Annotated in this window: 149 protein-coding genes, 5 tRNA genes, 7 pseudogenes and 1 riboswitch; of the genes and pseudogenes, 72 read left to right on the forward strand and 89 right to left on the reverse strand. The window is 64.7% G+C overall.

The window, feature by feature from the left end; all coding sequences use genetic code 11:
• Nucleotides 1-298 precede the first annotated feature (298 nt).
• Both AVHM3334_RS03525 and AVHM3334_RS03530 read right to left on the reverse strand, forming a co-directional pair.
• Nucleotides 299-1,267: a sce7725 family protein gene (locus AVHM3334_RS03525; protein WP_284409697.1), complete on the reverse strand. Its 969-nt coding sequence runs from the start codon at nucleotides 1,265-1,267 to the stop codon at nucleotides 299-301.
• A gap of 84 nt (nucleotides 1,268-1,351) precedes the next feature.
• Nucleotides 1,352-2,065, reverse strand: a complete 714-nt coding sequence (locus AVHM3334_RS03530; RefSeq protein WP_284409699.1) for a sce7726 family protein — start codon at nucleotides 2,063-2,065, stop codon at nucleotides 1,352-1,354.
• Between the two features lie 679 nt (nucleotides 2,066-2,744).
• On the opposite strand from AVHM3334_RS03530, the gene AVHM3334_RS03535 reads away from it, so the two are divergent.
• Nucleotides 2,745-3,398, forward strand: a complete 654-nt coding sequence (locus AVHM3334_RS03535) for a hypothetical protein (protein WP_284409701.1) — start codon at nucleotides 2,745-2,747, stop codon at nucleotides 3,396-3,398.
• A 16-nt stretch (nucleotides 3,399-3,414) separates the two neighbouring features.
• Here AVHM3334_RS03535 and AVHM3334_RS03540 read toward each other — a convergent pair whose 3' ends face one another.
• From AVHM3334_RS03540 to AVHM3334_RS03555, 4 genes are all read right to left on the reverse strand, one after another.
• On the reverse strand, nucleotides 3,415-4,407 hold the full coding sequence (locus AVHM3334_RS03540) for a tetratricopeptide repeat protein (RefSeq protein WP_284409703.1): 993 nt from the start codon (nucleotides 4,405-4,407) through the stop codon (nucleotides 3,415-3,417).
• Between the two features lie 137 nt (nucleotides 4,408-4,544).
• Nucleotides 4,545-5,216 (reverse strand): pseudouridine synthase, encoded by a 672-nt coding sequence (locus AVHM3334_RS03545; RefSeq protein WP_502869843.1) that lies wholly within the window; start codon nucleotides 5,214-5,216, stop codon nucleotides 4,545-4,547.
• 25 nt (nucleotides 5,217-5,241) lie between these two features.
• Nucleotides 5,242-5,427: a hypothetical protein gene (locus AVHM3334_RS03550; protein ID WP_284409707.1), complete on the reverse strand. Its 186-nt coding sequence runs from the start codon at nucleotides 5,425-5,427 to the stop codon at nucleotides 5,242-5,244.
• A gap of 186 nt (nucleotides 5,428-5,613) precedes the next feature.
• On the reverse strand, nucleotides 5,614-6,567 hold the full coding sequence (locus tag AVHM3334_RS03555; protein ID WP_284409709.1) for a M23 family metallopeptidase: 954 nt from the start codon (nucleotides 6,565-6,567) through the stop codon (nucleotides 5,614-5,616).
• Nucleotides 6,568-6,786: 219 nt separating this feature from the next.
• Between AVHM3334_RS03555 and AVHM3334_RS03560 the strand changes: the two genes are divergently transcribed.
• The 3 genes from AVHM3334_RS03560 to AVHM3334_RS03570 all read left to right on the forward strand — a co-directional run bounded on the left by AVHM3334_RS03560 (nucleotide 6,787) and on the right by AVHM3334_RS03570 (nucleotide 9,975).
• The gene (locus AVHM3334_RS03560) at nucleotides 6,787-8,013 is read left to right on the forward strand and encodes a GGDEF domain-containing protein (protein ID WP_284409711.1); all 1,227 of its coding nucleotides are present in this window, start codon (nucleotides 6,787-6,789) and stop codon (nucleotides 8,011-8,013) included.
• 83 nt (nucleotides 8,014-8,096) lie between these two features.
• The gene (locus AVHM3334_RS03565; RefSeq protein ID WP_284409713.1) at nucleotides 8,097-9,380 is read left to right on the forward strand and encodes a phospholipase D-like domain-containing protein; all 1,284 of its coding nucleotides are present in this window, start codon (nucleotides 8,097-8,099) and stop codon (nucleotides 9,378-9,380) included.
• Nucleotides 9,381-9,510: 130 nt separating this feature from the next.
• Nucleotides 9,511-9,975: a hypothetical protein gene (locus AVHM3334_RS03570; RefSeq protein WP_284409714.1), complete on the forward strand. Its 465-nt coding sequence runs from the start codon at nucleotides 9,511-9,513 to the stop codon at nucleotides 9,973-9,975.
• A gap of 54 nt (nucleotides 9,976-10,029) precedes the next feature.
• On the opposite strand, the gene AVHM3334_RS03575 is transcribed toward AVHM3334_RS03570, so the two are convergent.
• The 5 genes and pseudogenes from AVHM3334_RS03575 to AVHM3334_RS03595 all read right to left on the reverse strand — a co-directional run bounded on the left by AVHM3334_RS03575 (nucleotide 10,030) and on the right by AVHM3334_RS03595 (nucleotide 15,320).
• A complete protein-coding gene (locus AVHM3334_RS03575) occupies nucleotides 10,030-10,926 on the reverse strand; it encodes an alpha/beta hydrolase (RefSeq protein ID WP_284409716.1) in 897 nt (298 codons plus the stop codon).
• A 184-nt stretch (nucleotides 10,927-11,110) separates the two neighbouring features.
• Nucleotides 11,111-11,420: pseudogene (locus AVHM3334_RS03580) on the reverse strand (DUF2322 family protein).
• Between the two features lie 27 nt (nucleotides 11,421-11,447).
• Nucleotides 11,448-12,989, reverse strand: a complete 1,542-nt coding sequence (locus tag AVHM3334_RS03585; RefSeq protein ID WP_284409719.1) for an ATP-binding protein — start codon at nucleotides 12,987-12,989, stop codon at nucleotides 11,448-11,450.
• Complete coding sequence (locus AVHM3334_RS03590) at nucleotides 12,986-13,489, reverse strand: hypothetical protein (RefSeq protein WP_284409721.1); 504 nt, start codon at nucleotides 13,487-13,489, stop codon at nucleotides 12,986-12,988. The genes AVHM3334_RS03585 and AVHM3334_RS03590 overlap by 4 nt, the downstream gene beginning before the upstream one ends.
• 19 nt (nucleotides 13,490-13,508) lie before the next feature.
• A complete protein-coding gene (locus tag AVHM3334_RS03595) occupies nucleotides 13,509-15,320 on the reverse strand; it encodes a glutamine--tRNA ligase/YqeY domain fusion protein (RefSeq protein WP_284409723.1) in 1,812 nt (603 codons plus the stop codon).
• 168 nt (nucleotides 15,321-15,488) lie between these two features.
• On the opposite strand from AVHM3334_RS03595, the gene AVHM3334_RS03600 reads away from it, so the two are divergent.
• From AVHM3334_RS03600 to AVHM3334_RS03625, 6 genes are all read left to right on the forward strand, one after another.
• Complete coding sequence (locus AVHM3334_RS03600) at nucleotides 15,489-15,869, forward strand: hypothetical protein (RefSeq protein ID WP_284409725.1); 381 nt, start codon at nucleotides 15,489-15,491, stop codon at nucleotides 15,867-15,869.
• Nucleotides 15,870-16,000: 131 nt separating this feature from the next.
• Nucleotides 16,001-16,444: a type II 3-dehydroquinate dehydratase gene (gene aroQ, locus AVHM3334_RS03605; protein WP_284409727.1), complete on the forward strand. Its 444-nt coding sequence runs from the start codon at nucleotides 16,001-16,003 to the stop codon at nucleotides 16,442-16,444.
• A gap of 47 nt (nucleotides 16,445-16,491) precedes the next feature.
• Nucleotides 16,492-17,403: an alpha/beta fold hydrolase gene (locus AVHM3334_RS03610; RefSeq protein WP_502869849.1), complete on the forward strand. Its 912-nt coding sequence runs from the start codon at nucleotides 16,492-16,494 to the stop codon at nucleotides 17,401-17,403.
• Nucleotides 17,400-17,819, forward strand: coding sequence for an alternative ribosome rescue aminoacyl-tRNA hydrolase ArfB (gene arfB, locus AVHM3334_RS03615; protein WP_284409729.1), 420 nt, complete (start codon nucleotides 17,400-17,402; stop codon nucleotides 17,817-17,819). Before AVHM3334_RS03610 ends, arfB begins: the two co-directional genes overlap by 4 nt.
• A gap of 93 nt (nucleotides 17,820-17,912) precedes the next feature.
• The gene (locus AVHM3334_RS03620; RefSeq protein WP_284409731.1) at nucleotides 17,913-18,596 is read left to right on the forward strand and encodes an alpha/beta hydrolase; all 684 of its coding nucleotides are present in this window, start codon (nucleotides 17,913-17,915) and stop codon (nucleotides 18,594-18,596) included.
• A gap of 177 nt (nucleotides 18,597-18,773) precedes the next feature.
• Nucleotides 18,774-19,661 (forward strand): DUF3014 domain-containing protein, encoded by an 888-nt coding sequence (locus AVHM3334_RS03625; protein WP_284409732.1) that lies wholly within the window; start codon nucleotides 18,774-18,776, stop codon nucleotides 19,659-19,661.
• A 144-nt stretch (nucleotides 19,662-19,805) separates the two neighbouring features.
• Here AVHM3334_RS03625 and AVHM3334_RS03630 read toward each other — a convergent pair whose 3' ends face one another.
• The 6 genes from AVHM3334_RS03630 to AVHM3334_RS03655 form a co-directional block, all read right to left on the reverse strand.
• The gene (locus tag AVHM3334_RS03630; RefSeq protein ID WP_284409734.1) at nucleotides 19,806-20,654 is read right to left on the reverse strand and encodes a M90 family metallopeptidase; all 849 of its coding nucleotides are present in this window, start codon (nucleotides 20,652-20,654) and stop codon (nucleotides 19,806-19,808) included.
• A gap of 53 nt (nucleotides 20,655-20,707) precedes the next feature.
• Nucleotides 20,708-21,496, reverse strand: a complete 789-nt coding sequence (locus tag AVHM3334_RS03635) for a UDP-2,3-diacylglucosamine diphosphatase (RefSeq protein WP_284409736.1) — start codon at nucleotides 21,494-21,496, stop codon at nucleotides 20,708-20,710.
• A 42-nt stretch (nucleotides 21,497-21,538) separates the two neighbouring features.
• Nucleotides 21,539-22,045, reverse strand: coding sequence for a peptidylprolyl isomerase (locus tag AVHM3334_RS03640; RefSeq protein WP_284409738.1), 507 nt, complete (start codon nucleotides 22,043-22,045; stop codon nucleotides 21,539-21,541).
• A gap of 41 nt (nucleotides 22,046-22,086) precedes the next feature.
• Nucleotides 22,087-22,671 carry a peptidylprolyl isomerase gene (locus tag AVHM3334_RS03645; RefSeq protein ID WP_284409740.1) on the reverse strand — a complete coding sequence of 195 codons (585 nt, stop codon included), beginning with the start codon at nucleotides 22,669-22,671 and terminating at the stop codon, nucleotides 22,087-22,089.
• Nucleotides 22,668-23,954, reverse strand: coding sequence for a L,D-transpeptidase family protein (locus AVHM3334_RS03650; protein ID WP_284409741.1), 1,287 nt, complete (start codon nucleotides 23,952-23,954; stop codon nucleotides 22,668-22,670). The genes AVHM3334_RS03645 and AVHM3334_RS03650 overlap by 4 nt, the downstream gene beginning before the upstream one ends.
• Nucleotides 23,955-24,051: 97 nt before the next feature.
• Entirely contained in the window at nucleotides 24,052-25,149 is a 1,098-nt protein-coding gene (locus AVHM3334_RS03655) for a nuclear transport factor 2 family protein (protein ID WP_284409743.1), read from the reverse strand.
• 212 nt (nucleotides 25,150-25,361) lie between these two features.
• On the opposite strand from AVHM3334_RS03655, the gene cysS reads away from it, so the two are divergent.
• The 7 genes from cysS (at nucleotide 25,362) to AVHM3334_RS03690 (ending at nucleotide 31,776) form a co-directional block, all read left to right on the forward strand.
• Nucleotides 25,362-26,741 carry a cysteine--tRNA ligase gene (cysS, locus tag AVHM3334_RS03660; protein ID WP_284409745.1) on the forward strand — a complete coding sequence of 460 codons (1,380 nt, stop codon included), beginning with the start codon at nucleotides 25,362-25,364 and terminating at the stop codon, nucleotides 26,739-26,741.
• 44 nt (nucleotides 26,742-26,785) lie between these two features.
• A complete protein-coding gene (locus AVHM3334_RS03665; protein WP_284409746.1) occupies nucleotides 26,786-27,445 on the forward strand; it encodes a DNA-3-methyladenine glycosylase family protein in 660 nt (219 codons plus the stop codon).
• A gap of 88 nt (nucleotides 27,446-27,533) precedes the next feature.
• Nucleotides 27,534-28,511, forward strand: coding sequence for an acetyl-CoA carboxylase carboxyltransferase subunit alpha (locus tag AVHM3334_RS03670; RefSeq protein ID WP_284409748.1), 978 nt, complete (start codon nucleotides 27,534-27,536; stop codon nucleotides 28,509-28,511).
• Nucleotides 28,512-28,621: 110 nt separating this feature from the next.
• Nucleotides 28,622-29,572, forward strand: coding sequence for a tRNA lysidine(34) synthetase TilS (gene tilS, locus AVHM3334_RS03675; protein ID WP_284409750.1), 951 nt, complete (start codon nucleotides 28,622-28,624; stop codon nucleotides 29,570-29,572).
• 95 nt (nucleotides 29,573-29,667) lie between these two features.
• Complete coding sequence (locus AVHM3334_RS03680) at nucleotides 29,668-30,936, forward strand: aspartate kinase (RefSeq protein ID WP_284409752.1); 1,269 nt, start codon at nucleotides 29,668-29,670, stop codon at nucleotides 30,934-30,936.
• A gap of 42 nt (nucleotides 30,937-30,978) precedes the next feature.
• Nucleotides 30,979-31,071, forward strand: a tRNA-Ser gene (locus tag AVHM3334_RS03685).
• A gap of 330 nt (nucleotides 31,072-31,401) precedes the next feature.
• Complete coding sequence (locus AVHM3334_RS03690; RefSeq protein WP_284409754.1) at nucleotides 31,402-31,776, forward strand: hypothetical protein; 375 nt, start codon at nucleotides 31,402-31,404, stop codon at nucleotides 31,774-31,776.
• A gap of 528 nt (nucleotides 31,777-32,304) precedes the next feature.
• Here AVHM3334_RS03690 and AVHM3334_RS03695 read toward each other — a convergent pair.
• The 4 genes from AVHM3334_RS03695 to AVHM3334_RS03710 all read right to left on the reverse strand — a co-directional run bounded on the left by AVHM3334_RS03695 (nucleotide 32,305) and on the right by AVHM3334_RS03710 (nucleotide 36,134).
• The gene (locus tag AVHM3334_RS03695; RefSeq protein WP_284409756.1) at nucleotides 32,305-32,751 is read right to left on the reverse strand and encodes a hypothetical protein; all 447 of its coding nucleotides are present in this window, start codon (nucleotides 32,749-32,751) and stop codon (nucleotides 32,305-32,307) included.
• An 826-nt stretch (nucleotides 32,752-33,577) separates the two neighbouring features.
• Entirely contained in the window at nucleotides 33,578-33,997 is a 420-nt protein-coding gene (locus AVHM3334_RS03700; RefSeq protein WP_284409758.1) for an RNA-binding S4 domain-containing protein, read from the reverse strand.
• Nucleotides 33,994-35,454 (reverse strand): sensor histidine kinase, encoded by a 1,461-nt coding sequence (locus AVHM3334_RS03705; protein ID WP_284409761.1) that lies wholly within the window; start codon nucleotides 35,452-35,454, stop codon nucleotides 33,994-33,996. The genes AVHM3334_RS03700 and AVHM3334_RS03705 overlap by 4 nt, the downstream gene beginning before the upstream one ends.
• Nucleotides 35,451-36,134, reverse strand: a complete 684-nt coding sequence (locus AVHM3334_RS03710; RefSeq protein ID WP_284409763.1) for a response regulator transcription factor — start codon at nucleotides 36,132-36,134, stop codon at nucleotides 35,451-35,453. Before AVHM3334_RS03710 ends, AVHM3334_RS03705 begins: the two co-directional genes overlap by 4 nt.
• A 126-nt stretch (nucleotides 36,135-36,260) precedes the next feature.
• Between AVHM3334_RS03710 and AVHM3334_RS03715 the strand changes: the two genes are divergently transcribed.
• From AVHM3334_RS03715 to AVHM3334_RS03725, 3 genes are all read left to right on the forward strand, one after another.
• On the forward strand, nucleotides 36,261-37,220 hold the full coding sequence (locus AVHM3334_RS03715) for a Bug family tripartite tricarboxylate transporter substrate binding protein (RefSeq protein ID WP_284409765.1): 960 nt from the start codon (nucleotides 36,261-36,263) through the stop codon (nucleotides 37,218-37,220).
• A gap of 134 nt (nucleotides 37,221-37,354) precedes the next feature.
• Complete coding sequence (locus AVHM3334_RS03720; protein ID WP_284409767.1) at nucleotides 37,355-37,924, forward strand: tripartite tricarboxylate transporter TctB family protein; 570 nt, start codon at nucleotides 37,355-37,357, stop codon at nucleotides 37,922-37,924.
• Nucleotides 37,924-39,435, forward strand: a complete 1,512-nt coding sequence (locus tag AVHM3334_RS03725) for a tripartite tricarboxylate transporter permease (protein ID WP_284409769.1) — start codon at nucleotides 37,924-37,926, stop codon at nucleotides 39,433-39,435. The genes AVHM3334_RS03720 and AVHM3334_RS03725 overlap by 1 nt, the downstream gene beginning before the upstream one ends.
• On the opposite strand, the gene AVHM3334_RS03730 is transcribed toward AVHM3334_RS03725, so the two are convergent.
• The 3 genes from AVHM3334_RS03730 to AVHM3334_RS03740 form a co-directional block, all read right to left on the reverse strand.
• Nucleotides 39,425-40,621 carry a PepSY-associated TM helix domain-containing protein gene (locus AVHM3334_RS03730; protein ID WP_502869844.1) on the reverse strand — a complete coding sequence of 399 codons (1,197 nt, stop codon included), beginning with the start codon at nucleotides 40,619-40,621 and terminating at the stop codon, nucleotides 39,425-39,427. The two genes, AVHM3334_RS03725 and AVHM3334_RS03730, sit on opposite strands and share 11 nt — an antisense overlap.
• Before the next feature lie 34 nt (nucleotides 40,622-40,655).
• Entirely contained in the window at nucleotides 40,656-42,872 is a 2,217-nt protein-coding gene (locus AVHM3334_RS03735; protein WP_284409771.1) for a TonB-dependent receptor, read from the reverse strand.
• 76 nt (nucleotides 42,873-42,948) lie between these two features.
• The gene (locus tag AVHM3334_RS03740) at nucleotides 42,949-43,170 is read right to left on the reverse strand and encodes a hypothetical protein (RefSeq protein ID WP_284409773.1); all 222 of its coding nucleotides are present in this window, start codon (nucleotides 43,168-43,170) and stop codon (nucleotides 42,949-42,951) included.
• 305 nt (nucleotides 43,171-43,475) lie between these two features.
• Between AVHM3334_RS03740 and AVHM3334_RS03745 the strand changes: the two genes are divergently transcribed.
• Complete coding sequence (locus AVHM3334_RS03745; protein WP_284409776.1) at nucleotides 43,476-45,611, forward strand: D-(-)-3-hydroxybutyrate oligomer hydrolase; 2,136 nt, start codon at nucleotides 43,476-43,478, stop codon at nucleotides 45,609-45,611.
• A gap of 80 nt (nucleotides 45,612-45,691) precedes the next feature.
• Here the strand turns inward: AVHM3334_RS03745 and cysC are convergent, their stop codons facing one another.
• Both cysC and hemH read right to left on the reverse strand, forming a co-directional pair.
• A complete protein-coding gene (cysC, locus tag AVHM3334_RS03750; RefSeq protein WP_284409777.1) occupies nucleotides 45,692-46,318 on the reverse strand; it encodes an adenylyl-sulfate kinase in 627 nt (208 codons plus the stop codon).
• Between the two features lie 226 nt (nucleotides 46,319-46,544).
• On the reverse strand, nucleotides 46,545-47,639 hold the full coding sequence (gene hemH / locus AVHM3334_RS03755; protein WP_284409779.1) for a ferrochelatase: 1,095 nt from the start codon (nucleotides 47,637-47,639) through the stop codon (nucleotides 46,545-46,547).
• A 73-nt stretch (nucleotides 47,640-47,712) separates the two neighbouring features.
• Between hemH and AVHM3334_RS03760 the strand changes: the two genes are divergently transcribed.
• The gene (locus AVHM3334_RS03760; protein ID WP_284409781.1) at nucleotides 47,713-48,405 is read left to right on the forward strand and encodes an HAD family hydrolase; all 693 of its coding nucleotides are present in this window, start codon (nucleotides 47,713-47,715) and stop codon (nucleotides 48,403-48,405) included.
• Between the two features lie 476 nt (nucleotides 48,406-48,881).
• Here AVHM3334_RS03760 and AVHM3334_RS03765 read toward each other — a convergent pair whose 3' ends face one another.
• Together AVHM3334_RS03765 and AVHM3334_RS03770 are read right to left on the reverse strand one after the other, a co-directional pair.
• Nucleotides 48,882-49,691 carry an alpha/beta fold hydrolase gene (locus tag AVHM3334_RS03765; RefSeq protein WP_284409782.1) on the reverse strand — a complete coding sequence of 270 codons (810 nt, stop codon included), beginning with the start codon at nucleotides 49,689-49,691 and terminating at the stop codon, nucleotides 48,882-48,884.
• Nucleotides 49,691-51,001: an O-acetylhomoserine aminocarboxypropyltransferase gene (locus AVHM3334_RS03770; protein ID WP_284409785.1), complete on the reverse strand. Its 1,311-nt coding sequence runs from the start codon at nucleotides 50,999-51,001 to the stop codon at nucleotides 49,691-49,693. Before AVHM3334_RS03770 ends, AVHM3334_RS03765 begins: the two co-directional genes overlap by 1 nt.
• A gap of 96 nt (nucleotides 51,002-51,097) precedes the next feature.
• Between AVHM3334_RS03770 and AVHM3334_RS03775 the strand changes: the two genes are divergently transcribed.
• Together AVHM3334_RS03775 and aroC are read left to right on the forward strand one after the other, a co-directional pair.
• Nucleotides 51,098-51,553 carry a CBS domain-containing protein gene (locus tag AVHM3334_RS03775; protein ID WP_284409786.1) on the forward strand — a complete coding sequence of 152 codons (456 nt, stop codon included), beginning with the start codon at nucleotides 51,098-51,100 and terminating at the stop codon, nucleotides 51,551-51,553.
• A gap of 130 nt (nucleotides 51,554-51,683) precedes the next feature.
• Nucleotides 51,684-52,781: a chorismate synthase gene (gene aroC / locus AVHM3334_RS03780; protein WP_284409788.1), complete on the forward strand. Its 1,098-nt coding sequence runs from the start codon at nucleotides 51,684-51,686 to the stop codon at nucleotides 52,779-52,781.
• Between the two features lie 53 nt (nucleotides 52,782-52,834).
• Here the strand turns inward: aroC and AVHM3334_RS03785 are convergent, their stop codons facing one another.
• From AVHM3334_RS03785 to AVHM3334_RS03805, 5 genes are all read right to left on the reverse strand, one after another.
• Nucleotides 52,835-54,241 carry a hypothetical protein gene (locus AVHM3334_RS03785; RefSeq protein WP_284409790.1) on the reverse strand — a complete coding sequence of 469 codons (1,407 nt, stop codon included), beginning with the start codon at nucleotides 54,239-54,241 and terminating at the stop codon, nucleotides 52,835-52,837.
• Between the two features lie 274 nt (nucleotides 54,242-54,515).
• Nucleotides 54,516-56,858, reverse strand: coding sequence for a hypothetical protein (locus AVHM3334_RS03790; RefSeq protein ID WP_284409791.1), 2,343 nt, complete (start codon nucleotides 56,856-56,858; stop codon nucleotides 54,516-54,518).
• 214 nt (nucleotides 56,859-57,072) lie between these two features.
• Nucleotides 57,073-57,522 carry a transcriptional regulator NrdR gene (gene nrdR, locus AVHM3334_RS03795; RefSeq protein WP_284409792.1) on the reverse strand — a complete coding sequence of 150 codons (450 nt, stop codon included), beginning with the start codon at nucleotides 57,520-57,522 and terminating at the stop codon, nucleotides 57,073-57,075.
• Nucleotides 57,523-57,627: 105 nt separating this feature from the next.
• The gene (glyA, locus tag AVHM3334_RS03800) at nucleotides 57,628-58,872 is read right to left on the reverse strand and encodes a serine hydroxymethyltransferase (RefSeq protein ID WP_284409794.1); all 1,245 of its coding nucleotides are present in this window, start codon (nucleotides 58,870-58,872) and stop codon (nucleotides 57,628-57,630) included.
• A gap of 35 nt (nucleotides 58,873-58,907) precedes the next feature.
• A riboswitch (ZMP/ZTP riboswitch) is annotated at nucleotides 58,908-59,061 on the reverse strand.
• Nucleotides 59,062-59,129: 68 nt separating this feature from the next.
• Entirely contained in the window at nucleotides 59,130-59,999 is an 870-nt protein-coding gene (locus AVHM3334_RS03805; RefSeq protein ID WP_284409796.1) for a lytic transglycosylase domain-containing protein, read from the reverse strand.
• Nucleotides 60,000-60,567: 568 nt separating this feature from the next.
• Between AVHM3334_RS03805 and AVHM3334_RS03810 the strand changes: the two genes are divergently transcribed.
• Nucleotides 60,568-64,449, forward strand: a complete 3,882-nt coding sequence (locus tag AVHM3334_RS03810) for a DUF748 domain-containing protein (protein ID WP_284409798.1) — start codon at nucleotides 60,568-60,570, stop codon at nucleotides 64,447-64,449.
• Nucleotides 64,450-64,718: 269 nt separating this feature from the next.
• Nucleotides 64,719-67,463 carry a DUF349 domain-containing protein gene (locus AVHM3334_RS03815; RefSeq protein WP_284409799.1) on the forward strand — a complete coding sequence of 915 codons (2,745 nt, stop codon included), beginning with the start codon at nucleotides 64,719-64,721 and terminating at the stop codon, nucleotides 67,461-67,463.
• Nucleotides 67,464-67,719: 256 nt separating this feature from the next.
• Here AVHM3334_RS03815 and AVHM3334_RS03820 read toward each other — a convergent pair.
• Together AVHM3334_RS03820 and AVHM3334_RS03825 are read right to left on the reverse strand one after the other, a co-directional pair.
• Nucleotides 67,720-67,804 (reverse strand) — tRNA-Leu (locus tag AVHM3334_RS03820).
• 164 nt (nucleotides 67,805-67,968) lie between these two features.
• Nucleotides 67,969-68,053, reverse strand: a tRNA-Leu gene (locus tag AVHM3334_RS03825).
• Between the two features lie 19 nt (nucleotides 68,054-68,072).
• Here AVHM3334_RS03825 and rnr point away from each other — a divergent pair.
• The gene (gene rnr, locus AVHM3334_RS03830; protein WP_284409800.1) at nucleotides 68,073-70,364 is read left to right on the forward strand and encodes a ribonuclease R; all 2,292 of its coding nucleotides are present in this window, start codon (nucleotides 68,073-68,075) and stop codon (nucleotides 70,362-70,364) included.
• Nucleotides 70,365-70,403: 39 nt separating this feature from the next.
• The gene (locus AVHM3334_RS03835) at nucleotides 70,404-71,159 is read left to right on the forward strand and encodes an SDR family oxidoreductase (protein ID WP_284409801.1); all 756 of its coding nucleotides are present in this window, start codon (nucleotides 70,404-70,406) and stop codon (nucleotides 71,157-71,159) included.
• 43 nt (nucleotides 71,160-71,202) lie between these two features.
• Here AVHM3334_RS03835 and AVHM3334_RS03840 read toward each other — a convergent pair whose 3' ends face one another.
• From AVHM3334_RS03840 to AVHM3334_RS03920, 17 genes are all read right to left on the reverse strand, one after another.
• Entirely contained in the window at nucleotides 71,203-71,424 is a 222-nt protein-coding gene (locus AVHM3334_RS03840; RefSeq protein ID WP_284409802.1) for a hypothetical protein, read from the reverse strand.
• A gap of 138 nt (nucleotides 71,425-71,562) precedes the next feature.
• Complete coding sequence (glgA, locus tag AVHM3334_RS03845; protein ID WP_349816606.1) at nucleotides 71,563-73,020, reverse strand: glycogen synthase GlgA; 1,458 nt, start codon at nucleotides 73,018-73,020, stop codon at nucleotides 71,563-71,565.
• On the reverse strand, nucleotides 73,017-77,996 hold the full coding sequence (locus AVHM3334_RS03850; RefSeq protein WP_284409804.1) for a malto-oligosyltrehalose synthase: 4,980 nt from the start codon (nucleotides 77,994-77,996) through the stop codon (nucleotides 73,017-73,019). Before AVHM3334_RS03850 ends, glgA begins: the two co-directional genes overlap by 4 nt.
• Nucleotides 77,993-79,810 (reverse strand): malto-oligosyltrehalose trehalohydrolase, encoded by a 1,818-nt coding sequence (gene treZ / locus AVHM3334_RS03855; protein ID WP_284409806.1) that lies wholly within the window; start codon nucleotides 79,808-79,810, stop codon nucleotides 77,993-77,995. Before treZ ends, AVHM3334_RS03850 begins: the two co-directional genes overlap by 4 nt.
• Nucleotides 79,807-81,972 carry a glycogen debranching protein GlgX gene (glgX, locus tag AVHM3334_RS03860; RefSeq protein WP_284409808.1) on the reverse strand — a complete coding sequence of 722 codons (2,166 nt, stop codon included), beginning with the start codon at nucleotides 81,970-81,972 and terminating at the stop codon, nucleotides 79,807-79,809. Before glgX ends, treZ begins: the two co-directional genes overlap by 4 nt.
• Nucleotides 81,969-83,273, reverse strand: coding sequence for a glucose-1-phosphate adenylyltransferase (gene glgC, locus AVHM3334_RS03865; protein WP_284409811.1), 1,305 nt, complete (start codon nucleotides 83,271-83,273; stop codon nucleotides 81,969-81,971). Before glgC ends, glgX begins: the two co-directional genes overlap by 4 nt.
• A gap of 551 nt (nucleotides 83,274-83,824) precedes the next feature.
• Nucleotides 83,825-84,337: a MarR family winged helix-turn-helix transcriptional regulator gene (locus AVHM3334_RS03870; protein WP_284409813.1), complete on the reverse strand. Its 513-nt coding sequence runs from the start codon at nucleotides 84,335-84,337 to the stop codon at nucleotides 83,825-83,827.
• Between the two features lie 300 nt (nucleotides 84,338-84,637).
• Nucleotides 84,638-85,057, reverse strand: coding sequence for a response regulator (locus AVHM3334_RS03875; protein WP_284409815.1), 420 nt, complete (start codon nucleotides 85,055-85,057; stop codon nucleotides 84,638-84,640).
• A gap of 33 nt (nucleotides 85,058-85,090) precedes the next feature.
• Complete coding sequence (locus AVHM3334_RS03880; RefSeq protein ID WP_284409816.1) at nucleotides 85,091-87,343, reverse strand: ATP-binding protein; 2,253 nt, start codon at nucleotides 87,341-87,343, stop codon at nucleotides 85,091-85,093.
• A complete protein-coding gene (locus AVHM3334_RS03885) occupies nucleotides 87,340-87,981 on the reverse strand; it encodes a biliverdin-producing heme oxygenase (protein WP_284409817.1) in 642 nt (213 codons plus the stop codon). Before AVHM3334_RS03885 ends, AVHM3334_RS03880 begins: the two co-directional genes overlap by 4 nt.
• Before the next feature lie 210 nt (nucleotides 87,982-88,191).
• Nucleotides 88,192-90,876, reverse strand: a complete 2,685-nt coding sequence (locus AVHM3334_RS03890) for an ATP-binding protein (RefSeq protein WP_284409819.1) — start codon at nucleotides 90,874-90,876, stop codon at nucleotides 88,192-88,194.
• Nucleotides 90,877-90,886: 10 nt separating this feature from the next.
• Nucleotides 90,887-92,866: a hybrid sensor histidine kinase/response regulator gene (locus AVHM3334_RS03895; RefSeq protein ID WP_284409821.1), complete on the reverse strand. Its 1,980-nt coding sequence runs from the start codon at nucleotides 92,864-92,866 to the stop codon at nucleotides 90,887-90,889.
• A 3-nt stretch (nucleotides 92,867-92,869) separates the two neighbouring features.
• Nucleotides 92,870-93,793 (reverse strand): sensor histidine kinase, encoded by a 924-nt coding sequence (locus AVHM3334_RS03900; RefSeq protein WP_284409822.1) that lies wholly within the window; start codon nucleotides 93,791-93,793, stop codon nucleotides 92,870-92,872.
• A gap of 20 nt (nucleotides 93,794-93,813) precedes the next feature.
• On the reverse strand, nucleotides 93,814-94,872 hold the full coding sequence (locus AVHM3334_RS03905) for an anti-sigma regulatory factor (protein ID WP_284409823.1): 1,059 nt from the start codon (nucleotides 94,870-94,872) through the stop codon (nucleotides 93,814-93,816).
• The gene (locus AVHM3334_RS03910) at nucleotides 94,863-95,267 is read right to left on the reverse strand and encodes an anti-sigma regulatory factor (protein ID WP_284409824.1); all 405 of its coding nucleotides are present in this window, start codon (nucleotides 95,265-95,267) and stop codon (nucleotides 94,863-94,865) included. Before AVHM3334_RS03910 ends, AVHM3334_RS03905 begins: the two co-directional genes overlap by 10 nt.
• A complete protein-coding gene (locus AVHM3334_RS03915) occupies nucleotides 95,257-95,631 on the reverse strand; it encodes an STAS domain-containing protein (protein ID WP_284409825.1) in 375 nt (124 codons plus the stop codon). The genes AVHM3334_RS03910 and AVHM3334_RS03915 overlap by 11 nt, the downstream gene beginning before the upstream one ends.
• Before the next feature lie 14 nt (nucleotides 95,632-95,645).
• A complete protein-coding gene (locus tag AVHM3334_RS03920; RefSeq protein WP_284409826.1) occupies nucleotides 95,646-96,488 on the reverse strand; it encodes an STAS domain-containing protein in 843 nt (280 codons plus the stop codon).
• Between the two features lie 579 nt (nucleotides 96,489-97,067).
• On the opposite strand from AVHM3334_RS03920, the gene AVHM3334_RS03925 reads away from it, so the two are divergent.
• From AVHM3334_RS03925 to hutG, 11 genes and pseudogenes are all read left to right on the forward strand, one after another.
• Complete coding sequence (locus tag AVHM3334_RS03925; RefSeq protein WP_284409827.1) at nucleotides 97,068-98,036, forward strand: ABC transporter substrate-binding protein; 969 nt, start codon at nucleotides 97,068-97,070, stop codon at nucleotides 98,034-98,036.
• 20 nt (nucleotides 98,037-98,056) lie between these two features.
• Entirely contained in the window at nucleotides 98,057-98,938 is an 882-nt protein-coding gene (locus AVHM3334_RS03930) for an ABC transporter permease (RefSeq protein WP_502869845.1), read from the forward strand.
• Nucleotides 98,935-99,720, forward strand: a complete 786-nt coding sequence (locus AVHM3334_RS03935) for an ABC transporter ATP-binding protein (RefSeq protein WP_284409828.1) — start codon at nucleotides 98,935-98,937, stop codon at nucleotides 99,718-99,720. Before AVHM3334_RS03930 ends, AVHM3334_RS03935 begins: the two co-directional genes overlap by 4 nt.
• Before the next feature lie 23 nt (nucleotides 99,721-99,743).
• Nucleotides 99,744-100,535 carry a histidine utilization transcriptional repressor HutC gene (gene hutC / locus AVHM3334_RS03940; RefSeq protein WP_284409829.1) on the forward strand — a complete coding sequence of 264 codons (792 nt, stop codon included), beginning with the start codon at nucleotides 99,744-99,746 and terminating at the stop codon, nucleotides 100,533-100,535.
• A gap of 54 nt (nucleotides 100,536-100,589) precedes the next feature.
• Entirely contained in the window at nucleotides 100,590-102,173 is a 1,584-nt protein-coding gene (gene hutH, locus AVHM3334_RS03945) for a histidine ammonia-lyase (RefSeq protein ID WP_284409832.1), read from the forward strand.
• Nucleotides 102,174-102,186: 13 nt separating this feature from the next.
• Complete coding sequence (gene hutU / locus AVHM3334_RS03950; protein ID WP_284409834.1) at nucleotides 102,187-103,977, forward strand: urocanate hydratase; 1,791 nt, start codon at nucleotides 102,187-102,189, stop codon at nucleotides 103,975-103,977.
• A gap of 122 nt (nucleotides 103,978-104,099) precedes the next feature.
• A pseudogene (locus tag AVHM3334_RS03955) lies at nucleotides 104,100-104,816 on the forward strand (IclR family transcriptional regulator); the annotation flags it as partial.
• 6 nt (nucleotides 104,817-104,822) lie between these two features.
• Nucleotides 104,823-105,137 (forward strand): annotated as a pseudogene (locus tag AVHM3334_RS03960) (HutD family protein); the annotation flags it as partial.
• Between the two features lie 171 nt (nucleotides 105,138-105,308).
• Nucleotides 105,309-106,589: an imidazolonepropionase gene (hutI, locus tag AVHM3334_RS03965; RefSeq protein WP_284409836.1), complete on the forward strand. Its 1,281-nt coding sequence runs from the start codon at nucleotides 105,309-105,311 to the stop codon at nucleotides 106,587-106,589.
• 3 nt (nucleotides 106,590-106,592) lie between these two features.
• Nucleotides 106,593-108,113 (forward strand): formimidoylglutamate deiminase, encoded by a 1,521-nt coding sequence (locus tag AVHM3334_RS03970; RefSeq protein WP_284409838.1) that lies wholly within the window; start codon nucleotides 106,593-106,595, stop codon nucleotides 108,111-108,113.
• A gap of 51 nt (nucleotides 108,114-108,164) precedes the next feature.
• A complete protein-coding gene (gene hutG, locus AVHM3334_RS03975; RefSeq protein WP_502869846.1) occupies nucleotides 108,165-109,010 on the forward strand; it encodes an N-formylglutamate deformylase in 846 nt (281 codons plus the stop codon).
• A 45-nt stretch (nucleotides 109,011-109,055) separates the two neighbouring features.
• On the opposite strand, the gene AVHM3334_RS03980 is transcribed toward hutG, so the two are convergent.
• Nucleotides 109,056-111,002, reverse strand: coding sequence for a phosphatase PAP2 family protein (locus AVHM3334_RS03980; protein ID WP_284409840.1), 1,947 nt, complete (start codon nucleotides 111,000-111,002; stop codon nucleotides 109,056-109,058).
• A 149-nt stretch (nucleotides 111,003-111,151) separates the two neighbouring features.
• Here AVHM3334_RS03980 and AVHM3334_RS03985 point away from each other — a divergent pair, with 149 nt between their 5' ends.
• Complete coding sequence (locus AVHM3334_RS03985; RefSeq protein ID WP_284409842.1) at nucleotides 111,152-111,406, forward strand: hypothetical protein; 255 nt, start codon at nucleotides 111,152-111,154, stop codon at nucleotides 111,404-111,406.
• Nucleotides 111,407-111,454: 48 nt separating this feature from the next.
• Here the strand turns inward: AVHM3334_RS03985 and asd are convergent, their stop codons facing one another.
• On the reverse strand, nucleotides 111,455-112,309 hold the full coding sequence (gene asd / locus AVHM3334_RS03990; RefSeq protein WP_284409843.1) for an archaetidylserine decarboxylase: 855 nt from the start codon (nucleotides 112,307-112,309) through the stop codon (nucleotides 111,455-111,457).
• 409 nt (nucleotides 112,310-112,718) lie between these two features.
• Between asd and infA the strand changes: the two genes are divergently transcribed.
• Both infA and AVHM3334_RS04000 read left to right on the forward strand, forming a co-directional pair.
• Nucleotides 112,719-112,967 carry a translation initiation factor IF-1 gene (infA, locus tag AVHM3334_RS03995; RefSeq protein ID WP_092739728.1) on the forward strand — a complete coding sequence of 83 codons (249 nt, stop codon included), beginning with the start codon at nucleotides 112,719-112,721 and terminating at the stop codon, nucleotides 112,965-112,967.
• Between the two features lie 72 nt (nucleotides 112,968-113,039).
• A tRNA-Pro gene (locus AVHM3334_RS04000) sits at nucleotides 113,040-113,116 on the forward strand.
• A gap of 168 nt (nucleotides 113,117-113,284) precedes the next feature.
• Here AVHM3334_RS04000 and AVHM3334_RS04005 read toward each other — a convergent pair.
• From AVHM3334_RS04005 to AVHM3334_RS04015, 3 genes are read right to left on the reverse strand one after another with little or no spacing between them, the layout of a single operon-like run.
• Nucleotides 113,285-113,566 (reverse strand): hypothetical protein, encoded by a 282-nt coding sequence (locus AVHM3334_RS04005; protein ID WP_284409845.1) that lies wholly within the window; start codon nucleotides 113,564-113,566, stop codon nucleotides 113,285-113,287.
• Between the two features lie 30 nt (nucleotides 113,567-113,596).
• On the reverse strand, nucleotides 113,597-114,214 hold the full coding sequence (locus AVHM3334_RS04010) for an IS630 family transposase (protein ID WP_284409847.1): 618 nt from the start codon (nucleotides 114,212-114,214) through the stop codon (nucleotides 113,597-113,599).
• Nucleotides 114,214-114,657: a helix-turn-helix domain-containing protein gene (locus AVHM3334_RS04015; RefSeq protein ID WP_284409849.1), complete on the reverse strand. Its 444-nt coding sequence runs from the start codon at nucleotides 114,655-114,657 to the stop codon at nucleotides 114,214-114,216. Before AVHM3334_RS04015 ends, AVHM3334_RS04010 begins: the two co-directional genes overlap by 1 nt.
• 375 nt (nucleotides 114,658-115,032) lie before the next feature.
• On the opposite strand from AVHM3334_RS04015, the gene hrpA reads away from it, so the two are divergent.
• Nucleotides 115,033-119,208, forward strand: a complete 4,176-nt coding sequence (gene hrpA, locus AVHM3334_RS04020) for an ATP-dependent RNA helicase HrpA (RefSeq protein WP_284409851.1) — start codon at nucleotides 115,033-115,035, stop codon at nucleotides 119,206-119,208.
• 201 nt (nucleotides 119,209-119,409) lie between these two features.
• Here hrpA and AVHM3334_RS04025 read toward each other — a convergent pair whose 3' ends face one another.
• Together AVHM3334_RS04025 and lexA are read right to left on the reverse strand one after the other, a co-directional pair.
• Nucleotides 119,410-119,892 carry a hypothetical protein gene (locus AVHM3334_RS04025; RefSeq protein ID WP_284409853.1) on the reverse strand — a complete coding sequence of 161 codons (483 nt, stop codon included), beginning with the start codon at nucleotides 119,890-119,892 and terminating at the stop codon, nucleotides 119,410-119,412.
• 269 nt (nucleotides 119,893-120,161) lie between these two features.
• A complete protein-coding gene (gene lexA, locus AVHM3334_RS04030) occupies nucleotides 120,162-120,836 on the reverse strand; it encodes a transcriptional repressor LexA (RefSeq protein WP_284409855.1) in 675 nt (224 codons plus the stop codon).
• Nucleotides 120,837-120,919: 83 nt separating this feature from the next.
• Here lexA and AVHM3334_RS04035 point away from each other — a divergent pair, with 83 nt between their 5' ends.
• On the forward strand, nucleotides 120,920-121,897 hold the full coding sequence (locus tag AVHM3334_RS04035) for an asparaginase (RefSeq protein ID WP_284409856.1): 978 nt from the start codon (nucleotides 120,920-120,922) through the stop codon (nucleotides 121,895-121,897).
• 85 nt (nucleotides 121,898-121,982) lie between these two features.
• On the opposite strand, the gene adk is transcribed toward AVHM3334_RS04035, so the two are convergent.
• From adk to AVHM3334_RS04065, 6 genes are all read right to left on the reverse strand, one after another.
• The gene (adk, locus tag AVHM3334_RS04040) at nucleotides 121,983-122,639 is read right to left on the reverse strand and encodes an adenylate kinase (RefSeq protein ID WP_284409857.1); all 657 of its coding nucleotides are present in this window, start codon (nucleotides 122,637-122,639) and stop codon (nucleotides 121,983-121,985) included.
• A 140-nt stretch (nucleotides 122,640-122,779) separates the two neighbouring features.
• Nucleotides 122,780-123,577 (reverse strand): 3-deoxy-manno-octulosonate cytidylyltransferase, encoded by a 798-nt coding sequence (gene kdsB, locus AVHM3334_RS04045; protein ID WP_284409859.1) that lies wholly within the window; start codon nucleotides 123,575-123,577, stop codon nucleotides 122,780-122,782.
• On the reverse strand, nucleotides 123,574-123,756 hold the full coding sequence (locus AVHM3334_RS04050; RefSeq protein ID WP_284409860.1) for a Trm112 family protein: 183 nt from the start codon (nucleotides 123,754-123,756) through the stop codon (nucleotides 123,574-123,576). The genes kdsB and AVHM3334_RS04050 overlap by 4 nt, the downstream gene beginning before the upstream one ends.
• Nucleotides 123,757-123,775: 19 nt before the next feature.
• Nucleotides 123,776-124,801: a tetraacyldisaccharide 4'-kinase gene (lpxK, locus tag AVHM3334_RS04055; protein ID WP_284409862.1), complete on the reverse strand. Its 1,026-nt coding sequence runs from the start codon at nucleotides 124,799-124,801 to the stop codon at nucleotides 123,776-123,778.
• A gap of 53 nt (nucleotides 124,802-124,854) precedes the next feature.
• Nucleotides 124,855-125,280 carry an ExbD/TolR family protein gene (locus tag AVHM3334_RS04060; protein WP_284409864.1) on the reverse strand — a complete coding sequence of 142 codons (426 nt, stop codon included), beginning with the start codon at nucleotides 125,278-125,280 and terminating at the stop codon, nucleotides 124,855-124,857.
• Nucleotides 125,281-125,350: 70 nt separating this feature from the next.
• On the reverse strand, nucleotides 125,351-125,980 hold the full coding sequence (locus AVHM3334_RS04065; protein WP_284409865.1) for a MotA/TolQ/ExbB proton channel family protein: 630 nt from the start codon (nucleotides 125,978-125,980) through the stop codon (nucleotides 125,351-125,353).
• A gap of 373 nt (nucleotides 125,981-126,353) precedes the next feature.
• Between AVHM3334_RS04065 and xseA the strand changes: the two genes are divergently transcribed.
• The 3 genes and pseudogenes from xseA to AVHM3334_RS04080 all read left to right on the forward strand — a co-directional run.
• Nucleotides 126,354-127,676, forward strand: a complete 1,323-nt coding sequence (gene xseA, locus AVHM3334_RS04070) for an exodeoxyribonuclease VII large subunit (RefSeq protein WP_284409867.1) — start codon at nucleotides 126,354-126,356, stop codon at nucleotides 127,674-127,676.
• Between the two features lie 141 nt (nucleotides 127,677-127,817).
• Complete coding sequence (locus AVHM3334_RS04075; protein ID WP_284409869.1) at nucleotides 127,818-128,399, forward strand: Fe-Mn family superoxide dismutase; 582 nt, start codon at nucleotides 127,818-127,820, stop codon at nucleotides 128,397-128,399.
• Between the two features lie 257 nt (nucleotides 128,400-128,656).
• Nucleotides 128,657-129,166: pseudogene (locus AVHM3334_RS04080) on the forward strand (IS630 family transposase); the annotation flags it as partial.
• A gap of 98 nt (nucleotides 129,167-129,264) precedes the next feature.
• Here AVHM3334_RS04080 and AVHM3334_RS04085 read toward each other — a convergent pair.
• Together AVHM3334_RS04085 and AVHM3334_RS23860 are read right to left on the reverse strand one after the other, a co-directional pair.
• Nucleotides 129,265-129,753, reverse strand: coding sequence for a DUF192 domain-containing protein (locus AVHM3334_RS04085; protein WP_502869850.1), 489 nt, complete (start codon nucleotides 129,751-129,753; stop codon nucleotides 129,265-129,267).
• Between the two features lie 123 nt (nucleotides 129,754-129,876).
• Nucleotides 129,877-130,266, reverse strand: a complete 390-nt coding sequence (locus AVHM3334_RS23860) for a hypothetical protein (RefSeq protein WP_349816607.1) — start codon at nucleotides 130,264-130,266, stop codon at nucleotides 129,877-129,879.
• Between the two features lie 28 nt (nucleotides 130,267-130,294).
• Between AVHM3334_RS23860 and icd the strand changes: the two genes are divergently transcribed.
• Nucleotides 130,295-131,554 (forward strand): NADP-dependent isocitrate dehydrogenase, encoded by a 1,260-nt coding sequence (gene icd / locus AVHM3334_RS04095; protein WP_284409873.1) that lies wholly within the window; start codon nucleotides 130,295-130,297, stop codon nucleotides 131,552-131,554.
• 106 nt (nucleotides 131,555-131,660) lie between these two features.
• Here icd and AVHM3334_RS04100 read toward each other — a convergent pair whose 3' ends face one another.
• From AVHM3334_RS04100 to AVHM3334_RS04145, 10 genes are all read right to left on the reverse strand, one after another.
• Nucleotides 131,661-132,986 carry a S8 family serine peptidase gene (locus AVHM3334_RS04100; protein WP_284409875.1) on the reverse strand — a complete coding sequence of 442 codons (1,326 nt, stop codon included), beginning with the start codon at nucleotides 132,984-132,986 and terminating at the stop codon, nucleotides 131,661-131,663.
• Complete coding sequence (locus tag AVHM3334_RS04105; protein ID WP_284409877.1) at nucleotides 132,983-133,663, reverse strand: zf-HC2 domain-containing protein; 681 nt, start codon at nucleotides 133,661-133,663, stop codon at nucleotides 132,983-132,985. Before AVHM3334_RS04105 ends, AVHM3334_RS04100 begins: the two co-directional genes overlap by 4 nt.
• Nucleotides 133,664-133,671: 8 nt before the next feature.
• Entirely contained in the window at nucleotides 133,672-134,250 is a 579-nt protein-coding gene (locus AVHM3334_RS04110) for an RNA polymerase sigma factor (protein WP_284409880.1), read from the reverse strand.
• A gap of 86 nt (nucleotides 134,251-134,336) precedes the next feature.
• Nucleotides 134,337-135,047 (reverse strand): hypothetical protein, encoded by a 711-nt coding sequence (locus AVHM3334_RS04115; protein WP_284409882.1) that lies wholly within the window; start codon nucleotides 135,045-135,047, stop codon nucleotides 134,337-134,339.
• Nucleotides 135,048-135,074: 27 nt separating this feature from the next.
• A complete protein-coding gene (locus tag AVHM3334_RS04120; protein WP_284409884.1) occupies nucleotides 135,075-136,421 on the reverse strand; it encodes an enolase C-terminal domain-like protein in 1,347 nt (448 codons plus the stop codon).
• A gap of 35 nt (nucleotides 136,422-136,456) precedes the next feature.
• Nucleotides 136,457-137,416, reverse strand: a complete 960-nt coding sequence (locus AVHM3334_RS04125; RefSeq protein ID WP_284409885.1) for a 2-hydroxyacid dehydrogenase — start codon at nucleotides 137,414-137,416, stop codon at nucleotides 136,457-136,459.
• Nucleotides 137,417-137,502: 86 nt separating this feature from the next.
• The gene (locus AVHM3334_RS04130; protein WP_284409889.1) at nucleotides 137,503-137,961 is read right to left on the reverse strand and encodes a nuclear transport factor 2 family protein; all 459 of its coding nucleotides are present in this window, start codon (nucleotides 137,959-137,961) and stop codon (nucleotides 137,503-137,505) included.
• Between the two features lie 113 nt (nucleotides 137,962-138,074).
• Entirely contained in the window at nucleotides 138,075-138,986 is a 912-nt protein-coding gene (gene kdgD, locus AVHM3334_RS04135; RefSeq protein WP_284409891.1) for a 5-dehydro-4-deoxyglucarate dehydratase, read from the reverse strand.
• A gap of 38 nt (nucleotides 138,987-139,024) precedes the next feature.
• On the reverse strand, nucleotides 139,025-139,996 hold the full coding sequence (locus tag AVHM3334_RS04140) for a Bug family tripartite tricarboxylate transporter substrate binding protein (protein ID WP_284409893.1): 972 nt from the start codon (nucleotides 139,994-139,996) through the stop codon (nucleotides 139,025-139,027).
• A gap of 145 nt (nucleotides 139,997-140,141) precedes the next feature.
• A complete protein-coding gene (locus AVHM3334_RS04145; RefSeq protein WP_502869847.1) occupies nucleotides 140,142-140,987 on the reverse strand; it encodes a FadR/GntR family transcriptional regulator in 846 nt (281 codons plus the stop codon).
• A 65-nt stretch (nucleotides 140,988-141,052) separates the two neighbouring features.
• Between AVHM3334_RS04145 and AVHM3334_RS04150 the strand changes: the two genes are divergently transcribed.
• The 9 genes from AVHM3334_RS04150 (at nucleotide 141,053) to AVHM3334_RS04190 (ending at nucleotide 150,701) form a co-directional block, all read left to right on the forward strand.
• The gene (locus tag AVHM3334_RS04150) at nucleotides 141,053-141,865 is read left to right on the forward strand and encodes an NAD-dependent epimerase/dehydratase family protein (protein ID WP_284409896.1); all 813 of its coding nucleotides are present in this window, start codon (nucleotides 141,053-141,055) and stop codon (nucleotides 141,863-141,865) included.
• A 5-nt stretch (nucleotides 141,866-141,870) separates the two neighbouring features.
• Nucleotides 141,871-142,800, forward strand: coding sequence for an SMP-30/gluconolactonase/LRE family protein (locus AVHM3334_RS04155; protein ID WP_502869848.1), 930 nt, complete (start codon nucleotides 141,871-141,873; stop codon nucleotides 142,798-142,800).
• 70 nt (nucleotides 142,801-142,870) lie between these two features.
• A complete protein-coding gene (locus AVHM3334_RS04160; RefSeq protein ID WP_284409899.1) occupies nucleotides 142,871-143,842 on the forward strand; it encodes a TRAP transporter substrate-binding protein in 972 nt (323 codons plus the stop codon).
• Between the two features lie 105 nt (nucleotides 143,843-143,947).
• The gene (locus tag AVHM3334_RS04165; protein WP_284409903.1) at nucleotides 143,948-144,436 is read left to right on the forward strand and encodes a TRAP transporter small permease; all 489 of its coding nucleotides are present in this window, start codon (nucleotides 143,948-143,950) and stop codon (nucleotides 144,434-144,436) included.
• A gap of 13 nt (nucleotides 144,437-144,449) precedes the next feature.
• Nucleotides 144,450-145,745, forward strand: a complete 1,296-nt coding sequence (locus AVHM3334_RS04170; RefSeq protein WP_284409905.1) for a TRAP transporter large permease — start codon at nucleotides 144,450-144,452, stop codon at nucleotides 145,743-145,745.
• Nucleotides 145,746-145,765: 20 nt separating this feature from the next.
• Nucleotides 145,766-146,866 (forward strand): lactonase family protein, encoded by a 1,101-nt coding sequence (locus AVHM3334_RS04175; RefSeq protein WP_284409906.1) that lies wholly within the window; start codon nucleotides 145,766-145,768, stop codon nucleotides 146,864-146,866.
• A 145-nt stretch (nucleotides 146,867-147,011) separates the two neighbouring features.
• Entirely contained in the window at nucleotides 147,012-148,067 is a 1,056-nt protein-coding gene (locus AVHM3334_RS04180) for an SMP-30/gluconolactonase/LRE family protein (protein WP_502869851.1), read from the forward strand.
• 28 nt (nucleotides 148,068-148,095) lie between these two features.
• A complete protein-coding gene (locus AVHM3334_RS04185) occupies nucleotides 148,096-149,088 on the forward strand; it encodes a Bug family tripartite tricarboxylate transporter substrate binding protein (RefSeq protein WP_284409908.1) in 993 nt (330 codons plus the stop codon).
• Between the two features lie 215 nt (nucleotides 149,089-149,303).
• Nucleotides 149,304-150,701: a PQQ-dependent sugar dehydrogenase gene (locus AVHM3334_RS04190; RefSeq protein ID WP_284409910.1), complete on the forward strand. Its 1,398-nt coding sequence runs from the start codon at nucleotides 149,304-149,306 to the stop codon at nucleotides 150,699-150,701.
• Between the two features lie 143 nt (nucleotides 150,702-150,844).
• Here the strand turns inward: AVHM3334_RS04190 and AVHM3334_RS04195 are convergent, their stop codons facing one another.
• The 6 genes from AVHM3334_RS04195 to AVHM3334_RS04220 form a co-directional block, all read right to left on the reverse strand.
• The gene (locus AVHM3334_RS04195) at nucleotides 150,845-151,888 is read right to left on the reverse strand and encodes a phytanoyl-CoA dioxygenase family protein (RefSeq protein ID WP_284409912.1); all 1,044 of its coding nucleotides are present in this window, start codon (nucleotides 151,886-151,888) and stop codon (nucleotides 150,845-150,847) included.
• Nucleotides 151,889-152,026: 138 nt separating this feature from the next.
• Nucleotides 152,027-153,340 (reverse strand): type II toxin-antitoxin system HipA family toxin, encoded by a 1,314-nt coding sequence (locus AVHM3334_RS04200; protein WP_284409914.1) that lies wholly within the window; start codon nucleotides 153,338-153,340, stop codon nucleotides 152,027-152,029.
• A 22-nt stretch (nucleotides 153,341-153,362) separates the two neighbouring features.
• A complete protein-coding gene (locus AVHM3334_RS04205; RefSeq protein WP_284409916.1) occupies nucleotides 153,363-153,671 on the reverse strand; it encodes a helix-turn-helix transcriptional regulator in 309 nt (102 codons plus the stop codon).
• A gap of 139 nt (nucleotides 153,672-153,810) precedes the next feature.
• Entirely contained in the window at nucleotides 153,811-154,026 is a 216-nt protein-coding gene (locus AVHM3334_RS04210; protein WP_284409918.1) for a YjfB family protein, read from the reverse strand.
• A gap of 97 nt (nucleotides 154,027-154,123) precedes the next feature.
• Nucleotides 154,124-155,536 carry a dihydrolipoyl dehydrogenase gene (locus AVHM3334_RS04215; protein WP_284409920.1) on the reverse strand — a complete coding sequence of 471 codons (1,413 nt, stop codon included), beginning with the start codon at nucleotides 155,534-155,536 and terminating at the stop codon, nucleotides 154,124-154,126.
• 90 nt (nucleotides 155,537-155,626) lie between these two features.
• Nucleotides 155,627-156,214 (reverse strand): IMPACT family protein, encoded by a 588-nt coding sequence (locus tag AVHM3334_RS04220; protein ID WP_284409922.1) that lies wholly within the window; start codon nucleotides 156,212-156,214, stop codon nucleotides 155,627-155,629.
• A gap of 83 nt (nucleotides 156,215-156,297) precedes the next feature.
• Between AVHM3334_RS04220 and AVHM3334_RS04225 the strand changes: the two genes are divergently transcribed.
• Nucleotides 156,298-156,459, forward strand: a complete 162-nt coding sequence (locus AVHM3334_RS04225) for a hypothetical protein (RefSeq protein ID WP_284409924.1) — start codon at nucleotides 156,298-156,300, stop codon at nucleotides 156,457-156,459.
• A 124-nt stretch (nucleotides 156,460-156,583) separates the two neighbouring features.
• Nucleotides 156,584-159,025 carry a YgiQ family radical SAM protein gene (locus tag AVHM3334_RS04230; RefSeq protein WP_284409926.1) on the forward strand — a complete coding sequence of 814 codons (2,442 nt, stop codon included), beginning with the start codon at nucleotides 156,584-156,586 and terminating at the stop codon, nucleotides 159,023-159,025.
• Here the strand turns inward: AVHM3334_RS04230 and AVHM3334_RS04235 are convergent.
• The 6 genes from AVHM3334_RS04235 to AVHM3334_RS04260 form a co-directional block, all read right to left on the reverse strand.
• Nucleotides 158,963-161,533: an EAL domain-containing protein gene (locus AVHM3334_RS04235; RefSeq protein WP_284409928.1), complete on the reverse strand. Its 2,571-nt coding sequence runs from the start codon at nucleotides 161,531-161,533 to the stop codon at nucleotides 158,963-158,965. The genes AVHM3334_RS04230 and AVHM3334_RS04235 overlap by 63 nt on opposite strands.
• 212 nt (nucleotides 161,534-161,745) lie before the next feature.
• Nucleotides 161,746-162,162, reverse strand: a complete 417-nt coding sequence (locus AVHM3334_RS04240) for a hypothetical protein (RefSeq protein ID WP_284409930.1) — start codon at nucleotides 162,160-162,162, stop codon at nucleotides 161,746-161,748.
• A 171-nt stretch (nucleotides 162,163-162,333) separates the two neighbouring features.
• Nucleotides 162,334-163,113, reverse strand: a complete 780-nt coding sequence (locus AVHM3334_RS04245; RefSeq protein WP_284409932.1) for a DUF1294 domain-containing protein — start codon at nucleotides 163,111-163,113, stop codon at nucleotides 162,334-162,336.
• Nucleotides 163,114-163,116: 3 nt separating this feature from the next.
• Nucleotides 163,117-163,998 (reverse strand): CoA transferase, encoded by an 882-nt coding sequence (locus AVHM3334_RS04250; RefSeq protein WP_284409934.1) that lies wholly within the window; start codon nucleotides 163,996-163,998, stop codon nucleotides 163,117-163,119.
• Between the two features lie 346 nt (nucleotides 163,999-164,344).
• Nucleotides 164,345-164,956, reverse strand: a complete 612-nt coding sequence (locus AVHM3334_RS04255; RefSeq protein WP_284409936.1) for a nucleotidyltransferase family protein — start codon at nucleotides 164,954-164,956, stop codon at nucleotides 164,345-164,347.
• 101 nt (nucleotides 164,957-165,057) lie between these two features.
• Complete coding sequence (locus tag AVHM3334_RS04260; protein WP_284409938.1) at nucleotides 165,058-166,254, reverse strand: amino acid aminotransferase; 1,197 nt, start codon at nucleotides 166,252-166,254, stop codon at nucleotides 165,058-165,060.
• Between the two features lie 105 nt (nucleotides 166,255-166,359).
• Here AVHM3334_RS04260 and uvrB point away from each other — a divergent pair, with 105 nt between their 5' ends.
• The 13 genes and pseudogenes from uvrB to AVHM3334_RS04325 form a co-directional block, all read left to right on the forward strand.
• Nucleotides 166,360-168,441 carry an excinuclease ABC subunit UvrB gene (uvrB, locus tag AVHM3334_RS04265; protein WP_284409939.1) on the forward strand — a complete coding sequence of 694 codons (2,082 nt, stop codon included), beginning with the start codon at nucleotides 166,360-166,362 and terminating at the stop codon, nucleotides 168,439-168,441.
• Between the two features lie 246 nt (nucleotides 168,442-168,687).
• A complete protein-coding gene (iscR, locus tag AVHM3334_RS04270) occupies nucleotides 168,688-169,224 on the forward strand; it encodes a Fe-S cluster assembly transcriptional regulator IscR (protein ID WP_092739258.1) in 537 nt (178 codons plus the stop codon).
• Nucleotides 169,225-169,313: 89 nt separating this feature from the next.
• Complete coding sequence (locus tag AVHM3334_RS04275; protein WP_284409941.1) at nucleotides 169,314-170,534, forward strand: IscS subfamily cysteine desulfurase; 1,221 nt, start codon at nucleotides 169,314-169,316, stop codon at nucleotides 170,532-170,534.
• Between the two features lie 34 nt (nucleotides 170,535-170,568).
• Nucleotides 170,569-170,967, forward strand: a complete 399-nt coding sequence (gene iscU / locus AVHM3334_RS04280; protein ID WP_284409943.1) for a Fe-S cluster assembly scaffold IscU — start codon at nucleotides 170,569-170,571, stop codon at nucleotides 170,965-170,967.
• A 12-nt stretch (nucleotides 170,968-170,979) separates the two neighbouring features.
• Nucleotides 170,980-171,303, forward strand: a complete 324-nt coding sequence (gene iscA, locus AVHM3334_RS04285) for an iron-sulfur cluster assembly protein IscA (RefSeq protein ID WP_092739252.1) — start codon at nucleotides 170,980-170,982, stop codon at nucleotides 171,301-171,303.
• A gap of 63 nt (nucleotides 171,304-171,366) precedes the next feature.
• Entirely contained in the window at nucleotides 171,367-171,885 is a 519-nt protein-coding gene (gene hscB, locus AVHM3334_RS04290; RefSeq protein WP_284409945.1) for a Fe-S protein assembly co-chaperone HscB, read from the forward strand.
• Between the two features lie 70 nt (nucleotides 171,886-171,955).
• Nucleotides 171,956-173,824: a Fe-S protein assembly chaperone HscA gene (hscA, locus tag AVHM3334_RS04295; protein ID WP_284409947.1), complete on the forward strand. Its 1,869-nt coding sequence runs from the start codon at nucleotides 171,956-171,958 to the stop codon at nucleotides 173,822-173,824.
• An 18-nt stretch (nucleotides 173,825-173,842) separates the two neighbouring features.
• On the forward strand, nucleotides 173,843-174,181 hold the full coding sequence (gene fdx, locus AVHM3334_RS04300) for an ISC system 2Fe-2S type ferredoxin (protein WP_284409949.1): 339 nt from the start codon (nucleotides 173,843-173,845) through the stop codon (nucleotides 174,179-174,181).
• Nucleotides 174,181-174,909, forward strand: a complete 729-nt coding sequence (gene dnaQ / locus AVHM3334_RS04305) for a DNA polymerase III subunit epsilon (protein ID WP_284409950.1) — start codon at nucleotides 174,181-174,183, stop codon at nucleotides 174,907-174,909. The genes fdx and dnaQ overlap by 1 nt, the downstream gene beginning before the upstream one ends.
• A 25-nt stretch (nucleotides 174,910-174,934) precedes the next feature.
• Nucleotides 174,935-175,009: transfer RNA gene (locus AVHM3334_RS04310), tRNA-Val, on the forward strand.
• Nucleotides 175,010-175,125: 116 nt separating this feature from the next.
• Nucleotides 175,126-175,233: pseudogene (locus AVHM3334_RS04315) on the forward strand (histone deacetylase family protein); the annotation flags it as partial.
• A gap of 255 nt (nucleotides 175,234-175,488) precedes the next feature.
• Nucleotides 175,489-175,776, forward strand: a pseudogene (locus AVHM3334_RS04320) (IS5/IS1182 family transposase); the annotation flags it as partial.
• Between the two features lie 22 nt (nucleotides 175,777-175,798).
• Nucleotides 175,799-176,200 (forward strand): annotated as a pseudogene (locus AVHM3334_RS04325) (ATP-grasp domain-containing protein); the annotation flags it as partial.
• Nucleotides 176,201-176,579: the final 379 nt, after the last annotated feature.

A 176,579-nucleotide genomic window follows, 5' to 3' on the forward strand; every position in this document is an offset into this window, starting at 1 on the left:
TCGGACATCTGCAAAACTCCCAGAAAACAAAATCTGATTTGTTGATTCTCAGGGGATCAAGCAACTAGCGGAACTGGCGAAAACCCAGTGTTCATGCGGGTTGCCAGGGTTTTGCAGGGGCGACTACAAACAGAGAAGCGGAGGAAATCAGGGTGAGAGGGCTTAGTGCCGCTCGACTCCAATTGCGCAACGCAGCACTAAAAATAGTATCACTGATGGAACTAGACTTTGGACGTTTAAACGCGACCAATCTATCGTGAAGTCAATATATCGCAATTGCCGAAGATGTCAGTCTCATTCAAAATCGACCAACAAGAACACCGCTCACGAGTTCCAAGTGATGCATCACCTCTAGTTGTTTATTTGTACCCAAGCTCGGAGAGTTGCCATTTTGTGCTCGAGAAAGATAATCTTTCGCTGCTTCCGTCAATCCGAAACTGCTACCTTGCCTTTTGACGGCGCGTTCATACTTTCGAAGGGCTTCAAGAAATTTTCCATTATTATTTTTCACTTTCTGGTCGGTTTCGTCTGAGACGAAGTGCTCGACCCACAGTTCCTTGGAAGGCTTTTCTAAGTTGATGTAGCTCATGTGAAATGCGACCGCGCCGGGTGGCCCCCCTCCGTCGCTGGGCGTAGGCGGCAAAATTGTGTAGTCCGAGAACCCAGCTAGCCCCATAGACTTGTAGGTCAGATGGCGGTCAGTGAAAAAATGCCGACCGACATAGTCGGCGTTTCGACTTTGGTGGGGAAATCTGTCTTCTACCCATACGCACTTGTTCAAGCCAACTAAGTTCATATTCGCGGTCGAGGGACCTGGTCCTTTGAAAAACACGCGCTGAACGTTTACTTTGCTTAGCTGTTTAATGACAGCATCAAGATTTGCTAGAGAAGGCTGCACTACAAGCCCCACGGATTCGCCGCGGTATTCGTCATTGAAGGCTCCAATGATTTCTTGTGAGGTGCTTGTTGACAGCATAAGCGTGGCTCTTGTGGACGACCGCGTCTTGAGCTTTCCCAGCGCTCTCTGTCCCCATTCCCAACTTTGTTGGGACGTCAAACTTCGGAACTCTAAAAGTTCGGGGTTTACCACTATCCAATTTATAAGCCCCTCGCCTTCGCACACGTCAAGGGTAATCCGCAAGGTTGAACTGTCTTGCTTGACCGGTTCAAACACTGCTTGAACTGCATCATCGCCAACAAGGGTGCCGGACAACTGACGAACTGCTAGCAATTCTTTTTGCTTGGCATAAAAGTAAGGGAAGTACATTGGTTCACGATGATTTTGTTAATAACAAGCTCATCATCACCGAAGATGATCCGTCGCGCCATAGCTAATTTTTTCTTCACCAAATCAGAGGCTGATTTGAATTGTATGGAGCAATCGATTTTTTGCGACGCCTGACAAGTTTTCGCTCAAACCCAGTGTTCTTAGGCAAAACGGTAATCTACATAAAAAGGAGACAAGCTCTTCAGTTGCTGTGCGCTTGCGCAATTCTGAGACCGCCAGTTCATGCGCTAACAACGGTGGAAGCTCTTGGAATCTTTCAAGAGCTTCGGCATAGAGTTGGCCTGCAGGCACTTCTCCTCGCCATTGGTGCGTTTTGGAAAGTACGTTCAAATATTCTTGTCTACGCAAAGTGCGAAAAATCGCCGCTGGATTTGTTGACGCAGCGTTAGAGGATGCGTCACGGACGACACTAAGTCTGCCTCTTTTTCCAAGGACCATCACACCTACCGAACTCGGTGCAATATTCATTACCTGTTGCGCAGCATCAGGGTGAGTCACCACGTTGACAAGATCGAAGACTTGCAAATAGTCCTTGAGTTGCTCGGGTAGCCTCGCCAAAGAGTCGTACTCAGTCTTGATTTCGTACGCGGTGGACGTGCCATTGAAAACAGCTACATCCAAAATGCTGCTGCCTGTACGCAGCTCACTCACCATAGATGCAGTACGAGGAGAGTGCTTGGCAAACACTATCTTGCTGGCAATTTCATTCTTATAGATGTACTCAAACCGATAGTCTTTATGCAGTCGCTCGTAAGCTAATTGCAGTACATGGCTCACAGAGGACGCTTGGCCAACCATCTGAGCTGCTTGCGACACAGCAGTTGGGACGCACCCACGACTTAGTTCACCAAAAACTGGTCGGGTAAAAGCTCGTGCTAGTGCACGAAATTCTGCGATTGATAGGTGCGGAGCAAGCATTGAAGGAGCCGTATGTGAGGCACAGGGGCTTCGGTCTGATGACTCAGATTGTGACGTCATTGATTGTTGTTATACAAAATTCGGCACAGTTCGCGGGTTCGGCGATGTCGGACTGGCCCCGCGTCAACGAGGGAGAGCCGTGCCTAAAAAAATGAAGATCAATACTCTCAAATTTTTTGCGTTCGATATGCTTAGATGCTTTCAATCCTGCCCAAAATCCAGGCATCGCGCTGCAACCCAATGCTGGCGCGGTTCCTGCGGGTTGTCCCTAGGGTTGTCCACAGAACGGCCCACAGACCGCGGGCATAACTCGAGGTGGCAGCGCCAGGCAGATTCCGCAAGGCAGCACGGTTCAGCCGCAAAAGACTGTTAAAGCAGCCCCCGCATCAGAGACAGTGCGCGACAAAAAAAGCGTTCAAACCCTTTGGCGCCGAAACACCTGGATACACTGCCGTCCTTTCCCAACCAACCCATCACAACACCAAGGACCGAGGGCATGGCAGCAACGCGGCACGCATTCGCATTTCCCATTAACGCATTGGCGCGCAACCGCTTCATGGCCGTGATCGCGGGGCTGGCATTGCTCGTGCTGGCCGCGGCCGCTACCGCCCCGCTGCCGGCTGCAGCCAAGGATTCGAACCAGAAGTACGGCAAGCGCCTGGTCGAGGTCTATGAGCTGCCCTCCGAGGCGTTGGCGAAGTTCGCGCAGTTCCAGGAAAAGAAAGGCGCCTCGAACGCCGGCAGGCCGCGCGGCGAGGCGCCGGACACGCAGCCGTGGACGGGCAGCGAGGTCCTCTCGCTGGGCACCAGCGGCAATCCCTACACGCTGGTGGTGCGCGTCTCGGGCGTGGCGCTGGCCGATGGCGATGCGGGCACGATGTGGATGGCCGGCTGGTCCATCGATGGCGCTTCGCGCACGGGCCTGGTGCCCCAGGTATCGGCCACCGGCGTGCGGGCGGGGCAGCCGGTGGAGATGGTGGGTGCCGGTGCGCCGCTGAGCTTCAAGGAAGACCGCAAGGTGCAGCCGGTGCTGGAGTTCGCCAGCTCGCGCAATGTGCGCATCGACCGCGTGCGGCTCGAGGTGTGGTCGGGCATCCGCCCGTCCACGTTCCTGGAGCTTTTCATGTCGTGGATTCCGATGTTCACGGGCGTCGTTTTTCTGGCGCTGGTGTGGTGGTGGCGCCGCCGCTAGGCGGGCCCTGCCTGCATCACAGCTCTAGCGGCTGGCCGGGCTTCCAGGCATCGGCACGGCGCCGCGCTTCGGCGATGTCGGCGGGGGGCATGGTGGTGGCCAGCTTGTTCAGCGTGCCGCTGGCCCAGAAGGCCCCGTGGCGCGGCGGGGTGAGCATGTCTTCGGACGGTTGGCCGGCGCTGGCGCGGTTGGCCAGCTCCAGAAGCATGTAGGCGGGTATGGGGCGCTGGCTGACCATGTCGCCGCCGCGCGCGTAGAGCGCGCCCAGGCTGTACAGCCCTGCGGGATAGCCCTGGCGCGCCGCCCGCAGAAACCAGTTCTCGGCCAGCGACATCTGGCGCGGTTCGTCCAGGCCCAGTTCGTAGATGGCGCCCAGCCGTACGGCGGCCAGGCCTGAGCCGAGGTTGGCGGCCTTGGTGAGCCATTGCATGGACTCGGCGTGGTCTTTGGGGATGTCGTAGCCATCGTTCAGCATGGCCGACAGCAGCACCATGGCGCGCACGTCGCCTTGGGTGGCCATGGCCCTCACGGTGGGCAGCGCGGCCAGGCCCTGGTTGCGGCGCCATTGCGATTCGGCGGCGGCCAGGCGCGCTTTCTGGTCCAGGTCTTCGCGCTCCACGGCGACTTGCTGGGCGCGCGCCTCGCTCTCGGCACGGGCGGCACGCTCGGCGGCTTTGTCTTTGTCGTGGCTCCACTTCCAGCCCATGAGCGCGGTCACCAGGGCGGCGGTGCCGGCCATGGCGATCAGTCCCCACGGCCGTTCGCGGGGCGGCGCTGGTCGGTACGCGGGGGCGTCGTCAGATTTTGGCCGGCCGCCAGCGGTGCGCGGTGCGGTGGGCTGGGCCTGCACCTTGTCGTAGGCGACTTCGCAGCGCGGGCATTGCCAGGCGGGTGCGGTGTCGGTGGCCTGACGAACGCAGTGGCAGCGCGGGCAGGTGCGCGCTGCAGTCGTGCTGCGCGCGGCTTCGGGCGTCTCGATCGGTGCGAGCGAAAAATCGGGTGCGTTCACGGCTCCATTCCTCCTGGGGGGCGATTGTCGTGTGCCGGCAGGGCTTCAAAACGCAACGGCACGGCATTTTGATGAAAAAGGCCTCCAGCGCAATAAAGACTAGGGCATTATGCTATCAAAATAATAGTAACGGCGATTCAGGCCGCAGGGTTGCCGTCCGCCGCAGCGGTCTGCCAGGTGCCGGGCGCCAAGCCGTCGAGCGAATACGGTCCGATGGCCGCGCGGATCAGCCGCAGCGTCGGCAGGCCGACGGCGGCGGTCATGCGCCGCACCTGCCGGTTGCGGCCTTCCTTGATCGCCAGCTCGATCCAGGCGGTGGGAATGCTCTGGCGCACGCGGATGGGCGGGTCGCGCTCCCATACGGCGGGCGGGGGCTCCATGCGGCGCGCGCGGGCGGGGCGGGTGGGGCCGTCGTTCAGCGTGACGCCGCTGCGCAGGGCGGCGAGCGCGGCCTCGTCCGGTGTGCCTTCGACCTGCACCCAGTAGGTTTTCTCCATCTTGAAGCGAGGGTCGGCGATGCGGGCCTGCAGCGCGCCGTCGCTGGTGAGCAGCAGCAGGCCTTCGCTGTCGGCATCGAGCCGGCCGGCCACGTACACGCCGGGCACGTCGATGAAGCCCTGCAGCCCTTGCCAGCGGCCTTCGGGCGTGAACTGGCTCAGCACGCCATAGGGTTTGTTGAAGCGGATGAGTTGGGGCGCCGCCGCTGCGGGCGCAGCCGTTGTCGCGGGCCAGGCGGGCGGGCGTGGCGTCAAGGGCCGTGGCGGGCGCGAGGGTTTCGGTGCGCGGGCAGCGCGGGGCGGTATCGGCATGGGGCGGGCCAGAAGCGTGTGGCGATCAGTCGCTGCCGCTGCCCACCACGGCGCGCACGCCGGCTGCGCCCACATCCACCGTCGTGCCCACCACGGCGGCGCCGACCTTGACGGTGGTGGCTACCACCGTCACTGCCGCATCGGCCACGGCCACCACGGCGCAGCCGCTGCAGAGCATTGCCGCCAGCGCGGCACCCAGAAAAGATCGCATGGAAAACACCCGCAAAGGCCCGTGGCCTGAAGGCCGCGATTGTCGCCGCCGGCTGCGCGCGGGGGAATGGGCGCCGCGAAGTCTTTTAGAAAGTCGAGTGCGCTGCGTCGGCTCTGCGCAACGCGGCGGCAGAGGCGGGTGAGGGTGAGGGACGGTGAGGGTTCGTGTGCGGGCGGCGCAGCTTTTTCAGGCGGGCAGGAACAGCGCTGGGTCCACCAGGGCGCGGTTGAGCATCACGCCCCAATGCAGATGCGGCCCGGTCACGCGGCCGGTGGCGCCGACCGCGCCCAGGCGGTCGCCGGTCTGCAACTGGTCGCCCACCTTGGCGTCGATGGCGCTCAGGTGGGCATACACCGTGAGCAGGCCGCCGCCATGGTCCAGCCAAACGGCGCTGCCGCTGAAGAAGTAATCGCCGGTGTCGATCACCCGGCCCGGCATCGGGGCGACCACGGCGGTGCCGGTGGCGGCGGCGATGTCCATGCCGCTGTGCGGATTGCGCGATTGCCCGTTGAACACGCGCCGCAGTCCGAACGAGCTGGACCGGGAACCCGGCACCGGCACGTGCATGCGAAGGTCTCCTGGCTTGGGCAAGGGCGTGGAGAACGCCGCCGTCACCTGCTGCTGGTGTTCGCGCTCGCGCTCGAAGCGGGCGTTGTCCTCGGCCGAGAGGTCCACGGTGCGCGGGGCGACCGTCAGGCGCTGTTCGCGGTATTTCTTGGGCGCGATGGTGTAGGGCACCTTGCGCGCCGCATCGCCTTCGGTGGCCGAGCCCCGAACGATGATTCCGGCCGGCCCGGGCTTGGCCGCGAGCGGAATGCCGACGATGGCGGTCCACTCGATCGCATCGCCCAGCACGAGCACCGGCACATTGCCGTCGCCTTCGTCCACATGCGCCACTGGGCGCGTGGCCGCGGGCCCCAAAGACAGGCGCGCCACGCCGCCCGGCACCTGCGATGCGCGGGGCCAGACGGCAGCAGAGGCCGCCGAAGACGACGGCGATGAAGATGGAGAGCGGGGCTGCGACGCAGTGCCGGCAGCCCAGGCCGGTGCGCGCCAGGCCAGCAAGCCCAGTGCGGCCAGCACGGCGGTGCGGCGGCTGAGGGCCTCGGAAAGAGAGGGGAGAGAAGGGTCGTTTGCCATGGCGCGGGCGTGGAATGGGACTGGAGGGAGCGAGAGTGAGAAGCCGGCAGTTTATAGACCGGCGCCCGCCCCCGGAGTTACCCTGCCTCCGCGCCGGGAGCATCGCCGGGCCGCACGGCCACAGGTACCATGGCCCGCATGCGCCGCGCCCTTGGGCCGGGCTGCGTGACCGGGTCTGCCGGCCGATCTCCCTCTTTCTTTCTTATCCACCATCCGACCATGACTGGCGGCCACACCCATCTCTCGCCCACGCTGGAATCCCCCGCGCGGCGCGCCACCGATGGCAGCGTGCAGGGGGCTTCGGGCCTCTCGGGTGCGCTCGGCCGTGCAGTGCTCGGCCCGAGCCAGCAGATGCGCGTGCACATGTCGCAGTGCCTGATCGCGCTGGGCCTGCTGTGCCTGCTGGCCATCGTGCAGCACGCGGAAGTCATGCTGGGCCTGATCGACGCGCGGCAGTCGCACCTGCTGACGGCCTACACCCTGGGCACCAGCCTCGTGTGCTGCGTGCTGGTGCGCAGCGGGCAGGCACGCCGGTTCGCCCCGCGCGATCCCGCGCTCACCATGGTGCAGGCGCTGCTGGCCGTCACGGCGCTGGGCTGGTCGTATGCGATCACCGGGCCCGCGCGCGGCGCGCTGCTGGCTTTGCTGGCGCCGCTGTTCTTGCTGGGCGGAATGTTCCAGTTGCGGGCGGGGCAAACCCGCGCGCTGATGGGGTACTGGCTGGTGCTCGTCACCGCCGTCATGCTGTGGCGCACCTCGGGCGATGCGCCCCGGTATGACCCGCGCGTGGAGGTCATCCATTGGGCGTTTTCGCTCATCGTGGTGACGGCCGTGGCGGCCCTGGCCATCCGGATCAGCACGCTGCTCACCCGGCTGGCGGCGCAGAAAGCCTCGCTCACCGAAGCGCTGGAAACCAGCCGCAAGCTCGCCGAGCACGACGCGCTGACGGGGCTTCTCAACCGGCGCGGCATGGCCGGCCTGCTGACGCTGCACTGGACGGTGGGCGCCACGGCGCAGGTGCCCGGCGGGGCGAAAGGCCAGGCCAGCGGCGCACCCATGGCGATCGCCATGATGGACATCGACCTTTTCAAGCACGTCAACGACACCCACGGGCATGCCGTGGGCGACGCGGTGCTGCAGCGCTTTGCCGCGATCGCCCAGGCCGGCGTGCGAGGGCGCGACGTGCTGTCGCGCTGGGGCGGTGAGGAGTTTCTGCTGCTGATGCCCGGCACCGGCCGCGACGGCGCCATGCGCGTGCTGGAGCGGCTGCGCGGCCAGATCGCCCGGGGCGAGTTCGGCGCGCTGGCACCCGGGCTGGAGTTGACCTTTTCCGCAGGCGTGGCGGAGCGCCAGGCAGGCGAGCCTTATGACGCGGCCGTGGAGCGGGCCGACAAGGCGCTTTACCGCGCCAAGCACAACGGGCGCAACTGTTTCGAAGCCGGCTGAGGAGGGGGGGCACGGCATCGCCCGGTCGAGTTGGAGGCGTGGGCTTACAAAAGGTGTGCAAGGCGGCACCCACAATCGCGCACATGCAAAAAACAGGTCGTACCCTGCTCACCGTGGCCCTCACTTTCGTGGCCACGGCCGCCATCGTGCTGTTCGCGCTGAACTTCACCGCTGGCGAGAAAAAAGTGCAGCATCAGGTCCTGCGCCTGTACAGCACGGCCCACCCGCAATTCGAGCGTGCGATGGGCAGCCTGCTGGGGCCGGGCATCGCCGGCGGCAACGAGGTGGTCGAGCTGCTCAACGGCGACCAGATCTTTCCGCCCATGCTCGCGGCGATCCGGGCGGCGCAGAAAAGCGTCACCTTCGAAACCTACATCTACTGGTCCGGCGACATCGGCAAGCAGTTCGCCGACGCGCTGAGCGAGCGCGCCCGCGCGGGCGTCAAGGTGCACGTGCTGCTGGACTGGGTGGGCAGCTCCAAGATGGAAGAAAGCTACTTCACCGAGATGAAGGCAGCGGGCGTGGAGGTCGAGAAATTCCACAAGCCCCACTGGTACAACCTGGCCCGCATGAACAACCGCACCCACCGCAAGCTGCTCATCACCGACGGGCAGGTGGGCTTCACCGGCGGCGTGGGCATCGCGCCCGAATGGACGGGCAACGCCCAGGACCCGGACCATTGGCGCGACTCGCACTACCAGGTCAAGGGCCCCGCGGTCGCGCAGATGCAGGCCACGTTTCTGGACAACTGGCTCAAGGTGACCGGCAAGGTCATGCACGGCGAAGCGTACTTTCCCGCCATCGCGCACAGCGGCACGCAGAAGGCGCAGATGTTCTCCAGCTCGCCCTCCAGCGGCAGCGAGAGCATGCAGCTCATGTACCACCTGGCCATCACGTCGTCCGAGCGGAGCCTGGACCTGTCGGTGGCGTACTTCGTGCCCGACGACCTCACCCGGCAACTGATGATGGACGCCCTCAAACGCGGCGTGCGCATCCGGCTCATCACGCCCGGCGAACACACCGATACCGAGACCGTCAAGGCCGCCTCCCGTGCCACCTGGGGCGAGTTGCTGCAGGCCGGCGCCGAGATCTACGAATACGAGCCCACCATGTACCACTGCAAGGTCATGATCGTGGACCAGCTCATGGTGTCGGTCGGCTCCACCAACTTCGACAACCGCTCGTTCCGGCTGAACGACGAGGCCAACCTGAACGTGTACGACGCGCCCTTCGCGCAGCGGCAGACGCTGGTGTTCGAAGACGACATCAAGCACTCGCGGCGCGTGACCTATGAGGACTGGCTGGACCGGCCCCTGAAGGAGAAGCTGGCGGAGAAGGCGGCGAGCCTTTTGCAGACGCAGTTGTAGGCCGCGTTACGGCGGCCACCACCGCCGCCACCGTTTTCAGGCGTCGCACCTGGGTGCATTGAGTCAACTTTGAAGAAGAAGGTCGGCGTGAGACAGGCGATATGACCGAAAAATCGAGAGGGGCTTTCTGATGGCGCTTCAACCGTCCCAGGCCTTTCAGGTCGAGCACCGCCGGCCGGCTGGAAAAGAAGCGCCGAGCCTCGTGTTGAGGCATGTGCAGAGCGCCCGCACGGTCGAGCTGCCCGGCGGCGTTCTCGAAGCGCAATTCGAGGGGGAGCGCGGATACCTTATCTTCACCACGGAAGGCCATCCGCAGGAAGAGGCGCTCTTCATCCATTGGCTGGATCGGGCCCTGCATGTCGAGGATGGGCTGGAAATCTCCGCCGACTACACGCCGGGTATCTTCAAAGACCTGACGGGCGCTTCGGCAGACGAGGGCATCGTCTTTTCGTTCTTCGGCGATGGAAAGCGCTGGTCGGTGACGGTTCTGAAGTCTCCGCGATGGCTGATGCACCCCTACCCGGTCAAGCGAAAAACACCGTTCTGGCAGCGCTCCTGGCTGCTGGTGTGCAGCGAGGCCGCGACTGATCCTTGAGTGGCTTTTGTCCGGGGGAACAGAAACAGAGCGGCGTCAACCGACGAGCCGGTGTCACTGAACCGGTGGTGTGGACTGAATGAACGCCGTCACATCGTCCAGCACCGGCGCAATCCAACGCAACGGCCACGCGAAAGCACCGATCAGCGTAGTGTGGCTGGCTTTGGGATATGACTTCAGCGTGACCGGCACGCCAGCGGCTTGCAGTTTGTGCGCGAGCTGCTGCGTGCTGCGCTCGGGGCTGACCAGCTTGTCGTTGACCGGTGCGGCGAGGAAGGTGCGTGGCGCAGCGGCGTGCGCGAACTCGATGGGCTGGGCCTTGGGCGGGTAGTTGGGATGGAAGAACACCGGTTGCGCGTCCGGGTTCTCGGTGGGAAAGAAGTCGTATGGCCCCGCCAGCCCGATCCACCCGGCCAGTTCGCTCGGTGCATGGCCTGTCGCCTGCAGCCAGCGCGGGTCCAGGGCAATCATGGCGGCGTTGTAGCCGCCCGCACTGTGGCCCATCGCGAACACGCGTTTCGGGTTGCCGCCCCATTGCGCCGCATGGTCGAGTGCATAGGCCACGGCAAGGGCGCTGTCGTTCAGGAAGTCGGGGTAGCGCACTTCGGGGTAGAGCCGGTAGTCGGCCACCAGGGTGAGCACGCCCTTCGCCGCGAGGGCTTCGCCGACGAACAGGTAATCGGCGCGCTCGCCGCTGTTCCATGAGCCTCCGTAGAAAAACACCGCTACGGGCCAGCCTGCTGCCGGCGCTTCGGCCTTGGGCTGGTAGATGTCCATCTGCTGGCGCGGCAAGGTGCCGTAGGCCACGCCGTTCTGTACGGTGTGACTGCCCTTGGCGGCGAGCGTATTGAGCGTGCCGACGGCCGAGCAGCCACTCAGCCAGGCCGCCAGTGCCAGGATGCCGGTGGCTTTCCATGCCACACGGGCCCAGGAATGGTAGGGGTGTCTCAATCGCGCCTCCAGTGGGGGGCCGGCCGATCGATCAATCGATCCGCCGGCGCAGACGCGAAAGGCGTTTGCCGGCGGATTATGGGCTGGGGTCTTGTATGGCGGTCGTCGGAGACCACGCCGCCGTGGGGCGGAGATCACACTTTTTAAGCGACGGGGTGCGTCGCAGGGCGGCTCTTGGCCTGTATCAGTTGCTCGCGTCGGAGCCCAGGACTGGCTTTGCGCGATAGCCGGGCGTGCTGCCAGCCCAGGCCATGAGGCGGTCAATGTTGGGGTGCTTTCCGGGATGCGCGTGCGCGTCCGCGGTGTGCTCTGCGGCCCAGGCTGGCCGCTGCGGGCGTGATGCTGCCACCGTAGAGGGTGGCCAACGCGCTGTGGACGGCAAGCGATCCGGCCTGATCGGGCTTGTTTTCCAGCGTGGCAATGGTTTGCCCGTCAGCGCTCTGCAGGTGCAGCGCGGCAAGGTGGGCGACGGATGGAAGTTGCTGGAGACGGATTTGAAATTACATCCTATGTCCGCAGTCCTAAATGCTTGACTCAAATACAGGCAGTCGTCGAAGGTCTTTTGCTAGTAATTGGCTTAGATCAGATGGAAATATTTTCACGCTGCGTGCGGCTCTTATTCCAACGTAAAAGCCAAAATCAAGCATTAATGCTTGATACCCTTCCCCTGCCCGGGATCTCGTTATTCCTTCATGCAAAGTGTGGATCAGACGGAGTGCAACTAATTTCTGCATTGTCTCAAAATTTCGATCAGAAGGATTGATTTTTAAAAGAAATGAATTTGTTCTTTTTTCTATTATGCAGAAGTTTTTTACTTTTTCTAATAACGAGTGTATGGTGTTGTCATCGGTAGGTAAGTCGTTTTGGATTTCCTGCATTTTTGTCTGAGATGCTTCGGCAGCTGCGGCATTAATTGCCGTGACGGTTATATTTTTTTGTCCTTTAATTAGTGCCTTTGAGATGCCTTGAGAGAATAGACTAAGAGCATCTCGAGGGACTGCGGCCGCTACTAAAATTAGCCGTGACAATGCGGCATCTTCGATTAAATAACGGATATTTGGCAGGCCGCAAAATTTCGCATGAGCATCTAGAATTCCCTCTATGTGTTCTAGAGATTTGTGCGGCATCGTTAAGTTGTAATCTAGTTTTAACGTTTGTGCATCGTGGGGCGCTTGAAAGCCCAAATTTTTAGCGCTATCCCAAGGATTGCTTAATTGCTCTATGCCGGAAGCTTTTATGTATGTGGAGTTTCCCCTTGCAATTGCATATATGCCGCTAAGAAATTCCGGTTGCAGGTCAAATGCCAATAAGTGAAGGTCGTCAATAAATATGGTGAATGTTTTTTGGGGGGATGCAATACTTGATACGAGTCTTCTTATTCTTGGGGTTAATCGGGATATTTTCTCCCTGACTTGGGTTTTTGATAAATCTCCTTCCCCAATAGTATCAAGACTACTTCTTAATGATTCAGCCTCAGTAGCGTTGCCTCCTACTAAGCCTATAGCATTTACTATCTCAGAAAGAACTGATGCAAGAACTTGCGGATCTTTTCTGCCGTTGAAGGTTTGCATTGCAACCCAGCAATGTCGATTCCCTGACCTCTTTACCTGATGCATTGCATAGCCCAATAGACTACTTTTGCCTGCCCCTCTTCGACCGTAAACGATGCAATTCGCATTGCTGACAACTAGCTCTTCCAAGTTTGATACCGATGGCGTATATCGTTCGAGGAAATCATCGCCAAAAGTATTTTGGTCTACTGTTAAACTTTCCGAAACTTCTCTGCGGAAAAGTTTTACTTCCGGAAGAGCAAGTCTGCTCGTAGGTTTCGACTTTCTTTTGCTGACAACTAAGCGGTCTTTGTAATGGTTATCATCGTCTAAAGCTTTATTGATGTCCGCGACAGCGTTGAATATGAAGGGGCTAGGTGCAGTGGCTTCAAATATTATATAATCACCATCTGGTCGCTCCTTCCTATGATGATCTAAACCAATTCCTCCCAATTTCATTTGAACTTGATTGGCGATCTCCAGAAAAGCGCTTGTTTCTGATATTTTTTTCATATAATTACTCCCGCCCCCATAAGATACTTTTTGCAATCGCTCATGAAGTTGTCTACTAGGGTTTCTATATCATCTCTGTCGATTAATAGATGGGTTACTTCGCCGCGATGACTGTAGTCTGCTAAATTTCTATCATCCCTTAGCTGTTTTAAAATGGCAGCATGTATGGATTTGTTTTCTAAATTTTCCGGTAAGGTGTCTATTTCTTTATGATCGCTTACGTCTGTAGCAAATTTTCCAGTTGAGCAAAGTGATATTGAGCGTTTTGCATTATAAGCGGAATAATAAAAACGCGAGCAACGCTGGCGCCACTCATCTTTGGGTATTTTGCTTGCAAAATCGTAATGACTTATGGCTAGGTTGAAAATGAGTTTTGATTCGTCTAGAATGGCGGAATGTATTTTGTCTATTTCTGTCTGGTTTATAATTCCATGCAGATTTCTTATGGTGACAAATGGATTTCCGATTAGTAAAAAATGAGGTTCTCTAAGTCCCTTCATATCCCTCCCTTTTGGTTAATTATTTTCCCCAGGAGTCCTTCAAGCCCACGGCCAGATTGAACACGGGCTTGCCCGCTGCATGGTCCTTGCTGTCTGCCACGAAGTACCCGTGCCGTTCGAACTGGAATTGATCGCCCGGCTTCGCGTTCGCCAGCGAAGGCTCCACGATGGCCGTCACGACCTTGAGGCTGTCGGGATTCAGCAGCGTGAGGAAGTCTTTGCCGCCCGCATCCGGCTGCGCATCGGTGAACAGGCGGTCGTACATGCGCACTTCGGCCTGCACGCCATCGGCCACGCCCACCCAGGTGATGGCCGCTTTCACCTTCACGGTGTCCGCGCCCGGGGTGCCGCTCTTGGTGTCGGGCACCACGGTGGCCAGCACTTCGGTGATGGCGCCGCTGGCGTCCTTGTGGCAGCCGGTGCATTCGATCACGTAGCCGCCCTTCAGGCGCACCTTGTTGCCGGGGAACAGGCGCTTGTAGCCCTTGGGCGCGACTTCTTCGAAATCTTCGCGCTCGATCCACACTTCCTTGCCGATCGTGAAGTGCCGAATCGGCGATTCGACACCCTCTGGCGGGTGGGGCAGGGCGGGCAACGCGCAGGGTTCCAGGTGGCCGGCGCCCATCATTTCATCCCAGTTGGTCAGCACCAGCTTGACGGGGTTGAGCACCGCCATGCCGCGGTGGGCCTTGGTTTCCAGGTCCTCGCGCAGGCAGCCTTCCAGCGTGCTGTAGTCGATCCAGCTGTAGTCTTTGGTCACGCCGATGCGCTCGCAGAACAGGCGGATCGACTCGGGCGTATAGCCGCGGCGGCGCAGGCCGACGATGGTCGGCATGCGGGGGTCGTCCCAGCCTTGCACGATGCCGTTGTCCACCAGGTGCTTGAGCTTGCGCTTGCTGGTGACTACGTAGGTGAGGTTCAGGCGCGCGAACTCGTATTGGCGCGGTTGCGGCGCGGCGATCAAACCGCCCTCCACCAGCCGGTCCATCAGCCAGTCGTAGAAGGGGCGCTGGTCTTCGAATTCCAGCGTGCAGATGCTGTGGGTGATGTGCTCCAGCGCGTCCTCGATCGGGTGCGCGAAGGTGTACATGGGGTAGATGCACCACTGGTTGCCGGTGTTGTGGTGCTCGGCATGCTTGATGCGGTAGATGGCCGGGTCGCGCAGGTTGATGTTGGGCGATGCCATGTCGATCTTCGCGCGCAGCACGGCGGCGCCGTCCGGCAGCTTGCCCTCGCGCATTTCGCGAAAGCGCGCGAGGTTTTCGGCCACGGTACGGCTGCGGAAGGGGCTGTCCACGCCGGGCTTGCCGAAGTCGCCGCGGTTGGCGCGCATCTCGTCGGCGGTCTGTTCGTCCACATAGGCCTTGCCGGTCTCGATCAGGTACTCGGCCGCGCGGTACATGAAGTCGAAGTAATTGCTGGCGTAGTAGAGGTGGTCGGTGCCATCGCCGCTCGCCTTCCAGTCGAAGCCGAGCCAATGAACGGCGTCGATGATCGCGTCCACATATTCCTGGTCTTCTTTTTCCGGATTGGTGTCGTCGAAGCGCAGGTGGCACACGCCGCCGTAGTCGGCCGCCAGTCCGAAATTCAGGCAGATGCTCTTGGCATGGCCGACGTGCAGGTAGCCGTTGGGCTCGGGGGGGAAGCGCGTGCGGATCCTGGCCGGGTCGGGCTGGCCGCCAGCGTGGTGGGCCGCATCGCCGGGCGTGCCGCCCCAGCGGGCCTGGGCGTGGGTGCCCTTGGCGAGATCGCTCTCGATGATCTGGCGAAGAAAGTTGCTGGGCTTGGCCGCGGCGTTGGAGGAGGTGTCGGTGGGGGCTGGGGAACTCATGGCGGCATTCTAGGCGGCGGTGCCCCGTGCGTTACGGCATGAAACACAGCGAGCTACGTCCGGAAACAACATCAGGGGTCATTTGTGCCATCCTTTCGGACAGGTGATGCGTTGAGCATCCACGGGGGCCCTGCCGATGGCACCGGTCCCCATTCAAAGGAGATTTCCATGACACACAGCCGTTCACTCTCTGCCATGGCCGCTACGGCCGGCGTGGCGCTCGCCCTGCTGGCGGGCACAGGTGCCGCCCAGGCACGCGACATTTCCTGGTCTGTGGGCATCGGGGCCCCCGGGGTCGCGGTCGGTGTGGGCGGAGGCGGCTACCCAGTCGTGGTGGCCCCGCCAGAGTACTACCCGCCCCCACGTCCCGTGTACTACGGCCCGCCGCCCGTGGTCTATTCCCCGCCCCCTGTCTATTACGCTCCCCCTCGCCCCGTGTATTACGCACCGCCGCCTCCGGTGGTCGTGGCCCCCTACGGTTACTACGGTGGCGGACACCACTGGCACGGCCGCGGTTATGGGCGCGACCGCGGGTATTACGAGCGCTGACTCTCCCGCTGCGCTGGAGAGCGCACCCGAACGACGGCCCCTTCGGGGCCGTTTTCTTTGGGGGCGCCCGCATAATTCGGTGGTCTGCGTTCGCCATCCACGGCGACGCCTCGCCTGGAGTGTCGGCCCCCGTGAAAACCGTTTTTGTCCTCAATGGCCCCAATTTGAATCTGCTCGGCACGCGCGAGCCTTCGGTGTACGGCGTCCAGACGCTGGCCGATGTCGAGCGGATGTGCGCCCAGGCGTGCGAGCGCCATGGCTTCGCGCTGCAGTTTCGCCAGAGCAACCATGAAGGCGAACTGGTGGACTGGATCCACGAAGCGGGCCGCCTGCACGCGGCTGGCGAACTCGCTGGCCTGGTGCTGAACGCCGCGGCCTACACCCATACCAGCGTGGCCTTGCTGGATGCCGTGAAGGGCACCGGCGTGCCGCTGGTGGAGCTTCATATCACCAACGTGCATGCGCGCGAGCCGTTCCGCCACCATTCCTACCTGTCCAGTGCCGCGCGTGCGGTGATGTGCGGCTTTGGCGTGCAGGGATACGTGCTGGCGATCGATGGATTGGCCGGGTGGTGACGGAGCCCATGCCTCCCGTTGCACTGGACGGGATGGAGGGCGCAGGCATGCCGCCCGCAGTCACCGCCTCTGCCGAGGTGCTGCGGTTGCAGGCCCTCGCAACGCGCCACGCCACGCCCTGTGGAGACGGGGAGCTGGTCTGGCACACGTGGGGCCATCCCTCGCCAGAGCAGCCACCCCTGGTGCTGCTGCACGGCGGCAGCGGCAGTTGGACGCATTGGGTGCGCAATCTCGAAGACCTGGTGGCCGCCGGTCGCCAGGTGTGGGTTCCTGATCTGCCGGGTTTTGGCGATTCGGCCCTGCCACCCGTCGGTGCCGATGCCGACGCGCTGGTCGAGCCCCTTTACGAGGGCATGCGCACGCTGTGGGGGCCACGGCCGTGTGACCTGGTGGGGTTCTCCTTAGGCGGCATGGTGGCGGGGCTTTTGCTGGCCGATCACCCGGAACTTGCGCGCCAGCTGGTCGTGGTGGGGGCTCCGGCCATGGGCGTGGTGCCGCAGCGCCAGTTCGAACTGAAAGGCTGGCGCCACCTGCCTGCGGACCAGCAAACGGACGTTCACCGCCACAACCTCGCCGTGCTGATGCTGCAGGATCCCTCGCTCATCGAAGGCCTGGCACTCCACCTGCACGTGGCCAACGTCATGCGCGACCGCATGCCCCGCCGCCGGCTGGCGCACACGGACATCCTCGCGCGTTCGCTGCCGAAGGTGGCGTGCCCGGTGCATGCCATCTACGGCCGAAACGATGCGCTCTACAAGCGCTGGATCGTGGAACTGGAAGCCGCGTTCAAGGCCGTGACGCCGGACTTCCGCGGCTTGGCCTTCATCCCCGATGCGGGCCATTGGGTGCAGTTCGAGCAGCCCCGGCCGTTCATGGCGGCGCTGCTGGCAGCGCTCGAAGACGGGGTACGACCCCGCTCGGACAAGCCGGACAAGCCGGGCAAGGCAGGTGGGGCATGACTTCACAGGCGGGGGCGGCGACTCCGCAAGTGGATGAACGCGAGGTCGAAATCACCGCCATGCGCGCGCAAGGCGCGGGCGGCCAGAACGTCAACAAAGTGTCGAGCGCGGTACACCTGCGGTTCGACATCGCGGCGTCGTCTTTGCCCGATGGCGTGAAGGAGCGCCTGCTCGCCCTGCGCGACAGCCGCATCACGCAAGAGGGCGTGCTGGTGATCAAGGCCCAGCAGTACCGCAGCCAGGAAGCCAACCGGCTCGACGGCCTGGAGCGCCTGCAGGCCCTGGTGGCGAGCGTGGCGCAGCCCCCGCGCGTGCGCCGCGCCACCCGGCCGACCTATGGCTCGAAACAGCGCCGGCTGGAATCCAAGAGCGTGCGGTCCGGCATCAAGGCGTTGCGCGGGCCGGTGCGGGACTGATTCTGCCAAGGCGCACCACGGGGTGAACTCCCGCACCGTGCGACACTCCAAACCGCTTCGCAACTCTGCAGAAATGCCTTCTGACGCCTATCGATGCTCGATCTGCCGCTCCCCTTTTTGAACCGTCCCGCCGCGTCCCAGACCGCCTCTCCCTGGCTGCTCGTGCTCATGCACGGTGTGGGCAGCAACGAGGGCGATCTCTTTGGCGTGGCGCCGCATGTTCCCCCGCAATTTCACGTCGTCAGCCTGCGCGCGCCGCACACCATGGGCCCGAACGCGAATGCGTGGTTCGAATTTTCCGTACTGCCCGACGGAAGCCGTTCCATCCACGAAACGCAGGAAGCCGCCAGCCGCTCGCTGGTCGCGCTCACGGTGGAGGCCGCGGCTGCGCAACTGGGCGTTCCGCCGGAGCGCGTGGTTTTGGGCGGTTTCAGCCAGGGCGGCATCATGGCGCTGTCGATGCTGCTCACACGGCCTGAATTGTTGCGTGCCGCCATGGTGTGGCACAGCCGCCTGCTGCCGCAGGCCCTGCCGTTTTCTGCCCCGGCCGAGGCCATGCGCGGCAAGCCGCTGTGGGTGAGCCACGGGGTGCAGGACAACGTGATTCCCCTTGCCAGTGCCCATGCGATTCGCGAGCACGCCCAGGGGCTTTCGCTGGACCTGACCTACCGCGAATACCCGGGGGCGCACGAGATCCGTCCTGGCGAACTGGCCGACGCGATGGCGTGGCTGGGCGCGCTCAAACCCACGCCTGAGCCTGCACCTTTGCACGGTTGAGGCGCTCGATCACGCGGTGCCTGTACACGATGGGCAGGCACCGGTCGCCGGACAGCGCGGTTATCCCATGCCGTCACACGGCGTTACGGCAGTGCGGAGCCCATCGTTTCCAATCGACGGGCAACTGCGGCCGATGCTGCGGACGTGTTCTCGAAACCAACGACCAAGGATGATTTGATGCCCGAACGTGAGACGGTGGAGTTGCGGCCCGCGCAGGAGCCTTCGCGTGCGTGGATTCCCGTGGTGCTGATCGCGGGTGCACTGGGCGCGGGCGCCGCCTGGTGGTTCTGGGGGCGTGCGGATTCTGCGCCGTCCGCATCGCCGGCCGTGGCCAGCCAGGCCGCGTCCGAACCCGCTTCGGCGCCGGCGTCTGCGGCGTCGGGCCCGCTGCATCCGATGGAAGCCGTCCAGCCTGCGGAGGCGGCGTTGCCCTCGATGGCCGAATCGGACCGTACTGTGGCGGATGCGGTCACGGGATGGGTGGGCGCGCAGTCCGTCGCGTCCCTGCTGCGCATCGACGGTTTCGTGCAGCGTGCGGTGGCGACCGTGGACAACCTCCCGCGCCAGAGCGCTCCCTCGCGGATGTGGCCGGTGCAACCCGCACCGCAGCGTTTTCTGGTGGACGGCGAGGGCAGCGACAACGAGACGATCGCCGCCGCCAATCCGGCCCGCTACCGCGCCTTCGTCATGCTGGCCGAAGCGATTCCGCAAGACCAGGCCGTCGCGCTGTATGCCCGGCTCTACCCGCTGTTCCAGCAGGCGTATGAGGAACTGGGCTTTCCACGCCGTTACTTCAATGACCGCCTGGTCGCTGCGCTGGACAACCTGCTGCAGGCGCCCGAGCCTGCCGGGCCGATCCGCGTGCAGCTCACCAAGGTGACCGGAGAAGTGCGTTCCACGCGCCCCTGGGTGCGCTACGAATTCGCGGAGCCCAAGCTGCAGGCGTTGTCGAGCGGCCAGAAAATCCTGGTGCGGATGGGCGTGGAGAACGAGCGCCGCATGAAGACCGTGTTGTCCGAGTTGCGCCAGCGGATCGCCACGGGCGAGATGGCGCGCAAGCCCTGAGCGGTGATGGTGCTGCCGGGTTCGAATCGGCCCACGCGGCGACCTCTACCCGGCCATTGGGCGACCGGTGCTGACGCGTCGATTCACTTCTATTCACTTGGCGGTGATTGATTTTGCTATTGAAAATATAGCAAAAGAGGCATATTAAACGCCGGCGTTCGGCCGATTCGGCGCCAACTCGCGATGAAAGAAGGCGTCCAGCGCGGGCATCAGCGACGGGAACTCGGCGGCGAACCTTTCCCGGTCCACGAAGTACGCCTCGCACGCGACCGCGAAGAACTCCGCAGGGGCGGTCGCTCCATAGGCGTCCAGCCACGGCCACTCGCCACCGAAACGCTCCGCAACGATCACCCGCTCGCGAAATGCGTCGTAGGCCGGCTGCCAGGCCGAGCGCCATGCCTGGCGTGCAGCGTGTGCGCTGGGCGCACCCAGAAACCCGGAGGGCAGCGGCGGAAAGCCATCGGCGGCGCCGTTATGCATGTCCAGCTTGTGCACGAACTCGTGGATGACGACGCTCATGCCCCGATCGCTGCCCCGGCCGGCGCTGTCCACTGCGGGCCAGCTCAGCATGACCGGGCCCCGGTGCATGGCCTCGCCCAGCAGCACTTCGGTGTAGTCATGCACCACGCCCGCTGCGTCGGTGGACTGGCGGCGGGCCACCGCTTCGCCGGGGTGCACCACGATGCCCACGAAATCGCCGTACCAGTCGAGGGCCTGCGCCGGAGGCCCCCAGTGCAGCAGCGGCAGGCAGGCCTGGGCCGCGATGGCGACGGCCATGGCATCGGTCACCACCAGGCCGTGGGCGCCGGTGAATTCCTTGCGTTGCAGAAAGAGGGCGCTCAGGGCGCGCAGCTTGGCCTGGTCGTGCAGGGGCAGGGCGTAGAGAAAGGGGTAGCGCTGCAGCGTTTGCAGCCAGAGCGTGGCGGAGATTTCCGGCACGGGTGCGACGGCTGCGCGCACGCGGCGCCAGAGTTTGTTCAAGAGAGCAGGCATGCAACGAGCGGAAGGCCTGCTTGCGCACTCCCGGCCAAAAAATGAGATGCCGTTTACATGGGGACGGCGCTCAGCCGTTCCAAGCCCTGTCCGGGCGACAGGCGCAGCACCTCGGCGCGGGGCGGGTGTGCGGCGGCATCCCAATCGCTCAGCACCACGCGCTGCAGGCCCGTGCCGAGCGCATGCACCGCCGGACGGTGGGTGTGGCCGTGGATCAGCGTGCGCGCGCCGGCTGCCCGCAGCCAGTCCTGCGTGGCAGGGCCGTCGAGGTCTGCGTAGGTGGCATCGCCGGCCTGTTTGCGCGCCTCGCTTTGCTCGCGTATGCCGCGCGCCTGCTGGCGCCGTACGGCCAGGGGCTGGGACAGGAAACGCTGCTGCCATTCGGCGCTGCGGGCCTGCAACCGAAAGCGCTGGTAGTCCACGTCGTCCAGGCACAGCAGGTCGCCATGGCTGAGCACCGTGCGCTCGCCCGCAAAGTGCAGCACGGTGGGGTCGTGCAGGCCCGTCAATCCGCACGCGGCCAGAAACCGGGCCCCGACGAGGAAGTCGCGGTTGCCATGCATGAAGAAGATAGGGCGGTTGCGCGCCGCTTCGCGCAGAACGGCGCAGCATTCGGCCTCGAACGCGCCGTCGGCATCGCTCGTGCAGTCGTCGCCCACCCACACCTCGAACAGGTCGCCGAGGATGAACACCGCGCTGGCCTCAGTCTTTTGCAGGTAGCGGCGCCATGCCTGGAAGGTGGCCGGTTCGCTGGCCTGCAGATGCAGGTCGGAAATGAATTCGACCGTGCGCCAGTCCGAAGGAGCGGCAAGCTCCTCGAACCGGGGCACGGTCGTGGTCACGGGCGGGCGGTGGTGGATGCGGATGCGCCGCTGTCGCCGCAATTACAGCGCGACGGCCTTCTCGATGATGACGTCGTCTTTCGGCACGTCGTCATGGAAGCCCTTGCGGCCGGTTTTCACGGCCTTGATGGCATCGACCACTTCGGTGCCCTTGACCACTTTGCCGAACACGGCGTAGCCCCAGCCCTGTGCGGAAGGTGCGGTGTGGTTCAGGAAGCCGTTGTCCGCGACGTTGATGAAGAACTGGGCCGTTGCCGAGTGCGGATCGCTCGTGCGGGCCATGGCCACGGTGTAGTTGGCGTTCTTCAGGCCGTTGTTGGCTTCGTTTTCGATCGGGGCCTCGGCGCCCTTTTGGTTCATGCCGGGCTCGAAGCCGCCGCCCTGGACCATGAAGCCGGGGATCACGCGGTGGAAGATTGTGTTGTCGTAGTGGCCCTTCTTCACGTACGCGAGGAAGTTCTCGGTCGACTTGGGTGCCTTTTCGGCATCGAGTTCGAGGGTGATCACGCCGTGGCCGGCGATGTGCAGTTCGACTTGTGGGTGGCTCATGGGAGGGGTTCCTTGGGGTCTGTCGGGAGGTGCGCCGCGGCTTACTTGACCACGGTGGCGGAATTGATGAGGACGGGCGTGGTGGGCACGTTCTGGTGCATGCCCTTGTTGCCCGTGGACACGGCCTTGATCTTGTCGACCACGTCGTTGCCCGAGACCACCTTGCCGAACACGGCGTAGCCGTTGCCTTCACCGTTGGCGTTGAGCATGGCGTTGTCCTTCACGTTGATGAAGAACTGCGAGGTGGCCGAGTCCGGATTGCCGGTGCGGGCCATGGCGATGGTGTAGTTGTCGTTCTTGAGGCCGTTGTTGGCCTCCAGCGCGATCGGTGGCTTGGTGGGCTTTTGCTGCATGTCGGGCGTGAAACCGCCGCCCTGGATCATGAAGCCGTTGATCACACGGTGAAAGATGGTGCCGTCGTAGTGCTTGTCCTTCACATAGGACAAGAAGTTGTCCACCGTCTTCGGTGCCTTGGCGGGGTCGAGCTGGACCACGATGTCGCCCATCGATGTGGACAGCTTCACCTTGGGTGCGGCCGCATCTTGCGCCTGCACGGGTGCTGCTGAAACGATAGCTGCCAGCGCAATGCTGGCAAGCGCCAGGGTCGAATTTCTTCTGGAAATCATCCAATCACTCCTTCGAAAAATATCTGCCATTGGTTGCCCTTGCGCGTCCAGTACTGGCGCTTCACGGGGCCGGTGCGAGCACCTTCGATGACTTCGCCGAACGTTACCACCATGGTGTCGGAGGCATCCGTCCAGCGCAGCAGGGTCTTGTCCTTGAGCTGGATCGGCCGGCCGCGGAGCGCGCGCGTTTCGGCGCTGAGCTGTTTGGAAAACTCCTGCAGCGGCATCTTGCCGTAGCTCTGGAACGTCGGCGCATAAAACCCCATCAGGCGCTGCAGGTCACCCTGCGACTTGGCCGTCCGCCATGCGTCCAGCACGGCATCGAATGCCTTGCGGTCGGCCTGCACGGCCTGGGGCTGCACCCACTGCAACTGCCGGGCGATCACCACGGGCGTGGAGCGCGGCTCCACGGTGCGCAGGATGCGTTCCAGATCGGGGTTGGCCAGTGCCAGGCAGCCGTCGGTGGCCAGGGGCGCCCGCGAGAACTGGTCGGGCGGCGTGCCGTGCAGCCAGATGCCGCTGCCGGTCTTGCCGCGGCTCTGGTCCAGCGGGTTCGGGTAATTGATGGGCAGAGCGCCCGCGCCGTAGAAATCTTTGAGCGTGGCCGGGTCCAGGCGGCTCGTGATGAAGTACACGCCCAAGGGGGTGCGCTGGTCGCCCTCGATCAGCTTTTCGATTCCGAGCTTGCCCACCGAGGCGTAATAGTCGGCCACCAGTTCCAGCCCGTTCGGCGTGTTCTCGAACAGATAAAGCCGCGATCGCGAGGCATCCACCGCGATGGCGTGGCGTGAGCGGAGCGACAACTCGATGAACTGCGCTGGAATGCTGCGCACCTGGGGCCGCACGCGCAGCGCATCCGTGCGCTGCCGAGACTCGGCGCGCAGCTCGGCCAGAATATCGGCGGCCTCCTGCGGTGGCGGGGCATCACCCTGGCCGGCGGGCACGTCGCCCATCTGCCGCAGCGGCCGGGTGCGGGCCGAAAGTAAATCGCCCAGCGCCAGTTGCGCGAGCTGGAAGTTGGGATGGTCGCGCACCAGGCTTTCGGCCTTGGCCAGCGCTTCACGGCCCTTGCCTTCGCCCGTCAGGCGGTACACCTCCATGAGGCGCTTTTCCGCCTGGCCATCGACGAGCGGGGCGGGCCGGACCGGCGCCGTGCGTGCGTTCTTGCCCACGGCGCGCAGCTTGTCGCCCTGCGCATGGGCCGGCAGTGCGCTGGCCGCCAGCAGCGACAGCGCCATGCTCGCCGCAATGCCGCGGCTCCAGGAGGAACGTCCCGCAGGCATCCGGGGCGTCAAGCGAGTGCGGGTGCGGCGCGTTGCGCCTGCAAAGGGCAAGGGAGCATCCCGACAGCGATAGGCCGCATCACCGAACAGCCTGCCATCAACCGCCCGTGGCTTCGCGCACGATGGTCCATTGGCCGCCGGTGTTCACCAGATCCAGCGTCTTTCGGCTGTTCACGCTGTAGCTGCCGGAGCTGTAGCCCTGGCGAAAGCGTGCCTGGGCCTTGTTGCCGTTCACGGAAACGCGCAGGTCGCTCACGCTGACATTGATCTTGGCACGGCCGACGATGCGGTCGCGGCGCTCTTTTTCCCAGGCCGCGTGGCTTTGCTTGCCGTTGGGGGTGTAGTTCTTGTCGTAGGCCGCCAGGTAGGCGTTCATGTCCTGGCTTTCCCAGGCCTTGGCCCACGCATGCACGGCAGCGGACACGTCTTTTTCAGCGGTGGCGCTGGCGGTGCCTGAGCCCGTCGATGCGGCGGCAGCAGGCGCGGGTGCCGGAGCCGGGGAGGGCGCAGGTGCGGCCGCAACGGGCGGCGCGGCCGGGGTGGGTGCAGGAGCTGGCGCGGCCGGCGCGGCGGTGACTGGGGCTGGAGCGGGTGCCGGTGCGGTGCGCGGTGCTGCCGCGGCCACCGGGGTGGTGGCGGCAGCAGGTGCCTTTGCGCTGGAAGCCTTGGGGTCGGTGGAGAACAGGTCGCGGATCAATGCCAGCTTGGGCTTGACCGAATTGGCATGCGTGGCGTCCAGCTGCAGCGCCTTGTTGTAGGCCTGGCTGGCCAGCTTGGCGTAGATGTCGCCCAGGTTTTCATGCGCGGTGGCATAGCTGGGGTTGGTGCGGATCGCCATCTCGAGCGCGGTGCGCGCCTTGTCGAGCTGGTTCTGGTTGGCGTACAGCACCGCCAGGTTGTTGTAGGGCTCGGGCAGTTCGGGATAGTCTTCGGTGAGCTTGGTGAAGGTGGCGACCGCTTCGGTCTGCTTGCCCGAGTCCGCCTGGGCCACGCCGCGCAGGAAGCGCAGTTGCGGATCGCGCGGGTTGGCGGTGAGCCGCTGGTCGGCCTTGGCCAGGGCGTCGGCGGGCTTGCCGGCCTTCAGCAACTGGGTGATGTCGGCGTAATCGTCCGCATGGGCCAGCGGGGCACCCAGCAAGGCCGACAGGGCGATCAGGCGCAGGAGATGGGCAACGGTACGTTGTGGGTGCTTCATGGGCGGACGGAGTGGTTGGAGGTGTCAAGCCGTAACGGAGGCTTATACTGCGGCGGATTGTAGCTGAGGGGTTTGTCATGCCGGTGCACTGTTGCCGCTCCTGATTTTGCTGGTGCGCACCGCCGCGCACAGCCCTTCCGAGAGGCTCCAGCCTCTTCGCGCAGCCCCTGCCCGGGCGCCGGCTGCACCATCCACCCCTTGACTGAATTTCCATGAGCTTGCGTATCTACAACACGCTGTCGCGTGCGCTGGAGCCTTTTTCCCCGCTGGAGCCCGGACATGTGCGCATGTATGTCTGCGGCATGACGATCTACGACCTGTGTCACATCGGCCATGCCCGCATGATGATGGCGTTCGACGTCGTGCAGCGCTGGCTCAAGAGCAGCGGCCTGCGCGTGACCTACGTGCGCAACATCACCGACATCGATGACAAGATCATCCGGCGTGCGGTCGAGCGTGGCATCACCATCCGCCAGCTGACCGACGAGATGATCGCCGCCATGCACCAGGACATCGGCGCGCTGGGCATCGAATCGCCCTCCATCGAACCGCGCGCCACCGAATACGTGCCGCAGATGCTCGCGTTGATCGGCACGCTCGAGAACAAGGGCCTGGCCTACCGCGCCAGCGGCGGCGATGTGAACTACGCCGTGCGCAAGTTCGCGGGCTACGGCAAGCTGTCCGGCAAATCGCTGGACGAATTGCGCGCAGGCGAGCGAGTGGCGGTGGCCGACGGCAAGGACGATCCGCTCGACTTCGTGCTGTGGAAATCCGCCAAGCCCGAGGAGCCGCCCGAGGCCAAGTGGGACAGCCCCTTCGGCGCCGGCCGGCCCGGCTGGCACATCGAGTGCTCGGCCATGAGCTGCGCCACCCTGGGCGAGAGCTTCGACATCCACGGCGGCGGTGCCGACCTGCAGTTTCCGCACCACGAAAACGAGATCGCGCAAAGCGAAGGCGCCACCGGCAAACCCCTGGCGCGCTTCTGGGTGCACAACGGGTTCGTGCGTGTGGACAACGAGAAGATGAGCAAGTCGCTCGGCAACTTCTTCACCATCCGCGACGTGCTGGCCAAGTACGACGCCGAGACCGTGCGGTTCTTCATCGTGCGCGCCCATTACCGCAGCGCGCTCAATTACAGCGACGCCCATCTGGACGATGCCCGCGCTGCGCTCAAGCGCCTTTACACGGCCCTGAGCCTCGTCGCGCCGCAGCCGATGCAGGCGATCGACTGGAACGATTCCTACGCAGCCCGCTTCAAGGCCGCGATGGATGAGGATTTCGGCACGCCCGAAGCCATTGCCGTGCTGTTCGATCTGGCGGGCGAGGTCAACCGCACGCAGTCGCCGCAGATGGCCGGGCTGCTCAAGGCGCTGGCCGGCTGTCTTGGCCTGCTGCAGGGCGATCCACAGGCTTTTCTGAAAGCCGGCGCTACGCTCGACGAACCCGCCATCCAGGCGCAGATCGCGGCACGCGCCGCGGCCAAGGCCGCCAAGGACTTCGCCGAAGCCGACCGCATCCGCAAGGCTCTGCTGGAGCAAGGCATCGTCCTCAAGGATTCGGCGGCCGGAACCACCTGGGAGGCGGCGCAGTGAGCGGTTTTGGGTTGAATTGGCCTCTGGCGCAGATGGGATAAGCGGTGGCAGCTACGAAAAAGATAGCGGGTGACGAACCTCAGCTGATCGCGCCCGCGTACTGGGCCGAGGCACGCAAGCACCTCGTCAAAAAAGACCGCGTCATGAAGCGGCTCATTCCCGAGTTGGGCGATGTGGCCTTGCGCCAGCGGGGCGATGCGTTCACCACCCTGGCGCGCAGCATCGTCGGCCAGCAGGTGTCGGTGGCGTCGGCGCAAAAGGTGTGGAACCGCTTCGCGGCGCTGCCCCGCACCATGACGCCGGCCAGCGTGCTCAAGCTCAAGGTGGACGACATGCGCGGCGCTGGCCTGTCCGCGCGCAAGGTGGACTACCTGGTCGATCTTGCGCTGCATTTCGACAGCGGCAAGCTGCACGTGAAAGACTGGGACGCGATGGACGACGAGGCCATCACGGAAGAACTGGTCGCCATCCGCGGCATCGGCCGCTGGACGGCGGATATGTTTCTCATCTTTCACCTGGCCCGCCCCAATGTGCTGCCGCTGGACGATGCCACGCTGATCCAGGGCATCAGCCAGCATTATTTTTCGGGCGATCCCGTGAGCCGCAGCGATGCCCGCGAAGTGGCCGAGGCCTGGAAGCCCTGGTGCAGCGTGGCGAGTTGGTATATTTGGCGGTCGCTCGCCCCGTTGCCGGTGGACTATTGACGCCCTCGCGGGAGGGAGCGGCAACCGATGCTGCGTCCGTGCCCGTGGTGCTGGCCTGAACAGGGCGAGGAGCCCAAGGAGAATTACGTTGGCGAAAAAAACCTTTCTGGATTTCGAGCAGCCGATTGCCGAGCTCGAGGGAAAAATCGAAGAACTGCGCTACGTGCAGACCGAAAGCGCGGTCGATATTTCGGAAGAAATCGATCAGCTCAGCAAGAAGAGCCACCAGCTCACCAAGGACATCTACAGCGAGCTGTCGCCCTGGCAGATCACCAAGATCGCCCGCCACCCCGAGCGCCCCTACACGCTCGACTACGTGCGCGACATCTTCACCGACTTCGTCGAGCTGCACGGCGACCGCCACTTCGCCGATGACCTGTCCATCGTCGGGGGGCTGGCCCGCTTCAACGGCCATGCCTGCATGGTGCTGGGCCACCAGAAGGGCCGCGACACCAAGGAACGCGCCGCGCGCAATTTCGGCATGAGCCGTCCCGAGGGCTACCGCAAGGCCCTGCGCCTCATGAAGACGGCCGAGAAGTTCAAGCTCCCGGTGTTTACCTTCGTGGACACGCCCGGCGCCTATCCCGGCATCGATGCCGAAGAACGCGGCCAGTCCGAGGCCATCGGCCGCAACATCTTCGAGATGGCGCAACTGGAAGTGCCCATCATCACCACCGTGATCGGCGAGGGCGGCTCCGGCGGCGCGCTGGCCATCAGCGTGGCTGACCAAGTCGTCATGCTGCAGTACTCCATCTACTCGGTGATCAGCCCCGAAGGCTGCGCTTCCATTCTTTGGAAGACCAGCGACAAGGCGCAGGACGCGGCCGATGCCATGGGCATCACGGCGCACCGCCTGAAGGCCCTGGGCCTCGTGGACAAGATCGTGAGCGAGCCCGTGGGCGGCGCCCACCGCGACCACAAGCAGATGGCCGCCTTCCTGAAGCGCGCCCTGGGCGATGCATTCCGCCAGTTGGCCGATCTCAAGACGAAGGAATTGCTCGATCGCCGCTATGAGCGCCTGCAGAGCTATGGCCGCTTCACCGACACCAAGGCGGAAACCCGCTGAACGTCCGTTCGGCAGCGACCTGCTGCCGGCGTGAACCCTGCGGCCCTTCGGGGCCGTTTTCATTGGTGAGAGCGCAAAGCTTCACGCTCTTCAAGGAACAGGCCTTTTGCATGACGCAGTCCTTCGATGCCGCCATGGATGCTTTCACCCCGGCCCTGCCGCTGGCCGTGGGGCTGAGTGGCGGGGCCGACTCCACCGCGCTGCTGCTGGCCTGCGCGGGTCGGTGGCCCGGCCAGGTGCATGCGTTCCATGTGCACCATGGACTGCAGGCGGCAGCCGATGGCTTCGAGCGCCACTGCACCGCTCTGTGCGAGCGCATGGGCGTTCCGCTGCAGGTGGCGCGCGTGGACGCTCGCCCCGCGCCGGGTCAGAGCCCGGAAGACACGGCCCGTCGGATGCGGTACGAGGCTTTTGCGGGCCTGGCACAAGTAACACTAGGGCATGATGCTATAAAAACAATAGCATTGGCCCAGCATGCGGATGACCAGGCCGAAACCCTGCTGCTGGCACTGTCGCGGGGCGCCGGGGTGCCGGGGCTGGCGTCCATGCCTGCGCACTGGCAGCGCGACGGCCTTGCCTGGCAGCGGCCCTTGCTGCGGGTGGCCGGCGCCGATGTTCGCGCCTGGCTGGTGGCGCGGGGCGAGCCGTGGGTGGAAGACCCTACCAATGGCGATGAGCACTACACGCGCAACCGCATCCGCCACCGGCTGCTGCCGGCGCTCGACGCCGCGTTCCCCCAGTTTCGCGACACCTTCGCACGCAGCGCCGAGCATGCCGCGCAGGCCAGCGAACTGCTGCAGGAACTGGCCGAGGCCGATCTGGTCGCCGTAGGCGTGCCGCCGCGGCTGGCGGCCGTGCAGGCGCTGAGCCGGGCCCGGCAGGCCAACGTGCTGCGCCACTGGCTGCGCAGCGTGCACGGCACCACGCCGGCCGCGGCCCAACTGGCCGAACTGCTGGACCAGATCGCCGCGTGCACCACGCGTGGCCATCGCATCCGCATCAAGGTCGGCCGCGGCTTCGCGGTGCGCGAGGCCCAAGTGCTCGGTTGGTACAATTCCTAGGTTTTGGTCCCCATCCCTGCACGAAAAACGGCGGCGCGCCAGAACAACTTTCTCCTCCTTAGCGCCGGCTTTCGTTTCGTCATTCCAGATATCCAATGGCACTGATCGTTCATAAATACGGCGGCACGTCGATGGGCTCCACGGAGCGCATCCGCAACGTCGCCAAGCGCGTGGCCAAGTGGGCGCGGGCCGGCCACCAGATGGTGGTGGTACCCAGCGCCATGAGTGGCGAAACCAACCGCCTGCTCGGGCTGGCCAAAGACCTGGCGCCTTCGCGCGCCACCGATGCGTACCACCGCGAACTCGACATGCTGGCCTCCACCGGCGAGCAGGCGTCTTCCGCGCTGCTGGCCATTGCGCTGCAGTCCGAAGGCATGGAGTCGGTGAGCTACGCCGGCTGGCAGGTGCCGATCCGTACCAACAGCGCCTACACCAAGGCCCGCATCGAATCCATCGACGACCAGCGCGTGCGCGCCGATCTGTCCGCTGGCAAGGTCGTGATCGTGACGGGCTTTCAAGGCATCGACGAACACGGCCACATCACCACGCTGGGCCGCGGCGGTTCGGACACCTCCGCCGTCGCTGTGGCTGCCGCCATGAAGGCTGCCGAGTGCCTGATCTACACCGACGTGGATGGCGTGTACACGACTGATCCGCGCGTGGTGCAGGAGGCGCGCCGCCTGGCCACCGTGAGCTTCGAGGAAATGCTGGAGATGGCCAGCCTGGGCAGCAAGGTGCTCCAGATCCGCTCGGTGGAGTTCGCCGGCAAATACAAGGTGCCATTGCGCGTGCTGTCCAGCTTCACGCCGTGGGACATCGATATCAATGAAGAAGCCCGCTCCGGCACGCTGATCACTTTTGAGGAAGACGAAAAAATGGAACAAGCCGTTGTGTCCGGCATCGCATTCAACCGCGACGAGGCCAAGATCTCCGTGCTCGGCGTGCCCGACAAGCCAGGCATCGCCTACCAGATCCTGGGCGCCGTGGCTGATGCGAACATCGACGTCGATGTGATCATCCAGAACCTCAGCAAAGACGGCAAGACCGACTTCAGCTTCACCGTGAATCGCTCGGACTACGCGCGCACGGTCGATCTGCTCAAGGAAAAGGTCGTTCCCGCACTGGGCGCGCAGGAAGTGGTGGGCGACGCCAAGATCTGCAAGGTCAGCATCGTCGGCATCGGCATGCGCAGCCATGTCGGCGTGGCCGCCAAGATGTTCCGCGTGCTGAGCGAGGAGGGCATCAACATCCAGATGATCTCGACCTCCGAAATCAAGACTTCTGTCGTGATCGACGAGAAGTACGTCGAGCTGGCCGTGCGCACTCTGCACAAGGCGTTCGAACTGGACCAGCCGCAGGCTTGACCCAGGAAAAACGCCTTTAATCTGAGGCATAATAGAGGGATTGGAAACGTGACCGAGTGGCCGAAGGTGCTCCCCTGCTAAGGGAGTATGGGGTGTAGAGCCTCATCGAGGGTTCGAATCCCTCCGTTTCCGCCAGATAAAGCCCTGTAAATCTACGATTTACAGGGCTTTTTTCATGGATTTGCGCGTTTGCTCTTGGTGCAGACCGCTTGCCTTTTAATGCACGTCGTAAAAATGTTTGGCTCGGCCGAACAGTCGGTAGTGTCAGTTCGGCTGGATTGCATCAACAAGTCAATTGGATCAATCTGGTTTAAAAATTGACCTGGATCAATCTTGTTGCTGCGATTGGGTGTCGTCCGACAGCTTTGCAATCCTCGGGACGGCGTTAGCGCCATCAGGCGCTCCTTACAACGGAAGTGCGACCAAGCATCTTGCTTGCGAACATGACCTGAAAAGGAGTTTCTGATGAGCTCGTCTACCACCCATCTTTCCAGCCGTGCACTTGATTCCGATTTGGCAGAACAAGCGCGTCCCGGCCACGGCATTCCTTCTCAAGATCCTGCGTCCGCAGCGCAATTTGCGCTGTCGCCCCAAGAGGCTGAGCGTGAATCCAATTCATCCCTCATGGGAGGCGGATTTATGGCCGGAGCTGCTGCTGGCGCAGCAGTAGGTGCTGCGGTTGCAGGGCCCGTCGGCGTGTTTGTCGGCAGCACCGTGGGCGCTGTCGCCGGAACCTTCGGTGGTGCCGCTGCCGGTAAGCTGGCCAAACCAGCAACTGTAGACGCCGTCGGAGTTGCGCCGACTTCCGAGAAGAATGTGAATTCTCTGCCGTCTCGATGAATTGTGGATTCTGCTTTTTTTGCGATGCGATGCGACACCTTAGTGGTGCAACCGGCAGGAGACCTTTGCTGTGATCACATGCGCCATCTGGTGGCAAGGTGATTAATGGGTGAGGGCGGATACCGCGTCGGGTCCGTCGAACGCAGCGCCTTTCGTATGCTGTGCACACGACACATAAAAGACGGGGTGAATGCGCCTGACGCGCGCGCCCCAAGCACAAACGCCTTCGCCGCGAGTGGACACGGCATCGGCCTGAGACCCCGCCACCTGGCCAGGCGACGCGATGATAATTCGGGGGTTGTGATACAGCCTGTGAGTGGCGGTAAGTGCCGCCAGTGCATGTCAATTTGCAGCCAATCGCTGCTGCGGCTTCGCGCTGAGACCCGGGGTTTTATCACTCGGTAAGGGCATTTGCCGTTGCTGGTGGTAGGCAGTTCTCTAGACCTTGATCGAGATGGTGGCGGCTCTGCGCGGTGCGCGCGAATAAAAATGAAATGCACTGCCCTTCGAGCGGTCGCATCCCAGGCGCTAAGGCGCCGAAGGCAGATAAAGCGACGCCGCGTCAGTGGCCAGCGCGTTCAGCAGGCCATCTGCGCCAAGGCGAAAGTGGGCGCCTGTCGTATTGGCGATGGCAACGTACGCTGCAAAGCAGTGAGCAGGCAAGGTCATCATTCCTACCGCGTCGCCAGAAACGATTTCAAATGCAGGAGGCGGTGGATTGGAGTCCAGGGTAAATCCAATGAGCATCATGGTGCCATGCACACCCACTTTCCCACCCGTGATCTCGATGCAACCGACGGCGTTCTCCACCGTGTAATCGTTGGTGGAATAGGAAGCCTGCCCCGACAGCGCGACGACGCGCACGCCGCGCGCTTTCACCACGCTGTAGTCGGTCCAATCGGTCGATAGGTTCAGGGGCGTGAACTGTTGCATGAGGCCGCGGTGGCGCGCGCTCCTTGCTGGGTAGTTTTCCATGGGAGAGTGAATGGTTGTGCTGGAAAGAAAATCGGCAGTCAGCGTTGCTGGTCATGCCTTGAAGGCCTGCGGCGTTGGCTATTCAGACGGATTCCTGGCAAACGATTGATCGACGACACGCAACCTGCAAGCGGCACTCGCTCATTCGTCGTGGATTTTTGTTGTGCATGGCTTATCTCCTTGTCCTTTGGTTCGCAAACAGACCTTACCTTTGACCTTTTGGGCGTTACGAAAGGTTGCGCTGACGCCACGAACTGAGGCGTAGGAGAAGCCTGACTAGCGAGTCAGGCAGCGTTGCATCGGTGTAACGAATTGCGGTTTTTGTGACGTTGCGTGATTCATTCACCACGCGAAGGATTTTTACGCTGTCGCATTCCATCTGCTGAAAATGGAAGACGGTGGGACTGAGGCAGAGAGAGATGGGTAGCGTTAATAGCAAATTCGCAACATTCCGTTGAATGAAACGATATTCCTGTTGCGAATCGGCATTTTGAATTTATGATTCACCTGTCGGCAACTCCAGCCGACACCTCCCTTTCTTGCTCTTTAGCAAGTTTTAGCCCGCCTCGTGCGGGCTATTTTTTTGGGTTGTCAGCAGACAGTAAGGGACATGCCCAAAATGGGCTCCACCTGACGGGGGCATCGCCTCCCCTACGGAATCCGGGCTGTGACCAGGCCGCAATGCCTGCCCGACTTTGCCCGCCTTCGTGCGGGCATTTTCTTTTCTGCGTCGATCCAGCACAGGCCGTGTGAGCGAAGCCGAAACAGGCTGACCGCCGCCCGAAGGCGACCACCACGAATTCGAACCGCTGAACCCGCCTGAAACTTACTCGTCAGTGGACGCGCTCCAGCGGCTGCCCCAGTCGCGGGCTTGATCGATGTTTCGGCGATCGCGCTTGGTGGGCCTGCCTTCTTGCAGGCTGGCGGCGGGTTCCGGCGCCAGGCGGCGTTGTTCGGCCGCGATTTCCCGTGCGGCGATGCTTTCCGCTGTTTCTTCGTAGAGCAATTGGGCGACAGGCGCCGGGCCGCGCATGCCGCTCAGCGCCCGCACGAGCACGGTGCGCTGCGTGGGGCCTTGCTTCAGGGCCACGCTGTCGCCGGGGCGCAATTCACGGGCGGCTTTGGTGGCTTGGCCGTTCACCGTGACCCGGCCTTTACCGATTTCTTCCACGGCCAGCGAGCGGGTTTTATAGAAACGGGCGCACCACAGCCATTTGTCCAGGCGCATCGATTCGGGAGCATTCATGTGGCGATTTTCTTCCGTTCGGCAGGGGTCGGATTGTCGGAGGATGCCAACGGAAGCCGCACTACGGCGTCCAGCCCGGCGATGCGAGAGCCTTCCATGCGATTGGACAACTCGATCTGCCCGCCCAAGGCCTGCACGATTTCCCGGCAGATCGCCAGGCCCAGGCCCGAGCCGGTGCGCACGTCGCCCGCGGAAAAAGGCTGGAACAGGCGCTGGGCCAGTTCGGCGTCGATGCCCGGGCCGCTGTCGGCCACGGTCAGCGCGACATGGCGCCCATCGGCACGCAACTCGACCGTCAGCACGCCGGACGGTGGCGTGTGGCGGATCGCGTTGTGCAGCAGGTTTCGGGTGAGTTCTCGCAGCATCCATTCATGGGCCTGCACCGGGGCGGGGTCGGTGTGGATGCCGAAGTCCAGATCGCGCTGGGCGATGAGCGGTGAAAGCTCCAGCGCGATGGCGCGCAGTTCGTCATCCAGGCGGGTCACCGGCGGCGCGCTCTGCTGGCGCAACTGCTCGACCTTGGCCAGGGCCAGCATCTGGTTGGCCAGCAGCGTGGCCCGCTCGACGGTGTCGCTGATCTCGTGCAATGCCTGCTCCGGTGGCGCGTCGCCGCGCAGAGCCGACTGCACTTGCGTCTTGAGCACGGCCAGCGGGGTGCGCAGCTGGTGCGAAGCGTCGCGCACGAAACGTTTCTGGTGCGCCAGCAAGTGCGAAAGCCGCAGCATGACGTGGTTGGTGGCCTCGATGAGCGGCTGGAGTTCGCGCGGTGCGGCCGGGGCGGAGATGGGGCGAAGGTCGTCCTCGGGCCGGTTCTGCAGGCGCGCGCTCAACTGGCGCACCGGACGAGTGGCCTGCTCCACCACCAGCACGACGATGACGGCGATGACCAGCACCAGCAGCGCTTGCCGTGCGAGCGTGGTCCAGAGGATCTGCAGCGCCAGGGTCTGGCGCAGTTCCAGCGTTTCGGCGACCTGAATCACGGCCATTCCACGTCCCTGGGGCGTGGCCACGGGTTGCAGCAATACCGCCACGCGGACGGGACGGCCGCGGAACTGGTCGTCGTAGAAGTCCACCAGCGCAGCGTATGGCGGACGCGCGGGAATGGCGCCGTGCCAGAACGGCAGTTCGTCAAACCCCGAGACCAGCTGGCCTTGCAGCGTGGAGACGCGATAGAACATGCGGCTTTGGTTGTCGGCCTCGAAGGCCTCCAGCGCCGAGTACGGCACGATCGCGCGCAGCTGCGCCGCGTCGTCGTAGCCGGTCACGTCGATCTGCTCGCTGATGGTCTTGGCCGACGCCAGCAGGGTGCGGTCGTAGGCCGTGTGCAGCGATGCCAGGGTCTGCCGGTACAGGCTGTGGGTGTTGTATGCGATGAAGAGCGATGCGGGCACGAGGATGCCCACCAGCAACTGGCGGCGCAGCGAACGGGTGCGGGGTCGCGCTGCGGCGCGCTTCATGCATCGGCCTTGAGCAGGTAGCCCAGGCCGCGCAGCGTCATGAGCGTGAGGCCGGTGCCCACCAGTTTCTTGCGCAGGCGATAGACCACCACTTCGATGGCTTCGTACTGCACGTCCAGCTGTCCGGGAAAAACCAGTTCGTACAGGCGTTCCTTCGTCACCGCGTGGCCGGGCTGCGCGAGCAGGGCGTGCATCAGCGCCAGTTCGCGCGGGGTGAACTCCATCACCTCGTCGCCCAGATAAATGGCGCCGCTATCTTTTTCATAGCGCACTGCCGCGATGTTTATTGCGCTGGAGGCCGATTTGGCTTCAGGTGCCTCGCCGGTCCTGCGCACCAGCGCGCGCAGCCGTGCCTCCAGTTCGTCCAGATCGAAGGGCTTGGGCAGGTAGTCGTCGGCGCCGGCATTCAAGCCGAGCACGCGGTCACCGACGGTGCCGCGCGCAGTGAGCAGCAGCACGGGCGTGCGCAGCCCCGTGGCGCGCGCCTGCTGCAGCACTTGCAGGCCGTCCAGGCCGGGCAGGGTGAGGTCCAGCACCACCACGTCCGGCGCACGCGCGGTCCATTGCGCGAGGGCGGCGCGGCCGTCGCCGAGGGCGGTCACTTCCATGCCCCGGCGGCTCAGGGAGCGCTGCAGCGTGGCCTGCATGGCCGGGTCGTCTTCCACGAGGAGCAATTGCATGCGCGGCACCTTAGCACCGCTCGCGGCGGTCCCGAAGATGGGTGTTTACCCTGAGCGCGTGGACAGCCGTTTGACAGGAACGGCGCGCATCATCGGCCCGTTCGTACAACTTATAAGGAGACAGCGATGCGTCGTGACACCTTCCTCAAATCCCTGGCGGCTTTGGCCGCTGCCGGTGCGCTGCCCCTGTCGGCACAGGCCGCCAACGCGGTCAAGATGATGCTGCCCGCCAACCCCGGCGGTGGCTGGGACACCACGGGCCGGGCCCTGGGCCGTGCGTTGCAGGACGCTGGCGTGGCGTCTTCCGTCACCTACGACAACAAGGGCGGCGCAGCGGGTGCCATCGGCCTGGCGCAGTTCGTCAATTCCAGCAAGGGCGACCCGAATGCGCTGATGGTGATGGGCGCCGTGATGCTGGGCGGCATCATCACCGGCAAGCCGCCCGTGAACCTGACGCAGGCCACGCCGATCGCCCGGCTGACCAGCGAATACAACGTGTTCGTGCTGCCCGCCAATTCGCCCTTCAAGACGATGGGCGAAGTCGTGGCCCAGCTCAAGAAAGACCCGGGCAGCGTGAAGTGGGGCGGCGGTTCGCGCGGCTCCACCGAGCACATCGCGGCCGCCATGATCGCCCGCGAGGCCGGCGTGGACCCGGCCAAGATCAACTACGTGGCGTTCCGTGGGGGCGGCGAGGCGATTGCGGCCATCCTGGGCGGCAACGTGACCATCGGCGGTGGCGGCTACAGCGAGATGGCCGAGTACATCAACACCAAGAAGATGGTGCCGGTGGCGGTGACCTCGGGCCAGCGCCTCAAGGGCTCTTCGGTGCCCACGCTGAAAGAGCAGGGCATCAACGTGGAGATCGGCAACTGGCGCGGCGTGTATGCCGCACCGGGCATTTCCGCCGAGCAGCGCAATGCCCTGATCGCCATGGTGGACAAGGCGCTCAAGAGCAAGAGCTGGGCGGAGTCGATGGAAAAGAACGACTGGACCCCCGCCTGGATGGCCGGCGACGAGTTCGGTACGTTCGTCGATACCGAGTTCGCCAGCCTGCGCGCCACCATGGTCAAGGCCGGGATGGTCTGACGGGCGGTCGCCTTCTCCTTGCGGTGCCGCCCCTTCGCCGGGGCTGCGCACCGCGTGTTGCGCGGCCGCCGAGGCCTACGCGCTGATCGATGCACTCCGGGCATGGTGGCCCCGGGGTGCCAAGGACACTGAGCATGCCGGAGCCTATCGCTTCTCCTTCTTCCCCTCTTTCGCCGGATGTCCCGGCCGCCGCTGGCGCTCCACCGGGCGCAGGCCTGCAGGCCGCCGTGGGCGCGGCCGTGCTGCTGGTCGCCGCCGCGCTGGCCTTCGGCGCGCTGAGCATTCCGTCCAACGCAGGATACGGCGGCGTGGGCCCCAACTTTCTGCCCTGGCTGGTGGCCGGCGTGCTCGCGCTGTGCGGCGCGGTGCTCGTATGGGAGGCGCTTTCGGGCGGCTATCGCTCCCTGGATGACCCGGGCGGTTCGGCCAGTGCCAACAAGGTGGCGTTCGTCTGGGTGTCGGCCGGGCTGCTGCTCAATGCAGCGCTGATCTCCACGGTGGGCTTCATCCTGAGTTGCACGCTGTGCTACGTGCTGGCGGTGCAGGGCCTGCGGCGTGCTGCGGGCCAGCCTGCGGCCGGCAGCGCGCGAACCTGGGCCATGGACGTGCTGACGGGGGCGCTGATCTCGGCGCCGGTGTATTGGATGTTCACGCAATTCCTGGCGATCAATCTGCCAGGGCTCACGCAGACAGGGTGGCTGTGATGGAAATTTTCGACGCATTGCTGGCGGGCTTCGCCACCGCGGCCACTCCGGCCAATCTGCTCTGGGCCCTGGTGGGCTGCGCACTCGGCACGGCCGTGGGCGTGCTGCCGGGCATCGGCCCTGCCGTGGCCGTGGCCATGCTGCTGCCGATCACGGCCAAGGTCGAAGTGACGGCTTCGATGATCTTCTTCGCCGGCATCTACTACGGTGCGATGTACGGCGGATCGACCACGTCGATCCTGCTGAACACGCCGGGGGAGACGGCGAGCATGGTGACCGCCATGGAGGGCAACAAGATGGCCAAGAGCGGCCGCGCGGGCGCCGCGCTGGCCACCGCGGCGATCGGCTCGTTCGTGGCGGGCACCATCGCCACGGTGGTGGTGACGCTGTTCGCGCCTTACGTGGCGGACTTCGCCGTGCGGCTGGGGCCGCCGGAATATTTCATGCTCATGGTGCTGGCGTTCACCACGGTGAGCGCGGTGCTGGGCAAGAGCACGGTCCGCGGCATGACGGCGCTGTTCGTGGGCCTGGCTGCCGGGCTGATCGGCATGGACCAGATCTCCGGCGCGGCCCGCTACACGGCTGGCCAGCCTGAGCTGCTGGACGGCATCGACATCGTGCTGGTGGCGGTGGGCCTTTTCGCCGTGGCCGAAGTGCTGCATGCCGCGATGTACGAAGGCCGTGTGGTGGACACGCAAAACCGCATGGGCCGCGTGCACATGACCCGGCGCGACTGGAAACGCTCCATTCCCGCCTGGCTGCGCGGCACGCTGATCGGCACGCCGTTCGGCTGCATTCCCGCCGGCGGCACCGAGATCCCGACCTTCCTGAGCTACGCCATGGAGAAAAAGCTCGCCAAGGGCGAGGACAAGGCCGAGTTCGGCAAGGAGGGCGCAATCGAAGGCGTGGCCGGCCCCGAGGCCGCCAACAACGCCACGGTGACGGCGGCGATGATTCCGCTGCTCACGCTGGGCATTCCGACCTCCAACACGACGGCGGTGCTGCTGGGCGCGTTCCAGAACTACGGGATCAATCCCGGCCCGCAGCTGTTCACCACGTCGGCCACGCTGGTGTGGGCGCTGATCGCATCGCTGTACATCGGCAACGTGATGCTGCTGGTGCTGAACCTGCCCATGGTGGGCCTGTGGGTCAAGCTGCTGAAGATTCCGAAGCCGCAGTTGTACGCGGGCATCCTGATCTTCGCTACGGTCGGGGCCTACGGCATGCGCCAGAGCGCGTTCGATCTGTTCCTGCTGTATGGCATCGGATTGCTGGGGGTGCTGATGCGGCGCTTCGACTTCCCCACCGCCCCCGTGGTGGTGGGCATGATCCTCGGCCCGCTGGCCGAGGCCCAGATGCGCAACGCCATTTCGATCGGCGAGGGCAGCTGGTCCATCTTCGTCACGCGCCCCATGTCGCTGGCGCTGATGGTGATCGTGGTGGCCGTGCTGATCGTGCCCCGCGTGATGCGCGGCTGGGCCTCGCGCCGCCTGGCCGCCGCTACCGCCTGACCGGTGTGCGTGCCGTCAGCGGCGAGGCCAGCGCGGCCTTGCCGCTGGCTGGTTTTCCGCGGCCGGTGGCTGCCGCTGCCGGCGCGCTCGATGGGCGCCGGCCCAGCCACAGGTAGAGCCCGCTGCCCAGCACGATGATGGTGGCGATGTCCAGCAAGGCCCAGATGATCTTCATCGGCATGCCGCCGTAGTCGCCGAAGTGCAGCGGCTGCGAAACCAGCAGGGCCACGAGATACCACGGCAGTTTGGGGGCCGCGGTCACCTCGGCCGTTTTGGCATCCACCAGCACCGGCTGCAGCAGCCGCGACGTGAGCGGCTCGTTGCCGCGCAGGAAGAACGTGTGATGGTGGGGGCTGGAAAACGAGGTGCCAGGAAACGCGATGAACGACAGCTTGGTGCCCGGCGCGCGGGCCAGGGCGGCGTCCAGCGACTTCTGCACCGATGCGCGCTCGGCCACGGGCGTGACCGGCTGGCCGTTGTAGGGCGCCAGCAGCGCGCTCAGTTCGTCGTATTGCCAGTATTTGATGAGCAGGTCGGCCCAGGTGTTGATCATGCCGGTGCCGCCCACCACGAAGGCCCACACCAGCGTGACGATGCCCAGCAGGTTGTGCAGGTCGAGCCACTTCACGCGGGCCGAGCGCTCGCGCCGCACTTCGCCGAAGCGCAGCTTGCGCATGAAGGGCGCGTACAGCACCACGCCCGTGACGATGGCCACGAGCAGCAGCAGGCCCATGAAGCCGAGAAACAGCTTGCCCGCCAGACCCGCGAACAGGTCCACGTGCAGCTTGAACATCACGTACATGAAGCCTTCGTCGAAACGCGGCTGTGCCAGGATGGCGCCGGTGCGCGCATCCACCGCCACCGACCGGAAGTTTTCCGTGGGCGCCGGCGTGGGCGTGAGCGTGGTGAACCACAGGTCCGTGCTGTCCTCGGGCTGCGAAGCGAACTGCACCACACGGTCGGGGTGCTGTGCGCGTGCCACGTCCAGGACGCGGTCCAGGCTCACGTGCGGCGTGCCGGCCGGCATGGCAGGCGCTTGCACTTCGGTGCCGAGCAGATGCCCGATCTCGTGGTGGAAGATGAGCGGCAGGCCGGTCAGGCACAGCAGCAGCATGAACACGGTGCAGACCAGGCTGCTCCACTTGTGCAGCCAGGTCCAGGTCTTGAGGGAGCGAGCGGTCAGCATGGTCGGGTGGGGTGTCGGGGCGTTGCGATGGGGGTCAGAAGTCCACGCTGGCGCTCAGCGTGAATGTGCGGGGCGCGGCCACGACCAGATAGCCGGAGCCCGGGTAGCCGCCCGCCGAGGCCCAGTAGTTGCGGTCGGTGGCGTTGTCCACCCTGGCGCGCAGGGTGACCAGGCGGCCGCTCCATTCGGTGGCGTAGCGCACGCCCAGGTCCAGGCGCGTCCAGGCGGGCACGCGCAGGGTGTTGGCATCGTTGGCGTAGGTGGCGCCGGTGCGCACCACGCGGGCGTCCAGCGCAAGGCCTTGCGCACCGGGAACGTCCCACTCCGCGCCCAGGTTCGCCTGCAGGCGCGGCACGCCGATCACGCGGTTGCCGTCGAGCGCGGCATTGCCTGTCTCGCGCTGCCTGGCATCGAGCCACGTCATGCCGCCGAGCACGCGCAGCCCGCGCGTGGCCTCGCCGTACACGTTGAGCTCCACGCCCTGGTGCCGGTCCTTGCCGGACGAGGCGAACACGTTGGCCGCATTCACGATGGCGCGCGGCTTGGTCGTGCTGAACAGGGCCAGCGAGCCGCCGATGCGGCCGGCGTCGTATTTGAGGCCGATTTCCTTTTGCTTGGCGACGTAGGGCGACAGCTGTTCGCCGCGGTTGACCACCGGCGTGCCGTTGGCCGTGGCGGGAGCGGTCTCGCCCTTGCTCAGGCTCTCGACATAGTTGGCGTACACCGACAACTGCTTGCTGGCCTTGAACACGGCGCTGGCCAGCGGGCTGGTGCGGCTTTGCTCGTAGCGGTTGGTCAGCGCCGAGGTGCCGTAGGCATAGTCGGCCACATCCAGCTTCTGGTGGCGCAGGCCCAGCGTGACGAGGACGGTGTCCTGCACCAAGGACATCGTGTCGCCCACTGCGAAACTGGTCATGCGGGTCCGGCCCGTCAGGTTGGGATTGGCGAGCGTGCCGCCATAGCCCGCATTCGCGCTGAAGGCTGGCTGGGCGTAGGGCGCATAGGCATACAGGCTGCCTGGCCGGGTGTTGAGAAAGTCGAACGCGTAGGCGTTGTCTTTCTCTGCGTCGAAGTACGAGGCGGAGGCCACCCATTCATGGCCCACGCTGCCCGTGCGGGCCTTGCCGCGCACGCCGAGCTCGCCCGTGTTCACGCGGTCCTTGCGGGTGTTGTCGAACCGGTAGGTGCTGCCCTCGCCCGTGGTCGAATCGCTCACGCTGAGGTTGGCCAGCGAATTCGATTCCTCGCTGCGGCGCAGGCCCCAGGCGCCCCACGCGGTCACATCGGGGCCCAGGTCCACTTCACCGCGGAAGGTGCCGAACAGGTCGCGCTCGTTGGAATACGTCCAGGGCTGCGAGAAGTTGGCCGAGGCCTGCGGTGCGGCGGGAATGAAGTTGGCGTTCGTGCCGCTCAGCGTGACGTTGGTGCGCGTGCCCTTGAGCTTGTTGTCCTGCCAGCCGATGTCGCCGGACAGGCGCACGTCGCGGCTGCGCCAGTCCAGGCCCACCGACAGCAGGCCGAGCTGGTTTTTTTCGTGGTCCACGGCCGTGTCGCCATCGCGGTAGGCCGCGTTCAGGCGGATGCCCGTGCTCTGGTCGGGGCCGAATCGGCGGGCGATGTCGGTGGACACCATGCCGTAGCCACCCGAGCCCGATCCCACGGTCACGCGCGACAGCGGCTCGTTCGGTGCGCGTTTGGGCAGCAGGTTGATCGCACCGCCGATGCCGCCGCCGTTGGGCGCCGCACCGTTCAAAAACGCCGATGCGCCGCGCAGCAGCTCCACGCGTTCGAACAATTCGGTGGCGATGTACTGGCGCGGCAGCAGGCTGTACAGGCTGTTGTAGGCCACGTCGTCCGAGTCCAGCAGGAAGCCGCGGATGAAATACGTTTCCTGGAAATTGCCGAACCCGCGCGCCAGCCGCACGCCGGCATCGTTTTGCAGCACCTCGCCCACGCTGCGCGCCTGCCGGTCCTGGATCAATTCGTTCGTGTAGCTGGTGATGCTGAAAGGGGTCTCCATCGCATCGCGCGTGCCCAGAATGCCGGCCCGCCCGCCGCGAGCGACCTGGCCGCCGGGATAGGCGGGCGACAGGCCCTGCGCCGAAGCGTCGGCGCTGGCGCCCACCGTCACGGTCGGCAGGGTCGGCGCATCCGCTGGCGCTGGCGCTGCCGCAGCCTGTGCGCTGGCGTGGCCGCCGAAGGTGGCAAGGGCCAGTGCGACGGCCAGGGCGATGGGGGTGTGCTGGTTCATGGGCATAGACAGGACGGGGAAGGGAGAGGATCAGGACAGCGCGGCATGGCGCCGGGGCGGGACGCGGCAGGGCGCTTCAGCGCCGGCCGGCGCGGCGACGCAGGCCGAACCACGCCATCACGGCCACCGGCAGGCCCAGGGCGATCCAGGACCACACGTCTCCCCACCCGTCGTCGCTCACGAGGGCGCTCAGCAGCCCGGTCGCAGTCAGCAGGCCCAGCGCGATCGGCCAGCCCCACAGGGGAAGAAAGCCGCCCGGGGTGGGGCGAAGGTGGGCCGGGGGTTCGGAAGGGGGCATGGGCGGGGCGCAATCAGGAGGGCGATGGCGGACGAAGCCGCCGCGCGAGGCCAGCGGGGCGCAGCGAACGCCCCGGGGACGGACCCCGGGGCTCCCCACCAGGGCGCTGTTTTGCAAGGCCGCGATTTTAAATGATATTGCGAATGGTTCGCATTGTTTTTGGATCGAATTCCTCACCGTGGCATGATCCGCGCTGGAAAAGTTGCAACGCCTTGTGGTGCCGCGCCATTGGCAACACCCCTGAGAGCGCATTGCATACTCCCCACGACAATTTCATTCCGTTTCCCCGCTGCAGGAGATTCCCCATGCGTCCGATCATTCCTCGCGCCATCGCCCTGGCCGCCCTGACCGCCGCCCTCCTGGCCGCTTGCGGCGGCGGTGGCGGCAACACCGTCGATTTCGATTTCAACGTGCGCCCGTCCTACCTGGCCAGCGTGCGCCAGGCAACCTATGACGGCGTGGACGACGATCTGCTGACCGCCGGCCTGGGCCGCACCGGCTTGGCCGACCCCGATGCCCCGGGCTACGAGGGCTCCCAGCCCACGGCCGCCGAGATGCGGCGCAACGCCATCTATACCAATTACCGCGCCCTGCTGGACATGACGGCCGCAGGCGGCTACGGCACGCTCTACGGCCCCAACGTGGACGCACAGGGCCGCGTGACGGTGGGCGAGGGCAAGATCGCCGGCACTGAAACCATCGCCTATTACGACGACGGCTCGGGCCGCCAGAACGTCACGCTGATGGTGCAGGTGCCCGACACCTTCAATCCCGCCAGGCCGTGCATCATCACCGCCACGGCCTCGGGCTCGCGCGGCATCTACGGCGGCATGTCCACGGGCGAATGGGGCCTGAAGCGCGGCTGCGCGGTGGCCTATACCGACAAGGGGACCGGCGCCGCCCCGCACGACCTGCAGGCAGACACCGTGCCGCTGATCGACGGCACCCGCGCTTCGGCCACCTCGGCCGGCACCAGCGCCGCATTCAACGCCGGGCTCTCGGCCGCCGACCTGGCCGCGTTCAACACCGCCACCCCCAACCGCTTCGCCTTCAAGCACGCGCACTCCGGCCAGAACCCGGAAAAAGACTGGGGCCTGGCCACGCTGCGGGCGGTGGAAATGGGCTTTTACGTGATCAACGAACGCTTCGGTGATCTGTCGCCGGGCGGGCAGCGGCTGCGCACCTTCAAGCCATCCAACACCATCGTCATCGCCTCCAGCCTGTCCAACGGTGGCGCCGCCGCCATCGCGGCGGCCGAGCAGGACACACAGGGCCTGATCGGCGGCGTGGCCGTCTCCGAACCCGCGGTGGAACTGCCCGCCAACCCCGGCGTCACGGTGCGCCGCGGCAATGCGGACGTGGCGGTCAACAGCCGCACGCTCATCGACTACACCACCTACGCACAGCTGTACCAGGCCTGCGCCGCGCTGGCGCCCTCCATCAGCGACAGCCCCTATGCGAGCACGTTTGCGATCGGCTTCGCCAGCCCATCGCTGCCCATCGCCTCCAACCGGTGCGAAGCGCTGCGCGCGCAGGGCCTCATCACCGGCGGCAGCACCGTGGCGCTGGCCGAGCAGGCGCTGGCCCGCATGCGCGCCTACGGCTGGGAGGCCGAATCGGTCGCGCAGTACCCAGCGCTCGCCGGCTTCGAAGTCGTGCCTGCCGTGGCGGTGACGTTCGCGAATGCGCTCTCCCGCTCCAGCGTGAAGGACAACCTGTGCGGCTACAGCTTCGCGGCGACCACGGCGCAGGGCGCGGTGACGCCGCTGGCGCCTGCAGCGCTGGCCGACATGTTCGCCACCGGCAACGGCGTGCCGCCTTCGGCCGGCGTTCAACTGGTCAACAACCGCAGCCTGGGCGGCCCCGCGCGCGATGTGCTGTCGCAGAACGCGGCCGGTGTGCGCAACTGGAACCTGGAAGGCGCGCTGTGCCTGCGCAACCTGATCACCGGCAGCGACGACGCGGCCCGCAGGCTGCAGGCCGGCGTGGACGAAACCCGCCGCAGCGGCAACCTGCGCGGCAAGCCGGCCATCATCGTGCACGGCCGCTCGGATGCCCTGCTGCCCGTCAACCACACCTCGCGCCCCTACGCTGCGCTGAACCGCCGCGTGGAAGGCTCCACCAGCCGCCTGCGCTACATCGAGGTGACGAATGCCCAGCATTTCGACAGCTTCATCGGCCTGACCGGCGCACTGCCGGGCTTCGACTCGCGCTACATCCCGCTGCATGTCTATATGAACCGTGCGCTCGACGCCATGTACGACCACCTGGCCAACGGCACCGCGTTGCCCGCCAGCCAGGTGGTGCGCACCGTGCCCCGTGGCGGCACGCCGGGCAGCGCACCCGCCATCACGGCGGCCAACGTTCCGGCCATCGCGGCCACCCCTGTGAGCGGCAATGCCATCAACATCACCAGCGGTGCGATCGCCGTGCCGGAGTGACGCGAGCGAACTTCGCTGCCGGGTCAGACCAAGGATTCACGGCGGTTTGCTATTAAATTGATAGCTATATGCCGTGGATTTTATTGCGCTTGAGGCCTTTTTGGCCTTGATCCGGTAGCCGGCCGGTCGGCGCTCAGGCCGCCGGATACGGCGGCAGGCCGGCATCTGGCCCGGCGTGCGCGGGGCCCCTGCGTGCGCCAAAGCGCTTCGACGCATTCCCGCACCGACACGCCGGTCGTGTCGATCTTGAGGTCGGCGTCCCAGGGCTCTTCGTACGTCGCTCCGACGCCGGTGAAGCCCGGCAGGCAGCCGGCGCGGGCACTGGCGTACAGGCCCTTGGGATCGCGGGCCTCGCAGACGGACAGCGGGGTGCGCACCCACACCACGCGGCAACGGTCTTTTCCGACGATCTGCCGCACCCGCTGGCGGTCTTCGTCGTGCGGGGAGATCAACGCCGCCACCACCCACAGGCCCGCATCGTTGAAGAGGCGCGCGACTTCGGCCGTGCGGCGGATGTTTTCGCTGCGGTCGGCCGGTGTGAAGCCCAGCGACGCATTCAGCCCGTTGCGCAGCGCGTCGCCATCGAGCACGGTGCAGGCCGTGCCATGCGACTTGAGCCGCTGGGCGAACGCATTCGCCAAGGTGGTCTTGCCGGCGCCGGACAGGCCGGTGAGCCAGACGGTTTTGGGATGGGAAGAAAGGTTCATGCCGGTCTATTCGGTCCGGCGGCACGCAGGCGACCGCTTTGGCTTTAACGTGGCGGCGGAATGCGTTGCCACGGCACTCGGCTTTCTGCGCCCGCCGATGGGCTCGTCAGGGGCTTGAAGCTGCGAATTTTTCCACGGATCGCACCGCGCCTCCGTAGCGAATGGTGTCCGTGGTGGGTTCACTTCGCAGCACAGGGAGCGAGCGGCGTCGGGATCCGATCTTCCTTCAGGGCTGGTCCCAGCCTTGAAGATGCTGCTGCGCGATCTGGCTCAGGCCCGTGATCCACGCGTTGTCGTCGTTCATGCACGGGATATAGCGAAACTCCTTGCCGCCGGCGTGCAGGAAGGCTTCGCGCGCCTCCTGGTTGATTTCTTCCAGCGTTTCGAGGCAGTCGCACGGAAAGCCCGGGCACATCACATCCACGCTGCGCGTGCCGGCCTGGGCCATCTCGATGAGCGTGGGCTCGGTGTAGGGCTCCAGCCAGCGTGCCTTGCCGAAGCGGGACTGAAAGGTCACCCGGTACGCATCGGGCGACAGCCCCAGCGCCTGAGCCACCAGAGTGGCCGTGGTCAGGCATTCCTGCTGGTAGGGGTCGCCCAACTGCACGTTGCGCGCGGGAATGCCGTGAAAGCTCATCACCAGCTGCTCGGCCCGGCTGCCTTCACGCTTCCAGTGCGCGCGCACGCTCTGCGCCAGCGCGTTGATGTAGCCCGGATGGGCGTGGTAGCTGTTCACGAAACGAAACTCCAGCAGACGGCGCTGGCGGCCCGCCCACGTGTACACGTCGTCCGCCACGCTGGCGGTGGTGGTGGACGAATACTGCGGATACAGCGGCAGCACCAGCACCCGTTCGACGCCTTCGGCCTGCAGGGCGTCGAGCTGCGAGGCGATGGAAGGCTGCCCGTAGCGCATCGCATGGCGCACCGGCACGCCCAGGCCGGCCTCGCCCAGCCAGCCGCGCAGCAGCGTGGCCTGCTTGGCCGTCCACACCGCGAGCGGGGAGCCTTCGGGCATCCAGACGCTGGCGTACTTGGCGGCTGACTTGGCGGGGCGGATGCGCAGGATGATTCCGTGCAGGATGGGCAGCCAGGCGGCGCGCGGGATTTCGACCACGCGCGGGTCGCCCAGAAACTGCGCCAGGTACCGGCGCAGCGCCGGTGCGGTGGGCGCCTCGGGCGTGCCCAGGTTGCACAGCAGCACTGCCGCGCGCGGCACGCCGATCGTGCCGGCGTTGCGCTGGTGGGGGGTGTTCGATGCCTGGGGTGAAGCCGGGGCAGAGGGGAAAGGGGAGGCCAGGGGCGCTGAGGTGGGGGTCGGCATGCCCGCATTGTGGCAAAGGGCGCGCACCGGCTGAGCGGGCCGCTGGCGAAACCCCTGCGCTATCCTCGCCGGCATGCTCGACACCCAACGCATCCGTGCCGTCACCCTCGACCTGGACGACACGCTCTGGCCCATCTGGCCCACCATCGCACGCGCCCAGGCCGCGCTCTGCGCCTGGCTGCAGGACCGGGCGCCCGCCACCGCGGCGCTGGTAGCCGACCCCGAAGCCTCGGCCGTGCTGCGCAGCGAGATCGTGCAGGCGCACCCTGAGCTGTCGCACGACCTGAGCGCACTGCGCCGCGAAAGCATCCGCGCCGCGCTGCGCCGATCGGGCGACGATGCAGCGTTGGCCGACGGGGCCTTCGACGTCTTCTTCGCTGAGCGCCAGCGCGTGGAGCTGTACGACGACGCCATCGCGGCGCTGGAGTTTCTGGCGGTGCGCTATCCGCTGGCCGCGCTGTCCAACGGCAATGCCGATCTCGATCTGATCGGGATCGGCCAGTACTTTCAGGCCCGCATCAGCGCGCGCGAGTTCGGCACCGCCAAGCCGGACCCGCGCATCTTCCAAGCTGCGGCCCAAGCGCTGGGCGTGCCGCCCGACAGCGTGCTGCACGTGGGCGACGACGCCACGCTGGACGCGCACGGTGCCCTGGGGGCAGGCATGCAGGCGGTGTGGATCAATCGGGCCGAAGCGGCCTGGCCGCACGAAGGCGAGCCGCACGCCACGGTGCCCGATCTCACCGAACTGTGCCGCCTGCTGGCGTGACGGCCGCGCTCGCCACCCTTCGAAAGAGTGGGCCTGCGATGGGATCTGCCGGAAATCGTTTCCCGACCAAAAACCCGGGCGGCACGCAAGTGCAGACCTCCGGTGGCTGGACGTCCTTCGGGGCGGAGTTGAAGGAATACCGACTCGCGTCCCATCCCGATGGCGGATGTGTCGTCGCCGCCAGAACCTGCGCCGGCAGCGGCTGCAACCTCGGCGTCGCCAGGTTCGACGCCAATGGCGCCCTCGACGCATCCTTTGGCGACAAAGGCATCGAGCGCGTGGCGCTGTCCGCCAACTACCGCCTCAAATCCTTCTTCGTCCAGAGCGACGAAGGCATGAGGGCCTTTGGCGCCATCGAGGAAGGTGCGGCAGCGGGCACCGATGCCCGCCGGTTCCGTGCGGTGGCTCGTGATCAGCTCCTAGGAAGACAGCGCGCGCAACCTGGTGCTGAACCGCGTGCAATTCGTGACGCCGCTCTAGGCAGCGAGGAAGTCCCGGATCGCGAACAACGTGGCGTCCGGCGCCTCCGTCATCTGGTGGTGGCCGACCGGCAGGCTCACCACCTGCACCGCCTTGCCGGCCGCCCGCGCCGCCGCGATCAGGCCCTGAGCCGCCTTCGGGTTCGTCATCTGGTCCTGCGCGCCCAGGGCGAACAGCACCGGGCAGGCGATCTGCGCGATGGCGGCCTCGCCGCCCGCATAGCGGTCGCAGGCCAGGAAACCGCGGTGGAACACGTTCACGGCCGGGTTGCTGCGCAGCACGCGGCGGCCCAGGGCCATGCCGGCGCCATAGGCCCAAAAGCCCGCGCCCGAAGGCGATGCGAGCGTGCTTCGCGAGAACACGTTCACCATGCGCAGCGCCTTCTCGGGCGTGTTCAGGGCCGACTCGATGAGGGCGGAGGACACCTTCATCGGGTAGGCGGTGCCCACCAGCACCAGATGCGTCACGCGGTCCTGCAGGCGGGCGGCGGTTTCCAGCGCGATGAGCGATCCCCAGCTGTGCCCGACCAGTGCGGCGCGCGCCACGCCGGCCGCATCCAGCAGCGCGGCGATGAAGCCGGCGGCCTGCTCGACGCTTTCGGGCGCATCGCCCTCGCTGCGGCAGTGGCCGGGCAGGTCCACTGCCAGCACGTTCCAGCCATGGTTGGCGAAGTAGCGGCTTTGCAGCGCCCATACGCTGTGGTCGTTGAGCACGCCGTGAATGAAGACGACGGTCGGCTTGGCCGCATCGAATGCTTTGCCGCCGGTGTAGCAATAGCTGCGGTGGCCGTTGACGGTGATGTGCATCACGCACCTGCCTTTTCTGCGGCTTTCAGCGCGCGTTGAAGGTCGTCGATGAGGTCGTCCGCATCTTCCAGGCCGATCGACAGGCGGATCGTGCCTTGCGAAATGCCGGCCTTTGCCAGCGCCTCGTCGCTCATGCGAAAGTGCGTGGTGCTGGCCGGATGGATCACCAGGCTGCGGCAGTCGCCCACGTTGGCCAGATGGCTGAAGACCTTCAGGGTGTCGATGAATTGCTTGCCCTGGGCGCGGTTGCCCTTGAGATCGAAGCTGAACACCGATCCCGCGCCGCGCGGCAGCAGCTTTTGCGCCAGCGCATGGCTCGCGTGCGATTCGAGCAGCGGGTGCCCCACGCGCGAGACGAAGGCATGGCTGGCCAGGAACTCCACCACCTTCTGCGTGTTGCGCATGTGTCGCTCCATGCGCAGCGGCAGCGTCTCGATTCCCTGCAGGATCAGCCACGCCGTGTGCGGGCTCATGCAGGCGCCGAAGTCGCGCAGGCCCTCGCGCCGCGCGCGCAGCAAAAAGGCGCCCACCGTGCTCTCCTCGGTGAACACCATGTTGTGAAAGCCGTCGTAGGGCTGCGTCAGTTCGGCGAAGCGCCCCGCCGTGCGCGGGCCCTCCCAATCGAAGCTGCCGCCGTCCACCACGATGCCGCCGATCACGGTGCCGTGGCCCGACAGGAATTTGGTGGCCGAGTGATACACCAGATCCGCCCCGTGCTCGAAGGGGCGCATGAGCCATGGTGAGGTGAGGGTGGAATCGACCAGCAGCGGCACGCCGGCCTCGTGGGCGATGGCAGACACGGTGGGAATGTCCAGCACGTCCAGGCCGGGGTTGCCCACGGTCTCGCCGAAGAACAGGCGTGTGTTGGGCCGCGCCGCGGCGCGCCAGCCGTCGATGTCGCCCGGTGCGACGAAGGTGGTCTCGATGCCGAAGCGCGCCAGCGTGTATTGCAGCAGGTTCTGCGATCCGCCGTACAGCGCGGTGCTGGCCACGATGTGGCTGCCCGCGCCCATCAGGGTGCAGATCGCCAGGTGCAGCGCGGCCTGGCCGCTGGCCACGGCGATGGCGCCTACGCCGCCTTCCAGCGCCGCCACGCGCTGCTCCAGCACGGCATTGGTGGGGTTGCTGATGCGGCTGTAGACGTGGCCCGGGCGTTCGAGGTTGAACAGCGCGGCCGCGTGGTCGCTCGACTCGAACACGAACGACGTCGTGAGGTGGATGGGGACGGCGCGCGCGCCTGTCGCAGGGTCGGGCGAGGCGCCCGCGTGCAGCGCCAGTGTGTCGAAGCCAGGGTCTGAGTAACCGGGCATCCGTGTCTCCTGGGGTGTGTTGTTGGCGGGACATTGTGGGCTATATTGCGCAGGATCCAGCCCAGCAGCGCCTCGCAGCGCACCACGGAGACCCCCATGAAAGTCAGCGATATCCTTCGCGTCAAAGGCAACACCCTCTACACCGTCAACGCCGACGAACCGCTGGCCCAGGCCGTCGAAATCATGTCCGAAAAGGACATCGGCTCCCTCGTGGTGATGGACCTCGGCGATCTGGTCGGCATGCTCACCTTCCGCGAAGTGATCCAGGCGGTCGTGAAGAACGGCGGCGCCGTCGGCACCTTGCTCGTGCGCACGGCCATGGACGATGCCCCGCTCACCTGCACGCTCGAAACCGACATGGACGAAGTGCGCCGCATGATGCTCAATCGCCACGCCCGCTACATGCCGGTCATGGACAAGAAAATGCTCATGGGCGTGATCAGCTTCTACGACGTGGCCAAGGCCGTGGTGGACGCCCAGAACTTCGAGAACAAGATGCTCAAGGCCTACATCCGTGACTGGCCCGAAGAAGACGCCCGCCCGGCGGTCTGATCGCTCCCTTCAAGCCAAACAGGCCCCATGCCGGGGTATCGATTGCCTGGATTGCTATGTTTTTAATAGCATTCGGCGCGGGGTGGGATGGACCGTGCCGGGTCGCAAGGCTCTGTGATAATCGCGCCCCATGAGCGGCAACACACTCGGTACCCTATTCGCAGTCACCAACTTCGGTGAATCCCACGGCCCGGCCATCGGCTGCGTGATCGACGGCTGCCCGCCCGGCATGCCGCTGTCGGAGGCCGATATCCAGGCCGACCTGGACCGCCGCCGCCCCGGCACCAGCCGCCATGTCACCCAGCGCAACGAGGCCGATGCGGTCGAAATCCTCTCCGGCGTGTACGAAGGCAAGACCACCGGCACCCCCATCGCCTTGCTGATCCGCAACACCGACCAGCGCAGCAAGGACTACTCCAACATCGCCGAGAGCTTTCGCCCCGGCCACGCCGACTACACCTACTGGCACAAGTTCGGCATCCGCGATCCACGCGGTGGCGGGCGCTCGTCGGCCCGGCTCACCGCGCCCACGGTGGCGGCCGGTGCGGTCGCCAAGAAATGGTTGTCCGAGAAATACGGCGTGCGCTTTCGTGCCTGCATGACCCAGATCGGCGAGCTGGAGATTCCGTTCGAAAGCTGGGACCACGTGCCGCTGAACCCGTTCTTCGCGCCGGTCGCCGATGTGTCGGCCTACGAGGACTACATGGACGCGCTGCGCAAGTCGGGCGACTCCTGCGGCGCGCGCATTCGCGTGCAGGCCACGGGCGTGCCGGTCGGGCTGGGCGAGCCGCTCTACGACAAGCTGGACGCCGACATCGCCCACGCGATGATGGGCCTGAACGCGGTCAAGGGGGTGGAGATCGGGGCGGGCTTTGCCAGCGTCGCGCAGCGCGGCACCACGCATGGCGACTCGCTCACGCCTCGGGGCTTCGCCAGCAACAACGCGGGCGGTGTGCTCGGAGGCATCAGCACCGGCCAGGACATCGAGGTGTCGCTCGCGATCAAGCCGACCAGTTCCATCATCAGCCCGCGCGAATCCATCGACGTGCATGGTCAGAGCACCGAAGTCATCACCAAGGGGCGCCACGACCCGTGCGTGGGCATCCGCGCCGCGCCCATCGCCGAAGCCCTGCTGGCACTGGTCATCATGGACCACGCGCTGCGCCACCGCGGCCAGTGCGGCGACGTCGAGCCGGCCGTGCCGCCGATCCAGGCGTCGTTTCTTTAAAGCGCCTCTATCACGCAGCGGTCCAAACGCAGTGGTAGCAGCGGGGCGGCGTTCTATAAAACCACATCGGCAGCCCGTGCCTCAGCGCCTGCCGGTGCTTGAGCCACTGCGTAACCACTCAAGCTGGTGGTGATCCGTTCGTGCAGGCGTCGTAGCGTTTTTTCGCTATTGCCGTCGGCCTGTGCGAGGACATTGAGCGTATGGGCCTTTACCAGCTTGTAGTCAGCGGGGGGCAGTACGCTCGCCAGCCAGGCGAATTGCACTTCAATGGCGCAATCATTGGCTTTTTGTGGCGGCATGCTCTGCTCACTCAACAGCGGGGCGGAGCCATGTGGGCCGGCGTTGGCAAGCCAAGACAGCAAAGGAGTGCCCGCAGCGCTTTTTTCCCAAAGGTCAAGCCACGGCTTTGGCAGATTCTCTGCTGGAGCCATGCTTTCATCGCCGAATGTCTCCAGAGCCGCCGCCGCATCGGCGATGGGCATGATCTTGAAAGCTGCCGGTGAGTAAGGTGCCAGCCCTTCGCCGAGGCTCGTGGTCCAGCCGTTGGAATTGAAGACGCTCAAGCGAACGTTGCCCCCTTCAATTCGGGTGGCGGAGATCGCCAGTGCATGCGCTTTCTCTCCTTTGCTTTGGCTAACATGCCAGAGTCGGTGTCCACCCTCCTCAAGTGACTGAAGTATTCGGTGAATTTGCTCAGCAGATTCCATGGCGTTTGACATCGAATAACGGCGGTGAACGCCATCAGCGACTTCTTGCTCTAACGTCAAGAAGATCATGCAAGACCCTTGGTCGATGGCCTGCTTGGCATGCCGGACTGCTGCGGGATCTTCGCATTGAGATTCCATCGAGGAAAGCGCGGCACTGAGTATTAGCCCGAGTTCGAAACGGCTGTACATATCCGTCCCGTCCTCACTCACGCCGGAGGCCACGTTGGCCAAGGTTTCTAGCGCTTCTTGAGGGATGCCGGGCACGGTGTCCAGCAATTTGGGGCGTACTGAGGGTACGTCGCCCGCTTCAGTTTCTTCCGCCAGCACCACTTCAATGTCGCGCGGCTCACTTTCGTTCAATGCAATGTTTTGCATGTTTTGCATGTTTTGCATGTATTCCGTGAAGCTCTCCAAAGTCAAATTTTCGACATCGAGTGCAGGCCAAGTGGATTTCCGCTCACCCAACGGACCGCTTTTGGGTAAAGGGTGGAATACCAGGCCGGCAGATGGACTGCCGCTCAAATGACCCTCACTGACCTCCCGATTTGGCCAGCGAAGCACCGCCATGCGGGGAGGCATGGTGTGCGGATGGCGACCGTCGAGGCTCGCTGATCGGGACACAATGCCCGGAGTTCCCGTCCCACTGACGATCTTGCCCGCGCCGTGCTCCACTTCCTGCTGCAAATCGTTGGAATAACGATCGAGACGAGCCGGTGAACTGAATGACCTTTGTAGCGTTACTGGATCGGGCATGGCAGGGAGTCTCTGAGGGGAGCCCGGATGGGTGAATCTTCTCCCCACCATAATTTCAGTGCCTAAGGGCTGCAAAAAAAAGCCGAAGCTGAGCGCAACCGCGCGAAAGCCGAGAGTTCCGCCGTCGTCAAACTGCGCCGATGTCAGGCTGCGAGCGAATTTTCAGTTCGCGTGCTTTGGTTGGATTGCTGCATCACCCGTGGCCGGTTCTGGCGCTGTTCGGTGTACCGCCGTTCTGGTCCAGATAGGCGGCTGCAAGCCGGTACGGTAACTTTCAGCGCGCGGCGGATGCAGGCGGCGTCCCCGATGATGGCGCACCCGGTTCTTGTGGCGTTCCCGACGCGGGCGTGGCTCGTCCTGCGGTGGTCGGTTGGCCTACCTCGCGCACTGGCGCAGGGGCCACGCTATGCCACCACCATGCTGCGGCGGCCAGCACTGCCCCCATCGCCGCCAGGCCCGCCACCAGCCACCACACCGACTGGCGCGGCTCGGCGAACGGGTCGTCCAGCAGCCGCCTTGCGTTGGCCGGCACCTTCGCCGTCTGCGACAGCGATCCCCCCAGCCGCGTATTGATGCGCATGCGCCCGTTGATGGCCCAGCCGCTCGCGTCCAGGATCGGCCCCAGGCTGCGCTGGCGCAGCTTGAGCCACGCGATCAGCATGCTCGGCCCCGAGATGGCGAGCACGATGCCGATGATGGCCAGCGGTATCCACACCCCCAGATCCACGAACTTGCCGAAGATGCCCACCAGCACTGCGCTGATGCTGCCCAGCGCCACGCCGATGGCGGCCACCGTGCCGACGTCCGTGCGGCGCATGGGATCGGCCACGGTGGAGGAGGGCGCGGCTGCGGCCGTGGCCGGCTTGAGCGGAGTGTTGGCCAGTTGCCCCGCCGTGGCGCCCAGGGATTTCTCGACCCGCGCGTCGCTGGCCGAGGCCCGCTTGGCCACCTGCTCTTCGATCATGCGCAGAAACTTCTTGTAGGGCGAGAAGAACGCCTGCCCGATGCTGGTGGGGTTTTCGATCAGCTTGGTGATGGTGGCATCCCAGTCGTGGCCCTGGCGGTCGTAGAAGACGCCGTTGCGCCCTACGAACAGAAAGTCCACATCGCCCGCAGTGAACGCGGCCACGATGCTCATCTTCTGACCCTTTCGCGTGCAGTCGCAGTAGGCCAGATAGGTCTTGGCCAGCCCAGCGAGCTTGGCGTGCTTGCCCGCATCGGCCACCTGGACCGTCAAATCGCAGCTGCGCGCATCCAGGTACAGCGTGCCCGCCTGGAAGATCGCGCCGTCGCGCTGGTAGAACGCCGAAAACGACACGAAGTTGTTCAGCAGCACGAGCAGGTCGCGCCGAAGGCGCAGCAGCTTTTCCAGGTCTGCCGTCTGCGTGTTGTGGGCCTTTTCGGCTTCGTCCTGGTCGATCAGGGCCATCACCCGTTCTCGAACGCCGCTTTCGTGCCACTGGCGGATGGCGTCGGTCTTCAATGCGCCCAGCTTCGTGGCCGGTTTGTCGGCCAGCCATTTCTGGCACGGAGCCAGAGCCTTTTGTATTTGCTGCCATTCCTCTTCGGACAGTGCCCCGGCTGCTTGGCCGAGCAGCGGCTCGGCGGCCTTTTCCCGAAACGCCTGCAACGCTTCGGCCCACGCGGGATTCACGCCGTGCGCCAGCGGCAGGGTGCCACGGGCCGTGATCGGTGCCAGGGGCAGGGCGGCTACGGCGGGGGAATCCGCATCCAGGTCGGTGCCCGACATGGCGGCGTATTCCTCGGGCGTGGGGTTGAGCGCTGCCGCCGCCCGCGGGTCATACGCTGCCAGCCGGCATCGCGCGAAGAAATCGTCGATCTTGTGGCGCACGGCGTTCAGCGCCTGCGTGGCAGCGAGCGTGCGGTCGCCCAGCGCCATGCCGGCGGTGCCGTCGCTGGCCTGCGCTGCCCAGGCGTGCAGCTTGGCCACCTCTCCGAAAAAAGCCTCGGCATGGGTGCGGTCCACCCCCTGCAAGGGCGGCGGTGTGACGCTCTTCACGGCCTTCTGCTCGATCGGCACGCTGCCATGGGTGGCAAGGATCTGTCGGATCGCCTCTGCGGCTTCCTCGTCGTCCTCGGCCGTGTCCGGGGTGATCGCACCATCTCCGTTGAACCGCATGGCGCTCAGCTGCTCGCTGCGCTCCAGCACCTGGGCGAGCGTGATGCGGGTGTCGTCCGGCTGCCCGGCGAACGCCAGGATGCGCCTGGCCTGGGCAGCCAGCGCCATACCGTCCTCGGTGGCGCCATCGATCGCCTCGAGATCCAGTGCGTCGTCGGACTGGGCAAGGGTGTCCGGATCGCGCAGCCGTGCACAGGCCCAGGCGCAGGCGGCCAGCAACTCGGGCGGGCGGATGCGTCCGTCCTTGTCCGTATCGATGAGGTCCAGCGTCCGCGGGTCGAACTCGATGCCGCGCGTCGGGCAGGCGAGGGCCACCCAGAGTTTCTGGTCCAGCTCGGCCAGATGGGCGATGTCGGCGCCGGTGCGAATGGTGACCTGGTCCACACCGCCCGCCCGAAAGAACTGCCAGGTGTGCCGGGTGTGCGAAGGTGTGCTGGCTTGGGGAGAAAGCGGGTTGTGCGTCGGCTGGGAATCCATGGGACGAAAACGATGCGCGCGTGCGCAGGCGGGCGTGGTGGCGAGGACACCGGGCGCGAAAGCGGTCCCGGCAGGCGGACCGGGCCAGTTTAGAACGCGAGGGCGAAAATGCCGCAGCCTGCCCTGTCAGACAGTGCCGCGTTTTAAGATGCTATGAATTGAATAGCTGCTTGCGCTTTTCCATCAAGCGCTGGAGGCCTGAAAGGCTTAAAAGCTATTTGCGCACTTCGTCCACGAGCGCGCGAAAGTCGTCGATGTCTTCGAAGCTGCGGTACACGCTGGCAAAGCGGATGTAAGCCACCTTGTCGAGCTTCTTCAGTTCGCGCATGACCCATTCGCCGATGTGGCCGGACAGCACTTCACGCTGCCCCAGGTTGAGCAGCTTTTCCTCGATGCGCTCGATGGCGCTGTCGATCTGTACCGTGCTGACCGGGCGTTTGCGCAGTGCCAGATTGAACGAGGCGAGCAGCTTGGCCCGCTCGTATTCGATGCGCCTGCCGTCTTTCTTGACGATGGCCGGGAAGTTCACCTCCGGGCGCTCGTACGTGGTGAAGCGCTTGTCGCAAGCACCGCACTGGCGGCGCCGGCGCACGAAGTCTCCGTCTTCGGCCACCCGCGTTTCGACCACCTGCGTCTCGGGGTGGCTGCAGAACGGGCACTTCATCGAGTGCTCCTTTCCGGCAGGCAACAGAAGCCCGGCACCCGTGGCCGCCCACCCCAGCGCTGGCGGTAGCGGGCGGTGCCGAGCGGAAAGCCGGGCATGCGGGGATCAGCCGTAGACCGGAAAGCGCGAGGTCAGTGCGTGCACCTTGGCCCGCACGGCGGCCAGATTGGCCTCGTCGCGCGGGTTGTCGAGCACGTCGGCCAGCAGGTTGGCCGTGATGCGTGTTTCCTCTTCCTTGAAGCCCCGCGTCGTGATGGCCGGCGTGCCCACGCGGATGCCGCTGGTCACCATCGGCTTTTCAGGATCGTTGGGAATCGAGTTCTTGTTGATGGTGATGTGCGCGCTGCCCAGGGCAGCTTCGGCTTCCTTGCCGGTAATGCCCTTGGCGCGCAGGTCCACCAGCATCACGTGGCTTTCGGTGCGGCCGCTCACGATGCGCAGGCCGCGGGCGATCAGCGTTTCGGCGAACACGATGGCGTTCTTGGCGACCTGTTCCTGGTAGGTCTTGAAGCCTGGCTCCAGCGCTTCCTTGAAGGCCACGGCCTTGGCCGCGATCACGTGTTCCAGCGGGCCGCCTTGCAGGCCGGGGAAGATGGCGCTGTTGATCGCCTTCTCGTGCTCGGCCTTCATCAAAATGATGCCGCCGCGCGGGCCGCGCAGGCTCTTGTGCGTTGTGGAGGTGACCACATCGGCATGCGGAACGGGATTGGGGTACTGGCCTGCCACGACCAGCCCGGCGTAGTGGGCGATGTCCACCCAGAAGATGGCTCCGATTTCCTTGGCGATCTTGGCGAAGCGCTCGAAGTCGATGCGCAGGGAATAGGCCGATGCACCGGCGATGATCAGCTTGGGCCGGTGTTCGCGGGCCTTGGCTTCCAGCGCGTCGTAATCGATCTCTTCCTTTTCGTTGAGGCCGTACGAAACGATGTTGAACCACTTGCCGCTCATGTTGAGCGGCATTCCGTGCGTGAGGTGGCCGCCTTCGGCAAGGCTCATGCCGAGAATCGTGTCGCCAGGCTTGAGGAAGGCCAGCAGCACGGCTTGGTTGGCCTGCGAACCCGAGTTGGGCTGCACGTTGGCGGCATCGGCGCCGAAGAGTTTCTTGACGCGGTCGATGGCCAGTTGCTCGACCACGTCCACGTTCTCGCAGCCGCCGTAGTAGCGCTTGCCTGGATAGCCTTCTGCGTACTTGTTGGTGAGCTGCGAGCCCTGGGCGGCCATGACGGCGGGGGACGCGTAGTTTTCGCTCGCGATCAGCTCGATGTGCTGTTCCTGGCGAACGTTTTCGGCCTGAATGGCGGCCCAGATTTCCGGGTCGGCCTGGCTGACGAGAATATTGCGTTGGTACATGTTTGGCAGTCCTATGAACTTGTGTCCCTTGAAACAAGGGCTGCCCAGGCGAACGGCGGAACGCATCGGACCTTGCAGCCCGTGCGGCACGCTCCCCAGTGGTTCACAGGGGGTAAAACCCCTGCCGGTTTCCACGTCAGCGGCGGAGTCGTTGGACTACCGCGCCTATCGCCAGTTGCGTACCCCGCGAGTGTAGCTGACCGAGCCGGGCGCTTGGGCACCCCTTTGCGAATCGATGCCGTCGCGGCATCGATTCATCAAAGGGCGGAAAGGAGCGCCAACTTGTCGGCGCTGTCCTTGGGGGTTTCTGCTTCCGCAGCCGCCTTGGCGGGAACGGTCTGGGCGGGCTGGGCAGGCCCTTGGGTCGAGAGCATGGGAGGCGCCGCAGGCACAGGCGGCTGCAGCGGCACCGACCGGCCACTGGCCACCTGGCGCAGGCGGAAGTGCTCGGCCAGCACCTTGGCCGCATATCCGCCGTCGTCGGGCAGATTGGCAGCGCCGACGTAATAGCGCAGGCCTCCTTCGAGCGAGCCTGCACGGGCAATGCATTCCTGCAGGACCTTCACACCCACCCGCAGATTGCTCACCGGGTCGAACGCCGCGAAGTGGCCACCGAAGTTCTGGTACTTGTCGGTGTGGATGTTCGTCATGACCTGCATCAGGCCCTGGGCGCCCACCGCGCTTTGCGCGAAGGGGTTGAAGCTCGATTCCACTGCCATGATCGAGAGGATGAGAGTCGGATCCAGCTTGGTCTTGCCGCCGATTTCATAAGCCTCGGCCACCAGCACCGCCAGGGGTTCCGGCGCCACGCGGTATTTTTTGCTGAGCCAGTAAGTGACGGCAGCCTGCTCCTTGGGCAACTCTTTCGGATTGCTCGCGGTGGCGCGCTCGCTGGCCTCGGGCTCGATCGGCGTGCCGATCATGGCCACCTTGCGGGACTGCAGCCAGCCCATCAGCTTTTCTTCTCCGGTCTGGCGCAGATCGGGGCGTGCCGTCAGGGTGATGACGGCAAAGGCAACTGCCAAGCCAACGAGGGCAAAGCTGCTGTGGGTGATTTCAAGAAAACCGTCGATCACATCGGATGCGAACGTTCGCACTCCGGCAACCACTTTTCCTGACGCTGTCATATAGCTTTTCCTTTCTGAGTCGAGGCCTGAGCAAGGTGGCCCACTAGGGGCCAGGCCGTGCCAGGCATCTCGCCTGGATTGGTACGCCATCAAGTCCGAAAAGTCCGCCATGGGGCGGGCAATGTGCGAACTGACTTAGCCGGTATCGGCAGCGAATGGAAGATCGTCAGCCCTGTTTTTAGGGCTCGCGGATTCTAGGAGGGCTCTTAATGCATAGTCAATACTAACAAATCGATTTGTTAGATCAATTGAATCTAAAAAAGCTGGTAGGAAACACAGATTTCCGGTTCTTTTTGGGAAGGGTGCTCAGCGATGGTTACCTTTGTGGCCGCACAAAGCTCAAGAAGGCAATCGCACTCGGCTGACCGATTGAAAATTCAGTTTGTGGCGCCCCGCGAACTTGGCTACATTGGGCTTGCCTGAGTGATTAAGGCATCGCCGGACGAAGTGAATCCGCCCTTCAAACGCATGCAGTGCGATGAAGGTGAAAGGCCCAGCTTCCAAGGCAGACCCCGGAGGCAATACCTTGTCTCCTGCCCCGTGGACGTTCAACTCCATGGTGCAAACGATGGCAAAGACCGTTGCGTCAGCCGTCAAGCCCGGTGCGGATCGACAGATCCCGCCGGGCTTTCTTTTTGCGTCCGGTTACATGTCGAGCCCATCGATTTCTGCTGGAATCGGTGATCTTCGCAATCAGAACCGGATTCCTCACGTGGCTTCGAAAGCGCTATCTCTGATCAAAACCCCGTGGGCGCGACGTTTGGCCTGGGCCGTGCTCATATGGCTGGGTGTATGGGCGCTGACCTGGTGCCTGGTGCCCGCCGGATTGCGCTACGCGCTGCAGACGAAGGCTTCGGCGCAAATCGGCCGAGAAATCTCCGTCGGGCAGATCGATTTCAAGCCCTGGACCCTTGAACTGCAAGTGCATGGCCTGAAGGTCGCCGCCGACAGTTCCGGCAAGGAGCCGTTACTGGAAATTGGTCGCCTCTATATAGATGCAGAGTTGCGGTCTTTGTGGCACCTGGCACCAGTGATCGATGCGCTCGAAATCGATGCGCCGGTGCTGCGCTTGAACCGCACGGCGGCTGGGCGCACCGACTTCGATGACCTGTTGAAGAAGCTGGCCACCCCTGCCAGCGAGCCGAGCGCCCAACCTCAGCGCTTTTCCCTCTACAACGTGATGGTTCGTGACGGTGCCATCGACTTCAACGACGTGGCGAAGGGCCAGGTCCAGACCTTGCGCGGCCTGTCTTTGAGCGTTCCCTTTCTGAGCAATCTGCCGGCTGACCAAGCGGTCAAAGTCGCACCGCACCTCGCCTTTCAACTCAATGGCACGGCATTCAATACCGGTGCGCAGAGCACGCCGTTCCTGGACAGCCGCGACACCGAGGCCACGCTGCAATTCAAAGGGCTCGATCTGCACCCATTTCTGGCCTACCTGCCGGATGACTTGCCCGCGCGCGTGGAGCAAGGCACGCTGGACGCCGATCTTCGGCTGACGTTCCAACAGCATGCAGAGCCTTCGCTCGCGCTGAGTGGAGCCTTGCAGATCCAAGGCGCGCGGCTGAGCGATCCGCAGGGCGGTCATTTGCTGGCGTTCGATGCATTGACTGCCCATCTGAAGGAATTGCAGCCCCTGCAACGCAAGGCGCATCTGGCGTCGCTGCAGTTGCGCAATCCCAGTGCAACGGTTCGGCGCAACCGAGACGGCCGATTGGCATTGCTGGCCGGCAAGGCGGCCGAGCCTGCCACCTCGTCATCCGGCAAGGCTGCCGCCCCCAATCCATCCTGGAACTTTCTGGTGGATCGTGTGGCTGTGGCGGGCGGCAAGGTCAATTGGCTGGACGAAAGCACACCGCAGCCGGCCCGTGTTTTCGCAAGCGACCTGCGCATCAACGCCACCCGCCTGGTGTTTCCCTTCGATAAGCCATTGCAGTTCGTCGCGGATGCAAAGCTGTCGTCAGAGCAGGGCGGCGATGCCGCCGCGGTGTCGTTCCAAGGGCAGGTCGGCGCGGCGTCTGGCAATGTCGCGGCTTCCGTACGCAACTGGCCGTTGGCCATGGCCCAGCCTTATCTGGCCGGCGTGATTCAGCCGAAGCTTTCCGGTATCTTGGACTCGGATCTTGGGATGGCCTGGAATGGCCCGGCGTGGGCGGCGAAGGTGGCGAAGCTGTCGGTGGATGGCGCGGAACTGGCGTGTGCGTCTGCGCGGGATTGCCCTGCAGGCGCCGCCGCCGGACTGGCTTTGCGCAACACCACGTCATTGGCTGAAGTGGGCCGCATCGAGGTGGAAGACGCTTTGGTTCAGATGCCCCTGCGTGCCGTGTCCATTCGGCGTGTGGCGGCCCTTCGACCGAAGCTGCGCCTTGATCGCGGCGCCGATGGTCGATGGATGCTGGAGCGATGGCTGGCGCAACCGCTTCCTGGCGCCACCGAAAAGGCGCCTGCACCGACCAAGTCCGGGGTGACGCAGTCTGGCGAGCCGATCTGGGGCTTGCAATTGGCCGAAGTATCGGTAGATGGCGGAATGCTGGCCTTCAACGACGCTGCGAAGGCCCAGCCGGTATCGGCTCTTTTTGATGCTTTTCAGCTGCGGGCCAAGGGTGTCGTTTGGCCTGCCACTGGCGGGGCAACGGCGTCGCCGCTGTCGATCTCCGCGTCCACGCGTCTGACGGCTGGCCGGTCCGAGCCTGGCAGCCTCTCTTATGACGGTTCTTTGCAGCTGGCACCTCTTTTGGCGCAAGGCAAGGTGCAGATCTCCCGCGTTCCGTTGCATCCGTTCGAGCCGTATGTGGACAGCCCGTTGGCGGTGGATGTCATTCGCGCGCTGGCCAGCTTCAACGGGCAGGTGCGCTATGCCGCGCAGGCCAACGGGGCAGCCGTCGGTGTGCAGGGCAATGCCTCGCTGGAGGATGTGCGGGTGCGTACTTTGGTCGCTGCTGCCCCAGCGCCGACATCCGATCCTTCCAAGGCTGCGGCACCTGCTGCGTCAACCCGTGGGGAAGAGCTGCTGAACTGGAAGACGCTGGCCTTGCAGGGTCTCGATGTCGATTTGACGCCTGGCAAGCCTGCTGCCGTGGAGGTGAAGGAAACCGCGCTGAGTGATTTTTTCGCACGCATCATCGTGCAGCCCAATGGCCGGATCAACCTGCAAGACTTGTCGCGGTCATCGCAGGGCGAAGCTGCTGCTTCAGCGAATGCAAGCGCCTCTCAGCCGGCCTCCGGTGCGTCGGAATCGTCGGCTCCCGTTCTCCGGTTCGGACCCGTAGTGCTCACCGGTGGTTCGGTCCGATTCACAGACTCGTTCGTCCGGCCCAATTACTCTGCGGATCTGAGCGATTTGAACGGGCGGCTCAGTGCCTTTGCGTCCGTGCCCCCGGGGGAGGGCAGCGAGCCCACCATGGCCGATCTGCAACTGCGCGGTCGCGCCCAGGGCTCGGCCTCTTTGGAAATCACGGGGCGCCTGAACCCCTTGGCCAAACCGCTGGCGCTGGACATCCAGGGACGAATGCGTGATCTGGAGTTGCCGCCGCTCTCGCCCTACAGCATCAAATATGCAGGCCACGGGATCGAGCGCGGCAAGCTCAGCATGGACGTGAACTATCGCGTTTTACCGGATGGGCAATTGACGGCCGGCAATAAACTCGTGTTGAACCAGTTGCGCTTTGGCGACCCGGTGGAAGGCGCACCTGCCAGTCTTCCCGTGCGGCTTGCCGTGGCGTTGCTGGCCGATCGCAACGGGGTGATCGATGTGGAGTTGCCGATCAACGGCTCGCTGAACGATCCGCAGTTTCGCCTGGGACCTGTCATCTTTCGCGCCGTTGGAAATCTGGTGATGAAAGCGATCACCTCTCCTTTTTCATTGCTGACGGGATGGATGGGCGGGAGCACTGAGCTGGATCGCGTGACTTTCGCACCAGGCAGCCCGGTGCTCGACGAAGAAGCACGCAAGGCGCTCGACAAGGTCGGGAAGGCACTCTCGGATCGACCGGGCCTCAGCATGACCGTTGCCGGGCATGCGCAATTGGATGCCGATCGCGAAGGGTGGAAGCGGGCGCAGCTGCTGTCCCGGATCATGGCCCAAAAGCGCCGCGCGGCTGCGCGGGCGGGTCAGCAGCCGTCCGGGACCGAGCTGCCGGCGCCGACTGCGCAGGAGTATTCAGACTTGCTCCAGGAGGTCTACCGCAGGGCCGATATCGCAAAACCCCGGAATCTGGTCGGAATGGCCAAAGAGCTATCCGTGCCTGAAATGGAAGCCCTGCTGCTCGCTAATATTGCCGTGCCGGACGATGCCATGAGGGAATTGGCGCAGGCGCGCGGTCTGGCAGTCCGCGACTATTTGGCCAGCAGACAGGTATCGCTGGACCGGTTGTTTGTCGGAGCCCCTAAAACCGATCCGGAAAGCCCGAACTGGGCGCCCTATGCAGAACTCTCGCTCTCAACGCGATGACTGATGGGCTCGAGCGTAGAAACAAGCTTTTGCATTCCGAGAGGCCCCTGGGCTACAGTGCCGTATTGCAGTCGCGGCAGTGCGCCTCATATGCAAAGCGCTGGTGTTTTAACGAGGGCTCTGGCGCTCAAGTTGCGCTGGATAAATCGCACGGCACAGAGGTCTTGCCAAAACCGGGCGAAAATAGCCCGCCCTGTTTCCGGCGGCGTCGTCTGCGCTGCCATTAGGCGCTGGCTTCATCGGCCATGCCCCGTTTACCCACTGAATCCATGTTTCCTTTTTCTTCTCGCAACAAAATGTCTGACGCACCCGAAGTGAACCCGGCCCCGGCCAAGCACACCGAGCCGCATCCCCTGGATGCGCTGACGGGCGGCGCGTTTTCTGCCGCGACCTCGGGAGAAAGGGCGTCGCGAATCCGCGAATGGCTTCAGACGCAGCCAGCGCCCGAGCAATTGCAAGAGGTCTTCAAGGAGTTGAGTGGGCGTGACAAAGGGGCTGCCCGTGCCGTGCGCGAACGCCTCGACGAAATCCGACGCGCCAAGGGCCAGGAAGCCATCGCTGCGGAGTGGGCCGAAAAAGCGCAAGGCCTTTTGTCGGCCGGCAAGCTGAATATCGCCGATGCATTGGCATGGCAGCGTGACGCAGCCAAAGCTGGCGCGCCTTTGTCCCGCGAGCCGTTGGCTTCGCTCAAGTTGCAACTGGCTGAGCGCATGAAGGTGATTGAAGATCTGCAGCACCGCGTTCAGGTGCAGCGCGAGGCAGCGGTATTGCTCGCTCAGCGCATCGAAGTGCTGTCCACCAAGCCGTGGCGCGATGCCCAGGCCGCTTTGGAAGCCTTGCGTGTCGATGTGGACCGTTGGCAACAACAGGCCCAGGAGTTGACGGGCGACCCATCCTGGGCAAGCGTGGAGGCACGTTTTCCGCCGTTGCTGGATGCATCGCGCACCCAGTTGCTGGTGGTCTGGGATGCTTTTCAGCCCGCGGTGGCACAGGCTGTGGCGGCGGCACAAGACCCCGCTGCGGCGCTTCCGCCCGTACCGGTCTGGGCAGACGAACTGCGCGTAGCCCGTGGTCAGCCATCGGAAACTGCGGCGGCGCAGCAGGCTTCTGCCCGCCCGGCAGCACGTCCCAAGGTCGATCCCGAAGTTCGGGAAAAGGCGGGGCAGGCAGTGCGGGAAGCCTTGGGCAAGCTGGAGCGTGAAACGGCGGAGGGCCATGGCAAAGCCAGCGCTGGAGCCGCCGCTGCGCTGCGTGCGGTGCTCAAGACACATGGCAAGCACATCGATGCCGCTTTTGAGCAGCAGGTGCACACCGCGTTGGTGGCTGCCGGCGAACTCGAAGGCTGGCAGCGCTGGAGCGCGGACCAGGTCCGTGAAGACCTCGTTGCCCGTGCCGAAGGCCTGCTGCAACGCCCTGAAGGTCAGGCCCTGGGCGGCCGGAAGATGCAGGAGACCCTTCGCCAGTTGCGTGAGCAATGGAAGCAGGCGGATCAAGGCGGTCCTGCCAACCATGCGCTCTGGAAGAAATTCGACGAAGCCTGCAACGCCGCCCACAAGGTGGTCGAAGCATGGCTGGAAAAAGTGCGTGCCGACGCTGCCGAACACAAAGCGCAGCGTGTGGCGTTGATCGAAGAGGTCAAGGCCTGGACGGCAGCCCAGGCCAGTGCCGGTCAACCGGACTGGAAGGCCGTCAACCGAGCGCTCCATCAGTTCGGCGACCGCTGGCGCGACGGCGGGCACGTCAGCGAGAAGGTATTTACTGAACTGCAGCCTCAGTGGAAAGAGGCCATGTCTGCAGCCGCCGCTCCGCTGGAAACTGCGCAAAAAGACAGCTTGGCACGCCGCCATGCGTTGATTGACGAGGCAGTTGCCTTGGGGGCGACGCCTGCTTTGCGGGTCGATGCCGTCAAGGCTTTGCAACAACGTTGGCAGTCTGAGGCCCAATCGGTACCGCTGGACCGCAAGCATGAGCAAAAGCTTTGGGATGCGTTCCGTAAGCCCATTGACGAGGCTTTCAATCGCAAGTCGGCCGACAGAGACAAGATGGCTGGCGAAATCAGCGCGCGTGACCGTGTCGTGCTCGAAGCCTCCAAGGCGCTTGAAGAAGCCAACGCCAGTGGCGATGCACAAAAGATTCGCGCTGCCATGGCCGCTTTGGACGCTGCATTGCGCGGACAGGCTTTGGCGAACGAGGCCGCTGCTTCTGCGGCAGCAACGGCAGAGCCTCGGCCTGCCGTCTCTGCGGAAAGCGCGGCTGCTGGTCCGACGGACGCTGCTGCACCAGATGTGGAAGAGGGCAACGCCAACGTCGACCAAAGTGCTCCGGTGCCAGCCACCGCAGCGCCCAAACCTGCCCCCCGTCCCGTGGTGGCGGTGCGCGGCGATGACCGCCCTGGCATGAAGAAGGATGCACCGGCGGTGCCGGGTCGTCCTGGGCGTCCAGGTGACCGCAAGGATGGGCGCGGCCCGAGGGATGCGGGCCGAGGCGGTGATGCGCGTGGCGATCGATTCGGAGACCGTGGTGATCGTTTCTCCGAGCGGTCGGAGCCTCGTGGTCCCCGCCTGGGCGACAGCGCATTCCGTGCGCAACGCGAAGCGCTGGAGCACGCGCAATCCACTCTGCGCAAGCTGGCCGCTCAGGCGCATGGCGAAGCGCTCACTCAGCTGATCGCTGCGTGGCAAAAGCGCGACTCGGCGCAACTGCCCAGCACACAGGAATTGGGTGGGCAGGTCCAAGGAACCGTCCGCACCGCCTGGGCACAGGCGGTATCTGCTGCCCCACAGGGCGATGCGTCCGAAGCCTTGCTGCGCCTGGAAATGGCGGCCGAAGTACCGACGCCGGCCGAACAGCTACAGGCACGCCGTGCGATGCAATTGCAATTGCTCACTCGCCGCAACGATCCCACGCCCGTGCAGACCTGGGGCCAGGATGTTGCACGAGTGTTGGCGAGCCCAAGCGACGAATCCAGTGCTCGCCGGCTTCAAAATGCGTTGAAAGCTCTGCTGCGCAAGTAAGGGTTTAGAGGAAGGTGTCTACGCAGCTTCCGTGGCATTGATCTAAAGGCATTCATTTGCCTTTGGATCAATGCGAGCGCTGTGATGGGCGATCTTGGTAGTGGCGCTGGTTTGGCCCAGATATCAGGGCCCAGTCTATCGGTCTTGGCCGAAACGAATGGCCGGCTCGCGAACCATTTCTTCCAGAGAACTGGCATCCATTTTGGACAAAGGCCAAAAAAAAGCCGCTGTGATCACACAGCGGCTTTTTTAAATTTGGTGCCCAGGAGAGGACTCGAACCTCCACGATGTTACTCGCTAGTACCTGAAACTAGTGCGTCTACCAATTCCGCCACCTGGGCATTTCAGGAAAGACTGGGATTATAGTGTGATTTTTTGGAACTAAAACTGAGCGACGAAATTTTGTTGAATTGGTATGCGAGGCAGTAGGCAAAAGGCGCAAAAAAAAGCCGCTTCGAAAGAAGCGGCTTTTTTGTCCGAAAACCTTGCAGGTTATCGTTAAACTTGGTGCCCAGGAGAGGACTCGAACCTCCACGATGTTACTCGCTAGTACCTGAAACTAGTGCGTCTACCAATTCCGCCACCTGGGCATTTCAGGAAAGACTCAGATTGTATATCAAAAAATCGACCCCCGGCGCACCTGCTGCGCGCACCGAAGACGAGATCGAAGGCAGTGTGCAGGGGCATCGCGACGGACATGGGTTTGTGCTGCGAGATGACGGCGAATCCGATATCTATATTCCCCCCAACGAGATGCGGGCGGTCCTGCATAAAGACCGTGTGCGCGTGCGCATCGTTCGACAGGATCGTCGCGGCCGTCCGGAAGGGCGCGTGGTGGAAATCATCGAACGCCCGAATCAACCCATCATCGGGCGGCTGTTGCAGGAGAGCGGCGTCTGGCTCGTGGCTCCGGAAGACAAGCGGTATGGGCAGGATGTCCTGATACCCAAAGGTGCTACTGGCGCTGCAAAGCCGGGGCAGGTGGTGGTGGTCCAACTCACGGAACCGCCTGCATTGTTCGGGCAGCCGGTCGGGCGTATCACCGAAGTATTGGGCGAGGTGGACGACCCAGGCATGGAGATCGAGATCGCCGTGCGCAAGTACGGCGTGCCGCATGAGTTTTCAGCCGATGCACTGGCGCAGGCCAAGGTGCTGCCGGACAAGGTACGTGCCCAGGACAAGCGCAGCCGGGTCGATCTGACGGACGTGCCACTCGTAACCATCGACGGTGAGGATGCGCGCGACTTCGACGATGCGGTGTATTGCGAGCCCACCAAAGTCGGACGTGCCAAGGGATGGCGCCTGCTCGTCGCGATTGCCGACGTCAGTCACTATGTGGAGACCGGCAGTGCGATTGACATCGATGCGTACGACCGGGCCACGAGCGTGTACTTTCCGCGCCGTGTGATTCCGATGCTGCCCGAAAAGCTGTCTAACGGACTTTGCTCGCTGAACCCGGATGTCGAGCGCCTGTGCATGGTTTGCGACATGCTTATCACCGCCAAGGGCGATGTGCACGCGTACCAGTTCTATCCCGCGGTCATGTTCAGCCATGCGCGGTTCACCTACACCGAGGTGGCGGCCATCTTGGCCAACACGCGCGGGCCTGAGGCGACTAAACGCAAGGCACGGGTCAAAGACCTGCTCAACCTGCACGACGTATACCGGGCGCTGCTGGCCGCGCGCCATGTGCGCGGCGCGGTGGATTTTGAAACCACTGAAACGCAGATCATCTGCGACGACAACGGCCGCATCGAAAAGATCGTGCCTCGCACTCGCAACGATGCGCACCGCCTGATCGAAGAAGCCATGCTGGCGGCCAATGTGTGCAGCGCCGATTTCATCGCGCAAGGCGGTCAGCCGGGGCTTTTCCGCGTGCACGAAGGCCCGACTCCTGAAAAGCAGGAGATCTTGCGCAACTACCTGAAGGCGATGGGCGTGGGCATGACGATCGGCGACGATCCGAAACCCGGGGATTTCCAGGCGATCGCTGACGCCACCAAAGACCGGCCGGACGCGCAGCAGATTCACACGATGCTTCTGCGGTCCATGCAGCAAGCCATCTACACGCCGAGCAACAGCGGTCATTTCGGGCTCGCATTTGAGGCATACACCCATTTCACCAGCCCGATCCGCCGTTACCCGGATCTGCTGGTTCATCGGGTGATCAAGGCGATTCTCGGCAAGACCAAGTACCGGCTGCCGGCTTTGCCAACCCCCGGCGAAGCCCACGCCAAACTGGCCAAACGCTTGGCAGCACGGGTCGCCGCGCCGACCACGCAGCCACGCAAAGAGCCGCCCGTGGCCAGTCGTGAGACGCAGGCGTGGGAGGCCGCGGGACTGCATTGCAGTGCCAATGAGCGCCGCGCCGACGAGGCCAGCCGCGACGTCGAGGCCTGGCTCAAGTGCAAGTACATGCGCGAGCATCTGGGTGAGGAATACAGCGGAGTTGTCAGTGCTGCAACCAGCTTCGGGATCTTCGTGACGTTGGACGCGATGTACGTCGAAGGGCTTGTCCATATCACCGAACTGGGCGGCGAGTACTTCAAGTTCGATGAGGCCCGCCAGGAGCTGCGTGGCGAGCGCACCGGTATCCGCTATGCGATCGGCAGCCGAGTGAGGGTGCAGGTCAGCCGGGTGGACCTGGATGGCCGCAAGATCGATTTTCGGCTCGTTCGCGAGGGCGAAGACCTGGCATTGCCCCGCCCGACCAAGGGCAGGGCGACCACGGGTACAAACGGTTCGTCCGAAGGCCGTGGTGCGCATGCTGGCCCATCGACCGGTAAGAAATCATCGCCCCGCAGTGCATCGTCCGACGAACGATCGTCGCGTAAAGCGCCTTCCAAGCCCTCCGGCAAACGGGCTGGGCCATCCCCCAAAGGCCGAAAGTCCCGCCGATGAGGTCGGTCGTGCGATGTAAGCCAAGGTCAGGAACAGATGATGAGTAACGCTTCGAAAGTAGCCATCGTCACGGGTGGCGGATCCGGCATCGGCAAGGCCGCTGCCCTTGCGTTGCTCCGCGATGGCTGGAATGTAGTCTTGGCGGGGCGGCGCGAGTCGTTGCTCCGGGAAACCATTGCTGAAGCGGGCGTTGAAGATCGTGCCCTCGCAGTGCCTACCGATGTGGCCGATTACGAGGCAGTCCGTGCGCTTTTTGACCGGGCTGTGGAGGTGTTTGGCCGGGTGGACCTGCTCTTCAATAACGCCGGCGTCGGTGCGCCGGCGGTGCCTATCGATGAACTACCGCTGGAGCAATGGCACCGCGTCGTGGGGACCAACCTCAACGGCATGTTCTATTGCTTGCAACAAGCCTTTCGCGTGATGAAGGCGCAGCAGCCGCAGGGGGGGCGGATTATCAACAATGGTTCCATCTCTGCGCACACGCCACGACCGTTTTCCATCGCCTACACGGCCACCAAACATGCAGTGTCCGGATTGACCAAAACGGCTTCGCTGGATGGACGCCGATACGACATCGCCGTGGGGCAGATCGATATCGGCAATGCGGGCACCGAACTCGCTCAGCGCATGACCCAGGGTGTTCCTCAAGCCAATGGACAGATTGCTGCAGAGCCTTTGATGGACGTGAATATCGTCGGCACGTCGGTGCTCTTTATGGCTAATTTGCCCTTGGAAGCTAACGTCATGTTTCACACCGTCATGGCCACCAAGATGCCATTTGCGGGGCGAGGCTAGAAGATCCGAGCAGTGGTGTTGCTGGCTTCGGCCGGTAACTCTGTCAGGCAGCCGAAGGCAGCAGGGTGCTCGATGCGAAGTCGGAACAATGATTGCGGTGCCCGCTGCCCATGGCTGAGGGGGAGCCGCTGACGCCTTCCGTGCCGAGCGAAATCGGAATGGACTGCGCAGACAGGCGCGTGGAATCAGCGGCCGGGGTAGCAAGCCGTTGCTCAGAACTGCGCTCTTGGTACGTGGACAGGAAGGGCCAGGATTTACGGGTCATTTCTATCTCCTAGAAAAGTGCAGGGGGCCGAGGAACATATAGCGACTGGTGCCCGCTTTACCGTGGCACTTGACGAGTATTTCCTCCGTGCCTACTGTTTTTTGTAGGACAGAGCAGAACAATGCGCCGGCCAGCTTCTCAAGCTTGCAGCAACTGGGCGTAAAGCTCGGAATACGCCCTTGCGGAGGCTTCCCAGCCGAATTCCTTGCGCATTCCCGCGCGCTGCAGCGACTCCCAGGCGACAGGCGACTTCCACGCAGCGAGCGCGCGCTGCACTGCATCATCGAACATGTCCTGTCTTGGGGTTTGCATGACGAACCCGGTGCCATCTCCTTGGTCTGAGCCGGCATCCACCACCGAATCCGCAAGGCCGCCCGTTCGCGTGACGATAGGTGGCGTTCCATAGATTTGGCTGTACATCTGATTGAGCCCGCAAGGCTCGAAGCGGGATGGCATGAGAAAGCAATCCGCACCGGCTTCGATTTGATGGGCCAGAGACTCGTTGAAACCCAGGGTGACGCTGACATGCGCCGGGTGCCGTGCCTCAAGTTCGGCGAACCGTGCCTGCATTACGGCATCGCCACTGCCCAACACCACCAGCTGGGCGCCTTGCTCCAGCATGCGCTCCGCACCGGCAAGGATCAGATCCACACCTTTTTGATGGGTCAGCCGCCCTACCAGTCCAAACAGCATGCGGTTTTCCGACGCGTCCAGGCCGCACCTTTGTCGCAGCGCGGTTTTGTTCAGGGCTTTGCCCGACGGACTCTCCAAGCTGTAGGGCGCCGCGATGAGCGGATCGTTGGCAGGATCCCAAAGCGTGGTGTCAACACCGTTGAGAATGCCGTGCAGCACATGGGCACGCTCCCGCAATACCCCGTCGAGGCCAAAGCCAAGATCGGCGCCTTGAATTTCTCGCGCATAAGTCGGGCTGACGGTGGTGATGGCGTCTGCAAAGTTCAAACCCGCTTTGAGCATTGACATCTGTCCCCAGAATTCCAAACCATCCACGCCTCTGACTTCGGGCGAGATGTCCAGGGATTCGCAGGTGTGCATCGGAAAGACACCCTGGAATGCCAGGTTGTGAATGGTGATGAGGCTGCATGCAACGGTCGCTCCACCCGGGCCGGCATTGGCGCGTGCCTGCGCCAGATACAAAGGGGCGAGCCCGGTAGGCCAATCATTGGCATGCACGATGTCGGCTTGCCAAGCACACGGGGTGTGCGGCGTACCGATCAATGCTGCAACGCGGCTGAGCAGGCCGAAACGCATCGCGTTGTCCGAATGGTCTGCACCGTCCGGACTGCCATAAGGCGTGCCTGCACGCGCGTACAGTTGTGGACACGACAGCAAGTAAAGGATGAACCCATCGTCCTGACGCAGCTTGATCAACTGGGCCGCCGGCCAAGGGCCTTGAGGCGCAATCGCAAACAGCCCCACGATCTGGCCGGCAAGCACCATGTTCCCGTAAGCGGGCATCAGTAACGCAACGTCATGCCCCAGTGCGGCCAATGCGCGCGGCAGCGCAGCGCTCACATCACCCAGGCCGCCGGTTTTCACCAGCGGCGCGCATTCAGATGTCGCGAAAAGCACTTTCATTCGATGTCTTGCGGCACCAGTACCACGAAGGGAAGAGCGCCTCCCTGCGGTTGAGCCTCGCCCATGAGTGCTGCGATTTCGATGCCATCTTCTGCTTCGGCTGTCATCGTCGTGCCTGTCATCCAGTTTTTCCACCGGGCGATTTTCCCCAGCACTGGATGTGCCGATGCAATGGCGAAGCGGGTGCCCCGCCAACCCATTTCGGTCACGCCGTACAGCAGGCGTGAGCAGATCACCACAATGGCCTTGCCGTCACGAATGCGCGCGAAGGCGACCGCATGTTCGGCGCTCGGCCCTTCGATGGTCAACGGGAGGTAGGTGGAGCTCAAGAACAGATCCGGCATCTTCTGGCGCAATTGCAGCAGCCGCCAAGTCACCAATTGCTTCACTTGCGCATCAGGCACCGAAGACAGCATGTCCGTCCAAGTCTGTGCCGATGGATAGCCATGGGCGTACAGAGACTGCACGTTCTGCAAAGAGCGTTCCAGCACTTCGAAGTCCACAGGCCGTCGGTTGTCCGGGTCCACCAGGCTGAAATTCCATTGCTCGCAGCCTTGGTAGATGTCAGGCACGCCCGGCACCGTGAGTTTCAGCGCAAGCTGGCACAGACTGTTTTGAAAGCCATACGGCGCCACGGCCTGAACGAACTTCTCCAGTTCGCGCACGAAACGCTCGGTCGACAGAACCCCATCGACATAGCGATGCACAGCCGCTTCGTAGGCTTCGTTTGGAAAGAGCCAGTTCGTTGCCTGTTTTGCCTCGCGCATGGCCTTGACCATGTATTCCTTCACGCGTTCGCGCAGGCTGAGGCGCTCTTGCGCATCGGCCCCCCCAGCAGGCCAGATGCCGACCAGCGCCTGGTAAAGCGCCCAAAGATCATGCGCGCTCGGGACGGTGACGCCATCCACATCGCTACTGAAACGCGTGCCCAATTCGCGCAACTGGATGGCCGTGTCTTCCCACAGCGCCGGTATCTCGGACAGCACGTTCAAGCGCGCGCGCAGGTCTTCCGAACGTTTGCTGTCGTGGGTCGAGGTGGCCAGCAGACCGTGCGGCAGCCGCCGTGAACGTTGCAGATTGGCTTGGTGGAATGCGGCGCTCGAAAGGCCGAAACGCCGGGGTTCGGAACCGACATCGTTGAGCGACACCAAACGCACGTAGCGATAGAACGCGGTGTCCTCCACCGACTTGGCCATGACCGGAGCCGTGAACTGCTGCCAGCGACGCAGGAAAGCGCCTCGCAGTTCCGGCGCGTGCTGGCCTTCCGTCCCGACGAAGATGCCTTGCAGGTACGCCAGCACGCCGCCTTCTGCGGTACCCATGCGACGGCGCGCCGAAGCGATCGCCCATTCGATGTGCTGCCGATCCGTGTCGGACAGGCCCGTGCCGTCCGGCGCGATGTAGGTGCGGTAGACCGGGAAGACCGCCGCCACTTCCGTCAGTGCAATGCGCAACTGATTGCGGGTGAAGTCGCAGGTCTTGCGATCGGTGCGGCTGATGCGGTAGAGCGTGTCCGCCAGCCACCCCAGGTCGCTGAACAGCGAGGTTTCGATGATGTGCTTTTTGCACTCGTGCACCGCTTCTTCGAATTCCTTGCGGTCTCCGGTGAAGGCAGAGTACGCATCGTCGAAGGCGGCTTGCGATGCGGGCTCGACGAACAGCCCGTTGACCAGGCTGCTGAAGCGGTAACCCGTGGCTCCGTGCACCGGCCAATCCTGGGGAAGGGGCTCATGGTCCGCCAGGATCTTCTCGACGATGAGGTAAAGCGCACGCGGTTCGCGGCCCGCAGCACGCGCCAGCGAAGCATAGCGCCGCTGCAACCGCTCGAAATATTGCGCCGGATCGGCCAGGCCATCGGGGTGATCGATGCGCAACCCGGAGATCTTGCCCTCCGCCAGCCACCGGAAGATGCAGGCGTGCGTGGCCTCGAACACCGCGGGGTCTTCCATTCGCACGGCAGCCAGCGAATTGACATCGAAAAACCGGCGGTAGTTGATGTCGTCGCCCGCCACTCGCCAGTCCGCCAGCCGATAGGCTTGGTCGCGAAGCAGTTGGTCGAGGGCGTCGAAACTCTCCGAGGTTTCCTTGTGGCCGTTCCACTGCGTCAACAGCGCGTCGATCCACTGGCGCACCCAGGCATGCTCGGCGGCCAGTTCGGCGAGGCGGCGCTGATGCAGCGGCGCATCCCGTTGGCGCATTGCACGCTCGTTGTCGTCCACCGTGTTGCGCGATGGGAGATTGCCGAAGGCATCCACCAAGGACTGCATCTGCGCCAGGCTGTCCCCGTCGCGGTCGCCACCCGAGATGGGTGGCGCCACCGCGGCGAATATGCGCGCGTAATGCTGGGGATCAATGGGCAGGTCATGGTCCCAATAGCGCACGCTGAACCGGCCGCATTTCGGATCGAAAGCCAGTTGAAGCTCGCCGGATTCCAGCACCCGGCCGTAATGCCCGCCCAGCATGGGCAGCAGCACCCGCCCATGCATGTCGGGTGCCGCTGGCTCCCATTCGATGTCGAACGTGCCGGCGTGGGCCGAGGCGCGGCCATGCTCCAGTACGTCTTGCCACCAGGGATTGTTGGCGTCCAGCACGCCCATGTGGTTGGGAACGATGTCCAGCACTTGGCTGAGCCCATGCGCCTGCAGGGCTTCGCACAGGGCCGCGTGGGTCGCGTCGGTGCCGACCTCTGGGTTCAGGCGCGTCGGGTCCACCACGTTGTAGCCGTGGGTGCTGCCTGGCACGGCCTTCAAATAGGGCGAACTGTAGAGGTGGCTGATGCCCAAGGCATGGAGATAAGGGACGGCGCGCGTGACCTGCTCGAACGTGTTGCCTTCGTGGAACTGCACGCGGTAGGTGGCCAGCGGAATGTCTGCCGTATCGAGCGGCGGCAGCGCTTCGCTGAAGGGCAGGGCAGCTCCGCCGCGTTCGGTGCGCATGGCTGCTGCGATGGCGGAAAAACACGGATGTGTCGCCAGTTTTTCCAGTGGTACGCTGAGTCGCCGCCGCCAGTTGGGCTGCATGGCCTCTGTCGATCCTGGAACATTGACCTGCTCGAGCTGGCCAGTGACGTCTTCCAGTTGAATGGCGGCCAGCCAGCACGGAGTTCGCGCAAGATAGCGGTGGACCGCGGCGACGAAGTCTGCGTTGGCTTGCGGCACGGATTGCGGGTCGGCGGTGGCTCCTGAGGGAAGCAAGCCTTCTTCATTGAGTGCGATGAGCAGGCGTACCCGGTCCTGTGCGCGGTCCATGAGCGCCCGTGCATGCGCATCGGGGGCCGAGAGCCAGCCCAAACGCGATTGCACGTCGATGTCTTCCGCGGCCCAGAACCCACGCAGGGTCGGCAGATCGTGGGTGCTGACCACCGCCAGGGCCTGGTGCGGCCAATGGGCGGGCGCACGGAAGGCGCCGCCGTCCACACGTTCGAAAATCAAGGGGCGATAGGACAGCAGCGTGCGCTGCGCCATGGCTTCTCGCATCTGTGGCGCGACGTTGCCCAGGTCTTCTCCGATCACCAGGCATTGCTGGCGATGGCTTTCGATGGACATGATCGCCAGCAGTGCATCCAGCGGGTAGTAAACGTAGGTGCCACCGTCCGAACTGGTCCAGAACAGACGCATGAGCGCCATGACGTGGTCCATGCGAAGGGCGCCTGCAGGGCGCATGACGCTTTTCAGCAGCCTGCGCATCGGCAAGAAATGCGAGGCGGCCAGCGCGCACGGGTTCATCGGCGGCAAGCCCCAGTCCTGCCCCTGGTGGTTAAGGGGGTCCGGCGGCGCTCCGACCCGCATGCCGTGCGCATACAGCCCTTGGCCCGTCCAAGTTTCGGAGCCACCGTCGTTGGCGCCCACTGCCAGGTCGCAGTAGAGGCCGAGCGGCATCATGGCCCTGGCCCGCTGGCTGACCCGGTCCAACTGTTCATGCGCGAGCCATTGCAACCAGAACCGGTAATGCACCTGCTGGGAGTGTTCTTGCTCGAAAGCCTTCACTGCGGCGCCGTTCGGGTCCCGCATCGCCTCCGGCCATGCGGGCCATCCCCAAACGCCAGGGTCGATCGCGTGCAGGTGGCACTGGATCGCTTCGTACAGCGCGTGCTGCCCGAGCACATCGGCATGGCGATGCATGAACTCGCGAAAAGCCTCGGCACGCGGCGAGGCGGTTTCCCATTCGCTTCGCAGGAATTCATCCCACAGCAGGGACAGCATCTCCTGCTTGGCGGCAGTCACGTCGGCATAGCGCACTGCCTCCGAAGCCCGCAATGCGCCCAGGCGCTGTTGAAAGGCCGCATCGGAAAAAAGTGCCTGCGCGGACGTGCTGCGCATGAATTCAGGCACCGCGGCGATATCGATGAACAACGTGTTCAGTGCAAGTCGGCTGGACGGGCTATAGGGGCTCGCTGCCTCGGGCTGGTCTGTCCGCATCGCGTGCAGGGGGCTCAGTCCGACGAATGCGGCGCCCTGTCCGGCGGCGATGGATACCAGGTCTGCCAGGTCGGAGAAATCGCCGATGCCCCAGTTTCTTTCGGAGCGCAGCGAATAGAGTTGGGCGCTCAAACCCCACCAGCGTTCGCCTTGGCGCAGAGGTTCTGGCGACCAGCAATGCTCGGGAGCCACGATGACGAGGCGCTCTTTTGCAGAGCCTGCTGACTGGAGTGCGTAGTAGCCCATGTCCAGCGAGGCGGGCAGCCGTGCTGTCGTTCCCTGGCCTTCGCACACCAGGGTTCTCTCTTGCGTCTCGGCAGTGAGCAGGCGCCACCCGCCTTCGGCATCCAGCGGAGCATCGCTGGCGGTGCCATGCGTGACCACCACGGCGGAAGGCACGGCTGTGTTGTCCGCATGCTCGCCCATGGCATCCAGTGCACGCTCAATGACGGGTGACGGGACTTCCTGGTGTTCGCCCCAGAAACTCGTGTAATGCAGAGCAATGCCGGCAAGTTGCGCGCGCTGGCGCAAAGCTTCGCCGGAGATGGGGTCCGTCATGCGTTGGGCTCCAAGAGACACCAGCGTGCGGACCATGGGGCCCAGGTGGTGTCGTCGCTGTTCCAGTGGTGTGAAAACCGCAGGGTTCCAAGTGAATCGTCGGGCGCTGGGGCCGGGATGGGGCCATCACCAAGATTGATGTCCATCAGCCACTGCGCGCCGTCGTCGTATTGCCAACGCACCCGCAGGCCGTGGCTGCCCACCTGTTGAGCGCTATGGCCCCGGCGGGCGAGCCGGTCCAAGCGGGGGGTGAGCCAGGCTTCGCGCACGGCCAGCGCCTCGCGCATCAATGCCTGTCGTGCCTGGCCCTGTGGGCTATCGGCCTCTTTCCAGTCAAGACGGCTGCGCACGAACGTGCTTTCATCGCAAGGGTCGGGCAGTGTGCCGCCGGGCGGTACCTCATGGCCGAATTCCCGCAGGCGTCCCTTGCGGACGGCCTCTCGCAGTTCGCCCTGCCAATCGGCAAAGTAAAGAAAGGGCGTCGTCGCACCGAACTCGTCACCCATGAAGATCAACGGTGTGGCAGGGCCCAGCAACGTCAGCAGCAGTGCCAACTCCACCGCCGGGGCCGGCACCAGCTGTGTCAGTCGCTCACCGAAGGCCCGGTTGCCCACCTGGTCGTGGTTGCCGAAAAACTGAACCATGGTGGACAGGGGCTCCGGCCCTGCCGCCACCACTTGCCGCCTGCGCGCATGCTCATCGCGCTCGCTGTGCGCAAAGATGTAGCCGTTCGTCAGGGATCGCGCCACCAGCGCAAGGGGTTCGGTGCCGTAGTCGGCGTAGTAGCCTTTCGTCTCACCGGTCAGCAGCACGTGCAGCGCATGGTGGAAATCGTCATTCCATTGCGCGTCATAGCGTGCGGGTTTCGCACCAGGGGCCAGGTGTTCCGGCTGGTTCTTCTCGTTTTCGAGCACCAGATGGACCTGCCGGCCTGCGAATGCCGTGCGCACGCGCTGCGAGAGTTCCGCCAGAAAGCCCGGGTGGCTGTCGTCGATGATGGCATGCACTGCGTCGAGCCGAAGACCGTCGAAGCGGAATTCACCGATCCAGTACATCGCGTTGTGGATGAAGAATTCCCGAACCGCTTCACTCTGGTCGCCGTCGAAATTGATCGCAGCGCCCCAGGGGCTGGTGTGCTTTTCCGAAAAGAACTGGGGCGCGTAAAGCCCGAGGTAATTGCCGTCCGGACCGAAGTGGTTATAGACCACGTCCAGAAAGACCATCAGTCCGAGCGCATGCGCTTCGTCGATGAAGCGCTTGAGGTCGTCCGGCGTTCCGTAGTCGGGGTGCGGCGCGAACGGAAGCACGCCGTCATAACCCCAGCCGTAGTGGCCGCCGAAGCAGGCGAGTGGCATCAACTCCACGGCCGTGATGCCCAGCTCACGCAGGCGCGGCAATTGCTGAAGCGCCGCCGCCAACGTTCCTTGCGGCGTGAACGTGCCCACGTGCAATTCGTACAGAACCACTTCGCTCCATGGCATTCCCTGCCATGGCACCTGCCAGTCGAAATGGTGGGGATCGGTCACCTCGCTCGCCTCGTGCGGACCACCGGGATTGCTGCGCGATGCCGGGTCTGGAACCCGTGGGCCATCGTCCACTTGCCATTGGTACCGCGTGGCACCCGTAGCCTGTGCAATCTCGGCATGCCACCAGCCATCGTGGCGCGGCTGCGCGGCAACGGCAGCGCTCATTCCGCTGTCCGATGCGTCGTGGTGCAGAACCACTTGCCGGGCGGCGGGGGCCCACAACCTGAATTCGGCGCCACCACGGGAATCGAGCCGTGCGCCAAACGGCATGTCGTGCCGGTACTTCATGAAAGGCTGGCGCGAGAAGGGGCTGTCAATACGGCCATGGAATGCGGCTGCAGCGTCCACTGGCCGCCCGCCTGAATATCCTCGGCCTCCGGAGGCGGCACCTCGGCCGTGCGCGTGTCCACTTGCACGGACCAGACACGGCCTCGGTCATCTTGCGGCAAGGTAAACACCGCGTCCGCAGGCGTGGCGTTGAACAGGAGCATGACCGACTCACTGTCGCCGTGGCCTTCCATCAGTGCCGCCACACAGCGGACCTGGGGATCTTCCCATTCCTCCTGTGTCATGGGCAGGCCCCATACGCTGTGCCAGTTGAGGGCAACGCAGGCAGGGTGGCCGGTGGTGCCTGCCGGGTGCACGGCAGGGCGCAACACGGGCATGCGGCGCCGCAAGGCGAGCAATGCGCGGGTGAAGCCCATCAGGTCGGCTTCGCTCGTTGCCTGGTTCCAGTCGTACCAGGAAATCTCGCTGTCCTGGCAGTAGCCGTTGTTGCTGCCGTGCTGGGTGCGCGCCATTTCATCGCCGCCCAGCAGCAGTGGGGTGCCGTGGGAGACGAACAACGTGGCGATGAAGTTGCGCATCTGCCGTGCCCGGAGCGCTTGCACCGCAGGGTCGTCGGATGGGCCTTCGGCACCGCAGTTCCAACTGCGATTGTGGTTTTCACCGTCGCGGTTGTCTTCCTTGTTGGCCTCGTTGTGCTTCTCGTTGTAGCTCACGAGATCCGCCAGGCTGAAACCGTCGTGCACAGTGACGATGTTCACGCTGTCCGTGGGTGGGCGCTTTCTGGGTGCCAGCATGTCGGCACTGCCGCACAGGCAAGCTGCGAACGAGGGGAGGCTGCTGTCCGCATTGCGCCAGTAGTCGCGCACGGAATCGCGGTAGCGCCCGTTCCACTCCATCCAGCCGACCGGGAAGCCACCGACCTGATAGCCGTCGGGACCCAGGTCCCAAGGCTCGGCGATCAGCTTGACGCGCGACAGCACCGGGTCTTGCGCCACGGCGGCAAAGAAAGCCGCCCGGTGCGTGAAGGCTCCGGACGGGTCGCGTCCCATGGCGCAGGCGAGATCGAAGCGGAAACCATCCACCCGCATCTCCGTGACCCAGTAGCGCAGGCTGTCCAGAATCAGCCGCAGCGCCGCAGGGCTGCTGGTGTCCACGGTGTTGCCGGTGCCGGTGTAGTCCACGTAATAGCGGGGGTCTTCCGACAGGCGGTAATAGGCGGCGTTGTCGATGCCTTTGAAGCTGATGGTCGGCCCGAGGTGGTTGCCCTCGCCGGTGTGGTTGTAGACCACGTCCAGGATCACTTCCAGGCCAGCGGCGTGCAGGGCCTTGACCATGGCCTTGAACTCGTCCACGCCGCCATCGGCCGACGACGCGCTGTAGCGCGGCTCGGGGGCGAAAAAGGCGACGGTGTTGTAGCCCCAGTAATTGGTCAGGTCGTTGTCCACCAGGCGCTTGTCGTCCAGAAAAGCCTGCACTGGCAGCAGCTCGACGCTGGTCACGCCCAGCTGGCGCAGGTGCGCGATGGCCGCGTCGCTGGCCAGCCCGGCGTAGGTGCCGCGCAAAGGCTCGGGCACGCCGGGCATGGTTTGGGTGAAGCCCTTCACATGCACTTCGTAGAACACCGTGTCCTGCGGCGGGACGCGGGGCGGGGCATCGTCGCCCCAGTCGAAACGCGATTTGACGACCCGGCATTTGGGCGCCACCGCACCGTTGTCGACCGAGCTGGGTTGAAGGTCTTCTTCCTCCTGCCCCAACTCATAGGCGAACTGCTCGGCATGTCCGAGCACCGGCCGGTCGAGGGCCTGGGCGTAGGGGTCCAGAAGCAGCTTGGACGAATTGAAGCGCTGGCCGTTGGCAGGCTCGTAAGGGCCGTGCACACGCAGGCCGTACCGCTGCCCGACTTTCAAGCCCTTGACCAGACCGTGCCAGATGTCACGCGAAAGGCAAGGCAGCGTGATGCGCGCGGTCTCCTGGTCATCGTCGGAGAACAGGCACACCTCCACCTTCTCGGCGGACGGGGCGTACACGGCGAAGTTCACGCCGTGCCGGCTGGCCGTCGCTCCCTGCGGCCAGTGGCTGCCGGGTTCCACGGTGTAGCGAACTTTTCTGGATCGTGAGGCAGCGGCAGGGGCCGGGGAAGCATTCAACGCGTCTGCGCTCATGCGGCTACCTTCCGGTCGCTGTCGGTCGCAACGGGGGCCGGGGCGCGGGCGCGGCCGATGCTGGCGGTGCTGCTGCCCGCATCCTTTTGCGTGGTGAAGAACTGGCGCGGGACGACCACGATGCCGCTTTCGGTCACGTGGAAGCGCTTGCGGTCCTCTTCCAGGTTGAAGCCGATGCGTTCATGGGCCGGGATGTCGTTGTCCTGGTCGATGATGGCACGGCGCACCTGGGCGCCGCGGCCGATGCGGGAGCGCTCCATCACGATGCAGTGCTCCAGCCGCGCGTCGCGTTCGACGACGACCGAGCGGCGAAGCATGGCGTGATCCAGCGATGCGCCGTCCACAATGCTGCCCGAGCCCACCACGGAGCGGTGGATCACGCCGTTCTCGATCTGGGCGGATTCGGCCTGGTCGGGGCTGGCGTAGATGGGCCAATGGCGGTTGGTCATGCGAAAGCGCGGCGTGGCGCCCAGCGTATCGAAGTGGGCATCGAAGTATGAATCGATGGTGCCGACATCGCGCCAGTAGCCGTGCTCCTCATAGGGCTCGGTGCCGGGAATGGTGTTGGTGTCGAAGTCGTAGGCCATCAGGCGGTGGGATTTCAGCATCGTCGGCAGGATGTGCTTGCCGAAATCGCTGTGGCCGGTTTCGTGGGCCTGCTTCAGCGCGTCGAGCAGCACGTCGGCATTGAAGAGGTAGTTGCCCATGGATGCCAGCGCATGCGTCGAGCTGCCAGGCATGGGGTTGGCATGCTTCGGCTTTTCGACGAACTGGGTGATACGGTGGTTGTCGTCGGTTTCCACGATGCCGAACTGGTCGCACTGCGACAGCTTCACGGGCAGGGTGGCGACGCTGACGTGCGCGTTGTTGGCCACGTGGAAGTCAATCATCTGGCGCACATCCATGCGGTAGATGTGGTCTGCGCCGAACACGGCGACGATGTCGGGCCGGAAGGTTTCGATGAGGTGGATGTTCTGGTACACCGAGTCGGCCGTGCCCTGAAACCATTCGGGGCCATTGCGCATCTGCGGCGGCACCACGGTCACGAAATGCTCGGGAATGAATCGCGTCATCGTCCAGGACTGGCGGATGTGCTCGATGAGCGACTGCGACTTGTACTGGACCAGCAGGTAAATGGAGTAGATCTCCGAATTCACCAGGTTGGACAGGACGAAGTCCACGATGCGGTGCTTGCCGTTGAACGGCACGGCGGGCTTGCAGCGCTCGGCGGTCAGCGGGTGCAGGCGGGAGCCTTCACCGCCTGCCATGACGATGGCGAGAACATTTTTGGTGCGTGACATGGCGGGAACTCCCAAAGATCAGACGTGGAAAGGCGGGGTATGGCAAATCGGAGCGGGCCTCCGCACCTCGGGTACGCGCACAAAAGCATTGGAAAGACCGTAGCGGTACCCTTCCAATGCCTTTGCCGCGCGCTCGAGGCGGGGCGATCCTTCTGCCGTCACCGCCACCGCGCGCCATGGCGTCTGTCCGATCACGCTGCCTGAGCGGCAAGCGTTTCGTTGGATGCGTGAGCGGGGATGGGGGTGCATGCAGAGGGTCCAGAAACCCATCTTCTGTTGCGTTGCAACAATAGGTTGCAGGAAGTTCCTGCCTGCAGATGTAGGTAGCTGCCTACACGGCTCAGCCGTTGTCTCGGCGACGGCCAGGCCCGTGAAGTGCAGCGGCGCCTCCAGGAAGCGTGCACTTTTTCACAAGCGAAACATGTCGTGCTTCACAACGCTGCGTCAACCCGTTGCCAGCATGTACAGCGAGCCCTGCAGATGCCCCTCTGCCGGCTGGCGATAACTTTAAAGGGGTTTGCTATTAATTTAATAGCTACATGCCGGCGGTTTTATTGCGCTGGAGGCTGATTTGACTGTGCAAGGTGGCGGGTGGGCGCTGCCTTGTCTTCCCTGGCGGCCAGGGCTTCGGGGCTCACCCTCTGCAGCAGTTCCAGCAGCAGCGCCCATTCCGCCGCCGAATATTGCCTGCGCAGGTTGGCTTCCATGGTCATCGAGGCCTCGTGGGCCTGCTGTGCCACGGACAGCCCTTCTTCGGTCAGGCGTATGGCCTGGGCCCGGCGGTCGGTCGGATTGCGCTCGCGCACCAGCAGTCCCCGGCCCTGCAACCTGCTCACGACCAGGGTGAGGTTGGGCGCGCTCAGGCTGAGCGCCTGCGCCAGTTGGCGTTGGGACAGGCCATCGCCCGGCATCAGCATCATGAGCAGGGAAAACTCCACCGGGCGCAAGTGCATGGGCTCGCCAATCGCCTGGAAAAAAGCACGGTGGGTCGCGACACGGGCTTGGGCCAGCGAGTAGCCCAGCAGGTGCAAGACGGCGGAAGGATCGACGGGAGATTCATGCATGGAGGGTTTCCGGCGTCGAGTGTAAGAGTCCATACAGTTCCGGCCAGTCCGGCACAAGACACTGAACGAGGCTCCAGGACACCCGGGGCAACGCCGGCCTTGTGGGTCGGCGCTACCGTTTCGAGGGGGCGGCGGATCATTGCGATGCGAGGGGACGGCCGCTGTGCCAAACCAGGGCTGAGCGGGGCCCGGCAGTCAGAAAACATCCGCCGTGAAGCGACGCATTATCGCCACGGGCGCCATCGTTTGCTGACGGTGCGGCTTCGAGGGCAATGCGGTGTACGTCCGCGTGAGGTAGCGCTATCCGTTCCGCTGCCCCAACTGCGCTGCGCACGAGGCGATCAGGGCATCGAACGTGTCGAACGCGAGAGGTTTGGCCAGCACGTGGTCGAAGCCCGCGAGCTGTGAGCGCTCCAAGGCGCCCAGCCCGGTGATGGCGATGGCGATGCACGGCCGCCCGCCCGCTGCCGCGCGCAATTGCGGGACCAGTTGCGTGCCCAGCATGTCGGGCAATTGCTGGTCCACCAGCAGGAGGGATGAAGGCCGCTGCGCCATGAGCTGCAGCGCCTGACTGCCGCTGTGGGCCATGCGAACGGTGTAGCCCTGCATGTCCAGCAGGTCGCTCAGCAGCTCGGCAGCGTCGCGGTTGTCGTCAATGATGAGAATGTCTGCTGGCATACGGGAGGCTTCGCCGACGGCGCGGTGTCGTGTGAGGGCCATCGAACAATGGGATTCAATAGCCGCTTTCTGGGGCTATTGTGCCCGGCCCTGCAGCGGAAACCGCACGATGAAGACGACATGGGGCGATCGGTATTCGTAGGCGATGGTGCCGCCGTGGCCCAGAACGATCTGGTGGGCGATGTACAGCCCCAGGCCCATGCCCGAGCGGTTGCGGGAGTTGCCTCCCGAGGACGCCTTGAACGGGCTGAACAGGTTGCTGGCGATCTCGTCGGCAATGGGTTCGGCCACATTGCGCACCGCGATTTCATGCCATTCCTCCGTGGCGCTGGCATGCACCTCGATGGGCTGCCCGCTCTGGCCGTGGTGGCGGGCATTGCTGATCAGGTTGACCAGCACCTGCGCGATGCGGTCGGCATCGACCTGCGCCTTCAGCGATGCCGGGATGGTGCCCATGATCTCCGTGCCAGGGTGGGCGGTGCGCGCTTCGTCGATGAGGTCGTTCAGCATGGCGACCAGGTCCACCTCGGTCCGCTGCAGGTCCAGGCCCAGTCCGCTTTGCAAGCGCGACATGTCCATCACCTGGCTGACGAGCCGCTGCATGCGGCTGCTCGACGACTGGATGCGCTGGCCGATCCGGCCGGCCCGGCCGTTGTCCGCGCCGCCTTGCTCCAGCACCCGCGCCGCCATGCTGATCGAGTGCAGCGGGTCGCGCAGGTCATGCCCGAGCACGGCCATCAGCTGATTGCGCGTGCGGTTGATTTCGGCGGTGCGCGCGTTTTGCACCCGCACCAGCTCGTCCAGCAGTTGCCGGGCCACATCCAGTTCCAGCGTGCTCCAGTGTTCCGCGGTGGAGCGCACCGTTTCCTTCCAGAGATCGAACGAACCGCGCGGAGTGAGCCGAGGCCCCAGCGGGCCGGGCCGGACTTCTTTCTCGGGCTTGCCGCCCCAGTGGATGGTTTCGATCTGCTCTTTGCGCAGAAAGACCAGCCAGCCCTGCCGGTCCCGGTCGAAAGGAATGCCCAGCACCCCGCACCAGGGCGACGTCGCCCCTGCCAGCGCCGGCGCGTCCAGCGGCAGCGATTGGGTATGGAACAGCCGCTCCTGCGCCTGGGCCGCGGGCTCGGCAGCCAGCCATTGCACGATGGCGCGGCCCGCCGGTTCAGACACTTCGCCGAAGACCTGCAGCTTGGCGCCGTGCGCCACCAGTGCCCCGTCGGCCCGCAACACCGCGGCCATTTGGGGAGCGTGTTGGGTCAGGGCGGTGAATTCGTCGTCGGCGTGCAGCACGTCTTCGAGAATGCGCGTGCGTGCAGCGGCCGCCTGCTGCAGCCGCTCCGCATGCGATCGCGTGGAGGTGCTCTGGATGTTCGCCGACAGAACCTGCGCGATCACGTCGCAGGCCATGCGCACGCTGTAGGGCACTTGGCGGGGCGACATGTGGTGGCATGCCAGCAGGCCCCAAAGCTGCTCGTTGATGACGATCGACACGCTCATCGATGCGCCCACACCCATGTTGGACAGGTATTCGATGTGGATCGGCGACACGCTGCGCAAGATGCTGCCGCTCAGATCCAGCGGCAGGGCGCCGGCTTCCTGCAGCAGCGGCACGGTGGCCGATCGCACGTCGGCGATCAGCCGCAGGGTGTTGGCCACGTACAGCCGGCGCGCCTGCGCGGGAATGTCGCTGGCGGGATAGCGCCGGCCAAGGTACGGATCAAGCGTGTCGATGCACGACTCGGCCACCACCTCGCCGCTGCTGTCGTGGCGGAAGCGGTAGGCCATCACCCGGTCGAAGCCGGTCAGGGCCCGCAATTCTTCGGTGGCCAATTGCAGCAGCTCGCGAACGGCGCGCGGGCGGCGCAGCTTCTCCATGGCGCGGTGGGCTTGAACGGCAAAGCCGGCCAGTTCGCCGCTGGACTGGTGCCGAAGCTCGAACTCGGCCATCAGCATTTCGCTGCCCACATGCAGGACGACGTCGAAGCGGCGGTCGCCCACTTGCAACTCGCCCGGCATGGGGACGTCCTGTTCACCCCTCAAGGCCAGCACGCCGTCCCGCAGCAGTTCTTCAATCGCCGGGCAGAGCCCGCCCCGGCTTTGTTCCAGCGTCTCTCCGACCGATACCGCGCAGTCCAGCAGAGACTCCACATTGGCGCCCACATGGCGGACTACGCTCTCGCGGTCCACGGCGATCAGGGTGCCGTGGTTTTGAATGCTGCCGGGCAGATGGATGGGCTCGCGGTCGCAGTTTTCGAGCGTGGTGGGCGTGCCCGCCGTGGTGGAGGCGGTGGATGGGTTGGACGCGGTGGACTCGGGAACCTGGCTCATGCGAAAACCCCGTTGTCCTGAAATTCCCGCTGCAGGCTCTCGAAGCCGGCACGGGCGCCCGCACCGGCTGCGCGGATGCAGAAATCGCTCTTCACGCTGGCGTTCAGCAGCAGGGTGAATCGCTTCCAGCGATCCCCCGTGGCCGACCCCGCTCCCTGCAGGTAACGCAACGGGTGCGGTGCCAGACGGGAAGCAAGACGCCGAAAGAGGAGTTGCCCCCCCAATTGCGAGCCTTCGACGACGTAGGCCAGTCCCCAGCACACGGCAGCGTGGCCCGCTGGCCCGAAGGGTGCAAGGGCTTCTTCCACCAAAGCGCAAGTGCATTCGCTGATGCCTGCGCCATCAGGGGCGGGAGGCGAATGGGCATCATGGGCATCATGGGCATCATGGGCATCCTGCGTGTCCCGATGCAAGGCGTCCAGGCGGGCCGGGTCGGCAAAGCGAAAGCCGGGCGCCAGCGGCTCCAGCGTGGACAAATGCGGGTAAAGCGCCCTGAGCCATGCGCTCAAGGCCAGCGTGTGGTGCCGGTAATCCTCCAGCGTGGCCTCGTCACGGCCCAGCGGCAAGCCGGCGTCTAGCCTGGCATGCGGTGCCTTGGTGACAAGGCGCAATGCCGCCAGGCAGTCGGTTTCCGGCACCGGGGCGCCTGGCAAAGGGGAAAGTCGCTGTGACACTGAGGGAGGGCAGGGGGATCGGGTGGGAGCGGAGTGAGCCGCCGGCAGATTCTAGAGGCTCGGCGCGCCCCTGCTGCCAGCAGGGAAGCCGCTTCGTGCCATTGCCGACACGGCGGCATTTCGAGCGGCCTCGCCAAGGACAGAGGGGTCAGGTAGGGGCGTGCAGGCCGAACCTCAAGCCGGGGCGATCATCCCCTGCACACGCCGCGCCAGCGCATCCAGCGTGAACGGCTTGGTGAGCACCTGCATGCCACGCTCCAGGTGGCCGTTGCCCACGGCGGCGTTCTCGGCATAGCCGGTGATGAACAGGATTTTCAAGTCCGGCCGGTACACGCGGCCGCTGTCGGCCATTTGCCGGCCGTTCATGCCGCCCGGCAGTCCGACGTCGGTGATCAGCAGGTCCAGGTGCGTGCTGGACTGCAGCACCAGCAGGCCTGACGCTCCGTCCTGCGCTTCGATGGTGTCGTAGCCCATCTCCTGCAGCACCTCCACCACCAGCGAGCGCACGCTGGGTTCGTCATCCACCACCAGCACCGTGCCCGACCCCTTGCCGCCGGCGGCCGAGGGCAGCGAAGGCAGGTCGGAATCCTGCGCCGGCGTTTCGTGCCGCGGCAGGTAGATGCACATGGTCGTGCCCATGCCGGGCTCCGAATAGGCCCGCACCTGGCCGCCCGATTGCCGCGCGAAGCCATACACCATCGACAGCCCCAGCCCCGTACCCATGCCGATGGGCTTGGTGGTGAAGAAGGGCTCGAACACGCGGTGGATGATGTCGGGCGACATGCCGGTGCCGGTGTCGGTCACGCACAGCGACACGTACTGGCCCGGTGGCAGGTCCCGGTCCAGCGATGCGCGCTCGTCCATCCACTTGTTGGCGGTCTCGATGGTGAGGCGGCCGCCACCCGGCATGGCATCGCGCGAATTGATGCACAGGTTCAGCAGGGCGCTTTCGAGTTGGTGCGGATCGACGTGCGTGGTCCACAACCCGACGGCGCCGACCACTTCCAGTTCGTTTTCCGGGCCGATGGTGCGGCGGATGAGCTCCTCCATGCCTTTCACGAGCCGGTTCACGTCGGTGGGTTTGGGGTCCAGCGTCTGGCGGCGCGAAAAAGCCAGCATGCGATGGGTGAGCGAGGCCGCCCGCTTGGCAGCGCCCTGGCCCACGCTCAAATAGCGCTCCAGGTCGTCGTAGCGACCCTGCCCGACGCGGCGGTGCAGCAGTTCCAGGCTGCCCGTGATCGTGGCCAGCAGGTTGTTGAAATCGTGCGCGAGGCCCCCCGTCAGCTGGCCGACGGCCTCCATCTTCTGCGACTGGCGCAGCGCTTCCTGCGCGACTTCGCGCTCGCGCGACTCGGTGGTCAGGCGCTCCAGGGCGTCCTCGACCTCGCGCGTGCGTTCGGCCACGCGCGCTTCGAGGTGGCGGTTCAACGCACGCAGTTCCTTCTCGGCCACCACCTTTTCCGTCACGTCGTAGCCCTCGGCGAAGACACCGTTGACCTCGCCCTGCGCGTCGACCGTGGGCTGGTAGATGAAGTCCAGGTAGCGCTCTGCCAGCGGCATGTCGGGCTTTTGCTGGATCAGCACCTTGAGCGCCTGGGCGATGTACGGCTGCCCAGTGCGATAGACCTGGTCCAGCAGTTCGTACGGCCCCTGGCCTTCCAGCTCGGGCAGGGCCTCGCGAACGGGCTTGCCCTCGACGCGGCGGTGTCCGATCAACTGCACATACGAGTCGTTGACGAACTCGAACACGTGCTGCGGTCCGCGCAGCACGCACATGAATCCCGGCGCTTTCTGAAACAGGCTGCGCAGGCGATCGCGCTCTGCCGTGCTTTCCTCCAGCACCTCGACACCCGCCAGCCGCGAGGCGATCTGGCCGGCCACCAGTTGCACGAAGGCCATCGCCTCCCCGTCGTGCATCGGCCGATGGGGGTTGGCACCGCACACCATGAAGCCGGCCGACCGTGCACCTCCCTGCGCCGCCAGGGCCACCACGAACGCGGCGCGCGCCTGCGTGTCCCAGTCGCCCGTGGGCACGTCGTCCGCCAGTGCCAGGGGCACCGTGAAAGACGTTTCGCCGGCGTGCAGGCGGTCTAGGTGCCAGGGCCCCTGCGATTGCGGCGCCAGCACCACGGGGGCCAGCCGGTGGCCCCGTTCGATGCCTGCGTTGCAGGCGAGGTGCGCCGCGCCGGAGGCGTCGTACAGGTACACCATGGAAAACGGCAGGTCGCGCTGGGCCCGGCCCATGAGTTCGCACGCTGTGTCCAGCACTTCCTGGCGGCCGTTCACGGCCGTGAGCGCTGCGCCCAATTCGCGCAGCAGGCGCAGGCGCCTTTCGCTGAGCACGCGTCCCGTGTCCTCCGACACCGCGCAGAACAGGCCGCCGACCTGGCCGTTGTCACCATGCAAAGGGCTGTACGAGAAGGTGTGATAGGTCTCTTCGAGATAGCCCGCGCGGTCCAGCAGCAGCATCAGCGAGTCGTCCCAGGTGGACTCGGCACGCTCGTACACCGCGTGCATGCGGTCTTTCACCTGGTCCCAGATTTCGGCCCACACCTGCGCAGTCGGCCGGCCCAGTGCTCTCGGGTGCTTGGCGCCCAGGGTGGGGCGGTAGGCATCGTTGTAGAAAAACGCGATGTCCGGCCCCCATCCGAGCCACATCTCGAAGCGGGACGTCAGCAAAATGCGCAGCGCCACTTTCAGGGTTTCCGGCCAGAACTCCGGCGATCCGAGCGGGGTTGCCTCCCAGTCGTGGCGCCGCATGAGCTGCGCCATTTCGCTGTCGCCGACGAAGATGTGGGCAAAACGCGCGCTGCCAGGGGCCGGGGTGCCGGCCGCAGCGGGGGCGGGGATGGAGTTCATGGACACAGGGCTAGCGCGAATCGGTCAGTCGGTTGATGGTGGCCATCAGCGCGTGGGGCTGCAGCGGCTTGCCGAGATGGGCGTCGAATCCCGCCTCCAGCGCGCGCTGCGCGTCCTGCGCGCGTGCGAACGCCGTCAGGGCGACGGCGATCGGCGCGGCCTTGCCCTCGGGCAGCGGCATGGAGCGCAGGGTGCGAACAAGGTCGTAGCCGTCGCGCCCGGGCAGGCCGATGTCGCACACCAGCACGTCGGGCCAGCGGTCGGCCAGTGCGAGCATGGCGGCGTCGTAGTCCCCTGCCTCGCGCAGCCGGGCGCCGCCGTCGGTCAGCACCACGGTGAGCATTTCGCGCGCATCGGGATGGTCTTCGACGATGAGAATGTCCAGGCCCGCCAGGGGCCGGTCGTGCATGGGCGGATCGATGAGCGCATCGTCGCTGCTGGAGGCCGCCAGCGCCAGATCGCCTCCCTTGTGGTCCACCGGCAGCGTCACCTGCATGGTGGTTCCGCGGTCCAGCCCGGCGCTCGTGGCCTTGGCTCGGCCGCCGTGCAGTTCGGCCAGTTGCTTGACGATCGACAGCCCCAGGCCCAGGCCGCCGTGGCGCCGGTTGTCCGGCGAGTCGCTTTGCGTGAAACGGTCGAACAGGTGGTCGATGAATTCGCTCGCGATGCCCCGGCCGTAGTCCTGCACCGAAAGGTGCAGCACGCCTTTTTCACGCCGCAGGACCACGTCGATGCGCGCGCCGTCGTGCGAGAACTTGATGGCATTGGTCAGCAGGTTCCAGAAGATCTGCTGAAAGCGCGTCGGGTCCAGCCAGGCCGGGGCGCTGGCGTCGTGTTCTTCCAGCTCGACGCTGAGGTGCTTTTCGCGGATCGACGCCTGCAGGGCATCTATGGCGGAGCGCACCACGTCGGCAGGGTTGATCCACTCCCGCTCCAGGTGCAGCTTGCCGCTGTTGATGCGCGAGACGTCCAGGATGTCGGAAATGATGCGTGCCTGCGCCTTCACGTTGCGGTGGATCGAATCCAGCCCCTTGAGCAATTCGGGCGTGCCGCCCCGGCGCTTGAGGATGTGCACCCACCCCGCAATGGCGTTGAGCGGTGTGCGCAACTCGTGCGACAGCACGGCGATGAAGTCGTCCTTCGTGCGGCTCAGCCGCTCCGCCGTGGCGCGGGCTGCCTGCTCGCGCTCCAGCACGTCCTGGCGGCGCGAGTCCAGCTCCATGCGCTCCGAAATGTCGGCCGCCATCGCCATGCGCAAGCCGGGCTCCACGTGGGCGGAAATGCTCCATTCCAGGTACACCCAGGTCCCGTCGGCGCGCTGCAGGGGAAACTCTCCCTGCCAGGGCTCGCCGCGCTCGCCGCCCACGGTTTTCTCGGTGACGAAGTCCAGCCACCCGGGCGGCGCGAAGTCGCTGATGGGATGGCCCAGCAGCTCGTCCCGCGAGCGGCCCAGCATGCGGGTCATGGCGGGGTTCACGTCGGTGAACCGGCCGTCGGGCTGGATCAGTCCGATGCCCGCCAGCGCCTGGCTGTAGATGGCCCGAAAGCGTCGGTCGCTGCGGCGCAGGCCGTCTTCGGCCATGCGCGCGCGGATCAGCGCCTGCAGCGTGCCCACGAGCACCGCCGGCTCCACCGGGTGGGTCAAATAGGCGTCTGCCCCTGCGTTCAGCCCGGTCACGCGGTCTTCGCTGTGCACATGGGCCGCGGACAGGTGCATCACCGGCAGCAGCGCCGTGCCGTCTTGCTGGCGGATGACGCGGCAAACCTCGAATCCGTCGATGTCGGGAAGGTGCACGTCCAGCACCACGGCCGACACGTCGGTCGCGGCCAGGCGGATGGCTTCGGTGCCGGTATCGGCTTCCACGGTCTGAAAGCCCGCAGCGCGAATCACCCGCACGGTGGAGTAGCGGGTGACAGGGTTGTCGTCCACCACCAGCACGGTGTGTGCCGTGCGGTCGATGGTCGTATGGATGGCGCTGACGTCTTGCATGCGCTACTCTTTCTGGCTGTCCTGCGGCGTGCTGGTGGGAGAGGACTCATTGCCTGGCAGGCGCAGCGGCAGCGTCAGCGAAAACACCGAGCCCACGCCCGGCGTGCTCTCCAGCGCCACGGTGCCGCCGAGCAGTTCGGCCAGCTGCCGGCTCAGGGCCAGTCCCAGGCCGGTGCCCCGCAGGCGCTTTTGCAGCGACGAGCCGATCTGCGTGTAATCTTCGAACACGCTCGCCTGGAATTCCGGAGCGATGCCGATCCCCGTGTCCGCCACGGCAAAGCACACCCGCTCTCCTTCCAGGTTCGTCACCGACACGCGGACCTCGCCGCGCGGCGTGAACTTGAGCGCGTTGGAGATGAAGTTGCGCAGGATCTGCGAGAGCTTGCGGTCGTCGGTGTACAGCGGTGGAATCCCGTCGGGTTCTTCGAAATACAGGTTGACGTCCGGATTGGTCAGCACCGGCTTGAACATTCCGCGCAGCGCCTGGAACAGGTCCAGCATCTCGAACCATGCGGGGGAAATGTCCACGCGGCCGGCCTCGATCTTGGCCAGGTCGAGCAGGTCGTCCACCATGTCGGAGAACTCGCTGGCCATGCTCTGGATGAAGCCCACCTGGCGGGCCTGCTCCGGGTTGAGCGGCCCGTCCACATGGTCGGCCAGCAGGCGCGCGATGCTGCGGATGGAGTTGATCGGCGTGCGGAACTCGTGGCTCATGTAGGCCAGAAAACGGCTCTTCATGGCCGTGGCGTCACGCAGTTGCTCGGCCTGCTCGTCGAGCTCGGAATACAGCGCGACCACACCGTGGTTGGTGTCCTCCAGCTCGGCGCGCAGGTCGTTGATCTCCTGTTGGCTCGCGGCCAGTGCGGCCCGCAGGTCTTCGATCGATTCCTGCGTTGCCTCCGAGGGAACGGGGGAGGTGCGGTCCATGGGGGTTTTCTGGCTTTCGGTCACTGGGTGTTCTGAACCACGACCACGGTAGCATCGTCCCGGGCGCGGTGGTGGTCGCGCAGCAGCACGGCCGCGACCAGCGTGGGGTCACTGCCCAGCAGGCGCTGGATGGTGGAGGACTGCCAGCGGGTTTCGACGCCGTCGCTGTGCACGATCAGCAGCGCATAGGGGGGCAGGTCGGTCGTGGTTTCCTGGGGGCGGCGCATGGTCATGCCCACGGTGCCGTGCTGCGTGACGATGGACCGGTCCGACAGGCCCGACACCACCCGCGCCACCACGTTGCCCACGCCGGAGCTGACCACGGTGGCGGCGCCGGTATCGACCCGCAGGCAGCACACCGCCGCGCCGCGCGTGGTCTGCAGCTCGACGTGCATGTGCTCCAGCTGCTCGCGCAGGCCCCCGAACGGAGCGTCCAGAAACACTTGCGCCGCAGCGCCGGAGGCCTTCGCCGCCTCGCTGCCATGCCCCAGGCCATCGGCCACGAAAAGGGCGGCGCGCGGCCCGTCCAGCGCGATGGCCCATGCATCGCCGCACACGCTTTCGCCCGCCAGCGGCAGCCGGATGGCGCCCACCCGCAAGCTCTGCGGCGCGGCCGCCGGGCCGTCGGCCGTCTCCTTGCGCTGGCGCACGCGGGCCACGCAGGCCGTGCCCTGCGGCACGGAGGAATGGATGTCGAAGTCGTCGGCCAGCCGCTTCACCGCGCCCAGCCCCGCGCCTTGCGTGCCGCCGGTCGAATAGCCGTCGCGCATCGACAGCGGAAGGTCGTTGATGCCCGGTCCGTGGTCGATGGCGATCACCTCCACCAGACCCAGCGCGGGCACCGCCGCGATCAGCAGCTGTCCTTCATGGGCGTGCAGGTGCAGGTTGTTCGCCAGTTCGGTCACCACGATGGACAGGCGACCGCTGTCGGTGTCGTCCCAGCCCAGTTCGGCGCTGGCATGCGCAGCAAAGCGCCTCGCCTCGCCCACGCGGCTCGCATCGCCCATCGGAAAGGCCGTATGGGTCCATCCCATCAGCAGCCGGGGGCTGTTGCCCGTGGCGGCCGCTGCTACTTCCATTTGGTGATGCTCACGCGCGTGCCTTCTCCCGGCACCGTGTGGACGTCGAACTCGTTCACCAGCCGCTTGCTGCCCGGCAGGCCCAGGCCCATGCCGCCGCCCGAAGTCCACCCGTCGGTCAGGGCGAGCTTCAAATCGGGTATGCCGGGGCCCGTGTCTTCGAAATGCAGTTGCAGGCCATGGCGGCCCTGGCGCTCCAGCGTCTCCCAGCGCATCTGGCCGCCACCGCCGTGCACGAGCGTGTTGCGCGACAACTCGCTGGCTGCGGTGATGAGCTTGGTCTGGTCCACCAGCGAAAATTTCAGCTGCGTGCAGAGAACGCGAACGGTCTGCCTGCACAGGATAATGTGCTGCTCCGAGGCGATCGGCAGCGTGCCCGCCGGTTCAGCGGACAAGGCCATGCTCCTGGCGGATGCGGCCGAGCAGCAGCATCCCGCGTTCCACGTTGAGCGCCGTGCGCACGCCTTCCAGCGACAGGCCCAGCTCGACCAGCGTGATCGCCACGGCCGGCTGCATGCCGACGACGACGGTGTGGGCCGAGAGGATGCGTGCGATACCCGAGATGGTGCTGAGCATGCGGCCCACGAAGGAGTCCACGATCTCCAGCCCCGAGATGTCGATCATCACGCCGGTGGCGCCGGTCTTGGCGATGCGGTCGGCCAGGTCCTCCTGAAGCACCAGGGCGGTCTGGTCCTGCATATCGACCTGGATGGTCACGAGCAGGGTCTCCCCCATGCGGAGGATGGGAATGCGGTCCATGGCGGTGCTCCGGCTCAGTCGGCGCGCGCGATGCGCCAGCCGGTTTTCTGCAGGGCCAGCGACAGCGCATCCGCCAGGTTGGCGCGGGTGTGGATGCCTTGCAGGTCGATGCCCAGGTGCACGATGGTCTGTGCGATCTGCGGGCGGATGCCGCTCACGATGCAGTCCGCGCCCATGAGGCGGATGGCCGCCACGGTCTTGAGCAGGTGCTGCGCCACCAGCGTGTCCACGGTGGGCACGCCGGTGATGTCGATGATGGCCAGTTCCGATTCGGTATCCACGATGCGCTGCAGCAGCGTTTCCATCACGACCTGCGTGCGGTTGCTGTCGAGCACGCCGATCATGGGCACGGCGAGCACGCCTTCCCACAGCTTCACGACGGGGGTGGACAGCTCCAGCAGTTCTTCCTGCTGGCGTCGGATGATGTCCTCGCGCGCCTGCTGAAAGGTGTTGGCGGTGCGCTGGGCGAGCTGGTCGATCAGCGAAGTGGCGGACCACAGCGCCTGGCCCAGTTCTCCGGCTGCCGGCACCTTCTGCTGCAGCAGCGTGAACAGCGGCTTCTTCATGGCTTGAAGAAACACGGTGGTGTCGCCGGCCGTCTGGCCACGGGATGCGCGCGAGCGCGAAAGGGATTCGAGCGCCTGGTTCAGGTCTTGCCAGGCAGGGCCGTTGGCGCCCTGCGCATCGCCGCCGGCCTGCAGCGCGCTGCGCAGCAACTGCAGCAATTCGCGGGCTTCTGCCACGGTGGCGCGTTGGTGGTTGGAATCGTTGGAACCCGCTTCTGCCAGCCACTCGTCGAGGATGGCGGTTTCTTGGGTTTCCAGCAGGGAGAGAAGGGCCGGATGTTGCTGCTTCATGGCCGTGCGCTTTGTGAATGAAGGCAAATTCTAACGGGCCAGGGCTTCGCGGCCGTTGGGGCGGACCCGGCCAGAAACCGGTTTCCACCAGGGTGTCGTGCGCTTGCACAGGGGTGGGGCAGGGCGGTGCCCAGTTGCACCAGCGCGGGCCGTGGAGAGTGGAGGCGACCCGCCCCCCCCGATGGGTGCCCGCCCGCACGAGGGATGGAGCGAATCGGTGCGGCCCCGTGTCCAGCGCTTCAAAGCGAAAATGCCGCCCGCCGCAGTATTCAATGGGTGTATTGCTATAAAAAATATAGCAATTAAGGGCCGAAGGTCTGGATTGGCTGCTTTCGCCCCGCTTCCGAAGAAGGCCGCAGGCCCCGATCTTGCATCGGGTTTCCCACCGGAATACAGGGCGACACCCCGCCCGATTTTCCGGCTTCCCGCCTGGTGGGATTGCGGGTCCGAATATCGGGCTTCTGCGTACTAACCCTGTATAGACAGGCCTGTCGCACCGCCATCATCCGGGCGTCGGAGCAGCACGGTGCGTGCCCCTGGCGGGTGCGCGACTCGATCTTTTCTTGTGAGGAGCAGATGATGGGCCGATCGGTTGTGAAAATGGTGTCGCTGGCCGTCGCGGGCGTCGGTGTGATGGCGGGGCTCGCGGGCCCGGCCCAGGCGCAGGACGTGAAGATCGCGCTGGGCATGTCCGGCTGGACGGGTTTTGCACCCCTCACGCTGGCCGACAAGGCGGGCCTTTTCAAGAAGCACGGGCTCGATGTCGAGCTCAAGATGATTCCGCAAAAGGATCGCCACCTGGCCCTGGCCTCCGAGGCCATCCAGTGCGCCGCCACCACCGTGGAGACGCATGTGGCCTGGAACGCCAACGGCGTGCCGATCGTGCAGATCTTCCAGATGGACAAGTCCTACGGCGCCGACGGGCTGGCCGTGCGCAACGACGTGAAGGGCTTCGCCGACCTGAAAGGCAAGACCATCGGCGTGAGCGCTCCAGGCACCGCGCCGTACTTCGGCCTGGCCTGGATGCTGAACAAGAACGGCATGACGCTCAAGGACGTGAAGACCGTCTCGCTGGAGCCGCAGCCCGCCGCGCAGGCGTTCGTCTCCGGCCAGAACGATGCTGCCATGACCTACGAGCCGTATCTGTCCACCGTGCGCGCCAACCCGCAGGCCGGCAAGATCCTCGCCACCACCATCGACTACCCCATGGTGATGGACACCGTGGGCTGCTCGCCCACCTGGCTCAAGGCCAACGCCAAGGCTGCGCAGGGGCTGGCCAACGCCTATTTCGACGCGCTCGAGATGATCAAGGCCGACCCGGCCAAGGCCAACGAGATCATGGGCTCGGCCGTCAAGCAAAGCGGCGAGCAGTTCTCCAAGTCGTCGGCCTACCTGCGCTGGCAGGACAAGGCGGCCAATCAGAAGTTCTTCGCGGGCGAGCTGATGCAGTTCATGAAGGAGTCGGTGCCGATCCTGCTGGAGGCCGGCGTGATCCGCAAGGCGCCTGAAAAGCTCGAAGCCACCTTCGACGCGCGCTTCATCCAGTGATGGCACGGGAGCCTGCCAACATGTCCGCAACGTCCGCCGTCCCCAGCCCGTCCACCGTGTCTGCGGGGGGAGGCGGTGCTGCCCCCGCCGCGACGCGGGTGGCGCGCACGGCCGGGGGGCGCCGCTCCATGGCGCCCCTCGAACCCGTCAGCCCGCGCGCCCGCTGGGTGCTGGGCCTGTCGTTCTTCGCCGTGTTCATCGCGGTGTGGTCGTTCTTCACGCTGGGGGGCTTCGTGTCGCCCACTTTCCTCGCCAGCCCGATCACCATGCTCAAGGAAGGCGGTCTGCTGTTCACCGAGTACGGCTTTCACAAGGACATCGGCATGACCGTGTGGCGGGTGCTGGGCGGCTTCGTGCTGGCGGCCGTGGTCGCCGTGCCGCTGGGCATCGCGATGGGGGCTTGGAAGCCGGTGGAGGCGTTCTTCGAGCCTTTCGTGTCGTTCTGCCGCTACCTGCCGGCGTCGGCCTTCATCCCGCTGCTCATCCTGTGGGCGGGCATCGGCGAGGCGCAAAAGCTGCTCGTCATCTTCATCGGCTCGGTGTTCCAGATCACGCTCATGGTGGCCGTGACCGTGGGCAGCGCGCGCCGCGACCTGGTCGAAGCCGCCTACACGCTGGGCGCGGGCAACACGGGCATCGTGCGCCGCGTGCTCATCCCGGGCGCGGCGCCGGGCATCGCCGAAACGCTGCGGCTGGTGCTGGGCTGGGCCTGGACCTACGTGATCGTGGCCGAGCTGATCGGCTCGTCCTCCGGCATCGGCCACATGATCACCGACAGCCAGGCGCTGCTGAACACCGGGCAGATCATCTTCGGCATCATCGTGATCGGCGTCATCGGCCTGGTGTCCGACTTCGCTTTCAAGGCGGTCAACCGCCGCCTCTTCGCCTGGAGCACGCTATGACGGCACCCATGCTTTCGGTGCGCGGCGTATCGCGCACCTTCGCCGGCACGCGCGGCCAGGCCACGCAGGCGCTGCTGCCGGTGGATTTCGAAGTGCGCGAGAACGACTTCGTCACCATCCTCGGGCCGTCCGGCTGCGGCAAGTCCACGCTGCTGCGCATCGTGGCGGGGCTGGACTTTCCCACGACGGGCGAGGTGCTGCTGGACGGCCAGCGCATCGACGGGCCGGGCGCCGACCGCGGCATGGTCTTTCAGAGCTACACGCTGTTTCCCTGGCTGACCATCGCGCAGAACATCCGTTTCGGCCTGCGCGAGCGCGGCATGCCCGAGGCGCAGCAGAAGGAACGCGCCGACTATTTCATCGCCAAGGTGGGCCTGCGCGGCTTCGAGCAGCACTACCCCAAGCAGCTGTCGGGCGGCATGCAGCAACGCACCGCCATTGCCCGCGCGCTGGCCAACGACCCGAAGATCCTTCTGATGGACGAGCCCTTCGGCGCGCTCGACAACCAGACCCGCGTGCTCATGCAGGAGCTGCTGCTGGGCATCTGGGAGGCCGAGCGCAAGACGGTGATGTTCGTCACGCACGACATCGACGAGGCGATCTTCATGGCCAACCGCGTGGCGGTCTTCAGCGCCCGGCCGGGCCGCATCAAGACCGAGCTGGCGGTGGACCTGCCGCACCCGCGCCACTACACCCTCAAGACCACGCCCGAGTTCATGGACCTGAAAGCGCGGCTGACCGAGGAGATCCGCGCCGAGTCCATGGCCGCGGACCTGCATTGAGCCGCGCAAGGACTGCCGACCCCATGAACGCCGCCGTTCCCCGCGCCGAGGCCGACGCCGTGGCGGCGGCCTCCGTGGCCCCGCCCTCTGAGCCGGCGCTCGCGCTGTATCAGCAGGTCAAGGACTTCATCGCCCGCAAGATCCAGGACGGCTCCTGGCGCGCGGGCGACCGGCTGCCGTCCGAGAGCGAGCTGGTGATGCAGTTCGGCATGTCGCGCATGACGGTCAACCGCGCGCTGCGCGAACTGTCCGAGCAGGGCCGCATCGTGCGGGTGGCGGGCGTGGGCAGTTTCGTGGCCGAGGACAAGCCGCAGTCCACCTTGCTGCAGATCGCCAACCTGGCCAGCGAGATCCGCCAGCGCGGCCACGACTACCGCTGCGACGTGCTCACGGTGGAGCGCGTGTCGGCCTCGATGGAGGTGGCTGCGGCGCTGGATCTGCGCACGGGCGAGTCGGTGTTCCATGCGGTGTGCGTGCACCGCGAAGACGGCGTGGCGGTGCAGCTGGAAGACCGCTACGTGAACCCGCGCGTCGTGCCCACCTTCGCGCAGCAGGACTTCACGCGGCTGCAGCCCTCTGAGTTTCTCGTGCGCAACGTCCCGTTCGACCAGGTCGAGCATGTGGTCGATGCCGTGCTGCCCACGCTGGAACAGGCGCAACTGCTGGGCATGGAGCCCGCGCAGCCGTGCCTGCTGCTCACCCGCCGCACCTGGAGCCGCGGCGTGCCGGTGACCATGGTGCGCTGCCTGCACCCCGCTTCGCGCTACCGGCTGGGCAGCCGCTTCCGGGCCGACGGCAACCCCGTGTTCGGCTAGGCCCGCGCCACCGTTTTTTCGCTCACACCCACTTGTATATACAGGATGACCTTTATGACCCCAACGTCGGTTTCTTCTCTTGAAACCCTGGTGCTGCGCCCCGGCCGCGTCACGCTGGCCGAGCTGCGCGCCTTGAGCGCTGGCGGCGTTCGCCTGTCGCTGGACCCGTCGGCGCTGGCCGGCATGCAGGCCTCGCAGGCCACGGTGCAGCGCATCGTCGATGAAGACCAGGTGGTCTATGGCATCAACACCGGTTTCGGCAAGCTCGCGAGCACGAAGATCGCCCACGGCCGGCTGGCCGAGCTGCAGCGCAACCTGGTGCTGTCGCACAGCGTGGGCACGGGCGATCCGCTGCCCGATGCGGTGGTGCGCATGGTGCTGGCCACCAAGGCGGTGAGCCTGGCACGCGGCCACTCCGGCGTGCGGCCCGAAATCGTCGATGCGCTGCTGGCCCTGGCCAATGCCGACGTGCTGCCCGTGATTCCGGCCAAGGGCTCGGTCGGCGCCTCGGGCGACCTGGCGCCGCTGGCCCACCTGGCCTGCGTGCTGATCGGCGAGGGGCAGGCCAAGGTACGGGGCCGCACGGTGCCGGGCCGCGAGGCCATGGCCGCCATCGGCTGCGAGCCTTTCGTGCTGGGCCCCAAGGAGGGGCTCGCGCTGCTGAACGGCACGCAGGTGTCCACCGCGCTGGCGCTGGCAGGGCTCTTCGGCGCCGAGAGCGTGTTCGCGGCCGGGCTGGTCTCCGGCGCGCTGTCGCTCGAAGCCATCAAGGGGTCCGTCAAACCGTTCGACGCGCGCATTCACGAAGCGCGCGGCCAGCCTGGGCAGATCGCGGTCGCCGCCGCCGTGCGCGCGCTGCTGGAGGGCAGCGAGATCGATCCCTCGCACCCGAACTGCGGGCGCGTGCAGGACCCGTATTCGATCCGCTGCGTGCCACAGGTGATGGGCGCGTGCCTCGATAACCTGCAGCATGCCGCCCGCGTGCTGCAGATCGAGGCCAATGCCGCCTCTGACAACCCTCTGGTGTTCGCCGAGACGGGCGACGTGATCTCCGGCGGCAACTTCCACGCCGAGCCCGTCGCGTTTGCGGCCGACATCATCGCGCTGGCGGTGGCCGAGATCGGCGCCATTTCGGAGCGGCGGCTTTCGCTGCTGCTGGACACGGGCCTGTCGGGCCTGCCGGCCTTCCTGATCCGCGACAGCGGCGTGAATTCGGGCTTCATGATCGCGCAGGTCACCGCCGCGGCGCTGGCCTCCGAAAACAAGTGCCTGGCCCACCCGGGCAGCGTGGACAGCCTGCCCACCTCGGCCAACCAGGAAGACCACGTCTCCATGGCCACCTACGCTGCGCGGCGGCTGACCGACATGGTGCGCAACACCGCAGTGGTCGTCGGCATCGAGGCCATGGCCGCCACGCAGGGCATCGACTTCGACCGCGTGCCCGCGCCCGCCGCGTGGCTGAAAAGCTCGCCGCTCATCGAAGCGCAGATCGCCGCGGTGCGTGCCCGCGTGGCCTTCCTGGAGCGAGACCGTTTTCTCGCGACCGACATCGAAGCCATGCGCGAATGGGCCCAGGAGTCCGCCTGGCCCGCCCCCGTGACCGCCTGCCTGCCCAGTTTTCTCTCCCAGATTTCGTGAAGGAGCCTTTGCCATGAACGCCAACGACGCCATCCTCTCCACCGCCGCAGCTGCCACTGCCGACGCAACCACTGCCGACGCAGCCACCGCACCGGCATCGCAGGGCGCCGCCCCGCTCGCGGACCCGCGCCACGACCCCACGCGCGTGATCCGCGCCCCGCGCGGCAGCCAGCTGAACTGCAAGAACTGGCTGGCCGAAGCGGCCTACCGCATGATCCAGAACAACCTGGATGCCGAGGTGGCCGAGCGCCCGCAAGACCTGGTGGTGTACGGCGGCATCGGCCGCGCCGCGCGCGACTGGGCCTGCTACGACCAGATCCTGTCGTCGCTCAAGGTGCTGGAGGCCGACGAAACCCTGCTCATCCAGTCCGGCAAGCCGGTGGGCGTGTTCAAGACGCACGAGAACGCGCCGCGCGTGCTGCTGGCCAATTCCAACCTCGTGCCCAAATGGGGCACCTGGGAGCATTTCAACGAACTGGACCGCAAGGGCCTCTTCATGTACGGCCAGATGACGGCCGGCAGCTGGATCTACATCGGCAGCCAGGGCATCGTGCAGGGCACGTTCGAGACCTTCGTCGAGGCCGGCCGCCAGCACTACGCCAACGACCTGTCGGGCAAATGGATTCTCACGGCGGGCCTGGGTGGCATGGGCGGCGCGCAGCCGCTGGCCGCCACCCTGGCCGGCGCCGTCTCGCTCAACATCGAGTGCCAGCAAAGCAGCATCGACTTTCGCCTTCGCACCCGCTATGTGGACAAGCAGGCGCGCGACATCGACCACGCGCTGGAATTGGTCCAGCAGCATTGCAACGCCAGGGAGGCCGTGTCGATCGCGCTGCTGGGCAATGCCGCCGAGGTGCTGCCGGAGCTGGTGAAGCGCGCGAAGACCGGCGGTTGCAAGCCCGACCTGGTGACCGACCAGACCTCCGCCCACGACCTGATCCATGGCTACCTGCCCGCCGGCTGGACGGTGCCGCAGTGGCAGGCCGCGATGAAAGACCCCGCACAGCACGCTGCGTTGACCCAGGCCGCCGCCCGGTCGTGCGCGGTGCATGTGCAGGCCATGCTGGACTTCCAGGCCATGGGCATTCCCACGGTGGACTACGGCAACAACATCCGCCAGGTGGCGTTCGACGAGGGGGTGAAGAACGCCTTCGACTTCCCCGGCTTCGTGCCGGCCTACATCCGCCCGCTGTTCTGCGAGGGCAAGGGCCCGTTCCGCTGGGTGGCGTTGTCCGGCGACCCGGAAGACATCTACAAGACCGACGCCAAGATCAAGGAGCTGTTCCCCGACAACCACCACACGCACCGCTGGCTGGACATGGCGCGCGAGCGCATCGCCTTCCAGGGCCTGCCCGCGCGCATCTGCTGGCTGGGCCTGGGCGAGCGCCACAAGGCGGCCCTGGCCTTCAACGAGATGGTCAAGAGCGGCGAGCTGAAGGCGCCCATCGTCATCGGCCGCGACCACCTGGACACCGGCTCGGTCGCCAGCCCCAACCGAGAGACCGAGGCCATGAAGGACGGCACCGATGCGGTGAGCGACTGGCCCCTGCTGAACGCGCTGCTCAACACCGCCGGCGGCGCCACGTGGGTGAGCCTGCACCACGGCGGCGGCGTGGGCATGGGCTACTCGCAGCATGCCGGCGTGGTCATCGTGGCCGATGGCACGCCGCAAGCGGCCGCGCGCCTGGGCCGCGTGCTGTGGAACGACCCGGCCTCGGGCGTGATGCGCCATGCCGATGCCGGCTACGACATCGCGGTGACCACTGCGCGCCGGCAGGGCCTGAACCTTCCCATGGTGCGCTGAGGCGCAGGCGAGGGCGCCGGAAAACGGAATTTCGCCACGGTGCGAGAAAAAAGGGGAACCCCATTCCCAATGGCCGGGAATGGGGTGTGTCCAGCGGGGGCCCTTCCTTCGATACTGAACGCATGACCCAAAGTGCATTGCCCGGCACCGTTGCCACGTCCGACCGCGTGCTCCATGTGCTCGCCGTGCTGGCGCAGCAGGGCAGGGCCATGTCGGCCGCCGAACTCATGGAACACACCGGCATGGCGCGCAGCACGCTGTACCGGCAGCTCGCGCGGCTCAAGCGCTGGGGCTTCGTGCTGGAAAGCGACGGCGGCTATGCGCCCGGCCCGCTGAGCCTGCAGCTCGCTTTGGGGTTTGACCTCGCATCCCATCTGGTGCGACAGGCCCGCCCCGGCATGGTGGAGCTGTCGCAGCAATCGCAAGAGAGCGTCGGCCTGATCGTCGCGGTGAACGACCAGGCCATCTGCCTGGACATGGTTGAGAGCCACCATTCGCTGCGCTGCTCGTTCGAGAAAGGCCGCAGCGTGCCGCTGCGCGCAGGCGCCTCGGCCAAATGCGTGCTCGCCCATCTGCCCACCACGGCACGCGATGCGGTGCTGACCGGCCAGTGGGGCGCAGGCACGCCCGAGCGCGAAGCCGCGCACCAGGAATTGGAAGCGATCCGCCAGGCGGGTTTTGCGACCAGCGAGAGCGAGGTGGACCCGGGCGTCTGGGGCTGCAGCGTGCCGCTGTTCGGTGCGTCCCGCCAGGCCGCCGGCGCCATCACGCTGATGGCGCCCAACGTGCGGGCGCAGGGCCAGGAGGCCGCGCTGATCCGCATGGTCGTCGTGGCGGCCATCGACTGCATTCCGCTGGGCGGCGCATCGACCGACTTCAATCTCATGCTGCGCCACGGCCGTTGGCAAGGTGCCGTGCAGGTGCTGCAAAACGCCTGCGTGCCAGGAAGCACGCCGGCCGGCCTGTGCATGGTGCTGTCCGGCCGTTGGCAATGGGGCGGCGAAACGATGGAGGCGGGGGAGGGGCTGTGGTGGAGCACCGCCGCCCCACCGAGCGCCCACGCCGCGCTGCAGCCGCTGGCCAGCAGTGCCGACACGCCGGCCATCGCCTGGGTGGCGCTGGTGCCGGGGTTTCAGCCCAATCGGCCTCTGGCGCAATAAAAACTAGGGGGTATTGCTATTGAAATAATAGCAATTGCTTGAAGGATATCGCTGGCGTCACGGCGCCGGTCCGGGTTCGATCCGGTGTGTGGGTCTGGGTCAAAAAGGCCTCCAGCGCAATAATCACTAGGGGAGGCAGCTATGCCTTTCATAGCAAACAAGGGAAATGACATGACGGTGCCATTCGACGAGTTTTCCAAAGCCCCCAGCGCCGATGGCGTCTGGCACGGCCTGCATCTGGCGCCGGGCCTGGCGGTGCCTGACGTGCCCGTGGCTGACGGTGTGCCGGCCGCGTTGGTGGTGGAGCAGGGCGCCATCCGCTGGGTCGGCCCCGAGGCCGCCGTGCCCGCCGCCTACGCCGCCTTGCCTCGGCATGCCGCGCGCGGCGCCCTGGCCACGCCCGGGCTGGTGGACTGCCACACCCACCTGGTCTACGGCGGCCAGCGCGCCAACGAATTCGCCATGCGGCTGGCCGGCGCCACGTACGAAGAAGTGGCCCGGGCAGGCGGCGGCATCGTCTCGTCGGTGCGGGCCACGCGCGACGCCAGCGAAGACGCATTGTTCGACCTGGCCCTGCCGCGCCTGTCGGCATTGCTCGACGAAGGCGTGTGCGCGATCGAGATCAAATCCGGCTACGGCCTGTCCACCGAGCACGAGCGCAAGCAACTGCGAGCTGCGCGGCGTCTGGGCGAGGCCACGGGCACCACGGTGCGCACCACGTTCCTCGGGGCGCACGCGCTGCCGCCCGAATACGCCGGCCGCAGCCAGGACTACATCGACCATGTCTGCCAGGCGATGCTGCCTGCGCTGGCGGCCGAAGGGCTGGTCGATGCGGTGGACGTGTTCTGCGAGCGCATCGCGTTCACGCTCGCCGAAACCGAGCAGGTGTTCCAGGCGGCGCAGCGGCTGGGGCTGCCCGTCAAGCTGCATGCCGAGCAGCTGTCCGACATGGGCGGCGCGGCGCTGGCCGCGCGCTACGGCGCGCTGTCGTGCGACCACATCGAGCACCTGTCCGCCGACGGCATCGCCGCCATGAAGGCGGCCGGCACCGTGGCCGTGCTGCTGCCGGGCGCCTACTACACGCTGCGCGATACCCACCTGCCGCCCATCGCACAGTTGCGCGAGGCCGGCGTGCCCATGGCCGTCTCGACCGATCACAACCCTGGCACGTCGCCCGCCTTGAGCCTGCTGCTCATGGCCAACATGGCGTGCACGCTGTTCCGCCTGACCGTGCCCGAGGCGCTGGCCGGCATCACCACGCACGCCGCGCGCGCGCTGGGGCTGCAGGATTCGCACGGCCTCATCGCCGCGGGGCGGCCTGCCAACTTCGTGCTCTGGCCATTTGCCGAGGCGGCGGAGCTGGCGTACTGGTTCGGCCACAAACCCGCGCGCACCATCGTGCGGCAGGGGCGCATCGCCAAGGGCGCGTTTCCGTCCAGCCAAGGGGTTTAGCCGATGCGCGACGTCAACGCTTCTTCCTCCGCTTCCCCCGCTTCCTCGTCATCTTCCTTCGCTTCTTCTTTCTCGTCCCCTCACGGGCTGTCCCGGTCCGCGCCCGCATCGCCGGCCGGATCGCTGTTCGCACCGCACGCGTTGCTGCCCGGCGGCTGGGCGCGCGACGTGCTCCTGCAGTGGGACGCATCGGGCCGCCTCGCCGCGGTGGCACCGGGCAGTGCGCCGGGCGCGGCGCCACAGGCACCGGGGCCGGTCATTCCCGGCATGCCCAACCTGCACTCGCACGCCTTCCAGCGCGCTTTTGCCGGCCTGACCGAATACCGCGCGCCGCAGCCCGACGGCAGCCAGGACAGCTTCTGGAGCTGGCGCAACCTGATGTACCGCTTCGCCGCGCGCACCACGCCCGAGCACCTGGAAGCCATCGCCACCTGGCTTTACGTGGAGATGCTGGAGGCCGGCTACACATCGGTGTGCGAGTTCCACTACCTGCACCACGACGCCTCGGGTCAGCCCTATGCCGACGACGCCGCCATGTCGATGGCGCTGTTGCGCGCCGCGCAGACGGCGGGCATCGGCATCACCCTGCTGCCCGTGCTGTACCAGACCAGCGGCTTCGGCGCACGGCCCCCGCGCGAAGACCAGCGCCGCTTCATCCGCAGCACCGACAGCATGCTTTCCCTGCTGGAGCGGCTCGCACCCGCCGTGCTCGCCCAGGGCGGCGTGCTGGGCATGGCGCCGCACTCGCTGCGCGCCGTGCCGCCGGACAGCCTGCGCGTGGCGGTGGAGGGCCTCACCGCGCTCGTGCCGCAGGCGCCGGTGCATATCCACATCGCCGAGCAGACGCAGGAGGTGGACGACTGCATCGCCTGGAGCGGCCAGCGCCCGGTGCAGTGGCTGCTGGGCCATGCGCCGGTCGATGCGCGCTGGTGCCTGGTGCATGCCACGCACATGACGCCGGACGAATATGCGGGCGCGGCGCGCAGCGGCGCCGTGGCCGGCCTGTGCCCGACCACCGAGGCCAACCTGGGCGACGGCCTGTTCGAGCTGCCGCGCTGGCTCGCGGACGGCGGCCGCTGGGGCGTGGGTTCCGACAGCCATGCCTGCGTGAACGCGGCCGAAGAGCTGATGCTGCTCGAATACGGCCAGCGGCTGGCGCTGCGCCAGCGCAACGTCCTGGCCAGCCGCGCCCACCCTGAGGTCGCGACCGCCATGACCCTGCAGGCCGTGCAGGGCGGGGCACAGGCCAGCGGCCGCTGGGCCGATGGCCGGCAGGCCGGCATCGCGGTGGGCGAGCGTGCCGATCTGGTGGCGCTGGATGCGGCGCACCTTGCGCTGCAGGGGCTGCCACCCGACAGCATGCTGGGCGCGCACGTGTTCGGCAGCCACCGCACTTCGGCCCTGCACAGCCTGTGGACGGCCGGCACGCCCCGCGTCGTCGCGGGCCGCCACGCCCTGCACGAGCGCGCCGCTGCTGCCTTCGTGGCCGCACGCAATGCCACCATCGCCGATGCAGGCCGGTAGCCATCCGCATCAGGCCTGTCCGATCCCGGCCGAATTTTTTCTTCGCACCGCATGACCACCCCGCACGCCATGACAGACACGCTTTCTTCGACACCGCCGTTCACCTTTCACCAGGGCACGGCGCCGCTGCTCATCTCCATGCCCCACGTGGGCACGCACGTGCCGCCGGACCTCGCGGCGCGCTTCACCGACGAAGCCCGCCATGTGCCCGATACCGACTGGCACCTGGAGCAGCTGTACGCCTTCGCCCGAGACATGGGCGCGTCGATCCTCGCGGCCACGCATTCGCGCTACGTGATCGACCTGAACCGCCCACCGGATGGCGCCAGCCTATACCCTGGCCAGAGCGTGACGGGCCTGTGCCCGGTCGATACCTTCGACGACACGCCCATCTACGCCCGGGCCGGCGATGCGCCGGGCGCAGCGGAGATCGCCGCGCGCCGTGAGGCCGTCTGGGCGCCGTACCACGCCCAGCTGGCCGCCGAACTGGAGCGCCTTCGCGCCGCGCACGGCGTTGCCATGCTGTGGGATGCGCATTCCATCCGCTCGGTGCTGCCGAGGTTCTTCGACGGCAAGCTGCCGGACCTGAACCTGGGCACCGCCAACGGCGCCAGTTGCGATACCGCGCTGGCCGGCAAGCTGCTGACCATCGGCGAAGCCGACCCGGCCCACACCGCCGTGCTCAATGGCCGCTTCAAGGGCGGCCACATCACGCGGCACTACGGCGATCCGGCGCGCAACGTGCATGCGGTGCAGCTGGAGATGACGCAGTGCAGCTACATGCAGGAAGCCCTGCCGTTCGACTACCTGCCCGAAGTGGCGGCGGGCGTGCAGCCCGTGCTGCGCCGCATGCTGGAAGCGGTGCTGGACTTCGCCCACGCACACGCCCGGCCATAGCGGGGACGGCGCAGGCGCCCCTGCTGCGCGTGGGCGAACAGCCGCTCAGACTGCGGCGTCGATCCGGAGCTGCACGGAGCTGTCCTGGTAGATCGGCGTCACCTTGAAGCCGTTGACCGTGATGCTGCTGAACGTGCCGCGCACCGGAGCGCCGCGCACCAGGGTGATCGTGGAGCCGATCGCCGGCGTGAAGCCCGTACGGAAGGCGATGCGCAGCGAGCCTGCCAGCGTGACCGGGCCGCCGGCCTGCAACTGCCCGGCGCCGCTGGTTCCCAGGCGCAGTGCCAGCACGCTGGAGCTTCCCAGCGTGAAGGCCCCGCCGATGGCGAGTTCCGCCGGGGCATTGCTGATCAGCGTGCCGCCGCTCAGGTACACATCTCCCTGGCCCAGCGCCGCAGCGCTGTCGGCCTGCACCGCGCCAGCGACCACTTCCGTGCCGCCCGTGTAGCGGTTCGCGCCGCCCAGCGCCAGCGTGCCGCTGCCGCGCTTGGTGAGCTTGCCGGCCCCGGCGATGGGGTTGCGCCAGGTGTCCATGGCGCTGAAGCCGCCTTGGGCCGCATCCATGGTCACCGACACATCGCCATTGAACTGGCCGTAGCCGTCGCCCGCCGCGAACAGGTTCAGCCGGCCCCAGCCCTCGGCATCGTCGAGCACCGGGTAGCCGGAAGCGATGGCGGTGGTCTTGAGCACCACGCGGCGCTGAGCGGCATCCAGGTAAGGAAAGCGCGTTTCCAGCAATACCTCGGCGCCCTTCGGCACCACGGCGGGGCGGGTCGTGTCGCCGATGGGCGTGAAGCCGAACGTCATGCGGCGCAGGTACTCGGCCTGGTTGGCGGCGTGGTCGGCGAAGCGGTCGGTCCCGACAGCCTGGGAATGCGCGATCCGCACGAATTCTTCCGGGGTCTTGGCGCCCACGGCGGCCATCAGCGTGCTGCGCGCCTGCGCCACGGCAGCGGCCTTGCGCGGGGCGTTGGCACCGGTCGCGATGCTCGCCGCCGCCACGGCCTGGCCGTGCACCCGGCCGCTGATCACGTCCAGCGGCGAGTGCATGCCCGCCAGGATGCGGCTTTCGCCCAACTCCAGCCCGCGTGCCAGCATCTCCTGGAAGCGTTCGGGCACCACGTAGGCCATGGCGATGGCATCGCGAACGCCCTCGGCCGTGTGGCCGCTGGTGAAGCCGCCGTCGGTGGCGGGGGCGGTGCTCCTGGCCGGCACCAGGGCGGGCACGATCTGCACGCTGGCGCTCCAGCGCCAGGGGCGGGCGTACTTGTAGAACCGCTTGGCCGGCTCGGTCGAGCCGTTGTCGCCGATGCCGCCGATGAAATCCACCACCGTGCCGAAGCTGGGGTTGGCACTGCCGCCCACGCCCGCGTTGTTGCCCGTGTCGTTGTAGAGCACGGTGGTCGCATCCGCCGGAATGCCGGCAATGCTGGTCTTTTGCTGCGCCGCCGTGCGCCAGGCGTCGGCCAGCGGGCCCAGGCCATCGGTCACGCTGTAGGCCTTGCCGCGCCGGTCGTCCTGGTAGGCCAGCAGTTCCTGCGCGGCGGTGCGGCGGGTTGTCGCGTCCACCACGTACTGGATGTTGCGGGTGTGCACCGCAGTGTTCAGCACCGTGCCATCGGTCGCGTCACCGGGAATGCCGGTCCAGGCCGAGGGCTTGATCGCCGGGAAAGCGCCATTGGCATCGGCCGTCACGCCGGCGTCCACCACCAGCGTGCTGGGCTTCCAGATGTCCAGGAACCCCGAGAGCACCCGCACGCCGGCGTTGGTGGCCAGCGTGGCGTATCGCGCATCGCCGCGCTGGTTGGTGAACGCGAAATCGACGAACGGCGGCGTCGTGATTTCATTCGGGACCGGTGCGGACTCGGCAAAGCCCAGGCCACGGGGCGCCTCGGGCGCTGGTGCGTCGGAGCCGCCACCACCGCAGGCAGAGAGCGTGAATGCGGCGGCAAGCGCCAGGATCAGGGTGCGTCGGGGCAAAGGCAGCGTCATGGATGGCAGGCAGGTTGGGGATGCGGAGCGGAGGCACGCAGGCCTTGCCGGCCTGCTGCGGCTGCACTCTAGGGACGCGCCGTGACAGCGCCGTGACGCCGCAGCGCAATCATTTCCCCGCAAACGGCCGGCGCGGAGTAGCATGCGGCATGGAAATCGCCCCCACCCTCGCGCCTGCGGTCGCGCAAAAGCCCGCAGCCCTGCCTGGATGGGAAGAAGTCTTTCACATGCCGCTGTTTCGGCCCGGCACGTCCGTCCGGCTGGGTGACCAGTGGGAAACCGTCAGCCATGTGGCCCTGCGGCGCCAGGAACTGGCGATCTATCTGGTCGGCCACGAAGCATCCGTCTCTCCGAATCGCCTCTTCTTGCAGCCCTCGGCCTTCACGACCTTGCGCCAGCGCTGAGCGGCATTCTTCGGCATTGCGCGCCCTGTCTGCGCAGGGCGCTTTGCCTCAAACGGCGGCGGGCCGCTCTGCCATGGCTTCCCCCAGCCGCACAGGCCGGGCAGGGGCCCAGTGCTCCGAAAACTGAACTGCATCGCGCTGGAACAGAAGCACCACCGTCGAGCCCAGCAGGAAACGGCCCATCTCTTCACCCTGGCGCAAAGTGATCTTTCGGTCGGCGTAGTCCCACTGCCGCAATTCACCGCTGCGCGGGGGATTCACCTGGCCATGCCATACCGTGGCCATGCTGCCCACGATGGTCGCACCCACCAGCACCAGCGCCATCTGTCCCAAAGGCGTGTCGAACACGCAGACCACCCGCTCGTTGCGTGCGAAAAGCCCCGGCACGCCCCGCGCCGTGACCGGATTCACCGAAAACAGGTCGCCCGGGACATGCACCATTCGCAGCAGCGTGCCATCGCAGGGCATGTGAATGCGGTGGTAATCCCGTGGGCTCAGATAGATGGTGGCGAAACTGCCGTGATCGAACTGCTCCGCCAGCGCGGCATCGCCACCGACCAGCGCCGTGGTCGAGTAGCGGTGGCCCTTGGCCTGAAAGATCTGGTCCTTTTCGATAGGGCCGAACTGGCTGATCGCTCCGTCCACCGGACACACGGCCGCCGCATTCGCCAGTGGCCGCGCCCCGGCGCGAAGTGCGCGCGTGAAGAAATCATTGAAGGTCGCGTAGGCCGTAGCGCGGGGCTCGGCGGCCTCGCTCATGTCCACCTTGTAGCGGGCGATGAACCGTTCGATGGCCGCCGTCGTGCGGGGACCGCCCTGGGCCCTTGCAAGGCGGCCCGCCAACGCCGTCAGCGCCTTTTTGGGAAGAAGATATTGGGGCAGTACGGCAAGGCGGTCTGACAAGGTGGACGTCCTGAGCGGTTGGGGTGCGAGGCATTCTAACGACCGCATTCGCGGGACGAGACCCTGCATTTCCCTAGTGCCGCCGGATCTATATTCGGCGTCATATTGAAAGAGCCGCCTGCCTTTGGCAGGGGCGCCGCTCTGAATCGCACGGGCTGATCGGCGTGCGGAAGTCTCACTATCCCACACGATTGCCTACTACGTTACAATGGTGCGTTTTTGCGCAGCGCCTCGCTGTGTATGAAAGCCGCCCCGCCGGCCTTTCTGACCGATGCGCCCTGGGGCGCAGTGAATTCCCCCGCTTGCTGTGCATCGAGCCTGAATCTCTTGCGAGGTGGGCCGACGTTCTGGTTGCAGTTTCGCGCAGGCCCGACTCCTCCTATTACTGTTTGAAGATTGACTTGAAATCATGGCCAAAGAAGAACTGATTGAAATGCAGGGCTCCGTGACGGAAGTCCTCCCCGACTCGCGGTTTCGCGTCACGCTGGATAACGGCCATCAATTGATTGCCTACACCGGCGGCAAGATGCGCAAGCATCACATCCGCATTCTGGCGGGCGACAAGGTGTCCCTGGAGATGTCTCCCTACGACCTGTCCAAGGGCCGCATCACCTTCCGCCACCTCCCAGGTCGTGGCCCGGGCCCATCGTCGCGTTGAGTTGAGAAAAAACCAGAAATTTCCTCGAATCTTCCAAATATGGTGCTGATGCGAGGTTAGAATTCTGGTTGTCGGAGCGTAGCGCAGCCTGGTAGCGCATCTGCTTTGGGAGCAGAGGGTCGCGAGTTCGAATCCCGCCGCTCCGACCATTGATTCAAGGGGTTAGGTCGTTTGACCTGACCCCTTTTGTCTTTCTGGCTTGGAATATGAAGCCCTTGCTGGCAAGTTCCTCCGATGAATTATCTCCACGCTCGCGCTCGCAGTGGCGCCCTCAGGCCATGCGCCTTCCATCGGGGCTCACCTCGAATCCCGGAAAATCACCCTCTGGTGCGAAGCAGCCTCAAAATCCACTCCCTTTCATAAGTGATGGCAGACAGGTCTTCGTCTGAAAGATCGCGCGGCATGGCCAGCACGTTCGCTTCAGGAATGGCGTGTTCAAACACCATGAGCAAAGCGGTCGGTTCCGGGTGCAATATCACCAGCGCCTGCGCCAGCATATTGAGCGCCTGCACTTGGGCCGTCACACTGGCAAGCGTACTTTTGAGGGTATTGATTTCCTGGCGCAGCAGTTGTGTCTCTGCTTGTGAATCGTTTTCCATAGTGCCTCCTCCTCATGCCATGCTAGTACATCAACACGTAAGTTTTGGAACGTAATGGTTGCCGAGTTTTTGATCGGCATCCTGTCGGGTGAACTTCCAGTCGATGGTGCGCTGTAGCGCATTCCTTGCGTGCTGCCAGGCATCCACCTCGACTTGCAGCGCGCCAGGATTGGGAACGCGGCGATCAAGGCACTGACGAATGAGGATGCCGATCTCGATCTCGGCCATGTTGAGCCAACTCGCGTGCTTTGGCGTGTAGTGGAACTGCACTCGGCGCAGCAGTTTGGCTGCCGCGCTTTGACCCAGCACGTCATCGAGGGACTTCCTGAAGTGAATGTTCAAGTTGTCCAGCACCAGATGGACACGCCGTGCCTTGGCATACCTGCTGGCCAGCAGCTCGTCGATGAAGGTGACGAAGTCAAACTTACCCCGGCGCTCAGTGACGGACACGACTCGCTGGCCCGCCTTGGGTTCGACAGCCACGAACAAGTTCGTCGTGCCGTTGCGGACATATTCATAGTCCTGCTTGCCCGCGACCCCAGGCTTCATCGGAAGTGGCGCCCGGCTGTGGCCGATCAGTTGCAAGCTCTTCTCGTCTATGCAGATCACCGGCTCGTCGCGTCGCAAGGGAGTGCCGATGCACCACATCAGCCGCCGCCAGGGCTTGAGATCGTTTTTTTAAGCATGCGGCGAACGGTCTCGCGGCTCACATTGGACAGACCTGGCTCCAAGCGCGCAGCGCGTTCAAGCTCCACGATCGTCCACCGCTGCTTGCCTGCAGGTGGACTGGAGCAGGCCAGTGCCATCACTCGCGCCTGGGCATCCGTGTCGTACTGCGCCGGCCTGCCGGAGCGCGCGACATCGAAAACAGCGAGTTCCACGCCGCCTTGCAGATACGCCGATCGCGTTCGCCACAGCGATGTACGCCCGATTCCCAGAACTGCCAGGATCTGAGCCTCTGGAATCCCGCGATCCAGGCACGACAGGACGTGTGCTCGATTGACTTCTCGGGAGTGTCTCAGTCCCTTGCTGCGTATCTCCTCAACAACCGCCCGGTCTCCCTCGCTCAAGTGCAGTTCCGTCTGACGCATGAGAACATCTCCATCTATTGAGTGACGATAGATGGAGTGTATTAACGTTTCGTTAATTACGTGTCAATGTACTAGGGAGGCCAGGGCTTTCGTGCGGCGCGCCCTCGACCAAACGGGTGGGGCAGCGCAGCAGCCTTGGCTGAACGGCGTGTGAGCGACACGGTTCAGCCGGGGCGAGGAACCGTGTTCAGCGGAGGGTGTTGAACGAGTGATGCATGAAAAAGAAGCTCCGTGAAAGAGGCGTCGCAAGGGTGCTCGTTGCGGCGCGGGTGAAGCGAAGGCGCGATTATCAAATCGGCTCGGCGTGCGTGGCAAGGCGGCGGCGCATCCCTTGTTGTGCACCGCCAACGGAGGGCTTGGATAATGCAGCCCTTCATGACCGAATCCGCGCCTTCTTCCTTCCCTTCCGGCAGCGCCGCTGGGGCTGTCTCTGCCTCTGCCAGGCCCGAGCATCGGGCCGCGCCGCTGCAAATCACCTTTCCGCCGTCCTTGCCCGTCTCGGCGCGGCGCGACGAGATCATGGCGGCGATGCGGGAGCACCAGGTCATCATCGTGTGCGGCGAGACGGGCTCGGGCAAAACCACGCAGCTGCCCAAGATCGCACTGGCGCTCGGCCGCGGCAAGTGCAATGCGGCGCCCGGGCAGAAGGGCCAGCTCATCGGCCACACGCAGCCGCGCCGCATCGCCGCCAGCAGCGTGGCCAAGCGCATTGCCGACGAACTGCAGACGCCGCTGGGCGACGTAGTGGGCTACAAGGTGCGCTTTCAAGACCGACTGTCGCGCGACGCATCGGTCAAGCTCATGACCGATGGCATCTTGCTGGCCGAGACGCAGACCGACCCGCTGCTCAAAGCCTACGACACGATCATCATCGACGAGGCGCACGAGCGCAGCCTCAATATCGACTTCCTCCTGGGCTACCTGCGCCAGATCCTGCCGCGCAGGCCGGACCTGAAGATCGTGGTCACCTCGGCCACCATCGATGCCGACCGTTTCGCCAAGCACTTCGCGTTGCCGCGTCCTTCGCAGGGCCGAGGCAAGCCCGGCGAAGCCCCCGCCGGCGGCGAACTGGTGCCGGCGCCGATCATCTACGTGTCCGGCCGCACCTTCCCGGTGGAGCAGCGCTGGCGCCCCTTCGAGGATTCACGCGACTACGGCCTGAACGAAGCCATCGCCGATGGCGTGGACGAGTTGTGGGCGGGCAACGCTGGCGGAGACATCCTGGTCTTCCTGCCAGGCGAGCGCGAGATCCGCGAAGCCGCCGACCACTTGCGCAAGCACCTCGCGAACCAGCCGGTGATGCGCAACGCCGAGGTGCTGCCCCTGTTCGCGCGGCTGTCGCAGGCCGAGCAGGACCGCATCTTCGACGGCCACACCGGCCGTCGCATCGTGCTTGCGACCAACGTGGCGGAGACCTCGCTCACCGTGCCCGGTGTCCGTTACGTTATCGACGCAGGCACGGCAAGGGTCAAGCGCTACAGTTTTCGTAGCAAGGTGGAGCAGCTGATGGTCGAGCCCGTCAGCCAGGCCGCTGCCAACCAGCGCGCGGGCCGCTGCGGCCGCGTGGCCAACGGCATCTGCATCCGCCTTTACGACGAAGCGGATTTCAACGGCCGGCCGCGCTTCACCGACCCTGAAATCCTGCGCTCGTCGCTGGCGGGCGTCATCCTGCGCATGAAGTCGCTCAACCTGGGCGATGTGGCGCAGTTCCCGTTCATCGAGGCGCCTTCGGGCCGCGCGATTGCCGACGGCTACCAGTTGCTGGGCGAACTGGGCGCCGTGGACGAGTCCAACGAACTCACGCCCATGGGCCAGGAGCTGTCGCGCCTGCCGCTCGACCCGCGCGTGGGCCGCATGATCCTGGAGGCGCGCGAACGCCAGGCGCTGGACGAGGTGCTCATCATCGCCAGCGCATTGAGCGTGCAGGACGTGCGCGACCGCCCGATGGAGGCGCAGCAGCAGGCCGACCAGGCCCATGCCAAGTTCGACGACGAGAAGAGCGAATTCAGCGGCTACCTCAAGCTCTGGAAATGGATCAACGAAGCCCGTGGCGGTGCACCGACCCTGCCATCGGCCCGCATGCAAAAGCAGGCGGCCCGAAAGGGTGCGCCGTCGCAGGCTGTGCTGCCCGTGTCGCAGCGCATGGCCGCTGCCGCCGTGGCACCACCGCCGGCCGCCGAGGCCGCCGTGGCGGCGCCGACCCACAAGCTGAGCAACCGCCAATACGAAGCACTGCTGCGCCAGAACTTCATCAGCGTGCGCCGGCTGCGCGAGTGGCGCGACATCCACACGCAACTGCTCACCGTGGTCACCGAGCACCGCTGGGGCATCAACGACCGTCCCGCGAGCTACGAGCAGATCCACCTGTCCATGCTGGCCGGCCTGCTGGGCAACATCGGCGTCAAAAGCGACGAGGAAGACTGGTACCTGGGCGCGCGCGGCATCAAGTTCTACAAGCACCCGGGCGCGCACCTGTCCAAGAAGCCGGGGCGCTGGATCGTCGCGGCCGAACTGGTGGAAACCACGCGCCTGTTCGGTCGGGGCATCGCGGCGATCGAACCGCAGTGGATCGAGCAGTTGGGCGGGCACCTGCTCAAGAAGCAATTGCTCGATCCGCACTGGGAAAAGAAGGCCGCCGAGGTCAACGCGCTCGAGCGCGCCACGCTCTACGGCATCGTCATCTACAACAACCGGCGTGTGAACTTCGGCAAGGTGGACCCGTATGCCGCGCGCGATATCTTCATCCGCGAAGCGTTGATCGGCGGGCAGTGGGACACGAAGTTGCCGTTTCTGGCGGCCAACCACAAGCTCATCGCCAAGGTCGAAGAACTCGAACACAAGTCGCGCCGCCAGGACGTGCTGGTGGACGACGAACTGATCTACGCCTTCTACGACCAGCAACTGCCGCCCGACGTGTGCAGCGGCTACAGCTTCGAAGCCTGGTACCGCGAGGCGAGCGCCTCCAACCCCGATCTGCTCAAGCTGACGCGCGAAGAACTCATGCGCCACGAGGCGGCCGGCATCACCGGCAATGCCTTTCCCCGCACGGTGCGGCTGGGGGGCGTGGACTGCGCCGCGACTTACCTGCACGAGCCGGGCGACCCGCGCGATGGCATCACCGTGACGGTGCCGCTCTTCGTGCTCAACCAGGTCAGCGACGAACGCTGCGAATGGCTGGTGCCCGGCATGCTGCAGGCCAAGATCCAGGCGCTGCTCAAAAGCCTGCCGCAGCGCCCCCGCAGCCGGTTCGTTCCGCTGCCCGACAGCGCGGCGCGGCTGGCCGAGCTGCTCGGCACGCCGGAACGCTTCGGCCACGGCAGTTTGGTCGACGTGCTGCTCAAGCAGGTGCGCGACGAGACATCGCTCGACGTCAAGCGGGCCGATTTCAAGCTGGACATGCTCAGTCCGCACCTGTTCATGAACTTCCGTGTGGTGGACGAGCACGGGCGCCAGCTGGGCCATGGGCGCAACCTGGGAGCGCTCAAGGCCGAATGGGGCGCCAAGGCACGCGGCGCCTTCCAGGCGCTGGCCGGGCTCAAGCTCGGCAGCGATGCCAAAGGATTGGAGGAAAAAGAGCCTCCAGCGCATATACAACTAGGGCAGGTTGCTATCAAAAAAGAAGCAACGCCTTCCACGCGGCGCGGTGCGGCGTCCGGGCAAACGGCGGCTCCTGCCTTGGCCTCGGCCGCGCAGGCTCCAGCGGGCCAACGCTACACGGCCTGGACCTTCGGCGAGTTGCCTGAGCTGATGGAAATCCGCAAGGGCGGCCAGACGCTGATCGGTTTTCCGGCGCTCATCGATGGGGGCGACGCCGTCACCATCGAAGTGTTCGATGAACCCGACCTGGCGGCGGCCAAGCACCGCGCCGGTTTGCGCCGCCTGTTCGCGCTTCAGATCAAGGACGCGCTCAAGTACCTGGAAAAGAACATTCCCGACCTGCAGAAGATGGCGGTGGCGTACATGCCGCTGGGCACCCAGGAAGAGCTGCGCGCCCAGATCATCGACGTGGCCCTGGACCGCGCTTTCCTGCTCGATCCGCTGCCCACCGATGAAGCGGCTTTCAAGCGCCGGGTGGAAGAAGGCCGTGGCCGGCTCACGCTGATCGCGAACGAAGTCGCACGGCTGGCCGGCACCATCCTGCTGGAATACGCCGCAGCGGCCCGCAAGATCAAGGACACCAAGAACGCAGCCGATGCCGTACAGGACGCGCAGCAGCAACTGCAGCGCCTCATGCCCAAGCAATTCCTGGCAGCCGCGCCCTGGGCGCAATTGGCGCACTTCGGCCGCTACCTCAAGGCCATCACGCTGCGGCTGGACAAGTACCGTGCCGATCCGGCCCGAGACGCCGCCAAGCTGGCCGAACTGCGCCCGCAAGAACAGCGCTATTGGCGCCTGGTGGCCGAGCGCAAAGGGGCTGTGGACGCGCGCATGCAGGAACTGCGCTGGTTGTTGGAAGAGCTGCGAGTCAGCTTCTTCGCTCAGGAACTGCGGACCCCGCAACCGGTGAGCGTGAAACGGCTCGACAAGCTGTGGGCGCAGTTGACCAGCTGAGGTGACCGGCCGCGAACCCTCGGCCTACTACGACCGCAGCCGAGGGCATGGAGCGCAAGCTCAGTGCATGGGATGGTGATGGGGATGGTGCGCTCCGCACGACCTTTTATGCGGCCAATGGCCTGTTTTTGCCAGAGCCTCGACCTAAAACCGTGTGAAAGCGATGTGAAAACGTCGTCAACGCCGATGTTGAAGCCGGTGTCAATGCGGCGACTGCATGGCCGCCTCGGCGCGCACCAGTCGGTCCAGCTCGGCGCAAACGTCGGCCATGCGGCCGGAGATCAGTACCCGCGCTGCAGCGCCCGGCCCACGGCGGTCCAGCACCCGCAAGGGACGCCGGGATGCAGCGTTGCGTGGGCGGCTGCCACCCGGGAAAGCCGCGCCGTCGTTGGCACTGGTGGTTGACCAAATATCGATGGGGGCCGGATGGGCCAGTTCGGGGCGATCCTGCCGGGGCCGGACGACCGCGAAGCGCCTGGGGATGGCGAGCAGGGCCGCTGGTGTCTGGCGATCGAGTGCACCATCCCATAGCGAGCGCTGCGGGGGCTCCGCCATTGGAGAGGGCGGCAGGGCAGGCGCGATGGCGATGTCCGGGCCTTTGCAGGCATCGAGTTGCGCCACAGCGCTCTGTGCGCGGAACGACGCCTTGGTGGTGGCTGGGGCGGTATTTCTGGCGTCTGACACGTCTGCAAGGTGGCCCGAAGGGTTTGCACGCTCTTGCTGAACGGGTCGGCAAGCGGGCGCACGCAGCCACCGCGCGAGCGCATTCAGTGGTTGTGAAAAAGAAGAGAAGGTAAGCAGGGCAAATCCCATGTGAAAACTCCAGCGAGGTGCGAGGGGGTTGAACACAGGCAGGATTGCCGAGGAAAAACACACTGCCGCAGGGTTGGCTGGCCATGGCCCCATGGCCCATGACCGCCAGACGCCCGCCACCTGCGGCGGTGTGCTGAGGGCTACATCAGCATGGTGTTGCGGATGAGGCCGACTGCGAGGCCTTCGATCTCGAAGGGCTCGCCAGGATTGACGGTGATCACGGGGTAGTCCGGGTTTTCGGGCAGCAGCTCGATGGCCGTGGCCGTGCGGCGCAGGCGTTTGACGGTGACGTCATCGCCCAGGCGGGCCACGATGATCTGGCCGTTGCGCGCTTCGCGGGTGGATTGCACCGCGAGCAGGTCGCCGTCCATGATGCCCGCGTCGCGCATGGACATGCCACGCACCTTGAGCAGGTAATCGGGCTTGTGCTGAAACAGGTTGCCTTCCAGGCTGTAGGTCTGGTCGACATGTTCCTGCGCGAGAATGGGCGACCCTGCGGCCACGCGGCCCACCAAGGGCAGAACGAGCTGCGACAAGCCGGGAATGTGCAGATGGAACTGCGTGCCCCGCGCGGCGTTGATGGATCGCACGGCATCGCCCCGAAGGCGAATGCCCCGCGACGTGCCGCTGACCAGTTCGATCACGCCTTTGCGGGCCAGGGCTTGAAGGTGTTCCTCGGCGGCGTTGGCGGATTTGAAGCCGAATTCGGCGGCAATCTCTGCACGCGTGGGCGGCGCGCCAGTGCGGGAAATAGCGGTCTGGATCAGATCGAGGATCTGCTGCTGGCGGGCGGTGAGCTTGGGACTGTCGAACATGTGTGACTCCGGTGCTGAACGGAAAGGCAGAGAAAGCCTGTTTTTTAATCCAGTCACTGTATTTTTAACCAGTTTTTTGGAGCATGCAAGTGGGCACAGGAAAAATCGTGGTGCTCGGCACCGGCGGAACGATTGCCGGTACGGCGGCTGAAGCGGGAGACAACATCGGCTACAAGGCCGGACAGGTGGGCATTTCTGAGTTGCTGGATGCCATTCCCGGGCTGGCGCAAGCCGCTGGCGGGCGCATCGAAGCCGAGCAGATCGCGCAGATCGACAGCAAGGACATGGATTTCGCCGTGTGGCGGCAGTTGGGGCTGCGGTGCGCGCAACTTCTGGCGGATGCTGACGTGCGGGGCATCGTCGTCACCCATGGCACCGATACGCTCGAAGAAACCGCCTGGTTCCTGCACTCGGTGCTGTCTGCGGACCGCCCCGTGGTGCTTGCCAGCGCCATGCGGCCTGCCTCGGCCATGTCGCCGGATGGCCCGCAGAACCTGCTCGACGCGGTGACCGTGGCCGCGACGGCCGGTGCCCGCGGTGTTCTGGCGGTTGCGGCTGGCACGATCCACGGCGCGCGCCATGTGCAGAAGGTGCATCCCTACCAGCTGGATGCGTTCAGTTCGGGAGAAGCCGGCCCCGTGGGCTGGGTGGAGGAAGGCGCCGTGCGGTTGACCAGCGGCTGGCCCGAGCCTCTGGGCTCTCCGGCCTCATTGCAAGCCCGGCTGAAATCGGTGGCGGATACCTTACTCTGGCCAAGGGTGGAAATTCTCATGAACCATGCGGGTGCGGACGGCCGCATCGTCGATCTGCTGGTGCGCGATGGCGCAGACGGCATCGTGGTGGCCGCCACCGGCAACGGGACGGTCCATCAATCCTTGGGGGACGCGCTGCAGCGCGCCCACGCGAGCGGCGTGGATGTGCGCATTTCCACCCGCTGCCACAAGGGGCAGGTCTTGCCCAAGCCCGGGGATGTGCTGCCCCATTCGCAGGGCCTCAGCCCGGTGAAGGCCCGCATCAGCCTGCTGCTCGAATTGCTGGCCCGTCCCCGCCACGGAGGCTGACAGAGGCTGAAACGACAACGCCCCGCGAACAGGCGGGGCGTCGTTGAGCGGTTTTGGCGCACGCAGCGCCGGATCGATGCCGGAATCAGCTGGCGAGCGCTGCCAGCGCGCGCTGGGTGATCTCTTCCACGCTGCCCGTGCCGCTGATGGCCCGGTACTTCGGTGCGCCGGCCGGGTCGGTCTTGGCCCAGCTGGAGTAATAGTCCACCAGGGGGCGAGTTTGAGCGCTGTAGACGTCGAGGCGCTTTTTGACGGTGGCTTCCTTGTCGTCCTCGCGCTGGATCAAGTCTTCACCGGTCACGTCGTCCTTGCCGTCCACCTTGGGCGGGTTGAATTTGACGTGGTACGTGCGGCCGCTGGCGGGGTGCGAGCGGCGTCCGCTCATGCGTTCGATGATGGCATCGAAGGGCACGTCGATCTCGAGCACGTAGTCGAGTTTTACGCCCGCGGCCTTCATGGCATCGGCCTGCGGGATCGTGCGTGGAAAACCGTCGAACAGAAAACCGTGTGCGCAATCGGGCTCGGCGATGCGTTCTTTCACGAGATTGATGATGAGGTCGTCGCTCACCAGCGCGCCTGCATCCATGACCGCCTTGGCCTGCTGCCCCAGCGGAGTGCCGGCCTTGACGGCAGCGCGCAGCATGTCACCGGTGGAGATTTGCGGAATACCGTATTTTTGGCAGATGAATGCGGCCTGCGTGCCCTTTCCGGCGCCGGGTGCGCCCAAAAGAATCAGTCTCATGGATGTCCTCTAAGTGTTGAATTCGGCTGGCGCCATTGGCCACGGGCTTGCCTCCCGCCCGGGATGCGGCACTCTGATCGCGGGCAAGGATAGCACGCGTGTCCGCGCGCTTTCCTGACACCGGCGGGACTCGAAAATCCCTACCGGAGCAGGGCCCGGACGCGCTCCAGATCCTGCGGCGTGTCCACGCCCGGGCCCGGGGCCGCGGCCGTGATGTGCACCGCGATGCGATGGCCATGCCACAGGGCGCGAAGTTGCTCCAGGGCCTCGACGGCCTCGGTGGGCGCCGGCGGCAACGATGGGAACTGGCGCAGGAACGAAGCCCGGTAGCTGTAGAGGCCGATGTGGCGCAGCGGCGCATAGCCTGCCGGAACGCCAGGGGCTTGCCCGTCGGGTCCGGCCGTCCACCAGGCCAGGCCGGCGTGGTCGCGTGCGTGGGGAATGGGCGCACGGCTGAAATAGTGCGCCAGCCCGCGCGCGTCGAGCACGACCTTCACCACGTTGGGGTTGGCGTAGTCGGCCAGCGTGCCGATGGCGTGCGCGGCGGTTCCCATGCTGGCTTCGGGACGGGCCGGTAGAAGTGCCGCGACGGCATCGATGAGCGCGGGATCGATCAGTGGCTCATCGCCCTGCACATTCACCACGACATCGTCGCCTTCGAGGCCGAGCTGCTCGCACGCTTCCGCCAGGCGATCGCTACCGCTGGGATGGTCGGCGCGCGTCAGGATCGCCTGTACGCCATGGGCGCGGCAGGCGTCGAGAATGCGGGCATCGTCTGCCGCCACCACCACGCGCCCGGCGTGGCTTTGCGCTGCGCGCCTGGCGACGCGCACCACCATGGGCAGCCCGGCAATGTCGGCCAGCGGCTTGTCGGGCAACCGCGTCGAAGCCAGCCGCGCCGGGATCAAGACCGTGAATGCAGAAGCTGGCTCAGTCACGCCTCCAGTTCCTCGTCCGTCAGGGTGCGTGCCTCGTTTTCCAGCAGGACGGGAATGCCGTCGCGCACCGGGTAGGCCAGCCGTGCACTGCGCGACACCAGCTCTTGCCGTTCGCGGTCGAAAGAGAGCGAGCCTTTGGTGACGGGGCAGACCAGCAGTTCAAGCAGTTTGGGATCCATGGCGGTATTGGCTTTGGTGTCAGTCGGAGGGCGATGATAGCGAGCGGCGCCCCGCAGCTTGCAGCGCACCGTCCAGCCGCGTGAAAAAAGCGCTGTCGATGTCCACCCGCAGGGGCACTGCCAGCGCGTCGGGATGCCTTTGCCAGAGCTTGGCGGCATCTTTTTCGGTGCAAATCAGGGGTGTGCCGTGGATTTCATTGCGCTGCCAGCTATCAAAATCATAGTGATCGGGCAGCGCAGTGGCGGAGTGCAGGGTGAGCCCTTGCGCCTGCAGCATGGCGAAAAATTCCTGGGGCCGGGCGATGGCTGCCACCGCGTGCAGGGGCTGATCGCGCAACCGGGCCAGCGGCACGGTACTGCCATCGGCCCTGACCGCATCGGTGCCGAGCGAGCGTCGCAAGGCAAACGACGGCGCGCAGCCCGAAGGCCGGGCACCGGCATACAGAATGCAGTCGACCGGGCGGGGCCAGGGCTCGCGCAACGGGCCGGCGGGCAGCAAAAAGCCATTGCCGACCCCGTCGTCGTTGAACACGCACACCTCCACATCGCGGGCCAGTGCGAGGTGCTGCAAGCCGTCGTCGCACACGATCACGTCCACCCCAGGGTGCTGGGCCAGGAGCGCCCGGGCCGCATCTGCGCGCTGGCGTGCCACGAACACGGGAACCCCGGTGCTGCGTGCGATCAGCAACGGTTCATCGCCCACTTCGAAAGCGCTGCTATCGGTTTGCACCTCACGGCAGTCGTCGGTAGAACGCCCATAACCGCGGGACACCACACCGGGGTGCCAGCCTTGCACCGCCAGGTGCCGCACGATCGCCTGCGTCACCGGCGTCTTGCCAGCGCCGCCGGCGATCACGTTGCCCACCACGATCACCGGCACCTGCATGCGTTCAGAGCGCAGAACGCCGGCTCGGTAGAGCGTGTGCCGCAGCGCGACCAGTGCTCGGTACAGACAGGACAGCGGCCAGAGCATCCATGCCAGCAATCCACGCCGTTTCCAGGCGCTCTGCAGCCGGGATGAAGGGGACGCCGCAGCGGACGGCATTGCAGGAGGCGAAGGGGAACGGGGCGGCTGCGGCCCGGCAGCAGCCATCGCGGCTATTTGCCGGCGCTGGCCGTCGATTGCGTGGCGAAGGTGATCTGCGACAGACCCACGCGGCGCGCGGCTTCCATCACCGTCACGACCGACTGATGCGGCGAATTGGCATCTGCACTGATGATGACGACGCTGTCCTTGCCCGCACTGGCTGCAGCAGCCAGCGCCTGCGATACGACCTCGACGCTTTTGCCATCCACGGCGGTTTTGTTGATCGCGTAGCGCCCATCGGCAGCCACGGCCACGATGACTTCCTTGGGGTGGTCGCGTTGCTGCTCGGCATCGGCCACGGGCAGCGTCAATTGCAGTTCGGTGAATTTGCTGTAAGTGGTGGACAGCATCAGAAAAATGAGCACCACCAGCAGGACATCGATGAACGGAATCAGGTTGATTTCGGGCGCTTCGGTGGGGCGTTGGCGAAAGTTCATGGTCGTTCAGCCGATCGATGTTGCGGGAACAGGGGGCGCACCGCCACCGCGCAAATCCCGGGCAGCAGCATCATTTGCGCAGCCGGCAGATGTGCCGCACGAACTGTTCGGAGGCGAGTTCGAGGGTCAGAAGGTAGCCGTCCACCCGGCTGCGGAAATAGCGCCAGAAGATCAATGCGGGGATGGCGACGATGAGGCCGAACGCCGTGTTGTACAGCGCGATCGAAATGCCCTGGGCCAGCTGTGCCGGGTTGCCCCCACCCGACTGGCCGGCGCCTGCCTGGGAGCCGAAAATCTCGATCATGCCGATCACCGTGCCCAGCAAGCCGAGCAGCGGAGCGGCGGATGCAATCGTCGCCAGCGCGCTGAGGTACTTTTCAAGGCGATGGGCGACGGCCCGGCCCGAACTCTCCATGGCTGCACGCACATCGGCTTCGCTGCTCTGGGGATTGCTGTTGAGCGTGCGCAGGCCGCTGGCCAGCACTTCGCCCAAAGCGGAGTTTTGCGCCAGCTGGTTCACCACGTCGGGCGTGGGAAGGGACCGGGAAGACACCGTGATGGCTTCATCCAGCAATTTGGGGGGAGCGACCCGTGCGGTCTTGAGAGCGATGAAGCGCTCCACGACGAGTGCCAGCGCCAGAACGGAGCAGGCTATCAAGGGCCAGATCGGCCAGCCTGCGGCTTGTATGATCGACAGCAATTCTCTCTCCGCGCAGATGGAAGCAATCCGCGATTATGGCCCAGTTGGTGCGGCGATTCGCACGGCGAACCGGCCATTCGCCATTACGCCCAACCACCACTCCCGAGTCCCGAGCTCCCCATATTTTCTGTGGATAACTTTGTGGGCAACCATGCCGCAATGGCCCGCCAAGCGGCACCAATCCGTAGATTTGACAGATTGATGAAAATTAACGCACTGAAAAACCTTTCTGAATCAACAGGTTGCACGTATTTGCTGGCGATGCGCTGCCATTCGTTCTGCGATTACCCTGCATCAGGCCCCCAGGGCGCGCTGTGGACTACTGCATTGCCGCAAAGGTCCGCCAGCCTTTGCGCGGCGGGTATCTGACGCCATGAACCTTGCAACGGCGCCCCGAATCTGGGAAGTCGGCGCGCTATGCCGCGCCATTGCTGATGCCCTGGAGGCACGGTTCAATCCTGTCGCGGTGCGGGGCGAGATCACGGGCTTTTCCCGCGCGTCCAGCGGGCATTGCTATTTCACGATCAAGGACGGGCAGGGGCAAATCCGCTGTGCCATGTTCCGCCGGGCAGCCTTGCTGCTGGACTTTTCGCCGCGCGACGGGGAGTTGGTCGAACTGAGAGGCCGCCTGGGTGTGTACGAAGCACGGGGAGATCTGCAGCTCATCGTCGAAAGCATGCAGCGGGCAGGGCAGGGAGCACTGTTCGAGCAGTTCTTGCGCCTGAAAACACAGCTGGAGGCGGAAGGGCTGTTCGACAGCGCGCGAAAGCGGCCACTGCCGCTGATGCCGCGCGGCATCGGTTTGGTCACCTCACCCGGTGCAGCGGCGCTGCACGATGTGGTGACGGCGCTGCGGCGGCGCGTACCGCACATTCCGGTGACGCTGGTGCCAGCACTCGTGCAGGGAGCCAGCGCTGCCGCCTCGATGCGTTCAGCGCTGTCCAAACTTTATGCGATGGCCGATGGCGGCGGCGCGTCGGGGGCACGGCCCAATGCCTCTCTGCCGCCAGCGCCGGTCGATGTAATCCTGCTCGTACGGGGCGGCGGGTCCATCGAGGATTTGTGGGCCTTCAATGACGAACACCTCGCACGCCTGATCGTGCAGAGTCCGGTGCCTCTCATCTGTGGGGTGGGGCACGAGACGGACTTCACCATCGCCGATTTTTGTGCCGACCTGCGGGCGCCCACGCCGACGGCTGCCGCCGAACTGGTGTCTCAGCCGCGCGCGGTCTGGCTGGGAGCGATCGATTTGCTGGGCGAGCGTCTGTCGGACGCTGTGCAGTCGCAGTTTGATGTGCGCCACCAGCGCCTTGACCTCGTCACCCAGCGCCTGGGCCGGCCCTCCGGACTGGTCGCGCGCCAACAGACGCGGCTGGCCAGATTGGCCGAACGCCTGCGCCACAGCGTGCTATTGAAAATGCAGCGCCTTGCGCAACGCCAGCAAGCGCTGGAGGCCGAAATGAATCAAACGCATCAACGCCATTTCACGCGACAGGCGGAGCGGCTGGAGCGCTCAGCCCTGCGGCTGCAATTGCTGGACCCGAAGCTCGTGTTGCAGCGCGGCTATGCCTTGCTGACCGATGTGCAGGGACAGCCGATCACCCAGGTGGCCCAGGTGCGGCCCGGCGACGCCGTGCGGGCCGCGCTGACGGATGGCGAGATCGATCTGGAAGTAGCGCAGCGCCGTTTGCTGTGATGGGGCAGTCGCAGTCTTGGCAATTGGCTGCGGCCTACAGCAACCCCTGCTATTACTTTCTACAATCGCCGCTTGGACTGCCCGGCCCCAGGGGGCGGCAGTGTCCATTCCAAGAATTTCAACCCACGAAGGACCTGCACCATGGAACATACCCTGCCACCGTTGCCCTACGCGATCGACGCCCTGGCGCCCCATTACAGCCAGGAAACCCTGGAGTACCACTACGGCAAGCACCACAACGCGTATGTGGTGAACCTGAACAATCTGCAAAAGGGCACCGAATTCGAAAGCATGGCGCTCGAAGAGATCGTCAAGAAGTCGAGCGGCGGCATTTACAACAACGCGGCCCAGATCTGGAACCACACCTTCTTCTGGAACTGCATGGCGCCGAGCAGCGGCGGAGAGCCCACCGGTGCATTGGCCAACGCCATCAACGCCAAGTGGGGCAGCTACGCAGCCTTCAAGGAAGCTTTCGTGAAGAGCGCGGTGGGCAACTTCGGCTCCGGCTGGACCTGGCTGGTGAAGAAGGCTGACGGCAGTGTGGACATCGTGAACACGGGAGCCGCAGGCACCCCGCTGACCACGGCCGACAAAGCCCTGTTGACGGTCGATGTGTGGGAACACGCTTATTACATCGACTATCGCAACCAGCGCCCCAAGTTCGTCGAAACCTTTTTCGACAAGCTGGTGAACTGGAAGTTTGCTGAAAGCAACTTCGCCTGATTGCTTGAATCGCAATCATGAAAAACGGCCCGCATGAGGCAATGCCAGTAAGTTACTCATAAGTCAGTAACTTAGGGGACACTCTCTTGCGCAGTGCGGCGATCGGTGCTTTCATTGACGGCATGAAACGAGACGGACGCACCCTGGCCCACAATGTGTTGGAAGAAATGCGTATGCTGGCCGACAGGCCGCCCGCGCAGCCTCACACCCGTGCAGGAGCGCCAGGTTTTTCGCTGGGTCAACGGCAAAAACCCACGTCGGGCTTTCGCGCTGATGCCGTGCATGGCAAGACCTGGGGAGCCAAGGGCCAGACCCCGGTCGTGGAGCGCCCGGGCCAGCGCCAGTCGATCTCGGCGGCCTCAGCCGTCAACTCCAAAGGGGCGTTCTGGTTTGAGACCTACCAGGGAGCGCTTACAGGCGAGTTGTTAGTGCAACTGCTCAAGAACATGATGGCCGAGCGTGAGAAACCCGTGCACTTGGTCGTCGATGGCTTGCCGGCTCACAAGAAGGCCCTCGTCAAGCAATACGTGGCAAGCACGGCAGGCGCATCGACGTTGCACTTCCTGCCCGGCTATGCGCCAGACCTCAATCCAGATGAGCTGGTATGGAGCCACGCCAAGCGCACAGGGGTGGCACGCAGTCCATTGCGAAAGGGGGAGAAGCTCAAGGAGCGTGTGGATGCGCAGTTGCAGTCGGTGGCTGAAGATCCTGCACTCATCAGGTCATTCTTCAGACACCCATCTGTCGCCTATATTTCTGACTTGTGAGTAAGGCTGAGCGGCATTGCTCCTGAGGGAGCCGTTTTTCATGGGTGTTCCATAGAAGGCGCAGCAGGATCCGCCCGACTTCGCAGGATGCCGCTTTTTCAGCGACGTGCGAAAGAAGTGCCAGACAGTTTGGCTCCGGCTTTGACGCCTTTCTTGGCAAACCAGCCCTGGTTCATCTCCAACACGTAGCGCACCGGTTTTTCAGAGCAATGGGAGTCTTCCGTCTGCGGCTTCATATCGGCCAGGTTGACGATGGTCCCATCGTCCGCAACGAAGGCAGCTGTCAACGGCAACAGCGTGTTTTTCATCCAGAAGCACTGCACCGCAGGTTCCTCGAATACGAAGAGCATGCCTTCCTGCTGCGGCATCTCCTTGCGGTGCATCAGCCCGATCTGGCGCTCCTGTGGCGATACGGCCACTTGGGCATCGATGCGATGCATGCCAGCTCCAAGTTCTACGCGCTGCAAATTCAACTGGGGAGATTCCTGGGCAGTGGCGGCCGTTCCAGCGGACAAGACCAGGGCTGCGAAAACAGTCGCGAGGAATTTTGGCGAGCGGTTCGCTGCGCGCGAAAGAAAAGATTTCATCATCCGGCGTTCCATAGATGCAATGGGAGTTCGAAGGGTAGCAGCCCACAGCAAAAAGCCCGCTTGCGCGGGCTTTTTGAAGGGCCGGCCACCGTGGCGACAGGCTGTGCTGGCAAGTGAGACTCAGGCAGCGGACTTTGCGTGCTTCTTGGTTGCCTTCTTGTGAGCCACTTTGTGCGCTGCAGGCTTCTTGGACTTGGCCTTGGCGTGTGCCTTAGGAGCGGGTGCTGCTGGCTCGGCGCTGGGGGCGGAGGTCACTGCGGGCGTTGCAGGTGCGGCTGGCGCTGCGCCTTGTGCAAAAGCACCAGCGGCGAACAGACCAGCAACCAGGATAGCGAGGAGTTTTTTCATATATGCCAATTCCTTGATGAGGTTCGGATGAGAGCCGCGCGAAGTGCCGCGAAGCACCTCCACAACGGGGCCGCAGTGACGGCCGTTGACAAGAAAAATGTGATTTTTTTGTGACTTAGAATCATCGGCTGTATCGCGTTCGCCTGACCAGCTCAAGCCCATTCATCGTTTCACCGGAGAGACCCGTTCCATGACCAGCTACCAGCACATCAAGGTGCCTTCCGAAGGCCAGAAGATCACCGTCAATGCTGACATGTCATTGAATGTGCCGGACCAACCCATCATTCCGTACATCGAGGGCGATGGCACGGGCCTGGACATCACTCCCGTGATGCTGAAGGTTGTGGATGCAGCCGTGGCGAAGGCCTACGGCGGCAAGAAAAAGATCCATTGGATGGAAGTGTTTGCGGGTGAAAAGTCCACCAAGGTCTATGGCCCGGACGTATGGCTGCCGGAAGAAACCCTGCACGCCGTGCGCGACTATGTGGTGTCGATCAAGGGGCCTCTCACCACGCCCGTGGGTGGCGGCATTCGTTCGCTGAACGTCGCATTACGCCAAGAGCTGGATTTGTATGTGTGCCTGCGCCCGATCCAGTATTTCAAAGGCGTGCCTTCCCCGGTGAAGGAGCCCGAAAAAACCAACATGGTGATCTTCCGTGAGAACTCGGAAGACATCTATGCGGGCATCGAGTTCGAAGCAGAATCCGAAAAGGCGAAAAAGCTCATCAAGTTCCTGCAAGACGAGTTCGGCGTCAAGAAGATCCGCTTCCCCGAGACTTCCGGCATTGGCGTGAAGCCTGTGTCCAGAGAAGGCACCGAACGCCTGGTGCGCAAGGCCCTTCAATACGCCATCGACAACGACAAGCCCAGCGTGACGATCGTGCACAAGGGCAACATCATGAAGTTCACGGAAGGCGCTTTTCGTGACTGGGCTTATGGATTGGCTGCCAAGGAGTTCGGTGCCGAACTGATCGATGGCGGTCCATGGATGAAATTCAAGAGCCCCAAGACCGGCAAGGAAATCACGATCAAGGACAGCATTGCGGACGCCTTCCTGCAGCAGATACTGTTGCGCCCGGCGGAGTACAGCGTCGTGGCCACGCTGAACCTGAACGGCGACTACATCTCCGACGCCCTGGCCGCGCAAGTGGGCGGCATCGGCATTGCGCCGGGTGCCAACATTTCCGACACCGTCGCGATGTTCGAAGCCACGCACGGCACGGCACCCAAGTACGCAGGCAAGGATTACGTGAACCCGGGTTCAGAGATCTTGTCGGCAGAAATGATGCTCCGCCACATGGGCTGGACGGAAGCCGCAGACCTCATCATCAGTTCCATCGAGAAGTCGATCGCCAGCAAGAAGGTCACCTATGATTTTGCCCGTCTCATGGAGGGGGCGACGCAGGTGAGCTGCTCTGGTTTCGGTCAGGTCATGATCAACAACATGTGAAGAGCTGAGCAAGGTGCCGAAGGTGCCTGACTTGCGAAGGCGACCCTTGAAGTTCCGGCGGGATTTCAGGGGTTTCTTTTTTGTCGATTGCCGAAGTCGCTCTGCTTCAGCGCTCTGCGAAACGTTGGCGGTGATTTGGCAGCAACTCCAAGGCACGTTCGGCGTTGACCATGACGGGCGGCCTGTCCAGGCTCTTTTCGCTGTCCATCAACAGGCTTTTAAGGGTATTGGTGTCGAGTTGCGGAGCGCTGGCTTGGATCAGCGCAATCATTCCGCTCACGTGAGCCGCCGCCATTGACGATCCGGTCGCGAAATCGTAGCGACCCTGCGGTTGCAGCGTGAGCACGTCTTTGCCCGGGGCTCCCAGAATGCCCTTGGCCATCAGGTTGGGATTGTCTGCTGCACCTACGACGATCACGCCCGGCACACCGGCCGGAAAACCGGTGCGTTCGCCATTGGCGGGAAGCGCTGCGACGATGGCCCGGCCTTGTTTGACCAACTGTCCCAAAAGGGTGCTCAACAGCGGGTCGTCGGGGCCGCCCAAGCTCAGGTTGATGGTGCGAGCGTCCGAGGACATGACGGCCACCAGCGCTTTGGCCAGCGTGAATGAGTTGCAGCGTGCACCAGCCGAGGGCTGGCCTGCCGGATACCAGCATGCCTTGTAGAGGCTTATCTTGGCTTCTGGCGCGATGCCGACGATGCCCTGCAGGTTGTTGCCGACTGCGGCAATGATGCCTGCCACCTGGGTGCCGTGCTGGTCCTGCTGAAACGTGGCGGCGTTTTCGTCCACCAGGTTATAGACGGCATCGATCTGCCCGCGCAGGTCTGGATGCTCGGTCTGCGCGCCGGTGTCGATCACTGCGACATGTGCACCTTTTCCGGTGCTGATCTTGTGGGCACGGGCAATCTGCATGTCGCCAAAGCCTTGCTGCAAAGGCATGTACGGATCGTTATAGGCCACTGCCGGGGACTGGGGCTCCGGGGTTGCGTTGACCGAGAAGTCCTGAAGCGGCTGAGCCAACTGAACGCGGTCATCGCGCGACAGGTCTTGCAATAACGCCTCGCGCGAGGCAGTCGCGTTGATTTCGAACACCACGCAATGAGCGTTCATCGGGGGGATTGGCCACGCGGCCACTTCCCGCAGCCCATAGTCCGTAGCGATGGACTGAACCGCCTTGGCGGCACGATTGCCCATCGTGTAGCGGGGTGGGGCGCCATAGCTCGAAAGGCTGGTGCCCGCGCGCCCCGGGACATGCTCCAGCGGATTCGGAACGGCAACGATGATGTACTTTGCGCTGTCCGCCCTCATGCGGGCTTCGCCGGAGAGTTTCACTCCTGAAGAGTCGGCGCCGGAGGCCTCCGGCGAACTGGTGGTGCAGCCGGAAAGCACCCCGGCAAGTAACAACGCGGCAGCGCAATAACGCAGTTTCATGGGGTGCCTCCGATGGGTTCCACCATTTGCATGCCAGGCGTGCTGCGAAGCCGCTCCAGGGCTTGGGCGTTCGCACGGCCTGCATCCCTGGTGGATACGGCGTAAGCGCCCATGGCGTTCGGGCCGCTGACGACCTGCAGATCCAGCGACTGCAGCAAGGTCTTCCAGTCGGCCAGCGTTATCCGCCCGTCGGGAACGACACGTATGGCGTTGGGCATGCCTGCATCTGCAGCACGCACGATGGCGGGCGGGGTGCTCAACGTCTGGAAGGTGGAAGGCTCCTCGTCCGCCAATCGATGGCCCATGAAGGCGAGCGCGACGGCCTGGAGCACCGCGAAAGTCGCCAGCGCATACGTCAACCTGCCAGCGGGACGCCGCTGCACAGGGGTCGGCTTGGGCAGCGGCTGGTCCAGCAAGGCGCCCATTTCGATGCGCTCCAGCAACTTGTGCAGCCCCGCTTGTTCATCGGGCATGTTGACGGGTGGCAAGGTCATGGCAGTCTGGACCTTCTGTTGCATCTGGAGTTCTGTGCGGCACTCGGCGCATTGGGCCAAGTGCTTTTCGACATCGGCACGCTGTTGTTCGCTGGCACTGCCGTTGACGATCCATGGCAACGTCTCTTGGGTGAGAACGTGGGAGCGGTCTTGTCTTTGCGAGCCTGGGAGACGGTAAGGCATATTCAGTCCTATTGAGCGGTACTGCGAGTGGCCAAGGCAGGCAGCAAGTTGCGCAGCTTCAGGCGTGCATGGAACATGCGCGCTTTCACGGTGCCAACGGGTGATTGAGTAATGACCGCGATCTCTTCCAGCGAATGCCCGCCGGTGTAGGCCAGTTCCAGCACGAGCCGCTGGTCCACAGAAAGTTTTTCCATGCCTTTGTCGAGCCAGTTGCGCAGTTCCCTGGCATCACCCGGATCGGAGGAAAGATCGGGCTGCGCTTCCACTTCGTCGTCGGACAACTGCAGTGTGTGCGCGCCGCCATCTTGGCGCAGCGCCTTCAATCCGCAGCGATAGGCGATGCCCATGATCCAAGTGGAAACCTTCGACTCCTCGCGGAAATTGCCTGCTTTTTGCCAGACGATCCAGAAGCAATCATTGATGATTTCTTCGATCAGGTCGGCCCGGCGGGTGAGCCTTGTCAAGAATTGGCACAACCGGCGGTGGTAAGTGCGGTACAAGGCCGCCAACGCTGCTCGATCGCCGGCCGCGATGCCGTGCAGCAAGTCGATATCGGTCGAGTCGTCAGGAAAGGAAGGGGCGGCCATGGTGCGAAGTGAGGGCGGTTTGGCGTCTTGCGGCGTTTGATATTGCACCGTAAGTGCCCATGGTGCACCAAAAGGTTGCTACCGCTTCAAAAAGAACGCGCCCACATGAAAGACCAGTTACCCGCCACGTTGCCCGGGTACACCGAATTCGCCCGGCTATCGGCTGTCAGATAGCTGAGCGTGGCACGCCAGGGGCCCTGGCGCCAAGCCAACCCGACACTTCCATAGGCGTAGCGACCTTGTGGCCTGACTTGTGCCAGCCCGATGGTGCTGGTCAGCGAAAATTGATCGTCCAATGGCAGTCGGCCCCCCATATCGAGGGCCCATCGCATGGGACGCGCCCTATCAATGGTGTGTGGATAGCGAAATACCGAAGCGCCGGCGACGATCAGATCGCGATAACTGAAGCTCAGGCCCGTCTCCAGGCGATCCAGCAGTTGGGCCGTCGGATTGTCCGGATAAGCGTAGTACTGCGTGACGGCCTGATACTGCCAGTCATTGGACAGCACCCCGTCATAGGCGAGGCGGACGATCGCGCGGCCGTATCGGCGGCCATTCGTTTGCATTCCCAGCACGGCACCGGCCGACCAGCCCGTGGCGTCGTAGAGGGTAACGAGTCCCTGAACGATCGGTCGCCGGATGGGGGTCTGGAATCCCCGCTCGGTGAGATCGCTGCTCACTGCGATCTCACCGGTCACGTCACGGGTCTGTGCGACGCAACTGGCCGTTGCTCCCAAAAGGATCAAAGGCAGCAGGTTGCGGGCGGGGCTGTTGATCCAATTTGAGCAAGAGGTCATGACAGCAGTTTAGGCCAGCTCAGCCGTTCATCGAACCAGGCAAGGCTGTTTGGGGTCGAATGTCCAGCCGGCGTGCAGGTATTGCATTGCGATGCTGTCATTTCTTGAGCCCAGGCCATGTTGCTGGTACAGCTGATGGGCGCGCTCCACAGCCGCCATGTCCAACTGGACGCCCAGACCTGGGGTTTGCGGCACGGTGACATGCCCATCGACGATCTGCAAGGGCGACTGGGTCAGGCCCTGGCCGTCCTGCCAGATCCAGTGGGTATCGATGGCGGTGACCTTGCCGGGCGCTGCCGCCGCCACATGCGTGAACATCGCCAGGGACACGTCGAAGTGGTTATTGGAATGCGAGCCCCAGGTCAGGCCCCAGTCGCGGCAGGTCTGCGCCACGCGAACGGAGCCCGCCATGGTCCAGAAATGCGGGTCGGCCAGTGGAATGTCCACAGACTGCAGCGACAGGGCGTGCACCATCTGCCGCCAGTCGGTGGCCACCATGTTGGTGGCTGTGGGAAGCCCCGTGGCCCGCCGGAATTCGGCCATGACCTCACGGCCCGAGAAACCGTCTTCAGCACCGCAAGGGTCTTCCGCATAGGCGAGCACGCCATGCAGGTCGCGGCACAGGCGCACGGCGTCTTTCAGCAGCCAGCCCCCGTTCGGATCGAGCGTCACGCGGGCCTTGGGGAAGCGTTCGTGCAGCGCACGAATGGCCAGCACTTCGTCTTCGCCGCGCAGCACGCCGCCCTTGAGCTTGAAATCGTTGAAGCCATAGCGCGCATGCGCAGCTTCGGCCTGGCGGACGATGGTCTCCGGCGTGAGGGCTTGCAGGTGGCGAACGCGGCTCCAATCGCTTTCAGCGGCATCGACATCTTCGGCCCGCACGTAGGGAAGATCGGTCTTGGCCGAATCGCCGATGAAAAAGAGATAACCCAGCATTTCCACCCGATCGCGTTGTTGCCCTTCGCCAAGCAGCGCCGCCACCGGCACGCCCAGGTGCTGTCCCAGCAGGTCGAGCAGTGCCGATTCGACGGCGGTGACGGCATGGATGGCGATGCGCAGGTCGAATGTCTGCAGGCCGCGCCCGCCGCTATCGCGCCCTGCCAGCGCACCCTGCACCTTTTGCAGCAGCGCAAGGTGGTTGCCGACAGGTTGGCCGACCAGCAGCGGCCTGGTGTCTTCCAACGCCTGCCGGATCTTTTCGCCACCCGGCACTTCACCCACCCCGGTGCGCCCGGCGCTGTCGGTCAGGATGAAGAGGTTGCGTGTGAAAAACGGTGCGTGCGCGCCGCTCAGGTTGAGCAGCATGCCATCGCGTCCGGCGACTGGAATAACGCGCACTTCTGTGACGACTGGGATGGAAATGGCAGTGGGCATGGTGATGGGCTTCGGAGAATTCGGAGCGAGGTGATTCAAGGACCTGGCACCGGAGCGCGAACCGCTCCCGTACCGTAGAAAGCGTGCAGGTTGTCCAGCACCAGGTCGGCCATGGCGCGGCGGGTTTCGTGGGTGGCACTGGCGGTGTGCGGCGTGAGCACCACGTTATCCAGCGCCTGCAGCGCGGCGGGGACGGACGGCTCGTTGTCGAAGACGTCCAGCCCGGCACCGGCAATTCGGCGGTCTGCCAGCGCTTCGATCAGGGCCGTCTCATCGACCACGCTGCCGCGCGCGACATTGATCAGAAAACCACGGGGGCCCAACGCATCGAGCACCGTGCGATCAATGAGATGGCGGGTTTCTGCGCCACCGGCCACCGTGAGCACCAGGTAATCGGCCCATCGGGCCAACTCCACCAGGGACGCGAAGTAGGGCATGCTGGATTCTCCGCTGGGGCGGCGGTTGTGATAGCCCATCTCCATGCGAAAGCCCGTTGCACGTTCGGCCACGGCCTGGCCGATGCGGCCCATGCCTACGATGCCCAGGCGCTTGCCGGACACCCGGCTCTGCGGCGCAAACCGCGCATGGGTCCAGTCGCCGCGACGGACGAAACGGTCGCTCGCACTCACGCCGCGCGACACGTCCAGCAACAGGGCGAAAGCCATGTCTGCCACGCAGTCGTTCAGCACACCGGGGGTGTACCCGACCTGTATGCCGCGCGATCTGGCCGTAGCGACGTCCAGCGCGTCGAATCCCACCCCGAAGCTGCTGATGACTTTCAGGTTCGGCAAGGCATCGATCACCTCGCGCTTCAAGCCGATGGAGGCCGAAGTCACCACCCCGGTGAACTCCTGGCCCCGCTCGGCCAGAAAGAGCGATGAATCCGGTTGGTCCGACAGGAAAACCACGTCGAACTGCTCGGCAAGATCGGTTTCGAGGGCCGGCAGCGGCAGGCGGGCGATTTGCAGGATTCGGGGCCGATGTGTGGTGCTCATGGCGGAAGTTGCGGCTGCGTTGACGGCGATTCAAAGCCGATGGCGAAGGCCGGATGTCGATCCGGCCTTCGAGGGGGAAAGAAGCGTCAGTGCGCCGTGCGAACGGCCTGGCGGGCCAGCAGTTTCCAGTCGGCGCCTTGCTTTTGCCAGACGCCCAGGATCTTGATCTGCACCTTGCCGGGCTTGCCCGAGTCGTTGGTGTCGGCCGTGAGGGTGTGGCGAACGATGGCCGCGTCACCCACCACCTTGATCGTCTGGTCGCTGATCACGATGGTGACGAAATCTGATTTACCGGCCATCAGATCGCCGATGAAGCTGGCCTTGGTATCCACGCGGCCGCCGGAATGGCCGTAGCTCAGGTCGTCCGCCACCAGTTGGCCCAGGGCCGCCGGGGTGGGATCGATCATCGCGATGCGCAGGCGCTCGGCAGCGGTGGCGACCGCCTGCTCTGACGGAGCACCGGAATTCATGGACGTTGCGGCGCAACCTCCCAGGGCGAAGATGGTGACGGCAGTCGCCGCCGCAAGGAACAGTTTTTTGTACATGGCTTGTCTCGGTTGGTTTGGTTTTAGGGTCGCCACGTGTCCGATTGCCACTTCACCGGCGTCCGTGCACGGCCGGACGCCGGCTTTCCGCCGGCAAGTCTTCGTGCTTGGGCTTATTGCGGGCCGAGCTTGTCGATGAGGGCCTTGAGCTCTTCCATTTCGCCCGGCTTCAGGTCGGTGAGGGGGGCACGCACCGGGCCGGCATCGTGGCCAACGATCTTGGCGCCCGCCTTGACGATGCTGACCGCATAGCCCGCCATGCGGTTGCGCAGTTCGAGGTAGGGCATGAAAAACTCGCGCAGCAGGTGGTGCTGGGTCGCCAGATCGTCATTCGCCACGGCCTTGTAGAAGTCCATCGCCGTCTTGGGAATGAAGTTGAACACGGCCGACGAGTACACGGGCGTGCCCAGTGCCTTGTAGGCTGCGGCATACACCTCGGCCGTCGGCAGGCCGCCCAGGTAGGCGAAGCGGTCACCCATCCTCATGTAGATGGAGTTCATCGATTCGATGTCGCCCACGCCGTCCTTGAAGCCCACCAGGTTGGCGTTGCGCTCGGCCAGGCGTGCCAGCGTCTCCGGGGCGAAACGGCTCTGGCCGCGGTTGTAGACGATCACGCCGAACTTCACGCTCTTGCAGACTTCCTCGACGTGTGCGGCCAGGCCTTCCTGGCCGGCTTCGGTCAGGTAGTGGGGCAGCAGCAGAATGCCGTGCGCGCCGGCCTTTTCTGCGGCCTGTGCGCACTGGATGGCGAAGCGGGTCGGGCCGCCGGCGCCCGCGATGATCGGCACCTTGCCGCGGCAGGTGTCCACTGCGGTCTTGATGATGCCGGGATATTCGTCCGCCGTGAGAGAGAAGAACTCACCCGTGCCACCCGCTGCGAAGAGCGCGCTGGCACCGTAGGGCGCCAGCCACTCCAGACGCTCGGCATAGCCCTTGGCGTTGAATTGGCCCTGGGCATCGAAGTCCGTGAGCGGAAACGACAGCAGGCCGGAGCCCATGATGGTCTTGAGTTCTTGAGGTTGCATGGCGGTACGGTAATGAAGTGGGGAAAGGTCAGGGGAAATCAGTCGAGGCGGATCTGCGCATCCGACACCACGCTGGCCCAGCGTGCGCGTTCCTTCTCGAAGAACTTGTCTTGCTCGGCGACCGCCATGGTCACGACCTCTGCGCCCTGGCCAGCCAGCCGGGAGCGGATTTCAGGCGTGCGGATGACGGAGATGAGCGCGGTGTTCAAGCGCTGCACGATGGGGTCCGGCGCGCCGCGCGGCACGAGAATGCCTTGCCACGTGCCTGACTCGAAACCGGGAATGCCTTGTTCGGCGATGGTCGGCACATCGGCCAGCAGCGGCATGCGGGTGCCCTTGGACAAAGCCAGCACCTTGAGCTTGCCGCTCTGCACGTGGGGCAGGGTGGCCAGCATGCCGTTCATCAGCACTTGCGTCTGGCCGGCCATGGTGTCCTGGATGGCGGTCACGCCGCCCTTGTAGGGCACGTACTGCCAGCGAGCACCGCTGGCGCGCTCGAGCGCCACGCCGGCCAGGTGCGGCGCGCTGCCCGTGGCGGTCACGGCGAAGTTCAGGTCGGCCGTCTTCGACAGCGCGATCAGTTCTTTCAGGTTGTTGGCCGGCACCGAAGGGTGCACCACCAGCATGTGCGGCGAATAGGCCAGCATGGTGGCGCCGCGAAGGTCCTTGGACGGATTGAAAGGCAGCTTGGTATAGACGGAAGGGCTGATCGCCAGCGCGCCGACGTCGCACAGCAGCATCGTGTAGCCATCCGGCTGGGCCTTGGCCACGAAGTCGGCGCCCAGGTTGCCGTTGGCGCCGGGCTTGTGCTCGACGATGACGTTCTGTTTCAGCATGTCCGACAGCGGCTGGCTGATGGCACGCGCGATGATGTCCGAACTGCCGCCCGGAGGGTAGGGCACGATGAGGCGCAACGTTTTCGTGGGCCAATTGGCGGTCTGGCCCATGGCGGTGGTGCTGGCGAGGGCGGCGGCACCATAAACCATGGCGTGGCGGCGGTTCAAACTCATCACATGTCTCCTTGCCTTGGATAAAAAATTTCTTGTTGTACGTCATCATACAACTGAAAAATAGCAAGGCACAAGCGCCAATCACCGCATTTCCATGCCTCTTCGGGTTAACGAGGAGGTGCCCCCGGCAGCCGATATGAGGCGATCAGGCGCCTGGATGCGCCATCGCGACTGCGGCCATTGCAGCATCCGGAGTAGTGGCGGCAGGGGTATTGGCGGCTTCCTGGGCCAGTCGCAGGCGCTCGCGGCTGTTGGTCAGGTGAATGCGCATGGCAGCGCGCGCGGACTCCGGGTCCTTGCGGGCGATGGCCGAATAGATCTCTTCGTGCTCGCGATTCACGCGGCTCAAATATTCATGCCCGCGCACGGCGTTGCGAATGCCCGAAATGCGCGTGCGTGGAATCAACGTCGTGCCGAGGTGATTCATGATGTCGGCGAAATACGGGTTGCCCGTCGCCTCGGCGATCTGCAGGTGAAAGCGGAAGTCATGCCCCACCGTGTCGCCTCCCATCGCCACGTTGTGCTCGAAGTCGTCCAGTGCCTGGCGCATGGCCTGCAGGTGCGTGTCGCTGCGGCGCATGGCTGCCAAGCCCGCCGACTCGGTTTCGAGGCTGATGCGCAATTCCAGCACCGCCAGCACATCGACCGAGGCGGTCAACTCGGACGGGTCCAGCCGAAATACGCCGCCTGCGCGCGGCGGCAAAACGAAGGTGCCGATACCGTGGCGCGTCTCCACCAGGCCGGCCGCCTGCAGCTTCGACAACGCCTCCCGCACGACGGTGCGGCTCACATCGTGGGCCCGCATGATTTCCGACTCGGTGGGGAGTTTGTCGCCCGGCGTGAGCAGCCGGTCGCGGATCTTTCCCGCAAAATCTTCCACCACCGCGTTGGTCAGTCCACGGGCACGGCGAACGGGCGGCGCGGACATGGGTGAGGCCAGGGATTCGCTGTGCGGGGTGAATTCGGGTAATCCCTTTATCGATGTGGCCATGGCGGTGATGATAATCGCTCAGCGTTGTATGACAACATATGACAAATACTAGCCAGAGGAGCTTCATGAGCCAGCCGTCCCGTTTACCCCGTCTTCTGTTGACCGGCGCCGCAGGCGGCCTCGGCCAGGTGCTTCGCGAGAGGCTTCGTCCCTACGCAGAAGTGCTGCGCCTGTCCGATATTTCGGCATTGGCGCCCGCACGCGGCCCTGACGAAGAGGTGGTGCCCTGCGATCTGGCCGACAAGTCCGCAGTGGACGCCCTGGTGGCCGGCTGCGACGCCATCGTGCACCTGGGTGGTGTTTCGGTCGAGCGGCCTTTCGAGCAGATACTGGAAGCCAACATCAAGGGCGTGTTCCACATCTATGAAGGCGCCCGCCGCCACGGCGTGAAGCGCGTGGTGTTCGCCAGCTCCAACCATGTGACCGGCTTCTATCGCCAGGACGAGCGCATCGATGCCAACGCACGCCGCCGGCCCGACGGGTACTACGGGCTGTCCAAGTCGTTCGGCGAAGACATGGCGAGCTTCTATTTCGACCGCTACGGCATCGAGACCGTGAGCCTGCGCATCGGCTCGTCGTTCCCCGAGCCGCGCGATCGCCGCATGATGAGTTCCTGGCTGAGCTACGACGACCTCACGCAACTCGTCGAAAAGGCCCTGTTCACCCCGGACGTGGGCCATACCGTGGTGTACGGTGCCTCCGCCAATCGCGATCTCTGGTGGGACAACCACGCGGCCGCGCACCTGGGTTTTCAGCCCAAGGACAGCTCGGAGCCCTTCCGTGCCAAGGTCGAAGCCCAGCCCGCACCGGCCCCCACCGATCCCGCCGCCATCTACCAGGGCGGTGCCTTCACGGCCCAAGGCCCGTTCGAAGGATGAGTGCCATGGACACCGGCGCGGAACTGGTGCTGGATGCGCGCTGCGCCACGGGCGAGAGCCCGGTGTGGCGCCCCGCGGAGCAGGCGCTGTATTGGGTGGACATTCCGCAGGGCGTGTTGCACCGCTGGTCTGCGCAGTCGGGGGAACAGGCGCAGTGGAAGGCGCCTGAGATGATTGCCTGCATCGCTCCCGTAGCCGGCCATTCGGGCCGCTGGATGGCGGGCCTGGAAAGCGGCTGGTTCCAGCTGGATCTGCCGGAGGACGGCGCAGTCTCGGGCGCGTTGCAGTCCCGCCGCGTCGCCGCTGCTGGTCACGCCCGGCCGGGCATGCGCTTCAACGATGGCCGCTGCGACCGCCAGGGCCGCTTCATCGCCGGCACCATGCTGCAGGACATGGGCGCTGCCGCCCGCGTGGGCAAGGTGTACCGGTTCGGCGCCGAGGAAATGGCTGCTGGCGCGGGCACCGACCTGGGCCTGGGCGAGCTGATCGTACCCAACGGCATCGCCTTCAGCCCCGACGGGTGCACCATGTACCTGTCGGACTCGCACCCCCAGGTGCAGGCGATCTGGGCCTTAGACTACGACACCGATACCGGCACGCCGAGCAACCGCCGCCTGTTCGCCGACATGAACCCGCTGCCCGGCCGGCCCGATGGCGCGGCGATCGATGTGGATGGCGGCTACTGGATCTGCGGCAACGACGCAGGCCTGGTGCACCGCTTCACGCCGGATGGCCGGCTGGACCGCTCCCTGGCCGTGCCGGTGAAAAAACCCGCCATGTGCGCCTTCGGCGGATCGCAGTTGGACACGCTGTACGTGACCTCCATCCGCCCCGGCGGCGTGGACCTGTCGGACCAGCCTTTGGCTGGCGGTTTGTTTGCATTGCGGCCCGGCACCCAGGGAATGCCCGAGCCAGAATGCACCGCCCACGGTTGAGTTCGGCGCGGCTCCCCATCGTTTTCTCCCCCAAACGTATTTCCAACAGCAAAAGAGACGAGGCAAACCCATGAAATTCATCAAGACCACCCTGGCGGCGCTGGCCGCGCTGACGCTGAGCTTCGGCGCCGCGCAGGCCACCGAACTGCGCTCCGCGGACATCCACCCCGACGACTATCCCACCGTGACGGCCGTCAAGTTCATGGGCGAACGTTTGAAGGCCCTGTCAGGCGGCAAGCACACCATCAAGGTGTTCAACAACGGCGCTCTGGGCAGCGAGAAGGACACCATCGAGCAGGCCAAGATCGGTGCGCTGCAGATGGTGCGCATCAACATCGGCGCGATGAACAACATCTGCCCCGAAACCGTGGTGCCCACGATGCCGTTCCTGTTCCGCTCGGTCGAGCATCTGCACAAGGTGCTGGACGGCCCCATCGGCGAAGAGATCCTGAAGGCGTGCGAAAAGCAGGGCTTCGTGGGCCTGGCCTATTACGACAGCGGTGCCCGCTCGATGTTCACCGCCAAGCGCCCGGTGCGCACCTTTGCCGACATGAAGGGCCTGAAAGTGCGCGTGCAGCAGTCCGACCTGTGGGTGTCGATGCTCGAAGCCATGGGCGCCAATGCCACGCCCATGCCGATGGGCGAGGTGTACACGGGCCTCAAGACCGGCCTGATCGATGCCGCTGAAAACAACTACCCCACCTACGAAAGCTCGCGCTCGTTCGAAGTGGCCAAGTACTACACCAAGACCGAGCACTCGATGGCCCCCGAGATGCTGCTGTATTCCAAGCGCGCCTGGGATCGCCTGTCGCCCGAAGAGCAAGGCTGGATCCGCCAGGCCGCCAAGGAGTCGGTGCCTTACATGCGCAAGCAATGGGCCGAGCGCGAGATCAAGTCGCTGGCGACGGTGAAGGCCGGCGGTGCCGAAATCATCGAAATCGACAAGACCGCGTTCCAGGCCGCCATGAAGCCCGTGTATGACAAGTTCATTCCGGACGCCAAGCTCAAGGACCTGGTCAAGCGCGTTCAGGACACCCAGTAAGCCCCTTCACCGCCCACTTCCTGAAGTGGGCTTTTTTTGCTCTTAAATTAATAGCATGGTGCCCTAGCGGATATTGCGCCGGGGGCCTTTTTCATTCATAACGACATGTATACCCAAATTTGCCGCACGCTTGCCCGTGTCTGCATGTGGCTGGGCATCCTCGGCCTGGTCGCAGTGATCTGCGCCGTGAGCTGGCAGGTGTTCGGCCGCTATGTGCTCAACAACACCCCCACCTGGGCGGAAAGCCTGGCCTTGCTGCTGGTGATCTACGTCACGATGTTCGGCGTGGCCGTGGGCGTGCGCGACGCCGGCCACATCGGCCTTGAATCGTTCCTGGTGCTGGCGCCCGACTGGCTGCGCCTGAAGATGGAATACCTCATCCATGCGCTGGTGCTCGTGTTCGGTGCCGTGATGGCCTACAGCTGCGCGTCGCTCGCGCAGTCGGTGTGGGACTACCGGCTGCCCACGCTGTGGATCTCCGAGGGTTGGAAATACGTGCCGGCCACGATCGCCGGGGTCCTGATCGTGATGTTCTCGATCGAACACATCATCGCGCTGGCCCAGGGCCGCGAAGTCGAACCCGCCTGGGGCTGAAGAGAAGAACATCATGACCGTGCCACTTTTGATCCTGAGCGTGTCGTTCACGCTGTTCCTGCTGCTGGGCGTGCCCGTGGCGTTTTCCATCGGCCTGTCGGCCCTGGCCACCCTGCTGTACGAAGGCCTGCCCCTGGAGGTCGGCTTTCAGCAGATGACTTCTGGCATGGGCATCTTCTCGTTCCTGGCCATTCCGTTCTTCATCTTCGCCGGTGAGCTGATGCTGTATGGCGGCATCGCGGACCGCATCGTCAATTTCGCGCGCAGTTTGGTGGGCCACGTGCGCGGCGGGCTGGGCATGTCCAATGTGGTCGCCTGCACGCTGTTCGGCGGCGTCTCGGGCTCGCCGGTGGCCGACGTGTCGGCCATGGGTGCCGTGATGATCCCGATGATGAAGAAAGAGGGCTACCACGCCGACTACGCCGTCAACGTGACGACGCACGCGGCGCTGGTGGGCGCGCTCATGCCCACCAGCCACAACCTCATCATCTATTCGCTGGCGGCGGGCGGCAAGGTGTCGATCGCGGCGCTGATCCTCGCGGCGCTGATTCCTGCGCTGGTGCTCACCCTCAGCAACCTGGCGGCGGCGTACTTCGTGGCGGTCAAGCGCGGCTACCCGGCCGGCACGTTCCCGGGCTGGCAGATCGTCGGGCGCTCGTTCGCCGCAGCGCTGCCGGGGCTGTTCATCGTCGTGCTGATCCTGGGCGGGATTCTCTCGGGCATCTTCACCGCGACCGAGTCGGCCGCCGTCGCCGTGCTGTATGCGCTGGCCCTCACGGTGTTCCTGTACCGCACGCTGACATGGGACCACTTCATCAAGGCAGCGTCCAAGGCGGTTCGCACGACCGGCGTGATCCTGCTGCTGATCGGCATCTCCAGCACCTTCGGCTATCTCATCAGTCTGTACGGCGTGGCCGAACTCACGGGCCAGATGCTGTCGCAGGTGACCAGCACGCCATGGGTGATCTTTTTGCTGATCAACATCATCCTGTTCGTGCTGGGCACGTTCCTGGACATGGCCGCCACCATCTTGCTGTGCACACCGATTTTCCTGCCCATCGCCCAGCACTACGGCATGAGCTCGGTGCAGTTCGGCATCGTCATGCTGATCAATTGCGCGCTGGGCCTGAACACGCCACCCGTGGGCACGACCCAGTTCGTGGGCTGCGCGATCGGCGGGGTGTCGGTGGGCACGGTCATGCGCACCATCTGGCCGTTCTATGGCGCGCTGATCTTCGCGCTGGCGCTGGTGACCTTCGTGCCGGCTTTCTCGACCTGGCTGCCCAGCATGTTCATGGTGGTCAAGTGACTTTGAAAAGAGAGCAATCCATGGCCCTTCCTTCTGCCTTTTTGCGCGCTTCGGCGCTGGCGCCCCTGGCCGCTGCTGTGCTGATGGCGGCCAGTGGCGCGGCGTCGGCCGCCACCTGGGTCTATGTGTCGAATGCCGACAGCCAGGATGTGTCGGTGTACGAGCTGGACCGCGCCGCGGCCCGGCTGCAGCCGGTGGAAACCCTGCCGGTGGGCGGGCAGGCCATGCCCATGGCCGTGTCGCCCGACAAGCGGCAGCTCTACGTGGCCCTGCGCTCGCAACCCTTTCGCGTGGTGACGCTGGGCATCGACCCGGCCAGCGGCCGGCTGAAGAAGCTGGGCGAGGCGCCCCTGGCGGACAGCATGGCCAACATCGACACCGATGCCACCGGCCGCTGGCTGTTCGCCGCCTCGTACCCGGGCCACAAGATCACGGTCAACAGCATCGACAAGGACGGACTGGTGGGCGCGGTGCAGCAGCTCATTCCCACGGCGCCCAACGCGCACGCCATCCATGCCGACGCAGCCAACCGCTACGTCTTCGCGACCAGCCTGGGGGGTGACCATCTCTCCAGTTGGCGCTTCGACGCCGCCACCGGCAAGCTCACCGCCAACGAGCCGGCGCTGACCGCCATCGCCCCCGAGAAGGCCGGCCCGCGCCACTTCGTCTGGGACAAGGCGCAGCGCCACATGTACGTGGTGGACGAGCTCGACGCGGCCCTGCATGTGCTGGACTACGACGCGGAGCGCGGCACCCTGCGCGAAGTGCAGCGCACCACCACGCTGCCGCCGGGCTTCACCGGCAAGCCGTGGGCGGCCGACCTGCACCTGTCGCCGGATGGCCGCACGCTGTATGCCTCGGAGCGCACGTCCAGCACGCTGTCCACCTTCCGCGTCGATGCGGCCACGGGGCAGCTCGAACCACTGGGCCAGGTGCCCACCGAAAAATCTCCCCGCGGGTTTGCCATCGACTCGTCAGGGCGCTTTCTGATCGCGGCCGGGCAAGACTCCCACAGCGTTTCGCTGCATCCCATCGACCCGGCGACTGGCGTTCCCGGCACGCCCACGCGCGTGGCGGCTGGCAAGAACCCGAACTGGGTAGAGATCGTCGATCTGCCCTGAGCGGCCGGTGCATTGGCCGCCTCGCGGCGCTCAGCGCACGCGCGGCGCCCACACGGTCGCCAGCCGGCACCGCGCTGGTGGCCGTGGCCGTGGCCGGCCAACCTGGCAAAAAAACAAGATCACTATCGGAGACAAGACCATGGACATGGAAAAAGCCAACCAGACCGCTGCATCGGGCGTCCCCGCATCGCGCCGGCGCTTCATGGCAGGGGCGCTGGCCGCCACGGCCACCGGGCTGGCGCAGGCGCAGTCCTTCGATTTCAAGCCGCAGCAGCGGTATCCCGACCCGTCGGTGCAGGTGCTTGACCCGTCGTTTGCAAAGTACCGCCTGTTCAGCAGCAGCGTGGAGCAGATCGCCACCGGCTTTCGCTGGGTCGAAGGCCCGGTGTGGTTCGGCGACGGCCGCTATCTGCTGTTTTCCGACATTCCCAACAACCGCATCCTGCGCTGGGACGAAGCCACGGGCCAGACGGGCGTGTTCCGTCAGCCCTCCAACTTCTCCAACGGTTTGGGCCGTGACCGGCAGGGCCGGCTGCTGGCCTGCGAGCACCTGACCCGCCGCGTGACCCGCACCGAGTACGACGGCAGCATCACCGTGCTGGCCGACCGCTTCGAAGGCAAGCGGTTGAACTCGCCCAACGACATCGTCTGCCCGAGCGACGGCTCGGTCTGGTTCACCGATCCGCCGGTCGGCATCGGCGGCCACTGGGAAGGCGACAAGGCCGTGTCCGAGCTGCCCCACGCCCTGTACCGCATCGATCCGTCCGGGCGGCTGGACAAGGTGCTGGAGGCGCGCTTTCCGAACGGACTGGCCTTCACGCCGGACGAAAAACAGCTTTATCTCGTGGCGCGCACGGCCGAAGGCCGCCGCCAGATCGTGCGCTACGACGTCACGGCCCGCCAAGGGCTTGCGAACCCGACCGTGCTGATCGAGGGCGGGGCCGGCGCGCTCGATGGTTTCAAGGTCGATGAAGACGGCAACCTGTGGTGCGGCTGGGGCAGCACCGGCGCGGCCGATTCGGTCGCGGCCGACCTGGACGGCGTGATGGTGTTCAACCCTGCCGGCAAGGCCATCGGCCACATCCGCCTGCCCGAGCGCTGTCCCAACCTCGTCTTCGGCGGCCCCAAGCGCAACCGGTTGTTCATGGCCAGCAGCCATTCGATTTACTCGCTCTACGTGGAAACGCGTGGTGCGGTCTAGCTTTTCAAAACCACAGGAGACAACGCACATGCAACGCAGAACCTTCATCGCCGCCGCAGCCGCTTCGGCCGCCAGCAGCGCCATCGGCCTGCCGGCCTTCGCGCAGGGCGCCTGGCCCACCGGCAAGACGATCACTTACCTTGTGCCGTTCGCGGCGGGCGGCACCACGGACACGCTCGGCCGGCTGATCAGCCAGCAGCTGGGTACGGCCCTGGGCACCACGGTCGTGGTGGACAACAAGGGCGGGGCCGGGGGCAGCGTCGGCTCGGAAGTCGCGGCACGCGCGGCACCGGACGGCTACACGCTGCTGGGCGGCACCATCAGCTCGCACGCCATCAACGTGAGCCTGTATCCCAAGCTCGGCTACGACCCCGTGAAGTCGTTCGCACCGGTCACGCTCATCGGCACCAACCCCGTGGTGCTGGTCGTGGCGGCGAGCAGCACCTATAAAACCCTGAAAGACGTGCTGGATGCGGCCCGCGCCAAATCGGGCGGCCTGTCGTCGGCGTCTGCCGGCACGGGCACTTCGCAGCATCTGGCGCTGGAACTGCTGGCCTACAAATCGGGCGTGAAGTTCACCCATGTGCCGTACAAGGGCAGCGGCCCGGCCATTCAGGACGTGATCAGCGGCCAGGTGGACATGATGTTCGACACCACGGTGGTGGCGGGGCCGCACATCCAGAGCGGCAAGCTGCGCGCCATTGCCGTCACCTCGGCCAAGCGGTTGGGCTCGATGCCTGACGTGCCGACGGTTGCCGAATCGGGCATCAAGGGCCTGAACGACTTCGAAGTCCAGTCGTGGCAGGCCATCTTCGTGCCCGCCGGCACGCCCGAGCCGGTCGTCACGCGGCTGCACACCGAAATTCGCAAGATCCTCGCGCAGCCGGACATGCAGGCCCGCCTCAAGAGCTTCGGCATGGAGCCTGCAGACATGACGACCGCTCAGATCTCCACCTTCCAGAAGGCCGAAGTGGCCAAGTGGGCGCAGGTGATCAAGGCGGCCAACATCAAGGTGGATTGAAGCACCGGACCCAACCGCCGCCGAGGCAGCGGCGGTGGCCTGTTGGCCTTTGTTTCCACGAATGCGCAGGCTGGGCAGTCCCCGTCCTGCGCATTCGCGTTTCTGGCTGACAGGGCCTGCCCCGCTGGCGCTGCACACTGTGCGGCATCGCGGCGGACCGCCGTGATGTTTCCGATCACAGCCAAGCTCAGCACAGAACAGAAGGCAGGTTTCCCATGCACGCACCACGCTCCCTCCATTTCCCGCGCCCAGCGCCTTCGCTGCCTGGTTGGTCCGCAGTGGCTCTGGCCTGCGCTCTGACCGCCTTGCTGGCGGGCTGCGGAGACACGGCGCAGTTGCCCCCCGAAGCCGGCATCGGTGCGTCGCCCACGCTGCCCGAGCCTCACAAGACACTCATCCCCACCGTTCATATCGCACCCGCCAAGGGCTGGCCGGACGGCATGCTGCCCACGCCCATGGCCGGCATGCAGGTCACGGCGCTGGCGAAAGGGCTGGACCACCCGCGCTGGGTGTACGTGCTGCCCAATGGCGACGTGCTGGTTGCGGAAAGCAACACCCCGGCCAAGCCCAAGGAAGATCAAGGCCTCGTGAAGAACGTGCGCAACTGGGTCATGGGCAAGGTCATGGGCCGCGCAGGCTCTGGCGCCCCTTCTGCCGACCGCATCACCTTGCTGCGCGATACCGATGGCGACGGGGTGGCGGAAACGCGCAGCGTGTTCCTGCAGGGGCTGCATTCACCGTTCGGCATGGCGCTGGTGGGCGGCGATTTCTATGTGGCCAACACCGATGCTGTCGTGCGCTTTCCCTACACGGCGGGCCAGACCGCCATCACGGCGCAGGCCACGAAGGTGGTGGACCTGCCGGGGCTGCCGTTCAACCACCACTGGACCAAGAACCTCATCGCCAGTCCGGACGGCAACAAGCTTTACGTGACGGTCGGCTCCAACAGCAACGTGGCGGAAAACGGCATCGAAGCCGAAGAAGGCCGTGCCGCGATCTGGGAGGTGGACCGCGCAAGCGGCGCCCACCGCATCTTCGCCAGCGGCCTGCGCAACCCCAATGGCATGGGATGGGCGCCGGGCACCGGCGCGCTGTGGACGGTCGTGAACGAGCGCGACGAGATCGGCAGCGACCTCGTGCCCGACTACCTCACCTCGGTGAAGGACGGTGCTTTCTACGGCTGGCCCTACAGCTATTACGGCCAGCATGTCGATGTGCGGGTGCAGCCGCCCCAGCCTGACAAGGTGGCGAAAGCCGTTGCTCCCGACTACGCGCTGGGCAGCCATGTGGCACCGCTGGGGCTCGCCTTCACCGGCGCATCGGCGGAGGCCGGCAAAGGCTTGCCCACTCAATGGTCGAACGGGGCCTTCGTCGGCCTGCACGGCTCGTGGAACCGCAAGCCCCGCAGCGGCTACAAGGTGGTTTTCGTGCCGTTCGAAAACGGCCAGCCCAAGGGCCTGCCGGTGGACGTGCTGACCGGATTCGTCAGCCAGGACGGCGATGCCTACGGCCGCCCGGTGGGCGTGGCGGTCGATGCGCGCGGTGGATTGCTGGTGGCCGATGACGTGGGCAACACGGTCTGGCGGGTGAGCGCGCAGACCGCCGCCAAATAACGCAGGCCCCGTTCGGCATCAGCCCTCTACCGACTCCACCAGATCGAACGTGGCATCGCCCGCATGGGTCGCGACGAAGGTGGTCGCGGAATGTGCGGGGTGCGTAGCGGTGGTGTCCATGCGGCCCGTCTCCTTTTGTGTGCTCAACGCCAGTTCGGGTGAATTGTCAATTCGGCAGGGAACATGTTGATGTACTGCACCAGGCGGGGCAGGGCGCCCCGGTTCGGGCTGGCGCCGTGGGGCAGCGCCTGGTGCCAGATGACCAGGTCGCCTGCGCCCGCTCCGATGGCCCTTGCGCCCAGGGCGGAAAAGTCCTGGCTGCGAGGGGCCGCCCCCTGCGGCAGGTCGGCCAGCCAATCGCCGATCTTGCGGTGAAAGCCCGGCACCACGGTGAGGGCGCCTTGCTCCGGTGGCGTATCCGTCAGGTAAAGGATGCCCTGGGTGCTGAAAGGAATGGGCTGCTCCAGGCTCACGTCCCAATGCAGGCCCTGGCCGCCATACGGATGGCCCGGGCGCTCGGGCACGTTGAAGCCGCAGCGGTCGGTGGTGCGCCACAGGTCCGCAGTGCCCCACAGTTGCGCGAAGACCTTGTGAATGCGCGGCGAACGGCGGTTCCGCTCGAAGGCCGGGTGCTGAAACCGCTGCACCATGATGTTGCGGGGCGCTTTGGCATACCAGGACTCCACGTCGTGCGGCAATGCGCCCACGGTGTCCCAGACCGCCTGGGCGGCCTCGGCGCTGTCGGCGGCGGACACCGCTTCGCGCACGATCACGAAGCCGTGCTCATTCCAGCAAGCCAGGTCGTCGGCGTCGAGCACCGGCGCCGCGGCATCGATCTGCGCATGCAGTCGCGCGACGGCTTCAGGGGCCGGGCCGCCGTCCACCAGCGCCTGGATTCGGGCGATCGTGCTGGCATCGGGCTGACCGGCCGTGCGCACGATCCAGTCCTCGAAGGTGGCAAAGTCCTGCGCTTCTCTCAGGGCGTAGTGCATCGTCTGCTCCAGTCCCAGGCCGAGTGCTCCGAGCACGATCTGCGTGCGGTGGAACTCGTTGTCGCCATCGACGGCACGGCCCTTGCGCGCCGCCCTCCAGCGGGACCAGCAGCGCTTGAGATAGGGCACCTGCAGGGCGCCGCGTTCCGAGGCGGCGCAGAGGGAGTCGGGGGAGGTCAGGGTGGGAAGCGGCATGCAGATGATCGACAAGCGAAGGCGAAGGGTGAGAGACGCCCAAAGGCCGCGAGCGTCTTTCCACCTTTTTATCAGGCGGTGCGGCGGCGGCCAACCGGTCAATCCCGGGGAACTGGGCAGGGGCTGCTCTGGCCGACTTCAAACACGCGCCAGGGCCACTCCACCCGCCAGCCGCTCCTGGACTGCCCGCTGCATGGCGGGTGGAGCCTGGAGCAGGTGCGCGGGCCATTCGCGCTGTGCCTGGTGTACCAGTTCGCGCAACAGCGCCAGGTGCCGGGGCGCACGCATCAGCCCTGCCGATTTGATCAGCGCCTCCATGTCGTCCCAGGAAAAGGCCCGCAGCGTGCGGTCGATGGCCCGGTTCACCGCGTATTGGTTCTCTGGCGTCCCTTCGAAGAAAGCGGCGACGCAGACGGGGTCGTACAGCGGCGCCAGTTGGGGCGCGTGCCCGTCCGGATAGACGAGCGCCCAGTTTTTCAGGTGTGCATCGGTGTTGCCCATCAGGATGAAGGCCACCATGCGTGCCAGGAACTCGCGCGTGTCCTGAACCGGCTGGTGGCTCAGGCGGTCGAGCACGCGCAGCATGGTGGCGTAGTCCTGCACGATGCCCTTGCCGTACTTCTGCCGGGGCGCATAGCCGAGCACCTGGTTGAACTCCTCCATGTGCACCCGCTCGCCGCCGGGCAGGTGGTCGAAGCGCTGCACGGCCAGGATGTCGTCGAATGGCACGGCTTCCGGCAATTCGGCGTCGGCACGGGTGACGATGCTCGCCTCGGCGCAATCCAGCCCGAGCGCTTTGCACAGCTGGTAGCCGGCGTATTCGTTCGCAACCAGGTCCGGGTGGGCACTGGTGGGCAATTTCAGGATCACGCTGCCAGCAGCCCCCTTGCGCTGCACGCGGTATCGGCGGCCTTCCTGGACGGCGCTGAACTTGGTCACCACGCCAGGCAGCGATGCGGCGTCTTCCACGGGGTATTCGACGAAGCCGGGCTCCAGCACATCCAGCCCCTGCGTGGTGTGCCAATGGCGCACCACGTCAGGCACGCCTTCCTGCGCCGGCACGGGTTCGACCTCGAGCGCGCCCATCAGGTCGCGCCCCGCGGCAGCGAGCAGTTCGAACTCGTCGTCGGGGCTGCAGCGGCGCTCCCGGGCCAGGCGTTCGCGGTTGTGCCCCTCGGGCAGCAGGTTTTGAAAGTACACCGGCCAGCGCCCGTCGGTGCGCACCAGGCGGCTGTCGCGTGCCGAGGCCAGGATCTGCCGCGTGGCGGCTTCCGTGTCGCCGCGGTAGCTGAGCGAGAGGGTGGGGCGTTCGGGGTCGTCGATGTAGCTGCCGTCAAACGACACCCGCAGGATGTCCCCGTATTGGGACAGGTAGCCGATCGGAAGGCGACCTCCGCCCTGGCGGGCCGGGCGGTGCAGGTAAAGGCGCAGGTAGCGGATGGAGGTGCTCATGGCAGCTCAGCGGGCCCGCATGTCAGCTTTCTGTGCGAAGGCGGTCGATGACCGACGGGGGGGCATCCACGCCCTCCGGCTGCCCGAGAAATCTGCCGCCCGACTGGATGAAGGCTTGCAGGCTGGGCCGCAGGCTGCTGGGCACGGCGATGATGTCCATTCCCAATACCCTGGCCATTTCGGCCAGCGTGGAATAACGGGGATCGAGATCCCCCGCTTCGGTGCGTTGCACGGTCATGCGCGACAGGCCGGCCTGTTCGGCCAATTGCGCTTGCGTGAAGTGATTGGCTTTGCGAGCCAGGGCCAAACTTTGGATCAGATCGTTATTCATGATCTTATTTATACTCTTTTTTTAGAAAAAGTATATTTTAAGTATCATAAACGGGTGCTGGCCAAGTCTTTGAGTCACTGGTTCGCCTGTGGTCCAAAGGCGCCGTATGTAAAGCCGCCCACCCCACCCCGCGCGAAACTTATGCGAAGGTATTGACCTGGGTGCCCAAAGCCCCCGAGGTCGCCAGACCCGGTTGGGGCATCGATTGCTTCATCGAGTCGATCAGCAGGGCGGCCGACGCCTCTTGCGTATCCAGCGCCTTTTTCAGCACCCGGATATTCAGCGCATCGGAGTTTTTCTGGCTGGCCATGGCCGTGGCGGTGTTGACGACGGACTGGGAAAGCGTGACATCCATGGGAGGCTCCTGCAAAGGCCCCGGATGGGGCGAGGGGAAAGATCCCTTCTTTTCGGCACACCGGCGCGGAACTGAAGCACTCGGTTGCAGGGCATTTTCAATCGAGTGCGCTGGCCCCATAGGCCGAGCAGGCGGACAGGTCCGAATCGCTGACACGGGGCAGGTGCGATGCCGCATCGCGCAGTGCCGTGCGCAGGCCTTCTTCCAGTACCGGGTGATAGAACGGCATGCGCAGCAGGTCCTGCACGGTGAGCGAGCGGTCGATGGCCAGCGCGATCAGATGCGCCATGTGCTCCCCGCTGGGCGCGCACATTTCAGAGCCCAGAATCCGGCCGGTTTCGCGCTCCGCATACACCTTCAGGCGCCCATGATTGTGCTGCGCTGCACGCGCCCGGCCCTGGCGGGAAAAGTCCACCGAGCCGGTCACGAAGTCGCCGTCTTTCAAGTCCTTCCAGCGGCTGCCGACCACCGCCGCATTCGGTTGCGTGAACACGATGGACAGGGGCGTGCGCCGGCGAAAGCCCTGGGGTTCGGCGGCGACGGCATTCAGAGCCGCGATGTGCCCTTCGTCAGAGGCTTCATGCAAAAGGGGCCTGCGGTCGTCGGCGTCGCCGGCCATGAACACGGACAGGCTGCCGATCTGCATGCTTCGCGAATCCACGGGCGGCTTGCCGTTTTCGTCCAGTTCCACCCCCAGCGTGTCGAGGCCCAGGTGTTCGATGTTGGGGCGCCGGCCCATGGCGGCGAGCACCTGGTCCACCACCACCGTCGCACTGCCGTTGCTCACTTCGATGCCGCCCGGCACTTCGCGCAGCCGGGCCTCGTCGCCCACGTTGACGACGAACTCTTCTTTCAGCAGCGCCTGCAGCGTTTCATGGATGTCGGGGTCGGACAACCCCGCCAAGGACGGCCCGGTGGAAAAGGCCGCGACTTCGACTCCCAGACGCGACAGGGCCTGCGCCAGTTCGGCACCCAGGGGGCCCAGCCCGATGACGGCGATGCGCGGCCCCAGCGTGGGCTGCTCGAAGAGCGTGTCAGTCGTCAGGATGCGGTCGCCGAAAGCCTGCCACTCTTGTGGAACGATGGGCCGTGAGCCGGTGGCGATGATGATGCTGCGCGCCTTGTAGGTCTGGCCATCCACCTCCACCGTGTCCGGGCCGCGCAGCCGCGCATGCCCCGAAATGCCCTGCTTGCCGACCGCCGAAGCCTTTTCCGTGCCCGCCACGAAGTCGTCTCGCAATGCGCGCACGCGTTGCAGCACGGCGGGCATATCGACCGAGAGGCCTTCCTTGCCGCAAATGCCGAAAGTCTCGAAAGCGTGCCGGCGGTGGTAGGCATTGGCCGCCTCGATCAGCATCTTGGAGGGCATGCAGCCCACGCGCGCGCAAGTGGTGCCCCAGGGCCCGTCGTTGACGATCAGCACGCGGTCGGTGCGCTTGCGCACTTCGCGCAATGCAGCCAGTCCGGCCGATCCCGCGCCGATGATGATGGCGTCCAGGGGCTGGCTCATGGGTCGGTCTCCTCGCTTATTGGTAAGGCCCGAGTGTCCCCCGTGCCGGCCGCAAGGGCCTGTAGGTGCAGGGCACTTTCGGCCGGGTGGTCACGGAGCGATCCAGCCGATGCGCCCCTGGCAGGCATCGTTCAGGCGCTGCACGAACGCCTCAGCCGCTGGCTGCGGCAGCTGAACGTGCAGGGTGACTTGCGATCCGTGTGCGACCTCGCCCAGCGTGGCGCCTATGGCGTCAATCTCTCGGCGGACCAAGCCCTCCAGCGCGTAGGGCACCTCGCAGCGAAGTGCCACCATGCGCTGCAGCGGCACCTTGTCGGCTTGCAGCAGTGCCTGCGCGATAGCGTCGGTATAGGCCCGAACCAATCCTCCCGCGCCCAGCTTGACGCCCCCGAAGTAGCGCACCACCGTGGCCAGCACGCCCTCCAGATCTTGGTGGCGCAGCACCTCCAGCATCGGCCTGCCGGCGGTGCCGCTCGGTTCGCCGTCGTCCACCGCGGCCGACTGCCCGCCCGCCAGAAGGGCCCAGCAGATGTGGGCCGCCCCTGGGTGGGCCTGCCACATCGCATCGACCATCGCCTGCGCCGAAGCCCGGTCGGCCATGGTCTGTACGCAGCCGATGAACCGGCTCTTCTTGATGACGAGTTCGCTGTGGACGGGGTTTCGCAGGGTGCTTGGCATGGGGCGACGGAGCTTACTGCACGCACGCATCTCGCCAACAGGCACATCGCCTGCGGCCCGAGCTGACCCACGTTCTGAACGCCATGGCCTTGCCCGCCGCCGCTGGCGACGCCGACCTGCCGGCCCACCGGGCAGGCGTCTGGCAACTGGCCGGGCCCGCCTGGGGGCTGGAGTTGCATTCTCCCTACGGCGACCCTCCCGCCCCCGACCTGGACCAGCGCGTGCGGGCATCCGGCGAGTGGTGAATGGCGGGCATAAACCGGCTGCCATCGGAGGAAACGCGATGGCGGGCCGGGCAGGCCTTGGCCCTTGTTTCGACATGGAAGGCCCAAGCGCCTAAAATCGCGGCTTCCCCACGCCTTGCCCTCCATGAACGCCCCCGTTGACGTTTCCTTTTTCGCGCGCGCCGCGAAGCCGCTGACCAGCTATCGCCCGTATTGGGCGAAACGCTTCGGCACGGCCCCGTTCCTGCCCATGAGCCGCACCGAGATGGAGCGCCTCGGCTGGGACAGCTGCGACGTGATCCTCGTCACCGGCGATGCCTATGTGGACCACCCCAGCTTCGGCATGGCGGTGATCGGCCGCACGCTGGAGGCGCAGGGCTTTCGCGTGGGCATCATCGCCCAGCCCGACTGGCAGAGCGCCGATGCCTTCAAGGCGCTGGGCCGCCCGAACCTTTTCTGGGGCGTGACGGCGGGCAACATGGATTCGATGATCAACCGGTACACCGCCGACCGGAAGATCCGCAGCGACGACGCCTACACCCCCGGCGACGTGGGCGGCAAGCGCCCCGACCGCGCGGCCATCGTGTACAGCCAGCGCTGCCGCGAAGCCTACAAGGACGTGCCCATCATCCTGGGCGGCATCGAAGGCAGCCTGCGACGCATCGCCCATTACGACTACTGGAGCGACAAGGTGCGGCGCTCCATCGTGGTGGATGCCAAGTGCGATCTGCTGCTGTACGGCAATGCCGAGCGCGCGCTGGTCGAAGTGGCGCACCGCCTGGCCGCCCGCGAGCCCGTGGAGCAGATCACCGACGTGCGCGGCACCGCCTTCGTTCGCCGGCCCGACGACGAAACCGGCCAGGGCTGGTTCGAGATCGACTCCACCAGCGTGGACGAGCCCGGCCGCGTCGAGGCGCACGTCAACCCCTACATGACGACCAGCGAGCAGGCGGCTGCCCAAGGCAGCACCTGCACCAAGGAGGATGCTCCTGATTCAATAGCATCCATGCCAATGGATACTAGGGCACAAGGGCAAAATGAATCGAAATCCGCCGAGCCCAACCCGGCCATCCAGCCCATGCTGTTCGTGGCCAACCCGGCCCTCAAAGCCAAGCTGAAGGTGCCGCCGCGCGATCGCAGCGTGATCCGCCTGCCCAGCTATGAGCAGGTCAAGAGCGATCCGGTGCTGTATGCCCATGCCAACCGCGTGCTGCACCTGGAAACCAATCCCGGCAATGCCCGTGCCCTGGTGCAGGCGCACGGCGAAGGCGTGACGGCGCGCGACGTCTGGATCAACCCGCCGCCCATCCCGCTCACCACGGCCGAGATGGACTACGTGTTCGATCTGCACTATGCCCGTGGCCCGCACCCCAGCTATGCCGACGAGAACGGCAGCCACGACGGCGCGACCAAGATTCCCGCGTGGGAAATGATCCGTTTCAGCGTGAACATCATGCGGGGCTGCTTCGGAGGCTGCACCTTCTGCTCGATCACCGAGCACGAGGGCCGCATCATCCAGAGCCGTTCGGAAGACTCGATCATTCAGGAAATCGAGGACATCCGGGACAAGGTGAGCGGCTTCACCGGCACCATTTCCGACCTGGGCGGCCCCACCGCCAACATGTATCGCCTGGGCTGCAAGAGCCCCGAGATCGAGGCCGCGTGCCGCAAGCCCAGCTGCGTGTACCCGGGCATCTGCCAGAACCTCACGACCGACCACGGCCCGCTGATCAAGATTTACCGCCGCGGCCGCGCGCTCAAGGGCATCAAGAAGATTCTGATCGGCTCGGGCCTGCGTTACGACCTGGCAGTGAAGTCGCCCGAGTACGTGAAAGAGCTGGTGCAGCACCACGTCGGCGGCTACCTCAAGATCGCGCCCGAGCATACCGAGCAGGGCCCGCTCACCAAGATGATGAAGCCGGGCATCGGCAGCTATGACAAGTTCAAGCAGATGTTCGAGAAGTTCAGCGAAGAGGCGGGCAAGAAGCAGTTCCTGATCCCGTACTTCATCGCCGCGCACCCGGGTACCAGCGACGAGGACATGATGCACCTCGCCATCTGGCTCAAGAAGAACGGTTTTCGCGCCGACCAGGTGCAAACGTTCTACCCGAGCCCCATGGCCACCGCCACGGCCATGTACCACAGCAACAAGAACCCGCTGCGCAAGATCACGCGCGACAGCGAGACGGTGGACATCGTGCGCGGCGACAAGCGCCGGCGCCTGCACAAGGCCTTCCTGCGCTACCACGATCCCAACAACTGGCCGCTGCTGCGCGACGCATTGAAGGCCATGGGCCGCGCCGACCTGATCGGCAACGGCAAGCACCACCTCATCCCGACCTTCCAGCCGATGACGGACGGCAGCTACCAGAGCGCGCGCCGCAAGAACAGCACCGTCGCGCCAGTGTCGCCAGTGGCGGCATCGCGCAAGATCGCGCCCGGCAAGGGCACGGCGGCCAAGGCCGCGCAACCGGTGGCCGGCCGCTTGCTGACCCAGCACACCGGCTTGCCGCCGCGCGCCGGCCTAGCCGGCAAGCCCTCCGGCGGCGCTGTCCCTTCCGGCAAAGCGTTCCGAAAGGGGCGCTGACCGCCCTGGCGGCCCGTCCCCGCGCGCTGGGGGCGGCGCATGCGGCATCGGCTCCGGCCGGCTGATGGCATGGCCCTGGGCATAGTCCACGCCCATGGCGCGCAGTCCTTCCAGGATGGCCGGGGTTTCGGCGAACTCGGCGATGGTGCGCTTGCCCATCACGTGGCCGATGTGGTTGATCATCTCCACCATCGCCCGGTTGGCGGAGTCTTCCAGCATGTCGCGCACCAGCGCGCCGTCGATCTTCAAGAAGTCCACCGGCAAGTGGCGCAAGTAGGTGAAGGACGACATGCCCGAACCGAAATCGTCGAGCGCGAAATGGCAGCCTTGCTGCTTGAGTTCGCGGATCAGATGAATGGCGTTGGGCAGATAGGCGATGGCCGCGGTTTCCGTCACCTCGAAGCACAACTGGTCGGCTGGCACACCGTAGCGTGCCATCTGCTCGCGCAGGTATTGCAGAAGGCTCTCGTCGCCCACGCTCATACCGGACAGGTTGATGGCGCACAGCGTGATGGGCCTGGCGTCCGGCTGCAGCCGCCGCGCGGCCAGTGCGGCGAACGTGTGTTCGACCACCCAGCGGTCCAGCGCCTGGGCCAGGCCGAATCGCTCCGCCGCCGGCACGAATTCGCCGGGTGAAATCGACTGGCCGCCTTCGCCCTGCAACCGCAGCAGCACTTCCACATGCAGACCGCCTCCATCGGGTGCCGCGCGCAGCGGCGCGATCTCCTGCATGTAAAGCTGAAAGCGGTTTTGCTCCAGCGCCTGCCGGATGCGTTGCACCCAGTGCATGTCGTCCAGGTGGCGCGACATCGCGGCGTCTTGCGACTGGTAGACATACACCGTGTTGCGCCCGCGCTCCTTGGCGCCGTAGCAGGCCATGTCCGCCACGCGCAGCACTTCCTGCAGGCTGGTGAGGTCGGCGGTCAGGTGCACCAGGCCGATGCTCAGGCCCGTGCGCAGCGTGCGCGGGCCCCAGGCCAGCCGCAACTCCTGGGCGTGGTGGCGGATCTGCTCGGCGATCTGCTCGGCCACCTGGGGCGGGCAGCCTTGCAGCAACACGCCGAACTCGTCGCCCCCTAGGCGCGCCAGGGTGTCGCCTTCGCGCAGGCCGCGCTGCAGCATGCGGCAGACCTCCCGCAGCATCTCGTCGCCCGCAGGGTGGCCGCAGGTGTCGTTGATCACCTTGAACTGGTCCAGATCGATGTACAGCAGCGCCCCCGCCACTTCCGAAGCGCGGGGCCTGGCCAGCAGCTGCGCCAGGCGGCGCTCGAACTCGCGGCGATTTACCAGGCCGGTGAGCGTGTCGTGGCTCGCCTGCCAGGCGAGCTGCTCCAGGTATTGCTGTTCGCGCGTCACGTCGTGCAGCACCAGCACGGCGCCCGCCAGCTGCCCCTGATTCATGAGTGGCGAGCCGACGAGCGTGACCGGCACGGTGGTGGCATCCGGCCGCACGATCCGGTGCGGGCGCTCGTCGTGCTGCGCCGCGTTGCCATGCAGCGCGCGTTCCAGCAACTGCGCGGTGCTCTGCAGGGTCGCGTCAGTGCCGTCGAGTCCGTCAACGGCACCCGCACCCACGCCATCGGCGTCTCCAGGCCGGTCGCGGTGGCCGACATGCAGCAGTTCGGCCAGGGGCATGCCCACGCTGGCTTCCCGGGTGCGGGCCAGCAGGCTTTCCGCAGCGGGGTTCATGTAGCGCACGTTGCCTTGCAGATCCGTGGTGACGATGCCGTCGCCGATGGCCGCCAGCGTGGTGCGCGCCTGTTCGCGTTCGGCCTCCAGCGTGGCTTCGACCTGGCGGCGCTGGCCCATCAGTTGGCGCGTGTGGGCGATGGTCAGCGCGATCAGCGCGGCGACCGTGGCCACGTTCAGCCACAGCAGCCAGCCCATGATGCGCCGCGAGCTTTCACCCATGGCGGCGCTGAAATCGGTCGCCGCCGGCGTCACGCCCACATCGATCTCGTCCACCTGCCGCTGCCAGCGTTGCACCCGGTCCGGGGTCACGCCGCCAGCCATGTACCCGGCGCGAATCTCGCGCGACAGCGTGTCCAGCCGCAGCAGGTATTCGTCGCCTTGCATCCAGTGGTGGATCGGCTCGCGAAGGATCTCGTAGTCGCGAAACAGGTGCAGCATCCAGATCAGCCCGGGGACGTCGCTGGGGTGGTTGCCGCCGCGCAGGAAGGCCTCGCGCGCTCCCGCCAGATCGGGGTCGGGTGCCTCGATCAGCAGGCGCGCCTCGCGGTCGGCCATGGGAACCTGCAGCGATTGCTGGAATTGTTCGTACAGCCGACCCTCGCCGGTCGCGACGTACTGGCCGAGGTGGTGGATCGCGTCTTTCTGCCCTTTGGTCCACTGGCTCTCGCCGGCCACGAAGGCGCGCACCGTGGAGAGCACGTAGAGGCTTGCGGACGCCACGACGGCTTGCAGGATCAGGATGGCGATGAACGGCCCGGCGAGTCCGGACGTCCAGGGGCGCCGACGGAGACCTTGCAGTGGGCGCGGCGCGTCCATGCGGTCACCGGGATACGGCATGGCGGCTGACGGAAGGCCGCCGAAGAATGGCCGCGGCGGGCGCTACCGCTGCGCAGGGAAAGCATCCGGCAGACGAAGCGGTAAGACAGGCCATGGCCGCACTATATCGACAGGGGCGGCAAAGGCCAAGGCGGCCAAACCCCCGAATGCCGTGCGGCACGGGGGCAGGGCGCCCCCGGCTCGGCCGTGTCTCAAGGGATGGGTTGCGGGATCAGGTCTTCGATGATGAGCCGGCGGTAATAGAACGCGGCTGCTGCGCCGTGCGGCTCCAGCGCCGCTTGCAGGGTTTCGGCATCATCGTCATCCCCGGCCTTCACCAAGAGGCCATGGTGCCCGGCGGATGCCAGATCCGAGATGCGGCGCACGATGACGCCTTCGGCACCCACCGAGGGCAGGGGCGTGTCGGCATTGCCCAGGGTGCGCACGATGTGCTGCAAGATCGCGTCGGGTGGTGCGTGGGCGATGTCGGTGCGCTCTCCGCCGGCCGACAACGCTTCGGCGGCATCTCGCGCGCCGGCCTCATCGGGAAAGAGTGCGAAGACATAGCCGGTGGGGTAGAAGGTTCCGGCCGAGGACGTCATGTCCGGGTCGAGGACGAAGGGCTTCATGGGTTTCCTCTCGCTGTGGGTTCAACGCCCATTGAGCCTTCGTCTCGACCGCAGCGCTGTAGGGCAGGGCTCGGCAGGGGTGTCGGACGCCTCCCAGTGGCGCAAGTCCGGCTCGGCAGGGATAGGGATCAAAAAGGCCTGCAGCGCAATCAATACGCCGGCATATTGCTATTAAAAATGTAGCATCATCGCGCCTTGCCAAAAAAGCACCGCCACCAGCGCGACGCAATGCACCATCACCGTTGCCCAATAGGCCGAACGAAACGATGCCTTGCTGGACTTGTGCCGCAGCCATTGCTGCGCCCACCACGCAGCGGGCCACCCGCCCAGCACGGCCAGCAGGTGCAGGCGCCTTTCGCTGGCGCGCCATCCGCCGCTCTGCGCGGCGGCCTTGTCGGCCGCATAGACGGCGAACGTCACCATATTGAGGGCCGCCTGCGCTCCGAGCCACCACATCGGCAGCCGATGCGACCAGGCACCCCAGATCAGCAAGGCAAGCCATCCGGCCATCAGCGCCAGGGCGAGTGTTCCGCCTCGGGGTACGGGCTTTTCCTGCGCGCGCGGCCGGTTCGAAGGACTTGGCGAGCGGCCGCCGGCTTCCCGGCGTGGGCCTGTTTCGGCCGCATTGCCGCCGCGGGCCTGGGAAGGGCCGCGTGCTGATACTGGCTGCGGCCGTGTGCGCGGCGGCCGGGATGGAGGGTGGTCGCCCCCAGGCCAATCAGGCCGCGCGCGTTGTGGCGACGTCGATCCGGCAGCACGCACCGCCACCGCCCGCGGCCCTTTGCCCCCGACATGGATCTCTTCATAGACGACGGCCATGCCGGCCGCAGGGGCCGCAAAACCTTGCAGGTCGCGCACATGGAAGAACACATCGGCGCCCGTATCGCCGCTGCGAATGAAGCCGAAACCGCGCGTGGCGTCCCAGCGCAGGACGGTGCCTTGCTTGTGCACCGCTCAGCCCAGCGTGTGCAGGGGAACGTCCTCGCGCGTCGCGAGGCTGTCGAGCGCGCTGCGAGTCTGCTTTCGCAAAAACGCCGCGATGCCTGCGTGGGTGCCTGGCGACCGCGGGTCAGCGCCTGAGGGCAAACCGGCCGCAGCCACGAGCCGCGCGAAGAAATGCGGCTCCAGCGCTGCAACCGCCACACGCCCGTCCGTGCAGGGATAGACCCGGTAGCCCGCATGCGCGCCGCCCACGTCGCCGTCCGGCAGGGTCAGCCCCCAGTCGCGCGGGTGGGCGAGCCACGCCGCTGCGTCCGACAACGCGATGTCAACGCACTCGCCCTGGCCCGACGCGGCGCGCGCCAGCTGCACCTGCAGCACGGCCTCGCTGGCCATCAGCGCGCCGCCCATGTCGGCGTAGAGGGTCGGGGGCAGTGCAGTGTCGGTGACCAGGCCGACGTGCGCCAGATAGGTCAGGTCATGCCCGGGCTCTTCGGCACGGGCACCGGGCGCGCCGACGATGCGCACCATCGACAACCGCGGGTAGCGGGCCTGCAGCGATTCCCAGCCCAGCCCGAGCTTGGCCAGCGCCGAGGGCCGAAACGAAGTGATGAGCACATCGGTGCGCGCCAGTTCAGCCTGCAGCTGGGCCTGGCCATCGTCCGTCTTGAGGTGCGCTTGCAGCACCCTGACGTGTTCGTGCATCGCCGCGTAGGCCCGCGGGCTGTACAACGCCATCGGGTCCGCGCTGGCGTGGCCTTCGGATGACGGGGGTTCGAGCTTGGTGCATTCGGCGCCCAGGCGCTGGCAGCGCAGCAGGGCGGCGGGCCCCGGCAGATTCAACGCCAGGCTCAGGATGCGCACACCCCGCAGGGGCAGCAGGTTGGAAAGGGTCATGGGCGGCCGATGGAAAAAGGTAAGGGGCGGTCGATGAAAGAACGGAGCAATGCGCCCCCGCACAGGCAGGTCGCGCGGCGGATCCGCAGGCACTCCGCAGCGCGTGCGGGGCCGTGTCCCCCCGGTTATACAAAATTAACCCCTGCCTTACCTGCCCTGCGGTACGCCACCGCCGCGGCCGGCGCCCGCAAAATGCATGGCTCTTCAACACGGGCTATCAGTCAGCCTTGACGGGGATGCGCTCGGCGTTTTGGAGATAGCGCATTTTTTGCTATTATTTTTATAGCTAAAGACCGCCGTATTAATTGCGCTGGAGGCCTGAAAGGCCATGAGTCCTTGACGCGGATCAGGCGGGCAGGTCCATCTCGTCTTCAATCACGAGCCAATGCCAGCGGTCCCGGTAGCTCCGGGCCTTGGCCTGAAAGAGCGCGAAATGCGGGCACTGCGGGTTGGGGCGCAGGATGCCGGCATACAGTTCCTCAAGGCCATAGGGTGCATGAAGGACCGGCGCCGCCTCGGCCGTGGCGCCAGGCTGCAGGCCTACGCAAGTGCATGGCACCAGAAATCGTTCGATGCCATGGCGAGAGGACCGCAAGGCGCTGTAGGGGTGGCCGAACCACTGCTCGTACCAAAGGTGCACGCGGGCCTGGTTCTTGGCTTCCAGGGTGATCGGCAGATCCGCGAACAGGGCCGCCACACGGGCCTGGACCTGTCGTTCCGCCGCCTCGGAAAGATCCGAGCCATCGAAATAGAACACGTCGTAGTCCTTGATGTGGGCCGTCGGCGGCAAGCCTGCCTGCAGGTTCCACACGGTCTGGAACAGGCATCCCGCCACCCCCCACGCATCGGGCAACGCCAGAAGCGGCAAACGCTCCAGAATGGCCGCGTTGTGCGGGTTCTGGAGCGTCTCGCTCACGAAGCGGCGCCGCAGCACCGCATCGGGGGTCGATGGGTCCATCCATTCAGGGCTTGCCGGCCGAGCTGTCGAAAGCGGCGTTACCGGCTGAGGCAGCCCTGCGCCCGGACCGGGTAAGGCTGACAGAACGACCCGAAGGGTCTTCAGACCACTTTGGCAATCGACTGGCAGACGTAGTCGATGTTCTTGCTGTTGAGGGCGGCGACGCACATGCGGCCCGTGTCGGTGCCGTACACGCCGAACTCGCTGCGCAGGCGCACCATCTGGTCCTTGGACAGCCCCGAGTAGCTGAACATGCCGATCTGGCTGGTGATGAACGACATGTCCTGCTTCACGCCGGCCGCCTTCAGGCCATCGACGAGCTTCTGGCGCATGGCCTTGATGCGCACGCGCATCTCGCCCAGTTCCTTTTCCCACAGGGCACGCAACTCGGGGTTGCCGAGCACGGCCGCGACGACAGCGCCGCCGTGGATGGGTGGGTTGGAATAGTTGGTGCGAATGGCGATCTTGAGCTGGCTCAGCACGCGGCTGGCTTCTTCCTTGTCGGCGCACAGCACCGACAGGCCGCCCACGCGCTCGCCGTACAGGCTGAAGCTCTTGCTGAACGAGGTGGAGACGAAGAAGTTCAGGCCGGCGGCGACGAATTTACCGATCACCGCGCCGTCTTCGGCGATGCCGTGGCCGAAGCCCTGGTAGGCCATGTCCAGGAACGGCGTCAGGCCCTTGGCCTTGACCACCGCGATCACCTGGTCCCACTGCTCGGCCGTGATGTCATAGCCGGTGGGGTTGTGGCAGCAGGCATGCAGCACGACGATGGTGCCGGCTGCAGCGGCGTTCAGGCTGGCGAGCATGCCTTCGAAGTTCACGCCGCGCTTGGCCGCATCGTAGTAGGCGTAGGTGTCGACCACGAAACCGGCGTTGGTGAACAGCGCGCGGTGGTTTTCCCAGCTCGGATCGGAGATCAGCACCTTAGCGTCGGGGCTGACCTTCTTCAGAAAGTCGGCGCCGATCTTGAGTCCACCCGTTCCGCCGATGGCCTGCACCGTGGCCACGCGGCCGGAAGTGACGGGCTCGCTGTCCGCGCCGAACACCAGGGCCTTCACGGCGTTGTCATAGGCCACGATGCCGTCGATGGGCAGGTAGCCGCGCGCGGCGGGCTTTTCCATCATGGTCTTTTCGGCCGCTTGAACGCATTGCAGCAGGGGCAGCTTGCCGTTGTCGTCGAAATACACGCCCACGCCGAGATTGACCTTGTTCGGGTTGGTGTCCGCGTTGTATTGCTCATTCAGACCCAGGATCGGGTCGCGGGGGGCCATTTCGACGGCGGTGAACAGAGACATTGAATAGTCCTTGGAGGTTGGAAATCTGACGTTGCGCCCCAAGCTGCGATAGGCTTTCGGGTCAACCGCAGATTTTAGCGGCCCACGCAAGCGGACCCTCACACCATGCACCCAGTCATCTCAGAACCCGTGACCGGCCAGTTCGTCAGCTTCGCGGACTCGCCGTTCGAGCTGTATCAGCCCTATCCCCCGGCGGGCGACCAACCCGAGGCCATCGATAAGCTCGTGGAAGGCGTCAAGGACGGCGAGGTCTTCCAGACCCTGCTGGGAGTGACGGGCTCCGGCAAGACATTCACCATGGCCAACGTGATTGCGCGGATGGGGCGCCCGGCCATCGTTTTCGCGCCCAACAAGACGCTGGCCGCCCAGCTCTACAGCGAATTCCGTGAGTTCTTTCCCAAGAACGCTGTCGAGTACTTCGTGAGCTACTACGACTATTACCAGCCGGAAGCCTATGTTCCGCAGCGCGACCTTTTCATCGAAAAGGATTCGGCGATCAACGAGCACATCGAGCAGATGCGCTTGTCTTGCACCAAGAGCCTGATGGAACGGCGCGACGTGGTCATCGTGGCCACCGTTTCGGCGATCTACGGTATCGGCGAGCCCGAGAGCTACCACCGCATGGTGATGACGCTGCGCGTGGGAGACAAGCTGAGCCAGCGCGACGTGATCGGGCAGTTGATCCGCATGCAGTACCAGCGCAACGAGCAAGATTTCAGCCGCGGCAAGTTCCGCGTGCGCGGCGACACCATCGATGTGTTTCCGGCCGAGCATTCCGAGTTGGCCATCCGCATCGAATTGTTCGACGACGAAATCGAAAGCCTGCAGCTGTTCGATCCGCTCACCGGCCGCGTCAAACAGAAGATTCCACGGTTCACGGTGTACCCGAGCAGCCATTACGTGACGCCCCGTGACAAGGTGCTCACGGCGGTGGAGACGATCAAGCTCGAGCTGGCGGAGCGCCTGGGTCAGTTCGTGTCTGAAGGCAAGCTGGTGGAGGCGCAGCGCCTTGAGCAGCGAACGCGCTTTGATCTGGAAATGCTCAGCGAAGTCGGGCATTGCAAGGGCATCGAGAACTACACGCGCCATCTATCGGGCGCTGCGCCGGGCGATCCGCCCAGCACGCTGACGGATTACCTGCCCAGCGATGCACTCATGTTCCTGGACGAGAGCCATCAAATGATCGGCCAACTCAATGCCATGTACAGCGGCGACCGCTCCCGCAAAACGACCTTGGTCGAATACGGCTTTCGATTGCCGTCGGCACTGGACAACCGGCCGCTCAAGTTCGAGGAGTTCGAGACGCGGATGCGTCAGGTGATCTTCGTCTCGGCCACACCGGCCGACTACGAAAAGACCCATTCGGGGCAGGTGGTGGACCAGGTGGTCCGACCCACCGGGCTGATCGACCCAGAAGTCGAAGTGCGCCCCGCCACACACCAGGTGGACGACGTGTTGCAGGAGATACGCATCCGCGTGGAAAAGGGTGAGCGCGTGCTTATCACCACGCTGACCAAGCGGATGGCCGAGCAATTGACGGATTATCTGAGCGACAACGGCGTCAAGGTGCGCTATCTGCACTCGGACATCGACACCGTCGAACGCGTGGAGATCATCCGCGACCTGCGTCTTGGCGCGTTCGACGTGCTGGTGGGCATCAATCTGCTGCGTGAGGGCTTGGACATTCCCGAGGTTTCGCTGGTGGCGATCCTGGATGCCGACAAAGAGGGCTTCCTACGGGCGGAGCGGAGTTTGATCCAGACGATTGGCCGCGCTGCACGTAACTTGAATGGCAAGGCCATCCTCTACGCCGACCGCGTCACCGAATCCATGAAAAAAGCCATCGGTGAAACGGAACGACGGCGCATCAAGCAGATCGCACACAACGAAGAGCACGGAATTACGCCGCGTAGCATTGTCAAGCAGGTGCGAGACCTGATTGACGGGGTCTACAGCGAAAAAGCCGGTAAGGAAGCGGATCGTCTGGAGCAGGAATCGATGCGCCGGGCGCAGGTTGAAGATATGTCCGAAAAAGACGTTGCCCGAGAAATCAAGCGACTGGAAAAGCTCATGCTGGAGCACGCCCGGAATCTGGAGTTCGAGCAAGCAGCGCGGGTTCGCGATCAATTGGGGCAACTCAAGGCACAGGCTTTCGGAGCGGCAGGCGGCGATCACGTTGCGTTGTGACGGCCTCGCCAGCGACGGATCGGGAGGAAAAGTGACTGATGGGTTTTGTTACCCGACAAAAACAATAGGGATTTGTGCTATACTTGGGTGAAGTACTCAACAAAACAGCCCAACGATGAAGGGCTCCCAAGTCTCTGCCTTCAAGCGTGAGACACGGAGTTAGGGGCGGAGACGGTGCCTCAGGCGGCAATCATGTTGCCTCGGGGCGTTTCTATAACGAACAAGCCTGAAGACAAGGAGCTTGCGATGCGTCTCACTACCAAAGGCCGTTTTGCGGTCACCGCCATGATCGATCTGGCCCTGCGCCAGAACAATGGCCCTGTCACTCTGGCGGCGATCAGCCAGCGGCAACAAATTTCGCTCTCGTACCTGGAGCAATTGTTCGGCAAACTGCGCCGACATGAGCTCGTCGAATCCACGCGCGGACCTGGTGGCGGCTACACCCTGGCACGCAAGGCGGCAGACATCACTGTGGCGGACATCATCGTCTCCGTGGATGAGCCGATCGATGCCACGCAATGTGGGGGCAAGGAAAACTGCCTGGGCGAAGCAGGTCGCTGCATGACGCATGAACTCTGGGCCTCACTGAACCAGCGCATGGTCGAGTTCCTGGATTCGGTCACGCTCCAAAAGTTGGTGGACGACCAACTGGCAAAAGGCGTGCAGATCGAAGACAAACCTGTGGTGCGCCGCGCCATTTCCACCACGCCGGTCGTCAAGCCGATTCGCGTCAACGCGCCCAATTCGGTTTTCGCGTTGGGCAACGTGTTCGCCAAATCGTGATCGGATGCCCGGCTTGCGCCGGGCTATCGCCACACGCCGGATTTTTTGATTTCTGACTCTCGCCAGCCAGACACTTTACTGAGCCAGCCATGGACATGACCCCGCACTTTCCAATCTACCTCGACTACGGTGCCACCACACCAGTGGACCCGAGGGTCGTGGACGCCATGATTCCCTGGTTGCGGGAGCACTTCGGCAATCCCGCATCGCGGAGCCATGCGTGGGGTTGGGAGGCTGAGGAAGCGGTTGAAAATGCCCGCGTTGAAGTCGCTCGTTTGATCAACGCCGATCCTCGTGAAATCGTTTGGACAAGCGGAGCGACCGAGTCCAATAATCTCGCCATCAAAGGGGCAGGGCAGTTCTACAAAGGCAAGGGAAAACATCTCATCACGGTGAAAACCGAGCACAAAGCGGTGCTGGACACGATGCGTGAGATGGAGCGTCAAGGTTTTGAAGTGACCTACTTGGACGTCCAGGAAAATGGCCTGCTTGATTTTGAAGTTCTCAAAGCAGCCATTCGCCCTGACACCATCTTGCTGAGCGTGATGTTCGTCAACAACGAGATTGGCGTCATTCAGGATCTGTATGCCATTGGCGCAATGTGCCGAGAAAAAGGCATCATCTTCCATGTCGATGCGGCTCAGGCCACAGGCAAGGTGGATATTGATCTATCGACACTGCCAGTGGATCTAATGAGTCTGGCGTCGCACAAAACGTATGGCCCCAAAGGCATCGGTGCGTTGTATGTGCGCCGCAAGCCCCGCGTACGCCTGGAGGCCCAAATGCACGGTGGCGGGCATGAGCGCGGCATGCGTTCCGGCACTTTGCCGACGCACCAGATCGTGGGTATGGGAGAGGCTTTCCGCATTGCTCGCGAAGAAATGGCGCAAGACTTGGCGAAAGCCAAGGCGTTGCAAAAGCGTCTATTGGACGGCTTGCAAGACATCGAGCAGGTATTTGTCAATGGGGACATGGAGCATCGTGTCCCTCACAACCTGAACATCAGCTTCAACTATGTCGAAGGCGAATCGCTGATCATGGGAATCAAAGGATTGGCGGTCTCGTCGGGCTCTGCCTGCACATCTGCCAGCCTGGAGCCTAGCTATGTCCTGCGTGCCTTGGGGCGAAGTGATGAGTTGGCGCACAGCAGCTTGCGCATGACCATCGGTCGCTTCACGACCGAAGAGGAAATCGACTATGCGGTGTCCACTATTCGCCTTAACGTGGCGAAATTGCGTGAACTCAGCCCGTTGTGGGAAATGTACAAAGACGGCGTGGACATCAGCGCCATTCAGTGGGCCGCGCATTGATCGCGACGCACACCAGATTCAAGAGGTAAACATCATGGCTTATTCAGACAAAGTGATCGACCATTACGAGAATCCCCGCAACGTAGGGTCGTTCGACAAAGGTGATGATTCGGTGGGTACGGGCATGGTGGGTGCGCCTGCCTGCGGCGACGTCATGAAGCTGCAGATCAAGGTCAATCCAGAAACCGGCGTGATCGAAGACGCCCGCTTCAAGACCTATGGTTGTGGCTCTGCCATTGCTTCCTCTTCTCTCGTCACCGAATGGGTCAAGGGTAAAACGCTGGACGAAGCTGCAGCGCTCAAGAACGCCGAAATTGCGCAGGAACTGGCCTTGCCTCCTGTCAAGATTCATTGCTCCATTCTTGCGGAAGACGCTATCAAGGCAGCCGTGCAAGACTACAAGGCCAAGCACTCTGCTATGGCTGCTGCTTGAGCGGATGGTGACATGGCAATCACGTTGACCGAAGCTGCGGCACGACATGTGAGCCGTTATCTGTCTCGCCGTGGCAAGGGTGTCGGAGTCCGGCTGGGCGTGAAGACGACCGGCTGCTCTGGCTTGGCCTACAAGCTGGAATATGTGGATGAGCAGGGTCCGGAAGACATGGTCTTCGAAGACCATGGTGTGAAAGTTCTCATCGATCCGAAAAGTCTGGCCTACATCGATGGGACCCAGCTTGATTTTGTGCGTGAGGGTTTGAACGAAGGTTTCAAATTCAATAATCCAAACGAGCGGGATCGATGCGGATGCGGGGAGAGCTTTAGGGTCTGACACTTCTTTCACCGTTGCCTATCAACCGCCAACGCATTCCGTGCTGGCGGTTTTTTTCTTGACATGAACCTTCAATCCGACGACTTTGAATTGTTCGGCGTGCCACGCCAATTTGCCCAGGATCGATCCTTCATCGATGCGCGGTGGAAAGAGTTGCAGCGTGAGGCGCATCCGGACCGATTTGCCATGCATGGCGCTGCGGCGCAGCGCAAGGCAATGCAATGGTCGGTGCGGATCAACGAGGCATATCAGCGCATCAAAGACCCCCTTAAGCGGGCTGCATACCTCTGCGAGCTTGGCGGTGCTCCTATAAGGGCTGAAGACAACACGGCCATGCCAACTGTGTTTTTGATGCAGCAAATGGAGTGGCGCGAAGCTCTGGACGATGCAGCCAGCGCCTCTGCATTTGATGAATTGGATCAAACCGTCCTGCAAGCTCGTTCAACTGCGCTGCAGTGTTGCGAGCAATTGCTGGACATCCAGCATGACTACGTTGCGGCTGCCAACGAAGTCAGAGCCCTCATGTTCATTGCGCGATTTGCGGACGATATTGATCGCCGCCGGGACGCACTAAGACAATAGCTGTCCTCTGTCGACCAAATGGATGCGGCAGCCACCTTGTTGCCGCACCTGCACCTCAAAAAAAGAACCCATGGCGCTTTTACAGATTTCAGAACCTGGCCAATCACCCGATCCACACCAGAGGCGCATTGCCGTCGGGATCGATCTGGGCACAACGCATTCCTTGATAGCAGCGGTGCGCAATGGTGTGGCCGAATGTTTGCCAGATGGCGCAGGTCGAGTGTTGCTGCCATCTGTCGTGCGTTATCTGGGTCAGGGGAAGCGGCAGATTGGTTATGAGGCTGCGGCGGCGCAAGCTTCGGATGCCCGCAATACGATTGCTTCTGTCAAACGCTTCATGGGGCGCGGCTTGCAAGACGTGGCTCATCCAGAGAAGCTTCCCTACGAGTTTTTGATGTCAGAGGGCGTCGAAGGCGGCATGGTCTCTTTGAAAACGGTAGATGGGGTTAAGTCGCCAGTGGAAGTGAGTGCCGAAATTCTCGCGACGCTGCGCTACCGTGCCGAAGACTCCTTCAACGACGAGATCCACGGCGCGGTCATTACGGTGCCGGCTTACTTCGATGACGCACAGCGCCAAGCCACCAAGGATGCGGCACGCCTTGCTGGTTTGAACCTTTTGCGCCTCATCAATGAGCCAACTGCGGCAGCGATCGCTTATGGGCTCGACAATGCGAGCGAAGGCGTTTACGCGGTGTACGACCTGGGTGGCGGCACATTCGACATCTCCATTCTGCGCTTGACACAAGGCGTATTCGAAGTGATTGCCACTGGTGGAGATTCCGCTTTGGGTGGGGACGATTACGACGCGGCGCTGGCTGAATGGGTGCTGCAACAAAAGGGCGTGGCGGCAACAACGCCGCAAGACAAAGCGGAAGTTCGTCTGGCCGCTCGTGCTTGCAAAGAGGCGCTGAGCGCTGCAGATTCCAGCACTTTCATTGCTGAAGTATCGGGCGTGAGTATTGCAGCGGAGGTGCGGCGTTCCGACTTCGAGATGGCTACCGCAGGGCTGACCCAGCGCTCGATTGCTGCGGCAAGGCGCACTCTTCGCGATGCCCAACTGCCACCACAGGAAATTCAAGGCGTAGTGATGGTGGGGGGCTCGACACGCATGCCCCAAGTGCAGCATGCCGTGCGAGAGTTTTTCGGTTCGGAGCCCTTGAGTAATCTCAATCCTGATGAAGTGGTAGCTCTGGGTGCGGCTCTACAGGCCAATCAGTTGGCAGGGAACAATCCATCCGGCGACATGCTGCTGCTGGATGTGATTCCTTTGTCGCTAGGCATCGAAACCATGGGCGGGCTGGTGGAGCGAATCGTTTCCCGCAATGAGACCATTCCCACTGCCAAGGCGCAGGACTTCACCACCTACAAAGACGGTCAAACGGCTTTGGCTGTTCATGTGGTCCAGGGCGAGCGGGACTTGGTGGCTGACTGCCGAAGCTTGGCCCGGTTCGAACTCCGTGGCATTCCACCGATGGCAGCTGGAGCAGCCCGCATTCGGGTCACGTTCACCGTCGATGCCGACGGCTTGTTGAGCGTCAGTGCCAAAGAGCAAGGCAGTGGCGTGGAAGCGCGTGTCGACGTCAAACCGTCTTATGGATTGTCCGACGACCATATTGCTAGGATGCTGCAAGAAGGATTCGTTACCGCAGCGCAAGACATGCGCGCGCGGGCCTTGGTCGAAGCACGGGTGGACGCGGACCGCATGTTGATGGCTACGCAAAGCGCATTGGAGGCCGATGCTGACTTGCTCAATGCCGCTGAACGCGACGCAATCAGTGAGCTACTGGAAGCGTTGCGTATTGCGCGTGATCTGGATGACGCCGCCATCATCGAAGCAGCGACCCAAGCACTGGCCCATGGTACCGAGTCGTTTGCGGCGCAGCGAATGAATCGCGGCATTCAGCAAGCCCTTGGCGGCAAGAATGTGCAGAACCTCTAATCGAGACAACCCAGTCCAATGCCTGTCATCAAAATATTGCCCCACTCCGAATACTGCCCAGGAGGCACGCAGATCACCGCTGCGTCCGGTACTTCAATTTGCGAAGCCTTGCTCGACAACGGCATCAAGATCGAGCACGCATGCGATATGAGTTGTGCATGCACGACTTGCCACGTGATCGTGCGAGAGGGCGGTGCTTCGCTCAATGAAGCCGAAGAGGAAGAAGAAGATCTTTTGGACAGGGCTTGGGGCTTGGAGCCGCAATCCCGGCTCAGCTGCCAGGCCATCCTGGCTCAGAGCGATGTAACGGTAGAGATACCCAAATACACCATCAATCATGCCAAGGAGAATCACTGATGTCGCGGCAGATCGTTCTGGACACCGAAACCACTGGTCTGTCGGCAGAGGGTGGGGATCGCATCATCGAACTGGGCTGCGTGGAATTGCTGAATCGCAAGCTCACAGGCAACAACCTGCATCTGTACTTCAATCCAGGCCGTGACAGCCATGAAGATGCGCTCAAGGTGCACGGCATCAGCAATGAGTTCTTGAGGGACAAGCCGAAATTTGCGGAGATGGCTGATGACATCCTTCAATATCTGCAGGGAGCTGAAATCATCATCCACAACGCAGCATTCGATGTCGGCTTCCTTAACAAAGAGCTTGAGCTGACAGGCCGCCCGGGGTTCAAGACCTATGTAGAGAGCGTGACCGACACGCTCGTGATGGCCAAGGAGATGTTTCCCGGCAAGCGCAACTCGCTCGATGCATTGTGTGACCGGCTGGGGGTCGACAATTCGGCCCGTACTTTGCATGGAGCCCTTCTGGACGCGGAACTGCTGGCAGACGTCTACATCAACTTGACGCGCGGCCAAGATCCATTGCTCATCTCCGACGAAGAGAGCGAGGTCAAGTCCGGCATTCGTGTGGCTCCAGTCGATTTGAGCGCCATGGTTTTGCAAGTGCTGACAGCGAGCGAGCAAGAGTTGTCCCTGCATGAAGAGACACTCGTTCAGATCGACAAGGCAAGCGGAGGCAAAACAATTTGGCGTGTTGAGTCCGAGGCAGAAAAAGCTGTGCCATAATCGCTGGCCTGTCGCAAGATAACACGGGTGATTAGCTCAGCGGTAGAGCACTGCCTTCACACGGCAGGGGTCACATGTTCGATCCATGTATCACCCACCATATTGAACCCCTGCAGGCCTCGTCTGCAGGGGTTTTTTGTTGCTTGATCGTTGTTCGCACGTGCCACCTTGGCCTTCGGCCACAATGAGTGGTTTCGACTTCGAACCTGACAGACGATGCTCACCTTTCACAATCCTCTGCACGCCGCCCATGCTCCTGTGCATGAGTTCTTTCGTGGTGATCGCGTGCCATGCTTTGAGACGCCGGCGCGCCAGGGTTATGTAGTCCGTCCTGAACAATTCGCAAGTTGTTGATCTTGCTTGCAGTTCTTGGGGTTGATGGCCGCAGCCTTTGCAAGGTATGGTTCTGCCAATACCTGTTTTCTTGCAAATTCCTCCGGAGATTCCATGGGTCCGAAGCCTTCGCAGCCGCAAACGGCCGAGCTGTTCCGTCCAAGGTTGGACGAGTTGATCAACATGCGTCACCCGCTGGTCAAGCTGGCCGCGCAGATCGGGCGCTACGCGCAAGCCAAGCAGTTGTCAGGCCAAAAGCGTGGCATCACGCGAACGCTCAAGGCCATGATCAAAAGGCGCAGTGCCATCGAGCCCGCCATTGGGCACATGAAGATGGATGGGCGACTTGCCCGCAACCCGCTCAAGGGCGCGCTGGGCGATGCGCTGCATGCGGTGATGTGCGGTGCCGGGCACGACCTGCGCCTGATCCTGGCCGCGCTGCGGCTTTTTTGCGCCCGATTCGGGCTGCCGATGCAGGCGGTCATCGCGGCATTGATCGCCGCACACGGTGACCGCCGACCTGTCTGCTGCTGAGAGCAGAATTGTTCAGGGCGGACTCAATAAGGACGGATCTCAGAGCGTGATGGTCCAGAAGTTCCTTCCTGAGATCGTGGATGGTGACAAGCGTGTACTCATCATTGGCGGGAAACCTGTTCCTTATTGCTTGGCGCGGATTCCTCAAGGCACTGAAGTGCGGGGCAATCTTGCGGCGGGAGGCAAGGGTGTGGCGAAAGCACTGACCTTACGCGACAACGAAATCGCTACTTCGCTTGGCGCCGTTCTTCAGAGCAGAGGATTGCTGTTGGCTGGAGTGGATGTGATTGGCGGCTGCGTCACTGAAATCAACGTTACCAGTCCCACATGCTTCCAGGAAATTTACGACCAGACGGGGTGCGATGTCGCCTCGCTGTTTGTTGATGCGTTGGAGGTCGAAATCATGGCTGTAGGCGGCAAATGATTTTTCTGTGGTCATCCTCCTACGAGGATGAGTTTTGTGGGCTATACTAGCGGGCTTGGCAGGGTCGAAGGGCGGCGAGAGTTGCTTGGAGAGGCTGACAAGAAAGGTTGGTTTTGAGTTGTGGCCGGGTAAAAATTCGGTATATAATTCGGGGCTTCGCTGATTGGATTAGTTGCCGAAAGCGGCAATTAATTAAAACGACGAAAGACCTTCGAGTTTGACGGGACTTTAAAAAACCTGTTATAATTAGAGGCTCTGCTGATTGCGGTAGAGTTTGAAACAAAGAAGAAATTCTGGTTTCGGTTCCTTAAAAATATACAGCCGATAAGCGTGGGCGTTTGATGGCGAGTGCCAAGTTCTTTGGAACTAGTGCTTAGCA

The sequence above is a fragment of the Acidovorax sp. SUPP3334 genome (genome assembly GCF_030159055.1).
In the GTDB taxonomy this organism is placed as follows: domain Bacteria; phylum Pseudomonadota; class Gammaproteobacteria; order Burkholderiales; family Burkholderiaceae_C; genus Paracidovorax.

Coding starts and splice junctions, on each gene's coding strand:
- AVHM3334_RS03525 (WP_284409697.1), bottom strand. CDS start 1,267: ATGTACTTCCCTTACTTTTATGCCAAGCAAAAAGAATTGCTAGCAGTT.
- AVHM3334_RS03545 (WP_502869843.1), bottom strand. CDS start 5,216: ATGCCGATACCGCCCCGCGCTGCCCGCGCACCGAAACCCTCGCGCCCG.
- AVHM3334_RS03550 (WP_284409707.1), bottom strand. CDS start 5,427: ATGCGATCTTTTCTGGGTGCCGCGCTGGCGGCAATGCTCTGCAGCGGC.
- AVHM3334_RS03555 (WP_284409709.1), bottom strand. CDS start 6,567: ATGGCAAACGACCCTTCTCTCCCCTCTCTTTCCGAGGCCCTCAGCCGC.
- AVHM3334_RS03560 (WP_284409711.1), top strand. CDS start 6,787: ATGACTGGCGGCCACACCCATCTCTCGCCCACGCTGGAATCCCCCGCG.
- AVHM3334_RS03565 (WP_284409713.1), top strand. CDS start 8,097: ATGCAAAAAACAGGTCGTACCCTGCTCACCGTGGCCCTCACTTTCGTG.
- AVHM3334_RS03570 (WP_284409714.1), top strand. CDS start 9,511: ATGGCGCTTCAACCGTCCCAGGCCTTTCAGGTCGAGCACCGCCGGCCG.
- AVHM3334_RS03585 (WP_284409719.1), bottom strand. CDS start 12,989: ATGAAAAAAATATCAGAAACAAGCGCTTTTCTGGAGATCGCCAATCAA.
- AVHM3334_RS03590 (WP_284409721.1), bottom strand. CDS start 13,489: ATGAAGGGACTTAGAGAACCTCATTTTTTACTAATCGGAAATCCATTT.
- AVHM3334_RS03595 (WP_284409723.1), bottom strand. CDS start 15,320: ATGAGTTCCCCAGCCCCCACCGACACCTCCTCCAACGCCGCGGCCAAG.
- AVHM3334_RS03600 (WP_284409725.1), top strand. CDS start 15,489: ATGACACACAGCCGTTCACTCTCTGCCATGGCCGCTACGGCCGGCGTG.
- AVHM3334_RS03610 (WP_502869849.1), top strand. CDS start 16,492: ATGCCGCCCGCAGTCACCGCCTCTGCCGAGGTGCTGCGGTTGCAGGCC.
- arfB (WP_284409729.1), top strand. CDS start 17,400: ATGACTTCACAGGCGGGGGCGGCGACTCCGCAAGTGGATGAACGCGAG.
- AVHM3334_RS03620 (WP_284409731.1), top strand. CDS start 17,913: ATGCTCGATCTGCCGCTCCCCTTTTTGAACCGTCCCGCCGCGTCCCAG.
- AVHM3334_RS03625 (WP_284409732.1), top strand. CDS start 18,774: ATGCCCGAACGTGAGACGGTGGAGTTGCGGCCCGCGCAGGAGCCTTCG.
- AVHM3334_RS03630 (WP_284409734.1), bottom strand. CDS start 20,654: ATGCCTGCTCTCTTGAACAAACTCTGGCGCCGCGTGCGCGCAGCCGTC.
- AVHM3334_RS03640 (WP_284409738.1), bottom strand. CDS start 22,045: ATGAGCCACCCACAAGTCGAACTGCACATCGCCGGCCACGGCGTGATC.
- AVHM3334_RS03645 (WP_284409740.1), bottom strand. CDS start 22,671: ATGATTTCCAGAAGAAATTCGACCCTGGCGCTTGCCAGCATTGCGCTG.
- AVHM3334_RS03650 (WP_284409741.1), bottom strand. CDS start 23,954: ATGCCTGCGGGACGTTCCTCCTGGAGCCGCGGCATTGCGGCGAGCATG.
- AVHM3334_RS03655 (WP_284409743.1), bottom strand. CDS start 25,149: ATGAAGCACCCACAACGTACCGTTGCCCATCTCCTGCGCCTGATCGCC.
- cysS (WP_284409745.1), top strand. CDS start 25,362: ATGAGCTTGCGTATCTACAACACGCTGTCGCGTGCGCTGGAGCCTTTT.
- tilS (WP_284409750.1), top strand. CDS start 28,622: ATGACGCAGTCCTTCGATGCCGCCATGGATGCTTTCACCCCGGCCCTG.
- AVHM3334_RS03680 (WP_284409752.1), top strand. CDS start 29,668: ATGGCACTGATCGTTCATAAATACGGCGGCACGTCGATGGGCTCCACG.
- AVHM3334_RS03690 (WP_284409754.1), top strand. CDS start 31,402: ATGAGCTCGTCTACCACCCATCTTTCCAGCCGTGCACTTGATTCCGAT.
- AVHM3334_RS03695 (WP_284409756.1), bottom strand. CDS start 32,751: ATGGAAAACTACCCAGCAAGGAGCGCGCGCCACCGCGGCCTCATGCAA.
- AVHM3334_RS03700 (WP_284409758.1), bottom strand. CDS start 33,997: ATGAATGCTCCCGAATCGATGCGCCTGGACAAATGGCTGTGGTGCGCC.
- AVHM3334_RS03705 (WP_284409761.1), bottom strand. CDS start 35,454: ATGAAGCGCGCCGCAGCGCGACCCCGCACCCGTTCGCTGCGCCGCCAG.
- AVHM3334_RS03710 (WP_284409763.1), bottom strand. CDS start 36,134: ATGCAATTGCTCCTCGTGGAAGACGACCCGGCCATGCAGGCCACGCTG.
- AVHM3334_RS03715 (WP_284409765.1), top strand. CDS start 36,261: ATGCGTCGTGACACCTTCCTCAAATCCCTGGCGGCTTTGGCCGCTGCC.
- AVHM3334_RS03720 (WP_284409767.1), top strand. CDS start 37,355: ATGCCGGAGCCTATCGCTTCTCCTTCTTCCCCTCTTTCGCCGGATGTC.
- AVHM3334_RS03725 (WP_284409769.1), top strand. CDS start 37,924: ATGGAAATTTTCGACGCATTGCTGGCGGGCTTCGCCACCGCGGCCACT.
- AVHM3334_RS03730 (WP_502869844.1), bottom strand. CDS start 40,621: ATGCTGACCGCTCGCTCCCTCAAGACCTGGACCTGGCTGCACAAGTGG.
- AVHM3334_RS03735 (WP_284409771.1), bottom strand. CDS start 42,872: ATGAACCAGCACACCCCCATCGCCCTGGCCGTCGCACTGGCCCTTGCC.
- AVHM3334_RS03740 (WP_284409773.1), bottom strand. CDS start 43,170: ATGCCCCCTTCCGAACCCCCGGCCCACCTTCGCCCCACCCCGGGCGGC.
- AVHM3334_RS03745 (WP_284409776.1), top strand. CDS start 43,476: ATGCGTCCGATCATTCCTCGCGCCATCGCCCTGGCCGCCCTGACCGCC.
- cysC (WP_284409777.1), bottom strand. CDS start 46,318: ATGAACCTTTCTTCCCATCCCAAAACCGTCTGGCTCACCGGCCTGTCC.
- hemH (WP_284409779.1), bottom strand. CDS start 47,639: ATGCCGACCCCCACCTCAGCGCCCCTGGCCTCCCCTTTCCCCTCTGCC.
- AVHM3334_RS03760 (WP_284409781.1), top strand. CDS start 47,713: ATGCTCGACACCCAACGCATCCGTGCCGTCACCCTCGACCTGGACGAC.
- AVHM3334_RS03765 (WP_284409782.1), bottom strand. CDS start 49,691: ATGCACATCACCGTCAACGGCCACCGCAGCTATTGCTACACCGGCGGC.
- AVHM3334_RS03770 (WP_284409785.1), bottom strand. CDS start 51,001: ATGCCCGGTTACTCAGACCCTGGCTTCGACACACTGGCGCTGCACGCG.
- AVHM3334_RS03775 (WP_284409786.1), top strand. CDS start 51,098: ATGAAAGTCAGCGATATCCTTCGCGTCAAAGGCAACACCCTCTACACC.
- aroC (WP_284409788.1), top strand. CDS start 51,684: ATGAGCGGCAACACACTCGGTACCCTATTCGCAGTCACCAACTTCGGT.
- AVHM3334_RS03785 (WP_284409790.1), bottom strand. CDS start 54,241: ATGCCCGATCCAGTAACGCTACAAAGGTCATTCAGTTCACCGGCTCGT.
- AVHM3334_RS03790 (WP_284409791.1), bottom strand. CDS start 56,858: ATGGATTCCCAGCCGACGCACAACCCGCTTTCTCCCCAAGCCAGCACA.
- nrdR (WP_284409792.1), bottom strand. CDS start 57,522: ATGAAGTGCCCGTTCTGCAGCCACCCCGAGACGCAGGTGGTCGAAACG.
- glyA (WP_284409794.1), bottom strand. CDS start 58,872: ATGTACCAACGCAATATTCTCGTCAGCCAGGCCGACCCGGAAATCTGG.
- AVHM3334_RS03805 (WP_284409796.1), bottom strand. CDS start 59,999: ATGACAGCGTCAGGAAAAGTGGTTGCCGGAGTGCGAACGTTCGCATCC.
- AVHM3334_RS03810 (WP_284409798.1), top strand. CDS start 60,568: ATGGCAAAGACCGTTGCGTCAGCCGTCAAGCCCGGTGCGGATCGACAG.
- AVHM3334_RS03815 (WP_284409799.1), top strand. CDS start 64,719: ATGTTTCCTTTTTCTTCTCGCAACAAAATGTCTGACGCACCCGAAGTG.
- AVHM3334_RS03835 (WP_284409801.1), top strand. CDS start 70,404: ATGAGTAACGCTTCGAAAGTAGCCATCGTCACGGGTGGCGGATCCGGC.
- AVHM3334_RS03840 (WP_284409802.1), bottom strand. CDS start 71,424: ATGACCCGTAAATCCTGGCCCTTCCTGTCCACGTACCAAGAGCGCAGT.
- glgA (WP_349816606.1), bottom strand. CDS start 73,020: ATGAAAGTGCTTTTCGCGACATCTGAATGCGCGCCGCTGGTGAAAACC.
- AVHM3334_RS03850 (WP_284409804.1), bottom strand. CDS start 77,996: ATGACGGACCCCATCTCCGGCGAAGCTTTGCGCCAGCGCGCGCAACTT.
- treZ (WP_284409806.1), bottom strand. CDS start 79,810: ATGAAGTACCGGCACGACATGCCGTTTGGCGCACGGCTCGATTCCCGT.
- glgX (WP_284409808.1), bottom strand. CDS start 81,972: ATGAGCGCAGACGCGTTGAATGCTTCCCCGGCCCCTGCCGCTGCCTCA.
- glgC (WP_284409811.1), bottom strand. CDS start 83,273: ATGTCACGCACCAAAAATGTTCTCGCCATCGTCATGGCAGGCGGTGAA.
- AVHM3334_RS03870 (WP_284409813.1), bottom strand. CDS start 84,337: ATGCATGAATCTCCCGTCGATCCTTCCGCCGTCTTGCACCTGCTGGGC.
- AVHM3334_RS03875 (WP_284409815.1), bottom strand. CDS start 85,057: ATGGCCCTCACACGACACCGCGCCGTCGGCGAAGCCTCCCGTATGCCA.
- AVHM3334_RS03880 (WP_284409816.1), bottom strand. CDS start 87,343: ATGAGCCAGGTTCCCGAGTCCACCGCGTCCAACCCATCCACCGCCTCC.
- AVHM3334_RS03890 (WP_284409819.1), bottom strand. CDS start 90,876: ATGAACTCCATCCCCGCCCCCGCTGCGGCCGGCACCCCGGCCCCTGGC.
- AVHM3334_RS03895 (WP_284409821.1), bottom strand. CDS start 92,866: ATGCAAGACGTCAGCGCCATCCATACGACCATCGACCGCACGGCACAC.
- AVHM3334_RS03900 (WP_284409822.1), bottom strand. CDS start 93,793: ATGGACCGCACCTCCCCCGTTCCCTCGGAGGCAACGCAGGAATCGATC.
- AVHM3334_RS03905 (WP_284409823.1), bottom strand. CDS start 94,872: ATGGAAGTAGCAGCGGCCGCCACGGGCAACAGCCCCCGGCTGCTGATG.
- AVHM3334_RS03915 (WP_284409825.1), bottom strand. CDS start 95,631: ATGGACCGCATTCCCATCCTCCGCATGGGGGAGACCCTGCTCGTGACC.
- AVHM3334_RS03920 (WP_284409826.1), bottom strand. CDS start 96,488: ATGAAGCAGCAACATCCGGCCCTTCTCTCCCTGCTGGAAACCCAAGAA.
- AVHM3334_RS03925 (WP_284409827.1), top strand. CDS start 97,068: ATGGGCCGATCGGTTGTGAAAATGGTGTCGCTGGCCGTCGCGGGCGTC.
- AVHM3334_RS03930 (WP_502869845.1), top strand. CDS start 98,057: ATGTCCGCAACGTCCGCCGTCCCCAGCCCGTCCACCGTGTCTGCGGGG.
- AVHM3334_RS03935 (WP_284409828.1), top strand. CDS start 98,935: ATGACGGCACCCATGCTTTCGGTGCGCGGCGTATCGCGCACCTTCGCC.
- hutC (WP_284409829.1), top strand. CDS start 99,744: ATGAACGCCGCCGTTCCCCGCGCCGAGGCCGACGCCGTGGCGGCGGCC.
- hutH (WP_284409832.1), top strand. CDS start 100,590: ATGACCCCAACGTCGGTTTCTTCTCTTGAAACCCTGGTGCTGCGCCCC.
- hutU (WP_284409834.1), top strand. CDS start 102,187: ATGAACGCCAACGACGCCATCCTCTCCACCGCCGCAGCTGCCACTGCC.
- hutI (WP_284409836.1), top strand. CDS start 105,309: ATGACGGTGCCATTCGACGAGTTTTCCAAAGCCCCCAGCGCCGATGGC.
- AVHM3334_RS03970 (WP_284409838.1), top strand. CDS start 106,593: ATGCGCGACGTCAACGCTTCTTCCTCCGCTTCCCCCGCTTCCTCGTCA.
- hutG (WP_502869846.1), top strand. CDS start 108,165: ATGACCACCCCGCACGCCATGACAGACACGCTTTCTTCGACACCGCCG.
- AVHM3334_RS03980 (WP_284409840.1), bottom strand. CDS start 111,002: ATGACGCTGCCTTTGCCCCGACGCACCCTGATCCTGGCGCTTGCCGCC.
- AVHM3334_RS03985 (WP_284409842.1), top strand. CDS start 111,152: ATGGAAATCGCCCCCACCCTCGCGCCTGCGGTCGCGCAAAAGCCCGCA.
- infA (WP_092739728.1), top strand. CDS start 112,719: ATGGCCAAAGAAGAACTGATTGAAATGCAGGGCTCCGTGACGGAAGTC.
- AVHM3334_RS04005 (WP_284409845.1), bottom strand. CDS start 113,566: ATGGAAAACGATTCACAAGCAGAGACACAACTGCTGCGCCAGGAAATC.
- AVHM3334_RS04010 (WP_284409847.1), bottom strand. CDS start 114,214: ATGTGGTGCATCGGCACTCCCTTGCGACGCGACGAGCCGGTGATCTGC.
- AVHM3334_RS04015 (WP_284409849.1), bottom strand. CDS start 114,657: ATGCGTCAGACGGAACTGCACTTGAGCGAGGGAGACCGGGCGGTTGTT.
- hrpA (WP_284409851.1), top strand. CDS start 115,033: ATGACCGAATCCGCGCCTTCTTCCTTCCCTTCCGGCAGCGCCGCTGGG.
- lexA (WP_284409855.1), bottom strand. CDS start 120,836: ATGTTCGACAGTCCCAAGCTCACCGCCCGCCAGCAGCAGATCCTCGAT.
- AVHM3334_RS04035 (WP_284409856.1), top strand. CDS start 120,920: ATGCAAGTGGGCACAGGAAAAATCGTGGTGCTCGGCACCGGCGGAACG.
- adk (WP_284409857.1), bottom strand. CDS start 122,639: ATGAGACTGATTCTTTTGGGCGCACCCGGCGCCGGAAAGGGCACGCAG.
- AVHM3334_RS04050 (WP_284409860.1), bottom strand. CDS start 123,756: ATGGATCCCAAACTGCTTGAACTGCTGGTCTGCCCCGTCACCAAAGGC.
- lpxK (WP_284409862.1), bottom strand. CDS start 124,801: ATGCCGTCCGCTGCGGCGTCCCCTTCATCCCGGCTGCAGAGCGCCTGG.
- AVHM3334_RS04060 (WP_284409864.1), bottom strand. CDS start 125,280: ATGAACTTTCGCCAACGCCCCACCGAAGCGCCCGAAATCAACCTGATT.
- xseA (WP_284409867.1), top strand. CDS start 126,354: ATGAACCTTGCAACGGCGCCCCGAATCTGGGAAGTCGGCGCGCTATGC.
- AVHM3334_RS04075 (WP_284409869.1), top strand. CDS start 127,818: ATGGAACATACCCTGCCACCGTTGCCCTACGCGATCGACGCCCTGGCG.
- AVHM3334_RS04085 (WP_502869850.1), bottom strand. CDS start 129,753: ATGAAATCTTTTCTTTCGCGCGCAGCGAACCGCTCGCCAAAATTCCTC.
- AVHM3334_RS23860 (WP_349816607.1), bottom strand. CDS start 130,266: ATGGGCTTGAGCTGGTCAGGCGAACGCGATACAGCCGATGATTCTAAG.
- icd (WP_284409873.1), top strand. CDS start 130,295: ATGACCAGCTACCAGCACATCAAGGTGCCTTCCGAAGGCCAGAAGATC.
- AVHM3334_RS04100 (WP_284409875.1), bottom strand. CDS start 132,986: ATGAAACTGCGTTATTGCGCTGCCGCGTTGTTACTTGCCGGGGTGCTT.
- AVHM3334_RS04105 (WP_284409877.1), bottom strand. CDS start 133,663: ATGCCTTACCGTCTCCCAGGCTCGCAAAGACAAGACCGCTCCCACGTT.
- AVHM3334_RS04110 (WP_284409880.1), bottom strand. CDS start 134,250: ATGGCCGCCCCTTCCTTTCCTGACGACTCGACCGATATCGACTTGCTG.
- AVHM3334_RS04115 (WP_284409882.1), bottom strand. CDS start 135,047: ATGACCTCTTGCTCAAATTGGATCAACAGCCCCGCCCGCAACCTGCTG.
- AVHM3334_RS04120 (WP_284409884.1), bottom strand. CDS start 136,421: ATGCCCACTGCCATTTCCATCCCAGTCGTCACAGAAGTGCGCGTTATT.
- AVHM3334_RS04125 (WP_284409885.1), bottom strand. CDS start 137,416: ATGAGCACCACACATCGGCCCCGAATCCTGCAAATCGCCCGCCTGCCG.
- AVHM3334_RS04130 (WP_284409889.1), bottom strand. CDS start 137,961: ATGTACAAAAAACTGTTCCTTGCGGCGGCGACTGCCGTCACCATCTTC.
- kdgD (WP_284409891.1), bottom strand. CDS start 138,986: ATGCAACCTCAAGAACTCAAGACCATCATGGGCTCCGGCCTGCTGTCG.
- AVHM3334_RS04140 (WP_284409893.1), bottom strand. CDS start 139,996: ATGAGTTTGAACCGCCGCCACGCCATGGTTTATGGTGCCGCCGCCCTC.
- AVHM3334_RS04145 (WP_502869847.1), bottom strand. CDS start 140,987: ATGGCCACATCGATAAAGGGATTACCCGAATTCACCCCGCACAGCGAA.
- AVHM3334_RS04150 (WP_284409896.1), top strand. CDS start 141,053: ATGAGCCAGCCGTCCCGTTTACCCCGTCTTCTGTTGACCGGCGCCGCA.
- AVHM3334_RS04155 (WP_502869848.1), top strand. CDS start 141,871: ATGGACACCGGCGCGGAACTGGTGCTGGATGCGCGCTGCGCCACGGGC.
- AVHM3334_RS04160 (WP_284409899.1), top strand. CDS start 142,871: ATGAAATTCATCAAGACCACCCTGGCGGCGCTGGCCGCGCTGACGCTG.
- AVHM3334_RS04165 (WP_284409903.1), top strand. CDS start 143,948: ATGTATACCCAAATTTGCCGCACGCTTGCCCGTGTCTGCATGTGGCTG.
- AVHM3334_RS04170 (WP_284409905.1), top strand. CDS start 144,450: ATGACCGTGCCACTTTTGATCCTGAGCGTGTCGTTCACGCTGTTCCTG.
- AVHM3334_RS04175 (WP_284409906.1), top strand. CDS start 145,766: ATGGCCCTTCCTTCTGCCTTTTTGCGCGCTTCGGCGCTGGCGCCCCTG.
- AVHM3334_RS04180 (WP_502869851.1), top strand. CDS start 147,012: ATGGAAAAAGCCAACCAGACCGCTGCATCGGGCGTCCCCGCATCGCGC.
- AVHM3334_RS04185 (WP_284409908.1), top strand. CDS start 148,096: ATGCAACGCAGAACCTTCATCGCCGCCGCAGCCGCTTCGGCCGCCAGC.
- AVHM3334_RS04190 (WP_284409910.1), top strand. CDS start 149,304: ATGCACGCACCACGCTCCCTCCATTTCCCGCGCCCAGCGCCTTCGCTG.
- AVHM3334_RS04195 (WP_284409912.1), bottom strand. CDS start 151,888: ATGCCGCTTCCCACCCTGACCTCCCCCGACTCCCTCTGCGCCGCCTCG.
- AVHM3334_RS04200 (WP_284409914.1), bottom strand. CDS start 153,340: ATGAGCACCTCCATCCGCTACCTGCGCCTTTACCTGCACCGCCCGGCC.
- AVHM3334_RS04205 (WP_284409916.1), bottom strand. CDS start 153,671: ATGAATAACGATCTGATCCAAAGTTTGGCCCTGGCTCGCAAAGCCAAT.
- AVHM3334_RS04210 (WP_284409918.1), bottom strand. CDS start 154,026: ATGGATGTCACGCTTTCCCAGTCCGTCGTCAACACCGCCACGGCCATG.
- AVHM3334_RS04215 (WP_284409920.1), bottom strand. CDS start 155,536: ATGAGCCAGCCCCTGGACGCCATCATCATCGGCGCGGGATCGGCCGGA.
- AVHM3334_RS04220 (WP_284409922.1), bottom strand. CDS start 156,214: ATGCCAAGCACCCTGCGAAACCCCGTCCACAGCGAACTCGTCATCAAG.
- AVHM3334_RS04225 (WP_284409924.1), top strand. CDS start 156,298: ATGGCCTTGCCCGCCGCCGCTGGCGACGCCGACCTGCCGGCCCACCGG.
- AVHM3334_RS04230 (WP_284409926.1), top strand. CDS start 156,584: ATGAACGCCCCCGTTGACGTTTCCTTTTTCGCGCGCGCCGCGAAGCCG.
- AVHM3334_RS04235 (WP_284409928.1), bottom strand. CDS start 161,533: ATGGACGCGCCGCGCCCACTGCAAGGTCTCCGTCGGCGCCCCTGGACG.
- AVHM3334_RS04240 (WP_284409930.1), bottom strand. CDS start 162,162: ATGAAGCCCTTCGTCCTCGACCCGGACATGACGTCCTCGGCCGGAACC.
- AVHM3334_RS04250 (WP_284409934.1), bottom strand. CDS start 163,998: ATGACCCTTTCCAACCTGCTGCCCCTGCGGGGTGTGCGCATCCTGAGC.
- AVHM3334_RS04255 (WP_284409936.1), bottom strand. CDS start 164,956: ATGGACCCATCGACCCCCGATGCGGTGCTGCGGCGCCGCTTCGTGAGC.
- AVHM3334_RS04260 (WP_284409938.1), bottom strand. CDS start 166,254: ATGTCTCTGTTCACCGCCGTCGAAATGGCCCCCCGCGACCCGATCCTG.
- uvrB (WP_284409939.1), top strand. CDS start 166,360: ATGCACCCAGTCATCTCAGAACCCGTGACCGGCCAGTTCGTCAGCTTC.
- iscR (WP_092739258.1), top strand. CDS start 168,688: ATGCGTCTCACTACCAAAGGCCGTTTTGCGGTCACCGCCATGATCGAT.
- AVHM3334_RS04275 (WP_284409941.1), top strand. CDS start 169,314: ATGGACATGACCCCGCACTTTCCAATCTACCTCGACTACGGTGCCACC.
- iscU (WP_284409943.1), top strand. CDS start 170,569: ATGGCTTATTCAGACAAAGTGATCGACCATTACGAGAATCCCCGCAAC.
- iscA (WP_092739252.1), top strand. CDS start 170,980: ATGGCAATCACGTTGACCGAAGCTGCGGCACGACATGTGAGCCGTTAT.
- hscB (WP_284409945.1), top strand. CDS start 171,367: ATGAACCTTCAATCCGACGACTTTGAATTGTTCGGCGTGCCACGCCAA.
- hscA (WP_284409947.1), top strand. CDS start 171,956: ATGGCGCTTTTACAGATTTCAGAACCTGGCCAATCACCCGATCCACAC.
- fdx (WP_284409949.1), top strand. CDS start 173,843: ATGCCTGTCATCAAAATATTGCCCCACTCCGAATACTGCCCAGGAGGC.
- dnaQ (WP_284409950.1), top strand. CDS start 174,181: ATGTCGCGGCAGATCGTTCTGGACACCGAAACCACTGGTCTGTCGGCA.